This is a genomic window from Anaerobiospirillum thomasii, assembly GCF_900445255.1.
Lineage (GTDB): Bacteria > Pseudomonadota > Gammaproteobacteria > Enterobacterales > Succinivibrionaceae > Anaerobiospirillum_A > Anaerobiospirillum_A thomasii.
The window spans coordinates 1,084,385-1,297,632 of record NZ_UAPU01000007.1 but is presented as its reverse complement, the minus strand read 5'-3'; the positions used below and the strand labels follow the sequence as shown (position 1 = coordinate 1,297,632).

Below are 213,248 nucleotides of genomic sequence, written 5' to 3'. Positions count from 1 at the left end.
AAAATGGTTTTGAAGGTTATTTCTTTTGCCTGTGCTGCAACAATATCAAATGGTGTAGGTTCTATTGGCATACCGACAAGAACAACGGTACCGCTAGGAGCTACATGCTCTGTTACATTTAAAATTACAGGAGCAGCACCTGTACATTCAAATGCAACATTAACACCCATGCCAGATGTTAACTCACAAACCTTAGCTGCTAATTCTTCTTTATTCTTACTATTTATTGGGTGAAGACCAGGATACTGTTTTGCTATAGCGAGTTTTTCATCGAATAAATCACAGATGATCACATCTGAACATCCTCCAGAAAGCGCTGCAAGTGCTGTGAGAATGCCTATAGTGCCGGCACCGTAACTAAACCAATATCACCTGGCTTAATTTCAGCTTTAGTTGCTGCCTGCATACCTATAGCCAATGGCTCAACCCATTGCGCCTTCAGCATAGGACACGTTATCTGGAAGCTTAAATGTAAAAGCTGCAGGGTGCACAACAGTTTCGCACAGACATCCATCAATTGGAGGAGTGGCCCAGAATCTTACTTCAGGATCTAAATTATAAAAACCAGATAGTGTTTGAATGGATGACATATTTGGAATGCCAGGCTCCATACAAACCCTATCTCCAACTTTTAGATTTTTAACGTTATTTCCAATCTCAACAATTGTTCCTGAAGCTTCATGACCTAATACCATTGGCTTCTCTACGACAAAGGATCCTATTTTTCCGTATTGGTAATAGTGACAATCACTACCGCATATACCTACGGTATTGATTTTAATTTTGACATCATTATCACCAACAACTGCAGGAGCTGGAACATCCTTTACTGCAATCTGCTTTGTGTGTTCTAAAACTAAAGCTTTCATAAGGCACTTCCTAAAATAATTTTATTAATGAACTTTTCCTGTTCTATTTTATAACTAAAAACAATTTACTATGAAACCGCCTAAATTTGATATTTCTCACAAAAATTTAGAAAATTTTTAACTATAAACCGCAAAAGTGATCAATATCTTATTTGAATCAAGCAGAATGATAAAATTTATTTCTAATTACTGTATTTTTATGTGATATACATCATATTTATAATAATAAAAATACACTATTAATAAGATTTCATTAGAATCTAAATTGTAATTTTTACAAAGATTGATTTTTTTGCTTAAAACATCATTCCAAAGAGATTTTCTATCAATTAGTAAAATATTTTTACTAATAAGATACTTTAGTAAACAATAAATATACGATTTAAAAAATCTCTTGGTACTGTTAAGATACCTACTAGCTCTTAACCTACAGAATAGTATTGGAGTTGCTGCAACGAAACGGTCATATAAGGATTGATTCATTTCGATGCTGGCGAGTTTAACAGTAAATACGCATAAACAAAATTAACATGTATTTTTCAACAAGGTCAGAGGTCACTGTGAAGCCGACAACATCAAAACAAAATCATAAAAAAGTCAAAGGGACCATTTATAGAGAAAAAACTGTAAGCAAAGAGTTAAGTGTTCCTAGACTTATCTGCACCCTAATTACGAGGCATGGCTTCACATCTAATCCAGAAATTGCCAACAAATATGGAATCTCTTTACCAACGGCTATTTCATATACAAAAGAGCTGACAGATCGAGGAGTGATAATTGCTGATGGCAAATGCTCCTCTACTGGAGGTAAAAAGGCAACTAAGTTAACATTCAACCCAGATCATATTATCTCCTTAGGCATCGACATCAAAAAAGAGTCATATGTTTTTTGTGCAATCGACTTTTGTAACAACATAGTACATATGGAATCCATAAATGAGGTCTTTGAATTTAAGGAAAAATACTTCTCCAAGCTAATAGCTGAATTTAAATGTTTCAAAAATAAAGTTATTGATCTAAAGTCAAATATTTCGATCAATAGAGGTCTCGGTATCAGCATTCCTGCAGGAATTATTAATCCTCCTATGGAGGCTCAATCCCATGCATTAAAGCTCGATTTTGTGGATTTGGGTGAGTTTTTAAAGATAGATGAGCATGATCTTTTTTTAATTAACGACTCAAACGCAGGAGCTATTGCAGAAACTAGTACTTATAGCAATGCTGCCAGCTTTATTTATCTATCTCTAGCCAAAACTGTAGGAAGTGGAATTGTAGTTCTAGGTAGACTGATGGAAGGTCTTAACAATAGAACTGGTGAGGTTGGACATTTAACCTTGGTTCCTAACGGAAGACTATGCTATTGCGGAAAGGAAGGATGTGTTGATCCATATTTAAATGAAAGTGCGTTACTTTCTGGTATAGATAAAAATATCGAAGAATTTTTTATAAATTTAAACACTAATCCTAGTTTAAATAGACTTGAAAGTTATAACCGATATATTAAGTATCTTGCAATTCTGATAAATAATCTAAACAACGCCTTGGATGTCAAAATCATTTTGGGTGGCACTATTGGTCCTCACCTCTATGACAGGCTTGATATTTTACAAAATGAGATTATGAGAATTGCATCATATCCTATAGACAACATCTTTTTAAAGCCAACTATATTTGAGCAACCTGCTGCTTTTGGTGCAGCTTTTGCGGCCAGAAAAAAGCATATAAAAAATCTTTAGTATATGAGTGCTCTAAAAATGGCTGTTTTTATAAATTATTGAAAGATTAGGAGGCTCTTACTTGATATAGATTCAAAGCTTTCAAGAAATATTTTAGTTTTTCTTATTATTGGAGTAAACTAAAGTATATTAAGTAGAGCTTAAGTGCCAAATTAATTTGAGGAGCTTATATGTTTAACAAACTGGCCTTAATATGTGCCATACCGTTTATGACCATGACGGCTAATGTCTATGCTGAAGAAGTTCCAGCTGCAGATCCAAATGCACTTGAAAATGCTATGACAGAGCAGGTTGAGGTTGGTTATTTTGATATAAAACCTGATATTGTTACTAACCTTGCTCAAAGCGATTCTAAAGAAAGGCTCCATTATGTTCGTCTCAAGGCCAATATCATGGTTATGGACAGTAATGATCTGCCACTGTTGCAGGAACGTGAAGCCTTAATTAAAGATACAATTATATCTATTCTCGGCTCCAAGGTTTTTTCTGATGTTAACAAACCAACATCAAGAGAAGAGATTAGATCAGAGTGTCTGCAGAAAATATCCGATATGATGTATGAAAAGGATGGCAGAAATATTGTGCAGGACTTTTTAATTATCAATTTCCTCTATCAGTAATTAATACATCAAGAGGAAATTTTAAAATATCTAAAGCTCAGGCCTAGAACCTGAGCTTTTTCATATCAAAATAGCCAACAGCCAGACCTACAAGCAGTCCGCCTAAATGGCAGATATTAGCTACACCGCCCAATAAAAAGCCAATACCTATAAATATAACCGACACAGTCAGAAGCCCCTGTGGCATATATAACTCATCTGGTAGATCCTTGCGGCGTGAGAGCATAGCCATATAACCAATAACCGCATAAACCACGCCAGAGAGTCCACCAAAAATGGATCCTGTTTCATGGTTTTGCAGTAAAAACTGCAGGGCATTTGATATAAGTCCTGAGGATATAACCAAGGATAATATCTTTACAGTGCCAATTTTATTTTCTATGCCGCGAGCAAAGGCCTCAAACATAACGAGATTAAAGGCAATGTGCAAAATAGAAAAATGTACAAAAATTGGAGTTAAAAGTCTCCATATTTGAGCACTATCCGTTATCTGCCTTATATCGTAAAGACACAGCAGTGCATAGACACTGTTGGCATCAAACAGACCATAGACATAGGCAATGACACAGATAACTTCAATGGCTGTAACCACAGACAGAAAGTTAAAGCGCACCAGAGCTGTCTGCAGATAGGTCATAAGCCCATTGGCTCTTGCCATTTCTCTGGCCTTAGAGGCTGTACTGCTCTGTGTAAAGCTCTTGTTGCAAAATGACAGAAGTTCAATTTTTGCTCTTGAAACATCTTTTTGATTTGCAACATAGATACCAATGCTAGCCCCGCTAAAGCGTGTTGCACAGTCAATACCCAAAGACTGCAGACGGGCGCAGAACTCTACGCCTGTCTGCTTGTTTGGTACCAGACCCACAAAATGCGGGTATGTTATATCATCTACTATCTTGAATTGAGCCACTTCATATACTCAGCTACGCCCTGAGCTACAGTTTTAAACTCTATGTCGCATCCTGATGCTCTAAGCTTGGTTAAATCCGCCTCGGTAAAGCACTGATAATGACCTACGAGGTGCTCTGGGAAGTCAATAAACTCGACCTCTCCTCTGCCGTGATACTTGATTACAGCCTTGGCAATATTTAAAAACGGCTCGGCTCTGCCTGTACCACAGTTGTAAATACCTGATGGACCGTTATGTTCCCAGAACCATAGGTTTACCTTGCACACATCCTCAACGTAAACAAAGTCACGGGTCTGGCCGCCGTCTGGATAGCCCATACAACCTTTAAACAGTTTTGGATTTTCGCCCTTTAACATCTGATTGTTTAAATGGAAGGCAACGGATGCCATAGATCCTTTATGATTTTCACGTGGTCCGTATACATTAAAGTATCTAAAACCTACAACCTGAGAATTGATATGTGGTAGTCTTGAGCGCACATATTCATCAAAGAGGAATTTTGAATAGCCATAGACATTCAAAGGTGCCTCATTGACTCTGTTTTCAACAAATACAGAGCCGCCGCCGTATGTGGCTGCAGATGATGCATATAAAAATGGAATCTTATGACTTACGGCAAACTCAAAGAGAGTTACTGTATACTCATAATTGTTGCGCATTACATACTGACCATCCCACTCGGTAGTTGCAGAGCAGGCGCCCTCATGGAATATGCCCTCAATGTCTCTTATATTAAATCTTGCGGCAAAAGCCTTTTCATCCTTAATCAGGGCTAGAAAATCGTCCCTGTCCATGTAATCTGCAATATCCAGATCAACAAGATTTGTAAATTTGTGTCCGTCTTTTAAATGGTCAACAACTAAAATATCTTTGCGACCTCTGTCATTTAAAAGCTTGACGATATTGCTGCCGATAAAGCCGGCACCGCCAGTCACTATAATCATATTGCCACCTTAAATTTCATCTTTTCCATCTGATTATATAATAGTTATCTTTGCTCTTAATAAAAACTAAAAAAAATACTGCCACAAAGTGGCATGATATTCATAAAAGCCAAGTTAATATAAATTTGCTACAATATCTAAAAACAAGGATTTACAGCATGCAAACAGCTACACGAATACTTATTATCTGCCCGTCATGGCTTGGCGACATCATCATGAGCCAGAGTCTGTATAAAGTTTTAAAACAACTCTATCCTGGATGTATTATCGATGCCTTTGCTCCTGCCTGGACCATACCGGTGCTCAAGCGTATGGAAGAGGTGGACAATACCATTGAAAATCCATTTGGTCATGGCGTGTTTGATCTGCTAAGAAGAAAAGTTGTGGGCAGATCGCTCAAGGGCAATTATGATATGGCCTTTATTCTGCCAAATTCATTTAAGTCAGCCCTGATTCCATATTATGCCGACATTAACTACAGACGTGGTCTTAAAGGCGAATCGCGCTATGTTGTTATCAACGAGATGCGAAAAAACAAAGAAGATTTTCCTTTGATGGTACAGCGCTATGTCTCTCTTGCCTATTCAAATGAAGAGGTTAAGACAGCATCTGATCTGATGGACTTTGAATATCCAAGCCTTAAGGCCTATCCTCCATCTGAAGAGCTAATTGTCAGACTTAATCTTAAAACGGACAGAAAGTTTATTGCCATAGGCTGCGGTGCCAACTATGGCCCTTCAAAGCTTTGGCCTTTTGAATACTATGCTGCAGTATGTGAGCACTTTATTAAAAAAGGTTATGCCATTATGGCTCTTGGCTCACAAAAAGATAAAGACAGTGTTGAGCAGGTTCTATCTCACATAGGCTCTGAATATAAACCTTATTTTTATGATGTAGCAGGTAAGACCGATCTTACCGAGGCTCTTGATATTCTGACTTTATGTGCAGGTGCTGTGGTCAATGACTCAGGGCTTATGCATTCGCTTGCAGCTCTTGATATTCCTCAGGTATGCATCTTTGGCTCCACCTCCACAGGCTATACACCGCCACTGTCTAAAAAGGCTATATGTGTCGAGTCTGACGAGCCATGTCATCCATGCTTCAAGCGCGAGTGTAAATTTAAAACCTATGCCTGTCAGAAAAATATAAAACACTCTACGGTTATAGAAAAGTTAGAAAGTCTGCTTGAACATGAGAATACTTAGCTTTTTCATACTTTTAATCTATAAGCTTTTAACCCTGATAGCTCTTATACCAGGAGTTTTATTCCTATGCTATAAAAAAAGACGCGATCCTCCCTATGGCAGGAGGGTCATGGAGCTCTTTGGCTTTTGCCCGTACAGATTTAAAAGAAGCATATGGTTTCACACAGTAAGTGTGGGTGAGGTAATAGCTGCAAGACCTCTTATCAATAATTTTGTAAAGCGCCATCCTAAATTAAATATTATTGTAACCACCACAACTACCACAGGTGCCCTAGAGGCACAGAAAATAAAGGGCATTACCCATATTTTCGCGCCGCTTGACAGTTCTCTTGCTCTTGGTATTTTTACCTCAAGAGTAAAACCATCCCATCTTTTTATCATGGAGACAGAGCTGTGGCCAAATATGCTTGATATCTGCCACAGACATAAGGTCAATGTCACTGTGTTTAATGCCAGAATGCCTGAGAAAACCTGTCTTAAATATGAAAGATTCAAGTGGCTGGTCAAAGATCTTATTGCAAGAAAAATATCCATGGTTATTGCTCAGACACCTGATGATGCCCAGCGTTTTGAGCGCATAGGTATAAATAAAGATAGAATCTTTGTAGCCAATTCTCTTAAGTATGATTTAGTGCCAAATGATGATCTCTTCAAAGAATCCTATATGTTTAAAAAGGCTCATGACAACTATTTTGTCATAGGAGCCATATCAACACATGATGGAGAGGAAGAGCAGATCCTTGAGGTTTTTCTCTCTTTGTATGATATGTATCCGCATCTGCGTCTAGTGCTGGTGCCGCGCCACAAAAGCGGTGTGGACAGGGCTATTGCCTTTTTAGATGAAGTCAATACCAGATATGTCAGAAGATCACAGGCGCACAAGTTTACCGAGCTCTTTACAGAGTCAGTCATTATAGGCGACACCATGGGTGAGATAGAACTCTACCTTGGTCTGTGCAACATTGTATTTATGGGAGGCAGTCTTGTAGATATAGGAGGCCATAATCCTCTTGAGCCTGCCTACTTCTCTTTGCCTGTAATTACAGGTCCTTACTATTATAATTTTAAGATGCAGTTTGAGGACATGATTGATGCAAGAGCAGCCTATCTTGCCAATGATGAAAAGAGACTGTATGTACTACTTGAAAACTTTATAAATGATACAGAGCTATGCACCAGAACCGGCCTTAAAGCACTTGATGTACAGGAAAAAGGCCGTGGTGCAATAGCAAAAACTCTTGAGCTTTTTGAAGTGGCGCTTAAAAAGTAGCTACTTCATAGCCATATTATTGATAAAGTCTACATAATTTCTGGCGCTTACTGCTATTGCAGAGGCATCAACTGACTCGCCCTCTGAGGTGTTTGCGCCATAGAATGCATATACACCTTTAAAGTCAGCACCGCAGTATTTAAGTGCCTGAATATAAGGGCGCACATAATCCTCAAGAGAGTATTGAGCTCCGGCATTTACATCATATTTTTCAGCAGCACCGCCTGTAGTTACAGCCAAAGCCACATGTTTACCCTCAAGTTTGTTGCCACCCTTGTAGGCCCAGCCTGCTGTAAGTACTGTATCAAACCAGGACTTGAGCATAGGAGGTGAGTTAAACCAGAAAAGAGGAAACTGAAACACAACTGCACCGTTGTTCTCTATAAGAGAGTGTTCCTGTCCGACATTGATAGGTGCATGAGGATATGAGCTTTGCAGGTTATGAATCAGAATATCATCAGGATATTTGCGTAATTCATCAATCCATCTGCGATTTACAACTGAACGATCAAAATAAGGATGATCTACTATAATTAGTGTCTTCATTTTATATCCATTCCTTATCTGTTATATTATCTAGTATTATGTTACCTAAATTTTATCTAAATGACTATGCATTAATTTAACAAAAGTATCTTTATTAAAATAAAAACTTTCTTGGTGCAGATTTTGCTCCTTTTCAAAAGAGCGTAACAGCCTATTTAACATATTTACATAGAGATCTTTGCTCATGTTTTTATCTATATAACATTTATCAAAATCAATTATGTAAATCTGCTTGTTATTATCTATTAATATATTTTTAATATTAAGGTCACTGTGTACTATTTTATTTTTATAAAGCAGTGCACAGGTATTTAATATTTCAATATATGTCCTGTCATTAAGTGACTTTTTCATTAGCAGTTGACACAGATTCTGTGTATTTTCTATTTGCTTTATAATAATGTCCTGTTTTATAAACAGTAAGCCTCTGCTTTCTCTTGCAGCAAGAGCCTCAGGCACAGGCATATTCAATGCGCGCATTGTCTGCAAAAGCTCAAGCTCATCAAAAGCTCTGTGGGCGAATCTAGCGTATTTAAAAAAGCTGTCCCTAAGCAATCTGCCAATCAGACCACCGCGCCTGTAGCTTCTGTATACAAGCTTTTTATGGTCTTGTGTCGTGTATAAAAAAGAACAGCCTCTGCCACCTACAGTTTTAATATCACCTGCAGTGTTCTTTATACTCTTAACATCAAAACGCTCTGCTATTGTTGCAATATCAAGACTCTGCCATGCATTATCTGCAATAAGGTACAGATAGCCTTTATATTCTAAAGTCTCTCTTGCCATCAGCCATTTCCAAGCACTATGGTGCCCTCTTTGTCAGAACTTCTGTCAACTTCAATGACCGGCTGTACAGTCTCCATCAGACTGTCATCCTGTATCAGGCCACCTGCTGGCTCAACCTTAATCTCGCCAGATTGTGACTGTTCCTTACTCTTTTTGCTATCATCAGAGCTGCTGTCATTGTTATCAGAACTCTTATCTTCACTTACTGCCACATTTTTATTTTCATAGCCCTTGTCAATAGAGACGTCGGCATGCTCTGATGAGGCCATAGATGAGAGCATATTACCAAAGAATATAGTATCAAGGCGTCTTGATTCTAATGACTGAGCCTCAATTTCTGTCAAGCCACACTGTGCTACATCATACTTTTCAAGGCACAGATAATTTACCTGATCTGTATAGCTTGCATTGATATTAAACTTATCTGAATTAAATGCTGAGATAAAATTCATAACCAGCATGATAAGTGCCAGGTACAAAATATGAGCCGTACGTATACGGTGTGATCTTTCAATAAGAACCAGCACAGGCAAAAGTGCAAAAGAGAAGATTATAATCAGATGCCAGTAGCTAAAGGTAATGGTGGAGATGGCACCTGCCAGCATTAAAGCGAGCATAGAGGCAATGGTTAGCGATCTGACAAAACGCATACCATCATTCTGAGCATACGGAGATGATGAGATGACTTTGTAGTTGGCATATACAGCTATAATTAAAGTAACAGCTCCTATTATCTGAGTAATGCCTAAATATAGATAGCGGAGGATCTCAAGATACAAAGGAGCATCAGCTGCCACATCTGGTACCAGAGCCTTTTTGGTTATCAATAAAGATCCGAATCTAAACCAGTAGACCAAAGCCTTGAGTACAGGATAAACATGTAAAAGCCCATAGCCAAAGTATCTGTCCTTGGCATCCTGCGAGCTGTTTTCTCTTATAGCCTCATTTACCATAAACTCATTTATGTATGGAATCAAGGTTGCAGCCACCAGTGCAAGACCAACAAAAATACCTACAAAACTTATAGTAATATCACGGCGCAGATATGAAATACCGCAAATGGCAACAAGCACCGGCCAGGAAAAGTGCAATTGCAGACAAAATCCTGCCGAGAGTGAGAGCATAAGAGATGATAAAAATGCTGTGGCATAGGAAACTTTGTGACCCCTGACTCTAAGGCGCACCAGCATATTTAAAAAAATGGCAGCTCCCAAGGCAAGATATGATGGATTATATAAAAGCTCATCGTATAAAAACCATGGAGATAGTGCATATAAAAGCGTGGCTATGACTGTAGTTCTTGGCAGAAAGATCTTAGATACGGCATTGACAAAAATAATAATACTAAGGACACGCAACAAAATTAAAACAGCAACCGGAGATAAAGGGTGCATGAATAAAGACAGTGGATAGCCCACAATATATGAAGACAAAGAGCCTGGCACATTGCCAACAGTACTTGCAGCATTGCCATAAGGCAGGTAATTGCCTGTTATAGCGCCCATATAGCCCTTTTCAAGCATCTGCATCTGATCGCCTGATATGATCTGATTGAGCTGAAAAAATATAGCAAAAGATGTAGATAATATAATTATCAGTAAAATTAAAAAGTAATCTTTTACACTAAAATGTGTGTATACACGAGCCATGAAGATATCTCTTATCTAAACTTTACTTTCACAAAGAAACAGTATGAGCCATATTAATAGCTATATTTTATGGCATTTTTCCTATAAAACAAAGATTAAAGCACTCTTAGGCTGCAGCATGGGCCAAAAAGAAGAGCAATATGCTCAAGTGTGTGTTTAAGGGCTAAAAAGCAAATAAATTGCTAAATAATTTGTATTATGCAGAAAACAGATCAAAAAAAATCAGGTCTTTTGATCAAATCTGTGATTTTTCTTTTATAATAATCGGACCACGATTTTATGCTGTGTGTTTTAAGTCACACAGTTGCAGCGACAAAAGCACATTCTATAAATGTCACTAGTCAGTAAAAATACTGGTGATCTGTGAAATTTTATGATAGAATGCGCCAACTTTGTTATACCTTAAACAAAATTTCTTGGTTGCAGATAAACTGCATCCCTTAAATATTTTTATTTTTGGAGTGTGATTAACATGTCCAGAGTTTGCCAAGTTACGGGCAAGCGCCCAGCTGTGGGTAACCATCGTTCCCACGCGAAGAATGCGGTAAAGCGCCGTTTTCTTCCAAACTTGAAATATCACCGTTTCTGGGTTGAAAGTGAAGGCCGCTTCGTAAGATTGCGTGTTACCACTAAAGCCATTCGCACCATCGACAAGAAAGGCATTGATTCTGTTCTTGCAGATATGCGTGCAAACGGCGTTAATGTCTAATTAGGAGACTGTCATGGCTAAGAAAGGTGGACGTGAGAAGATCCGTTTAAATTCTTCAGCAGGTACAGGTCATTTTTACACAACAACTAAGAACCGTCGTACTACTCCAGGTAAGATGGAGATTATGAAGTTCGATCCAGTTGTACGTAAACATGTAGTGTACAAAGAGGGTAAGATCAAGTAATTGATCGTTTCCTTTCAAGATTTAAAAGGTCGGTTTTTACCGACCTTTTCTTTTATCTGCAGATCTTTTGATAAAAATTTCTTATCTTTCAGAAAATTTTTTGTAAACACGCACTACAATAAGCCTTATTAACAATTTTAGACCGGAAACTTAATTATGCCTGAACTGCCAGAGGTTGAAGTTACCAAAATGGGTATTTCACCTGCCCTTTTACATGCAACAGTCACAGATGTTTTTATAGGTGAAAAATCCCTGAGAGTACCTTTATCCCAGGATCTTGTACTGCTAAAAGGTCATAAGGTTACTGATATTGCAAGACGAGGCAAATATATAGTTATAAGCTTTGATGATACGAGCTCCATTATTGTCCACCTTGGTATGACCGGTCATTTTAAAGTACAGGATGCCAATGCTCCTTTGATACTGCATGATCATTTTAGAATGTATCTTGATAATGGGCAGAGTATTACTCTAAATGATGCCAGACGCTTTGGCCTTGTTATATATATCAGGGCAGGAGATAACCCTTATGAGAATAAATTCTTAAAGGTGCTTGGTGTTGAGCCTTTTTCAGATAACTTTAATGCAACCTACCTTTTAAATAAATTTAAAAATAAAAGTATAGCCATCAAAGTCGCCATCATGGACAGTCATATTGTTGTAGGTGTAGGTAATATCTATGCCAGTGAATCTTTGTTCCTGTCAGGCATCGATCCTACAACCAAGAGCTGTGATGTAAAAAAAGAACAGCTTGAGAAGCTTGTTGATATCATAAAAGATCTGCTAAAAAAATCCATTGCCATGGGCGGCACCACTATACGAGACTTTTCAGGAGCTGACGGCAAGCCTGGCTATTTTGTACAGAATCTTTTTGTCTACGGACATGAAGGTGAACCATGCAAAGTGTGCAATACACCTATTGTAGCCATTGAGCAGGGACAAAGAAGAACCTACTTTTGTCCCCACTGTCAGAAATAACTATTTATATTTTCTGCTAATATGCAAAGCTACAGGCTCTGGTACAAAGTGCGCAATATCGCCCTTGTGTACCAGCACTTCCCTTACCAGGGTGGATGAAATATAACTTACATGACCTGATGTCGGCAGCATAACAATCTCAAGCTCTGGCATCATAGCTCTGTACATACCTGTAAGCTGTATTTCATAGTCATAATCAGCCACAGTTCTTACGCCTCTGACCAGAAAGTCAGCCTTCTGTGCCTTTAAAAAATCAATAAGCAGTCCTGAAAAACCCTCAACAGATACATTGCGTAATCCTGCACAGGCATCAATGGCCATTAGCACTCTGTCCTCAAGGCTAATGAGTGTCTTTTTACTTGGGCTGTTTGCTACAGCCACAATTACTCTGTCAAAGATCCTGCTGGCTCTTTTGACAATATCAAGATGACCTAATGTCATTGGATCAAAAGTTCCAGGAAATACTGCCAGACGCTCCATATATACCACCTACTTATCTACAGCCTTATTTAGCATATCTATTACATCAAAAACCCTGATGGCCTGCATGGCGTTTTTATTTTTTACTCTGTAGCGCCATGACGGCTCTTTATTATTAAGCTCGGCTGAGGCCATAATTTTGTATACAGAAACTGTATAAGGCATAAAATTATATGGGCCTACTCTTTTTTCATTGTGTATGGCAAAAAGACCCACCACTTTTGTACCTACTGCATTGCAAAGATGCATAGTGCCACTGTCTGGACATAAAGCTAGAGAGCTTATAGAGCAGATAGCTGCAAGCTCGCGCAATGAGGTTTTACCAGCAAGATTGATAACGCTGCATGAACTCTCAACAAGTTTTTGATACAGCTCATGACAGTAGTTTTTCTCATACTCAACCCCTCCTGCTGTAAGCACTACAGTGTAACCAAGAGAGCTCATGTGTTTTGCACATGACAGATAGCCATCAAAAGTCCAGTTCTTCTCTTTTTTCGCAGAGCATGGTGAGAGTAAAAACAGCTTGTTATCCGTTGGGCACAGCTCATGTGCTCTGTGCCTTTCCTCATCTGTAATAAAAAGATCAAAGCACGGTTTTACATTTAAATCCACTGCCCTGGCAAATCCTAAAAAACCATCTAGTACATGCTCACCTGCAGCAGGCAGTGCCCTTTTGTTTATAAATAAAAACTGAGCCTCGCGTGAGCGGCTTTTATCATAGCCTATTTTACTTTTAGCTCTGATGGCTGTTGAGAGTATAGAAGCCTTGATAGATGTCTGAATATTAAAGAGCACATCAAAACAGCGCTTATTAAGTCTTACCTTTAACTCTTTTCTAGCCTGCATTAAAGACATGGATTTAAGATCTATGCTTATAATCTCAATACCCGATTTTTCTGCACTGTCACTGAATAATGCACTAAAGCGTCTGTCCATAATGAGGCTTACGCTTATATCTGCATACCCCCTTTTTATACCTAGTGCAAAGGCATAGGCATTGATACAGTCACCAAGTGCGGAAAGACGCAGAATACAGATTGATTGTAAAGATGACACAGCTCTTCCTATATATGTTCTATATATTCTTAATATTATACAGCCTTTTATTTAACTTTGTTTATATACACATATCTCAGTCTATTACACGGTATTAAAAGCTTTGCTAACAATAAATTACACCATATGTCTTATGTTTATTCCCCACAATTTATTTATTGGGCCAGACCTTTTGCCATATTATTAAATTTATAAATAGACCTTTAATTTACACTCATCTGACATTATTTATATATAAGTCGAGATTTATACTCTGACTTAACAAAAATCAATAACTCTTGTTGAATAAACTCAAAATTATGCTAATTTTTAAATAAATCAATTATTTAAAAGGAGTAATGTATGACAATGCAATTAAAAGACAGAAAGATTGTTCTTGGCATTTGCGGCGGAATTGCTGCCTATAAAACCTGTCAGCTGTGCCGACTCCTTATATCTCAGGGAGCCTGTGTACATGTTGTAATGACCAAGGCAGCCTCTAAACTCGTATCTAAGACCACTCTTGAGACACTCTCTGGTCATAAGGTTACAATTAATATTTTTGATGATACTGTAGAGATTGACCATATCAGTCTTGGCTCTGACGCCGATCTGATGGTTATAGCCCCTGCTACAGCCAATACCATAGCCAAACTTGCCAATGGTTTTGCCGATAACTCTCTTACCGCCACAGCACTGGCTGCAGCATGCCCTATAGTTGTTGCTCCTGCCATGAACAGCAGAATGTACAGACATGCAGCTACTCAGCAGAATTTACAAACCTTAGCTTCACGTGGAACATATATCATAACTCCAGCCTCTGGCCCTCTTGCCTGCGGCGAGGTAGGTGAAGGACGCATGAGAGAGCCTGAGGAAATTCTGGCTTATATCATTGCACTGTTAAATAAAACTGCCCTGCCTTATACAGAGCAGCCATATCTGATGCAGCCTGGCCGTCCTCTGGAGCTTACTCAGACTAAACTGCTGCCAAAATCCCATGGTGCTGGCTTTAAAGTGCTTATTACTGCAGGCCCTACTGTAGAACCTATAGATCCTGTACGCTTTATTACCAATAAAAGCTCAGGCAAAATGGGTTATGCCCTGGCCAGAGCCTGTTATGAAAGAGGAGCCTATGTCACTATCGTTTCAGGACCTGTAGATCTCAAGGCAGCAGATGGCATTTCGGTTGTAAAGGTGCAGACAGCAGGTGAAATGCATCAGGCTGTTATGTCACGCGCCAGAGACTATGATATTGTCATTGGCTGTGCCGCTGTAGCTGACTTTAGTGTTGAAAATGCAGCAGCCCTTAAGATAAAAAAGGAAGATGATGTTGAGAGCATCAATCTTAAACTGGTTAAGAACAAGGATATTATAAGTGATGTTGGCCATATAACAGACAAACGTCCATACACAGTAGGCTTTGCAGCTGAAACTGATCACCATGAGACCAATGCCAGAGCCAAGATAGACAGAAAGAATCTTGATCTTATTGTGCTAAATGATGTCTCAGCTTCAGATGTCGGCTTTAACAGTGATGACAATGCTGTCAGCATCTATGATAAAGCTGGTAAAATAGCTGATCTTTCAAAGGCCTCCAAAGAATATATTGCAGGTCAGATTGTAGATTTAATCTTTAAAATCAATCGCGATAACAGGAAATAATATAAATGACAACACTTGGTGTTCAGATTAAGATCCTTGATAAAAGACTGGGCTCTTTGGACTTTCCACTGCCAGATTATGCCACCAGAGGCTCTGCCGGCATGGATTTAAGAGCCATGATAGAACAGGATACAGTGCTGCATGCAGGAGAGTCTTTGCTGGTACCTACCGGCTTTAGTATGTATATAAAAGATGAAAATGTATGTGCCACAGTTCTGCCACGATCAGGTCTTGGTTACAAGCACGGTATTGTACTTGGCAATCTGACAGGTCTTATCGACTCTGATTATCAGGGTCCTTTGATGGTACCTCTGTGGAACAGATCCAAGGAGGATTTTACTATCAAAGTTGGAGACAGAATTGCTCAGATGATCTTTGTACCTATTATCAAAGCCTCATTTGAGGTTGTAGATGATTTTGATATTACTGACAGAGGTCAGGGCGGCTTTGGCTCCACTGGAGTCTGATGCCACAGAACTTTAGCTTATATAAGAGCAGCAAGGGATATTTTGCTGCTCTTTTTGTTTGCTAACATACACTTATAGATTAAGCCTTCATGTCAGGAGAATCTTTTGCTGTCTGTACACAGGTCTTCAGGTAAAAAAATGTCACCTGTGCCTGCATAAATAAGCCTTAAAATCTACATGAATCTGATATAAATCACATTGTTGCAACTCTATATGATAAAGAGTAGCTATGAATAATTTTGCGCATAATTAATATATACAATATTAAATAAAGATGTGAGGAGTAAGTTATGCCACAGGTTATCCTAGAGCTTGATGCAATTTGTACAGATTCAGTTTTATATAAGGTAAATGACAGTAAAAAAGATAGTTTTTATGCGTTTATGCAAAACCCACATGGTAAAAGCTTTTTAAACTCAATGTCAGATCTTGTTAAGCTCTGTGATGAAAATGATCGCGTCGGAAGCCGTGTTGTAGGCCTGTGCCCTTATAACTTTAAAACCAAGATTATTGTTAAAAGCTGTGATGATCTGGGCAATCTTCTTGCCAACTCTGTTGAGTATAAAAGTGCCAGAAATGAAAATTACAGCTCCTATGACGGCCCGTCTTTAAAGGCCAGTGATCTAAGTCATGGGCTTTATGTACACGTACAGAAAATAGGTCGTGTACCGCAGCAGCTTGCAGTACAGCTTGATAAAAAACCAATACGTGCCAAAACCATGGTTAAAGATGTGTATGAAAAGCACAGTCAGCTGACTATTCCTTCGTTTAAAAATGAAAAGACCATAACAGATAAAAACCCTCTTATCTACAGCTTTATCTGGAATGGCAAGGATGAGTTTAAATCAAAAAAGACAGGTGGCATCTTTGGTGACACCAATCTCTTTGCAATTGAAGATGAAAATCTTATGGGGCATGTAATCATTGTCTTTGAGGTGGCCTCACGCAAACTCCATCTGGGTCTGTTTCAAAAGACTATAAACTTTTGCCACGTAGCCTATATCTACAATGACTTTGCGCAGGATAACAAAGAGCTTGTCTTTGATGTGCTCAATAAAGATAAAAACTACTATGTAAATCCTATAACCTCCATTAAAAAGCACTTTAATGATGAGGGTATAAAACTTGTTTAGACTATAGATTTCCTATCTCAAATCAAAGCTAGAAAAGCTTTTGTAAACAAAAAAGGGGAGAGCATCCCCTTTACTTTATAGTAGTTATTTAAAAGTAAAATTAAGATCTGCTATCTAGAATTTCTTTAAATCTTGCTATTTCCACACTGCTCTGAGCCGGAGCTACACCGCCTATTACATCTCTCTTGCTTAAAATACTGTCAAGCTCAAGAATAGCATAGACGTCATCTGCAATCACAGGGCAGATAGCCTTGAACTCATCAAGAGTGAGATCCTCAAGAGCCTTTTGCACCTTGATAGCATAGAGCACAGTCTGACCTACAATTTCATGGGCCTCTCTAAAGGCTATACCTTTGCCCACGAGATAGTCGGCAAGCTCTGTTGCATTTGAATAACCGCCCTTGGCTGCCTTGAGTACATTTTCTTTATTGATAACAATATCTTCAAAGACCATGCTCATCATATCAAGACAGTCGTGCAATGTATCTAAAGCATCAAACAGACCCTCTTTATCCTCCTGCATATCCTTGTCATAGGCTAAAGGCAGAGCCTTCAGAGTTACAAGCATACCGCTTAGAGCTCCTACCACACGACCGCATTTGCCTCTGATAAGCTCAAGGGCATCTGGATTTTTCTTTTGCGGCATTAATGATGAGCCTGATGTTACCTTGTCAGATAATTCAATAAAGTTGGCCTCGCCTGAGTTATAGATAATCATATCCTCAGACAGACGTGACAGATGAATCATGCAGGTACTGGCTGCAGAGAGTAATTCAATGACATGATCTCTGTCAGATACTGCATCTAAAGAGTTTCTTGTAGCCTCTGCAAAGCCAAGAGCTTTAGCAAGTACATCTCTGTCAATGGCATAGGCGGTGCCTGCAAGTGCAGCTGAGCCTAAAGGACAGGTTCTCATAAGCTTTAGAGCATTGTCAAAGCGCTCATAATCTCTGTTGAGCATATTTATATATGCAAGCAGATAGTGGCTGAATGTTACAGGCTGAGCACGCTGCAGATGTGTGTAGCCAGGGAAAATCTGCCCCTGATACTGATCTGCAACCTCTAAAAGACGCTGCTGCAGTGTAGTTATGCCCTTTAGGATTAACTGTGTATTTTTTCTGCAGAAAAGTTTTAGATCAAGGGCTACCTGATCATTTCTTGAGCGACCTGTATGCAGTTTCTTGCCAAGTGTACCTACCTTTTCAATAAGACGGCGCTCAACGTAGGAGTGAATATCCTCATCACTTTCATCTTTAATATGCTCAATACCGCCTTCAAACTCACAAAGCAGTTCATTCAAGGCTGCAAGCAGATTGTCATATTCATCTTTAGTTAGAACACCTGCCTGATGAATAGCAAGAGCCCAGGCTATAGAACCTTCTACATCCTCAACTGCCATTCTGTAATCAAACTTCAAAGAGTCATTGAAGTTTTTAAAACGCTCTGAAGGAGCCTGTGTAAATCTTCCACCCCAAAGTGCCATGATAATAATCCTGTTTTAAAAAAAGCCCAGCACAATTGAGCCAGGCTTTGTCTTATTCTACGTTAATGTCTTATTTCTTTTTCTGATTTAATGCTCTGATCTTAGCTGGCAGAGAGTAAATGCGGATAAAGCCCTCTGCATCTGACTGATCATATACATCATCAGCACCGAAAGTAACAAAGTCGAAATTAAACAGGCTGTTATCACTGTCTTTTCTTATTACATCGATATTGCCCTTATAGAGCTTGATTACAACCTTGCCGTTTACATCCTTGGCAATTTCATTGGCTGAGGCCATCATAACCTCACGCAGACGTGTAAACCAGCGGCCATCGTAGACAAGCTGAGCAAATTCAACGGCGAGGTGCTCTCTAAAGACACGGGTTGACTTATCAAGTACCAGCTGCTCAATAGCGCGCAGAGCCTTGTAAATAATGGTGCCACCTGGGGTCTCATAGCAGCCGCGTGACTTCATGCCTATAAGACGGTTTTCAGTGATATCGATACGGCCTACACCATGACGGGCACCTATATCATTTAACTGTGACAGACACTCAAAAGGAGTTACATCCTTACCATTAATCTGTGTTACCACGCCCTCTTTGATAGTCAGCTCAAACTGCTCTGGGGTATCTGGAGCCTTTTCTGGAGATGTGGTCCAAACCCATACATTCTCAGAGGCTGCATTCCAGGTATTCTCAAGCTCTCCACCCTCAGTTGAGATATGCAGAGCATTGGCATCACGGCTGTAGATCTTCTCAAGTGTGGCCTTGCAAGGGATATTTCTCTCGTGCAGATAGGCTAAAAGCTCCTCACGTGACTGCATATCCCAGATACGCCATGGTGCAATCACATCAAGCTGTGGAGCTAGTGCTGATACAGCACTTTCAAAACGTACCTGATCATTACCCTTGCCGGTAGCACCGTGGGATATAGCATCGGCACCAACCTCTAAAGCTGTCTCTACCATTGCTTTGGCAATAACCGGACGGGCAATAGATGTGCCTAAAAGGTACTCGCCTTCGTAAATGGCACCGGTTTTAAAGGTCTCAAATACGTAGTCGCGTACGAATTCCTCACGCAGATCCTTGATAATGCATGAAGTGGCTCCTGACTGTATAGCCTTTTGCTCTATACCCTCAAGATCCTCGCGCTCCTGACCGACATCGGCAACAAAACATACAACCTCACAGCCATAGTTCTCTTTAAGCCATGGCACAATGGTTGATGTATCAAGACCACCTGAATAGGCTAATAATACTTTTTTATACTGTTTTTTTTCTTTCTTTAACATAGCAAAATTCCTTCAATTATGCTTTTATTAGTTTTGATAACAATGACATATGAATGTGCAAACGGTTTTCAGCCTCGTCAAAGACTACCGACTTGTCTCCATCCATAACATCATCGGTTATTTCAAATCCGCGATGAGCCGGTAAACAGTGCATGACTATCTTAGCAGATGAGGCCTCAACAGTCTGAGCATTAATCTGATATGGCATATAGATTTTTTTAACTGCATCAAGAGGAGTATTGTCACCCATTGATACCCAGGTATCTGTATACAGCACATCATAGTTTTTAAGCTGCGATAAATCATCTGTTACATTTAAAGTGCAGCCATGCTTTCTGGCAATTTCACTGGCCTTATTGAAAATCTGAATATCAGGGCCGTGACCTAATGGACAAAAACATGTCACATTGACACCTAAAATAGCGCCGGCAACCAAAAGTGAATTGGTTACATTGTTGCCATCACCTAAATAGGCAAGCTTTACATTCTCAAAGCTGCCAAGATGCTCTTTGACTGTCATATAATCTGCCATGGCCTGAGCTGGGTGATATAGATCAGACAGGGCATTTATCACAGGTACGGATCCAGTTGCTGCAAGCTCCTCTAATGTGCTCTGGGCAAAGACACGACCTACAAGACAGTCTGTCCAGCGGGAGAGATTGCGGGCATAATCAGGTATTGACTCTCTTTTGCCCAGATCACCGCTTTGCAAATCTAAATAGACGCCGTGGGCGCCCAGTCTAAACAGAGCAATCTCAAATGTGGTTCTTGTTCTTAAAGATGGCTTTTCAAACATTATAGCGGCAGATTTACCATTTAATGTGTCACTATATAATGCCGGATTGGCCTTCATCTTTGAGGCAGTATCTATAATATCCTCATATTCCTCTTTGCTAAATTCAAAGCCCGTAAGAAGATGGCGCATCAATAACTCCTAATGAAAATTTAAATATAATTATGACAAATACATAGCTGTGTGAACGAAAGTCCACCGTATATATTTTTTATCGTCGTCTGAATATATTGATATTCAGAGAAAGAAGAGGTGTGTGTTTAAATATTAAGCTTTTCATGATTAGCTATATTACCAAAAGATAATTATATTTAAATAAATATATACCCCAATATAACCATATTGGTGCATATATTTACATTAATTTTTATATCGCTCTTAATTGGTGCATAGCCATAACCAGCGCAGCAATACTTCTTGCCTCACGCAAAGGAGTTGTGTTGGAGAAAATCAGATCATAAACCTCATCTATACCTACTTTTACAATCTCAATAGGCTCAGGTTCATCACCATCTAGCTTGTGCGGCTCAAGTTCCTCGCACAGATAGACATCCATAAGCAGTGACATCATGCCAGGGGCTACTGTCATATGCTTTTTTAACAATGTAATCTTATTGCTTTTATAGCCAATCTCCTCCTGCAGCTCACGTGATACAGCATGCTCTGAGGTCTCACCTTTATCCACCTTGCCTTTGACAAAGCCAAGCTCATAGCTGTGAGTGCCACAGGAGTACTCTGAAATCAAATAAAAATCTCTGCCGTCAAAAGGTACGGCAAGCACAGCTCCGTTACCTCCGTACAGGCGCTCATAGGTGGCTTTGTGACCATTGGAAAAGGTTAGATCAAGCTGCTCTATATTAAAAAAATTTGAGGCTTTAATACGCTTTATATCGCCTATACTTGGCAGGGTTTTATTCAATGATCTTGTATCCATATTGCACCTTAAGTTTTAAGACAACTTTTTGTATAATTTAAGACAATTTTTATATAAAAGTAAGGCAATTTAATCGTGAGTGATAAAAAAGATCCGCAAGAGGCGGTTCGACTCGATAAATGGCTCTGGGCAGCACGCTTTTATAAGACGCGCTCCCTGTCACGGCAGATGATAGAAGGCGGAAAGGTTGAATACAACGGCTCAAGAGCCAAACCTTCAAAAACTGTTGAAATCGGCGCCAAGGTCAGACTGCTACAGGGCAACTCCCGCAGAGAGGTCATTATCAAAGAGATCTCAGATATAAGAGGACCTGCAAGCGTTGCAGTCAATCTCTATGAAGAGACGGCACAGAGCATAGAGCAAAGACAAAAAGAGGGCGAGCTTAGAAAGATGGCGGCTCTTGTTGCCCCTCACCCTGAAAATAGACCCAACAAGAAAGAAAGACGTGCCCTGCTTTTATTAAAGCAGAGAAATTATGAGTAAAGGATTTAATACATGACAGATTCAAAAAAATCACAGGTTATACGTTTTCTGTTTGACAATCACGGAGTAAGAGGCGAGCTGGCTCAGATTTTTGATGCCAATGACAGACTTCTTGAGAATCATAACTACTCAAAACCTGTCTGTTTGCTGATGCGTGAGCTGGCTGTACTTGGTGTGTGCATTACCTCAACACTCAAGCTTGACGGTCAGATTATGCTGCAGATTCATGGCGGCAAAGGTGACAGAGCTGTTAAAAACGCTATCTTGAATATCAACAGAGATCTTACCTTCTACGGCTCCTGTCAAACTGTTGATAACAATATCTACGATGATGAATCAACTTTTAGAGATTTAATAGGCAGCGGTGGCTATCTGCACCTTGCCATCTTCCCTAAAAATGGTCAGAGTTTTCAGGGTATTGTAGAGCTTGAGGCCCAGAATCTATCCGAGGCCTTCGAAAAGTACTTTTCTACATCAGATCAGCTGCCAACAAGATTCTTTATCTTCAATGATACAGATTCAAATGCCAGTGCAGGCATTATGCTGCAGATCATTCCTGATGTTGAGGGTAATACTGATTCTCTTGAGCATTTATCCATTCTCTCACAGACACTAAGTGTCAAAGAGAGTATTGAGCTTGATGTCAATGAAATTCTAAGCAGACTATTTGCCCATGAGCAGGTCAGAGTATTTGAGCCTACAGAGGTTGATTTTAAGTGCATATGCTCCAAAGAGCGCTGCCTTAACTCACTTGCCACCCTCTCTCATGCAGAACTTGAGGATATTGCAGCAGATGAAAATGGTATTGAAATGACATGCCATCACTGCAACAGAAGCTATCATCTTGATCAGCAGTCACTAAAAGCTCTGCTGCTTACAAACTCACAATAGTCTTAAGTACTCAGCACTATTGTAAAAGTGCTGTATTTTGCAGTTTTATAAAAAAATAAGACTATCTTTATTAAGTGATAGGCACCATTTAAAGATAGTCTTTATTTTTACAATCTAACTTTTAATAAGCTGTAAAAAAGCCTTCAAAAATTAATTTGCCTACAACAGAGCCCTGATCTTCTTTGCCAAGAACCTGCTCGCCATAGTACACAGCGCGGCCAAATTTAGCCTGCATATTCTTAGTAGCTTCAACGCCGTCAGCTGCAGCTGCACAAGCTGTCTCAAGAGCTGCCTTTATATCTTTGCCAGATGCTATTGCAGCGCCAAAAGCCTCACTTGCAGGAGCGATTGAATCAACAATGGTTCTATCGCCTACATCAGCTTTGCCTCTGCTCTTTACACCTTCAACAAAAGACTTAAAGAACAGTGCCAGATCATCAGCCTCAAGCGCTGTCTTACCCTTTAGAGCCTTGCCTGCAGCAATAAAGCCACTTGCTACAAGTGTACCCATAGTTGATGGCACCTTCTTGGAGATAGCCATACCCATCTGAGCTGCAAGCTTGCCCATGTCGGTTTCGCCACTGCCGCTTACAAACTCAAAGGCTGCAGCAAAACCTGCTGTCATGGTAAGACCAAGATCGCCATCACCAAAGGCAGAATCCATATCAATAAGATATTGTTTATTCTGCTCCATAAGTGCAGAGCATTGCTCTATGGCCTTAATGAAATTTTCCTTAGTGAAACTCATATCTGGCCTCTATAACTGATTCTGCATGATAAAAGGAGTCTCATAAGGAGCCTTGAGATAGGTCTTGAGCTCATCATCAAGCTTGAACAGAGAAATTGACATACCAGCCATATCCATTGATGTTGCAAACTCACCAATGTAATTATTGAAAATCTTGATGCCGTTGGCCTCTAAGATCTTGGCTACCTTTCTGTAGACAATGTATAACTCTTCTTTTGGAGTTGCACCCAGACCATTAATTAAAACAGAGACTTCATCACCACTGGTATATGGCAGATCCTGTAACAGAGGCTCCATCATCTGCTCTACAATCTCATCGGCACTCTTTAGATCTTCAAGTTTGATACCTGGCTCGCCATGAATACCCATGCCAATTTCCATCTTGCCATCTGGCAGACTGAAATTGGCCTCACCCTTTTCTGGAATGATGCATGGTGTTAAAGCCATACCTACAGTTCTTACATTCTGTGTTGCCTTGATAGCCAGTCTTTCAACTTCATCTATAGGCAGCATAGCTTCGGCTGCAGCTCCTGCAATCTTATATACATAGAATATACCGGCTACGCCTCTACGCTTATCTTCCTGGCCTTTTGGTGAAGATAAAACGTCCTCGCCTGCTACAACCTCACGAACCTCAATATCTTCCATTTCTGCAAGATCTTTGGCCATGCCAAAATTCATAATATCGCCGCCGTAGTTACCGTAAATGTACAGAACACCAGCGCCGCTATCAATTTCTTTGGTAATTTCTAAAATCTGATCTGGACTTGGTGACTGGAATACGCCGCCGACACCGCATCCATCTAGTAAACCTTTACCAACATATCCTAAAAATAAAGGCAGATGTCCAGAACCACCACCTGTTGCCAGAGCCACCTTACCCTGCTTTTTATACTTTGAAACAAGGCAGCGCATGTCATTATTGACGTAGGTAAGCATATCAGGGGCTGAAAGGTATATACCTTCTAACATTTCATCTACATATTTAGTAGGATCATTGACTAATCTTTGCATATACAACTCCGAATCAAAATTAGTTACTTTACTAGTATAAGTATTTAGCTGTATTTTTATAAATATTTTTTTACTTCTTCCCACAGGGAGTTGGCATCATCTGCTTCCATTTCTAGCAGAGGTCTTCTCATAAATGCATGTTCATTGATGCCACGTCTTCTTAACACCTCTTTAAAGACCCCCATATCACTGCCGCAGCGTAATAAATCAGTTACATCGCAGGCAATCTTCTGAAGTTTCTTAGCTTTTTCAAGATCACCATCAAGATAGGCTTTATATACAGCAACAAAAGGCTCAGGCATTGGACCTGCAATTCCAGAAACGACGCCTTGTGCGCCACTGATTAAACCTGCCAGGAATAATTTATCTGGGCCTACAAGTACTGAGAAGTTTCCATCTCTTATCTTTATGTAATTTAAAATACGTATCATGTCAGGATAGCTGTATTTTATACCAACAATATTACTGCATGAGTTAGCCAGCTCTTCTGCAACCTCAGGCTTTATATCATTGCCAGAACACTGTGGAATTGAATATAGGTAAATTGGGAAATCTTTAGATACTGCGTTTGAAATATCTTTATAGTACTGAATAATAGCTCTGTCTGAACAGCCAAAATAGCTTGGTGTTACAGCGCCTACGCCATCAGCACCAATATCCTCTGCATGTTTGGCAAGCTCACATGCCTCCTTGGTTGTCATTGAGCCTACATGTATATATACAATAGCTCTTTTAGCTGCATGCTCTACAACAGTTTTTGCAACAAGCTTGCGCTCTTCTGTGCTTAAAAGATACATCTCGCCAGTTGTACCAAGTGGATATAAGCAGTTGACTCCTTTTTCGATTAAAAAATCAACCTGCTTTTTAAGACCTTCAACATCAACCTCTCCTGTTGTTGTAAAAGGAGTGGTCATTGCATTGATAACACCAAACATAGTTTTCATAATTAATATCCTTTTTTAATCCTGCATTAAATGTAAAGCAAAACCTGCAAAATCTTCTTTGATATAAGCAGCAGTTACGCGACCCTGATCGTTTAAAAACACGCTGTCTTCTATAAACTCAACGCCTTTGCGTTTTAAATAGTGATAGGCTCTAGTGGCATCTCTTGTGCCTATGGCAATATGACCTTTTTCATGGTAGAAAGGTTTGTGCATAACCTCAATTAGTGAGCCGACAAAGGTGCTGTTTTGCATCTTTACTACATCCTTTGACAAGCACTTACCAAGACATGAGGCAAGATCAAATGCCTTATCTTCAGAGCTCTCATTCATGCCAACATGAGCTACGTGGAAATTGAAATAAAGATCTATTGTTTCAGCAACATCTTTTTCAATTTTTTCATAATTATCAGAGTGAATATCCTCATACTTGAGCATGAAGTCGCCACCTGCAGCTGCTACCTTATTAAATGAAAGATACTCAAAAGCTAGTTTTTTATCTAAATCACCTGTAGGAACAAAGGTGATATCACGATATGGTCCAGCAAGCAGCCCCATTGCAGGAACACCGCCATTTTGAACTGCAGGGAAGAACTTTAATACTTTAACTCCAAGATCTAGTGCTGCCTCTACCTCTGTTGGAGATACACATCCTGGAACAATAGGTACCTGTAACTGCTGTGCGCACTTTACCACTTTTGGATTAAAACCAGGAGCCACTAAAAACTTGGCTCCGCAGTCAACAGCAAGTTTGGCCTGATCTTCGGTTAATATGGTACCTGCGCCTATAAGAAAATCAGGTCTAGATTTTGCTATTTCCTTAATGCAGCTTGCTGCAACATCAGTACGGAACATGACTTCCATTAGAGGCAGACCACCTCTTTGCAGAGCATCAGCCAAAGGCAGAGCACAATGAAGTTTATCTATATTCAAAACAGGAATCATTCCTATTTTAGATATCTCTTGAAGAATATTTTGGCTCATAACTATACCTTCTTTTTCTTAAATTGCTTTTTAATAAGCGGGAAAAATAATGTTAGAACAATTAGAATAAATAAAACTAAAGTTACTGGTCTTTCAAAGAAAATTGACAGCGATCCCTGAGACATCACAAGAGCTCGTCTTAGATTTGACTCAAGCATACCACCCAGTAGCAGACCTAAAATGAAAGGTCCTGGAGCAAAACCGCCACGTTTGAAGATGAAACCAACAATGCCAGCTACAGACATAATAATTACATCAGAAAATGAGTTGTTTAAAGCATATGAACCGACGACGCAAAGAATAGTAACCGCAGTCCAGACTGTCTGAGGCTTTGCATTTAAAATCTTTGCAGAGAGTTTTGCAGATAACAGACCCATAATGACGATAAATACATATGACAGCAACATTAACTGCATAATCTGTATAACGAAACCTGCATCCTCTGTAAACATTTTAGGACCAGGTTGCATTCCATACATCATTAAAGAGCCAATCAAAATGGCTGTCACCGCATCACCAGGAATACCAAGTGTCAGCATTGTAGTAAGAGCTCCACCTAATACACCATTATTTGCTGTACATGACACGGCAAATCCTTCTGCAGATCCTTTGCCATACTCATCAGGTTTGGCTGACATACGTTTAGCCTGACCCCAGCAGATAATTGATGCAATATCACCGCCGGCTGCAGGAATTGCACCAATAACTGTGGACTCAGCTGCTGTAATTGATGTTGGCTTAATAAACTGTCTGAACTCTTTCCATGTAGGAATGATACGCCCTAATTTATTTGAAGCATCCTTAATCAACTGCAGACTTTCACCTGCGCGTGACTTTTTATACTCGTATATTTGATTTAAAACTTCACCTATACCAAACATACCTATCATCACAGGCAGGAAACCAACTCCTGCTGCAAGATCTGTTGAGTCCATGGTAAAGCGCTTGATTGCAAGTATAGGATCAATACCTACAGTAGATAAAGTAAGTCCTGCAAATCCTACAGCCATACCTTTTACAACATTGTTATCTGAAACAGAAATCATCATGATAAGGCCGAAAAATGCCAACATGAAATATTCTGTAGGTCCAAATGACACTGTAAAACTAGCAATAGGGAATGCCAGGAAAATCAAGAAGATAGTACTTACTATACCACCAAAAGCAGAGTAGAGAACATTGATGCCCAAGGCCAGGCCGCCTCTTCCCTGTTTGTACATCTGATAGCCATCAAAAGTTGATGCAATTGAAGCCGGTGTTCCTGGTGTATTGATTAGTACCGCAGAAATTCCTCCTGCAAAAATTGCTGAATTCCATACACCAATTAACATTGCAAAACCACATGAAGGTTCAAACCAGAATGTTATAGGTGTCAAGATTGCAATTGCCATAGTTGCAGAAAGTCCAGGCAGTGCTCCAATTAAAATACCAAAGAACACTCCTGCAATATTGAACATCAGAACTTCTGGCGTAAGAATTGCTAAAAAGCTATCAAGCCATAGCGATAAATCCATATCTGCTCCTATCTACATTTCAAATTGAATGTACAGAACCTGCTCAAAAATTCCAAAGAGCAAGGCCTCAATAATGACAGTAAAGATAAGGTTAAATACCCATGTCCTTCCGAAAATATAATTAAAAGCCAAACTTAATACTGCAATACCGAGGTAAAAATTTATGAAATACCATATAAAAGCAAATACAGTAAAAATTGCTATTAAAGAAAAAATAACTTTAAAATTGCTTCTTTGCTCTGGATCATCTCCAAAATAATTTGCTCCACCGTTTTTTAAGGCATCCACCATAACCCAAAGACCAAAGAAGATAGTAAAAGAACTTGTAATCAGTGGAAAAAATCCAGCGCCAGGACCTGGTAAACCCTTGGGCGACATAAGACCATATCCAATAGATGGAAATAAGAAGGCTAGGCCAAAAATGACAATGACAAAGCCAACTAAAGGATCACCCTTTAATTTATTCACGATAAATACCTCTATGAATAAAGTTTTAATAAGGCACAGTAAAAACTGTGCCTACGATCTAATTTTTATTTGCCAAGTAGCTGTGGAATTAACTCTTTATACTGCTTTAACTGATCCTGAGCGAATTTATCCATCTCCTCACCACTAAGATAGGCATGCTCAAATCCTCTCTCTTTTAACAGTTTCTTAAGTTCTTCACTCTGAGCAACCTTTGCGGAGGCTTTATCTAAAATATCAACGATCTCATCAGGAGTTCCTTTAGGAACAGCAAAACCTCCCCAGCCCATGGCGCTTACATCATAACCAAGCTCTTTAGTAGTCTTTACGTCAGGAACTACAGATGATCTTGCATCACCAATTACAGCTAAAACTTTAAACTGACCAGCATCAACGTTGGTCTTAACCTCTGCAGGGCTTACTGCAACGGCTGTGATATTTTTGCCGAGTAATGCTGCAATGGCAGGAGCTGCACCATCAAAAGGAACATGGTTGAACTCAACATCTGCACTCTTTTCCAAGCTAGCAGCTGCAACGTGCCAGATTGAGCCTGATCCTGAGTTACCTACCATGATTTTTCCTGGATTTTCTTTGGCATACTTTAAGAACTCTTCTAAAGTATTCCATGGGGCATCAGCGGATACTGTAATAGCAGCAGGAATTGTCATAACACGACATGCAAACTTAAAGTCATCTGATGAAACATCAGCAATACCTAATGCTGCAATCATGGTTGACTCTACAGGCATATAGGCCATAGTATAGCCATCTGCTCTTGAATTCTTAACAGACTCAAGACCAACAGCACCTGATGCGCCAGTTCTGTTTACGATAATAACAGGCTTTCCTAACTGACCCTCAAGCTCCTTACCATATATTCTGGCAACTGTATCAGAAGCACCGCCCGGAGCATATGGAACAACAATCTGTATTTGCTTCCTTGGATATTTAGGAGCTGCGCTGGCTATACTTGTTGCAGCAAAACAACCAAGAGCTGCACCTAATGCGGCATACTTAAATGCTTTTAATAATTTTGAATTAAACATACTTCACCTCTATAACAAAAAAGTTGAAAGCCTAATAAAGGCTATCACCAGAAAAACCTAATTTATGAGAAATTTCCAAGGCAACCTCTATCAAATTACTTGATATCATGGCTTTTTTGGTCTCGGTCATTGCATCGTAGAAAGATGCCACTGAAATTGCAGCTATTGGATTGCTTTCTCTGTTTCTAATAACACATCCCATACAGTACATATTTATGCCATCTTCTCTGTCATCAATAGCATATCTACGTTTTCTGCTTTCCTTTGCGTCATTTAGAATTTCAATACTTGTTGTTTTAGATAAAGGGGTATTGGCGCTATAAGGCTCTGGACCTAAAAGAGATAACATTTTGTCATCTGGGTAGGCATATAAAATAGCCTTACCTAAACTGGTAGTATGCAGATTTCTTCTACTGCCAAGCTTTGCCTGAGCTTTAATAACAGAGTGATCTTCTGCCCTATCGATATAAACAATTTTTCCGTGATCTTCCACGCCTAAAAAGACAGTGCCACCAGTTATTCTATTTAAACTTTGTATATATGGTCTTGCTATATCATTAACGCCTATATCTGAAATCGCAGAGCTGCCAATCTCAAAGGCTAGTAAGCCTAAGCCATAGGTTTTTTTATTTGAATCTTTGATCTCTAGAATGCCTTTATGAACGAGTGTTTTGACAAGCTCATAAGTTGAGCTTTTAGGTAAAGATAACATCTCAGATATGTCTTGAAGGGTTAGATATCTTTTTGAGTCAACAAATAATAACAAAAGGTCAATAGTTCGCGATACTGACTTTACCAGCTTAACACTGCTATCAAAGTTATCTTGTTTAAGGTTCATATAGAAATACCTTATAGTAGTTTTTAACAATTAAAATGTAAAAAATACAATAACTCACCCTTCTTTTGCTAGAATATCACCCTGATTTCATATCTTTATATTTTTTTTCTACAAGTTTTTAATACTGTTCAAGCGTTCACATCATTTGTTCACAAATGCATAAAGTTCATATATATGAATTTTAATCACATATGTGAACCTCTAAAATTTATTTGTAAAAATGTTGTTTATAAGACAGGATGTCTTTATTTTATGCGTGTGGATAGGATCTACAACAAATTTGATATGGGTTTTTAACCTATGTTTAAGTGCTACTACATATGTTATATAGCAGTCACATTTATATAAAAATCCTGCTTGTTTTGTTATGCATAAAAGAGTCTATGCATGGTCAAAGTAATAAATTAATGGATTACAGGACGTTTTATAAACATCATAATTAATGTGGCAGCAAAAAGAGCTGGCAGAGTTGTGTAAATAAGAGCACTTTGCAGATCAACATAGTCTGCCACAAATCCTGTTATCAAAGTTGCAACATAGCCAAAGCCAAAAGAAAGACCTAACATCAGTGATGTGGCAAAGGAGGCAGCATTTTTTAGCATAGACTGCAGCCAGACAATAGCAGGAGCTGTTGAACCATACAGACCAAAGCCTGATAAAAACAAAGCTGTAAGTGATAAAAATGTCATGTAAGGATTAAACAGGAAGTAGCCAAAGCACACAAGAGCCACAATCAGGGTAAAAACAATCACAGCCTTTGAGCCAAATTTGTCAGATACAGATCCGCCAATAAGACCGCCTGCCACGCAGCCCAGCAGTGCCACCATCAAAGCGCCGGCACCATTTACAGAATCATAGCCCTGCTTTGACAAAAGCAGAGTTAAAAATACTACTATGGCGCAATAACCCCATGATCTCAGCCCCATAGCCAGATTTAACAGTATAAACTCTTTATTTTTAAACAGGGATTTTACTGAAAATGCCTTTTCATCCTTTTTATCTTTTTTAACACCTATGTGCAGTCCGCGTCTGTAGACGAGAGCTACAGTTATAAGTGCTGGAATTGAGATGACAATTAAATATTTATCTGAAAATACCTCTATATATTTGGCAATGAGGAATGGAGCTATGGCAAAGCCCAGATTACCGCCTACAATAAATATAGATGTTGCAAGACCTGGCTTGTGCTTAGGTGTCACTAAAGATAATACTGAGGCACTGACAGGATGGAACAGTGATGAACACAGTCCCACTAAAAATACTATGAGCACAAGTGTAATGATATTTGGAGCAAGAGAGATAAGACAGGCAAAGATAGTGGCTGTAGCTATTGACAGCGGCATTAAATAATTAAGATTGCGTCTGTCAGAGACAATACCTATAAAAGGCTGTATAAAATTCATGGTTACAGAGAAAACCATAAAAAGTGCGGCACACTGAGCGTAGGATATATCAAAACGCAAGGCCAGTATCGGTAACATTACAGGCAAAATATTAGTGTAGAAATCCGACATAAAATGACATGTACCTAACAGGGTGACATGAGGCCATGATCTCTGAGGGCTTACAATTGAATCTCTTACAAAAAATGAAAGTGCTGACATATTAAAACCTGCTCTGTGTTAATTTTCTCGCATAAGATAAACTTAAGTTAAAAAAAATCAAGAGGCATATACACAGTATTTTATTGTTTAGCCATATTATATTTGCTAGAGTGAGGAAAAATACCTATTTAAACCAACTTTATGGAGTTTTTATGATAAAAAAGCAGATTGCCTCAATCCTAACCCTATCCTTCTTGCTTTGCCTAAACACTGTAAATGCCCAGGAAGAAAATGACAGATTGTCAGACTGCCTAAGCACAGCAGGAAACACTCAGTCAATGCGTGAGTGTATCTTTGAGGAAGTCAGTGTCTATGATAAAAAACTTAATAAGTACTATAAGCTTATTCTGCAGGAAGCTAAAAAAGAGAATCCTGAAATGGCAAATACGTTTAAGCAGTCACAAATAGCCTGGCTTAAATTTACTGAGCACAATAAAAACTTCTATTTATCAAACTCTGGCACCATTTATCTTGTTGAGGCCGATCTTAATTATTTAGGGTATCTTCAAACCAGAGTTAAAGAATTTGAAGCTATCTTGAATATGTATGGCATTAAGGTGGAATAAAGATCACTGTTATGGCCTGTATCCTTGTAATTCCTGACTCTTTTAAAGGATCTTTAAGCTCTAATGAGATCTGCTCTATTATTAAAGAGGTTGTAGTTAAAGGCAATTTCCCACATCAGCTGATATTAAGATCTGTAGCTGACGGCGGTGAAGGATCGCTTGAGGCTATGGCTCAGGCTTTAGATGGGGATTTTATCAATGTAAGCTGCACCAATCATCTGGGTAGCCCAATTACAGCCCCTTTTCTACACAGCAAGGATACAGCTGTGATTGAACTTGCAAGAACAGCAGGTCTTAATCTTGAGAGCAGGCGTGACATATTAAGATCTTCAACTAAAGGTGTAGGTGAACAGATAAAGCACGCACTTGATCTTAATGTAAAGCGTATCATTATCTGCCTGGGCGGCAGTGCCACCAATGATATGGGCCTTGGTATGGCGCATGCCCTTGGCTATCGTTTTTTAGATAAAAATGGAGCTTTGGTCGATCCACTGCCTGTAAATATCCCATCTATATGCTCTATTGATACCAAAGATGTAGATTCAAGACTTTCTAAGGTAAGCTTTACCTGTATGTGCGATGTGGACAATACACTGTTTGGAGACAATGGAGCTGCGCGTATCTTTGCTCCGCAAAAGGGTGCTAACTGTGAGCAGATAGACTTTCTTGACAGAGCTCTTGAGCATATGTCCTTAGTTGTCAGTATATTCCTTGGTAAAAATATTGCACAGATTAAAGGCTCAGGTGCAGCAGGAGGAACGGCGGCCGGAGCCATTGCCTTTTTAAGCGCCTCATTGAAAAAAGGTATAGATATTGTATTGGACAGCATTGATTTTGATAATTTAAGCTCAAACTGTGACTACATTTTTACAGGTGAGGGTTGTCTTGATAAACAGTCACTTTCTGGTAAAGTTGTCATAGGTATTGCACAAAGAAATGCTTTATTAAAAAATCCGTCAAAGGTGGTTGCCATAGTAGGATCGGTAGATGACTCTTTGCAGGATGAATTTATAAAACGTGGTATTTATGCTGTATTTCCGGTTATAAGAGGACCATCTACTCTTGAAGAGGCTATTTTGGAGAGTAGAAATAATCTTAAAGCCACGGTATATAATTTATTAAAATTCATCTGATCTCTTTTACAAATTTTAGCGCCACATCACATATTCATTTGTAAATATAGAATACAATTTCAGACAGTAGATATTTCTTTTGGGGGTATACCATGTCTGATACTAAAATTTTTATTACCGATTGCGACCACGCTAACATCAATGAGGAAAAAGCAGTTTTTGAGGCTGCCGGCATCTCCTATAAATTAGTGCAGTGTCACACCGAAGATGAGCTTATAGCCAACTGCCAGGGCGCTGTAGCTGTGTGCAATCAGTATGCTCCTTTTACAAAGAAAGTATTTGATGGCATTCCTACACTTAAGATGATTGTTCGTTACGGTGTAGGTGTTGATAATGTTGATCTAGAGGCTGCAACAGCTGCTGGTGTTCAGGTATGTAATGTTCCTGACTATGGTACCTTTGAGGTAGCTGATCATGCTCTTGCCTTAATGATGGACATCACTCGTAAAGTTTCACGTGCCACCAATCAGGTTTTTGACGGCAGATGGGATTATGCTGAGATGGCTCCTATCTTAAGACTGTCAACCATGACTGTTGGTATTATAGGTCTTGGCCGTATCGGTCTTGCTTTTGCACAGCGCGTTCGCGCCTTAGGCTGCAAGGTTATCGGTTATGATATTTACACCAAGCATGTTGCTGAGAATCCTGAGTACAGCTTCATTGAATTAGTTTCAGAGGAAGAGGTATTAAAGAACTCAGATCTTATCTCTCTGCACTGTGGTTTAAATGCCAACAATGCCAAGTTTATGAACAAAGAAGCCTTTGCCAAGATGAAGAAAGGTGCAATGCTTGTAAACGTAGCCAGAGGTGGTTTAGTAAATGAGCCAGATCTGGCTGAGGCCTTAAAGTCAGGTCAGTTAGGTGCAGCCGGTATTGACGTAACCACCAAGGAGCCTTTAGAGGCTGACAGCCCATTACGTGGTGCTCCAAACCTTACCATCACCCCACACATGGCCTGGTACTCAGTTCAGGCATCTTCAGACCTGAAGAGAAAGTGTGCTGAAGAGGCTGTACGCGGTGCCAAAGGCGAGGCCCCACGCTGCCCAGTTAACAAGCTGTAATTAAAAAGTTTTAGGTAATACTCTTAGAGGTCAGAGCTTTATGCTCTGACCTTTTTTATTGAGCTAAAGATAGTCATGACTATCAAAATTTAATAGCAGTTATTTGTATTCTTGATAAATATAAGAGTCTGTTATCAATAGGAGGAAAAGAAAAAGACCTGTATAAAGTTTTATTTATACAGATCCTTTTTTAGTAAGATTGTTCTATATATTTACATCCCCGAGTTTGACAGTTTGTAATCGCGACAATTAATACAATTGGCTTTCCATCTAGGATTGCCAATTTTTTTGACTTAAAACTTATTGAATTCTGTTATTGCAAACTATTGCGAATTATTTAGATACAATATATAATGGTGCTATAGTTAAGCTTATAGGGGGTCTTGCTATGTCTACTATTGTCGCCGTTAAAAAAACTAAAGGCGTCCAATATGTCTCCATTGTTGAGGTTACATCTATAAAGGTTAATGGTGTCAAAAAGCAAAAACAGAAGACTATTAAATCTCTTGGACCTTTAGATAAGCTTCTTGAGAAAGATCCTGATGCCTTAACCAAATTACGCAAGGAATATCAAACCCCTACTTTAAAATATAGAGAGCAAAGGGCAGATCTAGTTGAGAAACATATTAAAGGCATTGATATTACCCAGGCAGATTTACAAAGAAAGACCGTATCCATAAGTCTTAACTATGGGCTTTGGGCTTTAAAACCTTTATGGGATAACGTACTGACATTAAAGCGTCATATTTACTATATTCAGAACAGTAAAAGCTCAGTACAGTTTGATGTAAATGCTGTGTTATCTTATCTGACTTTTCTAAAGGTGGTTGATCCAAAATCTCAGTTTAAGGCCTTTAATCATCAAACAAAGTTTTTATGTTCGCCTCTTAAGGATATAGGCTTGCACGACCTATACAGGGCTTTGGACTTTGCCCATAAGTTTAAGGATGAAATTTTTATCCATATACACAATCGTATCTGTGATAATTTCAATCGCTCGATGACCATGGTCTTCTATGACTGCACTAACTGCTATTTTGAGTCACCATATGATGATAAACAGCTTTTAGAGCGTAAGGTAATCAACTATATCAAGGCTCAAAAACTTAATGATGGTATGTCACTTAAGGAGTTTGAGGAGTACATTAATTCTCAGGAATTTAGTGATGCCTTTACAACCAAGTTCAATGAAGCCATAGATGATGGTGAGCAACTTGTACGTATGCATGGTTTATCGAAGGAGCATAGGTTTGACTTACCACTAATTTCTGTAGCTTTAGTCATTGATGATAAAGGCATACCAATTGATTTTGAAATTTTTGCAGGAAATACCTCAGAGTATAAGACTTTACCTGTTCTTATTGAGCAGATGAAGGGTAAATATGACATTAAAACAGCAGTCGTTGTTGCAGATAGAGGGCTAAACTCACTTGGTAACCTTTTAAATCTTTTAGATCACAAACTTGGTTTTATTGTAGCTCAAAAGGTTACTGCGCTTAGCAGTGAACTTGAATCTCAGATGCTAGATCTTAAATCATACACTAAGACCTGTGCACAGGATACCAATATACGAGCTTCTGATGTAAGCTTTATCGATATATTTGATGAAAATCTTGATTATATTGATAAAGAAATAAATACATACGGGGCTAATAATCTGTACTACCGTAAACTTCCATATGTAAAGAGCGGTTATATTACCGACCCATCAACAGGTAAAAAGCGTAAGGAAAAAGTAGAATGTCAGATTGTCTTTACCTTTAGTGAGTCTCGTAAAAAAAGAGATATAGCACAACTTGAGAGTGATATTATCAAAGCGCGCAAAGCTGTTGAGGACCAAAAAGATATGGCCCCCGTATGTAGCTCTGGCTGGCGTTCTATAGTACAGGTAAAAGTTACAGATGCAGACAGTGCACAGGGTAAAAAAGAAAGCCTGTATATAGCAAAGGGATTAAAGGAAGAGCTAATTAAAAAGCGCAGGCGTCTTGCCGGCTTTAGTGCTATGGTTTATAAAAAACCTGAAGATATAAAAGAAGAGCTTAATGATGCTGATATTCTGAGCTCTTACAAAAAGCTTGTGCGTATTGAGGATTGCTTTAGAGTAATGAAAAGCAATTTTTCAATAAGACCTATGTTTGTGAGAAATAAAGAGCATATTTCAGGACATATCTCAATTTGTGTTATGGCTTTGATCTTATTGCGCATATTACAAATCAAGATTGAAGAAAGTGGCAATAAACTTAGTGTAGATGAAATAAGCAGTGCTTTAAGAAACGCCAATATAGTAGCTCATAGCTCTAATGGTATTGATGGATATTTTACTAATGCCCAATGTCACGACAACATTTATTCTATTGAAAACACAAAGATAGATCCTCTTGATCCTATGCTTACTCCTATTGATAGATATATTAATAAATTAAAAAATGGGCAAAGTCATATAGATATTATTCTGAAATCTGTCAATTTGGCTTCATTGATTGGAGCTATGAATGCAAAGGATGTAGCAAGAAGCCTAAAGGTTTTTGGTGGCTATGAACAACTAGTCGGTGCTGACAACTGCAAGATTCAATCTTATATGGCTCAGGCATAATTCGCAATAAAGAGATTCACAAAATAAAAACGCTATGATGGCGATTTATATGCCGTTTATAGCGTTTTTTAATTTTTAAAACTGTTAAACTCGGGTTTTTAGTAAGATTGTTCTATATATTTACATCTGATGGCATCTGCGGCTGTTCAGACAGACTGGTAAGTCGCTTGAGAATAAAGTTTCTATTATTCATCAGATGAAAAATCATGGCATCAGAGGCAGCTATGGCATCCTTGTTTTTAATGGCAGCAACAATGGCACGATGTGACTCAATGGTTTCCTGTGTGTAATCTGCATTGGACAAATCAATAAATACGCTTATTGATTTTATAATCATAGGTTCAAGCTTAGGCAGAATGATGTTACCTGAGAGCTTGCATAATTTATTGTGAAAATCACTGTCAGCTTTATTATGATTTTCATTGGCAAGAATTGTGTCCTCGCAGATCTGAGCCAGGCGCTCAAGCTCCATAATATCCTTGTTTTTAGCACGGCTAGCTGCCAGTGCTGCAACGCGTGGTTCAATCATAAGGCGGAACTCTACAAGATCCTCAACCAGCTTTAATTTATCCTTGACGAAGATAAAGCCAAAAGGATCATCTGAGATACCTGTATTATCTGCAATATAAATACCTGAGCCATGTTTTACTGTAAGAATATTGCGTGAGCAGAGCATTCTTACAGCTTCACGCATAGTACTTCTGCCAACGCCCAGAATATCGCACAGGATTTTTTCATTTGGCAGTTTCTGTCCCTGCTCAAAGCCATTATCTACAATGTAACTAATTAACTTGCTAGCTGTAATCTCTGACAGAGGTGCTTTTTCTTGCATAGAGAACTCTTTTAAAATGATATGATCAATATTTATTATTGTGCCTTATCAAAATTAAGCTTTAGTTAAATAAATACCGTCATGACCTATGTTTTTGTTTTATTTATTAGCAATACCTTATCACACTTTAGAAAAAGATACTTATTATCAGTTCACATAACTGGAATTATTTAAAACTCATCAGATCACATAAACTTTAAAACGTCCTTTTAATGTGCACTTTTGAATATAATTAGACATAGCAAAAATTACGTATAAAATACTTTATATAGGATTTTATTTTGGGAAATAATTATGAACAGGATATTTTTAGGTGTAAATATTGACCATGTTGCCACTCTCCGTAATGCCAGAGGTGGTATTTATCCGGATCCTGTAACCGCAGCTTCAATATGTGAAATTGCCGGCGCTGACAGTATCACCACCCATTTACGAGAAGACAGACGCCATATCACTGACAGAGATGTACGTATCATAAGAGAGACCATTCAGACCAAACTTAATCTTGAAATGGCAGTAACCGATGATATTTTAGGAATTGCCCAGGCACTTGCTCCCCATGCTGCCTGCTTTGTCCCTGAAAGACGTGAGGAGGTAACAACCGAAGGAGGTCTCGATGTAATTGGCAACTATGACAAGATAGCCAAGGCTGTTGAGCGACTTGCCAAGGTTGGAACACAGTGTTCTTTATTTATAGATCCTGTAAAAGAGCAGATAGATGCCGCTAAAAAATCAGGAGCTCCATTTATCGAACTGCATACAGGCACCTACGCCAATGCCTGTGGTGCTGAGCAGAAAAAAGAGCTTGAGACTTTGCGTGAAATGGCTTTTTATGCTGACAGTATAGGCCTCAAGGTTAATGCAGGTCATGGACTTAACTATAACAATGTACATGATATTGCTGCTATTGAGTGCATCTATGAGCTTAACATAGGCCATTCAATCATAGCTCAGGCTGTCTTTGTAGGCCTTGAAAAGGCTGTGGTACAGATGAAACAGTTAATGAACGAGTCTCGCACCAACTGCTATCTATAATCTTTAAATACAGAGCAAAAACAGTATTGCTCTGTATTTACCTCTTTTTATTCAATCAGATCCTCTCTTACAAGATTTTTTATAAAATCCCTCCTGGCTTAACCGTCTTTTTTGAGCTCTATTGCAAATTTAAAGGTGCAAAGTGGGTTTTAATTTACAACTGTACCTATTCATTTTTATATTAAAAACGAAGGAGTTACTGTGCAATTAGTTAGTATTGAAACCGGAAATCCAAAGGGCAAGCCTCTTGTTCTGCTTCATGGCTGGGGAGCAGACTCCACCTTTCTTATGCCTATTGCCAAGATGTTTGCAGACAGAAATATCATGGCCATTGATTTTCCAGGCTATGGCTTTAACTACTCTAAGATTAGCAGTATAAGAACCTTTGAAGATACAGCCTCATGCTTACTTGAGAGTATTCCCAAAGACTCTGATGTGCTTGCCTGGTCACTTAGCTCTTTATATGCCATAAGAGCCGCAAGCATGGATTGTTTTAATAAGATAGACAGCATTATTACCATGTGTGGCACTCCACGTTTTCCAAAAGATCCAAACTGGCCGGGACTGCCATCAAATATTGTGGTCAAATGTAAAAGACTGCTCACCCCGCGTCGTTGCAGCAGGCTTTTAAAATACTTTACTCATCTGCAGGCTGTGGAGATAGACAAGATCTGTCCAGACTCCATATTGTTAAACCACCTGTTAAGCCATATGCCAGAGGTGAGCTATGAGGCTCTGTATGCTGGTATTGAGGCTATGAGTCTTATTGATGAAAGAGAGGATTTTAAATTCCTTAAAATACCAACTTTTCATCTCTTTGGAGCTAAAGACAGGCTGGTGCCCTCTGCCACCTCCGAACTGCTTTTACGTAAAAAAACAGCAACCTCTAAAATCTTTGAACACTCAGCTCATGTGCCCCATATTACAGAGCCAATATTATTTGAACGTTCACTAAGACAATTCTTTTGTAATTTATATAAATAATTCTTTAAATATCATATAATTGTAAAAATTTTTTAAATTTTACTAAAGTTTTTATGCGCTTTTTCCGATATATAGTGACAAGGCATAATTTTACTTATCAAAAGGTAAGGTCATGGAGATAGCATCAAATTTTGTATTGAGTGTTACTCCTCCTTCCTATCAACAGGGAGCTGAGGAGGCACGCAAAGATAATCTTGCGCGAGTTCAGATCCCTTCGCCCAAAGAAAGTCAGGGGTCGCAGGCACAAGGTCGCATGGCCAATGAGTATGGCAATACTCAGGGCAATAACTCTTTATTGTCGGCACAGGCTCAAGGCATACTGCAGGCCCAGTCTCAGGCTAATCAGTCACGTCAGGCTATAAACCCAGACGGGCGCAACAATCAAAAGAAGGGCCAGGAAGACAAAGGACAGAATGATCAGTCTGAGGATAAGAAGCAGGAAAACAAGGGGCAGCTCATAACCCGTGAACAGATGCGCCAGAACTTTGCTGCTATGGTATCACAGGTCTCGGGTGCCAACTCACAGGCAGAAACCAACAAAAGCGCCCAGCTGTCATTAAGCTCTGGCGCTGCTGAGGACAATAAGCCTGAAGAGACTAAACAATATAAAACCAAAGAAAGGATCAGCGGTGCCCGTTTTTCTAGGGAAATTGCTGAAAGAAATGGTACCTTTGGTACCATTGCCAGAACCATACAAAGACGCTATGGCACCTCTTCAATAGAGCCAGGTCTTGGTCTTAATCTTGATATCATTGTCTAAAATCATCTATTTTATAAGTGATTTTAGATATTCCTGCTCTAATTTCTTACTGTCAACTTCAGAAAATTCCTGCTCATCCTTGGCAATATCATCATCACTAGGCTCTAGTGTATGATCTTTAATTTCCTGCTCTTCAAACCAATCAGGGCATTTATAGGCAATTTTATTTACGTACCATAATTTCTGACCCTTTGGGGTAAAGACAGTGGCATCATCACCCTCGCTTTTACCTAAAAGAGCTTTGGCCATTGGTGAGTCAATAGAGATATAGTTGCTTCTGCCAAATATTTCGTCTCCACCGACAATACGAATGGAGAGTATGGATTCATCATCGTCAGATTCAAGCTCAACATAGGCTCCAAAGAAAACCTTGCCTGCCTGCTGAGCATTGTAATCGACCACCTGCAGTTTATTCATACAGCCACGCAGATATCTGATGCGTCTGTCAATCTGAGCCAAAAGACGCTTGTTGTACTGATAGTCGGCATTTTCAGAACGATCGCCAAGACTTGCTGCCCAGGACACCTTCTGTGTTACATCTGGTCTTTTTTCATTCCACAGATACTCAAGCTCTTTGTGCAGAATGTCATAGCCAGCACGTGTAATATATGGTTTTCCCATAAATATCTCTGTTTTATCCCTATACAAATAATAAAGCCTGGGCATAATACCCAGGCTTACTCTTCTATTTAGAAGTCAAAATTATAACTGTGGACCAGACTTGGCCAGATCACCGTTGAGAGCCTCGAACTTCTTGAAGTTCTTGATGAAGCGCTCGGCCAGATCCTTAGCCTTGGTCTCCCACTCAGCTGGATCAGCATAGGTGTTGCGTGGATCCAGAATGTTGGTGTCAACGCCTGGAAGAGCAGTTGGAACCTTGAATGAGAAGATTGGGATATTCTTGGTCTCGGCCTTATCGATTGATCCATCTAAGATAGCGTCGATGATGCCACGGGTATCCTTAATAGAGATACGTTTGCCAGTGCCGTTCCAGCCGGTGTTAACCAGGTAAGCAGAAGCACCTGAGTCATTCATTCTCTTAACGAGAACCTCAGCATACTTGGTTGGTGGCAGAGTTAAGAAGGCTGCACCAAAGCATGATGAGAAGGTTGGGGTTGGCTCGGTAATACCACGCTCAGTACCAGCTAACTTGGCTGTGAAGCCTGAGAGGAAGTAGTACTGTGTCTGATCCTTATCGAGGATAGATACTGGTGGCAGAACACCGAAGGCGTCAGCTGATAAGAAGATTACGCGCTTGGCAGCTGGGGCCTTTGAAACTGGACGAACAATGTTCTTAATGTGGTGAATTGGGTAAGATACACGAGTATTCTCGGTAACTGACTTGTCATTGAAGTCAATCTTGCCGTCTGCATCAACAGTTACGTTCTCAAGCAGAGCATCGCGCTTGATAGCAGCCCAGATGTCTGGCTCATTTTCCTGTGACAGGTTGATAACCTTGGCATAGCAGCCGCCTTCGAAGTTGAATACGCCGTCATCATCCCAGCCGTGCTCGTCGTCACCGATTAACAGACGCTTTGGATCTGTTGATAAGGTGGTCTTACCGGTGCCTGACAGACCGAAGAAGATAGCTGTGTTTTCGCCATTTACGTCAGTATTGGCTGAGCAGTGCATAGCAGCGATGCCCTTTAATGGGAGGTAGTAGTTCATCATTGAGAACATACCTTTCTTCATCTCACCACCGTACCAGGTGTTTAAGATGATCTGCATACGCTCTGTAAGGTTGAATACAACAGCAGTCTCAGAATTTAAACCTAACTCTTTGTAGTTATCTACCTTAGCCTTTGAAGCATTGATAACAACGAAGTTTGGCTCAAAGTTCTCTAACTCTTCAGCTGTTGGACGGATGAACATGTTGGTTACAAAGTGAGCCTGCCATGCTACTTCCATGATGAAACGAACTTTCAGACGGGTTGCCTCGTTGGCACCGCAGAACAGATCAACAACATAGAGTTTCTTGTCTGATAATTCTTTAGTAGCTAAAGCTTTTAACTGAGACCATGCCTCAACAGTTAATGGCTTATTGTCATTCTTGAACTCTTCTGAGTTCCACCAAATTGTGTCTTTGGTTACGTCGTCTTTAACGATGAATTTGTCTTTTGGAGAACGGCCAGTATAGATACCGGTCATAACGTTCACAGCACCCATCTTGGTGTTAACGCCTTTGTCAAAACCCTCGAGGCATGGGCATGTCTCGGCAGCGTATAACTCTTCGTATGAAGGGTTGTGAATAATTTCTTTGGCAGAGGTGATACCGTACTTAGCTAATCCAAGCTTGTCAAATAAGCTCATTGTTTTTCTCCACATTATATAAGCGAGATTGTCATCTCAGGTTTTAAATCACTTATAATGATACAGTAAAAACACTAATTAATTAAGAGATTTACTGCTATTAGTGCATATTTTTTTTCATTTAAATTTCAATGTCTAAGAATAAAAGTTATTATATGAGATCGAAATTTAAGCACTAAATGACTTATAAACTTAATTTTCATCATAAGATGAGGTTTGCATGAGTAAAATTACCGTATCCAAAAAGGCCCAGGACTATTTTAAGAAAATCATTGAAAAGCAGAAGATGGAAGGTCTGGCTATCCGTCTTACAGCCACAAATGTTGGAACACCTGGTGTCGAGTGCGGCATTCTGTACTGTCCAAAAGAATACATTACAGAGCAGGATGAGCACTTTAGAATGGATGGCTTTGAGATTGTTATTGACTCTGCTGTAGCTCCTTATCTTGATGAGTCTCAGATTGATCTTACAGAAGATGACAACAAGCAGGAAATGTTAACCTTCCATGCTCCTAATCTTAAAAAGCAGGATTTACCTGAAGATGCCACACTGCGTGAGAGATTACAGAGATTTTTTGATGTAACCGTAAGCCCTGCTCTTGCAAGTCATGGTGGTGCTATTGAACTTGTTGATGTTTCAGAAGACGGCGTTATCAAGGTTCGCTTCTCAGGTGGCTGCAACGGTTGCTCCATGGTAGGCATCACCTTAAAAGAGGGTATTGAGTCACAGCTCAATCAGGCCTTCCCTGGCGTTGTAAAAGAGATTATTGACGTAACAGATCATCAGGCAACTGAAGAGTCTTTTAGTTAATTTTAAAGATTTACGTATAATTAAGGCGACATATTCAGGTCGCCTTTTTTTATGGTTACAGCTGCAGTCTTAAAGTCTCGCTGTCCTCGCGATGCTCCTTGGCAAGCAGTGATGCTGCAGCATCCTTGCCGCTTTTACCATGTTCTAGTACTTCATACAGCTCAGAGCATATTGGCATCTGCACGCCATACATATTGGCAAGTTCATAGATCTCTTTAGTTGAACTTATGCCCTCAACCACCTGACCTATTTCCTTTAAAGCCTCATCTACGCTGTAGCCTTTACCCAGCAGATAGCCAAAGCGTCTGTTGCGTGACTGATTGTCAGTACAGGTTAAAACCAGATCTCCAAGACCTGACAGACCCATAAAGCCTCTGTCTGTAGCTCCAAGACGCAGTCCCAGGCGTATCATTTCAGTAAGGCCACCCGAGTTTAACAGTATTAAAAATTAAAAAACGCTATAAACGGCATATAAATCGCCATCATAGCGTTTTTATTTTGTGAATCTCTTTATTGCGAATTATGCCTGAGCCATATAAGATTGAATCTTGCAGTTGTCAGCACCGACTAGTTGTTCATAGCCACCAAAAACCTTTAGGCTTCTTGCTACATCCTTTGCATTCATAGCTCCAATCAATGAAGCCAAATTGACAGATTTCAGAATAATATCTATATGACTTTGCCCATTTTTTAATTTATTAATATATCTATCAATAGGAGTAAGCATAGGATCAAGAGGATCTATCTTTGTGTTTTCAATAGAATAAATGTTGTCGTGACATTGGGCATTAGTAAAATATCCATCAATACCATTAGAGCTATGAGCTACTATATTGGCGTTTCTTAAAGCACTGCTTATTTCATCTACACTAAGTTTATTGCCACTTTCTTCAATCTTGATTTGTAATATGCGCAATAAGATCAAAGCCATAACACAAATTGAGATATGTCCTGAAATATGCTCTTTATTTCTCACAAACATAGGTCTTATTGAAAAATTGCTTTTCATTACTCTAAAGCAATCCTCAATACGCACAAGCTTTTTGTAAGAGCTCAGAATATCAGCATCATTAAGCTCTTCTTTTATATCTTCAGGTTTTTTATAAACCATAGCACTAAAGCCGGCAAGACGCCTGCGCTTTTTAATTAGCTCTTCCTTTAATCCCTTTGCTATATACAGGCTTTCTTTTTTACCCTGTGCACTGTCTGCATCTGTAACTTTTACCTGTACTATAGAACGCCAGCCAGAGCTACATACGGGGGCCATATCTTTTTGGTCCTCAACAGCTTTGCGCGCTTTGATAATATCACTCTCAAGTTGTGCTATATCTCTTTTTTTACGAGACTCACTAAAGGTAAAGACAATCTGACATTCTACTTTTTCCTTACGCTTTTTACCTGTTGATGGGTCGGTAATATAACCGCTCTTTACATATGGAAGTTTACGGTAGTACAGATTATTAGCCCCGTATGTATTTATTTCTTTATCAATATAATCAAGATTTTCATCAAATATATCGATAAAGCTTACATCAGAAGCTCGTATATTGGTATCCTGTGCACAGGTCTTAGTGTATGATTTAAGATCTAGCATCTGAGATTCAAGTTCACTGCTAAGCGCAGTAACCTTTTGAGCTACAATAAAACCAAGTTTGTGATCTAAAAGATTTAAAAGGTTACCAAGTGAGTTTAGCCCTCTATCTGCAACAACGACTGCTGTTTTAATGTCATATTTACCCTTCATCTGCTCAATAAGAACAGGTAAAGTCTTATACTCTGAGGTATTTCCTGCAAAAATTTCAAAATCAATTGGTATGCCTTTATCATCAATGACTAAAGCTACAGAAATTAGTGGTAAGTCAAACCTATGCTCCTTCGATAAACCATGCATACGTACAAGTTGCTCACCATCATCTATGGCTTCATTGAACTTGGTTGTAAAGGCATCACTAAATTCCTGAGAATTAATGTACTCCTCAAACTCCTTAAGTGACATACCATCATTAAGTTTTTGAGCCTTGATATAGTTGATTACCTTACGCTCTAAAAGCTGTTTATCATCATATGGTGACTCAAAATAGCAGTTAGTGCAGTCATAGAAGACCATGGTCATCGAGCGATTGAAATTATCACAGATACGATTGTGTATATGGATAAAAATTTCATCCTTAAACTTATGGGCAAAGTCCAAAGCCCTGTATAGGTCGTGCAAGCCTATATCCTTAAGAGGCGAACATAAAAACTTTGTTTGATGATTAAAGGCCTTAAACTGAGATTTTGGATCAACCACCTTTAGAAAAGTCAGATAAGATAACACAGCATTTACATCAAACTGTACTGAGCTTTTACTGTTCTGAATATAGTAAATATGACGCTTTAATGTCAGTACGTTATCCCATAAAGGTTTTAAAGCCCAAAGCCCATAGTTAAGACTTATGGATACGGTCTTTCTTTGTAAATCTGCCTGGGTAATATCAATGCCTTTAATATGTTTCTCAACTAGATCTGCCCTTTGCTCTCTATATTTTAAAGTAGGGGTTTGATATTCCTTGCGTAATTTGGTTAAGGCATCAGGATCTTTCTCAAGAAGCTTATCTAATGGTCCAAGAGATTTAATAGTCTTCTGTTTTTGCTTTTTGACACCATTAACCTTTATAGATGTAACCTCAACAATGGAGACATATTGGACGCCTTTAGTTTTTTTAACGGCGACAATAGTAGACATAGCAAGACCCCCTATAAGCTTAACTATAGCACCATTATATATTGTATCTATAAAATTCGCAATAGTTTGCAATAATAGAATTCAATAAGTTTTTAGTCAAAAAAAATTGGCGATCCTCGATGGAAAGCCAATTGTATTAATTGTCGTGATTACAAACTGTCAAACTCGGGTTTTTATGGTTACAGCTGCAGTCTTAAAGTCTCGCTGTCCTCGCGATGCTCCTTGGCAAGCAGTGATGCTGCAGCATCCTTGCCGCTTTTACCATGTTCTAGTACTTCATACAGCTCAGAGCATATTGGCATCTGCACGCCATACATATTGGCAAGTTCATAGATCTCTTTAGTTGAACTTATGCCCTCAACCACCTGACCTATTTCCTTTAAAGCCTCATCTACGCTGTAGCCTTTACCCAGCAGATAGCCAAAGCGTCTGTTGCGTGACTGATTGTCAGTACAGGTTAAAACCAGATCTCCAAGACCTGACAGACCCATAAAGCCTCTGTCTGTAGCTCCAAGACGCAGTCCCAGGCGTATCATTTCAGTAAGGCCACGGGTAATAAGAGCAGTACGGGCATTGGCACCAAAGCCAAGTCCATCTGACATACCTGTAGCTATGGCAATAACATTTTTTACAGCGCCACCTAACTGCAGTGATTTTAAATCAGAGCTTATATAAACTATAAAATATGAGGTATGCATCAGAGCGCATACTTCTTTGAGAAAGTCTCTGTCATTGCCTGCTATTGCAATAGCTGTTGGCATGCCCTTGGCAAGCTCGCTTGCAAATGTAGGTCCTGAAAGAGCTGCAAATTTGGTGTTTTCACCTAAAATCTCAATAATGGTGTCACTTAAAAAGTGGCCTTTGTATCTGTCAAGACCTTTGGTGGCATAGACTATTTTCTGATTAGGTTTTAGCAAAGGTTTTAACTGATGCAGAATATCTCTGAATATATGGGAAGGAATGACAAGCAGGATGATCTGACTTGAGGTTACTGCCTTTTTAAAGTCATCAGTAATTTCAAGGCTATCTGGTAGTCTTATATCAGGAAGATATTTTGCATTAACCCTGTTCTGTTGCATGGCCCCTGCCTGTGAGCTGTCTCTTGCCCACAATAAAACAGGAAGGCCCTTACCTGCGACAGCCATTGCTAATGCTGTACCGTAAGAGCCTGCACCAAGAACTGATAGGGTATGTGTATATTGCATTAACAATATCCTATACAGTCTTTAAAAATCAATTAGGCATTGGCCTGCTGGTCCTGAGCCTCCTGCTGCTGTTTATGCTGCTCCTGCTTTGCTCTATAGATAGCATCAAAGCTTAATGGAGCTAATGTCAGCTGCGGGAATGTTGCACGAGATACAAGGCTTGAAATGTGCTCTCTTGCATATGGGTATAACATGTTAGGAGCGGTAGCGCCTAAAACATAATCTAAAACCTCAGGCTCGAAGTTTCTTGCAACAAAGATACCTGCCTGATTAACCTCACATACAAAAGCTGTGGCACCGTCGTTCTCACAGGTAACGGTAATACGCAGTACAACTTCGTACTGATCTGAACCTAAGCTTGAAGCTTTGGTGTCAAACTCAACCTTAAGCTCTGGCTTCCACTGCTTCTGGAATATAGCAGGAGTATTTGGAGTCTCTAAAGAGCAATCCTTTGAGTAAACTCTGATAGCCTCAAAATGAGGGTTTGCCTGCTGATTGTTAGTGTCGGTCATAATAATTCCCTATTTTTTATTGGTTACTGGTAAATTGTTGTTATACCACTCTAGCATACCGCCATCAAGAGTAGTTACCTGATTGAACCCAAGCTTCTTTAACAGACGGGCACCGTTAAATGCCTCGGTATCATACTTATCCTTGCCCACAAGAATAACAGGTGAGTCCTTTTTTCTTTCGATACGATTGATCTGGCCTGCCTTGATCTCTGCAAAAGTCATATTTACAGCATTGGCTATATGGCCCTTATTGAAATTTTCCTGTGATCTGATGTCAACAAATACACCTTCTGAGTGATTAACCTTATTGACAGCAACACCTATAGTATCTTTTTTAATCCTGGCAGTCATAAGACGGAACTGCACAATAATCAAAAACAGCAATACAGTAATCCAGCCACCTGCCATCATAGTATGGCGGGAAAAGAACTCCTGCAGCTGTGTTAAAAAATCCGGATTTGTCAATTCTGACACAATACACCTCAAAACTGTTGATAATATTGAAACGGCAATTTTATCATATACCTGCTATCTTGTGGTATAGCAATACAGCCGCCCGTAATATTAAGCTGAATTTTATATGTTTATGAATAAAATGTCATTATTTACACTCAAAACTTAAGACAAGCTCACTCTTTATTGTATTTTTCATGCTCTTTAGTGCCAGCGTGTTGTCTTTTTTAATCTATAAACAGCAGTGTCTGAATTTTATTTACATATCTTTAATCTGATTTTCGTGAATTATCCTAATTTAGACTGCTAATGTGATAAAATTATCATATTGTTGCACATCATTTTAAGAGATATACAAAATGTCAAAGAAACCTTTAGCTTTAATTATTATGGATGGCTGGGGCGACAACAAAGACTCCCAGTTCAATGCCGTAACCAATGCCAAAACACCAGTTCTGGATGCTCTTAATGCCAAATATGCCCACACAGATATTCAGGCATCAGGTATTGATGTAGGTCTTCCGGATGGTCAGATGGGCAACTCTGAGGTTGGCCACACCAATATAGGTGCCGGTCGCATTGTATATCAGGAATTGACTCGCATCACCAAGGCTATTGCCGACGGCGACTTCTTTAAAAACAAGGCTTTATGTGAAGCCGTAGACAAGGCTGTAAAAGCTGACAAGGCCGTACACGTTATGGGTCTTATGTCTCCAGGTGGTGTTCACTCTCATGAAGATCACATCATGGCTATGCTTGAGCTTGCCGTCAAACGCGGTGCCAAAAAGGTTTATTTCCATGCCTTCTGCGACGGACGTGACGTGCCACCACGCTCTGCCATGGAAGATATTGAGCGCTTTGAGCAGCTCTTTGCCAAATTAGGTACAGGCCGCTTTGCCACCATGGTTGGCCGTTACTTTGTAATGGACCGTGACAACCGCTGGGACCGTGTTGAGCAGGCCTATGATCTCATTACTCAGGGCATCAGCAAGTTTGAGCCATTTGCCAGCGCCAAGGATGCACTGCAGGCTGCCTATGACAGAGATGAAAATGATGAATTTGTACAGGCCTCAGTAATTGGAGAGAAAGCTCCTCTTGAGGACGGTGACAGCCTGATTTTCATGAACTTCAGAGCCGACCGTGCAAGACAGATTACCCGTGCCTTCGTCAACAAGGACTTTGACGGCTTTGCCAGAAAGAGCACCCCTGCTCTTGCTGATTTTGTCATGCTGACACAGTATGCAGCCGACATCAAGACCACATGTGCCTATCCGCCAGAGGATCTGACCAATACCTTAGGTGAGTGGCTTTCATCTCACCACAAAACTCAGTTACGTATTTCAGAGACTGAAAAATACGCCCATGTTACCTTCTTCTTCAACGGTGGTGTAGAGACTCAGTTTGACGGTGAGGATCGTATTTTAATTCAGTCACCAAAGGTTGCCACCTATGATCTCCAGCCAGAGATGAGCTCAGAGGAGCTTACTGACAAGCTGTGTGAGGCCATTGAGTCTGGCAAATATGATGTTATTATCTGTAACTATCCAAATGGTGACATGGTAGGTCATACCGGTGTGTATGAGGCTGCTATCAAGGCTGTTGAGGCTGTAGATACCTGCCTTGGCCGTGTAGTTGCATCACTTGAGAAGGTAGGCGGTGAGTGTCTGATTACAGCAGATCACGGCAACTGTGAGAGAATGAAGGATATGACCACAGGTCAGCCATACACTGCCCACACCAATCTGCCAGTACCTTTCATCTATGTAGGCCGCAAGGCTACCATGAGAGAGGACGGCCGTCTTTGTGATATTGCCCCAACCATGCTCTATCTGATGGATATGCCAATCCCTGAGGAGATGACAGGCAAGTCAATCATCACTCTTGAAAAATAAAATTCAGGTGTAAAAAATGCCCTCGTAAATGAGGGCGTTTTTTTATCCTTTTTTCTTGTTAGAGACCTGAGATGGTTACATCTGGCACCAGTATAGATCCTGTCTTTACTGAATAGCGCTCATCTATATCATCATGTGACATCATAGCTATCTTCTTGAACAGATCCTTTAAATTAAAGGCTACAGTTATCTCCTCAACAGCATGCACACGTCTGCCGTCTTTAAAGTAATAGCCTCCGGCTCCGCGTGAAACATCGCCATTTGTTATATTTACACCCTGTCCCATCAGTGATTCAATGACAATACCTTCAGATACATCTTTGAGCATATCATCAAAAGTGCAGATATGTTTGTCATCAAAATCTGCATACAAGGTGAAAAGACCTGAGGCATGACCATTTGGCTTCATATTGAGCTTACGGGCTGAATAGCTGCCAAGCAGATACATGTTTAAAATACCGTCTTTGACAATGTGACTGCTCTGCACACGACAGCCCTCGCCATCATAATTGCATGAGGAGAGCTCGCCTTTGACAAAAGGCTCATCACGCAGACTTACAAAATCCGGAAGGATTTTGGTATCAAGAGCATTGCATAAAAATGATGAATCACGGTAAATAAGTGATCCTCTTATGGCTTTTGACAGGGCTGACCAGATTGAAATGGCGGCACTGCCTTTGAAAATGACATTATATTTACCTGTCTTTACCTGTGAGGCATCAAGCTTGTTCAGAGTTTTAGTTACAGCCTCATCAATAATACGTCTGTTATCGTATAAAAGCTCAGGGTTAGAATTTTGTGTAAAACCATAGCCCTTTTGCATTTTGTCATCGCTCTGACCTAAAAGCGATAAGGATCTGCCATTTGATGAGTAGGAAAAGCTGCGGTTAAAGCCATTACTGCTGGCAATGGTAAAGCTTTTAAGGCTTGATGAGAGACTGGCTCCATCTGATTTTTTAATGCGGTCATAAGAACCTTGCATAAACTCACGCTCAAGACCTACTGCCTTTTCCACAGCTGCATCTGCATCCTGCTCAATCTCATGCAGTGTGTCAAAATCATAATCGCTATCTGACAGATACTCTGCCTCTAAAATACCAGCACATGGATCTGCATCTGTATGCTTGGAAATGGCAAGAGCTGCCTCAATGGTATCCTCAATGGCCTTGGCTGAAAAATCAGAGGTGCTGGCTGTTCCTGATCTTTTACCGCGATAGACAGTTATATCCATAGATCTGTCTTTATTAAATTCTATATTTTCAACATCGCCGTCACGTGTGGAAATACTAAGTCCCTCAAGTGAGCTGATTCTGATTATGCTTTCATCTGCTCCCAGGCGCTTTGCAATAGCAAGAGCATCAGCGGCCATATTTTTAGCAAGAGCATTGTCTGCATTTACTGTCTTTTTAAACTGACTTGTCATTTACACTATCTCATCAATTAATCTATAAATCTATATTACCACATTGTGGCACACTGACCTTAAAGCAAATTTATACAGGCTAAAAACTGCCTGTGTGCCTGTGATATACTAGATAAAAATTTATATTTACGAGGGATTAATGGCTGTTCAAGAACATTTTGAGGGATTTGATGCCCCTCCGGAGCTTATAAGCCGCTCTGCACATAAAAGAGATGCCCAGGCTATAAGAAAGCTTGCTGAAAAAATTGAGGCTTTTGGTGATCTGACCTTTAAAAAACTCAATTTTCCAGATGAGAGCATCAGAGAGGCTCTGATAGTGGCTCGTTCACTGCGTAAAAACTCTGATGAGAAAAGACGTCAGCTGCAGTATGTGGCCAAACTCATGCGTCAGTATGATCTGAGCGAGCTTAAAAATCAGATTAATTCTTTAGGTGCCACACCAAAGGCTGACCCTACTGCCATGCGCATGGAGAATTTAAGAGAGAATCTTATTTTAGGCGGTACCGAAACTTTAAATGAGTTTACCTCACTTATCTATGACACTGACAGAAACAAACTGCGTACCCTGATTAAGAAAGCCAAAGAGGAGCTCAACTCCGATCTGCCAGAGCGCCCTGCTGCCAGAGCTTTATTTAAATATCTAAAGGCAGAGCTCAAGCGTGCCGGCGTTGAAGTTCCTGACACGCTTGCCACCAAACGCTTTTAAACTCTAGACAGAAGTTCCGCCTACAGTTATGGCATCAAGTTTGACTGTAGGCTGTCCTATACCAACAGGCACAGACTGACCGCCCTTGCCGCACATGCCCACGCCTTTATCAAACTCAAGATCATTGCCAACCATTGAAACCTGATTCATAGTTTCAGGACCGTTGCCGATTAAGGTGGCTCCCTTGATAGGTGCACCTATTTTGCCATTTTCAATAAGATAGGCCTCAGAGGTTGAGAACACAAATTTACCAGAGGTGATATCTACCTGACCGCCTGAGAAGTTGACAGCATAAATACCATTTTTGACAGAGGAGATAATCTCTTCTTTGTCATAGGCACCAGGTGCCATATAGGTATTGGTCATTCTGACCTGAGGCAGATAGTTATACGCCTGACGACGACCGTTGCCTGTAGGTTTGCCACCCATGAGCATGGCATTTTGTCTATCCTGCATATAACCCTTTAAAATACCGTTTTCAATAAGTATGTTGCAGCTGCTTTCAATACCCTCATCATCAAAGGTCATAGAGCCGCGTCTGTCTGGCATGGTGCCATCATCAATAATGGTACAAGCTGATGATGCTACCTTGTCACCTATGCGCCCTGAGAACAGTGAGCTGCCTGTACGGTTGAAGTCGCCCTCAAGACCATGACCTACGGCCTCATGCACTAAAACCCCAGGCCAGCCTGCACCAAGCACCACATTCATGCAGCCAGCCGGTGCTGCCACAGCCTCAAGATTTACCAGAGCCGATCTTACAGCCTCTTTGACTACAGAGGCTACAACATCATCTGTAAACTCACTTTGCAGATAGGCACCACCTGTTGATGAAAAGCCCATCTCTATCTTATCGCCAGACTTTACCACTACAGATACAGCAAGCACTGATATAGGTTTTATATCGGCACAAAAGGTACCATCGGTATTGGCCACAAGCATAATACGGTGCGAGGCATTGATGGAAGCATTAACCTGTACCACCTTCTCGTCAAGAGCTCTGGCCATTTTATCAACGCTCTCTAAAATCTGTGCCTTGCGCTCACGGCCAATAGAGATAATTGGATCATCACTTTTGTATAAAGGAGTTTTGTCCTTGGCCTCAAGTGAACAGGCTTTACTCTGTGATGCGCTTCTTGAGATGCTTTTTGCTGCCATACAGGCATCAGATATAGATTTCTGATTTAAAACATCAGAGTAAGCAAAACCGCACTTTTCTCCGTTGACGGCTCTGACACCCACGCCCTTGAAAATATCAAATGATCCTCCTTTGATAATGGATTCATCAATAGACATAGACTCGCTGACCACACGCTCAAAAAACAGATCGCCAAAATCTATGCTGCGGCTTTTAAGATTATCAAGTGACTTTTGTATAAAATCTGTATCAATATCGGAGTTTTCAAACAGTATTTCTGATGCTTTATTAATAATACTCATACCAAATCCTGCCTAGACTTTCACTGTCTTTGGGTATATTCCAAACTTTTCTAAAAGCTCACGGGTCTGACTTGCAGGCATACCCACCACCGAGCTTACCGAGCCTTCAACCTTTTCAATAAGCATGGCACCTATGCCCTGCAGAGCATAAGATCCTGATTTATCGTCACACTCACCAGAGTCAACATAGATCTGAGCCAGCTCTTTACTTATATTGGCAAAGGTCACATAGGTTACAGTCTGTACTATACATTTTCTGTCACTGTCTCTGACACAGACAGCAGTATGTACCTCATGTCTTTTACCTGACAGAGATAAAATCATGTTAAGCGCATCTTCTCTGTCCTTTGGCTTGCCTAAAATACGGCCCTCAAGCGCAATTACTGTATCTGCACCTATAACAACGGCATCTGTGTGCTCTTTGATTACAGTGTCGGCCTTCTTGCTGGCCATACGCACGACATAAGGTCCTACCAGTTCGCCATCATCTACTTTTTCATCAATAGAGGCCTCATATATTTCAAACTCAAGACCCATATTTTTTAAAAAATCACGACGGCGCGGAGACTGTGAAGCTAAAATCAGTTTATACATAATTATTTATTATCTGTACTGCCACCTATAGAAAAGAATCTGGACATAAGCCCAAAGCCTAAAAATACAGGGAACCAGAATAAGGCAGTGGTTAAAGCCGGCACTATGAAGGTAGACTCATAGTTGGACTGACCTATAATATGTTCAAGCCAGAAAATAATCACATCAGCAATCAGGTGCACCAGACCTATAATCAAAGCCTGCTGCCACAATGCATACTGTGCAAAATATTTAAACTGAGAGATGATGATATAGATCTGCAGTGCAAGAACCATAGCATGCACACCAAGTGGCGAGCCTGTTAGCAGATCTAAAATCAGACCACAGATCCAGGCCACCTCAATAGAGTACTTGCGCGGTTCGCTTATAGCAAAAAACAGCAGTGTCAGAGACAGAAGATCAGGTCTGTAATCCTGAACTACCTCCGGCAGTGAGGTAATTTCAAGTAAAAATACTATAAACAGCACTGGCAGAAACAGCACAAGAGATGATCTTCTGCCGCGATAGTTATTCACTTCCATCAGCAATTGCCTCATCACTTGCAGCGCTGTGCAGATTCTGCAGTCTGGTATTGGTCATTGAATCAATGAGCTTTTTTATTTTGTCCTGTCTTAGCATAACTTTGCTGTCAGTACGCTCTTTTGGTGCCACAGCCTTGCTGTTTTCACCATCAAGATCCTTTTTATACCAGACCATAAGTACATAGCGCATAGTATCAATATGCACCAGTGGCTTGGCCTTGACCAGAGCAAAAGGCTGAGACTCTGAAAAGCCAACATCTGTAACAATAGCTACAGGATAACCCTCTGGGAAGATACCGCCTAAGCCCGATGTGGTTAAAATATCACCCTTTTGAATATCAGTAGAGCGCGGTACATTGGTAATAATAAGCTCATCATGTGAACCATTGCCTGTAGCTATGGCACGCACCTGATTACGTGTATCAATTACAGGTATGGAGCTTGACGGATCGATAAGCAGCAGCACGCGAGAGTATGCGTAATTGGCTGATATGACCTGACCTACCAGACCTTCGTCGGTAATAACAGGCATACCCTCATACACACCTGAGCCTGTACCTCTGTTGACCACAACCCTCTTAAGATAAGGATCTGAGTCAACATCGATGATTTCAGCAAAAGTGCGACGTGATGTTTCATGCATAGGTGAGTTGAGCAGCTTGCGCATGGCGGCATTTTCCTGTTCAAGAGAATGCAGACGCATCAAATCAGCTGTTAACTCAAAGTTCTCAGATGCCAGCTTTTCATTTTCATCAATAAGCTCAGCACGGCTTTTAAACTGTGTTGATACTGCTTTTGAAACTTGACGTGGGGCATCGGCAAAAACTAATACTGGATAGAGCGCAGTCTCTAAATAATAACGAAAATCGCTCAACATCTTGAGCCTGACATCAAGTATCAGAATGACAATTGATGCCGCCAAAAGCAGAGCGAGTCGTAAATTTATCAAAAGGCTCGGGGTTTCCGGCTTTTTCAAGTATATATCCTGTTAGGGGAGTAATCTCCCCTTTAATTAATCAAAGATCTCATTGTCCTGAGAGTCGTACATCTCAAGCGCACGACCGCCGCCACGGGCCACACAGGTTAAAGGATCCTCAGCTACAATTACCGGAATACCTGTTTCTTCACGCAGCAGTTTATCAAGATTATGCAGTAAGGCACCGCCGCCTGAGAGCATCATGCCGCGCTGAGCGATATCGGCAGCAAGCTCTGGTGGAGACTTCTCAAGAGCCACACGTACAGCCGAAACAATGCCTTTGATAGGATCAGAGAGAGCCTCAAGAATTTCATTTGAGTTTAAAGTGAAAGAACGTGGTACACCTTCAACCACTGAACGGCCGCGAACTTCCATCTCATGCATTTCCTGCTCGGCATAGGCAGAACCAATCTGTATCTTAATCTGCTCTGCAGTTGTTTCACCAATTTCATAGCGCTTTGTGTTTCTTACATAATTGACAATGGCCTGATCGAATTTATCACCGCCAATACGTACTGATGATGAGTAAACCACACCGTTTAATGAAATAATGGCCACCTCGGTAGTACCGCCGCCAATATCTACAATCATGGAACCTGCAGCCTCAGATACAGGCAGACCTGCACCAATAGCAGCTGCCATTGGTTCGGTGATTAAAAATACTTCACTAGCACCAGCACCCTCTACAGACTCGCGGATAGCGCGTCTTTCAACCTGTGTTGCTCCACATGGAACACACACAAGCACACGTGGAGATGGCTTGAACGGGAAGAAATGTGATCCTGTAAGAACCTTGTCAATGAAGTACTGCAGCATCTTTTCAGTGTACTGAAAGTCTGCAATCACACCGTCTTTCATAGGACGGATAACTTCGATATTGTCAGGATTACGACCGTACATGACCTTGGCGGCCTTACCTACTGCGTAAACCTTGCGCTGACCGCCGGTTCCGTTTCTGTCAAGTCTTACAGCCACAACTGAAGACTCATTTAAAACTATACCTTTATTTTTGACGTAAACTAAAGTGTTTGCTGTTCCCAGATCTATGGACAAATCATTTGAGAACATACCGCGAAGCTTTTTAAACATCTGCACAGCCTAACGTAATTGTAAATTTCTGAAAATTCAAAAATTATAAAAGTTTATAACCCTGGGTTTATACGCCCCGGCAAAAGGCGTATACCCACCTGTTTAATTAAAATGGAATTTCGTCAACATCAAGAGATGGCTGTTTATCAACCTTGTTCTCATTGACACCGCCTGAGATTACAGGAGCCTGGACATTTCTGTTCTCAGCCATCATGCTGTTGTGAGAACCATCCATCATCTCCCTGTCATCAAGATCTGAAGGCATATCATTGTTTCCCATGGAGCCATAGATATTTGACATATTATCCTGACCGTATGATCCCATAGAACCCATACCCTGCATGGAGTTCATTGAATTCATACCGCCCATAGGGCTCATACCCATATTGTTCATGGAGTTAAAATTATTCTGTGGCTGTGACAGTGTTGGCTGCTCATTACCATAGATGCTGTTGCCCATGTTCTGATTGTTAAAACCGCCCATCTGATTCTGACGACGGTTGTTAGGCATGCCATTACCCATGGAATTGGCAGGACCCTGTCTTGAACCTAACATCTGCATTTCATCTGCAACAATTTCAGTTACACTGCGCTTTTGTCCCTGTTTATCAAGGAATGAACGGGTGCGTAGCTTACCCTCAACATAAATCTGTGATCCTTTGTGCAGGTACTGCTTGGCTATATCTGCAAGCTTGCCCCACATTACTACTCTATGCCACTCAGCGTATTCTGTTGTCTCACCTGTATCGATATTTCTTCTGACTTCGTTTGTAACCATGGAAATGTTTGTCACACTGCAACCGCTATGAGTCGATCTACATAAAGGTTCGTCGCCTAAATTACCAATCAATATTACTTTATTAACTCCACGAGCCATAAAATTTACCCTTATTGTGTATTTCTAAACTTTATAAGTATTAAATCTGATTCTAAAAATTATCATGTATCTTGAATAGATCTAAATCTACCGTAAAATATGTATGATTATAATAGCAGAAGCACTCTTAATTGAAGATCTAAAAACTTAAAAATCATGCTATTTTTTCATATATCCAAAAAATTAAGAGACAATCTAATAATTTTTGTTATTTAATGCACAAAACATATGCAGAATATTATTATCCGTGGGGCTAAAACCCATAATCTCAAGAATGTAAATCTCACCATTCCTCGCGATAAACTGTGTGTAATAACCGGCCTTTCAGGATCTGGCAAATCCTCTCTTGCCTTTGATACCCTCTATGCTGAAGGCCAGAGACGTTATGTCGAATCTCTCTCTGCCTATGCCCGTCAGTTTTTACAGCTTATGGACAAACCTGATGTTGAATCCATAGAAGGTCTGTCTCCTGCCATTTCCATTGAGCAGAAGTCAACATCACACAACCCGCGCTCCACTGTAGGCACCATTACAGAAATTCATGACTATCTGCGTCTGCTCTGGGCCAGGGTGGGTACAGCAAGATGTCCTGAGCATGGTGTTGAGCTTAAGGCTCAGACTGTATCGCAGATGGTAGATCAGACCATGCAAAAGCCATCTGGTGAGAAATATATGATTTTAGCTCCCGTGGTAAGAGGCCGAAAGGGTGAATACAAACAGCTTTTAGCAGAGCTGGCCCGCGATGGTTTTATAAGAGCCAGAATTGATAATGAAATCTGCGATCTCTCAGATCCTCCTGATCTGCAGCTGCATATAAAACACAATATTGATGTTGTAATAGACAGATTTAAAATCAAGGATGATATAAAACAGCGTCTGGCCGAATCCTTTGAAACAGCGCTTAAAGTTGCAGACGGTCTTGCCGTGCTTGCCCCTATTGATGGGGAAGATGAGGAGCTTTTGTTTTCATCGCGCTATTCATGCCCTGAGTGCGGCTATGCCATAGCCGAACTTGAGCCGCGCAATTTCTCCTTTAACAATCCGCATGGAGCCTGCCCTGAGTGTGAGGGTCTTGGTGCGCAGATGGTCTTTGATATAAACAAGATTATACCTGATAAAAGCAAATCCATTTTTGAAGGAGCCATTGTCGGCTGGGACAGGCGCTCATTTTTCTACTATCGTATGCTAAAGGCTGTATGCACCCACTATGGCATAGATGAGCACACACCTTTTGACGATCTTAGTGCCCGCGAGCAGAAGCTGTTTTTATACGGCACAGGCAAAGAGGCCATAGAGATAAACTTCACCTCAGCAGATGGCAGCAAATCAAGAAAAAGTGTACAGCCTTTTGAAGGTGTCATACCTAATCTTAAAAGACGTATGGTAGAGACTGACTCTGAGTACATAAGAGAGGAACTTAGCAGGCTCATGTCCTCAAAAGAGTGTCCATCCTGTCATGGCGCAAGACTCAAGCATGAGTACTGCCATGTCTTTGTGGCCAATACTTCCCTGCCATCTGTCAATGCCATGTCCATTGTCAAGGCCAGAGAGTTTTTTGAAAACATACAACTAAGCTCACAGGAGCATAAGATTGCAGATCGTATCCTAAAAGAGATTAAAGACAGATTAACCTTTCTTGAAAATGTAGGTCTTGGCTATCTTAATCTGTCACGCTCTGCTGAAACACTTTCAGGCGGTGAAGCACAGCGCATACGTCTTGCCTCACAGATAGGTGCAGGTCTTGTGGGTGTCATGTACACCCTTGATGAGCCGTCAATAGGTCTGCATCAAAGAGACAATCAGAAGCTTTTAGATGCCCTGGTGCACCTGCGCGATCTTGGCAATACTGTAATTGTGGTTGAGCATGATGAAGATGCCATAAGGCAGGCTGATCATATTATTGATATAGGTCCTGGTGCTGGTGTGCATGGCGGCAGTGTGGTGGCACAGGGTACTGTAGCTGAAATTATAAAATGCAAAGACTCGCTGACAGGAAAATATCTGTCAGGAGAGCTGCGCATTGATATACCTAAAAACAGAGTCAAAATGCAAAAGGGCAAGGTCCTTAAGCTTTCAGGCTGCAGCGGCAACAATCTTAAAAATGTTGATGCCACTATCCCATGCGGTCAGCTTGTAGTTGTAACCGGCGTCTCAGGCTCTGGCAAATCAACTTTAATCAATGACACTCTTGTACGTGTGGCAGAGCGCGAGCTCAACAAGGTTACAGCCAATGATGATCCGGCCCCTTACAAGAAAATTGAGGGCCTTGAGCATTTTGATAAAATCATCTGTATTGATCAAAGTCCTATTGGCCGTACCCCGCGCTCCAATCCTGCAACCTATGTAGGACTGTTTCAGTCAATTCGTGAGCTTTTTGCCAGCACCCATGAGGCAAGAGCCCGCGGCTATGGTCCAGGACGCTTTTCCTTTAATGTCAAAGGTGGACGCTGTGAGGCCTGTCAGGGTGACGGCACCATAAAAATCTCCATGCACTTTCTGCCAGATATCTATGTCAAATGCGAGCAGTGCCACGGTAAAAGATATAACAGAGAAACTCTTGATATAACCTACAAAGGTAAGAGCATATCTGATGTGCTTGAAATGACCATTGAAGAGGCCCATGAGTTTTTTGAGGCTATTCCATCCATTGCCAAAAAACTCAAAACCCTGGTGGATGTGGGACTGTCCTACATTACCCTAGGTCAGGCCGCCACTACATTTTCAGGAGGAGAGGCGCAGCGTATCAAACTGTCAAAGGAGCTGTCAAAACGCTCAACAGGCAATACACTGTATGTGCTAGATGAGCCTACCACAGGTCTGCACTTTCATGATGTAAAACAGCTGGTGTCAGTGCTTATAAGACTGCGTGATGAGGGCAATACCATAGTTGTAATTGAGCACAATCTTGATGTTATCAAGATGGCAGATCATATTATAGATTTAGGACCTGAAGGAGGCTCCGGCGGCGGCGAGATTATTGCCACTGGCACACCAGAGCAGATTGCCAGGTGTGAAAAATCATTTACCGGTGCTTTTTTAAAACCAATTTTACAAAGAGGGTATTAACATGTTTGAAATTACCGACAAAGAGTTTGAGGCTGTATCTGCCCTCAATGCCGAGTACAGAGAGTCTTTTTTCCTGCAAAAGCTCAAAGAGCATGAGATTGTGGTCTTTATCTGCCAGGGAGATGATCTGTTCTTGCTTGGAGATGACAGTGAGGATGAGGATGGAGTTAAAAGCACTGTAATGCCTGTCTTCTGCCACCCACGCTTTGCACAGGCTTTAATTGACTCTTTTGATGACAAAAAAGAGGATCTTAAAGTTGTGTCACTATCAGTAAAGGATTTTAAGGACAATCTTAGCGCACCTTTACAGGCTGAGAGCATTTTACTTGGCATTATGCCTGTAGGGCAGAGCGATTTTACAGTACTTGAGCCTGATTTTAGCAAAGGCGAATAAATGACAAAGGCTCTGTACAGAGCCTTTTTTATATTTCCTGATAAGGCTTAAGGCCTTTTGCAGCGCGTTTTTTATCATAGGTGTCCTTGTAAAAAAGCTGCAGAGCATTAAAGCCGTTTTGAAAAATCATATAGCAGGCAGCTGCAATTACAGCACTCTGACTAAAATATGTAGCTGCAAGCCAGATGGCAAAAACCACATTTTTCTGCCCAAGCCCCTGCCCTGCACTGACACGCTGTGCATAGAAATTACCCACAAACTTGCCAAAGACATACTGCCCTATACAGGCTACAAAACCTATAAATGCAAGATAGGCCATAGTGGCAGGATCAACTGAGGCATTGACAAGAGTTGAGGCTACCTGAGCTGTGACAATAGTTAATGTCAAAGCCCACATATAAAAAGGCAGATCCTTGCCTGTTGTGATTAAAAAGCTGTGTATGCCTTTTAATATATAGCGCGATACAAAAGCCAGCAGCAAAGGCAACAAAATCATTGGAAAAACCTTATTGGCAATAAGTATCATCTGATCTGCAAATGAAGCTGTAACCTTGGTTCCTGCATAGGCAAAAATAAAGGGTATGGTTATGGCAGCAGCTACATTTGACACAAGAGTATAGCTTGTCAGTGATGCCTCAGAGCCACCAAGCTTGCCAGTGATAATGGCAGATGCGGCCGCAGTTGGGCAGATAATAAGCACCATAAGGCCTTCATATACCTCTCTGTCAGATACATAATCTTTAGAGAGCATAAAGCCAATGATAAAAGGAATACCAATCTGTGCAATGATTAAAATCAGATGCCACATGCGCAGACGCATGCTTTTGATGTCTATTTTGCAAAAGGCAACATAGAGCATACCAAAGATTAAAAAAGGCACAATATCAAGCACTAGAGCCTTAATCTGCACCTTGTAGGGATTTAAAAAGCTCAAATGTCTGTAAATTACATAAAGAATTACGCCCATGCCTATAGAGGCAAGGAGCGTATACTTTCTGACAAAGAGTTCAAACTGATTTTTGTGCATCAAACAAATCAGAAACACCTAAGGTTTTAATCAGAGCCAGAGCACTGTCGCTGACATTTTGCAACTTGAGTTTTTTATCATGCTTTGATAAAGCCCACTGCGCAAGAAAGGCAATACCAGCTGAATCAACAGATTGCATCTGACCCATATCAAATACGCTGTCTTTGAAGATCTCATCGCGACGTTCCCACAGAGCAGGAACGTTGCTGACAGTCAGTGAATCAAAATCGTACATCGTATTACTTAAGAGGAACAGTTCCGGCGCTGGCATTATTCTTTTCAAGCATGGCTGTAACCTCTTTTAAACCCTTGTCACGGATTAAAGGAGCAAGCTCTGACTGCTTGGCTGTTAACATGGAGATATTCTCAGCTACCATATCAAAGGCGCGCCACTCTCCTGTCTTGTTGTTTTTACGCATGGAGAAGACAACAACCAGATCCTGTTTGCCTTTTTCACGAATTAAAAACTTTACATTTACAAGCTTTTCATCAGTACCTACGCTCTTGTATTCAGGTACTACAAGTTCCTGATCTGAATACTTGCCAAGGGCGTCGGCAAAGCTTGCTACAATATACTCGGCAAAAGCATCGGCAAAGGCCTCTCTGTCCTCTGGTGCAGTCTGCTTTAACTGATTGCCAATAACCTTATAGGCAGCATACTTATAGTCAATATAAGGCAGAAGCTCCTCACGTATTAAAGTCTTTCTAAACTCAATATCAGAGAGCTTGTCCTTATTCTCTTTGAGCTTGTCAAAGGTAGAAGTTGCAACTTCAGTTACAACCTTGTATGGATCTTTCATATCCACAGCATGGGCAGATGCTGCAAACACAAGAGCCAATGCGGCTCCCAGGGCTAAAATCTTTTTAAACATAATCTATGCTCCTTTATTTTTCACTCTTATCTTCTGATTTATCCTCTGATGAGGAATTGTATAAAAACTTGGCTATAAGCTCTTCAAGAACTACAGCAGATCCTGTATCGCGTATAAAGTCTCCTTCCTTTAAATACTCAGATCCAAGATCTTCATCATAAAAACCAGGAGTTATGGATATGTACTGCTCTCCAATGATACCTGCAGTTACAATTGAAGCCTTTGACTCGTCAGAAAGCTCATTAAAGCGGCTTTCAATTGACATCTCAACTACAGGAACAAGCTCTTTTTTATCAAGAGTAATGGCAGAGACACGGCCAATGACCACACCACCTATTTTAACCGGTGCTCTTAATTTCAATGAGCCAATATTTTCAAATTTGGCCTTTACTGTATAGGTGTCAGAGGAGCTGTCAAGCACCAGTCCTGCAACTTTCAGGGCCATGATTACAGAGGCAACAATGCCAAGTATCATAAACAGGCCTACGCCGAATTCTATTTTTGAAAACTTCATACCAAATCCTAAAACATCAAAGCTGTTAATACAAAATCCAGACCTAAAATCACAAGGGATGACTGCACCACAGTTGAGGTGGTGGCATTGGATATTCCCTGTGAAGATGGAATACAGTTATAACCGTTAAACAGAGCAATCCAGACACAGGCTATTGAAAAGATAAAGGCTTTAATCATCATGCCGCCAATATCATCGACAAATTCAACAGCAGCCTGCATGCCAGACCAGTAAATGCCGTCATCAAGACCAAGCCAGTCCACACCCACAAGTTTGCCTCCGTAAATACCTACAAGACAAAAGAGCATTGAGAGTATCGGCATGGATATGACACCTGCCCAAAAACGTGGTGATATAACTCGGCGCAGAGGATCCACTGCCATCATCTCCATGGATGATAACTGCTCTGAGGCCTTTAACTGACCGATCTCAGCCGTTAGGGCTGAGCCTGCGCGACCGGCAAAGAGCAAAGCTGTAACCACAGGTCCAAGCTCACGTATAATGGCAAGAGCCACCAGAGGTCCTAATGAGCCTGTAGCCATAAAATCCTTTAGAATATTAAAGCCCTGCAGACCTAAAACCATGCCTATAAACAGACCTGATACCAGAATAATAATGACCGATTGCACTCCTACAAAATAAATCTGCTTTACAAGCAGTGGAAAGTGCTTTTTAAAATCAGGCGCTCCTACGAGTGCATGAAACAGCATTATGGTCGATTTGCCAAGTGAGTTTATTTTAGCAATAGCGTAGCTGCCAAGAGCTCCTATAAAACCAAACATTAAAGCTCCTCTATAAGATTACGCTGCGTTTTCATTTTAAAAGCATAAGGACCGTCATAATCACCATTGATAAACTGAATGACTCGACTGTCCTTTGAGTTTTTAATCTCCTGCGTACTGCCATGTCCTATAACCTTGCCGTCAGCCAGAATATAGACATAGTGGGCAATACTCAAAACCTCCTGCACATCATGGGTCACAATCAGTGAAGTAATACCAAGAGAACTGTTTAAATCCTTGATAAGCTTGACCAGAATGCCCATGGTTATAGGATCCTGTCCGACAAAAGGTTCATCGTACATTATAAGATCAGGATCAAGAGCAATGGAGCGGGCTAAAGCTGCACGTCTTGCCATACCGCCAGATAGCTCCTGCGGCATAAAATCACTAGCACCGCGCAAACCTACAGCCTCAAGTTTCATCAGCACCAGATCGCGGATAAGAGTCTCTGGCAGATTGGTATGCTCCCGCAGTGGAAAGGCTACATTTTCAAAAACAGTCATATCTGTAAAAAGTGCACCACTCTGAAAGAGCATGCTCATTCTCTTGCGCACCTTATATAAGGTGGCACGATTTAGAGTATGCATATTTATATTGTCAAAAAGCACGCTGCCAGAACTTGGGGCCAGCTGAGCTCCGATAAGACGCAACAGTGTGGTTTTACCTGTGCCTGAAGGGCCAAGTATGGCTGTAATCTTACCTTTCTTTATCTTAAGTGAAATATGATCATAAATTGTCCTGTTTCCATAATGAAAGGAGAGATCATCTATCACCACAAGATCTTCAGTGTCGACCATTAATCTATTTCCATGAAACTTAGTTATTTAAAAAAGTACAATTATATATGATGCAATACGCCTGCGATGTATTTCTTTAACTTTATCTGTGTCAATTCTAGCGTCTAATTTCACCCTTATAACAGACACCTGCAATAAAGTTGCATGTCAAATGCATATTTTAAAAAAAAATATGGTATTTGCTGTCAGACAAATGGACGTGAAGCGTTATTTTATAAACATGCATTACATAAACCATGTGCTTTTTTATCTAAAAAAGAGTGCAGATAAAAATAAATTGCAGACAAACGACTGTATAAAACAGTATTTTAGTAGGTACAACTCAATAAACATGCAAAAAGCACGCAAATTTTTAAAAAATCTTTTTTATCCTTAATCCAATCTTAAAATCTATGCTATCCTTTTTAACACTTTTATACTCCAAAAGATTTGAGGTAGATTTATGCTTACACAAAAATGTATAGAGGCAGGACGCAGAGTGCTTCAGGAAGAGGCACAGGCTCTTTTAAATTTAAAAGACAGTATTGATGATAATTTTGTCAATGCCTGCAAAATACTTTTAGCCTGCAAGGGTAAAGTGGTGCTCACAGGTGTAGGCAAATCAGGTCATATTGCCTCCAAAATTGCATCTACGCTGGCATCTACCGGGACACAGTCTTTTTTTGTGCAGGCAGGAGAGGCTGCCCATGGTGATCTGGGTATGATTGGTACAGAAGATGTGGTTATTGCCACCTCACACTCAGGCGAAGGCTCTGAGCTTAAAGTCATGATACCTATACTCAAAAGACGTCAGATCCCTCTTATAGCTATAACCGGCAATGTAAAATCAAGCCTGGCTCAGGCCTCAGATGTATGCCTGTCAGCCCATGTTGAAAAAGAAGCCTGCCCTTTGAATCTAGCCCCCACCTCAAGCTCCACAGCCGAACTTGCCATAGGCGATGCTCTTGCTGTAGCTCTTATTGAAGCCAGAGGCTTTACCGAAAGAGATTTTGCCCTGTATCATCCAGGAGGCGCTCTTGGCCGCAAGCTTTTAGTACGCTGTGGCGATATTATGCATAAAGGAAAAGATCTGCCTATTATAAAAACAGGTACATCTATTCAGGATACACTTATTGAAATGACACAAAAGCGTCTTGGCATGGTATGTGTCGTAGATGAGCAGGGTTATGCCGTAGGCGTCTATACCGATGGTGATGTAAGACGTACGCTTGAGAAAAATATTTCTATAAAGGACAGTATTGATACTATCATGACCAATTCCTTTGCATCGGTACATGAACAGACTCTGGCAGCAGATGCTCTTGCACAGATGCAGAACAAGAAAATTTTGGCTATGCTGGTTATAGATGACAGCAAAAAGCCAATAGGCGCATTTAATATGCATGATCTTCTTCAGGCGGGTATAATCTAATGTCTGTTACAACCTGTTATGGCACATATCCATTATCTTTAATGGATTCCCTAAGAACGATAAAATGTGTTGTCTTTGATGTTGACGGATCTATTACTGACGGCGGAATCTACTTTAGCAGTCAGGGTGATGAATTAAAAAAGTTCGGCATAAAAGATGGTATGGGCATTGCCTCTATAACCCATAACACAGATATTAATGTATGTATTGTCACAGGACGTAGCTCTCAGATGGTAAAACGCAGAGCTGATGAGCTTAAGATTACCTATCTTTACGAGGGTGTAAAGGATAAAGCTGTAGTCCTTGGCAACATCTGCAATGAGCTTAAAATTTCTTTAAATGAGGTTTTAGCCTTTGGCGATGATATAAACGATATGCCTATGATGGCTATAGCAGGTCTGTCTGCATGTCCTGCAGATGCCCACCCAGCTGTTTTAAATCATGTAAATATAATAAGCGATTTTGACGGCGGCCATGGCGCTGCAAGGCAGATCTGCGATTTACTGCTTATGTCAAAAGGCGTACTTGATTTTGATGGTTTTACTTTTTTAAATAGGTAAGTTACAAGATGAGCACTACTATAAAGTCTATAATTATGTCTTTTATACTGGTGATAGTATCCATTGTGCTCTATCGCTTTACCACTATAAACGACGGAAATAAAGATGATATAGTAGCCAATCTCCCTGCCTTTGAATCAAGTGGATTTCAGGGGCGTTCCTATAGCGAGCATGGTGATATCAAGTATGAATTTAGTACCTCACATGTTGTCTTTTATAAAAAAGATGAGGTAGCCAATATCAGACAGCCACAGATTACCTATTATGAAAAGCTTGATAATGACAGGTACAGAACCTATGAACTTACAGCAGATGAGGGCACTATAAAACTGCACAACTTTGCAACGCTCAAGGGTAATATCCTGGTTGTGCCAAAATTCAAAGATGCCTTTATAAGCAGTATAAGAGCTGAAAATATGCGCTATGATCTTATGAAAGGCATTATAAGCTCACATGATTTTATAGAAATAGTAGGACCTAATTTTAAAAATACAGGATCAGATTTTAAAATAGATCTTAATAAAAAACAGTTTAGGATTACAGATGGCCCACATGCAACATACTTCAATAATTAAAACTGCTCTTTTAGTTTTTCTTATGGGCGTCGCACCTGCATTTGCATTGCAGAGTGACTACTCTCAGCCCATAAATGTGGTGTCAAAAGAGCAGCTTGCCGATCTTAGCAACGATAAAATCATCTTTCAGGGTGATGTAAAGGCAACTCAGGGTACAATGGAAATTGTAGCTGACAAGATTGAGGTGACACGCTCTAAAAGTGGTAAACTCAAGTCTATCATTGCCTATGGCACACCTGTAACCTTCAAGCAGCTGCTTGATAACGGCAAACCAATTAACACCAGGTCTGCCACTTTGTCATATATGCCGCAGGAGTCTTTAGTAGTACTTTCAGGCAAGGCCTCCATCTGGCAGGGCGAATCACGCATGGAGGGAGAGCGCATAGAATATAATATAAAGACTCAGAAAATGCGCGCCAACAATCAAAAAGCTCAGGGAGGAAGAGTGTCATCCACATTTATTCCTTCAGAACTACAAAAGCAGAAATAGTAAAGGTATTAAATGATAGAGCTCGAGGCTATAAATCTTAAAAAATCATATAAAAAGCGCACTGTGGTACGTGATGTATCTCTTAAGGTGCACTCTGGAAGCGTTGTAGGTCTGCTAGGTCCCAATGGTGCGGGCAAAACCACATCCTTTTATATGATTGTAGGCATTATTACACCAGAGCATGGTTCTGTACTTTTAAACGGTGTGGATATTACGCACAGTCCTATGCATGTGCGTGCCAGACACGGTCTTGGCTATCTGCCTCAGGAAAATTCCATTTTCAGAAAGCTTACAGTTGAACAGAACATCATGGGTGTAGCCGAGCTTGTACCTGATATGACCAATGCTGAAAAACAGCAGCGCGTTGATGAGCTTTTAGAGGAATTTTCTATTACCAAGATTAGAAAATCCTTAGGTATGGCTCTCTCCGGCGGTGAAAGACGACGTGTTGAAATAGCAAGAGCCCTGGCCGCCAATCCTAAATTTATCCTGCTTGATGAGCCTTTTGCTGGTGTTGATCCTATTTCTGTAGCTGAAATCAAAGAGATTATACGTAAACTGTGCAAACGCGGTATCGGTGTACTTATCACAGATCATAATGTAAGAGAGACTTTAGATGTCTGCCAGACTGCCTATATTGTTAATGAAGGTACCATCATTGCCAAAGGCACTGCTCAGGAGGTTTTAGCTGACAAGAATGTACAGGCCTCCTATCTTGGAGACAACTTCTCACTGTAGATATGGAACACACATATGGCTGGTATTAAAAACACACTTCAACTGCGTCAGGCGCAGACACAGACGCTAGCTCTGACCCCGCAGCTGCAGCAGGCCATCAAAATGCTGCAACTCTCAACACTTGAGCTGCGTCAGGAGATTCAGCAGACTCTCGATTTAAACCCTTTTCTTGAGATGGATGAAAGTCTTGATAATCCAAATATGCAATCTCTTGAGGAAATGGTAGAGATAGAGCAGCAGCAAAGTGCCGATTTTGATGTGTTTGACAATGACTCTTCCATAAATGCCGCCGACATTTCACTCTCAAGTGAAATCAATCTCAATGATGATGGTCAGCACACTGAGGATATGGTATCCATCTTCAATGAAGCAGGAGACAGTAGTGTATCTTCACCAAGCTCGGAGCTGACACAAAGTGTCCCTTCATCTGAGGATAAGATCTCTGACAACTATACACAAAGCTCAAGCCATCAGAAAGCCTTTAGCGCCGATGATGATGTCTTTGAAGGACAGACCACAGAGAGCCTTTATGATCACCTAAAGCTGCAGCTTGACTGCTCACCGCTTGGAGATTCTGATAGGGCCATTGCCCTTGCCATATTAGATGGCATTGATGAGTCAGGCTATCTTAAAATTTCAATAGAGGATATTGTGCAGACTGTCTCATCCATCTATACAGATGTAGATGAAGATGAGGTCTTAGCTGTCCTCAAAGTTATACAGCACTATGATCCTGTAGGTGTAGGCTCACGTTCTGTTCAGGAGTTTTTACTCATACAGCTGCGCGAGCTTGATGCCCATACTCCTTTTAGAAATATAGCCATACGTATTATTGATGATTTTCTGCCACAGCTTACCAACCGTGACTTTAGAACACTCTGTCATAAGCTGTCTATAAAGGAAAGCACCCTAAAAGAGGCTATTGGTCTTATCACCAAGTTAAAACCAAGACCAGAGGTCTCAACTGTATATACCAAATCAGACTTTGTCATACCTGATGTCATAGTGGTCAAGAAAGAAGATGGCAGCTTTGGAGTTGAATTAAATCCAAATGCCATACCGCGCGTCAGACTCAATGAGCAATATAAATCTTTAATGGTCCATGCTAAAAGCGCAGATGAGGTGCAGTATTTCAAATCCAACCTGCAGGAGGCCAACTGGTTTTTACAGAGTATATACAAGCGCAATGACACATTGCTCAAAGTAGCTCAGAGTATTATTGACCATCAAGGTGAATTTTTACAAAAAGGCGAGAGTGCCATGAAGCCTATGGTGCTCTCTGATGTGGCACAGCAGATTGAAATGCACGAATCAACAATCTCGCGTATTACCACAGAAAAGTATATTCATACCCCTCGTGGCACCTTTGAGCTTAAGTACTTTTTCTCAAGCCATGTCAGCACAGATGATGGTGAGGCCACATCATCTACAGCCATACGCGCTTTAATTAAAGATCTTGTATCTAAGGAAAACCCCCGTAAACCGCTGTCTGACAACAAGATTGCCGATGAGCTGCAAAGCCGCGGTATCAATGTTGCACGCCGTACTATTGCCAAATACCGTGAATCTTTAGGCATTGCCTCATCAAGTCAGAGAAAGCGTCTTATCTAGACTGTGCAGGTGAGATGACATCACCTGCACCCTCACAGCGCATCAAATTAATGCACAGCTGTCTAAAACAGAGCACCCCTTTATTTTCAGAAGTTTTTTATTTAATATTGATTCATATCATTTAGGAGATTTTTTATGAACAAGGCAACCATCAGCGCAAAGACATATGCAAAGAGTGATCTTAAAGATCAGCTCTCTTTTGCATTCTTTATGATGATGGGCATGTGCATGATGATGTACGTGAGCAGTGCCTTTTTGACTTCATAGAAAATATATAGTTTGTAAATAAAGTTCAAGGAGGCTACAAAGTCTCCTTTTTTTATCTGAAATAAAAGGAGGCAGCCTTCAAAACAATAAAGAGGACATTATTATGAAATTTACCAGAACCTTTGCCGCTACTGTCTGTGCCTGTGTTGCCGCCTTTACCTTAAGTGCCTGCTCAGATGAAGAAAAAGCCACTGTAACTGCTTCAAATCCAGGATCAGATCTTAAAGAAATCAAAGTTGGACTTGTAGGCGAACACAATGAAGAGTGGGAGTCGGTTGCCAAAGAGCTTGAAGGTCAGGGTATAAAACTTACCCTTGTACGCTTTGGCGACTATACACTGCCAAATGCCGCTTTAAATGAAGGTGAAATTGATTTAAATTCCTTCCAGCACAAGGCCTTCCTTGAAAATGAAATTAAAAGCAGAGGCTATAAGATCAAAGCCATTCAGAACACAACCATATCACTTTTACCTCTGTATTCAGTCAAAATCAAAAGTATTGATGAAATAAAAGACGGCGACACCATTGCCATACCAAATGATGTAACCAACGGCGGCCGCGCCCTTAAGGTTTTAGAAAGTGCAGGTCTTATCAAATTAGATCCGGCCAAAGGCTATGTACCTGAGGTAGGCGATATTATCGAAAATCCAAAGAATCTTAAAATTTATGAGCTTGATGCTGGTAATGTACCTGGAATTTTACCTGATGTGGCTGCAGGTATAGTCAATGCCAACTTTGCCTCTGATCATAATCTGACCATAGAAAAAGATGCCATCTTTAGCGAAAATCTTGGCAACATCAGCCCTGACAATCCTTTTATCAATGTAATTGCAGCTCGTGAAGAGGATGCCGATCGCGAGGAATATAAGAAAGTGATTAAAGCCTATGCCACAAAAAAGACAGCTGAGATCATAAATCAGAAATATAAAGGCGCAACCATAGCCGTATTTAAATACTAATCAACTTTACAGCATGGAAAAGGAGATAACATATGAGCTTTTTAAACCTTAAAGAAGAATATATTCAGATACTTTCAGATCTGGTGGCCTTTAACACCATAAGTTCTGTTGATGAAAGATTGCAGCAGAGCAACAGAGCCATTATCGAGTATATTGAAGATTTTTATAAAAAACTTGGCTTTTACACCAGAATCTACACCATTGATGACAAAAGATACAATCTGTTTGTTGCCTCATCACTGACAAAAGGTGGTCTGCTTTTGACAGGACACACAGATACAGTGTCCTACAGAGCTGATAAATGGCACTCAGATCCTTTTAAACTAAAAGTTGAAAATAACAAAGCCTACGGTCTTGGTGTTACTGATATGAAAGGCTCAGTTGCTCTTATCATGCTGCTTAGCAAATACTGCTACAACAGTGATTTTAAAAAACCTCTGACAGCGCTTTTTACATGTGATGAGGAGTCATCAATGTCAGGCGCCCGCCACTACCTTGACAACTATGAACACCAGCCAGATTTTATCGTGGTTACAGAACCATCTGGCAACAGACCATGTATTGGCCATAAAGGGTGTACAGGATACAGACTGACTATAACAGGAAAAGCCTGTCACTCATCTACACCGGATAAAGGTCTTGATGCCATAGATTTTATTGCGCCTTTTATTGAGGAGGTAAACAAACTCAAAGAAAGTATAAAGGCCTTTGCTGATAAAAGATTTCCTGTAGAGCGCCCTACTATAAGCTTTGGTGCAGTACATGGCGGTGAGAGCTTTAATATTATCTGTCCTAAGGTTACCATGCTCTTTGATGTCAGAGCTCTGCCTTCATACTCATGCTCACAGGCCTATGATGATCTGAGTGATATTGTGGATAAATTAAACTCAAGGTATAACAATGTCTACAGCCTTGAAAAGACTTTTGATAATATCGATGCCTTTATTCTTGATGATAAGCATCTTATCTCTATGCTTGAAGAGATTACAGATAAAGAGTCATTTTGCACCAATGGCTGTGCAGAGGCCGGCTTTTTAAGCAAGATAGCCCCTACTGCTATTTTAGGTCCAAGCTCCTCACCATCTGCCCATCAGGATAATGAGGACATTCCTCTTGATGATGTAGAGCATGGCTTTGATATTTTCAAAACTCTCATCTCCCGTATCTGCGCCTAAAGACTGACTTTTTGATAAGATACAATGCAACAGGCAGGGACCATCCCTGCCTTATAAATCAATATAAAACCTGTCACACCTGCATATAAATATCTCATCTGTGCATGGTATAAAGCTTAGAAAATACCCATACATCTGCACTAAAAACTTTGCTTTTTGTGCCATGCTGTACTGATTTTAACTATGTTGAGTGTTATATTTAAAAAATACAGCACAGACTTTGATTTTAATTATCTGTGATAGTCTCTATCTGGCATACAGTCTAATTTATCTAAAGGTATAGCAATGCTTAATTTTAATTTTCACAGACCTACAGATTTTTATTTTGGAAAGGGACAGGAAAACAGTGCAGGCGAGATCTGTAAAAAATACGGCGGCAGCAGAGTTCTTGTCCATTATGGCTCTTCAAGCGCTATAAAATCAGGTCTTATTGACAGAGTAACAGCCTCACTTGAGCACTCTGGCATCAAAGTCATCAAGCTTGGCGGTGTACAGCCAAATCCTATGGATACCCTGGTATATGAAGGTATTGAACTGTGCCGCAGAGAAAATGTGGATATGATTTTAGCAGTGGGCGGAGGCAGTGTGATTGACAGTGCCAAGGCCATTGCGCTTGGTGTACATTATGATGGCGATTTCTGGGATCTTTTTGCCAAGATTGCAGTACCTACACAATCTCTGCCTGTAGGCTCAGTGCTGACTATTGCAGCTGCAGGCTCTGAAGGGTCAACCAGTGCTGTTATTTCACATTATGAAAATGGTGTGCTTAAGAAAAAAGGTCTTAACACCCAGCTTAATGTACCTAAATTTGCCATCATGAATCCAGAGCTGACTATGACCCTGCCTGCCTTTCAGACAGCATGTGGTGCCTGCGATATCATGTGCCATGTCATGGAGCGCTACTTTACCAATACACAGGATGTACTTTTGACAGATGAGCTGTGTGAGGCTGTACTGCGCACCATGAAGGTTATGCTTCCTCGTGTTATAAAAGATCCTCATGATTATGAGGCAAGAGCCAATATTATGTGGGCCGGAACTCTAGCTCACAACAATATGTGCGGTGTTGACCGTGAGCAGGATTGGGCCAGTCACCACCTTGAACATGAGCTTTCAGCTTTGTATGACTGTGCCCATGGTGCAGGTCTTGCTGTAATTACACCTGCCTGGATGGAATATGTCATGTCCCATAATGTCATGCGCTTTGCCCGCTTTGCTGTCAATGTCTTTGGCTGTCAAATGAATTATGAAGATCCTAAAACCACAGCTCTTGAGGGTATACAGGCTCTGCGCAGACTCTGGGGCGAGGCCGGACTGCCGCTCAACTTTGAGCAGCTTGGCGCCAGAAAAGAGGATATCCCTACCCTAGTTGCCAACATAGGTCAGGATAATCATACTGAAGGTCATTTCATGGTGCTTGATAAAAAGCAGATTACCAGAGTCTTTGAAATGGCTGCAGACTATAAAGTCTGATAACAATCAAAACCTTGATAATGGGATCTTAGAGCACAATAAGATCCCTTTTTTTTTGCTGTAAATTACGCTAAAACCCTGTAAATTAAGTAAAAAACCCACAAAAACAATATGATAAATAATAGGTATTGTTAACTTTGTCAAATTTTGACTTAAAAGATTAGTTATATATCTGTTATTTTTCGTTAAAAGTTCTATTATTAATATAAGTATGGATTTTATTTTAAACAACTATCCAACAAGCTTGGATTAAGGACGTAAATATGCAAATAACTATCCAAGGCGTAGGAACTAAAGTCACTGATGCTTTAAATGACTATGTAAACGACAAATTCAAGAAGCTGGAGAGAAAGGGTGATTTTATTACATCAATCTCTGTAACTTTATCTGTAGATAAACTTGAGCACACCGCCAAGGCAGATATTGCAGTTACTGGTGATAAACTTCATGCCGAAGCCTCAAGCGATAGTATGTATCCTGCTATTGATGCCCTTATCGATAAAGTTGACAGACAGATTGTCAAATTCAAAGAAAAACTCAAGCAAGAGTAAACAGATTTAACAGAAAGCAGACTTTAAGTCTGCTTTCTTTTTGCCCTTATATTAAGCTTGCAAAGAGTATTCTGATTAACAGTAAAATCACACCTGCCACATCTGACGATTATGACCTGAGCTACATGGCGCAGCAAACTGCTGTTTAAGGATCCACACTTGTATTCGCAAATACCATACTTTAAGCACCCATATCTAAAACCAAAATAAGGCCCTCTTTCAGGCTCATTGTGTATATACATACAATCTGACAACAGATTTAAAACAGGCTACTGACAGAAAAAATTGTTTTACGTTGATTTACGGTTTTGTACCCAGAATAGGCAAAAAACTATTAAAACGGCGCTTATAGGTGTTTTTTGTTTAATTTCATATAATAAATATTATATACTTAAAATAAAAAGGAGAACAAAGACATTAAATGCCAATGCTCACAAGGTTTTCTAAACTGCCGCCTACTCTGATTTTATCGCCCATTATATGCTTTTCTAAAAAAAGACTTTTTGAGGAGATAGCTGAGTGCGCCAGTTATATTACAGAAATTCCTACAGAGCAGGTTATAACAGCACTCAATGACCGTGAAAAAATGGGATCCACAGTCTGTGCCAAGTCTATAGCCATACCTCATGCCATTATTTTATCAGCACCCAAAGATTTTGAGACATTTGGTATTTTATGCATGCTCTCAGAGCCTATTGCATTTAACACAGTAGATACCGATCCTCTGACTATTGATATGGCCTACGCCTTTTTTATATCTCCTGATGACAGCTATGAAGATGTTCAGAATATGCTCTTTGAGGTATCAAATATTCTAAGTCAGGAGGCTCTATCCAACTCTTTACGCCTGTCGCGCTATGATGATGACAAAATTACAGCCATATTGAACAAGGTTGACAGTCTTTTAAGCAATGCTCTGCTTCATGAAGAAGAGAACGAGAGCCTAAAAGAGAGCTAAAAAGGAATTATTTTATGAACAGAAACAGTGCTGAAGATAAAATAAATTTAGTTATCATCTCTGGCCGTTCAGGATCAGGAAAAAGTGTAGCTTTAAAGGTGCTTGAAGATCTTGGCTACTACTGTATTGATAATCTGCCAGTCATGTTTTTAAAGACCCTGGTAGATATGGCCAAACATAAATATCCAAAGCTTGCTGTCTCCATTGATATAAGAAATATTCCGGACAATCTGCAGTCACTGCATACACTTTATGAGGATATAAAAAACAAAGATGACATCATAAGTACTGTTATCTATGTTGATGCAGAAAATCAGGTGCTGCTTAAAAGATATTCAGAAACCAGGCGTCTGCACCCACTGTCCAAACAGCATCTGTCTTTAGATGAGGCTATTGTCAAAGAGTCTGTAATTTTAAAGGAGCTGGCCTCATGGGCCGATCTGCGTATTGATACTACCAATATGTCAATACACGATCTCTCAACAAGAATTACCACGCTGATTCTAGGCTGTCCTGAAAAACAGCTGATTATTGTCTTTGAATCCTTTGGCTTTAAAAACGGTATTGCCAAAGATGCTGATTTTGTCTTTGACGCAAGATTTCTGCCAAATCCTTTCTGGGATAAAAATCTAAGGCAGTTTACAGGTCTTGATGAGCCTGTTATTGAATTTTTCAAACGCTATGACAAAGTTGCCTCCTATATAGATCAGATTGATAATCTTTTAATGAGCAATCTTGAGGATATTGAAAAAAACAACAGAAGCTACCTTACTGTGGCCATAGGTTGTACCGGTGGCAAACATCGCAGTGTCTATGTAGCCAACGAGCTGGCCTCTCGTTTTATTGAGCGTAAACTCTTTGTACAGATTCGTCACTGCTCACTTGAGGTAGGTCATCTCTAATCGTCCTGTACATATCTGCATACCATTTTGTAAAATCACATTTGCATATAAAGCCTTTTCTGATGTGGCAATAACGCAGTAGGCTTTTTTAGCCTCCTCATAGAAGGCAAAGCGCTCGATATTCCCAACAATATCTTCTCTGCTGTCATATTTGGCAATAATCTTTTTATACTCATCCCAGATAGGAGTCTGCACATTATCCCCTGGCATAACCGGCATTAAGGACACTGGCTGCTTTACATATGTATCAAGAGGGAAAACCTGTAAAACAGCATCTAATATTTCAGGTACATTGTGACCATACAGGCGAATCAGATTGGTATTTTTTACAATACTTGCAGAAGGGAAATTACCACTCTACGGATCTCATAACACAAGATCGTCAGATCTTCTTCGCAATATTCAACAATTACCAGTGTATCGCTATGGGGCCCATTTCACAGAGTATTTTAAGCAGCTCAGGGCTTAAAATTGGCGGGATATTTTTTAACATACAGCCTCCTAAAGCTATTCCCTTATAGTTGAGATTGTCTAATATCTAAAAATTGGAGACTGTCGGTTAGTGTCAATACTGTTGCAACAATAAAATCAAACATTATTTTAATTTTATTATTTAATATCAGTATATTACCCTTACAGAGCAAAAATCAGCTAAAACCACAAATTGTGAATGTTACCGATATTCTTTAATTTACATTGAAAAATTATTTTTCTAAACTTTAAAAAAATTATTCAGCAATCTTCTCTATAACACGCAAGCGTTACGCTTTTGACACAAAACCGGCATAGTTTTTCGACACCACTTGTAACATTTGCAAATTAACCTGTTTTATATTAAAACTTAACCTTAAGATTTCAGCACAATATAGCTCTACAATAAGATCAAACAAACATAAGGTGAAGCTATGTTAAGTAAGATGCACTTGAATGAGAACAGGGTGCATGGAAGCGCACAGTTTCCATTTACATACTTCATGGTAGATAAAGATCATGACATGTATGTAATGCCCGCTCACTGGCATAGTGAGGCTGAAATCATAAAAGTTAACAGCGGATTACTCGAATTAACTGCCGACAATAAAACTATAATTCTCAAGGCTGGAGAGTATGCTTTTATCAATCTAGGAGTCATACATTCTGCTATTCCACAGAACAACTGTGAATATGAATGTATGGTATTTGACTTAAGCCTTTTTTTACATGAAAGATCCGCTGCCAACTGTTTTTTACATTCCCTTATAAGTCTCAACCGAACCATCAAACTAGATCTGCAGTCTAAATCAGCTACAATCAACAGAGCTATAAAAACCACACTGTCTAAAACCTTTTATACTCTTTCACACCCTGTTCGCGGATTCGAAAGACGCACTATAGGTCTTATCTATCTGTTTTTAAGTCTGATTGAAGAGGTCGATTTGTTTGATGATGACGGCCTGTCTCACAGTTTCAGTCAAAATAAAATCAAACAGTTCAAGGTTGTTATCAGCTATATTCAAAAGAAATATATGTATCAGATAACTTTAAATGATCTCTCAAGCATACTTGAGCTAGCACCGTCTTCTGAAATCAAGTTTTTAAGGAAATGACGCCAAAAACACCAATGGATTATATAAAAGCCTACAGGGTGGAATGAGCCAAGGAAAAACTTAGAAATAAGAATAAAAATATTACTGTTGTAGCAATGGAGCGCGGCTTTGAGGATATATCCTACTTTACCAAGGTCTTTAAAAAGTACACTGACAATCAGACACCGTCTCAATACCTAAAATCACTGCAGTTATTGCAGTAGAATTTATTAACCAAGCGTGTTCTGAGCCTTTGGCTTGCGCCCTCTTTTCTTTTTGACATCAATTACAGGCTGTGGATCTTTTACATCATCTTTGCCTTCAATAAAAGCTCTGATTTTACTTAAAGCAGCACTTTCAATCTGTCTGACACGCTCAATTGAAACCTTTAAATCATCAGACAATTCCTGAAGTGTAGCCTTGTCCTCATCAAGCCAGCGTCTTTTCAGGACATAGCGTGATCTTTCATCTAGATCCTCTAAAGCCTTCTTTAACATATCAAGTTCATAACTTGCATAATCAGCCTTTTCATAGACGCGGGCAAAATCAGAGTTTTCATCCTCAAGATAGGCACTAGGTGAGAGCAAAGTCGGCAGTGACTTGTCTTTTGACTCATCACTGTCCATGTCAAAACCATAATCCTGACCAGACATTCTTGACTCCATTTCAATAACATCTGAAGGATTGACTCCAAGATCATGGGCAACATCATGTATTTCCTTGTCAGAAAACCATCCAAGATGTTTCTTGCTCTGTCTTAGCTTGAAAAAGAGTTTGCGCTGAGCTTTAGTAGTGGCTACTTTGACAATACGCCAGTTCTTAATAACGTAATCGTGAATCTCTGCTTTAATCCAGTGAACTGCAAAAGCTGCAAGCCTGCCTCCCATATCTGGATCGAAGTGCTTTACAGCCTTCATCAGGCCAATATTGCCCTCCTGTATCAGATCGGATAAGGGCAGACCATAGCCTGAATAGCCTCTGGCTATACTTACAACAAGACGCAGATGAGATAAAATAAGCTTTCTTGCAGCTTCAAGATCATTATAGTCTCGCAACCTCTTGGCCAGTGATATCTCATCATCTGGCTGCAGCATAGGCACTTTATTGATAACCTTTACATAACTATCAATATTGCCTACGGGCGCTAACATATATTCACTTTGTAATGAACTGTCTTTCATACCAAATGCTATTATTAGAATTATAATTCTATAATCTTATCACACAGATCAAGTCCTGCCTGTTTATGCGTGATTATAATAACACCTTTTCTTGAAGTTAAGATATTGTCAATGATCCTTTTCTCCTGCTTGACATCAAGGCCTTCGGCCACCTCGTCAAGAATGAGAAAGTCACTGTCTATCAAAAGTGCTCGGGCTAAAGACAGACGTTTGGCCTGACCTCCAGAGACAGCCATACCTGTATTGCCAAGCCATTCATTAAAGCCGTTTGGAAGAGTTTTTACAAAGTCGTCAAGTTCTACCTTCTTTAGAACTTCCATAATCTCCTGTTCAGTCACATCTATTTTGACCATTTTAAAGATATCAAACAGACTTGATGAGAACAGTGCATTATCCTGCAGTGCTACAGAAAATCTCTCTCTGTAGCTTCTTATATCTATTTCACTCAAATCTCTGCCATCAACCCTGATAGAGCCTGAGCTTGGTTTTATTAAAGAGAGCATAAGCATGATAAGTGTGGTCTTACCATGACCTGATCTGCCTCTTATTACATAGTTTTTGTCCTTTTCAAACTCAAGGCAGACATTCTGCAGCACCTGACGGCTGCCATCATAGCTAAAGCCTACATTATCAAAGCTAAGCTTTGCTATGCCATCTATCTTCTGACCATTATCGTTAAGATCATCGCTCCTGCCCTTTAAAACCTCAAAGACCAGGGTAGCAGAACGTCTTACATTGACATAGTTGATGCAGGCTGCAGCCAGTGGAATGATAACCTCAAAGGCAGCAATGGATAAAATAGCCAGCATTATAAAATTGCTTGAATCTATCTTCTTTTCTGTAAATAAAGGAATACCTACAAGCACAGAGCACAGACAGGCAAAATTGATAGTTACAGCCAAAACTGCAGTATTGATACCTTCAATTAAAACCAGTCTTTTGCGTACCAGAGCAAGCTCTACAGATTTTAAATGAATCTGCTTTTCAAACTTTTTCTCAACGCCTAAAGCCATCAGATCAAAAAGACCCAGGATAAAATCAGAGCCAAGAGATGTTAGATCACGTGAGAGCTCATTTATCTTAAGTGAATCAGAGCTTGTCAGATATGACAGAAAAACAGGAATTACAACTCCGCTTACAGCCATGCAGGAGAGTGTGACCAGAGCCATTTCAACTGAATACTGACACATGAAAAAGCCTACACACAGTGAAACTATAAAGGCGCAGGCAAAAGGCATAAACTCTTTAAGATAGGCAAGCTCAAGCTTGTCTATATCAGCACGCATACGACGCTCAATATCTGAGTTTTTAAAGGCCAGAGACTGCATATGCGGCAGACTTACAGCTTTTTCAAACATCCTGACTTTAAAAACCTCAATGATTTTAAAAGTGGCATCGTGGGAGAAAAGACGATCAAAATAACGCAGAGCTGTACGCAAAAGCGCAAACATGCGTATCATGGCTGACGGTGTAAAGATATCAAGAGCATAACCTGCAAAGCCTGCCAGTGCCATTGCTGTTAAAAACCAGCCGGCTGTAGCCATTAGAGCCATTGATGATAATGAGGCTAAAACCGAAACAAAGATACCAAGCAATGCAGCCTTGTACTGCCCTTTCATCAGACCAATAAATTCTAACATTGAGCAACCTTAAAAGCTTTGTTGATTGTACTTATATCTATTACGCTGTCTGCAAAATCAATTAAAGACTGATGGTGAGCGGAAATGATAACCGTTCTGCCGGCCTTGATACGATTGATGGCATCTACAATAAGTTTCTGTGTACCCTCATCAAGACTTGCTGTAGGCTCATCTAAAAGCACCAGAGGACTGTCTTTGATCAGTGCTCGCGCTAGGGCAATAAGTCTGGCCTCACCGCCTGATATACCCTGATTTTCATCAGATATCCTGTGATCAAGTCCATCAGGGAAACGCTCGAGCAGGAATCTGGCATTAAGTCTGTCTAAAGCCTGTACAATGGCATCATCGCTTACATCAGCGCACCCTATCTTTATATTGTCACGCAATGTACCGTAAAAAAGATGGGGATTCTGCGGCACAAAGGTAATGGCATCAGTTAATGCTTTGCGTGAGTACTCACCTACATCGTGCGCACCTATAGATAATGAACCTGACTCAACAGGTACAAAACCAATAAGCAGCTGTAAAAGTGTACTTTTGCCACAACCTGAAGGTCCAACTAATGCTGTAACCTCACCTTCTTTTATATAAAGGTTAACATTAAGAAGACCTACACGGCCACCTTCATAGACAGCTTTAAGATCATTTGCTTTAATATCAAATCTTACAAGCTCATCAACATGGCCTGTGCTCTTATCTGATGGCCTGCTGCTCATTAAATCGGCTATGTTTGATATGGCGCCTAAAGACTTCATTCTTATATGATAGTTCTGACCTAAGGTTCTTAGCGGCAGGAAAAACTCAGGAGCACATAAAAGAACAAATAGTGCATAGGTATAATCAAAACCCTGCTCATATACAGCAAAGCCCAGCAACACAGCACAAAAAGCCACGCCTGCTGTTGAGAAGAACTCAAGCACCAGGGATGATAAAAAGGCAATCTTTAATATCTGCATAGTCTGCACACGCCAGTTTTTAGTCAGGCGCTTGATGAGATTTATCTCCTGTTGCTGCAAATTAAAGAGTTTAATGAAAGTAAGACGCTGCAAAGCCTCGGTAAAATGTCCTGAGAGTCTTAATATTCTGACCCACTGTCTTTGATTCAAGCGCTCTGCACCCTTACCCACCATAATCATAAAGATTGGGATTAAAGGGCAGATGATTAAAATCACTACACCTGAGAGAGTATGTGACATAAAGATAAATGCCAGAAGTACTGATGGTACCACCATGGCATAGCGCTTAGATGTCAGATAGTGAGTAAAGAAAGGAATAATGTCGTCAAAGGCATCTGTTACAGATGCTATGAGCGAGGCCTTTCTTTTGTCACTTAAAGGTCCAAGACTTATAAGATGTGCAATTATCTGATCTCTTAGTGACACCTCAACTTCATAAGAAATATTACTTATAAAAAAGGCGCTTATAAGTTTAACTACAAAGCGTAATGCTATAAAAGCAAAGCCATAGTACAGATAATGAATGTTCTGCGCGTCACCCTGTATAACTAAGGATCCAACACCCTTGGCTATACATGCATAAAACAGACAAAGAAAAATAGCATCTGCTAGCGAAAGTGCTGTTAGCAGATGCAATTTTACTTTAATAAGCCGCCCGAGCTTATTAAGCAGGGCGGCTGACTTTATTAAATTTTCTTTATTTAAGTTTGACAAGATTTAATAATCTTCCCACTGTTCAATTAAATATGCTACTGCAACGGTGATAGCTATAGCACCAGCTAAACCTACTGCCCAGCCTAAATAAACCATAATCTATCTCCTTTAGTGGTAGCTTGTAACATCATCAGCAGATGCCTTGTTCCACATCTTGGTGTAAGCCCAGACAGTATAGGCCAGCACGATAGGAACAAAGATTATTACAGCATATGTCATCACATTTAAAGTAAAGTGTGATGAAGTTGCATCCCAGATGGTTAATGAAGATGCCGGATCAATTGATGATGGCATTACAAAAGGGAACAGAGCAACAGCTGCTGTCATAATGGTAAATGCGATGCCAAGGCTTGAGAATAAAATTCCCTTGCCGGCTCTGCCCTGCTTACCATAGATAGCTGACAGAAGCATACCAACAAATGCAAGAATTGGAACAATGATTACTACAGGAACTGCAGCATAGTTCTCAAACAGACCATTCTCAATTACTGATACAGTCTTACCAGTAATAGTATGGAAGCTACCCTCAGGTGCCAGAGCATCTAACTGCCAGCCAGGCAGGAAGAATGACCACAGACCTGCAAGGATGAACAGAGCTGCTGTTGCCATACCGAATCTGAAGGTCCATACACGGGCTCTTACAGCAATCTCATCAACTGTACGCAGCTGAATCCACAGGCAGCCCTGTGTCAGAAGCATTAATACGCTGATAATACCGCACAGCAGTGCAAATGGATTTAACAGAGGCAGCAGAGCTGTAAGGAAGTAGCCATCATAGTGCCAGCGAACATTCTCGTCAGCATAGAAAGGCAGGCCCTGCAGCAGGTTACCAAAGGCTACGCCGAAGATCAGCATAGGAATAGCACTGCCAACAGTTAAGGCAATATCCCATCTCTTAAGCCATGTCTCATCATCCTTGTGATTTCTGTAATCAAAGGCTAATGGACGCAGCCATATACCAAAGAGAACAAGGATCATAGCCCAGTATAAACCTGAGAAGGATGCGGCATAAACCTCAGGCCATGCAGCAAACACAGCACCACCGGCTGTGATTAACCATACCTGGTTACCGTCCCAGTGTGGAGCTACAGTACCAATAATAGCTGAACGCTCTTTTGAGTTCTTGGTTACAAGGAAAGTCAGTGAGGATACAGCCATATCCATACCATTAGTAAGAGCAAAGCCTATAAGCAGTACACCTACTAAAATCCACCATATAACCTGAAGGGTATCATAATCAAACAGCATTTAAGATACCTCCATCTTTCTTCTGAGCATCCTGCTCGTCTTCACCTTCGATAGTTGGACCCTTCTTAACAGCCTTGACCATTAATGTCATTTCGATGATTAAGAATACGGTGTAAACCAGGATAAAGAATACTAAAGACAGACCTACGTCAATGGCATCTAAAGTCGAAGTAGCCAAGAAGGTAGGCAGTACACCCTGAATAGCCCAAGGCTGACGACCAACCTCTGCCAGAATCCAGCCAGCCTCGCAGGCTAAGAATGGCAATGGAATTGACAGGACCAGAAGCTTGAGAACCAGCGGGTTCTGTAATAGATTCTTCTTGTACCACAGCATGAAGCCAGCTAAAGCGGCAATAGCACCCATAGCAGTAACAATACCCATCATGATTCTGAAGGAGAAGTAGCTGATCCATACAGATGGAACTGAGTTTCTGGCAGCTGTCTTGATTTCATCTTCAGTTGGATTTAATGGATCAACAGCATGCTCAACTAATAACATACCATAGCCAAGATCCTTGGCGTTTTCCTCAAATGCAGCGTGAAGTTCATCATTGCCTTCGCCGGCACGAATCTTAGTAAGTGCACTAAAAGCAATAAGACCGCTTCTTACTCTTTCTTCATTCTCTGCAACGATATCGCGCAGACCCTGAACTGGAGTATCAAATGAGTGGGTTGCAATCAGACCAAGCAGCCATGGAATCTTGATAGAAATATCGTTATCCATTTCCTCTTCATTTGGAATTGCAAACAGTGACCATGAAGCAGGAGCCTCCTGAGTGTGGTACTCAGCTTCCATAGCAGCAAGCTTGGCAGGCTGATGCTCAGTTACCTGCAGAGCTGACAGGTCGCCGGTTAAAGCAGAACCGCCCATTGCCAGTAATGAGAATACAATACCGATGGTCATAGATCTCTTGGCAAAACGGATGTTTTTGCCCTTGAGCATGAAGTATGCAGAGACACCGATAACAAACATACCTGCAGTTACATAGCCAGCACTTACGGTGTGAGCAAACTTAACCTGAGCAACAGGTGAGAAGATTACGCCCCAGAAATCAACCATTTCCATACGCATCTTCTCTGGTGAGAACTGTGCGAACTCTGGGTACTGCATCCAGCCGTTAGCGATAAGAATCCACATAGCTGAAAGGTTAGAACCTAAAGCGGTCAGGAAAGTAATTAAGAGGTGAGTGCCCTTGCTAAAGCGATTCCAACCTGTAAACATCAGACCGATGAAGGTTGACTCAAGGAAAAATGCCATCAGGCCTTCAAGTGCCAGAGGGGCACCAAAAATATCACCTACATAGTGAGAGTAGTTAGACCAGTTGGTTCCAAACTCAAACTCAAGAGTAATACCAGTGGCAACACCAATAGCAAAGTTAATACCAAAAAGCTTACCCCAGAACTTAGCCATATCCTTATATAAGGTATCGCCTGTCTTTACATAGATAATCTCCATGATGAAGATGATCCATGAAATACCCAGAGTAAGTGGTACAAAGAGAAAGTGATAAAGTGAAGTCACAGCAAACTGCCATCTAGACAACTCCACCATAAAACTGTCTATCATTGTCCTATCTCCAAAAAAATTATAAAAGTATACAGCATGTATGCTACCCTATACGTATTATTTTGTTAAGATTGAAATTCAAAGATAAGTTACAAATTTAAAAAAAATTTATGATTAATTTTTATCATCAAGTAGGCTACTCAGGTGTAGTCATTTTTATTTTAGGCCTTGCTGCAATCTTTACTGCAATAAGAGGTGTGGTCCTGATAATACTGGTTAAAAGACAGGAGACTCTGCCTGGCAGTATCATTGCAGATATAGTTGCTACAGCCTCAAAAGAGGAAGAGAGTCTGCGCCAGGGGCTTATCTCTGCACTTATGCAGAGCAAGATTAGAGGTGTCTATACCTCTATGTACTTTTTAAAACTCTGCGCAGCTGTAGGTCCGCTGTTAGGTCTTTTAGGAACAGTAATCGGCATGGTCGATGTTTTTTCAAATCTTGCAGAAAAGGCAATGCCTGATCCTTCTATGTTAGCCGGAGGCATATGGCAGGCTCTTTTAACAACTGTTATGGGTCTTACTCTTGCTATTCCTTCCATAATTGTCCATTATTATCTTCTGATGTCTTTGCGTCATCTTAGAACTAAGATCTATTTTATGGCCCGTAATAATGAATGATTTTGAAGATGATTTACACGTCGATCTGACCCCTCTGATTGACGTTATTTTTATGCTTGTTATTTTCTTTATTATGACAATGTCATTTACATTGCCTGTTATAGATATTGTTCTTCCTAGCTCATCTACAGCAGAACAGACGCAAAAGAGCAACAATATAGTTATTACAGTTAATAAAGATGGTGAGTATCTATATAAAGAGCGGGTAATTTCCGCAAAAGAGCTAAAAGACATTCTTTTAGTTCAGGATGATGCCACTATAGAGCTTAATATTGACGGTAACAGCAAGACTCAGATACTTATTGATATTGCAGATATTGCAAGGAGTCATACCGACGGACGTCTTATTATAAATACAATAAAGGCAGACAACTAATAATGTATCCGGATCTGATCTCCCGCTCACTGGGCTTTATCGGTGTTTTTATTACGCTAATGACTTTTGGTCTTTTGTGTGAGCATAATTTTCAGGCTCAGGTACAGGATACATATTCAACTTTAGTTGTTAACATAAATCACGTAGAGCAGATAAAATCTCAAGCAAAAAAAAATATTGAACCACAGGCAGAAACTGAAAAAAATACTCATATTGATACCAAAAATGATCAAATTGAGCAAAAAAATGATAATGAATATCAAAGTGACAGAGAAACAGCAAAGAACTCGGTAATAAAACATAAAACAAATGTCAGCGAAAATACACCTGTAAAACAGGTTAAACCTAAAAAGGTTGAAACATCAAAGAGTAAGGCTGTAAAAGAACAAAGCAAAAAGACAGTTACAACAAAAAAGACTGATACTGTAAAAAAAGCCAATCTGGCTGCAGGCAATAAAAAAATCAAGAGTGAGAATAAAGTCATCACCAAGAACGAGACAGCTTTGTCAGATGAGAGCATAGTTGCCGCCAATATATCACGTCAGACTATAAGCAATCTTATCTTTGACAGAATTCAAGATAAGATACAGTATCCGCAAAGGGCTATAAAAAGAAAAATACAGGGTGTGGTCTTAGTTGAGTTTAATGTGGTTAATGGCAAAATTGCATCTTTTACCATTATCAAGAGCTCAGGACATACTATATTAGATAAGTCAGCTGCCAGATTATGCAAAGATATTATTGGCTTTGATACAAGACACCCAAACTCAAATATAAAAATTCATATGCCTATAAAGTACGCTCTGATATAAAGAGCTGCATGAGTTGCGGGCAGTAATCTCTCTTTAATATCTTTAGATATAACGAAGGTAGGCTATGTGCCTACCTTTTGTATTCATGGCATTAGTCAGATCTCAATGCTTATGCCCTGTATAAGCTAGGTTTTGATACTATTTGTCTTCCTTTAAAAGAGCATCGACAAAAGGCTCAACACTAAACTCTCTCAAATCCTTAGCCTTCTCGCCAATACCTACATAGCGTATAGGAATTTTAAACTTGTCAGCTAACGCAAAGATTACGCCACCTTTGGCAGTACCATCAAGTTTGGTCAGAGTAATACCTGTAACATTTACAGCCTCTGAGAAGATTTTGGCCTGTGATACAGCATTCTGACCTGTTGCGGCATCAAGAACCAGCATTACCTCCTGCGGTACATTCTCATCAATTTTCTTCATAACACGAACAATCTTTTTAAGCTCATCCATAAGATTGTCCTTATTCTGCAGTCTTCCTGCTGTATCGCAGATTAGTACATCAACACCTTTTGAACGGGCAGAGCTTAAAGCATCATAGAGTACAGAGGCACTGTCAGATCCTGTCTGCTGAGCTACCACAGGCACTTCTATTCTCTTGCCCCACTCTTTTAACTGCTCAACAGCTGCTGCTCTGAAGGTATCACCTGCTGCAAGCATAACCTTTTTACCTGATTCTTTATATTTCTGGGCAAGTTTACCTATAGTTGTGGTTTTTCCTGCACCATTGACTCCAACCATGAGGATGACAAATGGAGTATTTTCTGTTGACTCTACATCTAAAGGTGCAGCACATGGCTCCAGAATTTTACATAGAGTCCTGTGAAGATTCTTCTTTAGAAGCTCTGCATCATGCAGCTCTTTGATGCGTGACTCTTCTTTTAATCTATCAATAATCTCAAATGTGGTATCCACACCAAGATCGGCAGTTAAAAGTGCAGTCTCAAGCTCCTCATACAGATCATCATCAATTTTTCTGCCTTTAATTAAAGAGCTGATACCAAAAGCAAGAGAATCACGTGTCTTTTTAAGACGTGAGAAAAATGACTCTTTGACCTCGTCCTCTGACTCTTTAGCAATACTGCTCTTATCGCCTGCACCGCTGAACATGGCAAGAGGAGCAACACTCTCCTCCTCACCCTTCTCATCCTGTTTGTCATCAGAACTGATTTTTATCTCATCGCTGTCGCTGCTTGTATCTTCAGGGGCTGTATCTGTATCAAAAGGCTCTTTGACATCGGATACACTCTCATCATTGTCAGCAACAATTTCTTTAATATCTGCACTGTCTTTTGTATCTGTATTATCTTCAGTTTGAGTCTCTTTGATCTCTTGAGTCTGCTCCTCATCCTCAAGAATCTCAATTATAGCAGCTTCACTTACAGCACTGTCAGCCTCGGCAAGTTTAGAGCTCTCATCTTCTTTGATTTCTACCTTATCATCGTAATTATCAGTATGAGAATGCTGCACACTATGCTCATGCTCTCTTAGCTCATCATTAAAACTTACTTTTAGATCATGATCCTTCTCTTCTATACTCTGTGCAACAAGCTCAACATTTTCAAAGGCAGCATGCTCTTGAGTAAATTTGCTTATCTCTTTATCGTCACTATCATCAGCTTGCAGGTTCTTACCATCTTCAACTGTTTTTTGCTCAGAAGATTGAGCTACACCTGTGTTATCAGCGCTAGTATCTGTGTCATAGGATACAGCTTTATCATCCTGTGCTGTGCCCTCATCTGCACTTAGATTTTCCTGATTTAAGTTTTCATCAACTGTCTGTGTCTTTTTATCTTTCTTTTTAAAAAATGAAAATAAGCCCATTTAAAGCCCCAATATTTGCATGAAATCTATAAAAAAATTATAACACAGTTCATTTTTAACAAAATGCCCATCTGCAAGTGCTTTATTACACTGCAAAGGAGCATTATAAAACTGTGAATAATGTCTAAAACTAGTATTTCTAAATTATGAGAGTGTGTCAGATTATATTTAATTTCAGCCGATTATTAAAAATATGAGTCTACCTCATGTGTAGTTCTTTAAAAATTTATCAAACCACTATTATCTGTCCAATAGATGTCCAAAAGCTAACTTTATGGGTGATTCGGATATATTTAGGGATATAGCTTTATCACTGAGCAGCAGTGGTTGATGTTGTGTATGGACTTATTCAGAGTGTCCAAAGAACTCAATCAGACGATGCAGAGTATAATCAAGAGGTCTGCTTCTGAATTTTTCAGCAATACTCTTAAAGGTAGGAGGGCGTCCTGAGTTATCGGTATTAGCGCTATTCCTTATAAAGGAGTGGATGTTGTGCACTATTTTATTTATGCCCACATGGTTGGCAATTAAATTATAGTTGCATGACTGTAGGTCGTCCTGAGCTAAAGAGCCACAGTCAAGGTGTCCATGATGGTAAGTCTCAATTGCCCAGTACTCATCAATACTCCGCGCAATCTGATGTAGTGTTGATTCTTCACCATACTGCATAGAGCTTATATAGTATCGGGTGTTAGATGTGCTGCTAACCTCTTTACCATTAATGATTTTTGATGTCGCCTTGGTATACATCACGATAGTGGAATTTATTAAGAGTCTGATTAATACGCCTATTTCTGTATTTTTCTTCAAAGGACAATGATGCCTCAGGTATAGCATATCTGGAACGAGATCTCGCTACAACATCTTGTAATCCCTGTGAAACCTGAAATACAGTCATAAAAACCAATAGTGGTTAGATAGATTTTTAAAGAGCTACATAATCAGGGTAGACCTGATTAAATTTTAACTATGGCTTTATTATAAGATGTGATGTGACACGTTCCCGTAATTTCTCCATAAAAACTAGAGTTTTTTAAATATAAGAGAGGTATTTACACCTCCAAATGCAAAATTATTGGACATTATATACTGACAGTCTATATCTCTAGGCGAGCCTACTATATAGTCAAGATCACCACAGTTTTCATCAACAGTATTGAGATTTAGGTTGGGCATGAATTGCTTATTGTGCATCATCTGTATGCTAAGAGCAGCCTCTATGGCACCACAGGCGCCCAGGGTATGCCCAAAATAACTCTTAAATCCAGATACAGGGCAGTCTCTGCCAAAGATACTATAGGTAGCCAGACTCTCTGCCACATCACCGCGACCTGTGCCTGTTGCATGCAGATTTACATAGCCTATATCCTTAGCTTTTAAGTTAGCATTTTTGAGGGCATTGGCTATACAGATCTCAATAGTCTCCCTGTTCGGCTGAGTGATATGTGTGGCATCACAGTTGGTGTTAAAACCAACAATTTCACAATAGATCTTTGCCCCTCTAGCCACAGCACTGTCATAACTTTCAAGCAGCAGAGCTCCGGCACCCTCACCTATGACTAGGCCATCTCTGTCTTTGTCAAAAGGTGATGGAGTAAGTTTTGGAGTATCATTTTTATGGGTAGTGGCAAATAAAGTGTCAAAACAGGCTGTCTGTGCAGGACTTAACTCCTCAGCGCCTCCTGCCACCATAAAATCCTGATGACCTCCGGCAATTGCTTCATAGGCATAACCTATAGCCTGAGAGGCTGAGGTACAGGCAGATGATGTAGGAATAAGTCTGCCGCGCATACCAAAGAACAAAGCTGTATTTACAGCTGTTGTATGTGGCATCATGCGCACATAGGTTGTGGCATCATACTGCATTATAGATTTGTCATAATAAATACTCGCTATGTCCTTTGTAGCATCAGGAGATCCTGAGCAGGAGCCAAAGGCAATACCCATGCGTCCATCTGTTACAGCGTCAGAGTTCTCTAAATTTGCATCCTTTAACGCAAGCTCTGTGGCCCGTGTTGAGAATAAAGACACTCTGCTCATGGCTCTTATCTTTTTTCTATTATAGACTTCCTTTGGCAGGAAAAAAGAGTCTATAGGTGCTGCCACATAACTGCCAAGACCATCTATATCCTTCCACTGATCCATGACCACAACAGCATTTTCACCATAGGACATTCTGTCTATTACTGTATTTACATCATCACCAAAAGCTGTGACAAGTCCCATGCCTGATACTACAACACGTCTACTCATTAGAACATACCACCATTTATTGTCAGCACCTGTCTTGTAATATATTCTGCCTCATCCTTGAACAGGAAGGACACAAGAGATGAAACTTCCTCCACCTTGCCCATACGACCAAGAGGTATCTGCTCTAAAACCTTGTTGAGCACAAAATCATCCATCTGTGCCATCTGTGTATCTATAAGTCCAGGAGCCACACAGTTAACAGTGATTCTGCGCTTGCCAAGCTCAACGGCTAAAGCCTTTACAGCACCTATAAGTCCTGCCTTGGCAGCAGAGTAGTTAACCTGCCCTCTGTTGCCAATAATACCCGAGACTGAGCCTATACAGACAATACGGCCGCCAGCTCTTAGATGAATCATTGGCATGATGGCTGGCTTTACAACATTGTAAAAGCCGTTTAAATCTGTATTTATAACATCAAACCAGTCATCATCGCTAAGAGCAGGAAAGGCTCCATCCCTTACCATTCCAGCATTAGAGACAATACCGTAAAAGGCGCCATGATCCTCAATTTCCTGACCTAAAACCTCAGAGCACATCTTAGTATCAGATACATCGAAGCTGATGGCCTTTGCTGTACCTCCTGCACTTACAATTGTATTTACTGTATCTAAAGCACCGTCTTTATCCTTATTGAAATGCACGCAGATCTCAAAACCATTTTTGGCCAGATCTATGGCAATGCCTTTACCTATACCTTTAGATGCACCTGTAACCAATACTCTTTTTGCCATGTTTAAGCCTCTTTAACCAAATTCTTTATCTCATCAAGTTCTGCTTTAAAGGTATTTACTCTACCCTCACACACAACCTCATTATCTATAATCACAACACCGCTGAAACTTGCAAAGCGGCTGTCATCCATCAGTTTTTCAACTCTTATGACAAGCTCACTGCCACAGGCAAAAACAGGGCGCTTAAATTCTATAGATCTGCCGCCAAGAATCATACCAAGACCTACTGGCTTGTTGTTTTGCAACAGATGATAGCCTGAAAATACACCTATAGTCTGAGCAATAAGCTCTATAGCTATGTAACATGGCAGATCATTGTTCTCATCTAAAAATAATGACAGCACGCCACCCTGTGCAACTTTTACACAACAGGTGCAGGATACTTCATCAACGTCCACCATTCTGTCAAGAAGCATCATTGGCTCTCTGTGTGGTAAATAATTAACTATATCCAGAAAGTCATGCATTACATATCACCTTCAAAAATCAATGAGGCATTATTACCGCCAAAGGCAAAAGCATTGGATAAAATCCTCTTTTTCTCCAATTTTACTCTACTTTGTACAATATCTATGGGCGCAAGGGACGGATCGCGACAGAAATCACTTTGCATATGGGATGGCAGACACAGATCCTTGTCTAAAAGAAGAAGGCTTACACAAGCTCCTATGACTCCTGCAGCTCCTAAAGTATGCCCTGTCATGTGTTTTATTGAACTGACCCTGACCTCATCTTTGAAAAGATCATAATAAACCTTGCTTTCAATCTCATCATTTACCTTGGTGGCTGTTCCATGAGCGCAGATATATCCAATATCCTGTGCCTGTACTTTAGCCTCAGACAGTGCCATCTCTATAGCTTTTTTAGCACCAACGCCATCTATGTGAGGAGATGAAAGGTGATAGGCATCAGAGCTTTGACCTGTACCTGTAAGCTTTAAATGACTTTCATGGCGCGAGAGTATGATAAGACCTGCCCCCTCACCTATATTGATGCCATCTCTTTTCTCATCAAAAGGACAGCATGGCTTATAGCTCAAAAGCCCCATTGAATTAAAACCATTGATAGGCATCTTACATAAAGTGTCAGCTCCGCCTACAATAGCCACATCACACATATTGTTTAAAATTAATTTAGCACCGGAGATAATGGATCTGGCCGATGATGAGCAGGCTGTGGATATGGTATAGGCTATACCACTAAGACCTAAATAAAGCTGTAAAAAGCGTGATGGGTCACCAAGCTCCTGCATAAAATAGTGATAATTGTTATCCTCAACACTCTCTTTTTTGTTTTTCACATAGCTGTAGGCCTCATCAAGACCTGATGTTGATGTTCCCATAATTACAGCTATACGATCCGTACCATACTGTGTTTTGTAGTGCTCAATAAGCTCCATATTTCTTGAGGCAAGATAAGCTAGCAGTCTGTTGTTGCGGCTGTTATGCCTGGCATAAATACCTTCAAGCTTATCTAGATTGCAGTTTATTTTGCCAAAATAGGAGCTTAGATTATTGGTAAGATAGCTATTATCCTCGGTCAGAAAACACTGTTGTGTATTATGTAATGAGGCTGCAATGCTCTCTTTGTCATTGCCAAGAGAGCAAATAAAATCATAGGCATTAACGTAAACCATTTTTAAATGCCCTCCAGATACTGTATGTCTATTGTATATTTAAAAACAAGATGCTCTATTTTACTTGCAAGTCTCTTATTGCCATCATTTATGTAGTGTATTCTCTCAATCACACTGCCATCTTTATCCTTTATCTCACGCATAGTGTCAGTATCTTCTATATAAACACCCATACCAAGCTTTCTATCAAGAAGCTCTTTTGGATAAAAGGCAAAAAAGATATCAGATAGTACCTGTGTTGCAGGTGGTATTTTGTCTATAGGAATATGTTTTGTAATCTCAATAGTATTTTTATCATAGGAGGCAGAAAAAAGTTTAATGCCCATAGTGCTAAGACCAACAAGTTTAAGCTCTTTTTCATCTGAGAGTACCACAGCTATAAGCGACTGCTGCTCAGAGCCGTAACTTATGGTTAAAAGCTGAGTAAAATCCAGTTTTATATCAGGCTCAAAGTCTACAAGCTCAAGCTGTATCTTATCAGTAAGATTAAAATAGCTCTGTTTTACTTGCATATTGTGTGTGCTAGAACAGGAACATAAAACCAGCAGACCTAACACAGATAAATATTTAAACATTTTTATTAACTCTAGCAAATGGAGCAAAAATATAATTGGCAATAACACCTGTTGTCAACACAAGACCAAAACCTGCAATGGCGCTCGTATGCGAAAAAACCAGAATACCAAGAGTGAATATGGTTGTCAGCATAGCAAGTGTGGAACTGACAAAAGCCACTTTGGCTGTAGTTTTAAAATTGGTGAAAAAGGCAATGTAGTTGATGCCTATTCCAATGACCAGCACCAGAGCCAGTGTTGAAAACAGATTTAACTGATAACCTAAAATACCTGTTGATGCTAAAGCGCAGAGCAATGATATTAAGGTTACTGCAAAAGATCTCAGAGCATCTTTAAAGCCAAGTTTAAATATACTTACTGCAAACATGCAGATAAGTGCCAGAACTATAAGATATGAAATTACGGTTCTGTAAAAACCAAAAAGCTTTTCAAGACTGTCTTTTCTGTCTATATAGGATAAAAAGTCATAGCTCTTTTGCAGATCTGATACTGCCTTACTGTCGGTTACATCATATACAGGAATGACAAGAGCTTTTACATCATCAAGTCCCATATACATCATGTCAAAGCCATACGAAGCAGATGATTTTAAAAAGTCTTCTATATACAAAGGCTTTAGCTCAGTACTGTAATTGATATCACTCATACCAATTTCATTAAGAGCCTTTAAAACTTCATCTTTTACTGATTTTACAAGCTCTATATTGTGCCTTTGAGCTGCAAGAGAGCGTACTGGGAAGGAGATAAAACCTGAGATAATACCTTTGTCAGTAAAATCCTGCAGCTTATTGTGCACTTTTTCATAGTTTATAAGCAGTTGCTCATCATCTGCAGCACTTATCATGATTAATTTCTGATCAGTTCTCTGGCCTGTTAAAGCTGTAATCTTCTTTTCCATGGCCACAAGATTATCTGGCAGTTTCTGCAGAGCAGACACATCATCATTGATCTGCACTCTTGAAAGACCAATGGTACATAACATAAGAGTTATAACAAAAAGAGTTATAACAAAGGGTCTTTTTTCAAAAAGCTTTAAATAATTCAATACTAAGGTGAAGGTAATGTCTTTATGTCTTACTCTTGCGCATATATATGGTCCAAGATACACAGCCACAAGACATGATCCTATAAGACCTGAGGCTGCAAATAATGATAACTGCCTGATACTTGAAAAAGGGGCAATCATTAAAATCAGATATGACACAACAATGGTTGAAAGAGCAAAAAACAGAGTTTTTCTTATTCTTATAGCACTCATTTGAGGGGTGTCACTGTTTTCATTGATAAATCTCTGTGTTGCATAATAGATTGAATAATCAGCAGAAATACCAATTATACTTATGGACATAACTATGGTTAAAAGGTGAATCTGTCCAAAGATTGAATAGGTTATTGTAAAACCTACAAGTGCTCCAAAAGCAATAGAGCTTAAAGTCAAAAGTAGAGGATAAATAGATCTGTAGACAGCAAATATAAGCACAAAGATAAGTGCTACAGTTAAAAGTCCTAATTTAAAAACATCATCCTGCGCAAGTCTTGCTGCATCATAGCTGTAGAAAATAGCACCTCTGTATAAAACAGTGCAGCCTTTATTATCAAACTTACTGAAAATATCATTAAGTGTAAGCACAAAACGCTCTGACTGCTTTGTATCAAAAGAGCCAAGATTATGGGTTGCATGAATAAAGTAGTAAGTATCACCAGCAGCATCATTTACAGTAAGATAATCTTGTCTTATCTGAATTTTTGAGTTCATGCCACTTAGGTTTTTAACTCTTGACCGGATTAAAAGCAGAGGATCATTTTTAAGCTCCTGACCTCCCAACATGGAAAAACCAGAATAGAGCTCTGAGAGAATAAACTCAGCATAACTTTGACCACCATGTTCAAGCTTCTGTTGAGAGACATGATCTATTAGAGCGTTTTTGTAGGTATAGAAAAATTTTGCATACTCCTGCTGCTCGCTCTTGCTTACCTTATATTTTACAGTGTCGATAAATCCCGTATCTACAATCTTTGCTACAAAGGCATCAACATCGTTAGTACCCATGTCTTTGGTCTTTAAAAGAAAGATAAGCTGTTTGTCTATTCTCTGTAAAAAAGCGTCATTTACACTCTCTGACTGAGTTGACAGACTTGAGCTTGGCAGCATGGCAAGAACAGAGCTGTTTATTTTCAATGGTGATGAGCCTGCAAGATAGAGCAGGCATAGAAAAACAGCTGCAATAAATACTACAAAAACCTTGTACTTTCTAATAGTTAAAGAGCTCATCGTAACCTTTTAAACTATCAAGACTCTTTTGATTTACAAACTTAACTTCTGTGCTGTCTCCCTGAGTATCTTCAAGTCTTATAGAGTCAATAAAGTCAGATCCGTGTATCACTATTTTGGAGAAAACTTTATCTAAAGGAGATATAAGAGGTTTTAAATCTATTGAAAAGCTCTTCCCCTCGCTTTTAAAGTCAACGGCAAAATTCTTTTCAATTACTGCCTTATCGGCAACAAACAAAGACTGCAGAAGAGAGTTGAAATGAAACATCTGTGGTGAGCTTTTAGCTGTTATCACTACAGGTTTGTTGTTATTTACTATCTGCACCATTTTGTCATTTTGCATAATAAAACGCATGGCAAAAGGTACAGACTGTGCCCACACTATGCCATGCTGCAGACTTGCAAGCATGGTTCCTTTGCTGACAAGAGGCTTGGATATGGATGCAATATGCTTTGTCATAATAAATTCAGAATGTACAATTTTCTGAGATCTGAATTTTGTAGATATCTCATCCATAGTCAGTGCAAATGAAGGCAGTGCAAACAAAATAAGATACAGTACAGTCAGTAATCTTAATATATAACTCATATACACCTCAGACTAGAGCATTAAATCTTCTGTAAAGTGGCTTTTTACACTATCTGGCAGTACAAATAAAACCTCATTGTCAGACAGAGTGCAACAGACCTGATGTGTATATCCTGTAGCCTTTAACTTTACTTTTTTATCATCATAAACCTCATAGCCTATTTTTAGCAGACACTCGGTTTCATAAATAAAGGCTATGACACAAAGACAGTCTCCATACTGCGTATAGTCTCTGTATTTGACATTAGCCTCAACTATAGGAAAGGCATAACCCTCCTTTAACATATCCACATAGGTATAGCCTATCTTCTCTAAAAGTTTCTCTCTTGCTGTCTCAAAGAGTTTGAGATAATTACCATGCCACAAGACACGCATAGGGTCAAAATCATAAAATGAGGGTTTTATGATTACTTCACTTTTATATCTGTAATTATCAGATTTAATTTTTCTCATCTTGTTTCCAGAAATCATAAAAGTTAAAAAAGTTCAAAGGGGCCTTTAAAGTGTGCTCTTCTAGAATTTGCACATACTGTTCAATATAGCCCTCTATGGCACTGCTGCCATCTTTTTGCTTTCTATTGATTCTCTTAGCAAAGCGTCTGGCATAGATATTTATTCTCTGCCCCTCGCGCAAAGCAAAAAGGGTAATAACCTTGCATCTGAGCAGCGATGCAAGTATAAAAGGGCCTTGTGGGAAAACAGCCTTTTTGCCTAAAAAAGAGCACTCATGCACTCGTGAAACCCTGGCTTTGTCATCATGTACGCCTACTCTGTCTGCAAGTATGGCCACATACTCACCTTTTTTAATCAGACTGTCTATAAGCATGGCTGTCTGTGGACCAAAGTCATCCACAGCAATAATATTAAGACAGCTGTCTGGTGCCAGATCCTTTAGAACTTTCTGATACTGCTGCGAGCCTTTGGTATAAATTAAGGCATTTATTACCTTGGTTTTCGTCTTTTGCACTATGGCACGCAACACTTCAATCTCGCCAAGATGCGAGCCTAGAATAATCTTACCCTCGTTGTCATCTACCTCAAAGGCCTCAAATGAACCTTTGGTAAAAAAGACATCCCGATCAAGCCTGAGCTCATTTCTAAAAGCTGCAATTTTATCGACAAGATAAAGAGCAAAGTAAATAAAATGGTTAAATGCCGTTATGCTCTCTTTATTCTCAAGCTTTATACCTTTAGTATCTGCATAGCTCTTTAGAGTATTTATATACTCTAAAGAGTATTTTCTTTTTTCGCTAGCAAACATATAGTAAAAGCTTATAACCAAAGGCACGAGCATATTAAAAAACTTTCTGCCGAATACAGAATAGAGCTTTAAAGACAGACGCAGCATAAATGCGCCCTTAACCTCAGACTTTTTACTCCAGTCTGAACCAGAACGTCTTTTAATCACAGATGGTAGATGAGTTAGCATATATAGCACGAGCCTGGTGTGCATCATAGAGATGGCAAGATTGTCCTTGAACACTCTAAAGTTTGATATGCCATTTTCAGGATAGGTAACCTTGGTGTCTATAAACAGACTGTCAACTCCTTCAAAATACATGCGCACCATGATCTCTGTATCAAAGGACATTCTATAGTTATATATCTTTTCATAGGCTTTAAGAGCTGCCTTTAATGGATATATCCTAAGACCGCACATGCTGTCCTTTAAACACCTTGACAGAGTTTCTATGCATACCCAGAAATCTGTTATATACCTTCCATACAGCCTTGATTTAGGTATGCTTGCATCATAGACAGGGGTGCCAGATATAAGACAGTCAGGATGTGAGGCTGAGAGTTTTATAAAACTGTCTATAATCTCAAGCTCATGTTGACCGTCGGCATCAACCTGCAGAGCGTGGGTAAAGCCATCCTGCATGGCTCTTTTAAAGCCTATAAGCAAAGCCATACCTTTGCCTTGATTTTCACTCTCATCTATAAGGATGAGACTTTCATTATCAAAGGGAATATCCTTAAGATAAGCTTTAGACTGCAAAGAGCTGCCATCATCAACTACATAGGTTGTAAGATTATATCTTTTAATACGCAACAGAGTATCAGACAGCAGTGATCCCTGATTGTAGCAGGGAATAACAATACACAGTCTATAGTTTGTATTATCTAGCATATAGAAAGTCTGCCCTCGGTTACGCACAGACTCTTTTGTAAAGACTCTTTATAAATTGCAAAGTTTACTGTCTTGCCTTTTACTTTAATAACATACTTTATAGTGTCATTTGGAATAACAGGTTTTAAATTTTTAAGTACAGCAATCTTGCCTATACCGCCATAGTTTTCAAATGATTTTTGTAATATGGAGTTTAAAAAATGCAGCTGTACCACACCTGGCAGCAGAGCAATTTCATTAAAGTGCCCCTTGAAATAATCTAAAGAGCTGTCTACATGGATGATGCACTCTAAAATAGTTTCGCCATCTGCAGCATTAAACTCTTTTTTTACATCAAAACAGTCAATTCTATTCATTAAACAACTCCAGAAGATCTGCATTTAAGATCTTACCCATAGTATTGTGCTTAAAACCATCAATAATGCGTATCATTCTTGGTATAGCAATATTATCAACTCTTGATCTTAAATAATCCTTGATCTGTGATAAAAGCTCTTTACGCTCTATATTTTTATCTGCAGCTACAACTACAACCCCAAGAATATCTCTGCCTTTTCTGTTTAGAACTACAACCTTATTTTCACACACAGCCTCAAGCTCTGATATATATCGCTCAATCAAAGATATAGATATTCTTTTCTCTTCTATTTTTACAATTCTATCTTTGCGGCCGAGTATGGCAAAATCAGTCTTGCTGACAAAATCAAGAACATCATCAAGCACTATATTGCTACCTGCCATCTTGGAGCTTAAAATAAAGCTCTCATCAGACTTTACTATCTCAACACCATCAAAAAGCCTGAACATAGATAAGTCAGGATGACTTTTATAAGCAATGACACCAGTCTCGCTGCTGCCGTATATTTCTGTTATATGACTGCCGCTTTTACTCTGATAGGCTTTAGCCACCTCTTTATCAATAGCCCCTCCTGCTGAAAAGGTATGGACTATACTTCTGTAGTCAAAGGCAGGATCTAGACGTTTTAAAAAAGCTGGTGATGAGATAAAAACAATATTCTTGTTTTTATATTTTAAAAGCTCTTCGCTGTAGTGAATTAAAGATGCATCAAAGAACAAACCAAGATTCATGCACAAAAAGACCCTGAAGGTCAGGCCGTACATATGATTTGGAAAGACAGAGCCCAACATAATGGACGTATCTGAAGATTTAAACCCCTTTTGTGCTGTACTGTAGCAGCTCTTAAGCATAGTGATAAGAGTGGCACTCTCTGCATCCATCTGCTCTATACTTTTTAAAATAAGCTTTGGATTTTGTGTACTGCCTGAGGTCTGAAGATAAAAGCATCTGTCATTTAAATGTAAATCTGTAAAATCAACATCCAATAGGTCCATGTCTTCGCACTTTATGTCTCTTACATTGACCGCCCTTTTATAACCAAGGTCATTATCAGTCAGGATCAGATCATAACCGTTAAGATTTTCCTCTAAAAACTTATCCTTTACATAACTTAAGAGCAAAGGTTTAAGATCAAGAAGCACAAGAGCATAAAAAGCTGCTATAAAGTTATAGGTATTGTCAAAATATATGGCAACTTTGACAGCATCTTTATTTTTTACATAGGTTAAGATCTGCTGTATATAAGTTTTAAGATCAGATGTAGTCTGTATCTTTTTATGGTCTATACACAACTGTCTTGGAACTGTAAGCCACCTATCAAAACCTATTATATTCACAGTTTCTGTACCACCTTTCTGATACCGTACTCAACGGCTCCCAACACACCCATGGCTATATATGACAAAAAACCGCACCACAGTGTCCACATCTTTATATCGTACAGAGCAAAATACAAAGCGGTAAGTCCATTTAGCACAAAGAAGACAATCCATACTACAGTTACATAGTAGACGTATCTTTTTGCTTTTGCATCAAGCTCCTTATGCACCATAAGGGCAAAACGCTCAATAATCGGAGTAGAAAATAAAGATGTAAAAAATATGGTAAAAAATATGATATTTACAGCCACTGGATAATAAAGCAGCAGATCATATCTTTTAAAGAAGGATGACAATATGGCTATAGCCACTACAGTAAGCATTGTAAATACAACGCTATATCTGAGCGGCGATGCTGAGCCTTTGTATAGTACTACTCTGATTAGTGAGACTGCTACTAAAAAAACAAGCACTAAGCCAACATATCCACTTTCAATACCATAATAGACTAAAAATGGATATGCTATAAAAGCTAGGATACTTATAACAATAAAAACAGTTTTAATCTGTCTACTTAGACTCATTTGATGTCAGCTTGTATACAGCGTCAACCACATCAGCTACTGTGCGTACATTTTTAAAATCTTCAGGCTGTACCTTTATTTTAGTTTCTTTTTGAATCTGTACTACAAGATCAATGGCATCAATACTGTCTAAATCCAGATCCTCATAGAGCTTGGCATCTAAAGTAACCTTTTCCTTTTCTATGTCAAAAAGCTCTTCCATCATTTCCTGCATGCGCTTTAAGATCTCATCTTTTTGCATTTTTATTTTCCTTTTAAATTACTTTTTGTTGCTGTCAATAAACTCGGCCAAGGTCTTTACTGAGAAGAAATACTTTTTCATCTCCTCATTATCAGATGACAATATAATGTTGTATTTGTTTTTTATAGCCAGACCTATTTCAAGAGCATCTATACTGTCAAGACCTAAACCATCATTGAATAAAGGTGCCTGAGTATCAATATCATCAGCAGTCATATCCTCAAGATTGAGACACTCAATAATCAGCTCTTTAACTTCTTTATATAAATTTTCCATTTTATCTCCATTGTGCATATGCCTTGACCATCTCTACAGCCAAGACATTAGTTAGTATCCTTGCCAGAATTGAAGGCTCAGAGTGTTGTGAATTTGATTGTATAAAATCATCCATATTGATCAGATTGCCAAGACGCAGTCTATATTCAGGACATTGTGATGGAATATGATGCCAGCTGTGGGTTTTATCTAAAAATGGCTCTGAGCAGGTAAGATATACCACCTGCACATCACAGCCTGCCCTGACAGCTATATTGGCAGCTCCTCTTTTTAGCTTCAGATTCTCCCTTGATCTGCTTCTTGTTCCCTCAGGAAAGATAATCAGAGACTGTCCTTCATGTATTATTTTAATAGCCTTATCCATAAGAGATCTGTGCTCTGAATTGGCTATATAGCCAGAAGCCTTGGCCACACCTTTTAAAAAGACATTGGACAGAACTTCCTCTTTGACCACAAAATTACTGCGGTAAAAAACCGAGGCTAAAATTACATAATCTAAAAGAGTTGGGTGATTGGCCACTATTACACATGATTTAGGCAGATTTGAGACATCAAAGTCTGACAAATCGAGTTTTATGATATGTAAAAAACTGCTTAAGGACAGAAAAAATCTAAATGACAGGGCTGTTATATAACGTGATAGATAGATTCTTCTGTCATTATCTCTTATTACAAGAGATATAAGATTAAAGACAATAAGAGCAAGAAACAGACCGCCCAATCCAAAGACTATAAATAATAGAGCGGTTACTATAACCCTATAGATGCGATACAGCTGTTTATACATTACATTGTACCTGCCACATATAGCTGTTACCCTCCAGCATAAAAGGGTTATGATTTTTTATATTCTTTAAAAACTCAAAAGACTGAGGCAGGGCTTTTGTATTGTCTGTTACTGTAGGGTTGATCATGTCTGTTGAGCTTATGGTTATACTCTCACCAGGCTCAATAATAAAGCCTGCAGCATAGGAGAAACTTGATACATTACCAATTTCATCGTTATAAAACTCAGGTACTGCACCATCAAAATCTACAAAGATGGCTTTTTGACCTTTTTGTATAGTTGATAGTGTTTCTATAAGTCCCTGCACAAAAGAATCGTAGCCTGCACTTACAGATGATGAAACGATCTGCTTTTGTGTAAGTATTGTAAAGTGACCTACAGCGCTGTTATGCACTGATGTAGCAAACTCTGTAGGAGAAACATCATTATTGGAGGCTATTGCACTTAATATTGAATAATTGCGCACAAGTTCACCATGTCTTGAGGCAAAAACCACGCTATTAACATCACTGTGCAAATTTAAAAGCCTGATGGCAACCTCGCAGGCAAGACGTGTACCTATAGTAAGGCGCCTTGCTGTCATCATGGCAATTAATTTACTTTTAGCAACAACCTGTGTCTCATCAAAGTGCTCTATGTCTTCATAAAAAGAATTAATATCATCAATGCCAGGAGCGATGATATCCATATCCTTTATATCAAATGCAAACTTCATAGACAAATCCGCGCACACCATCTGCCCTTTGTGCAGCAGATAAATAAGCGCAGCCCTCCTGTATAAGCTCAGTTAATAGTTCTTCTTTTTTTATTTTTTCTAAAGTAAAGGCATACGTCAGCTTAATATGCAGGCTCTTTAAGCCTGCGCTCTGGCAATAGACCGATTTTCTTATTTCTTTTTACAGATAAGCAGAGTATGGCCAAGCCCCAGATTTTCAACACTCTGATGCACAGCAAGTCCTGCTCTGTCTAAAATCTTTAAGAACTGTTTTAGAGAGAAGAACTTACTTTTACCATTGGCCATGGTTGTAAAATATAAAGAAGATGCATTTATAGAATAGGCTGCAGCCTCAAATTTCTGATTGTCATTAAAAGGCTCAAGAATACATACCCTGCAGTCATTATCTATAACAGAGGCTACAGAGCGTAGAATATGTACAACCTTGTCCTCGTCAAAGCAGTCTAAAAACTGACTCATCCACCAGACGTCTGCACCAGTTGGGAAATCTAGAGTTTCATTTAAAACATTAACCTCTTTAAATGAAACCCTGTTCTCTAAAGAGTGCTCTTTGATATTATCTTTTGCTAAAGCTATCTGCTCTTTAAGATCAAGAATGGTTACATGTACATCTTTATCATAGGCAGTACATGCAATTGAAAACTTTCCTGTATTGCCACCAAGATCATACAGATGACCAACCTTTTGAGAAAATACATACTCAATGGCTTTTTTAACAGCAACATCTGAATACAGATGATCAAAGGCAAACCATGCTTTTTTGGCCTTGTCATTAAGAGAAGACAATCCAGGATAAATTGTCTCCCATGGACCTAGGACCTTAAGCCCCTCTGGTTTGTTGTTCTTTAAGGATTCGTATAGATAATCAAGCCCCTGATAGCATACATATTTGATAAAGTTTAAATTGGCTATTGTCATTTCATCATTCTGTAGATACTGACCTGCCTTGGTTATATAGTATCTTTCAGACTCATCCTGATAGGCTATACCTCCAGACAGAGCCATATCCATAAGTACATTTACAGAATATCTTTGAAGTTTGCTGACTTCCATCAGATCTTCTAGTGTGGCGCCACGTTTGCCGTTTTTATCAAGCAGTCCTAAAATACCAAACTCTCGTATACAAAAAGCCACCTGAAATAAAACCGGACTGAATGTTATTTTCTGTGCATAAGATATAGCATCAAAAGCACTTAAATCATCACTTGTGTAATAACTCATGTATATGGACTCTATAGAATGATTTTATTTAATGTTTGAAATTACTGAGCTTTATTTAACAGCTTCTGTGTATCTTTTCTTACGTTATTGATCCATCTGTTATAGTTTCTATGGATCTTGCCGTTTTCAGCTTTAAGGTTGGTTGATGTGACATAGACTATATCAAAGTTATTGGCTGTATAGAGTACATTAACAGTTACACTGTGATCGCCTCTGGCATAGGTAGCCTCAATCACACCATCTGATACAATTTTAGTAGTAAAGTCACGCTCATGCAGAGCCTCGAGCAGAGCTTTTTTCACCTGATTGGCATTTGTTGCTGAAACCTGTGTGGAAACAGTCTCTGTTGAACCTGAGGCACAGCCGCTTACAGATACGGTAGCAAAGGATACGGCACAGGCAATAACCAAGGCTGAGAGTAACTTATTATTTTTCATACCCATGAACTTAAGCCTTGATTGTAACATCAATTTTGTGCGGTATTAAAAAGTCTTTCGTCATATGGTGTGTATTGTAAATTTTATCGACCAGGAGGCTTACGTCCTTTTTAAGATCTATATCCCTTTGTGATGGTTTAGTTCGCATCATAGAATCTAAAAGACCTTCAAACTTGCTGATCTCATTGTATATTGTAGACTTAGCGCCTTTGACCATGGCTTTTAACAATGGTCCTATATCTCTGATAGAGGAAGCCATCTTTAACAGAGATATTTCCCGTTTTTTACGTTGGTCATCTCTTTTCTTTTTCTGAAGCTGTTTTGCTATAAGCTTTTTGATGAGGTATGAGCCAATACTTGCATAAATAAAGAGCAGGATAATTTCTTTGATGGACGAATTGATAGAGCAGAGGCTGTTGCTACTTTTAAGTGCTTTAAACATGATCTCGCAGGACCAGCGCGTCCTGTAAGTATCAGCTATAACTGATGCTGCTACACGGCTTGCATCTATGTTGGTGATGAAATAATTAAATTTATCATCAACAGGATTATAGATACGAATCATCCTTAAAACGGTATCATCGTTAACCTGCACAGCCATATCAACCAGAGGATATTTGCTGCCATTTAAGTGCTGACATGGTTTGCATCCTTCAAATTCATGTAACGTGGCTCCGTTGCCATCCATTGCATGAATAATCTTATAGGCGCAATTCTCCTTGCCTCTGAATATAAAATAATGCCCCTTGGATATAAGTAGCAAATATAAAGCTTCAGATACATATCCCCTGTCGCACAGATATAACACCTGCTCATAGATATCTGGTGACAGGTGCTCTCTTTCATTGGCTACAGCCTCCGTAATATCAATATGTGTAGGCATATTGTTTACAATAGAAAACCCCGTATGCAGTTTAATAGCGGCAGATTTTTTATCAGGGTTGGTCTTGTCAGGATTACGTGTTTTAGCCTTGCAGCTAAAGTTGTCATAGGCTGAGTATCTAAGGGAGATTTCAGAGCCGTCCACCATGATAATATCATTAACACCGACACTCTGCCTGTAAGCCTCAAGCAGTTTCAGACCAGTTTCATTAGTATCGTCTTTAACAAGCATAGAGAGGTTTTCTATAGTATTCTTCATAACTTCAAGCAGTCCCTCTGAACGCAGACGGTTGTGAAGAGCCTTTGAAGATATATCAATGCCAAACATGTCAGAATAGCACTTATGAAATCCATTTAAAGTAAAGGTTATATTGTTAGAGTTTTGGTTAGTAGAGGCATATGTTAAAAGAGCTGAGAGAAGTTCAGCTATTGTAACTTTTCTTTGCCTTTTGAGTGTGCCATTTTTTCTGGCAAAATTATTAATAAGCTCTTTGCTGAAGACGGTTAAAATATTTAAGAGTTCAGCTCTTTGAATATAGAGATTAATTTGAGATAATAAAGACATAGCAAGTTTTCCTTTGTTTGGTTTGGTTTGGTATATTATACCATGGAAACTTGCTATACCCCATAAAAATCCTTTATAAAACAATCTGTTAGATCGTTTTTAATACTTCTAACAACCTCTTTTTGTATCAGAATTGTATGTTTCCAAAAAAATCAAACAAAAAACCCGCATCGAGGTCTTTTGCACTAATTTTTAGCACGATAGAATGCGGGTTTGCGGAATGATTTTAAGCCAAAAACTTCTGGATTTTAATAAATGCTTAAAAATCAAGACTTTACTAAGATCCTAGGTATGATTATTTTTCATAAATGCTCCTTATAAAAGCTAATAAAAATTTTATTATGAATGTATTTTTGTCTCAAAATATCATACAACAATTAAAAAATAAATGTAAAACTAATAATATTGATGATTTTTCTAACTATATGATTTATTTAATATATAAAATAAAACATAACATAAACATAATTTCTTTATGTTATGATTAATTTAAAATTTATACACCAAGGGGTTAACATGAAAATTCGTTATTCTACTTTTGATGATATAGATACAATCATGGCTATCTTTGATAGTGCCAAACAGTTTATGAAGGAAATTGGCAACCCTGATCAGTGGTCATTCAACTACCCTTCTTATGAAATAGTAAGAGAAGATATTCATAAAAATCAAAGTTATATTGTTGAAGATGATAATGGCGAAATAGTAGCTACCTTTGTCTTTTTTATAGATAATGATCCAACCTATGCCTTTATTGAAGGTGAGTGGCTTAATAATGAGCCATATGGAGTTATACACCGTATAGCATCAACAGGCAAAGTTAAGAGAATCAGTGATTACTGTATCAACTGGTGTTTTGAAAAATGCCATAATTTAAGAGTTGATACACATGCACAGAACTCTGTCATGAAAGAGGCCTTCCTGCGCAACAACTTTAAAGAGTGTGGTATTATTTTTGTAAGAGACAAACAGCCACGCGTTGCTTTTCAGAAAATTCAGTAAACTAACATGAAATACAGTACAGTAAGAATAATAGGTGGAAAGTTCAGAGGACGACAGTTAGATATACTGCAAAAGGAAGGCTTGCGTCCTACAACAGACAGAATACGCGAGAGTATATTCAACATACTTGGCAGCAATGTACAAGGAGCAAAGGTTTTAGATCTGTTTGCAGGTACTGGTGTACTTGGTATTGAAGCTATATCACGCGGAGCATCAGAACTTACCAGTGTAGAATTTGATAAGGAAAACTATCAGAACCTTAAAAGACAGTTTGCAGGCTTTGATGGCAGGATAAATCTTATTCATGCTGATGCTATAGAATTTTTAAAAAACTGCTCTGAGAGATTCGATATTGTTTTTTTAGATCCTCCTTTTGCCTCAAACCTTCTGCAAAGCAGTATTGATTTACTCAACTCCAAGAATATTATTGATTCAGATAGCCTTATATATATTGAAAACTCAGCTACAGCATCTAAAAACTATAAATCACTGATGTGTGTAAGAGAGCAGAATGCAGGCAATGTATATTTTGGTATTTACAAAAAATCAGACTGCTTCTTTTAATTAATATAATTTAAAAGCTTATTACTTATAGATTTGTTTATAACAAATCTATAAGTATCAAGATGCTAGCAGCTATAGGCTGTATTAAACCTATCTTATGCTTTTTGCAACCTCTGCAATCTGTGGATATCGGCAGCTAATAAGTTTTTTAAATGACTTGCATAAAAACGATCTGTTATTCTCGCCCCTGTTGCGTCTACATCCACCTCGGCATATTTTATAGACATTGCAGGTATCACACTCATCATGCTTAACCTTGGAGTCTATAAAGTTATCTATAATGCTCTTATTGAGGTTCACAATACCGTTTTGTACAGTTCCTATCTTATATTCATCAAGCACATAGAAATCACATGGATAAATACTGCCATCTGACTCTATAACATTCTGATTACTGCACTGCCCCTGCAGATCACAGCTTCTGCATGATGAGTAGAGAATATTGCTGAACATATCCTCTATATGTCTTATGCTGATAATACAACCCTGCTTATAGTATTTATACCAGGCATCAAATATATCAAGGAAAAAGATGGAAAACTCATCATCATTTATATATATTCTGTTCTTTTTAAATGGAGCAATAGCAGGAATAAACTGTATATTGTAAATTTTATTTTCTACAAAAAAATCGAGCAGCTCCGATGCCTTGTCATAGGTATCCTTGGTTACCACGCAAAGAGCATTGAAGATAACCTTACTCTCCTGCATCATCCTTACTCTTTCAAAGACCCTGTCAAAAGTACCCTTGCCAGAATGCAGTCTATATTTATCATGAAACTGCGCCGGACCGTCTATAGACACACCTACAAGAAAATCTCCTTTCTTGAATATATCTATAAACTTGTCGTCTATTAAATAACCTGATGTCTGTATAGAGGAGTTTATAGTAAAGTTACTGCCCTCATTTTGTTTCAAATCAAGTACTCTTGCGCACTCATCTAAATAGTGTAGATAAAATTTATGACCTACAAGCAAAGGCTCTCCACCCTGAAATAAGAATGTGGTGGACTCTATGGCATTAGAGCAATACTGATTAACTATAGATGAAAGCACATCTGTGTTCATAAATTTATGTGCATATACATCTCTGTTTTCTGCAACATCCTTATAAAAACAGTATTTACAGTTTAAATTACACAAAGATGATGCTGGTTTAATAAGAGCAAAGTTATTGTGTTGCATAGATGTTCCTGACAGACCTTATATTACTCAGTATCTAACTACTATAGTAACATTTAAAAAATATAAATTGCCCTATTATCATATATGTGTGTACTATAAGATCTGAGGTTTAAGAGCTGTATTTGGCTTTAAGTGCAGATCTGAATGATATTAAAGAAAGAATACCAGAGCACACAATAATCATGGTATAGGCTACAAATACTCTATCAAGATCAAGATCTGGGAAGAATGTGCCAATAATATAATTTGGCGCAGCTGCACCTAAATAACCGCATAAATATACAGTTGATAATATGCCGGCTCTCTGCTCTATCTTTGATCCTTCCATTGTAAGTGTCATACATGCTGTACCTGCTGCCGATGTGCAAAAACCTAATACCATACAGCACAATGAGAACAGTACCACAGAGCCAAAGGAGGCTACACTAAAGAACACTGCTATAAAAAACATGTAGAGCACTACCATGATTACAAAACACTTACGTGGTTGAAAGTTTTTAATAATAAGACCACCTAGAGTTTGAGTAACAATATACAGAATAAAGAATATACCGGATGAGGCTGATGACAGATGCAAGGCTTCTTCTGTAACCACAATGATAAATGACTGGAAAAAGCCACCTACAGACCATGTAGTTATAAATAAAAACGAGCAAGTAATTACAAATTTTACAGACTCTTTTGGTACCTCTATCTTTGGAATCAAAGTGCTGTATATTTTCTTATAGTCGGTATTTATAGTCTCAGTGCATCTAGTAAATACCAGAATCAGTATAACTATATGTACACATGAGAACACGGAATATATAAATAATATATCTATATTAAAAACCATTACCGACAGTGTAGATAATGCACATCCTATACAAAATCCTATGGCAGGTCCGCAGATGTTAAAAAACGATGCCAGCTGCTCCTTACCCTTTGGAACTGTATCAATGATGTAACTCATGATAGATGAGCTTGCAATGCCACAGCCTAAACCCTGTATAAATCTTGCAGAAAGAAGACTAGAAAATGATGGAGTAAAAATAAGAATAATACAGGCAAGAAGACCTAAAGATAAAGCAATTAAAGATGAATTTCTACGCCCTATTGAGTTGGATATTCTTGAGAAAAACAAAAGGGCTACAATACATCCTACAAAATAACTTACCGCGGTATATGCCAGATCTGAAGATAATATCGATAATCTGTCTCTGAAAATACCTAAAAGAGGAATTGGGGATGATGATGCTGTAAATATACCAACTAAAGAAAAAACAGCCAGGTAGAAAGTTATATTTTTACTGTGACTATTCATATAAAAAATATAAACGGCACCATCATTGATGCCGCCTCTTATTGTAAATAAAAATTAAAGTGAATTTACCAAAGCAGCTATCTTCTTAGCATGCTCCTGTGATCTATCCTGAATTAACTGAGCTTTATCACTGTCAGTTCTTAGCGAGTAGCTTACATCACCAAGCACAACCTCACCACAGTATCTCATCTTACAAAAGCCCGATAGCAGTTTTACCTTGTTTAACATCAGATCATCAAGAGTAAAACCTATAGCATCCTTACTGTAGGCCTCTGCTGGGGCACCTAAAGTTATAGACATAACTACCTTTTTACCCTCAAGGGCATTACCTGTAGTGCCATGAGAAAAGCCGTGTAAGAAGATCTTTTCAATATAATTCTGAATTAAAGATGTCCAGTCAAACCAGAAAAATGGTGTGGCTATAACAATAATATCTGCAGACTTTAATCTTTCCTGCTCTTTTGCTACATCAAAATCTCTGTTTGGATACTCTTTATCGAGAATAAGGTACTCTGCCTCTGGCAGCTCTTTTTCGCGCAGTGTATTTATAATTATTTTATTGGCAAGAGAATCATTCTCTAAATCAGTATGGGAACTTATAACTAAAACTTTGCTCATTTTAAATCTCCAGTTAACCTTTTGTTTAGATATTACATCAAATGCCTTTCAATCGATTTTTTGTGATAATTATATTTAAAATTAAAAAAGCAAAAGGTGCTAAAGCAAAGCTCTAACACCCTTTTTATTATCAGACTATAAAGCCTGACAACTATTATCTTCTGCTTCTTGCAAGCTCAACAACCTTAAGCTGTGCCATAGCTTCAGCAAGTTTGGCAAATGCTGCAACATAATCCTTATCACCTGTTGAGGTGTGGGATATGGCATCTCTGGCAGCCTTAATAGCTTCCTGAGCTTTTGCCTCATCAATATCGTCAGCTCTTAAAGCAGTGTCTGCAAGCACTGTAACAAGATCAGGCTGCACCTCTAAAATACCACCAGCCAGATAAATCTGATCCTCTTTACCTTCAGCGGTAACAAGAGAGACCATACCTGCCTTAATGGTGGTAATCAAAGGGGCGTGACCGTGTCTGATACCCAGCTCACCTTCAGAACCAGTAATCTGCATGGCTCTTACAAGGCCTGAGTATAAAGTGTCTACACCACTTACGACGTCAAGATGGAATGCAATATCTTCCATGCTTCACCTCTTAAAGTTATAAGTTTTTAGCTTTCTCTACAACTTCTTCAATTGAGCCAACCATATAGAAAGCCTGCTCTGGTAAGTTATCATAATCACCGGCAATGATACCCTTGAAGCCACGGATTGTGTCCTTCAGTGGAACATACTTACCTGGTGATCCTGTAAATACCTCAGCTACGCTAAATGGCTGTGACAAGAATCTTTCAATCTTACGTGCACGTGCTACAGTAAGCTTATCTTCTTCAGATAACTCATCCATACCAAGAATAGCAATAATATCCTTGAGCTCCTTATAACGCTGCAGTACAGTCTGAACACCACGAGCTACCTCATAGTGCTCCTTACCTACAACGTATGGATCAAGCTGACGTGAAGTTGAATCAAGAGGATCTACAGCAGGGTAAATACCTAAAGATGCAATCTGACGAGACAGCACGATAGTAGCGTCAAGGTGAGCGAATGTTGTTGCTGGGCTTGGATCGGTCAAATCGTCAGCAGGCACATAAACAGCCTGTACTGAAGTAATAGAACCTTTCTTGGTAGAAGCAATACGCTCCTGTAATACACCCATTTCCTCAGCTAGAGTTGGCTGATAACCTACGGCTGAAGGCATACGACCAAGCAGAGCTGACACTTCGGTACCGGCGAGAGTATAACGATAGATGTTGTCGATGAACAACAGCACGTCAAGACCCTCGTCACGGAACTTCTCAGCAACAGTCAAACCTGTCAGAGCAACACGTAAACGGTTCCCTGGAGGCTCATTCATCTGACCATAGATCATTGATACTTTATCAATAACCTTTGACTCCTGCATTTCGTGGTAGAAGTCGTTACCCTCACGGGTACGCTCGCCTACACCTGTAAATACAGATAAACCGGAGTGGGCCTTAGCGATGTTATTGATAAGCTCCATCATGTTAACGGTCTTACCTACACCAGCACCACCGAACAGACCTACTTTACCACCCTTAGCAAAAGGACAGATAAGATCGATAACCTTAATACCTGTCTCTAATACTTCAGTAGTTGAAGACTGATCAGCATAAGTAGGGGCGGCTCTGTGAATTACCCAGCGCTCCTGCTCACCAATCGGGCCGGCCTCGTCTACAGGCTGACCTAAAACGTTCATAATACGTCCTAAGGTCTCTTTACCAACAGGAACCTTAATGCCTGCACCGGTATTTACAACCTCAAGACCTCTACTAACACCATCGGATGAACCCATGGCAATACAACGTACAACTCCACCGCCAATCTGTTGCTGAACCTCTAAAACAAGATCCTCGCGGTTTTTACCGTCACCTTTTACCTCAAGAGCATCATAAATCTCTGGAATGTGACTTTCTGGAAATTCTACGTCTACAACAGCGCCGATGATCTGTACAATAGTACCCTTATCACCAGCACGATTTGAAGCTTCAGCCATTTCCTTTATTTCCTCTTAAAACTATCAAACAGCAGCGGCGCCTGATACGATGTCATTCAACTCCATCGTAATGCCAGCCTGACGTGCCTTGTTATACTCAAGCTCAAGATCACTTACCAGTGACTCTGCATTATCTGTTGCAGCCTTCATGGCAACCATACGGGCTGCCTGCTCGGATGCTAGATTCTCTAATACAGCCTGATATACAGCCTGCTGAATATAACGATCTAAAACAACATTTAGGATTACAGCTGGATCTGGTTCATAAATGTAATCCCAGTGGTGCTTAGAAATCTTCTCGTCATCTGACTTCTGCAATGGAAGAATCTGTACAACGCTTGGCTCCTGCACCATGGTGTTTTTAAAGGTATTGAATGCCAGATAAACTGCATCTACCTCACCATTTAAAAATGCCTGAGTCATGACCTTAATAGCGCCAACTAGCTTTTCTGGCTGCGGATTATCACCAAATCCGCCATGCTGGGCTATAACCTCTACGCCTGAACCACTAAAAAATGCACTTGCTTTAGTACCTAAAAGAGCAGTCTTAACACCAATGTTCTTGTTTAGGTTCTGACGAATGTCGTTTAAAACCTTTCTGAACAGGTTAATATTAAGACCACCACACAAACCACGGTCTGTAGAAATAATAATGTAACCTACATTTTTTACTTCTCTTTCAACCATATATGGGTGACGGTACTCGGTATGGCCTGATGCAATGTGGCTAATAATGCGTGATAAAGACTGTGAATAAGGTCTTGAAGAACTCATTTTGTCCTGAGCTCTACGCATTTTTGATGCTGCAACCATCTGCATGGCACTAGTAATCTTCTGTGTGTTTTTCACAGAAGCTATCTTAGTGCGTATTTCCTTTGCTCCAGCCATTTAAACAGCTCCTAGTAAGTCTGAGTTGACTTGAACTCGGTGATTAATTTGTTTAAACCATCAACGATTTCATCGTTGTAATCTGGTTTAGCGTTGATGCCATTCATTAAATCGGCACCCTTATCACGAGCATAATTTAAAAGAGCCTGCTCAAATGCTGAAATCTTTGACAGTTCAACATCTTCAAGATAACCACGCTCGGCGGCAAAAATAACAAGAGCCTGCTCTGCTACAGACAGCGGTGAATACTGCTGCTGCTTCATGAGCTCTGTTACCTTCTGACCATGGTCAAGCTGCTTACGTGTTGCCTCATCAAGATCTGATGAGAACTGAGCAAATGCAGCAAGCTCACGGTACTGAGCTAACGCGGTTCTAATACCACCTGACAGTTTCTTGATGATCTTAGTCTGAGCTGCACCACCTACACGGGATACAGAAATACCAGGATCAACAGCAGGACGAATACCTGAGTTGAACAGACTTGATGTTAAGAAGATCTGACCATCGGTAATAGAAATTACGTTGGTTGGAATAAATGCAGATACGTCACCTGCCTGAGTCTCAATGATAGGAAGAGCTGTAAGAGAGCCGGTTCTACCAACAACCTTACCGCCTGACTTGGCTTCAAGATACTCAGCATTTACACGAGATGCTCTCTCAAGCAGTCTTGAGTGTAAGTAGAATACGTCACCTGGGAAAGCCTCACGCCCTGGAGGACGACGAAGCAGCAGGGAAATCTGACGATATGCAACAGCGTGCTTTGACAGATCATCATAGATAATTAAGGCGTCCTCGCCCTGATCCATGAAGTACTCACCCATAGCACAGCCGGCGTATGGAGCAATATACTGTAAAGCGGCAGTATCAGATGCAGAAGCGGCAACAACGATTGTATGAGCTAGAGCATTTTCCTCTTCTAACTTACGTACAACAGCTGCAATGGTTGAAGCTTTCTGACCGATAGCAACATAGATACACTTAACACCAGAATCCTTCTGATTGATAATAGTGTCGATAGCTAAAGCTGTCTTACCTACCTGACGGTCACCGATGATAAGCTCACGCTGGCCACGACCGATAGGAATCATTGAGTCAACAGCCTTATAACCTGTCTGAATTGGCTGTGCTACGCCCTGACGTGCAATAACGCCTGGAGCGATTTTCTCTACTGGATAGGTTGCCTCTGAAGCAATTGGACCTTTTCCGTCAATTGGCTCACCTAATGTATTTACTACACGGCCAAGAAGAGAATTGCCAACAGGTACTTCTAAAATACGGCCTGTGCTACGGACCTTCATACCCTCAGATAAGTGAGAGTAAGGACCCATAACAATAGCACCTACTGAATCACGCTCTAAGTTTAAGGCTAGACCATAAAGACCATTACCAAACTCAAGCATTTCGCCCTGCATAACGTTTGCAAGGCCATGGATGCGAACAATACCATCGTTTACAGATACAATTGTACCTTCATCTCTGGCTTCTGTTACAACCTTAAACTGCTCAATCCTCTGCTTGATCAGATCAGCAATCTCAGTTGAATTAAGTTGCATTCTTTTTCACCTTTATATGAGAGTTGAAGACAGATTTTTAATACTTGTCTTAACACTTGCATCAATTACTTTATCGCCAATCTGTAAAATGGCACCACCTACGATGCTAGGATCAATTTGAAAACTCAGTGAAACAGAGCAGCCATATTTGGCTGAGAGTTTATCTTTTAATGCACTAACTTCAGACTCACCAATAGGACGAGCTGAAGTTAAGACTACAGATAAAACCTTATCATGCTCCTTTCTGAGCTTTAAAAACTCATCATAAATCTCAGGTAAAACTTCAAATCTGGCATTTTCACCTAAGACCCTAACAAAGTTCTGGCCATACTCATCTAAAATGCCATCAAGTAGCTTTAAAAGACTATCTGAGGCAGCAGATGGTGATGAAGCATTCTTTAAAAAAAGCAAAATACCGTCGTCTTTACATGCTAATGCCAAAGCCTGTAGCATGTTCTGCCATTGATCCAGTGCATTATGTTCAACTGCACTGTCAAAAGCAGCTTTAGCGTAAGGTCTTGCTATAGTTAGGTTCTCTGCCAATGCATTTACCTCTCTTTACAGTGATTCTATGATCTTCTTGACCATTTCCTGGTCAGACTTAGAATCAACCTTCTGATTGAGGATCTTCTCAGCACCGGCAACAGCAAGATTAATAGCTTCGGCACGTAATGCCTCTCTTGCTTTGTTATACTCAGACTCAATCTGTGTCTGAGCATTTTCCAGAATGCGCTGCTTAGCTTCGTTTGCCTCCTGCTCAGCCTTATCAAGGATCAGAGAACGCTGCTTGTTAGCCTCATCAATGATCTTCTGGGCTTCAATTTTGGCATTACGCAAAGCTTCAGCTGAACTTGTTTTAGCAAGCTCAAGATTCTTTTTAGCTTTATCAGCTGCGGCAAGACCGTCTGCAATTTCTTTCTGTCTCTTTTCGAGCACGTTCATAAGAGGTGGCCAAACCCACTTCATACAACATACTACGAAAATGAGGAATGCAACGGCTTGTCCTAAAAATGTAGCATTGATTTCCAAGGTGGAAGACTCCCTGCTAGATGCTTATTGCAAACTAAGCAACAGCAAACATTACATACATACCTAAACCGACTGCAATCATTGGAATAGCGTCAACAAGACCCATAACGATAAAGAACTGAGTACGAAGTAATGGGAGTAAATCTGGCTGACGAGCTGCGCCTTCAATAAACTTGCCACCTAAAATACCGATACCGATAGCAGCACCAATTGCAGCAAGGCCCATCATTAAGCCGGCAGCGAGGTACAACATTACGTTAGCATCCATTGGAATATCTCCTTAAAAAAAATTAAAATTTAAATTAAAATAAAACTATTCAGATTCAGAAGCCATCGATAGATATACGATGGTAAGAACCATAAATATAAAAGCCTGTAGGGTGATAATCAGAATATGGAATAATGCCCAAGGCACATTCAATACCCATTGAATCCACCATAATGGTAATAGAGCTATCAGGATGAAAATCATCTCTCCTGCATACATGTTACCAAAAAGTCGCAAGCCTAAAGATACTGGTTTTGAAAGTAAAGAAACACCTTCTAAAATCAAGTTCACAGGGATAAATACCCAGTGGTGGAACGGATGAAGGGTTAGACTCTTTACAAATCCACCTACACCAACATTTGCAAAGGCAAAGTAGAATATCAGTAAAAATACGCCACAGGCCATTGATAATGTGATGTTAGCGTCAGCTGATGGAACAATTCTCATATAAGGAATGCCCATTGCCTGAGCTAAGCCAGGAACGAGATCAATTGGCAGAAGGTCCATTAAGTTCATTAAGAACACCCATACAAACACTGTAAGTGAAAGAGGTGCAATTAATTTGCTCTTACCTTTAAAAATAGAGGTTACTGTTTCATGAGTAAACTCTAAGATCATTTCAATAAAGCATTGGAACTTAGTTGGAACACCTGACTCTGTTCTCTTAACTGCAAGGCGGAATAATAAAAGGAACACAATACCAAGAACTACTGTAAATCCAAGTGAATCAAGATTCAGTGTATATGGATTAATAATTGATGGTGCTGGTGCATTCGGATCTTTATAGGTAATACAATCACCTGATCCTAAGTCACCAAATGTGCACTTATCAAAACCAACCTGAGCAAGACACTGCTCCTGAGAGGAGCCGCCGTCAAGACAGGATTGAAATTGACTGCTATCTTTTGGTTTAACGCTGTCTACAATCGATCCATCACGCATATCCACCTGCAAAAAGTGAAGGTGATGTCCGATATACTCTTGTGAGCTGTGCTCTGCCGACATAGTTATATAGCACCTTTTAAAATTAAACACACCAACTGCAAAATGCAGCAAGACATTTTAGTATGCTAATATTAAGACGATTTATTTTTTATGTCAAAGTATGAAAAGTAGTATTAGTGAACTATTTGGCAGAATAAAACCTAATAATCATATTAAAAAACACACTGGTCACAAAACAAGCTGTCATCAATATATAGTTGAGTTCGAGAAATTTAAAAGCACAAAAGAAAAGGAATACAAGCATAAAATACTTAAACAGAGTGCCGTAGACTACTCTAAAAAGTACGTATCCTGAAGATAAACCATTGTTTTTATTTTTAAAAGACACTAAAAACGACAGCAGATCTGCTATAAAAAATATAGAACATCCACAGACAGCTGACTTTATATAGACAGCAAAAGGCTCTTTAAAAACAAAGGCATAAATACAAATCAAAGTGCAGATACAAGAAATAAACAACACATCATAGAATATTGTTTTTATAATAATTTTTTTCAAATAAAGCTTATCTTCAGATATAGGCTCAAACATATTATAAATTAATTTTCTTGCACTAAAAGTGTGACATGGTTAAAAAACAGCATAAATGAATACCTCAGATATGCTGTTTAATTTCTATATACTAAAAATTTCCTTAATCCGATTAAACTCATCTTCATTCTTATAAGTAAGTGTAATTTTTCCCTTATTTTTACCTAAGTATGAAAATTTTACATTTTTAGCATCCAGCTTATTCTTCAGAATGCTCTCAAACCCCAAAATTGTATCAGAAACATCAGGTTTTTGATTTTTATTATCATCTGAAGGGGCATCTCCTTCCTTAGAGCCAACCGACTTCACAAAAATTTCAGTTTGTCTAACTGACATTGATTTTTGTATAACAATTTCACAGGCACGCTCCTGCACTTCACCTTCAAGTGATAAAAGAGCTTTGGCATGGCCCATGTCAATCACACCTTCTCTTAAAGCATCTTTGGTTTTAGGAGCTAAAGAGTTAAGACGCAGAATATTGGAAATAGTTGATCTTGATTTGCCAAGAGTTTTGGCAAGAGACTCCTGAGTCAGTTCACACTCCGTCAGCATTATAGATAATGCCTCTGCCTGCTCTAAAGGATTCAAATCCTCTCTTTGCATATTTTCAATAAGGGCAATGGCATAAGCATTATTCTTAAGATCATCCTTTACAAGGCATGGTACAGTTTTGAGACTGGCAATCTTTGAGGCTCTAAAACGTCTTTCACCACATATGATTTCAAACATGCCATCATCGGCTTTCTTTACTAAAAGAGGCTCAAGCAGTCCATGCTCTTTTATAGATTCAGCCAGCTCTTCAAGAGCGTTTGTGTCAAAGTTTTTACGTGGCTGATATTTTGAGGCTTTTAATTTGTCGATATCAATATCAAGAACAGAGTTTGTGCTTATTGCTGTATTTTCTGATAAGGTAGAGCTATTTGTTGCAACTTCTTCTTGTTCTGCAGCACCTAAAGATATCAGATCTGAGATACTGTTAACGTCCCTGTTTTCTATTTTTTTGGAAAGAAGAGAGTCAAGGCCTCTGCCAAGTCTTTTAGTTGTCATTTATTCTACCTATATCATCTATACATATTAACCGACATAAATATATCAGCAGATGTAGTTAAAAAGACCAATATATAGCTTCGTTGTAAGTCTTAATTTTATACAAAAGCCTGATTTTTGCAAATGTGCAGTGCAATAAAAATCAGGCTTATAACGTGTGTTTAATTAGTTATTTATCAGCCGATCTTTCAATAATTTCGCCGGCAAGTGCAAGATATGCTTTTGAACCTACAGATGACTTGTCATAATACATAGCTGGCTGTCCAAAGGAAGGTGCTTCAGCAAGTCTTACATTTCTTGGAATGATAGTCTTATACACAAGATCGCCAAAATTACGTTTTAACTCATCAGAAACCTCAGTTGAAAGACGGTTTCTGTTATCAAACATGGTACGTAAGATACCTTCAATCTTAAGATTTGGATTTACAGCCTGAGACAACTGATCAACAGTATCTATAAGCAATGTCAGACCTTCAAGTGCAAAGTACTCACACTGCAGAGGAACTAAAATACTGTCTGCAGCGCACATTGCATTTACAGTAAGCAGATTTAATGAAGGTGGACAGTCAATAAAGATATAGTCATAGTTATCTTTTATCTCTGCAAGTGAGTTTTTAAGTCTGAACTCACGGGCCAGGTAATCTAAAAGCTTAACCTCAGCTGCTGTCAGATCCTCGTTTGAAGGAATTAAATGAAAAGCACCATTGGTCTTTTCAATAACTGTATCTCTTATCTCAACACCGTCAATAAGAACATGGCATATAGTTCTTTTTAATTCAAACTTATTTATGCCAGATGCCATTGTGGCGTTACCCTGAGGATCTGAATCTACAACTAAAACTTTCTTTTGCATAGCAGCAAGTGAAGCTGCTAGGTTCACACATGTGGTTGTTTTGCCAACACCGCCTTTCTGATTGGCTATTGCTATTATTTTTGCCATGATTAAATCCTATAAAGCCTATGCTTTTGTAATAAATACAGCCTGTCGCATGGCATCTAAATTTGGAACATGTAATCTTTCGATTTTTTCTATTTTTACGCTATCTGGAACAGCCTTTATCTCTTCATCAGTGAGATTGGCTTTCATTGCTATAAAGGAACCGTTATCTGATAGAAGCGGCAGACACCAGTTAACCATTCTGTTCAAAGGAGCAAAGGCTCTACTTACAATACAGTCAAAAGGTGTATCTACTACTATATTCTCACATCTGTTATTTATTATATCAACATTACTAATGCCAAGCTCAACGCATGCTGTTCTTACAAAAGAAAGCTTTTTGGCAACTGAGTCAATTAAAGTAAAATGTCTGTCTTCATTAAGGATTGCCACCACCAGACCAGGAAAACCAGCTCCTGTTCCAACGTCGGCTATGTTTTTGCCCAGAAGCAATGGAGATAAAACTGCACTGTCCAGAATGTGCAGGGTTATTATATCCTTTTCATCTCTGATTGCTGTTAAATTTAAAGCATTAGACCATTTTTTTAGTAAAACGACCAAAGCGGCTAATTTAGATACATGTTGAGTATCAAACTTTACTTCAGTCTGCTTTAATAAATTGTATATGCAGATCTCTATCTCGCTTTGAGACATTAAAGCGTTATGTTTATGCACTGTAATTTAACCTAATTTTTTCCAAATAGTCCAAGTTTTTTAAGATGTACCAGCAAAATAGAAATTGCAGCAGGAGTTACTCCAGAGATACGTGAGGCCATGCCAAGGGTTTCAGGTTTAAACTCATTGAGTTTTTGAGCAACCTCATTAGACAGAGAGGTTATATTTCTATAATCAAAGTTTAAAGGCAACAGAGTTTTTTCATTAATCTCTCGCTTTTTAATCTCCTCAAGCTCATGAGAGAGATATCCCTGATACTTAACCTGAATCTCAACCTGCTCATAACTTTGTCTGTCACAGGCAATACCTTCCATAGAGCAGGCTTCCAATAAAGCATTTAATCTGCTCTCTGGTCTTCTTAAAATTTCCTCTAAAGACTGTTCTTTTGAAAGAGGAGTGTTAATGATAGCAGAGATTGCGCGACCTTCTTTTGAAGAAGGTTTAATTAATGTTGCTGCAAGTCTGTGCTTTTCCTTTTCTATAAGCTCTTTTTTCTGATTGAAAATATCATAACGTTCAGAAGAGATAAGGCCTAATTTATAAGCTGTATCTGTAAGTCTTAAATCAGCATTATCCTCACGCAGCATCAGTCTGTATTCAGCTCTTGAGGTAAACATTCTATAAGGCTCTTTAGTACCAAGAGTACACAGATCGTCCATCATGACACCTATATATGATGTATTTCTAGATGGGAACCAGGCCTCCTGACCTTTTATATATAAAGCCGCATTGATACCTGCAAGAAGTCCCTGAGCTGCAGCCTCTTCATAGCCTGTGGTACCGTTGATCTGTCCTGCTAAAAACAATCCTTTTATCTTTTTGGACTGCATGGATACAGACAGTTCACGAGGATCGTAGAAATCATATTCAATTGCATAGCCAGGACGGGCAATTATGGCACTTTCAAAACCTTCAATAGAGTGAATAAACTTTTCCTGAATATCATAAGGAAGAGAGGTTGAAATACCATTTGGGTATATAAGATTTGTAGTAAGCCCCTCAGGCTCAACAAAGATCTGATGGCTGTCGCGGTTTGGATATCTTACTACCTTATCTTCAATCGAAGGGCAGTATCTTGGACCAATACTTGAGATTACACCTGAATATAAAGGACTTCTGTCTAATCCTGAACGAATAATATCATGTGTTTTTTCATTAGTTCTTGTAATGTGACAGCACACCTGCTGAGGATGAATATCCTCTTCATTTAAGAATGAAAATACAGGAAGAGGGCTCTCAGGCTCCTGTCTTTGCATTTTGGAATAGTCTATAGATGAAGATACAAGACGTGCAGGAGTACCTGTTTTTAATCTGCCAACCTTAAGACCTATTTCCTTTAGGTTTTCAGCAAGGTCTATAGATGCAGGATCTCCGGCTCTGCCTCCAGTGTAGTGGTCAAGACCTATATGTATAAGTCCGTTTAAAAAAGTACCACAGCAGATAATTACAGCATGTGCATAGAACTTAATATCAGCTGCAGTGTTGACACCGCACAGCACATCTTTTTCAAATAAAAGTCTGGTGCACGGCTGCTGAAATATAGTTAAATTTTTATAGTCCGAAAGTGTGGTTCTGATAACTTCTTTATATAGATGTCTATCTGTCTGGGCTCTTGTTGATCTGACAGCTGGTCCTTTTGATGAGTTAAGAGTTCTAAACTGAATGCCGGCTCTATCAATAGCATCAGGACAGACACCGCCCATAGCATCGATCTCTTTTAAAAGATGGCCTTTACCAATACCGCCAAAGGCTGGATTACAGGACATTTCGCCTATAGTCTCTATATTATGAGTTAAAAGCAGTGTTTTACATCCCATTCTTGCAGAGGCACATGCTGCCTCTATACCAGCATGTCCTGCACCTACAACTATAACGTCAAAATTTCTGTAATTATCCATGAATGCGACCAAAAGAATATTTAGATAGTAAAAAACTTTGCTATTTTATGACAAACGGGGGCTAATTAAAACTGCATTTTTCAAGCGAAATTTTTCATTTTTTTTAATAATCAGAAAATTAAAAAAATATATATTTTTTATTTATTGTTCTTATTATATAGGAGCTAAAATCTGTGGTTTTAAGTTTTTTTCTATTAAAATTCAATTATTTAATGTGTTGGATTTTTTTTGCTTACTTTAAAAATTCCTTTTTTTAAAATGTGGCAATTTTTGGTTTATTCCAAAGGCAGATTTTCAGGTGTTGGTAAACACTACATAATCCATAAATTTTTCAACATTCATGTATTTTATAATATATTGATAAATAGTAAGTTTTTTTTATTTACCAAAAGCCTATATAGTTGTTAGAGCAAAAGCGGCTTTTTTGATGATTTTGCACTGCTTAAGAGGGGTCTTGAAAATCTATGTTCAAAGTTTGGACACCAGGTTATAGATAGACTACAGGCTCAGCTCTTTTCATTTTAGGGGATCTTATTGCTCTGAACGCAAGCAAAGTGTTTTGTAGTGCTTTTAATTTATGTATCTGATGATGTTTTAAAGCTCAATAAATAATGTGCCCTATATGAATAATAACATGATGTAAAGTCAGGTCTCTTGTCTGTCATATCTCAAATATCTGTAGCTCTTTTAGCTACTATTAGCTCTGCCTCATATGCAAACGCATCAGCTTTAAGACTTCTTTATTTTCATTGCAATTTTTGGCGTTTTTTCCCTAAAGCCACAATTTTAAAAATAGAATAAAAAAATATATTTATATATTATTGATATTGTTATTAAGAGCTCCAAAAGTGTTGTTTTTTATAAAAAAATATGTAAAAACAATATGTTCGACTGTTGATTTTTTTTAAAATATCATGTTATTTTGCTTTAAAAAGATGTTGGTAAGATTCTTTTTATCAACAAATTTTTATCTTGAAAAAAAATAAGCCAAAAAATATAAAAAAATATAAACAGCTTTTTGTAAAAAATCCCACAGCTTATCAACATACTGCCACATTTCTTTTGGGGCTATAGGATTGATATTTTACATAATACTGTTGGGCACTGTTTTTTTATTGAAATTGTCTGTGGCATATAAAGCTAAGAATGTTAGCTTTTTACTATTTGCCATCTTGGCCTTAGTATGATCTGTATGATAGAAAATGACTGTAAGGCACAGTCTGTACCTGTCTTTGGTTATAAGCTGTCTTTTATCCTGATGGAATATAAAAAGACTCTGCTTATAACCTTGAGAGTTGGCAGTAGAGTCTTTTTCGATATATTTACAACTTTTAATGGTCTTTATAGAGCTTAGCTTTTATACACAATAGCTTTTACTGATGCTCTTTTAAAAAGTCCATAACCTCATTTATATGTGGAATTGATGGGCTGGCTCCTTTTTTAGTAACAGCTATGGCAGATGCAGCAGAGGCTATAGTCAGTGCCTCCTTGGGTTCATGATTTTGAGTAAGCATGGTAATAAGATAGCCAAGATAAGTGTCACCTGCTGCTGTAGTATCTACAGCATTGACCTTAAATGCATTTACAAAAATACTCTGTGAGTTTTTATCCTTATATAAGGATCCGTGAACACCTAGGGTCAGAACTATAGATGAGTCTTTAAACTTAGCTGATAGCAGATCCATAAGCTGCTGAGGATCTGTATCTTCAGCCTTGTCTACTAAAGCTGCTCCTTCAATTTCATTTACAATAATGTATTTACATTTCTCCAAAGGCAGAGATAGAAGCTTCTTTTCAAAAGGTGAAACATTAAAACAGATATTAAGCCCCTTTTCATAACCTTTATTTATAAGGTACTCCATATTGTTTATTTCATTTTGTAAGATCAGATAGTCGCCTGCATCAAAGCTGCTTAAAACTGAATCAATATGCTCACATGTTATCTGTTGATTGCTGCCTCCAAAAAGAATAATACAGTTTTGGCCATCTTTGTTTACCTGTATAACTGTATGACCTGATGGAGAGTCTATCTGCTTTACAAAATCAATATTGACCTTATCTTCTTTTAAAGTATTTAAAAGAATAGAATTGTCTGCTAATCCAACGCATCCTGCATGATATACGTCCCCGCCTGCTCTCTTTGCAGCTATGGATTGATTTAGTCCTTTACCTCCGGCAAACACTTCTCTGTTTAAAGAGTGTGTTGTCTCGCCAGGCTGTACAAAATGGTCCATGGTGTAGACATAGTCTATATTTAAGGATCCGAAGTTTAAAATTCTGGCCATACTAAAATCCTCTAAAAAAACTTTCTTTCTATGTTCAGCTTTAAATAAAAATAAACAAAATTTGTGGTTTTATACACTTGAGTATATAGATCTATGAACATTGAAAGTTTTTGTTCAAATCTATGATTTTAGTTTATGATTTTATAATGTGCCAAAATATAAAAAAAATGAATAAAATATAATAAAAATGATGTTAATATTTACCTTTAGTGGCATTTTTATCACAAAAATGAAAAGTACATATAAATTAAGCCAGATAGATAAAGGTTTGTATTATGTCAAATATTAATAATGATGCCTATATTTATGACCTGGTAGGTATTTTTAATGTACCTGTCAGCATGTATAAATCAGACCTTTCTCTAATTCAGCATTTTTATGACTTTGGTGAGGAATTTGATCCTCTTGTCTGCGACAAGAGATTGCTTGAGTCTGTTGTATCTACGGTAAGCACTACTGGATTGAGATTAGCCATAAGTTATGATGGCAGTCTTGTTTACTATGTAGTCATGCTCTTTGATGATAAGTCTTATGCTATAGCTGGACCTTTGATTGATGCCAAAGAGGATGTTACAGAGCATGTAAGATTCAATGCTCTAAAGCACAATGCCAAGGTAAGAAATATTACACGCTGCTCAAAGCTGTCTATTCTCTCGGCCTTTTCTCTTATATATAAAGCAGTCTATGGGGTGAGCATCAATATTCATAATCTTATTGAAACAGATAAAAAAGATTTTATAGATATGCAGGCTAAGGAGCATGTGGCCAATGTTTTAATCAGATCTGTTGAAAATACCACACCGCATAATGACAGTACCTATGAGCTTAAAATACGTAAAGCTATATCTGATGGCAATCTTGAGTCTTTAAAGCTGGCTTTGTATACGCCTTTTGTGGGTGAGAGAGGTATTATCGGATATACACCTATCAGATCTCATAAGAATCTTGCTATTGTAGATATAACCATTGCCTCAAGAGCTGCTATTGATGCAGGCATTGATGCTGAGCTTGCCTATGTTATTTCTGATGGTTACATTCTGCAGGTTGAAAAAGCTAAAACCTCGCAGGAGGCTGAAGATATTTATTTCAGATGTGCTTTTGAATTCTGCAATCTGGTTAAAAATACTAAAACATCTATAAATACAGATAATAAGATAGTCAAACAGGTAGTCAGCTACATCAATAGAAATTTTTATAAAAAGTTCTATCTAAAGGATATAGCCTCACATCTTAATTTGTCATCTGAGTATTTAGAAAGGGTATTTAAAGAGCAGACTAAAATGACAATAGGACAGTATCTTTTAGATGTGCGCTTGAATCAGGCTGTGCTGCTGCTTGAGGGATCGGATAAGGCTATTTATGAAATAGCCTCACTAACCGGGTTTAACTCTCAAAGTTACTTTATTTTACAGTTTAAGCGCAAGTTTAATATGACCCCTAAAAGCTATAGAACAAAGAGTTTTTAGTTGTTTTTAAAAATATATTATTTTTCAACAAGTTTGTTTTTATCAGTATATTTTTTGTAAAAAATCTACCATACAAGTATGGTATGTTTTTGTTTTAATATTTTTGTTTTTGTGATAACAACAGCATTCTTTTGTTTTTTTTATATCATAAAAATTATATTTTATTCTTAATTTTTATATTTTAACTCCTTATAAAAATCTAAACTAAAAAAAACAGTACAGATAAAAATTCTGCATATGAGGATATAAATATGGAAAAGAGAAAAATAATATTAGACTGCGACCCAGGTCATGATGATGCTATTGCTATGTTACTTGCCTGGGGAAATCCTAATATAGATCTTGTCGCTGTTACCACAGTTGCTGGTAATCAGACTATAGATAAAGTTACTCATAATGCCTTATCAGTAGCCCGTGTGGGCAATATGCAGGGGCTTACCATTGCCAAAGGATCAAGAAGACCAATTGTAAGAGCAGAGACTGAAAACGCTCCATCCATTCATGGAGATAGTGGTTTAGATGGTCCAAAGCTTCCAGATCCTGTTCATACTCTTGATTCAAGAAGTGCTGTTGAAGTTATTATCGATACAGTAATGAACAATCCTCCTAAGACTATAACTATTGTTCCTACAGGAGCGCTTACCAATATTGCTCTTGCTGCTAGAGTTGAGCCAAGAATTGTAGAAAGAGTAAAAGAAGTTGTGCTTATGGGTGGTGGTGCTCATGTTGGCAACTGGTCTGCTGTCGCTGAGTTTAATATAAAGATAGATCCAGAGGCAGCATATGTTGTGTTCAATGAAAAATGGCCTGTAACAATGATAGGTCTTGATCTTACCCATCAGGCTCTGGCAACTCCTGAGGTTATGGCTAAGATTGCTGCTTTAAATACCAAGCCTGCCAAATTTGTCTGCGATCTTATCGACTTCTTTGGCAAGATGTATAAAAAGGAGCAGGGTTTTGATGCACCTCCAGTACATGATCCATGTGCTGTAGCTTATGTAATTGATCCTACACTTATAAAAACAAGACGCGTACCAATTACTGTTGAACTTACAGGTACACATACATTAGGTATGACTGTATGTGACTTTAGAAAGGTTGAGTATACAGACTGTCATACACAGGTAGCTCTTGAGCTTGATCACAAGCGTTTCTGGGATCTGATTACAGATGCTCTCAAGAGAATTGGTGACACTGATTTTTAAAGGAAAGAGCTATGAGTGAAAAAGTTGTTAATGTAACAGTGCTGATGACAGCACTGCTTGCAGCCTGCGTTGCCTTTCAGTTAAATGCAAGTATGCTAGGTCCTGTTCTGATTACCATAGGTCAGGAGCTGCAGGCTAACGAAGCTGACGTTGGCTTGTCTCAGACAGCCTTCTTTACAGCTGCTGCTCTGTTTTCACTGTTTCTGCCACGTCTTTCTGATATTAAAGGCAGAAAGCTGATTTTAAGTATTATGCTTTTAGTCATGACTTTAGGAACAGTATTGGCTGCGCTTGCTCCAAATATTGAAACATTATTCGTGGCCAGAGTTATTCAGGGTATTTCAGGCCCTGTAGTACCTATATGTCTTTTAATGCTGCGCAGTGAAATATCTGACGTTAAAACCTATGCAACATTAATGGGTGTGGTTACAGCTGTAAATGGCGGTATTGCTGGTGTTGACGCAATAGCCGGCGGTCTTATTGCCTCATACTCAGGATTTAGAGCTGTATTCTGGACTATTGCTGTTATAGCTGCAATTGCCACATTGCTTGTCTTTAAGTTTGCACCAGAGTCAAAACCTTCTGCAAATGTAAAGATGGACTGGGTTGGAGTGCTGTTTATTGTTCTGTCATTAGCTTTTATGTTAAATGCATTGAACAAGGCAGCAAATGTGGGCAATGTAGATTTCTTCCAGGTTACATTATATGCAGTACTTGGCATCATAAGCTTCGTTCTTTTTGTTAAGACAGAGAAGAAGAGTGCAGAGCCATTAGTATCTATTGAGCACCTGAAAAGACGTGAAACATGGTCAATTCTGTTGACTACAACCTTAACCATGACCGGTATTTTCGCTATAGTTAATGGTCTTGCCATGTCTTTGGCTCAGAATACACAGGTAGGTTTCTCTTTAGGACCTGATACTGCTGCTTTATACCTGTTAACTCCATATGCCCTTATTGGCTGGCTCGTAGGTCCTTTTGCTGGACGTATGGCACCAAGCTTTGGCTATACCAATATTCTGCGCATAGGCTTATTCGGATCTATTATAGGCATATTAATCATAATATTTGCCGGTATTGACTCTCTGACAGCTCTGATATTTGGTGTGGTACTACTTGGTATTACATATGCAGGATGTGCCAATATTATGTTAAACGGCCTTGGTATTGTACTCTCACCTGAGAGCAATCCTGGATTTTTACCTGGTATGAATGCTGGTGCTTTTAACCTTGGTGCAGGTCTGAGCTTTGCGATTCTTCCTGCTGTACTGGTTTTAAACAGTGTTGATGGACAGCCTACATCTGGAGCCTATTCAAGCGGTATTATGGTTGGTCTTGTTATCACTATATTAGCTTTTGTCGCTTCATTTAGTATTCCAAGACCAAAGAACGCAGAGCTATAAGATAAATATAATTATTATAAGTGTGTGCTATAGTGCTGATCTTTAACAAGATCTGAATATTCAGGGTAGACTTCAAGTCTACCTTTTTTTATATGAGCAAAGATAAAGAGGAGTTTATTGGGGTTATATAAAAAATTAGCGTCTATATAAAATAGACGCTATAGGTTTCTAATGCTGTTATTGCACGTGTGTTTTAAATTTTTATATTAAACGCGCTTTTTGAACTCGTTGGTACGGGTATCAATTTCAATCTTGTCGCCGATATTTACGAAATCAGGAACCTGAATCTCATAACCGGTGCCGGCAAGGCGGGCAGGTTTTGTAACCTTGCCTGAGGTGTCGCCGCGAACTGCAGGCTCAGTGTACTCTACCTCACGAACGATAGAAATTGGAAGCTCAACAGATATAGCCTTGCCCTCGTAGAAGGTTACTTCGCATACATCTTCCATACCGTCAACGATGTAGTTAAGAATATCGCCAAGGTTATCCTTCTCAACGTCATACTGATTGAACTCCTCGTCCATGAATACATAGAGAGGATCATTGAAGTATGAGTATGTGCACTCTTTTCTCTCAAGGATAACATCGTCTAAACGATCATCTGCACGGAATACGGTCTCAGTACCGCCTTCAGCTAGCAGGCTCTTGAGCTTCATTTTAACTACTGCAGCGTTTCTGCCAGACTTATTGTACTCAGTCTTCTGAACAACCATTGGCTTGCCGTCTAACATGATTACATTTCCAGCACGAATTTCTTGAGCTAACTTCATATGGATATACCTTTAAAATATTTGATTACATAGTATTGAATACTACAAACTGCTAACCGTTTATTTTAGCAGATATATACAATATTTGTAAGATATAGGTAAATTGCATCTAGATCTTTTTAGCACAGAACTCTATAAGTGAATCTGTAAGAGATGGCTGATTTAAAAGATATTCTGACCATTTTTGTGTTTGAATTTTAAAGTTATTTTCAAAAATGTCATAGTTAAAATTTTCTGGATCTATAGTCCCATTGCTGTTATACATATTGTTGAGTGTCCTGAACATATCAAAAAGTTTAGGATCTGCATCAGTTGCCTCACCCATTCTGTCTATAAAATCATTGAGTTTTATAATATGGGCGTTTTCTTCCTGATAGTAGATCTGCCATAAAAAGATATTGCCTGTAAGCATAGCTCTGACAATGGAGTCTTCGCCTCTAACCAGATTTAAATCGCTGTTTATAAGAATGTCATCATATTGGGGCTGAGGAACCATGGAGTGCGCATTAAATGTAAAGTTTTCAAAGCTATAGCTCTGCCCTGCTTTGAGATTTATATTTAAAAGAGCATTGAGATTATCAAGAGCAAGACCTTCAAACACTGTAACTATATTGTGTTTTTTGGATTTGGACAGTATTTTAAGTACTGTTTTTAAATTGTCATTTTTATAGCTAAAAAGACTTATATATCTTGTATTGTCTGTATCTGTAAGTTTTTTATTGCTTACTTTGGCAATAAAATCATCTTCTATAATAAGACCGCCTGTCTTTCTGGTAAAACCAGGAAAGAAATAATAGCAGTTAAGATTGTCAGCAAAGGATCTTAAGCCATGACAATCCTCAACCCAGCTTTCGGCACTTAAATACTCAAGATTTACAGTAAGCACATTGCTCTTGGCAATATTGTTGATAACCTCATCTGAAGGTCTGCATGAAAATGCCAGGACAACTACATCTGTATCATTAAATGTAAGGTTGTCTGACCAGTTTTGCATATCTATAAGATTTTTGTCGCTGTCATTGGCTATTTTATTGAGAGTCTGTGTATTGTCACAGATAAGTTTTACTGTATGACCTTTTTGTATAAGACCTCGAGATAGTCTTAAACAGACACCTGCATCACCATAGTTGTCTATAACTTTACAGAAGATATCAAACTTCATTTTGCCCTTTAAACCATAATAATTTTTTTTATTTGCTCAAATACCATGCGTATGGTCTTTTAAAAAAGTAAAGACCATAACAACAATTATTCAACTTTAATTTACAAATTTTACAATTATAATAAGATGATAATTTTTTTTAATTTACTGTTTTTTATATACGTACAAAAATAAATAAATATCTGAAATATTGATGTTTTTTTAATCTTAAATTGAGAGTGTTATGATCAGGTTTATTGTAAAACGAGATGGCAGAAAGGTATCTTTCAATCAATTGAAGATTGCTAATGCAATAAGAAAGGCTCTGATCTCTGTCCATCCTGATGATGGAATAACTGAGCATGAAGAACTTTTAATTAAAGATCTGACAGCTGAAGTTGTATCTCTTATTGAAGCTGATGTTTCAAGAACACCTTCAGTTGAAAACACACAAAACATCATTGAAAAGGTTTTAATCAAACACGATCTGGCAGCTGAGGCCAAGAATTTTATTCTGTACAGACAGCAGAGAACCAATGTCAGAACCTATAATGAGGATTTGACCAGAATTTATAGAGATCTGACATCAAAATCAACAGCCGATATGGATCTTAAAAGAGAAAATGCCAATATTGATGCAAATGCTCCTATGGGTCTGATGCTGCGTTTTGGTTCTGAAGGTGCCAAAGATTTCGTAAAAAGATATGTATTAAAGCCAGAGCATGCTTTAGCTCACAGCAATGGTACTATTCATATTCATGATCTGGATTTTTATCTTTTAACTATCAACTGCTGTCAGATAAGTTTAAAAGATCTTTTTAAACGCGGTTTTTCTACAGGACATGGTTTCCTGCGTGAGCCTAAATCTATATTGTCAGCTGCTGCATTATGCTGTATCGCTATTCAGTCAAATCAGAATGATATGCACGGCGGTCAGTCAATTCCTATGTTTGAGTATGATCTGGCACCTTATGTTGTGGTTTCATACTTAAAGCATCTGTCTAAAGTTACATGCATATCAATGCGCTGCAATGATATTGATACAAGTGGACTTACAGACTATGGTATGGAGGTTTATCACAAGCTTGGTACCATAATGTCTGATGAGGCTCAGCTTTTAATTAAAGACTTCCTTGTAACATTATTAAAGGAAAATAGCTATGACTGTGATGATGAGGCTGTAGCATATATTTTAAATGAGTCACTGATGCTTACTGACAGAGAAACCTATCAGGCTATGGAAGCTGTGATTCATAATTTAAACTCTATGCAGTCACGAGCAGGTGCACAGGTTCCTTTTTCATCAATTAACTATGGAACAGGTGTAACAAAAGAGCAACGCATGATTATGCGCAATGTGCTTTTAGTTACAGAGGCAGGTCTTGGCGGTGGTGAAACACCTATTTTCCCTGTACAGATTTTTAAGATAAAAGATGGTATCAATACCAAAGAGGGCGATCCAAACTACGATCTGTTCAAGCTTGCTTGCAGGGTTTCAGCCAAGAGACTCTTCCCTAACTTCTCATTCCTCGATGTACCTTATAATAAACAGTATTATGTTGAGGGCAGACCTGAGACTGAAGTGGCTCTGATGGGATGCAGAACCAGAGTCTTTGGCAATGATTATGATAAAACAAAACAGGTAATTCCAGGTCGTGGCAATCTGTCATTTACCACAGTTAATCTACCACGACTTGCTATTGAGGCTCACGGATCTATAAGTAAATTCTATGAGTCACTTGATCATGTAGTTAATATGATCTTTGATCAGCTGCTTGATCGCTTTGAAATCATTGCTCAGAAACATGTTTATAACTATCCGTTTTTAATGGGTCAGGGTGTATGGATTGATTCTGACAGACTGTCTATGGATGACACCATACGTGACGTTATAAAAAATGGATCTTTATCTGTAGGATTTATTGGTCTTGCCGAGGCTTTAGTGGCTCTTACAGGCTATCATCATGGTGAGTCTGAAAAATCATGTAAATTAGGCTACGAGATTTTATCTCATATGCGTGATCTTACAGACAAACAGACACAGAAAACAGGGTTAAACTTCTCACTGTTTTCAACACCAGCTGAAGGTCTGTCCGGACGCTTTGTTAAGATGGACAAAAACAGATATGGTGAGATAAAGGGTGTTACAGACAGGGATTACTATACCAATAGTTTCCATGTACCGGTGTACTATGATATATCTGCTGCTAAAAAAATTAAAATTGAAGGCCCATTCCATGAGCTGTGCAATGCCGGCTCTATAACCTATGTCGAGATGGATGGAGACTTGACTAAAAATACTGAGGCCTTTGAGCAGATTATCTTATATATGAAAGACTGCGGCGTGGGATACGGTTCTATTAATCACCCTGTAGATCGCTGTCCTGTATGCGGATTTGTTGGTGTCATCAATGATGTGTGCCCAAAATGTGGACGACATGATGGTGAAGGTGTAACTATCGAGCGTTTGAGCAAGATAGGCGTTGAGTGTATATGTAAAGGTTAGTTTTTTTTGGAGAAATAAAAAAATGGTAACTAGATTACATCCACGTAATGGAGTTGTAGGCGAGGGAGTAAAGTTTGAGAGAATCAGAAGAGTTACAGGCTACCTCGTAGGAACATTAGACAGATTTAATAATGCCAAGCGTGCTGAAGTGCACGACAGAGTAAAGCATCAGCATGTATAAAGGGAAGATATGGATTTAGGTATATTAGACAGTACCTCGCTGCGTATAGCAGGTGCTGTATCTGAATCCATAGTGGACGGCCCTGGAATAAGATACACCATTTTTACCCAGGGCTGTCTTTTACATTGTAAAGAATGCCATAACCCACAGTCACAGCCACTTGATGGCGGAATAGAAGTTTCTCTTCGTGTCCTATACAATGAAATTAAAGAAAACCCTCTTATAAAGGGTGTCACTTATTCAGGTGGTGAGCCTTTTTTACAGGTTAAACCTTTAATTATCCTCTCAAAAATTTTAAAAGAACAAAATTATTCATTATGGTCATATTCTGGCTATACTTTTGATAAGCTTGCTAAAAATCCACAAACGCTAGAACTTTTGAAGTTGCTTGATGTCATCGTGGACGGTCCTTTTGTAGATACACTCAAGTCCTATGAAATTGATTTTAGAGGGTCTACAAATCAGCGTATTATAGATGTTCAAAGATCTTTACAAAGCAACACAGTTGTTAAACTTGCAGGTTATAGATAATTAATGTCTGATAAAAATAAAACTAGCTCTGATAGTTTTTTAACCTTATGTAAAACGTGTGACTATATAGTAAATATACCAAATCAAGGTGTGAAGCATACATGTCCTGTCTGCTCATCAAATTTAAAGTCGCGCAGTTTACTTGATTTTAAGCAATTAGGTTTTTTTGCATTAAGTGCCCTGATCATTCTTATTATATCAATTTTTCAGCCATTTATTTCAGTATCATCCTTAGGAATCACTCATACCATAGAACTTATATCTATGGTTTTTATCTTAAAAACAGACTGGTCTTTGCTTCTTTATTTTCTGTTTCTCTTTACCTTTATGCTGCCGGTTATTATGCTTCTTATACAGGTAGCTATAGGTTTATTTAATGTAAAACCAAATATATTTATAGCCAATATCTATACTATATCTCATGCCTTTTGCATGGTTGATGTATTTATTCTTGCTGTTCTTGTAAGTCTTATAAAACTTACCTCCTTAAGTACAGTAGATTTTCATTCTGGCTTTATTCTGGCGCTTATTTTTTCCATTATGCTTGTTTTATGTTGGGCAAAATGCCATCCCTACAAAGTATGGGATCTTATAAGTCAAAGCTCTATACAATCAGAGCATAAAGGATTGCGCGGTATAGATGTATCTTTGATTTTATGCAGACATTGTCATAATTGTTTTTATAATTCAGATACAGATAATGCACAGTGCCCTCGCTGTGGAACTGATGCTGCAATAAGAGAAAAACACTATTTTCAAAGGGTTATGGCTCTGCTGTTGGCTTCAATAATTCTGTATCTGCCATCAAATCTGTATCCAATCATGTTTACAGATTATCTTGGCAACAATACAGGATCAAATATTATTGAGGGTGTTATATCTTTGTGGAATATGAACAGTCAGTTTGTCGCAATTATCATTCTTGTGGCATCTATTTTTATTCCTATTTTTAAAATACTGTCTATGGCCTTTTTACTCTATGTAATAAGGTTCAGAACTGTTAAAAGACCTATACACGCAACAAGACTTTATAAAATAGTATGTTTTATAGGAAAATGGTCAATGATAGATGTTTTTGTAGTTATAATCATGACATCTGTTGTGCGTTTTACCGGTGTTATGGTGATTAATCCTGGATTTGCCGTCATATCTTTTTGTCTTGTTGTGATAATTACAATGTTTGCTGCTGAGAGCTTTGATCAGCGTTTGATTTGGGATAACAATATAAATGGAAGCAAAAAATCTTAAATTAAAACAAGGCCTGTCTAAGATAAACCCAGTATGGTTACTCCCTGTTCTAGCTTTAATCTTTACCTTTATCATGATCTGGGATAACACCATAAACAGAGGTCCAAAGGTAGAACTTAAGATCAACTCAGCTGATGGTATTGTAAAAGGTACAACACTGCTAAAGCTTCGTTCTGTACCTGTAGGCAGAGTGATAGATGTAACATTAGATGATGAATATACCAATGCCATTCTTACAGTGCAGATGGAGCCTAATACTGATGATTTGCTGGCTCAGGACTCCTTGTTCTGGGTTGTGAAACCACGTGTTGAGAATACTGGTATATCTGGTCTTGATACATTGCTCTCAGGTCCTTACATTGAAATGATGAAAGGCAAGTCTGAGCAAAAAGCTAATGTTTTTGATATTTTAGATGAGCCTCCTTCAACCAGAAACAATGAAAATGGCTTGTATCTGACACTGCACTCCAAGGCCGGCACAAGGCTTAACAATAATGATTTGATTACCTACAAAGGTATTCCTGTAGGTAGTGTAGTAAGTTCTGAGTTTGACTTTAAAGAGCAGATGTTAAGATATAGAGTATTTATTAAAGAGCCATACTCGGCTCTTGTACGTCAAAGCTCAAGATTCTGGATTTCAAGCGGTATAGATATAAGCTTTGGAGCTGAGGGTTTTAAAGTAAATACCGAGTCTCTTGATAACATTATCCGTGGTGGTATAGCTTTTGATGATTTAAATGACAATATCACATCAGTAATAACTCTTAAAGATGGAGATACACTGCCTTTATATAAGAACAGAGATGCTGCAGAACTCTCAACCCTTGATGATGCCATAAAATACGTGGTAATGGTAAAAGATACAGTAGGCGGAATAAATATCTCCTCTCCTGTACTGTTTAAAGGCTTATATATTGGTAAAGTACTGCAGCCTAATTTTTATGAAAATAATATTATCGATCTGATTTCAGACAATAAATATATACCAGTTCTTATTGCTCTTGATATAAGTGATGTCAACTCATATAGAGTAAAGCAGGTTTTTGATGCCCATTTAAGAACAAAGACTCTGTGTGCCAATATTGAGCCTGCCAACCTTTTAACTGGTGAGAAGCTTATATCTCTTACCTACAATGATAAAAAATGTAAGGCATATACTAAAGAGTACAGAGGTTATAAGGTTATTCCTTCTACAACTGAAGGTGACATCAAGCAAAGAGTTGATGAAATTTTAGTTGAGGTTAAGAAGTTTGATGTCAAGGGTGTATCAGATGAGCTTATAGCAGCCTTAAAGTCTGTTAATAAGGCTATGGAAAACTTCTCTGTCAACTCCACAGATCTTAAGAAGGACAATGTTATTCAGAATATCAACAGAGCCTTTAATAATTTAAGTAAAACTGTAAATAACTATGGACCAGACTCAGATATTGCCAGAAATTTAGAAAACTTAAGTCAGCAGATAAAGAGTCTGTTAAATGATTTAAATCCTACTTTAGATAAGCTGTCAAACAATCCTAACAGCATTATATTTGGCGACAGCACTAAGGATATTGAACCCAAGAGGAATAAATAATGTACAGAATTATATTTGTATCAGTATTTGCCTTGTTTATATCTGCCTGCAGCTCAACAGCCAGCTTTAACAGATATCTTATAACATCAGATGTGCAAAACTATGATCTTGATAATAATTATGATGTCTCTTTGTCTATGGCAACTCATCTTGACTGTAATGGCATTGTTATGCAGACTTCAGATGTGTCATTTGTCGAGGCTATAAATAATAAATGGGCTGAGCCAATATCAAGACAGATTTCAGCCATAATTGAAGACAGACTTATACAGGAGCAGTTGAGTGACAAGCTCAAATATAAGTTTTACATATCTAAATTCAATGGCAGAACTGATGGTACAGTGCACACTTCAATACAGATAAGTATTGATAAGCAAAAGAAGCACATTTTTGATTATAAGAGAGTTATATCAAGAGAAATGAGTGGAGATGGATATGAGTCTTTAGTCAATGATTTAAGAATGGATTTAGAAGTGTTGCTGGATGACTTTATATCTAAATTTAAAAAAGAGGTTAAATAAAAGGTGCTGAGCACCTTTTATTTTCCAATACAGAATGTAGAGAAAATCTTACCTAAAAGGTCATCTGAAGTAACTTTTCCGGTAATCATTCCTAAATGATTCTGAGAAATTGACAGCTCTCTTGCACATAAAACCAAATCACCAAACTTAAGCATATCAATGGCTCTGTCTATTGCTTCTATTGTTTCGTTGAGCTCATTGGTATGGCGCCTTCTGGCAGAGAATACACCTTCTGCTGGTATAATTCCAAGCGCCTCAACAAGAGCTGTATATAGATCTGAAGTACCATCCTTGATCTTTGTTGAGCAGTTTACCTGCTTATAACAGATAAAATCCTCACTGTTTAAAAGCTGCTCTGTTGAGCTGTTTGGCAACAGATCGGTTTTGGATTTAACAATAAGAATATTACGGTTGTCACCAGAGAGACTTATTATTTTATCCAGAGTATTTTTAGCCTCAGGAGCCTCCATTGAGCTGTCTATCATCAGTAATACCAAATCAGATCTCTTAAGCTCATCTATGGCCTTATTAATGCCTATAGCTTCAATTTCATCACCAGGTACATCTCTGATTCCTGCTGTATCAGTTATAGTAACAGGTATACCCTCAACTTCTATATTGATAGTCAGAGTATCTCGGGTTGTACCTGGTATATTGGTTACAATAGCTTTATCAGAGCCGGCAAGAGCATTTAGTAGGCTTGATTTACCAGCATTTGGTGAGCCTGCAAGTACAATTCTTGCTCCTTCATTTAGCTTTACGCCCTGACCTGCAAGAGACAGTGCCTCATTAGCTATATTTTTAATTTCGATTAAATTATTTTCAGCCTTGCCTGAATCGAAGAAATCTTCGTGCTCTTCAGGAAAATCAAGGCAGGCCTCAATTCTTACTCTGAAGTTGGTAAGAAGCTCTGTAAGATTATGCAGGTATTTGGCAAACTCGCCATCTAATGAGGCAAGAGCTGCTTTTGCTGCGCTGTTGGAACCTGCTGATATGAGATCCTCTACAGCCTCTGCTTTAGTCAGGTCTATTTTGCCGTTTAAAAAAGCTCTGCGGGTAAATTCACCAGGCTCTGCCTGACGCACACCATCAATAGCTAAAACAGCACTTAAAACCTGCTGAGGAACAATATTGCCACCATGCCCCTGAAACTCTATGGTGTCCTCTCCTGTGTATGAGTTAGGTCCTTTCAGATAAAGAACAAGACCCTCATCAACTGGATTTTCTCCATCATAGAATTTACGAAAGTAGGCAAGTCTTGGTTTGATATTTTCAAGGTGGGCAATCTTGGCTGCAACTTCAAGGGCCTTATTTCCTGAGACCCTAATAATGGCAATGCCACCGCGCCCAGGCGCAGTGGCAATTGCTGCAATAGTATCATCAAAAGACATAGTTAGCTTTTAACGTGTAAACCACGCTTTTCAAGTGATTTGTAAATCAGAACCTGTTGCAGGATTGTAAATAGGTTAGATACAAGCCAGTACAGTGTCAGACCTGCAGGGAAGGTACAGAACATAAAGGTAAATACTAATGGCATGGCCATAATAACCTTTCTCTGTACAGGATCATTTACAGGTGTAGGTGACATCTTCTGTATAAAGAACATTGAAATACCATATAAAATAGGTGTTACAAAGTATGGATCATATACAGAAAGGTCAGTAATCCAGCCGATAAATGGGGCGTGACGTAATTCTGTTGACTCCATCAGTGTCCAGTACAGGGCAATGAAGATAGGCATCTGAATTAACAGAGGCAGACAGCCGCCAAGAGGATTTACTTTCTCTGTCTTATACAGACGCATAGTTTCCTGACCTAACTTCTGTCTGTCATCTTTATATCTTTCACGCAGCTCCTGCATCTTTGGTGTTAAAAGACGCATTTTGGCCATAGATGTATACTGAGCTTTAGTCAGTGGGAACAGACAGGTACGTACCACTAATGTTAACAAGATAATTGAGAAACCCCAGTTGCCAACGAAGCTCTGAATAAATTCAAGAATCTTGAATAAAGGAATAGAGATGAACCATAGCCAGCCATAATCAACAGTCAGATCGAGGTTTGGTGCAACACCTGCCATGATGTCCTGTGATTTAGGACCTAACCACATCTGAGCCTTAAAGTTGTGCTCTGATCCTGCTTCAATTGATGTTGCTTTGGTTCTGATACCAATAATGGCATCTCTGTCATCCTTAGATGCGCTGGTATAGATTACATTGTCAGTATTCTCACCACCGATCCACGAGGCAACAAAGTAGTGCTGAATCATGGCAACCCAGCCGGCCTTGGTATTTACATTGATATTCTGTTTGTCATTTGACAGATCGATAATATCATCTAAGGTCTCTTTTTCGTATCTGCTCTCCTGAGTTGAGTAGGCAGTACCTCTATATGCACCGGCAACCATGCCAAAAGCACCTGCATTTGACTGCTGCTCAATATCAGCAGTCTGCTTTAACTGACCGAAGAAGGCCATTGAAAGAGCTTTATCAGTATTGTTCTTTACCTTGTACTCTACGTCAATTACGTATGAGTCTTTCTTCAAAGTAATAATTTTCTGATAGTCAACACCGTTTTTGTTGTAGTTAAGAACTGCACTTACGCTGTCTTCACCATCTTTCATGGTGTATGATTTGGCAGTTGATGTGTAAAGAGGTCTCTCTTTGCTGTCTGGACCATCTTTACCGGCTAAACCGCTTTGTGCCTGATAGACAAAAGAAGGCTCAGTCATTAACAGATGAAATGGATCATCCTTACCCTGCTCCTGTGCGACTTTTAAAAGCTTGGCATCTTCAATGTCGCCGCCGGCAAGGTTGATCTGTAGCGATAATACATCGTTCTTTAACTCAACTAATTTGGAGATAGAACTGTTAGCAAGAACTTCTTCTTTCATAAGTTCTGCAGCTGCATGCTGCTCAGCCATTTTTATAGCATTGAGTTTATCGCTCTCCCATGCCCAGTATAAGAACATAGACAAGGTTAGAAAAAGGATAAGTAGTAAATTTCTTTGTTGTTCCATCTGTACAGCCCCAAAGGCACTTAGTTGTGTTCTTCTGATTTTCTCGGTACAGGATCTATCCCGCCTTCATGTAAAGGATGGCATTTGCTCAGTCTTTTAGCACCAAGATAAACCCCTTTGATAAGACCCCATTCTTCTATAGCTTCAAGTGTATATTGCGAACAGCTAGGATAAAAGCGGCAACGTTGCCCAAGCAACGGACTTAATACCGCCTGATAGGTTTTAATCATCAGAATTGCTGATTGTCCAATTGGCGAGAGATTTTGTGCCATAGTCTCTTTAATGTACAACTCAGTTCGATGTTGCTTAATTCACCTATCTTTGGTTTAGCAATAAATACTAAATCTATATTAGGTAGGCATCCCCTAGAAACTCTAAAGGTCTCTCTGACAACGCGTTTAACATTATTTCGCCAAACAGCGCGCTTTAAGACCTTTTTTGGTACAACAAGTCCGAGCCGCGAACATTCCACATCGTTCCTTATTGCTAGAAGAACGATTCCAGGTGCGCTGGCACGGACAGTGTTGTTTTTAAATACCTTATCAAATTGCTCGGAGGTTAGAATTCTAGCCTCACGAGGAAAGGTGTTATTAGCCATTAACTGTGGTTAAACGTTTACGGCCTTTAGCACGACGACGGGCTAAAACCTTACGACCATCAGCAGTACGCATGCGAACACGGAAACCATGGGTGCGCTTGCGCTTCTGTGTATTTGGCTGGAAAGTACGCTTCATTTGTGTAACTCCAATTAGACGGTGTACTCTACCGTCTTAGTTTTTCTTGCAAGTTTAGTACTTTGTAAGTACATAATGAACGGATTATTCTACAATGTATTTTCAGTTATGGCAATACTGTACACTATTGCTGACGCTAATTTTTTCATTTTTTCATCATGTTAATAAAGACACTATAAAAAGCTATTAAACAGTTTACAAAAAGACCACTATACGTGTTTTTAAATTTTTAAAATATTTATTATAAAACAATATCTTATATCATTTTTTTAAATTAATACTGCAATATAATATCTTTAGGATAGATGCGTAATATGGTATGATCTTAATATTTTACGGAACAATAATTTAATCTAGGTTTTAGCATGGATCCTATTCTTATTTGGAATAAAGCTGTAGAGAACATTCTTTCAACGAAGCAAGACCCAAAAGACATAGCTATTATTCAACTTTTTTTATATCAGGTAAATCTTTCCTTTGAAGATGGGAAGATCAAGTTCCTTTGTACATCCAAGTTTATATATACTCAGTTTTTACCATTTAGTGAAGCATTTATAGATGAAGTATGCCGTCTTATAGGCAGAACAGATGTAGGTTTTTCAATTGAAGCTGTTGACCCTAACAGACAAAACTCACTTGATTTTGGTCAGCAGAGTGCCGCTAACACCATGGGGCAGCAGCCTATGTCTCAGCCTCTAGCTCAGCAGCCACCATCATTACTTGCAAATACAAATATGCCTCAGGCGCCAATGGCAGATATGAGTATGCAGCAACCTTCAAATCTTGGTATAAATCAGTTTGGAGGCTATTACAACCCATATTCTTCAGTATCTCAGTATTCTGCACCTGGAATGAATTTTTCCATGCAGCATACTGATCCTATGCATAACAACTTTCAGGTAAACAATTTTACACAGGTTCCTCAACAGAACTTCAATAACTCTCATGTAAACCAGAATGTTGCCAGACCAAAAGTCAGGACTCAGCAAAGTGTAGCTAACGGTTTAGATATAAAGTTCCATATCAATCCAAATAAGACCTTTGAAAATTATGTTACAGATCCAGACAATAAGATGCTCTATGCCACAGCTTTAAAAGTAGCTACAACACCTGGCAATCAAAGTATCAATCCTTTGTATATTCATGGAGCATCTGGTCTTGGCAAGACTCACCTCCTGCTTGCTATAGCAAACAGAATCAAACAGACCAAACCTGAAGTAAAGGTACTTTATGTAAGAGCTGAAGAATTTTTAAGACATTATGTGGCATCTATGCAGATTGGACATAATGTTGACTTCCAGGGTCTTTATACTGCTTATGATGTGTTTATTGTGGATGACGTGCAACTGTTTGCATCAAGTCCAAAAACCAGAGACACATTTTTTGATATTATTTCAGACTTTATTGACAGACCAGGTCGTCATCTGGTACTTGCATCTGATGTGGCTCCTGCCAACCTTACAAATTTCTCACCAAGACTGACTACAAGATTTGGTTCAGGAGTCTGTATAGAGGTAATATCACCTTGCACAGAGACAAGAAGCGCTATCATCAAGAGTAAATGTCAGGAAATGAATATCAATCTTCCTGATGATGTCTGTGATTATATTGCCAAGAACATTCAGTCTAATGTTCGCGACATAGAAGGCGCAATAAAAACTTTAAATACCCATATTGAGGCCTGCGGCAGTTTAAAGATAGATGATATAGCCAGAATTATCAGTGACCAGATCTGTATCTCAAATCAGTCCTTATCTATGGATGCCATTAAAAAGCGTGTATCTGAGGAAATGGATGTAAGTATAGAAGATATGATGTCCAGCAAGAAAGTGCGCAATATATCTCTTGCAAGATCTATTGCCATGACACTTATAAGAGAGCTCATTCCAAATAGCTCACTGTCATCTATAGGTGCCGAGTTCCATAAGGATCACTCTTCTGTGCATGAGGCTATCAAAAAGATAAGAACAAAAATTTCTAAAGATGCAGATTTTGCAGCAAGATATCATAGTCTTGAGCTTTCACTAAAAAAGAAATAATAGTATTAATATTAATCGTAGAGAACAGTTATGAAATTTCAGTTACCAGTACAGGTTATATATAAAACAGTAACTCAATTATCTAGTGTTGCCGGCAGTACAAATAAGGACGATATTGTTCAGAATATTTATCTTAAAGTTCAAAATGGAGAACTTGTTTTAAGAGCAACCAACTATGGTCTTGAGATGACTACAACTTTAGCCCTGGTTGATGACGGCATGTCTGTTATTGAGGGTGAGACAACTGTTAATGCATCTAAGCTTACACAGGTTTTGTCTAAAATGCCTAATACTGCCAATGTTCATTTTTCAGTAATTGAAGATGAGATGACTATTACCTCAGGTACTTCTGAGTTTGTGCTTAGAGTAAGAAGTGCCAAAGACTTCCCAGTGTTTGAAGAGGAAGATGTTACACAAAAAATCGTTTTATCTCAGAAAAAACTTAAATCAATTATAGACAGATCTGCATTCTGCGTCTCTGCCGATGATTTTAGAGATTATCTAAAAGGCATCAGACTAGAGGCTGATAGCAGTACCTTATCTGTATTCACATCTGATGGTCATAGAATGGCTATTTTAGAAACCACTCTTGATGTGCCTGTAGAATCATTTCTTGGTGTATGCCTGATTAAAAAATGTGCTACTGAAATATCCAAACTGCTTAGCTTTACAGATGATCTAGTAGAGCTTTCATTTTCAAAGAACATTTTAGTAACACAGATCAATAATACTCGTCTGTCATCAAAACTGCTCATATGCGGTTATCCAAATGTAAGAGCAGTTATACCAAAGATTTTCACTACATATATTGTGCCACGTGCTCAGACCAATGATTTGATTTCATCTGTTGCCATTCTATCTTCAAAGAGACTAAATGGCGTTACTATGAACTTTGATCATAATTCACTGCAGTTAAGATCAGAAAACTCAGAGCATGAGGTAGCTACTGCTCAATTAGAAATCAGTAATGACAATGAGCCAGTTGAGATTTCACTAAATGCATCTTATGTGAATGAGACCCTGAATGTCATACGCAGTCAGAATGTCAAGTTCAGTTTCTCTCAGCCAATAGCACATGCTATGATTGAAGCAGAGAGCTATGATGACAATGATTGTGGAGTAACAGCAAAGTATGTTATTTCACGAGTTGTAGTTTAATTTAACTACACCTTTTATATGTTAATTAAAAGGCTTTTAGTCTCTAACTTTCGAAATCTATCCTACGTAGACTTCTCACCCGCTGCCACTTTTAACATAATCTATGGTAAGAATGGCAGTGGAAAAACCTCTATTCTTGAATCTATTTCATACCTGTCCTTATCCCGATCCTTTAAAAAGGTACCGTATCAGTATCTGATTCAAAGTGGCTCTAAATCCTTTAATATTTACGCAGAGATAGTACCAGATAACAGTGATTTTCCTTTAAAGCTTGGTGTCTCAAAGGACAGGGGGGCAGATACTAAAATTTTAATAGATTCTAAACCTGTAACCAGACTTACTGATCTTGTTGATAATATCTCTGTACAAATCATTCATCCGCAGAGTTATGAATTGGTTACAGAGGGTCCTGAGTTAAGACGTAATTATATTGACTGGGGTGTGTATTATCATGATCAGAAATTTAAAAGTCAGTGGTTAGATTACAGACGTATCTTGAAACAAAGAAATGCTCTTTTAAAGTCAAATGCTTCTTATAATGAAATTCAGGTATGGGATAACCTGTTAGTTAATCTGTCAGATTCCATAAATCAAAAACGCTCAGATTATCTCAAACTTTTAGAGCCATTACTAATACAAATACTAAGTGAATTTCTGCCTAAATATTCCTTCAAATTTTACATGACCAAGGGCTATGATGATGGTACCGATTTGTACTCTTTATTGGCTCAAAACATTGAAAAAGATAGGGTTTTAGGGTATACTTTTTACGGTTGTCACCGTGCAGATCTTAAGATTAAATCTAACTCGGTTGCTGCAGGTGTTACTTTATCTCGTGGGCAATTAAAGTTATTGGTTTGCGCGATGAGGCTGGCTCAAGGAATATTATTAAAACAGCTCTCTGGTATCAATTGCATATATCTTATAGATGATCTTAATTCTGAGTTAGATTCAAACTCTCAGAATATCCTTCTAAGCCATTTATTAAAATGTCGCAATCAGGTATTTGTTACAAATATTACCAATGATATTGTATTGCCTAAGAGTAATGATTTTAACTATTTTGAATTAACAGACGGTAATATAAAGAATTATTAGACTAAAGAGGTAAAAATGTCATCATCAGATTCAAATTACGGCGCCTCAGGTATTAAAGTTCTTCACGGCCTTGAGGCTGTAAGAAAGCGTCCTGGTATGTACATAGGCGACACAGATGATGGTTCTGGTTTACATCACATGGTTTTTGAGGCCGTTGATAATTCAATCGATGAGGCTTTAGCTGGATTCTGTACTGAAATATTTGTAACTATCTGCGATGATGGTTCTGTATCCGTAAAAGATAATGGTCGTGGTATTCCTGTTGATATCCACCCTGAGGAGGGAAGATCTGCAGCCGAAGTTGTAATGACAGTGTTACACGCTGGTGGCAAGTTTGACTCAAACTCTTATAAGGTTTCAGGTGGTCTGCACGGAGTAGGTATCTCTGTTGTTAATGCTCTTTCAGATAAGCTTGTCTTAACTATCAGAAGACAAGGCAAAATCTGGCAGCAAACCTATTTAAATGGCGGTAATCCAGAGGCCCCTTTAAAAGCTATAGGTGATACTGAGGAGACAGGAACTGAGGTACGTTTCTATCCATCTGACAGTATATTTACCAATACAAACTTTGAATATCAGATTTTAGCCAAGAGATTAAGAGAGCTTTCATTCTTAAACTCAGGTATAAAGATTATTCTTACTGATGAGCGTGAAACTCCTGCTAAGAGCCATACCTTCCACCATTTAGGAGGTATTCAGGAATTTGTTGCATACCTCAATAAAGGTAAGACTCCTTTAAATAATAAGATTTTCCATACAACTAAGCTGTGTGAAGGTAACATTCAGATTGAAGTAGCTATGCAGTGGACAGATGGCTATTCTGAATCAATTTTCTGCTTTACCAATAATGTGCCCCAGAAAGATGGTGGTACACACCTAGCTGGTTTCAAGCGTGTTGTTACTACAACCTTCAGCTCATTCCTTGAAGAACAGGGATATACCAAAAAGCATAAGGTTAGCACACAGGGTGACGATGCACGTGAAGGTCTAACAGCAGTTATCTCTGTTAAGATGCCTGATCCTAAATTCTCTTCACAGACCAAGGACAAGCTTGTAAGCTCTGAGGCCTCCTCTGCTGTTGTTAATGCTATGTCTGATAAGCTAAAGGAATTCTTAGAAGAGAACCCTGCAGAGGCTGAGTCTATTTGCATGAAGATCATCGAGTCAGCCCGCGTAAGGGATGCTATGCGCAAGGCTCGTGATTTATCACGTAAGAGTGGCAAACTTGATGTAAACTCATTACCTGATAAGCTTGCCTCCTGTAGAGAGAAAAATCCTGCTTTATGTGAACTTTTTATTGTTGAGGGTGACTCTGCTGGCGGTTCTGCCAAAGGTGGTCGCGATTCTAAGTTCCAGGCAATTCTACCTTTAAGAGGAAAGATTTTAAATGTGGAGAAAGCACGTTTTGACCGTATGATTCAGTCACAACAAGTAGGAACATTAATTACAGCACTAGGCTGTGGTGTAGGCAAGGATGAGTACAATCCAGATAAGTTCAGATATCACAATGTTATCATCATGACAGATGCTGACGTTGACGGCGCTCATATTAGAATTCTGTTGCTTACATTCTTCTATAGACAGATGCCAGAAATCATTGAGCGTGGATATGTATATATTGCTCAGCCACCTCTCTATAAATATCAGAAAGGCAAGCAGGCAGTGTATGTACAGTCTGATAAAGAGGCTTTACAGTATAGAACAACTCTAGCAATTGAAAACTCTGCCCTCTATGTAAATGCTGAGGCAGCACCAATTTCTGGTTTACCACTGGAGAAGCTGTTTACAGAATACAATAAGTTATTCTCAGTTATGCCAAGACTGTCCTCTAAGCTACATAAAGATATCATCATTAATCTCATTTACTCTCAGTTACTAGATGAGTCTAAACTTGCAGATGCAGAATATGTAGATCAGTGGACTGCAAACTTTGTAAAAACACTACCATCTCAGTCAAATGAGGGTGTGTATTATAAGTACAGAATTGAAAAAGATGAGTTAAATGGCGGTATTAATCAGCCAGTTATTATTCATCATATTCATGGCATTGACTATGAATACAAGTTGACTCAGTCATTCATGCACTCAACTGATTATCACCTGCTTGAAAAACTAAATACTTTGGTTGGTACCTTAGTAGAAGAGGGTGGCTATGTTATGTCTGGCTCCAAAAAGTTTGAGGTTAAAAACTTCCATGATGCATACAACACCTTAATGAATGAGGGTTTTGCCGGCGTAAAGATTCAGCGTTATAAAGGTCTGGGTGAGATGTCAGCAGAGCAGCTGTCAGATACAACAATGAACCCAGATACTCGTACTTTATTACGCGTTTCTATTGAGGATGCAATGGAAGCAGATCGTATTCTTTCAGAACTTATGGGTGATGAGGTTGAGGCCAGAAGAACCTTTATTTCTGAGAACTCAGATCAGGCTACACTTGATATCTAATAAAATTAAAAAATACTACTCTACATTTTAAATCTATTAACGAGTATTCCAAAACCGAACTCCTATATTTTAGCAGTTCGGTTTTTTATTAATAATCATAATTAATGCAGCTGTTAATTAATAAATCCGCTGACTCTTGAGATCACACTACTACCCCTTAAATAGGGATGTGTTCCACGTGGAACATATAGTCACTTAATTGCAGATATAGCAACAAAACAAATATTAAACTCACAATTTATCTTTATAATACAAATTTTTATTAATATATGCAGATCTCCTGCGTTTAGCACTTAAGTAATATATAAAATGTCTCCTAGCCTGAATGGGACCTTTTTGCGCCAAATTAAATTTTTATCTACAACACACACCATATGCGCGGTCCATCAAAAGAGGCTCGTTTCAGTCAACCTCTTGTCTCAGTTTCACTGATAATAGATGAGCGGGGTGTTCCTATTAATTTTGCTGTATTCCGTGGCAATGTCTCTGAATTTAAACAGGTTGCTCCTACTATTGAGATACTCAAAGAGCGGTATAACGTACAGAGGTGTTATTTTGTTGCAGACAGAGACATTAACTCTACCTCCAATCTTGAGGGGATATTAAAGAAATCATTAGTATTTATTCATACTCAGAAGATTACTGGACAGTCAAAAAGAGATACAGTGCATATGTTGGATCCTAACGGCTGAAACATGACAACCAATCAGATCTCATTAAATCTTAACAAGGCCATGGTTATGCCTTTGTGCCTTAGCAAAGAGGAGACGCTTTACATAAATTACTTTGAAAATGCTGATATCTATACTCCTAAGTCTACAAGGCTATCAGCTCAGGATAATGACGTACTTGATGTAAAATCAGCCATTGACAATTACAACAACCAAAGGAAAAAAGAAGCCGATACTATAGATACCATTATAAAAGCTATGGGTCTTGAGCCTCTTAAATTAGTTAATTCTGAGTTTTATATAAAAAAGGCTCTAAAACTCCATCCTTCCGAAAATCTCATTTCTCAAGACAGACTTGCCTCGCTTTTGCTGGCACTAGCATAGATAATAATTGTGGTGTGTTGTTTGAATGAAGTAAAAATATAAGTCACTTAAACACTAATCCGTATGGACTTTCTCTAAAAATATAGCATTAACGCGGGTAAGTAGGGTGGTGTTCCACGTGGAACATCAAGTCACTCAATTGCAGATATAGGAACAAAACAAATATTAAACTCAATTTTTTTTAAAAATTGATCTTTCCAATATTAATTATAATAAAAATATTCTGGTCGGATATACATATATACTTAATTAAAATTTAGTTTCAGTAATTTTACATATAAGAATATTTGTATTAGCTCTAAGGAATTAGCAGATAATCATTCAATATAATATTAATCTTTATCAGAATTATATAATGATAAGTACATCGATTAATTTTGTAGTTTCACTTAAGTATTAATAAATCCAGTTAAACAGCGCACTTATAATGAATCAAATTTCTGAGGTTATATATTTAAAAATAGTGATTAGATTCACTCAGATAGAGATAAGTTAATAGTTGATTATTTTAACTATTTTTCATTTTAAACTTTATAGATACAAGGTAGGTAATTTATGTTCCACGTGGAACAGTATAGGTAGTAAAACTAAAGATCTAAATATAGAGTGATTAAAAATCCAACTCGAAATTATGCGTAGCTCCATTCTAATAGAGTTATTATTCGTATATTTACGTGGACTATAAATTTCAATACCATAAGTATCTACCATATTGGAAAGAAATCAATATTAAAAATGTTTAAACTATGAATATTGAAACAAAGTGTTAAATGTACTTTGTGATTGCTAAATAGAACATATAAGATATTTGATCCCAATAATTACTGTAGATTTATTTTTTTCACAATAAGCGCTTTATCTATTAAATTAAGATATTGAAAATTAGACGATGCAGTTATAGTTCTTAAATGACATCTTAAATGATAGATAATATAAATGTATATAGAGAAGTTTTTTATATGCATTATGTTCCACGTGGAGCAGAGGATCTGAGTAACTTAAAGTAGCATGAATTCCTGATCCTGGTATAGTATAAGAATGTGTATATGAAAGTTTGTGAACAGTTTTCCTCTTTCAAAAGTTGAATATTAGACTTTAATCTTAATATGAACTATTCACAAGTAGTTCTTCTATTCTAATTATTATTAATATGTAATTGAAATTTTCACACCAGTATTTACAATTATTTATTGGTATATCAATAATGTAAAGCGTAAGCTAACATTATAACCATACAGCATGGAGATTATGCAGAATTACTTTTACAAGGATAGAAATCTGTATACATATATGGTTATATTTAGAAAACTTGTTCCACGTGGAAGTTCGCTATCGAATTTTATTAAATCATGATTACAATTTTCTTAATCTCAACTACAAATCAATTATTCACTTGGGACAATAGTGTATCGAACAACCATTGCAAATGTTTGCAAAAATACCACCAAATAATATGCTCCACGTGGAACGATATCTAGTATTTATGTTTATTATTGTATTAAATAATGTATCCACTGCAGTCTTTCCCAGGTTATTTGATTGATAATGGAAAAGGAAACTGCAGAGATTTGGAATATTGTATGTATTGCATTATATTTATATATTAACTACCGGCTAGTTTAGTTGAGTATGATAGTTTTCCTCGTGGAACAATTGATGAAAACTGATTGTCGATTTTCAATAGTCTTAATGCAGATAGCCAGTGTATGACTCTTATTTAGTGAACTTAAGAAGAAAATAAGAATTCAAAACATTATGCATCCGTCTGTAATGGCAGGAATAAATCTTAAGATAGTTGAAACTCTCTTGCGGTGATCTATCTGAACATATTGATTTTAATTTTGTGAAGGGGAGTATATCATTGCATCTCCATCTTCGCATGATGAAGCTAAAACAATTATATCTCTTAGTGTGCAATTTCCTACGACCTGATGTTTAACATTAAGTAAAAATTTGTAGTACTTTTCTATTTATGGTGGATAATATGCCGACTGATACTGTCATTAAAAACTTAAGCACGTAGTAATTTAGTGGTGTTGAGTTATAGAGAAAAGTCTTACAGCAAAATTTCTTAACAAAGTTGATAATAATTTGTAAATTAGATAGGTGGGATATATGAGTTAAATTAACATTGTTTACAAAAGAAGAGAGTGGCTGAAGCCACTCTCCATATAAAGCTTAATATAAAACCGAAATATCTGCGGTCTTTGCAAGAACCATCTTGAGATTTAATAGTATTGAAAGTCTATTATTTTTGATATTAATATCTTCAACATTTACCATTACATTCTCAAAGAAGTTATCTACATCTTCACGCAGCTCTGAGAGAGTTGAAAGAGCCTGAAGATAATCTTTCTTCTCATAGTATGAGCTTACAACAGGTAGTATTGCAGCTAAGCGTTCTACAAGTTGTTTCTCATTGCTATCTTCTAACAGTGACTCGTTGATAGAATCACTTACGTTCTCAGCTTTAGAAAGAATATTAGCAACGCGCTTGTAGGCAGCTGCAAGATCAGATGCTGCATCTAATGCCTTAAATTCTTTAACGGCATATACACGCTTGTCAAAATCTAAGATTGAGTCTGGTGTATTTGCATATACTGCATTGAATATTTCAGCACCGATATCAAGGTCTTTATAGTAGGCCTTTAATCTATTAAATACATAATCTGAAACATCTGCTACAGTTGTCTTGGACTGCATCTTCTTAGTTAGCAGGTCATAGGTGAAAGACAGCAACTTGTTAAGATTCATATCTAGCTTGTTCTCTAGCATAATACGAATAACGCCAATTGCAGCTCTTCTTAAACCGTAAGGATCTTTATCTCCCTTAGGAGCAAGATTAATTCCGAAAATTGCTACTAAGGTAGTGATCTTCTCAGCAAGACTTAGAGCGATCTGAACCTTGCCAGTTGGTACCTTGTCGCCTGCAAATCTTGGCAGGTACTGTTCAAATATAGCATCTGCAACATCAGCATTTTCACCGTCGAGTCTTGCATAGTGCATACCCATAATACCCTGGGTATCTGTAAACTCGTTAACAAGTGTTGTTGCCAGATCGCATTTGGCCAGATGAGAAGCTCTTTTACACAGAGCCTGATCTGCGCCTATTTGTTCGCCAATATAAGCTGCAACCTGTTCTACAATTTCAGATCTGTAGGCAATAGTACCAATATCTTTTTGATAAATAACATTGGTTAATTTATCAAAGTATGATTCTAGTGAGTGTTTTCTATCTGTCTTGAAGAAGAACTCTGCATCTGACAGTCTTGGTCTTACTACTCTCTCGTTACCAGATATGAGTGAGGTTGTATCTGATGGGTTGATATTAGAAATAAATATGAATTTAGGCAATAGCTTGTTTTGTGCATCATAAATTGGGAAATACTTCTGATCGCCCTTCATGGTGTATACAAGAGCTTCTGAAGGAACCTGTAGGAATCTCTCTTCAAATGATGCTAAAAATGCGTGAGGGTACTCAACTAATGATGTTACCTCTTCAAGTAGATCCTCATCAAGATCTGCCTGACCACCAATAGAGTTTGCTAGAGCAATTACCTGCTCTTTAATCATAGTTTTACGTCTTTCATAATCTGCAATGACGTAACCTTCATTTTCTAATAATGAAAGGTAGTTATCGGCTGATGTAAGCTCGACCTGCTGCTTACCCATAAACCTATGACCAAGTAGTTTGGTACCGCTCTGCAGACCTAATATGGTGCCAGAAATTAAATCAGATCCAAATAACATGCACAGTGTATGTACCGGACGAACAAACTCTTCTTTCTTATCGCCCCAGTGCATGAGCTTAGGGATAGGTAAAGACTCTAATGATTCTTTGAACATCTGAGGAATTAAAGATGTTGTATCATCTCCTTTCTTTAAGGACTTGATATAAAGCCACTCGCCTTTCTCAGTCTTTAATGTAGATACATCTTTAATATCAACACCATTGGAGTTGGCCCAGCCTAGTGCTGCTTTGGTTGGTTCGCCATTAGCATCATAAGCAACTTTGACAGATGGACCTTTGATTTCAATTTCTCTATCTTCCTGCTTTTCATCAAGGGAGGCTATAAATAAAGACAGACGGCGAGGTGTGGCATACCATTTTGCCTCATCATACTTTAAGCCTGCACCATCAAGTCTTTTGGTAAACTCGTCTAGAAGTGCAGTAGACAGTTTTCTTAAAGACTTTGGCGGTAACTCCTCAGTTCCCAGCTCTAGTAAAAGATTTTTGTTAGACATTGTTGAATCCTTTTAGTCTGTTATTTGGAGCACATTGGGAAACCAAGAGCTTCACGAGATTTGTAATAAGCCTCTGCAACTGACTTTGATAATGTTCTGATACGAAGAATATATCTTTGTCTTTCTGTTACAGAAATTGCGTGGCGTGCATCTAAAAGGTTAAAGCAGTGAGCTGCTTTTAGAATTCTCTCATATGCAGGTAATGGCAGTGGCTTTTCAAGAGCTAGTAGATTACTGCTCTCCTGCTCCATCTGATCAAACATCTTAAAGAGGAATTCAGTATCAGCATGCTCAAAGTTATAAGCTGACTGCTCAACTTCGTTCTGGTGAAATATATCTCCGTAGGTAACAACACCGGTTTTGGTATTGGCCCATACAAGATCGTAAATTGAGTTCTTGCCTTGAATGTACATGGCCAGTCTCTCAAGACCATAGGTGAGCTCGCCTGTTACTGGATAGCAGCTAAGTCCTCCGACCTGCTGGAAGTATGTAAACTGAGATACCTCCATGCCATTGAGCCAGACTTCCCAGCCTAAGCCCCAAGCACCTAAGGTTGGGTTCTCCCAGTTATCCTCAACAAAACGTATATCATTGACTGTAGGATCAAAGCCAAGCTCTTTTAAAGAACCAAGATACAGATCCTGAATATCATCAGGGGAAGGTTTTAAAATAACCTGAAACTGATAGTAGTGCTGTAATCTGTTAGGGTTTTCACCATATCTTCCATCAGTAGGTCTTCTTGAAGGCTGTACATATGCACAGCATATAGGTTCAGGACCGATTGATCTGAGGAAAGTCATTGGGTGAGAGGTTCCAGCTCCAACCTCAAGGTCGAAAGGCTGAGCTACCATACAGCCCTTTGACATCCAGTAATCCTGTAAAGTAAAAATCAGACCCTGAAAGGTCTGTAAGTCGTATTTATTTGACATAGTCTATAGTCCGTAACTACAGTGTAAAAAATAAATAGCATTTTAGCAGAAAAGGCAATTCTTAGCTTTATTTATCTGATATAAAGTAATTATTTGCACTTGGTAATGTTATATTTATACTGATTATTATCACAGCCTTGAGTAAGCTCATGACCCATAAATTTACAGTAGGCAGGAATGTCTCTTTGAGATACAGGGTCATCAGAAAGTACCTCTAGTGTGTCTCCTATATTTAGAGTGCGCATCTTGCTTCTTATCATAGTCAAAGGGTCTGGACACCTAAGTCCAAGACAGTCTAAAAAAAAATTATTCATTTTTTAAAAAAATTCTTGCAATTATAAAACTTATTGATATAATGAGCTCACTTTCCTTTGCTGGCTTAGCTCAGTTGGTAGAGCACCTGTTTTGTAAACAGGGGGTCGTGGGTTCGAAGCCTACAGCCAGCACCATCCAAAATACCCCAAGAAATTAAGACTATACAGTAATCTTTGCATTATTGCAATACGCATTTCTTTCGCTCTATTTCTAAAAGCTACATAATAAAATTTATTGAATGAAATAAAATAGGCACCTTAAAAAATTGACGAATGTATAATAAAGAAAACGCAAAATTTATTTAGGAGAAATTTTAAATGACTCAAGTTACTTTTCAGCAGGCAGCGGTAAATGTTAAGGGCTCACTTGTTAAGGTTGGCGACGTTGCACCTAACTTTGTAATGTGCAAGGGCGACCTGAGCGACTACGAATTAGCCGCCAACAAAGGAAAAGTATTAGTTTTATCAGTTGTTCCAAGCCTTGACACCCCAGTATGCCAGGCATCTGCAAGAGCCTTCAATCAGAAAGCAGCTGGTTTAGGTGCTGAGGTTCTGTGCATATCTAAGGATCTTCCATTTGCTTCATCAAGATTCTGCCAGGCTGAGGGTATTGAGAATGTTGTTACCCTGTCAGACTTCAGAAATGACTCAAACTTTGGTGAGGCTTATGGTCTTGAGATCGCTGACACTGTATTACGCGGTTTACTGACCCGTGCCGTTATCGTTGTTGATAAGGAAGGCAAGGTTGCGTACGTTGAGCTCGTAGGCGAGATCACCAATGAGCCTAACTATGATGCAGCTTTAGAGGCAGCCAAGGCCTGCTTATAATCAATATTTATAAGAAAGGCAAAAGTTTTATTGTAATAAAATTTACAATCAGCAAAATAAAGTGTAGAAGGGGGCATAATTATATGCGCCCTTTTATTATTTTGAGGGGTTATATACTTCATATTTAAAATGTCATATTAAGGTTCAAGAGTATGACATAATAGATTGTGCGTGTTTATGGGCTTTATCTTGATTTAAATATATAATTTGCTAAACTGACATATGGCATAAAAATGTAAAGTATTATAGAATTATTACATTAAATTTAGCCTAAATAGGCAAAGGATAATTATTATGAAAAAGAATTTATTAGCACTTTCAGTAGCATTAGCTGTTGGTTCAATGTCATGTGCCTATGCTGCAGTTCCACAAACAGCTTCAGTAGGTGTTCTTGGTGGTTTCTCATTCTTAGAGGCCGGTTCAAATGAGTATGCCAAAATAAGCGATAAGAGCGGTTATGCCGTAGGCGCCTATTTTGGTTATGACTTTACATCATGGATTGGTGTTGAGACTGCCTATCAGTACTTAGGTGGTTTTGAGGCTACCGATAAGGCTGCAAAGAAGGATCATAACCTGTCAGTTCGCGGCCCACAGTTTGCCTTAAGACTGGCTTACCCACTTTCAGAGACTGGTTCTGATGTCTTCTTTAAAGCTGGTGGTATGTACGCTCAGGCCAACTATAACGGCGATCACAGCAACAACTGGAGACCAGTTGTCGGTGCTGGCGTTCAGTACGTATTTGACAATGGTTTAGGTCTGCGTGCAGGTTACGATCACGTATTTGGTGCTGTTCAGTTTGAGGCTGATTCAAAGGGTGCTGAAATTGAGTCTGATTTAGGTTATGCCTATGTTGGTCTGCAGTACACCTTCGGTCGTCCAGCTCCAGCTCCTGCTCCTGCTCCTGCTCCAGTTGCAAAACCAGCTCCAGCTCCACAGCAGTATAACTACTCATTAGATGCAGGCGCCTTATTCCCATTTGACGGTTCTAAGCTGTCAGATGACGGTGTCAACCAGATCGCCGGTGTAGTTGCCGATGTTAAGGCTCAGAACCTCAATGACGTAAGCTATGATGTTAAGGGCTACACTGACAGAATCGGTAACGAGCAGTATAACCTCAAGCTTTCTGAGAAGAGAGCTCAGGCTGTAACTGATGCCCTGATTGCAAACGGTGTTGAGGCTTCAAAGGTAACCAGCGCTGGCTACGGCGAGGCTGATCCAGTTACTGGTGATAAGTGCGATGGCTTATCAAGAGCAAAATTAATTGAGTGCTTAGGTCCAGATCGTCGTGTAGAGATCGTAGTACAGGGTGAAGGCACCAAGTAATTATTAATATGGTTTAAACCATATTCATATAAAAACAATAAACCCCGGCAGTTCAAAATCATGCTGGGGTTTTTTATATACTTCCAAGTGGCTGATACTTATTCTATACCAGCCTCCTGCAGCATTTGCCTGTAATAGCCTATAGTTGACTCATCTGGGTTATTTAAAGCCTGTTCAAATATATGCTTTATCTGCTCTAAAACAGTCTGTCTTACGATAAAGACCAGCTTTGAGGTGTGGTCATCATCAGGCCAGTTATCAAGCTCTGTCAGAGGGTAGAGATTACCCTGAACTCCATGTATAACCACAGGCTTTTGCTGATTGGTAATATTGATAATACCCTTGATGCGCAAAATAGAGTCGCCATACTGCTGCTGAACAATGCTTATAGCTGATAGCAGGGCAAGCGCATCTATTGGATCCTTATGAACAATACAGAAACTGTCTATATTTGTATGAGCAATAATCTTAGGTTTGGCCAGACCGATAGACTCTTCAACCTTAACCGGTCTAAAAGATGTAGCTACACCGTCGATTTTTTTGATATTAAGCCATGAAGAGACTTTTTCTGTAGTTACACTAGGATTGTTCCTGTAAGGGCCTATATCGTCAATAATATGGGGGTCTATGTTGCCTTTTACTATAGGATAGATTTTGCATGAGTCATTTATCTTCTGTGTGACTTCATAAATTGCATCTATTTCATCCTGGTCGATAAGATCGGTTTTAGATATGAGGATAAGATCTGCAAGAGCAATTTGTTTTACAGCCTCATACTGTGTCTTTAACTGCTCTCTTACAAATTGACCGTCAAGAACAGTAACTGTACCGTCATAACAGAAATTATCCATGATAAACTCATCGGCATTGAGAGTTGAAATAACACCAGAAGGATCAGCAAGACCTGTTGTTTCAATTAGCACACGGTCAAATTTAGGTATGGTGCCGTTGCGTGATTTAGTCAGGTTCTGAACCAGACTGTCTACAAGCTCGCCCTGCAACTGACAACAGATACAGCCAGATCCTAATAGAACTACAGTATCATCTACAGCCTGAACAAGCTCATGATCAAGACCGACATCACCAAACTCATTGATTAAAACCAATGTATCTTTAAATGTATCTGAATTTACCCAGTTATTTAAAAGAGTGGTTTTTCCACTGCCTAAAAAGCCTGTAATAATATTAACTGGAATTCTCTTATCAGAATTATCATTTATAACCTGTGTCACTTTATAAATTCTCCGATTAAAAACTCAAGGGCTGCGCCCAGTGAAAGTGTCTGAAATTTGCTCTCTTCATTTAAAAGATCATGGTAGGCACCATGAGCAAGAAAAATCTGTGGGTTTTGATCAGATATGCTGTGTCTTTTAAAAAACTCTAAGGCATGGGTAGGGTTTACAACCTTATCTTCCATGGATATAACTGACAGAACAGGAATATCAGAACTAAAATCTTTCTCAAGCAGGTATTTTTGTTCAAGCATGGATTTATAGACAAAATTGTAGGTAGGCCCACCAGATGGCAGCTGTGGGTGCTGTGCATAGTATTTATGGTATTTCTCGTAGCGATACTGACAGTGTGTATGATGGTTTTGATTAAAAGGTATAAAAGAGTAATCTTTGCCGTGCGGAGTATAAGACCTCTTAAAGCCACACAGGGACATAAGCTTTGTAAAATTAAATAAGATAGAATCTGGCAGCTTAAAGTAAGGATATATAAAAGGAGCCAGCAGGGCCATCTTTTGTGGTTTGTTGTTATACCTGATGTAGTAACTAAGTGAGATAAGACAGCCAAGAGAAAATGCCATCAAAACGTAGTTATTAATATTAAGTCTGGATAAAATCAGATCAATATCATCTGTATATTCACTAAAACTTTCAATATGACATTTAGGAGAATCTTTAAAATAACGTGATGATTTGCCATTGCCTCTGACAAAGAGTATATAAATATTGATATTTATATCTTTAAGACAGTAAAGCAGATAGGCATATTTATATTCACACTCGCCACGACCCGGAATGATTACAAGATTCTGCGCAGCATCTACCTTGGTGACAGATAAAACAGAAAGGTTTAATTTACCATATGATATAAAGGTATTATCAACTCTATCAAAGAAGTACTCCTCAATAGCAGATTCATTTTGAATTTCATATTCAAGATCTTTAATCAAAGAGTGATTTAGTTTAACGTCTTCTAAAGATTTTAAGAACATTAGGTACAGCTTTTATTCTGCGCATTACACCAGCAAGATGTATTCTGTCGCGCACGGTAACGGTAAGATTTATGATATAAATTGAGTCTTCTTTGATATCTGAATTGATAGATTCAATACGTGAGCCTGCAACATCAACAGCATTGGAAATTTCTGAGAGTATTCCCTGTCTGTTTTCAAGCTCTATTCTAAGACCTGTCTGGAAGTCTAAATTTGATGCAACTGCAAGATCCCATTCAACATTTGTAAATTTATTAGGATCCTTGGACATATCTCTTATATTTGAGCAGTTGTAGTTATGGATGACAAGACCTTTGCCTGGGGTAATATGGGCAATGATATGATCTCCTGGAATTGGCATACAGCATTGGGCAAAGGTATAAGGAATACCGCTTGTACCAGTAATAGGCAGACCTTCTTCCTGAGAGTTAGGAATATCCTGCTGCAGTCTTTTAGCTACAATGGCAGTAAGAATATTACCCAAAGCTATATCTACAAAAAGCGAGTTGAGATCAGGCTTTTTAAATTCAGCAAGAATTGTGTCTATGGCGCTTTGTGGCAGAGACTCAATACGTATGCCTCCCTTAAGGGTATTTTGTAGCAGTCTGCGGCCAATAAGAACACATTCTTGTGTTCTAAGACCTTTTAGATACTGTCTTATCTTGGATCTTGCCCTTGATGTTACTGCAGATGACAGCCATAAGGCAGAAGGTTCGGCATTTGGTGAGGTTATAATCTCTACAGACTGACCAGACTCAAGCGCTCTTGAGAGTGGGAACATTCTGTGGTTGACTCTTGCGCCGACGCAGTGCTGGCCGATATCAGTATGTACTGCATAGGCAAAGTCAACAGGTGTGGCACCGGCTGGCAGATTATAAATCTTGCCATCAGGTGTAAACACATAAATTGCATCAGGGAACAGATCGGTCTTAACGCCTTCAATAAAGTCCATAGCAGATGAGGCGCTTTTTTGCAGATCTATAAGGTTTTTAATCCATCGCTGCGCATTTTTCTGCGCAGTGGTTGATGTTGGTTCTGAACCTTTTTCTTTATATGACCAGTGGGCAGCCACACCACGGGCTGACATCTGATCCATAAACTCAGTTCTTATCTGAATTTCAATTGGCACGCCATGAGGTCCTACCAAAGATGTATGCAATGACTGATAGCCATTGATTTTTGGTACTGCAATATAGTCCTTAAAACTGCCAGGGCGTGGCTTGAAGAGATTGTGCATATGTCCAAGTACTCTATAACAGGTATCTGTATCTGAGAGTATGATACGGAAGGCATATACATCCATAATTTCTTTAAACTGCAGTTCCTTGTTTATCATCTTCTGATAAATGGAGTAGATTTTCTTTTCGCGGCCAAGAACTCTGCAAGGGATTTTAACCTCATCAAGTCTATGCTTTATGGCGTCTTGTATATTGTTTACAATTTCTTTTCTATTGTTTCTGGCTTTGATTACAGCAGCTTTTAAAACTCTATAGCGCATAGGATAGAGAGCAGCCATGCCCAGCTCTTCAAGCTCTGATTTAATCTCTGATATACCTAGTCTGTTGGCAATAGGGGCAAAGACCTCAAGTGTTTCTTTGGCAATACGTTTTCTTTTATCTGGACGCAGATTGCCAATAGTGCGCATATTATGGGTTCTGTCGGCTAATTTAATCAGGATTACTCTAATATCCTTGGTCATAGCCAGAATCATTTTGCGGAAGTTTTCTGCCTGTGCTTCTCTGTAATCATGAAAGCGTAGTTTATCAAGTTTGGTAACACCATAGACAATCTGTCTTACTGTTGAACCAAACTCTTTTTCTACGTCAGCCTCAGTAATAAAGGTATCCTCAACAACATCATGCAGCAGAGCTGCAATTACAGACTCAACATCAAGATGCATACGGGCAATGATACTTGCCACTGCAATAGGATGGATAATATAAGGCTCACCAGATGCTCTTTTCTGACCATCATGAGCACGATCTGCAATTAAAAAGCCTTTGTCTATTTCACAGATGCGTGATAGGGGAAGGTATGAGCAGACAATATCGCGTAGAGGATTGTAGTAATTGTAATTAGGAGATGCTACAACATCTTTAGATGGTGCCGGATAATCATTATAATCAGATATACCTGCAGACGCTGTCAGTGTAGTATCTGTCTTTTCTGGCACCATAATCTATCCTTATATCTAGTTGAACATTTCAACACCATCTATTGGAGCAAACTCATTGTCAGCTGGCAGAGTTGATGTCTCACATAGATGTTCTTTTCTGTCTTGTTTATCTAAAAACTCTTCAGTAATCAGACCTTCTTCAATTTCGCGCAGGGCAATTACTGTAGGCTTATCATTTTCTTCATCAACAAGTGGCTTGGAGCCCTGTGTAGAAATTTGACGTGCTCGACGTGCTGCAATTAAAACTAAATCAAAACGATTTCCAATCTGGGCTACAGCATCTTCTACTGTTACACGAGCCATGTTTAATATACCTCTTAATAGAGAAAGTGGTTTAAATAATGTAATATTTAATTTTAAAGTAAATACAACCTTAAAATCAATAAAATTGACTTTATGTATTTGATATTAAATGGTTTAAAATGTTTACTTTGTCTCATTTGCGCTAAATGATGACAGTAAGTTACCATACTCTGCCTGTGCTTTTACAAGAGTAGATCTGCTTGATAGAACAATTGAGCGCAACTGACTTAAAGATGTATCAAAATCATCATTTACAATAACGTAGTCATATTCATTATAGTGAGATATCTCTCGCAAAGCTTTATCCATACGGCCTGCAATGACATCATCACTGTCCTGACCTCTGCTGACAAGGCGGTTTTTAAGCTCTTCAATTGAAGGTGGCAGAATAAAAATACCTATGGCATCTGGACTTTGCTCTTTGATAATACGTGCACCCTGCCAGTCTATATCCAGAAAGACATCATAGCCCTGATTTATCTGTTCCTGCACTATTTCCTTTGAGGTTCCATAGTAATTGTCAAAGACCTTGGCGTACTCATAAAAGGCATTACGCTCAATAAGAGACTCAAATTCTTCGATACTTACAAAGTGGTAGCTTACATGGTTTTCCTCAGCAGGACGTGGCTGACGCGTTGTATGAGAAATACTAAGTCGCATAGTATCATCATAATTAAAACGCTCAAGCAGTGCTTTAATTAATGATGTCTTGCCAGCGCCACTTGGAGCAGAAACAATAAATAGTGTTCCTTTGCGTGCCATATTATCCTCGTCTTTAAAAATGTTTGGTTAAATTATTTAATCTTCCTGAAAACCATCTTCAGCACCAAAATCTTCGGTGACAGGATTATACAGCTCAAACCACTGTCTTAAAACATTGCGTGTCTCATCAATACCGATTTTACGTAGAGCTGAAAAGGCAATTATGGTGAAATTACCGCCAAATTCCATAAGATCATATTTAAGATCCTTTATTGCCTTGGCTCGGGCCGAGCTTGAGAATTTATCAGCTTTGGTCAGAAGAATAAGGGCAGGCAGGTTTGCTGCAATTGACCAGTCAATAATAAGTCGGTCGTGATCCTTTAAAGGATGTCTTATATCCATGGTAACTACAATGCCGCGCAGAGCATTTCTTTTTTGCAGATATTCACTCATGGATTTTTGCCACTCTCGCTTCATGCTTTCAGGAACGGCTGCATAGCCATAGCCTGGCAAATCCACTAGGGAACAGCCCTGTGTTACCTCAAAGAGATTGATAAGGCGGGTACGGCCTGGAGTTCTAGAGGTTTTAGCAAGACGGCTCTGGTCGCAGATGGCATTTAAGGCAGATGACTTGCCCGAGTTTGAGCGACCTGCAAAAGCAATCTCAGCGCCAATATCAGGAGGCAGAGCCTTAAGATTTGGGGCACTTGTAATGAATTTTGTACGCCTAAAGTCAATTGGCTTTGTCGTAATTGTGTCGCTCATAGTAAGTCTCTTGTAATAAGGAATAAATTATTTGGATAATAAAGCCTGCTCAAGAATTTCATCAGGGCTTAGCTGTGAATGCTCCTCAAATTCTCTGACCTTGGTAAAGTCAGTATCGTCCATGGCAAGCTCAAGATAGAATACAGCTCCGCTGGCTGTCTTGAAAGTTATACGTCTTACAATTGGATTGTCTAAAGACATATTGATGTTAAGCTCGACGTGTTGCGGCAGAGTCAGCATTTTTGGCTGATTCTGTGTAATATGTGAGTGTAGCTCTGAGGAAACTTTACCTGTAAAGTTTCCTATAATCTGATTCATAAGCTCACCTAAAGTTGCCGCAACATCATCAGAAGTATAGTTTTGAGATATTTCATTGGCAGTAAAACCCATATACCTCATGTATGAAGAGTAGATCTCCATAGCAGCTTCTTTAGAGAAGTTGAGTACTACCATGCCTGAGAATGAGCCTGTGAATAAAACAAAGGTACCGATATCTGGACGCAGTGTGGTATGTCTAATTCTTTGTACCATTGGTGTGAAGGTAACTTTAACTTCAGCTGCAGTTGACATAACATAGGTAAGACTATCGCAAAGATGTAACATGATATCGCTTGATGTTATAACAACTTCCTTGAATGTATCGTCTGACATTTTCGGCTCCAATATAAAAATATGTAATTAAGTTTTCAGTTGTATAAAATTTAACAGCTTCGATTATGTGAACATTCTAACATCAAATATATATTTTTAGGCTTAATAAAAGAGTTTTAGATACAAATTACTATCTAGATGGTATGGTTAAAAAAACATAATAAAGACCATGCTCTGTCACCTGTAAACTTGACGGTGATCTTGATTTAAGATGGTGTCTATGTGCTCATACGTATTGATAAGATAAAAAACTCTATTAACATATACGCTGTTAATAGAGTTTTTTTATACAGGAGTTACTGCAGCTTACTGCTGCATTGTGTTATTTGAGGTTAAGCTCTTTAATTTTGCGGGTTAAGGTATTTCTTCCCCAGCCTAAAAGCTTTGCTGATTCTTGTTTGTGATTACCTGTAAATGCCAGAGCTGCCTCAAGCATAACTCTTTCAAATTCAGGAACAGCCTCAGCAAGAATATCTGTCTCGCCTGCTTTGAGTCTGCCGTCAACCCAGTTTCTAAGTTGCTCTTGCCATGATACGGGCTCTTTTGATGTGCCTGTAATTGAAGTGGCAACTTTGACTTGTGCTGTCTTGGCATGTAAAAACTCAGATGGCAGATCTGATAGTTGAATATCACGCCCTGTAACCATAATGGTAAGGTATTTACACAGATTTTTAAGCTGACGCACATTGCCAGGCCATGGCTGACGGCACAGAAATACTAAAACCTCTGATGTAAGTTTCTTTGGTTCAGTATTATTCTCAATGGCGCACTGAGTTAAAAAGTGCTTAGCCAGCATAGGAATATCGTTGTTTCTGTCTCTAAGTGGAGGCATATTGATGTGAATTACATTAAGTCTGTAATACAGATCGGAAATAAAGCCTTCATTTTCAACAAGCTCTTCAATACTCTTTGAGGTGGCAGCCACAATACGCACATTGCACTTGTGAGGCTTGGTAGCATCAATAGGCATATATTCGCCACTTTGCAGAACCTGTATAAGTCTTGTCTGTGAGCTTATAGGCATTTCACTGATTTCATTGATAAACAGTGTACCGTTGTTGGCCTTGAAAATAGCACAGTCCTGCTGTGACTCCTCAGAGCCGAAGATTTCAAAGTCAATTGAATCTGCAGGCATGGATGACATATTGACAGAAATAAAAGGACCTGACTGTCTGTCTGAGTGATTGTGCATGGCAAGAGCTACTAGCTCGCGGCCTGTGCCTGACTCACCGTGGATAAGTACAGGTACCTCGGTCTTTGAGACACGGCCAATGAACTTGAATACCTCCTGCATGGCAGGTGATTTGCCGATAATCTCTGCATCACCTAGAAGCTGCTGATCATTCTGATCTTTTTTATTTTGCATATTGACTCTATGCACGGCTGCACGTCTTATAAAGCTTATGGCCTGTTCAATATCAAAAGGTTTTGGCAGATATTCAAAGGTGCCTTTTTCATATGAATCAATAGCGGCGGTTAAATCAGAGTGAGCTGTGATAATGATAAAAGGTATGTTCTTATCAACATCATGTACCTTCTGAATAAGAGAGATACCATCAACACCTGGCATATTTATATCAGAGACAATAACATCAGGTATTTCTTTCTTTAAAGCCTCAAGGGCCTCCTCGCCATTCTGAAACAGACGATGTGATATAGAGTTGACATCAAGTGCCTTATCAAAAACGAAACGAATACTTGCATCGTCGTCAATGACCCAGATCATTGGATCCATAAATTACGCTCCTTGTTTATTTTTTTCTTTGCGAAGAGGTAACAGTATTCTGAATGTTGTCTTACCTTTTTCACTTTCGCAGTCAATTGTGCCATTGTGTCTTTCTATGATACTTTGCGCAATTGAAAGACCCAAACCATTACCGTCCTGCTTGGACGTTACCATAGGATAGAAAATTGTCTCCCTTATATTCTCAGGGATGCCAGGTCCATTATCAGTAATATCGATAGCAATGGACATGGAGTACTTAATCCCATTGATGATCATGCCTGCCATAGCGCGAGTTTTGATTTTTACAATAGGATGCACTGTTTCTGAGTCATTTAAAGCCTGTACAGCATTGGAGATAATATTGAGCAGTGTCTGCTCAATAGCATCCATATCCATCTTGATTTCAGGCAGAGAAGGATCATAGTCCTTTTCAAAACGTATCTTGCCTTTAGTCTCCATGGATTCAAGAGATAGTACTTTTTCAATAATGTAGTGAATATTGCAGTCCACCAGCGGATTTGGTCTTTGCGGACCCAGCAGTTTATCAACTAGATTCTTAAGTCTGTCAGTCTGATCGATTATGACCTTGGTGTATTCTTTTAATGTGTCATCTGAGTTATAGGTCATCTCTAGCAGCTGAGCTGCACCTCTTATACCGCCAAGAGGATTCTTGATTTCATGGGCAAGGGATCTTATAAGATCGCAGGCTGCAAGATGCTGTGTTCGTCTTTGGAAGTTGTCATTGACCTTTTGCATATAGTCAATGGATTTGATTTCAACCACCAGACCTTTTCCTTTACCACCATATGAGGTGATATTCATATCTACACGCATCTGAGTGTGAGGCTCGGGGCTGATTACTATATCAGAGGCAGTAAAGCCCTGAAAGTTTGGTTTTATAGAATTTGACAGACTGTCGAGCAGATTCTTTTGTTTCTTGTCTATAAGATCTGTAAGCTTTAAAGTCAGCAGTTTGCTCTGAGACATGCCCAACAGCTGCTCAGAGGCTGTATTTGCAAATACAATACGTAAAGCTGTATCTGTTACAAGTATTGCTGTAGCGATGCTCTCAATTATAGCTTTAGGATCGTATTGCATATAACACCCACCGATTAATTATATTAGCGGATCCATTTTAGTGCATTATCACAATTATTGATATAAAAAAATACTTATTAGCTAAAAACCGCACCAATAAAAACACAAATGCACCAAAATAGAAATAGACATTTATAGACTTTAGGCAAAAAAAAGCCGATATTGAGGCTTATGTCAATATCGGCTGTATCTTTATATCAATAAGTTTTTTATTCTTCAGCTTTCTTACCGCCGGCAGCTCTGAAGGCTTTGACACGATCCATCTCTGAGAGGAATTTCTTTCTGATACGAATGGACTTTGGTGTTACCTCAACTAGCTCATCATCATTGATAAACTCAAGAGCCTGCTCAAGTGACATATGCACAGCAGGGGTAAGGATGATGTTGTCATCAGAGCCTGCAGCGCGTACGTTTGTCAGCTTCTTGGTCTTAAGGCAGTTTACAGTAAGATCGTTGCCTCTGTTGTGCAGACCTATAATCTGACCTTCATAGATTTCCTCGCCGGCATCTACAAATAGACGGCCACGCTCCTGCAGGAACCACAGGGCGTATGGTACTGATTTACCTGTATCGTTGGAGATAAGAACGCCGTTGACACGCTCACCAATGGAACCGCCAACAAAGTCGTCATACTCTTCAAAGGTGTGATACATAAGACCTGTACCTGAGGTTAAAGTCATATATAAAGTCTGGAAACCTATAAGACCTCTTGATGGAATTCTGTAATCAAGACGTACACGGCCCTTGCCATCAGGTGACATATTCTTAAGTTCACCCTTGCGACGGCCTAGCTCTTCCATTACAGAGCCCTGGCAGTTTTCATCAAGATCTAGAGTCAGTACCTCATATGGCTCAAGAACTTTGCCGTTTTCATCTTTATGTAAAATAACCTCAGGGCGTGAAACACCAAGCTCATAGCCTTCACGTCTCATCTGCTCAATGAGCACAGACAGGTGCAGCTCCCCACGACCGGATACCTTGAATCTGTCTGCATCAGTAGTGTTTTCAACACGTAAAGCTACGTTGTGCACGAGCTCCTGACGTAATCTTTCCTCAATATTTCTTGAGGTGATGAACTTACCTTCTTTACCTGCAAAAGGAGAAGTGTTGACACAGAAGTTCATAGAAACTGTAGGCTCATCTACAGACAGAGCAGGTAGTGCCTCTACATTTTGTGGATTGCAGATAGTATCTGAAATCTTAAGCTCACCTAAACCTGTTACTGCAATAATATCACCGGCTGAGGCCTCTCCAACCTCGCTACGGCGCAGACCAAGATAACCTAGCACCTGACCTATACGACCCTGTCTAGTCTGACCGTCAGCACTTACAATGGTTACAGGCTGATTGGCTTTGGCTTTACCACGGGTAACACGGCCTACACCGATAACACCAACATAAGAGGTAAAGTCAAGTGATGAGATCTGCATCTGGAATGGACCTTCACTGTCAGCCTTAGGTGGTGATACTTTCTCTATAATGGTTTCAAAAAGAGGATCCATGGTGTTGCCATGCTCATTAGGATCAAGTGAAGCCCAGCCTGATAAAGCAGATGCATAGATGATAGGGAAATCAAGCTGTTCATCTGTAGCACCAAGATTATCAAAGAGATCAAAAACCTGATCTATAACCCAGTCAGGGCGGGCGCCTGGTCTGTCGCACTTGTTGATAACAACAATAGGGTTCAGACCCTTGGCAAATGCCTTCTGAGTTACAAAGCGTGTCTGTGGCATTGGACCGTCAACTGCATCAACAAGCAGCAGCACACAGTCTACCATTGACATAACACGCTCAACTTCACCGCCAAAATCAGCATGTCCTGGGGTGTCTACGATATTGATTCTGTAGTCATTGTAATTAATGGCTGTATTTTTTGACAGAATAGTAATGCCGCGCTCTTTTTCAATGGCATTTGAGTCCATCACGCGTTCCTGACCAAGCTCAGTTCTGTCAAGAGTGCCCGACTGGCGTAAAAGCTTATCAACTAAAGTTGTTTTACCATGATCAACGTGGGCTATGATCGCAATATTGCGGATCTTTTGTACATCCATGTTTATAAACCTGTATTGACTTTGAGGAGATTGCCCTCTGATGAGTATAAAAATGTGTGAGTATTTTAACGTATTTATCTATTTTTGCTTGCATATTTATAAAAAAAAATTGCAAAGCATAGATTTATAAGGACTAAAAGCGTGCAAATTTGATAAATTGAGGCAAAAAAGCCGTATTTAAAGTGGAAAGTAATTGTATATAGTAAATATAGATTGTGAGATATCTTGGCTATCTGTTAAAATTATACAAAGTTAAATATGATCTAAAAAGATATTTTTAGATTCCCCGCAATTTACAGGTTTCAGTTTAGTAATACCAGTTCAAAACCTTAGATTTAAGGTTCAGGAGATAATTTATGTCAGTAACTGAGGTGCTCGAGCTCATTAAAGATAACGAAGTAAAGTTTGCAGATCTGCGTTTTACCGATACCAAGGGCAAAGAGCAACATGTCTCTATCCCTGCAAGCCTTATCAATGAGGACTTCTTTGCTGAGGGCAAGCTTTTTGACGGTTCATCCATGGCAGGATGGAAGGGAATTGACAAATCAGACATGATTTTAATGCCTGATCCAGACAGTGTACATATTGATCCTTTCTTCCTTGATCCTACCATTATTGTTCGCTGCGATGTTCTTGAGGCAGATACAATGACAGGTTATGACAGAGATCCAAGATCTGTAGCCAAAAGAGCAGAAGAGTATCTGCGTTCAACCGGTTTAGGTGATGAGGTGCTGGTAGGTCCAGAGCCTGAGTTCTTCCTTTTTGATGATGTCAAGTACTCAACCAAGATGGGTGGCTGTATGTATCAGGTGGACGATTATGAGGCTGCCTGGAATACAGATGCTGAATATGAGCAGGGTAACCTTGGTCACCACACTTCTGTAAAAGGCGGTTACTTCCCTGTACCTCCTGTAGATCCATCTCAGGATATCAGATCAGAGATGTGTCTGGTTATGGAGGATATGGGTCTTGTAGTTGAGGCTCACCACCACGAGGTTGCAACCTGTGGCCAGAATGAGATTGCCACCAAATACAATACTCTGACCAAGAAAGCCGACGAGGTTATGATTTACAAGTATGTTGTGCACAATGTAGCCAATAAGCACAACAAGACAGCTACTTTCATGCCAAAGCCAATTTTTGGTGACAACGGCTCAGGTATGCACTGCCATATGTCTATTGCCCGCAATGGTGTAAACACATTTGCCGGTAATATGTACGGCGGTTTATCTCAGGAAGCTTTATGGTTTATAGGCGGTATCATCAAGCACGCCAAGGCCCTGAATGCTTTCACCAACCCATCAACCAACTCATACAAGAGACTAGTACCACACTTTGAGGCTCCTGTAATGCTGGCTTACTCAGCATCCAACAGATCTGCTTCTATCCGTATTCCTGTAGCTCAGAATCCAAAGACTGCCCACATTGAGATTCGTTTCCCAGACTGCATGGCCAATCCTTACTTATCATTTGCCGCTATGCTGATGGCTGGTGTTGACGGTATCTTAAACAGAATCAATCCAGGTGATCCTATGGATAAGAATCTGTATGACTTACCACCTGAGGAGGCAGCAAGCATTCCACAGGTAAGTGGTTCTCTTGAAGAGGCTTTAAATGCTCTCGAGCAGGATCATGACTTCCTCATGGAAGGCGGGGTATTTACCGAGGATATGATTCAGGCATATATTGCTATCAAACGTGAAGAGGATACAAGAGTAAGACAGATTCCTCACCCAGCAGAGTTTGAGCTTTATTACAGTCTGTAACTAACTGATGTTTGGGCCTCCTCTAGTAGGGGGCCTTTCACTTTAAGGAGCAGGTACTTTGTGAAAGAGTTAATTCTTTTTTTTATTTCACGCATCAAGCGTGATGATATAGCCCTTCATGCCTCTTCTTTAACCTTTACCTCAATTCTGGCTCTGATCCCTGCTATGACTATAGTCGTGTCGGTCTTTGCCATGGTTCCATCTTTTAGCCACATCAAGGCACAGCTTGAGGTTTTTGTTAAAGACAACTTTATGCCTGTCTTTTCAGAATCAGTATCTGAAAATGTAGCACGCTTTGTAGCTCATGCCGGATCTCTTACTGTAACCTCAACTGTAGCACTGATAGTGGTATCTCTGCTTTTAATCAGAGCTATAGACAATTCATTAAACAGGATCTGGAGAGGTGGAAAAAGACGTATAGGACTTACCTTTTCAATCTACTGGACACTGCTGACTGTAGGTCCTCTGGCCTTGGGTCTGTTGCTTTATCTGTTTACCAAGATTCTTGATCACTCTTTAACCGTAACAGAGATAGCAGGAGCCGTAAAACTCTTTTACTTTATATTTCCTATTCTGATTGAGATAGGTATTCTTGCAACTATCTATATGACAGTTCCTGTAGCTACAGTTAAACTTAAAGATGCTATTTCAGGTGCTGTTATTACCACCATTATCTTTGAGTTCTGCAAAAAGCTCTTTGCCAGCTTTATCTTGAATTTCTCTGATTATGAGGCTATTTACGGTGCTCTTGCTGCTCTGCCTGTGCTTATGATCTGGATTTATATCAACTGGTGGATTGTGCTTTTAGGTGCAGAATTTACTGCCTGTTTGGGTCTGGTGCGTGAAGGTCAGGATGATAATATTCCAAAGCTTATTCAGCACTATGTAGCTATGACAGGGCCAATGCATGGCTCATATAAGGTAGTAAATAAAAAGCGTAACATTAATATCAAGGTAAGCTCTAATAAAAATCAGCAGCCTTAAGAGAGCTAATTAGCTTTGTTATCCTTATTCTGGGCACTGTCTTTTACAGCAGTGCCTTTTTCTTTGCCTTCTTTAGCGCTTTGAGTATTCACCTTATTTTTGGAGCTGTTATCAGCTTTAGCATCTGTACTCTTTGTAGTGCTGTCAGGCTTTGTCTTAGCGCTTGTATCTTTGGATGCCTTGCTATCAGTACCTGTCTTTACAGGACTCTTATCAGCTTTAACAGCATCTGCTTTTGACTCTTTGCTGTCAGCTTTAGCCTCAGCTGTAGAGTCTTTAGATGCCTTATTATCTATCTTTGCTTTTACAGGACTCTTGTCGGCTTTATTTTCAGCCTTAGTCTCAGTATTTTGTGCTAAAGGTGTGTCCTTTATCAGGCGATCTTGTGGCTCTTTGGCATTAAGATCCTTTTTGATAAAAAGACCTGGTCTTTGCTCACCTCGTTTTTCAGGCTTAATCTTAAAGATTAAATCGTTATCTTTAAGACTGGCTTTAACTGTGGTTTTACTGTCTCCGCCGAGGCTTTTGAAGTAGCCTTCAAGTGAGACGGTTTTATCTTTAAAGTCATATTTGCCAAAGGCTGTAAGATCACAGCTTGAAAGAGAAGAGTAGGCTGAGACATTAAACTTGGAGTTTTTAATATTTCCCTCAAGTTTAAGCTTGTTAAGACCTACGTCGGCATCTGCAAGAGCGGTTAAAAGCGAGGTATCAGAGAGGGTATATTCTGACATATCGCCACCGTTTATCAGATCAAGACCAAAGTCAGATACAAGCAGGCTGTCTGAGTTGACAAGCAGATGCCCCTGCAACTTGCTAATATCCTTAATGTCAGAGCTTTTAAGCTCCAGGTCCAGATTTATACGTCCTGCAAAGAGATTTTTTAACAGAGATGAATTAAGCTCTGACATATCAAAGTTATGAGCATGTACTAAAAGATAGCTGCGCCCTCTGTTTGTAGATATATCGCCAGACAGAGCCACAGATGACTTTTTAAATGTTAACTCAGGTATTGCCAGAGTAAAGAAATCATCAGTAAGTGTAGCAATTGAATATATTCTCTTTATATATAAATCAGAATATAAAAGAGATGAGCTTTCTATATTGATAAGACCTGCTGGATCTCCTTTGATGTCATCTGCTTTTAAGGTAACGCCGGTTATAGTGGCATTTAACTGTCTTATAGACAGTGGCATAGATGTTATAAAGGATAAAAAGCTTATATTGTTTAATCTTGTATTATTGATTTTAAGCTCTGAGAAATACTGCTGTGAGGTCTGCATCTCAGATAGTATTTCAGGTGTCAACTCAACTTTGCATCCATTGAGCTCAAGAGCATCAATAGTAATGACAGGATGAGTATCTAAACTGCTGATCTTTGACTCAAGTCTGACTTTACCCTCAATCACATGTCCCTGTAAATCAAGAGCCATTGATTTTGAGTTGAATTTTAAATTGATATTACTGTCAGTAAGAGCTGGTAGATTCTTATACATAATAGAAGCAGCCTTGCCCTTAAAGGTACCCTTCCAGGCCTTATCTGCGTAGCTTATATTGCTAAATTCACCTGAAATATTATTGATGATGGTTTTACCGCTGTGCAAGAATGTATCAAAGACTCTGCCGCTTTTTAAAGTAAGTGAATAGTCACCTGATGATGGCAGGTTTTTTAAAATCAGCTTGGAGGCAATAACGTTTTCTGCATCTATCTTCTTGCCTTTAATACTGACCTGAGCCTGTATGGTGCCGCCTAATGTCTGCATAGACAGATTATCAAGATAGACAACATCACCATGTTCTCTTAGATTAAAGCTTAGGGTTTTAAACTTAAGATTATGTGCAGAGCCGTTTTGCAGATTGTACTGCATTGAGCTAAAGGACAGATCCTTGCCATAGCTTAACTGTCTTATATCTAGATCGGCCTTTTGTGAGTGCAGATTAGCAAAGTTTACTGGTGTATCCTCAATATGCACTCTGTGTGCAAAAATAGTATCAAATGAGATCTTAATGGTATCTGTAATGCTACCTGCCTTTTTAAACTCAGGCTTTTTAATATACAGATAATCAATAATAAGGTTGTTGTTTCTTAAAGCCTCAAGCACGTCATACTCAAGATAAAGCTCATTGATATTAAAGTCTTTGGATTTAACATTAAAGAGCTTTAGTGTGTTTGGATATATGGCTGAAAACTCGACTTTTTCAATTTCGACGCTGCTTCCGGTTCTGCTTGAAAGAAACTGCTCAAGAGGCTCTTTTATCTTATTGCCATTAAAATACAAAATAGCGGCAAGACAGAGAATAAAAAGACCTGCAAAGGTATAGGCCAGGGTTTTTAAAATTATACCGCTTTTACCTTTTTGTTTTGTTATACGTCGTAAAGCCATACCACACCTTAAGCTCAGACCTGAGGGAACCAGCGCTGTTTTAGTTTGTTAGATAATGTCTCGTCTTTAATGATTTTCATGGCTGCATCGCGTGAGCCGTTAATCAGCTCATTGTCACGGGAGACATCTGCAACCTTAAAGGTATTAAAACCAGACTGCGCATTGCCTATAACCTCACCAGGACCTCTTAATTTAAGATCCTCCGTGGCTATCTCAAAACCATTGTTAGTGCTCTTCATTACACTAAGACGTGATGATCCTATCTCGGTCATAGCCTCACTGCTGTAGACTAAAATACAGTAAGACTGCTTGCTGCCACGTCCAACACGTCCTCTTAACTGATGCAGCTGAGCAAGACCCATGCGCTGCGATGATTCTATAATCATTACTGAGGCATTAGGTACATCCACACCTACCTCAATTATAGTTGTTGCTACTAAAATAGAAATATTTCCATTGATGAATTCATTCATAATTGTGCGTTTTTGCAAATTATTCATCTTGCCGTGCAGCAGGCCGACGCGATAATCTGGAATCTGTTTTTGCAGATAGTTGTAGATTTCATTAACGGAAACACAGTCGCTGTTTTCATTCTCATCAATGGCAGGACAGACCCAGTAAACCTGTACACCCTTATCAAGGAGCAGACGTACACGCTCTACAAGCTCAGAGCGCCTTGTGTCCTGCAGTGTAGTGGTTATTACAGGGGTACGGTTTGGTGGCAGTTCATCTATGGTTGAGACATCAAGATCAGAGTATAAAGCCAGCTGCAGAGTACGTGGTATAGGTGTTGCTGTCATAATCAGCAGATGGGCTGCCAAACCCTCAGGAGCCTTGTTCATTAAAGACAGTCTTTGATCTATGCCAAAACGATGCTGCTCATCAATGATAACACAGGCAAGATTGTTATAAATTACATCGCTCTGATATAAAGAATGTGTGCCTATAATAATTCTGGCCTCACCAGATCTAATCAGGTTTAAAGCATGGCTGCGCTCCCTGGCACTTTGTGATGAATGCAAAATGGCTATAGGTATATTAAATGCCTGCAGAATCTCATTGAATTTAAAAAAGTGCTGCATAGCCAGAAGCTCGGTAGGAGCAAGCAGGGCTACCTGCGCACCATTTATGGCTATCTGCAGTGCCACCATTATGGCAACTAAAGTTTTACCAGATCCTACATCGCCATGCACAAGTCTATGCATAGGTCTGCTCTGTGAGATATCCTGCATGATTTCATCAAAAACCCGTATCTGAGCGTGTGTAGGTTTAAATGGTAAAGAGTCAAGCAGGCTGTCATTGAGCTTATGATTGAGATTAAATTGAGGAGCCTCTTTGGCATCTAGCTTTTCTCTAAAAGAGAGCAGCATGAGCTGATAGGCTATAAGCTCCTCATAGCACAGTCTTTTAAAGAAAGGTTCAAGCTCAAGAATAAAAGGTTCATGATTATCATTAGGATATGGATTATGGCACAGCTGCAGAGCCTGATTGATGTCTAAATCAAAAGGATTTAAAGGTTTGGGCAGAAGCTCTTCAAAAGGCTGTAGTTTAAGCAGGTTCAAAGCCTCACTCTGACATTTGCGCATAATCTTCTGAGGCAGCTTATCTGTCAGATGATATACAGGAGTCAGTGTCTTTGACAGATTGATATCTTCATTATGCTGTAAAAATTCAATCTCAGGGTGCATGATATTAAGTTTGCCATACATATCATATTTGGCCTGACCTAATATAAGCAGTTTTTTGCCGCGGGTGAAGTTCTGCATAAAGGACATATAGGTATTGAAAAAAATAAGATCTATACGTCCACTGTCGTCTTTGACATTGACCTTTAGAATCTTGGCGCGTGAGGCTGCCATGTTATTTATGCCCTCTACAGTACATAAAAGCTGTACAGAGTGTCTTTCCTCTTTGATATCTGCAATCTGTGTAATAACGGTTCTATCTTCATAGCGATAGGGCATATTGAAAATAAGGTCATAGATTGTGTATAGGTTCAAGTTGTTAAATTTAAGAGCAAACTTGGGACCCACACCTTTTAAATTGGTAAGTGGTGTTGTCTGATACTGAATATCTGAACCTGCCATTATATCCGCCTATTTATATAAGTCTGTCTGTGTCTTATCAGAGCATAAAAGCCAATGGCTATAAGAGTTAAACCTGAAATAAAAAACATAGTGTTGAGATCTTTTAAATAACTGGTGACATAGGCAAGCAAGGGACCTAGCATACAGCCATATTGTCCTGCCATGGTTAGAATACCAAAGCCTCGTCCTCTAAAGTCAGGTTTAGTTACGATACTTAAAGATGCGTTTACAGATGGAATAATGCCACAAATAAAAATACCCATGCAACAGGCAAGAATCATCATCGAGCTTATTTCATCAATCATGCCCTGTAAAAATAAAAACACTCCGGCTCCGACACTGCTTAAACACAGCGTCATAAAAAATCCTTTGCGCTGTCCCATCTGTCCCCATACAGGCGAGGTAAAGGCGCCCACACACGATGGAAGTGAGCAGATAATGCCAGAGTAGAGCACAACCTTGCCCTCATGACCCTGAAGCGAGGTTATGAATAAAGGCAGTATGGACTGTATGGCCAGCATTACCACAGAGAAGATAAAGGTAATGATTAAAAGCTCTGAGATCTCCTTGGTCTTAAAGGCATAGCCAATATCCTCAAAGATAGAGCTATTGTGGATGCTGTCTTTTATCTCCTGCTTGTCATCTGGCATGATAATAGTGATTATTGAGACTAAAAGTAAAAAGCATCCGGCGATGACAAAGGTCATACGCAGACTTGTGATGGAGGCTAATATTCCCCCTATAAGAGGTCCACCTACTGTACCTATAAGATTGGCTGACTGTATATAGCTTAGTGATTTGCCAAGCTTGTCAGGCGGGGACATTGAGGAGACAATAGATAGTACTGTTGGCAGATAGCCGTTGGCAAAACCCTGCAGCACACGCATAAAGAACAGCTGCAGAGGGGATGTTACAATACTGCCTGCACTGTAGGCTAGAGTCAGCATCACAGATGATCTGATAGCCATAGACTTTTTGCCATGTATATCAGAGAGCTTACCCCACACCGGAGCCATGGTGCCGCCTATAAAAAAGCTTATGGCAAAAATTATAGAGCTCCACAGTGTAACATTGTCAGAGTTTGCACCTAATTCCAGCAGATACAGCGGCAAAAAAGGTACAATCATTGTATAACTTGATGCAGTAAACAGTATGCAGAAAGTATAAATATATAGCCTTGTAGTCCAGCTCATACGAACTATAAAAGTTGTTTTATGATGAGAGACGCTCTAAAGCGTTTAACCTTATTTAAAACTTTTTTAACCTGCTCTGGGTATTGCTCTTCAGACTCAAAATCACTTGCTTTGCTGATAGTATGTGTATGCTTTAATATAAACTGCTTTTCGTGACTGAATTTTTCCTGCATCAGATGATGAGGATCGTAGAGAATCAAACCGTTTTCCAGATCAAGAGCCCAGGCGCGAGGATTTAAATTGTTTCCTGTAATAATAGCGTAGTTTCTATCAATGTAAATACCTTTGAGGTGATAGGTATTGATGCCGTCTTTCCAGATATGCACCTTAAGCTGACCTGAGGCAATTTTATCTTCATACCTTCCGACAAATTCTCTTATATTCTGTTCATAGATATAAGGAACAGCTCCTACAACAGAAAATGGCTCATTTTCATGTATGAAAAAGTCATTGGCAGTTTTATCACCAACTACAAGGGTAATGTTTATACCACGATCAAGTGCATCCTCAATAGCTTTTAGTACAATCTTTGGAGGATTAAAATAGGGAGTACAGATAAAGGCCTCATGTCTTGCAGCTGATATCAGCCACAAGATAGAGCGGTTCAGGGCATTGTTGCGTTTGCCAAGACCGGCCAAAGGAGTAATGCCTATTTCATCCTTTTTAATTTTCTGATCTTTGATAACATACTGTGTTTTAGTCAGATGACGGCGCAGCTGACGTATTTCATCTCTTATATCCTTGGCATTTTTAACTTTGCCCTGTGAAAAATCCTGTACGGCAAAATTGATATGAAAAGCCGCTGTTGCATAGGTGCACATGGCATCAGCAAGACTCTGTGATCTTATCTCATGATAACGATCAAGGCGGTAGCGGCCTTTAGCCCCAAGGTAAACATCATTAATCGAGGCTCCTGTATAAATTACGGTATCATCAAAGACCATGCCCTTGGCATGCATGACGCCAAAGATTTCACGTCTTTTAACAGGAATGCCGTAAATTGCAGGAGGATGATTTATATTTTCAGCCATTCTATAGTAAAGCTCACAGTTGCCAGACTGTGGACCTTTACCTATAAGTCCACGCTGAGCTCTGTGAAAGTCCACATAGATTCTGATATGCAGTTTAGGATTTCTCTTTTGTGCCTCATACAGGGCATTTATGATTTCCTGACCTGTAGCATCGTCTTGCAGATACAGTATGGTCATTAAAATGCGATTCTGTGCATTTTTAATAAGCTCTAAAAGTCGCTCATGAAAATGACTAGGCTTTTCTAAAACATCATAATCTCTGGCCTTTACAGCAAGTCTTGGAAGCTGCATAAGTCTTGTTTGACTGTATAACGAATTTGGAAGAGCCTTTTTAAAAAACATATTTAATGCCTGATTTAATGTATATTTATTAAAGTATGTAGCCTATATGGCCTTACATGCCTCAGAGAGCCAGGTTATCTCTATGTCTGACATAGTGGTACCTGCTGTTTTTATCATGGTATATACTCGCTGATGATAGTTGTTAAGCCACTCTCTTTCTTTGGCCATGAGCATTTCACGCACAATTAGCCTTGAGTCAAAAGGTACCAGCGTCAGCGGGGCAAAACACAGCATATCAGTAAAGCCTGGAATATTGCACTGCTCAACAGCTACAAGATTCTCAAGACGAATACCGTATTCGCCTTCCTTGTAAAAGCCAGGCTCAATAGAGACCACCATACCTGCCTCAAGAGGTACTGTAGACTGCTTGGATGATATAACCTGCGGTCCTTCATGTACACATAATAAATGGCCTACACCATGTCCTGTGCCATGATCATAATCAAGACCAAGATCCCACAGCGGGCGTCTTGCTATGGCATCAAGCTGCAATCCTGATGTGCCCTTGGGGAAGATGGTGGTGCTAAGAGCAATATGGCACTTTAGCACAGTTGTGTACATCTGTTTGAATTCATCACTGACCTCAGGGCCTACCTGTACTGTTCTTGTAATATCGGTTGTACCCTCAAGATAGTGGGCGCCTGAATCTATAAGATAGGTTGCATCATCTCCAAGATATTTGATCTCAGATGCCTCGGCATGATTGTAGTGACACATGGCACCATTGGCACCTATGGCTGATATAGTATCAAATGATGGCTCAAGGTAGTCACCTTCTACCTTTCTAAAACCCTCGGCTCTGTCAGATAGCTCCTCTTCATTGATATCACCTACACGGCGTTTATAGCTTTCAATATCTATGTGGTTGTCAAGAGCGGTAATTTCATCAAGCCAGGCTAAAAAGCGGCACATGGCTATGCCGTCTTTGATATGGGCTTTGTGCTCTCCTGCAATTTCAATAGGGTTTTTACAGGCCTTTGGCAGTTCACACAGTCCAAGACCTTCAACCACATTGGCACCGCCTTCTAAAAGCTTTAACATCATATGGGCAGTGGTTGAGGCTGGATCTATATATACAGTACAGCTTGAGGAGCATAATCTTTCAAGCACATCATCAAATCTGCTCTCTGGGAATATATCCACATGTCCAAAGTGGTTTTCAAGCTCACCTTGTATATTGTCATCAAGATGATCCTCATCTATATACCACTCAAGAGCCTCATTGGAATAGGCTACAAGACGGCAGTTGATAACAGGCAGATTTTTTCTGTCGCGGCCTCTAATGTTAAGCAGCCAGCATATACTCTCAGGTGAGGTGATAATGGTGGCATCAAGACCAAGACGTCTTATTTCACGGGCCAGATTCTGTCTTTTGTGAAGACTTGGCATGCCATTGTACTCATCAGGGTAGATTTGTACTTTGGAAATAACTCTCTGCGGTCTGTCCTCCCAGATCAGATCGACAAGATTGCCGTTTATCTTGGCTAAAGTCAGATCATGCTCGTTAAGGCTTTTTTGGATCTTTAAAAAGCTTTTGTAGTTAATGCAGTTGGTATCTATACCAACAATGGCATTTTTAGGCAGTATCGCACCTAAATATGTAGCAATATCAAGTTCTTTGATATTAATGGTGTCATATATTTGAGTATCGACCTGCTTGGTGACCTGAACCTGATAGCGGCCGTCAACAAATACTGCAGCCTTACCCTGTATGGTAATGTCATTATCCTGCAGGTTTTTAAGAGTGATAGGCTCTTTTACTATATTGCTGTCTTTTTGTGTATTGACAATGCAGACAATACCGGCTGAGCCTGTAAATCCTGTCAGATATGCTATGCGCTGACAGTCATCAGTCAGATCGTGAGAGAGATATTCATCATCATGATTTAAAATCAGTGCATCAAGTTTTTTCTGATGCATGGAGTCGATTAAAAGAGACAGTCTCTCTGCATAGTTATCAGTTTCTATTTGTTCAGTCATATATAAAAAAATAAATGTTGTTTTGAGGCATTATATACGCAAGTTTTAATCTTTAAAAGTATTTAGAATTTATCTTAAGTATATAATTTTATTTAAGATCATATAGTTATAAATAATGCGTATATTTGCGTGAATAAAGGTCAGATTGTAACATGACTGACTGTGAAGATCGCATGTGCTATGAAAAATCAAAGTTTTTTTTGTTATTATAAATGCAGTATATATTAAACAGAATAAAGAGTGTCTTATGCAAAATCCTTTAAATAAAATAACAGGTCTGCCATCTTTTTCACAGGTTAAGCCTGAGCATATAAAAGAGGCCGTCAGCGCTGCCATTGAAAACTGCAAGAATACAGTTATTAGCACAGTGGATAAGAATCAGGATAATCCTACATGGGATAATGTCATAGCACCTATAGAGGAGGCTGATGATCGCTTTTCTAAAATATGGTCTGTAGTTTCCCATTTAAACAGTGTCATGAATACAGATGAGTTACGAGCAGCCTATGAAGAATGTCTGCCTATGATCTCTGACTATTCAACCTTTGTAGGTCAGTACAGGCCTCTTTATGATGTAATGGTCAAAATTAAAAATTCAGATGCCTTTGGACTTATGACCAAGGCACAGAGAAAGTCAGTAGAAAACAGCATACGTGACTTTGTGCTCACCGGTGTGGGGCTTGAGGAAAAGGCCCAAAAGAGATTTGGTGAAATCTCTCAAAAGCTGTCACTGCTGCAGTCTAAGTTTGCCAACAATGTGCTCGATGCCACCTATGATTATATAAAGCATGTCAGCGATAAAAATGAACTTGAGGGCTTACCTCAGGGGGTGCTGAATCTTGCATCTAGTGAAGCTAAAAAGCGCGATCTTGAAGGTTATGTATTTACCCTTGAGATGCCATCCTATCTGCCTCTTTTAACCTATGCCGATAACAGAGCATTAAGACAGGAGATGTATGAGGCCTATAATACCAGAGCCTCAGAGTTAGGCCCTAGTGCTAACAAGTTTGACAATACCTCAATTATTGATGAGATCTTAAAGCTGCGTCAGGAAGAGGCACAGATTTTAGGTTTTAAGAGCTATGCCCATCTGTCTTTAGCTACCAAGATGGCAAAGGAGCCTGAAGAGGTTATAGACTTTTTAACCGATCTTGCCGATAAGTCTTTAGCTCAGGGTAGGAAAGAAATTGAGGCTCTTGAGTGCTTTGCCAAAGAAAATGGCGTGGATAAGCTTGAGCCTTGGGATGTTGCCTATTACTCAGAGAAGTTAAGACAAAAAGAGTATGCCTACAATGCCGAAGAGCTGCGTCCTTATTTCCCTGTGGACAAAGTTATTCACGGCCTGTTTGAGTGTGCTCAGAGAGTATATTCGATAAGCTTTAGAAACCGCTTTGGTGTAGATACATGGCATGAGGATGTAGAGTGCTATGATGTCTATGATGAATTTGGCTCCAAGATTGGTACTTTCTATCTTGATTTATATGCAAGATCAGGTAAAAGAGGTGGCGCCTGGATGGATGAGTGTCAGAGCCGCCGCTATCGTATGGATGGTGCTCTGCAGCTGCCTGTTGCCTATCTGGTGTGCAATTTCACTCCTCCTATCAATGGCCGTCAGTCACAGCTGACACATGATGAGGTGGTTACACTATTCCATGAGTTTGGTCATGGCTTAAATCAGCTTTTAACCCGCATTGATATTGCAGATGTTTCAGGTATCAACGGTGTGCCTTGGGATGCTGTGGAGCTGCCAAGTCAGTTCAATGAAAACTTTGCCTGGGAAGAGGAGGTTTTATCATTCCTTTCATCCCATAGTACAACTCATGAGCCACTGCCAAAGGATAAACTTGAGTCACTTATCAAGGCTAAGAACTTCCATTCTGCCTTATCTATGTTGCGTCAGCTGACTTTTGCGCTGTTTGACTTTAGAATTCATTTTGAATACAAAGATGATGGAAAGTCCCATGTCTATGAAATTCTAAATGATGTTGTCTCAAAATATCAGGTAACTCCTCGTTATGACAACTCAAGATTCCCAAACAGCTTCAATCATATCTTTGCAGGTGGATATGCTGCAGGCTATTACAGCTATAAGTGGGCTGAGGTATTAGCTGCCGATGCTTTTGGCCGTTTTGAAGAGGACGGAATCTTCAACAAGGAGACAGGACTTGCCTTTAGAGATCATATTATGGCCTCGGGCGGTGCTGAAGATCCTATGGTTTCATTTACAGCCTTCAGAGGCAGAAAACCTAAGGTTGATGCTCTGCTTATAAAGAGCGGTATCAATTACAAATAATCAATAAGGATTAAAAAAGGGCAGCAATCATGCTGCTCTTTTTGTCTGTATTGTCTTTTGTATCTTAGGCAAAAAAAACGGTGATATGTAAATCACCGTATTTTTATCAGAGATATCTATGAGGCTTTAGTCTGCCTCTGATTTACAACAGGCACTAAAAGTGAAGTCAGGGCTGCTATAACCAGAATAAAGGCTACAGTAAGCATTGCATACCATATGCCATAGTTATCACCAATTGAGCCTATAACCGGGGCTATAAGGCCACCAAAGGAAATACCAAGACCTATAGTCAGACCTGTGGCCATGCCCACATGATTGCACAGAAGCTTTTGTCCTATAACCACAATAGGGGACATACCTGCATAATAGAATACTGACAGAGGTATAAGCATAAGCAGGGCTGCATAGATATTGTGTGTGTAGATAAAGATAAAAGCAAAAGGTATAGCTAAAAAAGAGCTCACTCTTACAATCTGTGTAAAGCCAAAACGATCTGCAAGAGGACCGCCAAAGAAGGTAGCAATAGCGCCGGCCATAGCAAAGATGGTTACAGATATGGTTGAGATTTTATCAGATACATCAAGTATGCTGATAAAGTACAGCGGTAAAAATGTTGTAAGAGAGAACATGGCAGCAGATCTAGCAAAGACGAGCAGAAGCAAAATAAAGGTGCCTGCATAATTCTCCTTGGCATCTCCGCTTTTAATTTTATTGATGCGTCTTATCTCTGCCTTTCTTGAGTAGACATTATACCTGCGTGATCTCATGGAGAAGATGATGGCCATAATGGCAGCAGGCAGCATAATCATGACCGAGGCAGACAGACCCATAAATGAATAGAACAGAGTAAAGTAGACAGGACCAATGGCATAACCTATATTGCCACCTACAGAGAAGATACTCATGCCCTTGCCTACATTTTTACCGGCAAAGACATTGGCCAGCTTGCCGGCACTTGGGTGGAATATAGCCACACCAAGACCGTTTACAGCTACGGCAATAATCATAAAGAGCATGCTGTCCATAAAGCCAAGGAACATAATACCTAAGGCAGCAATAAGCATACCTACAGTCATAATATATGGGCGTGGCTTTTTATCAGACAGATAGCCAGTTATAGGCTGAGCTATAGCATTTATGATAGTGGTGGCTGTAATAAGATAGGCTATATCTGCATATGAATTTAATTTGCCCTCCTGATACATAAAGGTCAATATGGCAGGCAGGGCGCCCTGGCACATGTCATCGGCCATGTGCCCAAACATAATCAGATAATTCTCTTTATAGCTTATTTTTTTATCGGCCATTTTGTGTAGGATCCGGAAGAACAACACCCTGCAGACCTACTAAAGGTGCACCTACTATAGAGCGTGTAGCCTTGTTGATATCAATGATTTTAATATCAATAGTATCGCCTAGTTTTAAAGCTACATTGCCATGAGCTGTAATGACGCCTATGGCACTCTTGAACTCTACATCATCCTTGGCTGTGGCAAAGGTTGAGGCAGGAATAAAGATAAAGGCACCATTGTCTATAAGTGTAGCTCTGACACCTGATCTCATAATATCAATAACTTCAGCTTTAAAGGCAGTACCGTTTTTAAAGTCATTGTACAGATAGTCAACATACAGCCAGTCTTTAACATCACGCTCAGCTGAACGGTTGAGGCGACGGGCCATATTCATTGAAGATAAAGTATCCTCATCAGGCATTTTTGGATGCTCTGATTTTAATAAAATAGATTTGATGAGACGATGGTTAATCATGTCTCCATATTTTCTGATAGGAGAGGTCCAGGTGGCATAGAACTGTGTGCCAAGGGCAAAGTGCGGACCTGGTTTGTTGGATATCTGAGAGTACTCCTGCAGACGTCTGATTCTGCCGTCTAGGTAGTTGTTGTTGTGCTCCATGGCAAAACGGCGTAGAGCTGAGAAGCCCTCAATGGTCTCAAGATCCTGCAGTGTCAGATCAGGTACATGCTCCTGCTCAAGTAACTCTGCAATCTCCTTCTTATATGAAAAATCAAAACCCTTGTGGATATTAAAGATACCAGAGCCTAGGGTTTGTGCCAGTATGGTTCCTGCTGCAATATTGGCAGTAATCATACTCTCCTCAACAATCTGATTGGCAATACGACGGGTATTAACCTCGATATGATCAAGAGCTCCATCCTCTGTCAGCACAAAGTCATAATCAGGTCTGTTTTTAAAGGTAGCACAGTGGGTACTTCTGTAGCTGTCTCTGGCTTTGGTAAATTCAATAAGATTATCAAGAACAGCCTTGATGGTAGGATCTGGATTGAATCTGCTGCTGTCACCATTTTCTATATAGTCAGAAACGTAGTTATAAATAAGCTTGCCCTGGGACTTGATATTGGCAAGAGAGAATACAGTTTTTTCACACTCTATGGTGCCATCTGCTGTAACTGGAATCTTGGCCACAATAGCGGCGCGTACCTCATTGTATTTAAGTGAGCACAGATCCTCACTCAAAGCACGCGGCAGCATAGGAATATCTCTGCCTGGCAGGTAAATGGAGAAGGCGCGTCTGGCTGATTCCTTATCAAGCTCACTATCCTCTGCAATATAGGCAGTAGGGTCGGCAATGGCAACATAAAGAATAAAGTTATCGCCATCCTTTTGAATATACAGAGCATCATCCATATCCAGAGTTTTTTCACTGTCTATGGTGACAAAAGGTAATGCGGTTAAATCTTCTCTTTCAAGCTCATTGGCATTGAATGTAAATTCCTTGTCGGACTCTGGGGCATATAAAGGCAGATCAAGACGGCGCAGTGATACAGTCCATGGGGCTTTTGGATCATCAGCTGTGGTTATAAATTCTTTGACTATAGCCTTAAAGCCTTTTTTCTCCATGGCATGAGAGGTTAAAGAACATATAAGCCAGTCGCCATGTTCAATCTTCTGATTCTTATTCTTTCTTTTATCTTCACATACAATAAAATTCTTGATGGTAGGGCTATCTACAGTTACATACATTTTGCCCTGATTGAATGAGGCTCTGCCCACAAAGCGCTTTAGTACAGGCTCAACAAGTTTTTCAGGTACAGCCTGACTTTTTCCTTTGTCATCAGTCTCAATCACAGCAGAGATCTTATCGCCATGCATTAAGGATCGCATGTTATTAGGGGTTATAAAAAATGATTCTCTGTCAGAGGTTTCTAAAAAGCCAAAGCCCCTGTCAGTGCTTTTAACAATACCTTCTTTTTTAACTTTTTCACTATCAAATTTCTGTTTTAAAGCACGTAAGGCTGGATCATCTAATAACATAAATACCCCCATTTGAAATTACGCGTCAATTATACATGTTTTAAGGCTAAAAATTGATGTGTAAATTGTCTCTACCCTATAAACAAATTTTTATCTTGCTTTGATCCTGTGCACCACTCAGGATCTTTTCCCTTCCTATAACTTCTATTTAATACCCAAGCTGATTGGTGCAGACTATAAGCACATAATTAAGCGAGGGTTACTTATGACAATTAAAACCAGATGTTCTACCAGCAAAAGACCAGACTGTCTATATTTTATTCTTCATCGCTTTATAGAGTACTGCGTCTCATGCATGAGAAATAAGCAACGTATAGTCAGAGTCCGTTTCTATAACTATCTAAGAGATCAAAAGCTCTTCACTGTAGGTAAGGCTCCAACCTGGATGGATAAACTCTATTACAGGCATGAGGAGTTCATTATTAAAACAACTGATGCTGTGTATGCAGGTCTGCTAGGACCTGTAGAGTTTGAGCAGGCTATAAAAGAGTACATTAGTATTTATCTTGGAGTAGATATGGATGAGATTAATAAGGCGCAGGCTGTAACTGTTATAGATAACTCAGACTTTAACAGCTACATGATAAAGAAACCAAAAAACAGGCTGCCAGTTATTACTACAGCTACATCTGAGAGTTCAGGATCGGATGGCTATATTGCATGCTGCGATTCTAAATCTGCCCCTCTAGGCACTAATAAGAGTACAGCAGATGCATCTCTTGAGATAAGCATAGGATCTTTTGATTTTAGGATTAAAAATAAAGATGGAGCCTCACTTTTTTGTGACGTGGTAACTATGATGCGCACCGGAGGGTTACTGAAATGAGATTTTTTGAAACTGGGGAAATATATTATTGCTCTGCGCCTGTAGACTGGCGTATGAGGATGAGATCTTTAAGCTCATATTCATCAGCTCTGCTTGGCATCAATATAAGGGATAAAGACTGCTATGTCATATTTCGCAACAGACATGGCAATGCCCTTAGAGCTCTGCACTACAGACAGGGGCAGATGATGATGCTTGAGGCAGCACTCGATGAGGACAGGGCCAAATATCCTATGGTCAGAATAGAAAATGGCAAAGCAGTATTCACTCTAAGCCGAGAGGAGCTGGCCTGTCTCTTTAATCGAGGTGTTGGTGCTGTTACTACCTCGAGGTAGCAACAGCTGCCTATGCTCTATTCTGTCTTAAGCTCAAATGTGCGCGCTGCACATTCAGGGCTCAGCCACGGTATCAGATGCGCTGGCAACTCAATATCAGCATAGAGCTCAGGTTTGTTGTAGTCATCTCTATTGCTTTTCGGGTTCGATTTAAGCTCTCTGGCATTAAATGCAGCTACACGAGCTTTAGTAACTCCCTGAATCATGACATAAGATGCCACATTCTGCAGAAATTTTATTGGATCAGATATACCACAGCGGTTTATAGTATGCACACAACTGAGTATTCTGCTGATAGCAACACCACTGTCATGGGAATGAATAAAGAGTTTGGCATTACGGGCTGCTGCTACAGATTTAGCACAATGCTCAGCCTCCATGCTTGTAGTATCAAGCATGCCATGCTCGATAAAAGCATTAAACTCCTGGGCATTGTTCATAAAATACACCACAGGTGTAGAAACATTGCTGATACGCTGAGCCTTTTCATAGCGTTTCTTTTTCTTTACTGCATAGACTGTGGCAAGACTGGTAAAGAGTGTATTCACATCCTGCATCAGCTCTTTACTGTATGTATTACGGTAGCGCTGTCTTATAGAGGAATAATCAGAGCCCTGATCTTTAGTCTGTATATATTCATTGTAGGCACATTTTTCTACATCAAACACCTGTTTGAGTTTGCCATAAATAATGTGCAGTACCAGCATAGCCTGGTTTTCATCCTGCAGGTCATAGCCATTCTTTTCTATATTTTCAAAGACACTGTCAATATCAATAGCTTTACATGTAGCAGTGTTGTAATAAAGCTCAATACTGCGTCTTATCTTGGTCATAAGATGACCAAGACAGGACTGATGTCTGATATTGTTATCCTGAGCAAATGTACCATATGTGGCAAATGCATCTGTAGTAATGCCGGATAATGCAGAGTCACAACCTATGAACTGCTGTATAAAATCCTTTGTTTTAGAGCGTGAACCTGACGGACCAAAAAGAATAAGTGGAGCATCAGGTAGAGAGCTGCAGGCTATAGGCACATATTCAGTGGTAGCGCCTTTACCTTTTATAACATGGGTAAACTTGGTCTCATCAAATTGCAGAGTATTACACTTGCACAGCTCCTGTGTAATAGCCTTTTCAAGCGGAATGAGCAGATATGAGAATGTAATAAGGCTGGAGTATAAAGTACTGTTTCCAAGCTGCATACCTTTGACAAAGGCCTTTTTAAAGCTGTTGACAGCAAAACCCATAGACATCATAAGGGCCATGAGAGTTATTACATTCATGCTAATAGAGCGACCTGGTAGCAAAGGCAGTGCTCCTGTGTATATGGTATCAATAAAGCCACAGGTCTTGCATTCAGCTTTCACCACAGGGGTTACTATCTTATACACACCATTATTCTTATCTACAAAACCAGTGGCGGCCAGACTGTCTAAAATCTCTGAGGCGTCTTTATTGATAACCTCAATATTGGTCGAGCCACAGTTAGGACAGATACGATCTTTTAAAATCTCCTCAACAGATTTTGCGCTCTTGTCTTCAACTGTATTTAGGTTGCTGGCTTTGCTCTTTTGTTTGCCATTGCTCTTACCACTCCTTGCAGGTGGGCAAGGTGTCTTATGCTCCCTGGACATGGCAGAGGCAAGCTCATTATTGCTATTAACAAGCTTATTAAATCTATTAATACCATTAACGATAGAGTTTTTGGTATCCATAATCTTTTTAGATATAGCAAGACCTTTAGCCTTTTCAGACTCAACCTGCTCATGTATCTGCTCTTTTGCAGGTAATGAATCAGAATACTCATCTCCATCGGCAGCATTGGCATGCATATCTCCTGTAGAGGCCACATTTGCTTTTACATCATCTCCTGATGCAGAGCTGGAGGCAGTTGGTTTGATTTTAGGAACAGCAAAGAACTTATGTGCAAATAAAAATTCTTTTAATTCTGCATTGCTTGTCACCAGCTCACATAAGATTTGGAAAAGCTCAATTAAAAGCTCAGAGTTATCGCTGACACCACAGATTCTGTCGTACACATGTGCAGGAGCAACAACAGCAAGTTGCTTGACAAGAGCGTGGACAGAGGCTCTGTTAATCATTAGGTATCTAGGAATGTCATTTTTCAGTATGTGGTATTCCTGATTCATCTGCTGGATCTGCAACTCCTGCTCTTTATTTTTCTGCTTGGTTTTTTCAAGCTCTTTTTGAAGAAGTTGTATCTGAAGTTTGAGCTCTTGCTCTACTGCTTTTGACATGACATAATCCCTTTAAAACTATGCTCTAATTATACCATACAACAGGTGTAAAAACCCTTTATTTTTTCTATATATTTCCTTATATATCAAGCAGTTACATGCAAAATCTAGCATCAAAAACATGCAAAATCAGCCTCAAAAAATGATAATAATATGACTACTTAAGTAAAATAAAGGATAACAGAAATGCCATACTGAAATGCCACATAAGTCCAATGATGAGTGGGGGTGATTTAACCCCCATCAATCTGGCGTTTCATGAGGCTATGAGGTAACAATGGCAGATTTGATGGATTTTATCCTTTGAAGGGGCGGAAGATTAGGTACGTCTGACAGATGGGGGTGGATTCACCCCCCCCCTATACTCATTTGGCATAGACAGCGGCGCAATCAAAAATATTTTTTCTGGGGCTTCGCCCCAGACCCCAGACACCTAAAGGTGTAAGACCATGGTTTTAAGTGATGTCGGCTTATTGTCTTTTATATTTTTGAGTTTGTTTATAGGGTAGAGACTGTAAATTTATTAAAGGTAAATCTATGCCTTAGATATTATGGCAGGAGGTATGGGTATTATGCCAGGTATTTTATCTAATACCTGACAGTCTACTACTCTATATTTTTTCTTTGTACAGATAATAAGGTTATGTCGCTTTCAATAGCCTTAGAGCCTTTGAATTTCATCAGATCCACAATAATATCGTACAGAAGCTGTGAAGGGTCTGCAGTGTAGCTGGCAATAGCTTTGCTGTACAGGCGCTCACTGCCGTACTGTGTATTATTGTCATCAGTCTGTGTAATAAGACTCTCTGACAGAAAGATCATGCACTGACCGTAAATCAGTTTGCCTTTTTGCTCTTTGTACTCTACATCATAAAGAGAGCCAAGAGCAGGATCTATATCTGCTGTTGCCAGGGTGGCAGGTTCATTAGAGATGATGACTGGATTTATATGACCTGCATTGGCGCAGATATAATTACCTGTCTTTTCGTTGAGTATGCTTATATACAGATTTACCTGCAGGTTCTCCTGACTGTTGGCTGTAAGCTCATTGTTTATAAAACCAAGCACCCTGTTTGGCAGCATACCGTTTAATAAAAGAGCTTTGGCCATGGTATTTACCATAGTCATGACATAACTCTTTACATAGGCATCTTCGGTCTTGACGCTACCTATGATAAAGGAGAGATTATTTTCATCAATACGCAGTGTGTTATAAAAATTACTTGTAGAGCTACAGCCGTTTAAAAGATAGGAGCTTATGTCCATATACTTTGATGACGGAATGGTCTTTTCATTTGGCAGATTGTTCTTTTGAATAAGCTTTATAAACTCATCTTTATTATCAAGAACAATTTTTTCACTGTGCTCAAGCTCTTTTTTAGATTTGTACTGATCAAAGGCTGAGAGCAGCATGCCTATGGTTATGGCTGTCTGTTTGAATTCAGGTGCCACATCATTGTTCAATGAGCCGTCATGATAGGCATTGTAATTTTTTTTAAGAGAAGCAATATGATCGTTGAATTTCTCTATATGCCTGTTTATATCAAGACTTACAGCGGTATTGACGATAGGAACTAGCAGGAATGTTATAAAGGCCACCAGCGGCGGGATAATAAAGTATATATAGTCAAAACTCAATGATGATATATATGACTCATCACACAGGCTGACAAGATAATAGTCTCTGCCATCAAGTTTGCTTGAGGTTGCAAGATAGTTTTCAGCTGCAATATTGATGGAGCTATTGTTGATAGAGCCATCCTTGAGAGCTGTAAAGTACTTTTCATCAAGCTCAACCTCACTTAGGTTCTTGCTTGAGGTTAAGGTTTTGCCGTCTTTTGCATTTATAACAAGAAATTCAAAGCCTGATGACTCTTTGAGCTCATTGAACAGATTTCTTAAAAAGGTAATATGCTTTCTGTCGGTAATAAGCTCTTTTTCCAGATTGGTTATATCTTTGATAAATACAAAGTTGTACTGACTTGAGTTGGTAAAGACAACAGACAGAAACTGCTTGTCATCGGTATTGAGTATATAGTAGTCCTTGACGTCGCTCTCATCGCTAAATTTTGAGGTTTTGGCATTAGTCAGACTTTTGTTTAATGGATCAAAAATAATCTTTGAGCCATTGGCAATTAAAAAATCATAGCCTATGGCATTGAGATTCTTCTGGAAGATCTTAAGCTTATATATGAGTCTTGAATCATTTTCAATAAAGCGCTTGTCATTATCTGCAGCTGTTTTTTCCTCAGCTCCATTCTGAGTCTGATCGCTGTTCTCCTGATTTGCCTCTTCTCTTTTGTTCTGTTCCTGCTGCAAGGTTATGATGTTGTTGAGATTGGCATTTAAGGCAAAGGCCTGCTCCTTTAGCAGATCTTTATAGGTGCTACGGGTTAGATTGAAGTTCTTTTCACAGCTTTGCACATGATCTCTGAAGGCAAAGTTGATGACATTTAACAGCTCGGCTTGATAGGTCTCAACGTAATCGGTATTTTTATGCCTGTTATATAGAAACAATGAGCATACAGACAAAAAGGAAAGTGCAAAAACTAAAGAAACACAAAAAAATCTGATATGCTTTCTGTACTTCATACAAGCCTTAAAAATCTAAGAAAATTAATGAATTATTCTAACATAGAGGCATATAGATACTAATTATTTACAGTTATTTTTATATAGTAATATATGCAAAGTCACATTTTAAGTCTGTACAAATGTAAACATTTTACAGACGAAAATGTCAGTGACTGATTATAACGGCGAAAAATACTCCTGACAGCACGATATATAGATAAAAAAGCTCAAGATTTTACATTTTTGCTACAAATATTTAAAATATGGCATCTGAAAATATTGAGGTGCACATGTTAAAGCATTGGATTTCTGAGGCACGTCCGCGCACACTGCTGCTGGCTCTTACCAACTGTGCTGTAGGCTGCGGTCTTGGCTTCTATTATGGTGCCGTAAATTTATATAATCTTATTGTCGCACTGCTGATTATCATAACAGGAGTGCTACTGCAGATTATAGCCAATCTGGCCAACGATTACGGTGATGCCTATAAAAATGCAGACAGAGCTACAAGACAGGGACCTATTCGTGGCGTTATGACAGGCGCCATATCTTTAATGGACCTGAAAAAGGCCATGACCTATACCATTATACTAGCAAGTATAACCGGAACGGCCTGTGCCATGATGTCACTGTACAATAATGTAACTATGCTTTCAGTCTTTTTATTTATAGGCATGATAGCTATAGTTGCTGCTATCGGCTACACTGTGGGCATGGCCTATGGATATAAGTCATTGGGTGATGTATCTGTTTTTATCTTCTTTGGTCTGGCCGCAGTTATAGCCCCTCAGGTTATGATTGCCAATATCAGCGGTGGGGGTATAGAAATATATCCTGACAGCTGGTTTTTAGCCGTAAGTGTGGGCATGGGCTCTGTTATGGTGTTGCATGTTGCCAATATGCGCGATATTCAGGAAGACAAGATCACAGGTAAAAGAACGATAGCCTCAAGACTTGGTCCTAAGTTTTCAGCCTATTGTCATATAGTCTTTTTTATAGTCGCCGCTCTGACTTCATTTGCAGGCTGCTATATCTCTCACAAAGGCTGGCAGATTTCCATTCTGACCATTTCACTGTTTCCTCTTCTTGCCTCTGTTACACGCGTTTTAAAGTATGCAACAGATTCAAAGAAGATTGCCAAGGAATTAAAATACACTCTGCTTGGTGTATCAATTCATAATGTGGCCTGGCTTGTGGTTCTGATTGTAGATTTCTGGTTCTACTTCTAATTTATTAAAAACAGCAGAGTCTATCTGCTGTTTTTAAACTCCTATCTGATATTCCCACTTTAAAAGCCCATATCAAAACCTATAATCATCTTTTTAAGTACTATCCTGTCTTGTAACAAAGTGTCTTTTGCTATATGTAAAAAGGTAGTGACAGGAATTCAGAGCTGATGCTTTAAATGGCAGACAGAATAATCATATCAGGGATTAAAGTACTATGTATATTGAACATGTGGCTATGCATGTAAAAGATCCTGAGGCAGCAAGAGCATTTTTTGTCACATATCGCTTTTGCTCTTGGCTCACAAGATGCTGTAGATAGGATGACCAAGAGGCTTAAAGATGATGGTTTTGAGGTTATTTCAGGACCTAGGGTGACAGGTGATGGCTACTATGAAAGTGCCATCACCATAATTGAGGGTAATACCATTGAGCTTACTGTCTAATCTATTTTCTCCAGAAGATTGAAGTCATACATAAAATTACAGGAATAATCTCAAGACGGCCTAAAATCATATCAAAGGCAAAGATAAGATACAGAGGATCACTAAGACCTGCAAAATTACCTGCAGGGGTAAGAGTTGGGCCCATAGCTGGTCCTACATTTGACAGACAGGTCATTGAGGCAGAAAAGCTATCTGAGAGAGTTAAGCCAAGGCTTGTAGCTGCAAAGCTTGATATGAGCAACGCCAGAATATAGGCCACAAAGTAGGTGATTATAGAGCGCAGAGTATCTGAACCTACAATGTTTGAGTTAAAGCGCGGCATGCTGACACTGTGAGGGTGCAGACTTTTAAAGAGCTGAGCTTTGAACATGGACATGGCCACCACCAGTCTGAAGACTTTGATACCGCCAGAGGTGGAGCTTGAACAGCCTCCTATTGCCAGAATAATGAAAAAGACAAAGGAGGCTGTTTCATTCCATGAGGCAAAATCCTCAAGAGCAAATCCTGAAGTTGAGATTACAGATACAATATTAAACAGAGCCACTCTGAAGGCTTTTTCAAAATCATAATCGTTTTGAAAGAATAAAGTGGCTGTGACTACGGCAGTACAGACAGCTATTATTTTAATAAAGGCACGTACCTGCTGATCTTTATAAAGTAAGGATAAATTGCCAGAGATGGCTGCCAGTATCAAAAGAAAAGGCAGAGATCCTATAATCATAAAGACAATGGCAGTATAGTGCACTGCAGGTGGCATAAAAGTCATAGATTCATCAAGAATCATCATGCCGCCTGTAGATACTGTAGATAAGGCAGAGGTTATAGCAAGAAAGAAGTCAAGGCCGCCTAGCATATAGCATATAGTGCATGCTATAAGTAAAAACAGATACAGGGCCAGAAAATAAAAGGCCATGGTTTTAATGTGCGGTGTCAGCTTGGCACTGATATCAAAAGATGTTGATTCTGTTTTAAATATGTTCATACCGCCAGAGGCTACATTTGGCAGTACAGCAACAGCAATAACCACGAAGCCCAGACCTCCTAGATATTGCAGCATTGATCGCCACAATAATATGGAAGGAGGTCTGATATTAAGATGATTGATGGCAGTGGCGCCTGTGGTTGACAGGCCAGAGGCTGCCTCAAAGAGAGATTCACAGTAGCTTATATCATCTAGCATGATCCAGAATGGAATAGCCGAGAGCATGGTTATTGAAAACCATAAAGATGCTGTAAATAAAAACATTTCGCGCAGGGTTATAGTAAGCTTGTGACCTCGTGAGTAGATACGTAGCAGATAAAATATAGCTACAGAAAGACCTGTAACGGAAAAAAAGCCAAAAGCTCCTGGTGTACTGTTCACTACAGCAACAGTTGCAGGAATCATGGCAATAATTCCGGTAAATAAAATAGCAGGACCTAACAGTCTTGCTACTGTTTTTAAGCTTACTACCATTTTGGAATCCAGAAAGATCTTGGTCGAATCAGTTTAACGAGCTGTCGCATATGCTTATGATCATGCAGATAAGCCACAACTCTGTCGCCATCTTCAAATCTGTAGTTGTCATCTACAACATGGACAACCTTGTTTCTAAGCACCAGGCCCAGGGTAACGCCAGGAGGCAGATTGATATCATTGACACCTTTGCCTACAACTTTTGAGGTAACCTTGCTACCCTGAATTAAAAGCTCAATACCCTCAGATTTGCCCTGTCTGAACAGACTCATGCGCTCCACGCCCTCTTGTCTTATATGGGAGAGAATTGCAGAAATAATAGCCTCGCGTGGTGAGATAATAATATCAATTTCACGGCCAGGACCTTTAGCCAGCTCATGGAAGTTTTCATTTCTGATAACAGCAATGGTCTTGACCTTGTTGCGTCTTGAGAGCATAAGAGCCGAGATGATATTGGTTTCATCTGAAAGATCTGCTGCAATAAATCTGTCTGACTTATCTATATGCTCCTCTGCTATAAAATCAAGATTAGTAGGGTCGGCACAATAGACCTCAACTGAGGTGTCATGTAGTTTGTCAGCAGTCTTTGATGAGCGCTGCATGTCAGGTTCAATAAGCTTTACCTTATATTTGCTAGAGAGCAGGCGGGCCAGTTCATCAGCTGTATGCGAGCCACCTGCAATGGTAATGTACTTGCCTGTAGGCTCAAGAGGAATAAGAGCAGAGAGCAGTGACATGGCTCTGACACGCTCACAGCAGAAAAAGACTATATCTGAAGGAGCCAGCACCTCATTGTCATAATCTTTGATAAGCTCATTGTTTCTATAGACTGCCATAATCTTGGCTTTACTCTCAAGCTCATAGATTTTATTGATGCTATGACCTATAAGCTTGCCACCTTTGGCACATCTTGCTGATGCAATAATAATTCTGTCATCGCAGAATGAACCTACAGCTGTGGTGCCAGGCAGCTCCAGCAGATCCAGTATAAGCTCTGAGGTAATATGCTCTGGGGATATAACATGATCAATAGGTATGGCATGTGAGCCGAAAATCTCATCCGCTTCAATCAGATAGTCTGGAGATCTGATTCTTGCAATTTTACGAGGCACTCTGAATAAAGATGCGGCAATGGAGCAGGCTGCAATATTCATCTCATCTTCAGGAGTGGTGGCCACTAAAAGCTCGGCATTTTCAGCGCCGGCCTTGCGCAGCACAGAAGGCCATGAAGGCACTCCCTGCACCACACGCAGATCAAGACGGTTACCTATCTGTGCCATGGTTTCAGATGGATTGTCCACCAGTGTTACAGCATGTCCGCCAGATACAAGATATTCTGCAAGTTCAATACCTGCAGAGGTTGCACCTATAATGATGATATTCATAGATAATCATGCGCACAAACCTCTGCCCAAAGGCAGATGAGGAAGCGCCGTCCTCCATTTAAAATCAGTTTAAAAAGATCCTGTTTAGAGGCTCTGCTTTAGTACAGAGCCTGTCTTTAGATCTTGGTTACCCTGGCATAGAAAAAGCCATCTCCGCCATGAGCTGATGGCAGAACCTGCTTATAGTCGCACTCTGTATCATCAAAAGACACAGGTACAAACCTGGCATTATCATGGCCTTTGACAAAGTCTTTAATCTGCTCTTCATTTTCACACTTTAATATAGAGCAGGTGGTATAGAGCAATATGCCGCCGGTTTTGAGCTTCTTAAAGGCCTCGTTTAGGATATCCTTTTGAATCTGACATAAAGATTCAATATCCTTGTCGCGGCGCAGCCACTTGATATCAGGATGACGGCGTATAACGCCAGTGCCTGAACATGGGGCATCAACTAAGATACGATCAAAGCTTTCATCCTCAAAGGAGCTTAAATCCTTGGCATCCATAACCTTAAGTTCAGCCTTGAGCTTTAATCTGTCTAAAGTCTGCTGTGTACTCTTAAGGCGACTCTCATCAATATCAATGGCTGTAAGGTTAATATTTTTACCAAGGGAGAGAATATGGGCACTTTTGCCGCCAGGAGCTGCACAGGTATCTAAAACCTTAAGGTTGTCGCTTATATTTAAAAGCGGAGCGGCAAGCTGTGCTGAGAGATCCTGAATAGTTACCATGCCTTCTTTAAACAGAGGTATGGCATCGTGCGGCAATGGCTGTAAAATCTCCACGCATGAGCTGCTATAGCGATTTAGTGCATAATCAATATCATGCCTGTCAAGTTCCTTTAGATAGTCCTCAAGACTGATTCTATCTGTAAGAACACGTAAAAATAAAGGCGCATGCTCATTTGAATTTATAAGTATGTCCTTGGTTTTATCTCCATAGTCTGCGCTTATGCGTTTGTATAGCCAGTCAGGAAATGAAAACTCAACAGCATCATCCAAAGAGTGAGTCAGTGCACCGCCTTCACGTAAAAATCTGCGCAGTATGGCATTGACCATGGATACAAAGGAGCGTACCTGACATAAAGCGCAGGCACTTACTGTGGCAGAGACCACAGCATGTGGCGGAGTGCGCATGAAAATAAGCTGATACATGGCACATAAAAGCAGACTCTTTACCACGCTGTGGCGCTTTTGAATCTTATGCTCAAGCAGTGGCTCTAAACTTTTATTTAAAAGTCTTCTGTGGCGCAGTGTGCCATAGACAATTTCAGAGACAAAGGCTTTATCTCTGTCATCAAGCTCAAGCTTCATACAGAAATGGGCAAAAGCCGTATTAAAAGACTGGCCGTTTTCTATGGCATTAACAATAAAAGCGGCACAGGCACGACTCTGCGCGCCTGTTTTGGCAGTTACTTTATTTTTACTCTCAGATCTTTTAAAAAACTTACTCAAAACGTGCTCCAACCTTTATAAGATCACTCTTGCCTCTGGCATAGTCAGCAGCATTGGTGCGGCCTTTTCCCGGCGCCTGCAGTGTAATAATTCTTATACAAAAGTCCTGTGTATTGACTAAAATTCCACTCTTGTCTACAGCATGTATGGTGCCTGGGGCGCCTTGTGATCTTATATCACTTATCTGTACTTCAAAGAGTTTAAATACAATATCTGCAAGTTTGGTATAGGCTACAGGCCATGGAATAAAGCCTCTTACCTTAAGATCTATCTGTGATGCTGTATCATTAAAATCTATATGTGCCTCAGCCTTGGTCAGTTTGGCAGCATAGGTTACAAGACTCTCATCCTGACTTAGTGGCTCAATAAGACCGTCACACAGCTTATCAAGATTTTCAATAAGAGTGGCGGCGCCAAGGTGAGCAAGCTTTTCAAACAATGATAGTGAAGTATCATCACTTTGTATTTTAAGCTGCTTTTTAACAAAGACAGGACCAGCATCTAAAGCCTTGACAATACGCATGAGACTAACGCCTGCATATTCATCGCCATTTAACAGGGAGCGCTGAATAGGGGCGGCACCTCGCAGTGATGGCAGCAGTGAGCCGTGTACATTGACACAGCCATGCACAGGAGCATCAAGCACACTCTGCGGCAGCAAAAGACCATAGGCCACAACAATGGCTAGATCGGCTTTGTGAGCCTGAAAAGCTGCAACATCGGCTTCATCTTTAAAGTTTTCAGGGGTATATACCTCAAGGCCATGCTCAAGAGCAAGCTGCTTGACTGGAGTTGGGGTCAGTTTGTTGCCACGTCCTGATGGTCTGTCTGGCTGTGTGTAAACAGCCACAGGTCTTATATTGTTATCAAGCAGAGCCTGTAGATGGACTGCAGCAAACTCAGGAGTACCTGCAAAAATAATTCTTTTATTCTCAAGCATATTACTGTGATTTAAACTTCTTTAATTTCTTGTATTTTCTAAGCACAATATTGCGCTTTAAAGGAGAGAGGTAATCTATAAAGAGTTTGCCATCAAGATGGTCAAGCTCATGCTGTATACATACAGCATGCAGACCTTCTGCCTCTATGGTATGCTCCACTCCGTCAAGATCAAAGTATTTGGCTTTAACTCTGTTAAAACGGGTAATGGAGGCATTGTATTCTGGTACTGACAGACAGCCTTCTGATGATTCCATCTCCTCTTCTTTTTCTATGATTTGAGGATTGACCATAACTATCTGATTATGGCCCTGTTCGCCATCTTCATCCTTTGGTACATCCATTACCACAATACGCCTGCTGTCTCCCACCTGCGGAGCAGCAAGACCAAGACCATTGTCATCATACATGGTATCGAACATGTCCTGAGCAAGAGTTTTTAGCTCATCATTAAATTCAGTAACTTGCTTACACTTAACTCTTAGTCTCTCATCGGGAAAGACCACGACATCTAATATTGCCATTTAGTACCTCTAATTTTATATTTCTTAAATTTTATCATGCAAAAGCTTAAAATGTCATATTTATGATTGTCCAAACAGTTTCAGGCACAGATGACAAATGAGTGATAATTCAGAAGAGACAGAGCTGTCTTTAAACGATGGAGATAACTGCCCTTTATGTTCAGGAACGCTTATGCTGCGTCATTCAAGCCGCGGCGATTTTTTAGGCTGCTCCAATTTCCCTTTATGCGATTTTAAAGCCTATGGTGTTGCAAGACATGCAGTAAAGACACTTTTGAGCGTTGAGAAAAAATGTCCTGTCTGCGGCAGTGCACTTGAGGTTAAAAAGGGTCGTTTTGGTATTTTTATAGGTTGCTCTGACTATCCTGCCTGTCATTACATTGTGGCCGATGACAAGGAAGAGGAGATTGACTGTCCTGTGTGTAAAAAGGGCAGTATTGTAAAAAGACGCAACAGCAGAGGCAGAGCCTTTTATGCCTGTGATAACTTCCCCGAGTGCAAGTTTTCTTTAGGTGGCAGGCCTGTAATTAAAAGCTGCAAGATTTGCTCCTTTCCTTTGATGTTTGAAAAATCAGGCAAAAACGGGGTTAAGGAAGTCTGTGGCAATGAGCTGTGCTCATCGCGCAGAAAAAGACGGGTGCGCAGGGTTGACGATGAAGTGTTTTAGCACAATATAGTGAATACTTTTTGCATATGTTAAAATTTTATTTATTTTTTTCTTAGGTGATATTTATGTCAGAGCGTTTTGTTGCAATTATTATGGGTTCAGATTCAGATCTGCCTTTAGTTAAAAATACAATTGATATCTTAAAGGGTTTTAATATCAAAACCGAGGTAAGAGTAGCCTCTGCCCACCGTACCCCTGATGTTGTAGCCTCATATGTAACCGAGGCTCAGGAACGCGGCTGTCAGGTCTTTATCTGTGCTGCAGGTCTTGCCGCTCACCTAGCCGGAGCAGTAGCTGCAAGAACTATAAGACCTGTTATTGGTATTCCTGTAGACGGCGGTCCTTTAAACGGTGTTGATGCTCTGTACTCAACAGTCATGATGCCAGGTGGCATACCTGTAGCCACTGTTGCTGTAGGTAAGGCCGGTGCCAAGAATGCAGCCTACCTTGCAGCTCAGATTATGGCTGTATCTGACAAGGAGCTTGAAGCTTTAGTTCTTGCCGACAGACAGAAGGCAGCAGCTGAGGTTATGCAAAAGGATAAGGATCTGCAGGCTGCACTGTAATGTCAGATAATGCAATTGATCTGAAGATAAGACGCTGCGCAGACATACTGCGCAGTGGCGGTGTCGTGGTATGTCCAACCGAGGGCATATATGGTTTAAGCGCCGCTGCAGATCATGATGATGCCATCTTACGTATCATCGATATTAAAAGACGCGATCCCAACAAGGGGCTGATTATGGTTGGCTCAAGTTTTGAGATGGTACGTAAATATATAGATGTAAGTGCCATTGCACCAGATACCTTCAGGCAGATGCTCTGTACATGGCCAGGCCACCATACCTGGGTAGTACCATGCACCTCACTAGTTTCACTGCATCTTACCGGCAACAGAAAAACCATAGCAGTAAGGGTCAGTCCTTTTAATATACTGCAAAGACTGTGTGAGTATACACAATCCCCTTTAGTATCCACCTCGGCCAATATATCAGGCAGCAGTCCTATTGATAATATAGGCGCATTGCATGATACCTTTGGCGATCTTGTTGATTATATTCTTGATGAGCCATGCGCAGGAGCCAAAAAACCTAGCACCATACATGACTCACTAAGCGGAAGAATTTTAAGACCATAGGCAGGTAATAGTATGTCTTTTCAATATGCAGTGTTTGGCAACCCTGTAGAGCACTCGCTATCTCCTTTAATTCATGAGTTCTTTGCCAAAGATACACAGCAGCAGATGCATTATGGCACAGTGCTGGTAGAGGGCAGTTTTGAAGATAGTGCCAATATTTTCTTTGAGGAGGGGCTTGGATGCAATATTACTGTGCCTTTTAAGCAGGAGGCCTACAGATATGCCACACAGCTCTCGCACAGAGCTGAGATTTCAGGTGCGGTAAATACCTTAAAAAAACTTGATTACAACTGCTTTTATGGTGACAACACAGACGGTGACGGCCTGGTTCTGGATTTAAAACGCAAAGGTATTGAGTTTAAAGGCAAAAAGGTGCTGATTATAGGAGCAGGAGGTGCCACAAGAGGCATTATAGCCCCTATAGCAGATATGGAAGTTGACAGTGTGACTGTAGTATCAAGAACCTTTGCAAAGACATTGGATCTTGTTGAGTCCATGAATATTAAAAACCTCAAAGCTATAAGCTTTGAGAGAATTAATGAGCAGGATAAGGAGTATGATCTTATCCTCAACGCCAGCTCATCATCTTTACAGGGAGTACTGCCAGATCTTAAGGATGATATTTTAAAAAAAGCTTTTTGTGTCTATGATCTTATGTACAGTAAAAGCGGTGAGACGGTCTTTACAAAAAAGGCTCACGAGCTTGGTGTAAAGGCCACCTATGACGGTCTTGGCATGCTTATCTGTCAGGCAGCTTTAAGCTTTGAGATCTGGCGTGGAGTCAGACCTGATATAGACAAAGCCTACAGTTATATCCTTGGTGTTCTTGGCAGAGATAATCATGCTTGATATTAGTGTGGATACAGACAGTAAAACCTATACACTGTATTTAAAATTAAAAGATACGCTTGAGCGGTATCAGACAACTATGGCCACAGGTGAGGATTTGACTCTGCACTTTGGTGACATGGTATCTTTATCTTATACAAACAACAATAAAATAAAGCCTTTGTATATAGATTTTACCAAGGATAAGATGTTTTATCGTCTGCAGCATACCTCAAAAAACAAAGAACCTTTAGTCAGAGCTGTCATGACAGGTCTTGATGATAAGGCTTTAGTCATTGATGCTACAGCAGGTCTTGGCCGTGACAGTATGGTGTTGCAGAGGTTTGGCTCACGAGTGCTTATGTTTGAGCGCAATGTTGTCATTTATGCTCTGCTGCACGATGCCCTTGACAGAGCCAGGGCTGATGAGAGCTTTATGATAAGCATGGGCACACTGCCAAGGCTATATAATCTTGGCTCCATTGATGGCTATGCAGGAGACAGACCTGAGGTTATCTATTATGACCCAATGTTTCCTGAGCGCAAAAAAAGCGCTATGGTTAAAAAGGATATGCAGATTCTAAAGGCTCTGATTGGCGCTGATGAGGATGTTGAGGTATTTTTGAAAAAGTCTTTGACCCTTGCCACAAGGCGTGTGGTCTTAAAAAGGCCAAAGACTGCATCATTAGTCAGTGTCGATGGCATAGAGCCCTATAGCTCAACTGACGGAGGTAACTGTCGTTTTGACTGCTATAGAGCTATATCATCTATTATTTAAAGCCTTTAAGCTCGCTCTGACCTTTGTTTTCAGCTGAGTTGAGGTTCTCAAAGCCAAAGAGCTCATAAGACTCTAAAGCGCTCTTATCATCCTTAAGGAACTTATATAAGTCTACAATCTTATCTGTATTCTCTGCTTTATCTACAATAGTGATGTAGTAGAGAATATCAGCATGATAGTCCTTAGGTACTACCCAGTATGAACCATTGGCCATTCTGTTTCTTGAGGTTACAAGAGGTTTGCTTACAAAGCCTGCCTGTACGTTTTCACTGTCAACCATGGAATATACTTCATACTCATGCTCGGCTCTAAAGAGCTTATCCTTTATGTAATTGGTAGGAAAAGCACTCTTTGAGACAATCTGATGTGTAGCAAAGCCAACAGGAGTAAGCTCTGTCTTGGCAATGGCCAGAGACTCAAGCTGTCTGTCGCTTATAGCCTTGGTGCTGCCATTGTTGAACAGGCGTGGGTTTTTAGACCACAGCACTAAAGGAGCTCTGACTAAAGGCAACATGGAGGCGGCCTCGGCTCTGTTTGATCTGATTAACTGTATTGGCAGTTTTTCATCAGAGCTTATAAGAATATTGCACTTTCTGTCGTTATTTGAAATCTGTGCATAAAGGTCAGTGCCAGATGCAAAGTATGTATTCATATCATCTCTTGCAGCGGCAATGGCACTTAGGGCATTGTACATCTGAGATGTAGCACAAACATTGATTTTATCGTCAGCCATAGCTTGATAAGAACAAAGACATAAGGTTAAGGTATAAAGAACTTTTTTAAACATAGTTAAAGATCTCTCTTTTGAATTTTAACACTTTCACGAACTAAATTTTCTATAACATCATCATTGCTGACAGAGCAGCGAAGTTTTTCCACAAAGATTGTATCATTTAATAAAAGTGAAAGGCGACCTAAAAGATTTAAATGGCTTACTCCATCTTTAGGAGTGGCAATTAAAAAGATAAGATCGCTTTTCTTGCCATCAAGCGCATTACACTCTATACCTCTTGCAGTACGTGCAAAGGCAATCACCGGACGGGTAATACATGGTGAGGATAAATGCGGTATGGCAATGCCCTCTATAATACCGCATGGATGTTGTATAAGCTTTTTATGTATCTGCTCTAAAAAGAGCTCTTCATTACGTATATAGCCAATATCGGTAAGTTTGGAACTTAAGGCTTTAATACAGCCAGTCAAATCATCAACATCAAGATTTAAGATAACAGCGCTTTTGTTTAAAGCATAGCGCAGCAGAAGCTTGTTGCTTGTCTGTATCTGACTTCTCTGACGCAGCTCCTCTAGCGCATCGAGTATAGAGCTGAAAAATGGGCCGTTTAATTTATAGAACTTAAGATAAATATACAGGGTAAACAGAGTAAGAACAGGAATGGTTGCTATGGTGATAAAGCTTATGGGATCATCATGGGAGAACATGGTGTACTTTTGCATATAGCACATGGCAGGTATGTTAAAGCCTGTAACTATAAGCGTAAAAAATGCTCCAAGCTTTGAGGCTATAGTCTGACTTGCAAAGACTACGGCCTCTGATCTAAGTCCCACCTTGAACTCACCATAATCAACACAGTCAGCTGTCATAACTGTAGTGCAGATGGTAGCAATAGATAAAGAGATGGCACACAGTACATACAAGGATACGGCTAGGACAAGTGAGTTTAGATTCAGATAGCTGTAGGCAAGCATAGCACTTGAGGCTGTTACCAAAATAACAGCAGAGGAGACAAAAAGCTGATGTCTTGTAAATTTAGTTAGAAGATGGGTATATGAGCTAAAGACTATAAGCTGAGCAACTGTGGCTGTAATTATAAAGACAGAGATATGGGTAATGGCATTGTCCATAAGATAAAGAATGGATACTGACAGAACAATACCAGAGCAGATCTGAATCAGAACACCTATGATAATAAGAAACTTTATTTGATCATTGTCGGTTATGATGTGCTTTAGCGATATAAAGGATATTGGGCGACGTCTTATATAGTTAAAGCGCGGTCTGAAGTTAAGACATAAAAACAGCTGTGTGACAATAAAGAGAGCGGCTCCTACATAGGCTATATAAATAAATGAGTTTTTTATATTTAAAGTAAAGGCATCAGATATATAAGAGACAAATTTAAAGCCAAAAAGTACCACAAGCTGAGAGCCTACAAGAGCACCCAAACGTGCAATAGCTGACATCTGCTCTCTGTCTTTACGCTTTGAACCAAAGGCAGGAATCAAAGACCAGTAGGGTATATCCATAATAGTATAGGATATAAACCAGAACATATAGACGGCAGCTATATACATATAGAGCATGGTGCCGCTAAGATTTGGCCAGGTAAAGAGCAGTATGGTGGCTATGGAATTGGCTATGGTGCCAAGCATAATCCAGGGTCTGAACCTGCCATACTTGGATTTGGTCTGATCGACAATAAAACCCATCATAGGGTCGGTAACGGTCGATAGCAGACTTGAGGTTAAAAATAAAAAAATAATAAAGAGCGGATCTATACGGTTAAGATTGAGATAGACCACATATATAAGGATAAAGATCCAGTACATTACATCTTTGCCTACAGCAGCTAAGGCAAAGGATAGTTTCTGTAAAAGTGTAATGTTTGAATTTGGCATGCAAATTTAAATTATGGCAATGATCACGCTTGAATAATAATTGGCTAATTATAAAGAGAATTGATTTTTAGATTTTTGATTAAGATCATAGATTTTTATTAATAAATTTATCATGCGCAGGTTTAATGCGCATGATATTTGGATATTATTTATTTTTTCTAGGTCTTACATAGCCTGTCAGAACCCTGCCTTTGACTCTTGATATATAAAGAGAGTTCTCCAGGGTAACATCGCTAGTAACTGTGGAGCCTGCTCCAATAGTTACGCCTTTAGCTACACTGACAGGAGCTACAAGCTGAGTGTCTGAGCCTACGAAGACATCATCACCAAGCACAGTCTTGTGTTTAAAGGCACCATCATAATTACAGGTAATAGTACCGGCGCCAATGTTTACATCGCGGCCTATCTGACTGTCGCCAAGATAGCTAAGATGTCCTGATTTGGTGCCATAGCCTAAAGTTGAGTTTTTAACTTCAACAAAGTTGCCTACATGTACTTCATCCTCAAGTACGTTGCCAGGGCGTAGACGTGAGAAAGGACCTATGGTGTTGTGCTTTTTCATAATTGATTTTTCAAGCACGCTGTAAGGAGATATGACTGAATTGTCGCCTATGGTGCAGTCTTTGATTACACAGCCTGTACCTATAGTTACGTTATCACCTAAAATTACATCGCCTTCAATTATTACGTTGGTATCTATAAAGCAGTCAGTACCGCACTTTAGTGTACCTCTAAGATCAAAGCGCTCAGGATCTGCAAAAGTCACGCCCTCAAGCATTAGCTCACAGGCTTTTTGCTTTTGATACAGACGTTCAATGACTGACAGCTGCAGTTTGTTGTTAACACCCTGCAAAAGCTCATAGTTATCATAGACTACAGCTTCAACTTTTTTGGCATCAGAGCGTAACACTCCTACAAGGTCGGTAAGGTAATATTCATTTTGTGCATTGTTGTTATCAATTTTATCTATAGCACTGTCCAATGCTTCCTTTTTAATACAGATCATGCCTGTATTAACCTCGTTTATAAGAGCCTGCTCAGCTGAAGCATCCTTTTGTTCGACAATTTTGATAATATCTCCGCTTTCATTGCGGATAATACGGCCATAACCAAAAGGATTGGATAAAGTGGTGCTCAAAAGAGACATGTCGGCTCTGTCTAATTTGTCTATAAGCTGTTTTAAGGCATCAGCAGGGGTCAGTGGAGTGTCACCATAGAGTACAAGAATGTCAGCTTTATCCTCAAGATTATCCATAGCACATTTGACAGCATGGGCTGTCCCTTTTTGCTCATGCTGCAGAACCACACAAAGTTTATCTGCAATGTAGCCATCTAGTTCAGATAGTCTTTGCTGCACGAGCTGTGATTCATGACCTAAAACCACAATGATTTTTGAAGGATCAAGGCTCATAGCCGTATTGATGACATGAAAGAGCATAGGTGTACCTGCCACCTCATGTAAAACCTTAGGCATCTTTGAATACATGCGCGTGCCTTTACCGGCAGCTAGGATAACAACATTTAAAGCCATGATTAAACTCTCTTTTTCTTTTTAAATACGCAAAATAAAAGCAGGAAGCCTGCTGCAATAAAAGGCAGAGATAAAAGCTGCCCTACATTTAAAAACAGATTGGTAGAATACATTGCCTGTTCTTCTTTAAAACCCTCAATTACGAGTCTTGAGGTGAATATGAAAATCAGCATGAGTGCAAAGATAGTACCTTGCGGACGGTTTTTAAAATTAAAGAAGACTAAGGACAGCACAATAAAAGTTATAAGATACGCAAAGGCCTCAAAGAGCTGAGCCGGATAGCGTGGGGCCATATCGCCAATACGCGCAAAAATCACACCAAAGTCAGAGTTGGTATGTTTGCCAAGAATCTCTGAGTTCATGAAATTGCCTATACGTATAAAACAGGCTACCAGAGCCACAGGAATTGCAAGCAGATCGGTAAGCTGTAAAAAGGTAAAGGTACTTTTGCGTAAGAACAGCCACAGCGCAATAAGTACACCTACAGTTCCACCGTGGGAGGCAAGACCTCCTTCCCAGATTTTTATAATATCAAGAGGTCTTTGCAGATAATACTCTGGCTCATAGATAAGGCAGTGACCCAGGCGGGCGCCTATGATGGTGCCTGCAAAGATAAAGACTAAAAGCTTATCAAGCTCATCTGTTTTAAGATGTTGCAGTTTGCACAGATACTGCATAATAAAATAGCCAAGAATAAAGCCTGTAGAGAAGAGCAGTCCGTAGTAATAAACTGTAACAGGACCAAGACTAAAGGCTACAGGATTGATATCCCAGTAGAACATATATAAATCCATGAATTAGAAATAAAACGTGCAGATATATTAAATTGAGATATCTAAAAATAAAAGCTGATTTACTAAAAAGTCCTTAAAATGATGCAAGACATAAGTAAAAACTGTAAAATACTACATTCAATCAGGCGATATTGTAAATTTGTATCTTCTTTTTAAAGTATATTGTTTTAATTGGGACAAGGACGAATGATTCAGTCAGCAGAGTATTTGTGCTTATATGCAGGTATGGTTCTTTTTGCCCTTGGAATTGTTACATTATTTATTAAACAGTCCTGGCGTCTTGGTATAGTTTTTATTCTTATGGCAGATATTCCTCTAGCCATAGCTGTAGCCTTTCCCAAGATTCTTGCCAATACCTTTGATTCAATGGGTATAAGCTTTGACAATTCCTTTGCCAAAATAACAGGCAGCTCAATTGCCATTGCTTCATTTGTCATTCTCTTCTATCTGTATCATAAATTTTTTAAATATCTTTTTTATAAAAAGGCTGTGGCTAAGGAAGACAAGGCAGATGAGAATAACGACAAGGACATTAAGGCACAGACATCTGATACCAGATCCGAGCCTTTGAGCGCCAAGACTGCCGATCCTGCCATTTTTGCCAATGTAAGATATAAACAAGACTAGCATGTATCTTATTCTTGCAAGTGCTGATACAGCCTATAACCATGGGCTGTCAAACACCTATTTTGATACGCAATCCATAGACAGTAGCCTGCCTGATCACAGACGCAGAAGTCTAATTGCCTCACGCTTTTTACTCTGTCATGCCTCCATGCATTTTTATAATAAAAAAGTACAGATAGACTTTGATAAAGGGCAGCATGGCAAACCATTTTTTAAAGGGCAGGGACTGTTTTTCAATCTCAGTCACTCTGGCAGTTATATAGCTTTGTGCTTATCTTTGCAGACACAGTGCGGGGTGGATATTGAAAATCTAAAAGAGCGTAAAAGCCTGTCAGATCTGGCTAAAAGAGTACTCTCGGTAAAAGAGCTTGAGTACTTTAACTCACTTGCAGGGCCTGATGCTATAGTGTTTTTCTATAGAATGTGGACAGTGCGTGAGTGCCTTATAAAGCAGAGCGGTCTTGGTCTTGTAGGTCTTGATGGCATAAAGTGCCATATAGATAATAACTCTATTGTCTCAAAGGCAAATCCTAAGGGCAGAGTAATAAGCATGCTTGTCTCAAATGCCAAAGATAAGTACAGTCGTTACTCTTTATCCTGTTTTTATAAAGATAATGAGCCAGAGCTCTATAGCTTTGATGGCTCATTTACCAGTTTGTGCGTAGATCATAGGCAGTACTATACAGTTAACAGCTAATAGGTCAGTCTTACTGATTTACTGCCAAAGAGATCTCTTATACCGTCAATAAGATCGTCTGTAGGATCAAGTCTGTAGTTGACACCTGACAGATGGATAAGTGTATCATCAAGCATAATCTTTAAAGTACAGCCTTCCACAATTTCATGCAGACTCTCTCCGTTTTTTAAAGCCTGCTGTTTTTGCAGTTCAATCTGTGAGCGATCCAGTCTGTAGCGGGAGATAAAGGCTGTAAAATCAGCAATATTATTATCAAAATCCTTTTGTGTGGTAGTAATAAGTAAGCTTCTTGCCATCTGACGTCTTATAGTCTCAAGCTGAGTCATCTTGCTTACTCTGACACGAATCTGACCGTCATCGCCAAGAGAGGCATTGCCTTCAACAATAAGCACCAGAGGCGACTGTACATAGGTACTGCCATTTTTAAGCTCTGATACAACCTTGTTATACAGTACACGTCTTTTTTCTAAAATCTCGCCAAAGTCCTGGGCATTTTTGCTATAGAGTGTAATCTCAAGCTGAGAGGTGCTGTCATCTAGCATCATAAAGTAGAATTTAGAGCCATCCTTTTTAGAGATACGCTCTGAATAGTCAATAACAACACCAGAGAAGATAACAGGAACGGTTTTGTGACTGATACTGTGCATAACACTGGCAATAGAGCTTCTGCAGTGTTTTTGCAGCTCAGCCTTGTAGGAGTTGATAGGATGTCCTGACAGATACAGACCTAAAACCTGCTTTTCAAGATTGAGTCTGTATTTGTCCGACCAGTCACGGCTTGTAACCATCAAAGGTCTGGTCTGAGGATCGTCAATGGCGGCAAAAAGATCAACCTGTCCTGACTGAGCATCATTATCCTGTTTGGCTGCATATTTTAGCGCCACAGGAATTGAGGCATTCAAGGTAGCTCTTTGCACCCCAAAACAGTCAAGGGCACCGCTTACAATCAGAGCCTCAAGTGTTCTTTTATTAAGACGCTGTGTGCCTACACGCTGTACAAAATCAAAATAGTCAGTAAATGGCTTTATATTTCTTTCATGTACTATACGCTCAACAAGATCAAAGCCAATGCCTTTTACAGCACCTAGACCATAGACCACGGCACCTTCTTCATTTACAGTAAAATCAAAATTGCCTATGGTCACATCAGGAGGATTGACCTTGATTTTAAGGCGGTAGCAGTCTGAGATGTAATTTACAAGCTTATCAGTCTTCTGACGGTCAGCTGTCATCATAGCTGCCAGAAATTCAGCTGGGTGATGGGTCTTTAAATATAAAGTCCACCAGGCTACAAGAGCATAGGCTGCAGAGTGTGATTTGTTAAAGCCGTATTCGGCAAACATCTCAACCTGATCAAAGATCTTCATGGCAATCTCAGGATCTTTGCCTTTGCTTATGGCACCTTCTCTGAATACAGAGCGCTGTCCTGCCATTTCAGCAGGATTCTTCTTACCCATGGCACGGCGCAGAATATCAGCACCACCCAAAGAGTAGCCTGCCAGCACCTGCGCAATCTGCATTACCTGCTCCTGATACACAATAACGCCGTATGTTGAATCAAGAATAGGTTTTAAATCCAGATCCTCAAAGTCAGGGTGCGGATAGGATACCTCCTCTCTGCCATGTTTACGATTTACAAAGTGCTCCACCATGCCGCTCTTGATAGGGCCTGGTCTATACAGAGCCACAAGAGCAATAAGATCATCAAAGCGGTCAGGTTGCATCTGACCTATAAGCTTTCTCATGCCGCTAGATTCAAGCTGGAAGACAGCTGTGGTCTGACAGTCCTGAATTACTTTAAATGAGGCATCATCCTCAAAAGGTACAGCATGAATATCAAGAGGGGGCTGACCAAGTCTTTTCTTTTTGGCATTGATCATCTCAAGAGCATCGGCAATGATGGTCAATGTGGTAAGACCTAAAAAGTCAAACTTTACAAGACCTGCATGCTCCACATCCTTTTTATCAAACTGTGTGATGGAGTTGCCGTCAGAGTCTAACATCAAAGGTGTAAACTCTGCTGTTCTGGTAGGTGATATAACCACACCTGCTGCATGTTTGCCTATATTTCTGATAACACCTTCAAGACGCATGGCAATTCTGATTAAATCCACACGCTGCTTGTCATCACTCTGCAAAGCCTGATTGTAAAGTTTTACAAAATCAGGGGCTGCAGGATCACATGGGTTGCCTTTTTTATCTATACCCATGGCTGCTTTAAATGACAGACCAGGAACTGCAGGTAACAGCTTGGCTACCCTATCTACAGCACCATATGGCATACCAAGAGCACGGCCTGTATCTTTAATGGCAGCCTTTGGCGCCATGGTACCGAAGGTTGCAATCTGCGATACGGCATCAATACCATAGCGGCTTTTAACATGCTCAAGAGTCTTTTCTCTGTTTCTTTGGCAAAAGTCAATGTCAAAGTCTGGCATGGAGACACGCTCTGGATTTAAAAATCTTTCAAAGAGCAGGTCAAAGCGCAGCGGGTCAAAGTCTGTAATCTTAAGGGCATAGGCTACAAGAGAGCCGCCACCTGAGCCTCGTCCTGGTCCTACAGGTACATTATGATCTTTTGACCACTGTATAAATTCCATCACGATAAGGAAGTAGCCAGG

Annotated in this window: 197 protein-coding genes, 1 tRNA gene and 3 pseudogenes (1 of these 201 cut by a window edge); 76 read left to right on the top strand and 125 right to left on the bottom strand. The window is 39.3% G+C overall.

What is annotated here, in order from left to right:
- Both DRZ93_RS13720 and DRZ93_RS13715 read right to left on the bottom strand, forming a co-directional pair.
- The coding region (locus DRZ93_RS13720; protein ID WP_245933806.1) for a zinc-binding dehydrogenase at positions 1-293 on the bottom strand (293 nt) is incomplete at its 3' end.
- Positions 294-422: 129 nt separating this feature from the next.
- On the bottom strand, positions 423-869 hold the full coding sequence (locus DRZ93_RS13715) for an alcohol dehydrogenase catalytic domain-containing protein (protein ID WP_218564290.1): 447 nt from the start codon (positions 867-869) through the stop codon (positions 423-425).
- A gap of 560 nt (positions 870-1,429) precedes the next feature.
- Here DRZ93_RS13715 and DRZ93_RS13000 point away from each other — a divergent pair.
- Both DRZ93_RS13000 and DRZ93_RS12995 read left to right on the top strand, forming a co-directional pair.
- Positions 1,430-2,605, top strand: coding sequence for an ROK family transcriptional regulator (locus DRZ93_RS13000; RefSeq protein WP_113745427.1), 1,176 nt, complete (start codon positions 1,430-1,432; stop codon positions 2,603-2,605).
- 170 nt (positions 2,606-2,775) lie between these two features.
- Entirely contained in the window at positions 2,776-3,225 is a 450-nt protein-coding gene (locus DRZ93_RS12995) for a flagellar basal body-associated FliL family protein (RefSeq protein WP_113745428.1), read from the top strand.
- A gap of 43 nt (positions 3,226-3,268) precedes the next feature.
- On the opposite strand, the gene DRZ93_RS12990 is transcribed toward DRZ93_RS12995, so the two are convergent.
- Both DRZ93_RS12990 and rfaD read right to left on the bottom strand, forming a co-directional pair.
- The gene (locus DRZ93_RS12990) at positions 3,269-4,135 is read right to left on the bottom strand and encodes a rhomboid family intramembrane serine protease (RefSeq protein WP_113745429.1); all 867 of its coding nucleotides are present in this window, start codon (positions 4,133-4,135) and stop codon (positions 3,269-3,271) included.
- Positions 4,117-5,079, bottom strand: a complete 963-nt coding sequence (rfaD, locus tag DRZ93_RS12985) for an ADP-glyceromanno-heptose 6-epimerase (protein ID WP_113745430.1) — start codon at positions 5,077-5,079, stop codon at positions 4,117-4,119. Before rfaD ends, DRZ93_RS12990 begins: the two co-directional genes overlap by 19 nt.
- Positions 5,080-5,237: 158 nt before the next feature.
- Between rfaD and waaF the strand changes: the two genes are divergently transcribed.
- Both waaF and DRZ93_RS12975 read left to right on the top strand, forming a co-directional pair.
- Positions 5,238-6,284, top strand: a complete 1,047-nt coding sequence (gene waaF, locus DRZ93_RS12980) for a lipopolysaccharide heptosyltransferase II (protein WP_113745431.1) — start codon at positions 5,238-5,240, stop codon at positions 6,282-6,284.
- Complete coding sequence (locus DRZ93_RS12975; protein WP_113743240.1) at positions 6,271-7,554, top strand: 3-deoxy-D-manno-octulosonic acid transferase; 1,284 nt, start codon at positions 6,271-6,273, stop codon at positions 7,552-7,554. The genes waaF and DRZ93_RS12975 overlap by 14 nt, the downstream gene beginning before the upstream one ends.
- On the opposite strand, the gene DRZ93_RS12970 is transcribed toward DRZ93_RS12975, so the two are convergent.
- The 3 genes from DRZ93_RS12970 to DRZ93_RS12960 are packed head-to-tail and all read right to left on the bottom strand — an operon-like array spanning position 7,555 to position 10,535.
- Positions 7,555-8,100, bottom strand: a complete 546-nt coding sequence (locus DRZ93_RS12970; protein WP_113743241.1) for an NAD(P)H-dependent oxidoreductase — start codon at positions 8,098-8,100, stop codon at positions 7,555-7,557.
- A gap of 45 nt (positions 8,101-8,145) precedes the next feature.
- Positions 8,146-8,886 (bottom strand): 3-deoxy-D-manno-octulosonic acid kinase, encoded by a 741-nt coding sequence (locus tag DRZ93_RS12965; protein WP_113743242.1) that lies wholly within the window; start codon positions 8,884-8,886, stop codon positions 8,146-8,148.
- A complete protein-coding gene (locus DRZ93_RS12960; RefSeq protein ID WP_113746733.1) occupies positions 8,886-10,535 on the bottom strand; it encodes a hypothetical protein in 1,650 nt (549 codons plus the stop codon). Before DRZ93_RS12960 ends, DRZ93_RS12965 begins: the two co-directional genes overlap by 1 nt.
- A 472-nt stretch (positions 10,536-11,007) precedes the next feature.
- Here DRZ93_RS12960 and rpmB point away from each other — a divergent pair, with 472 nt between their 5' ends.
- The 3 genes from rpmB (at position 11,008) to mutM (ending at position 12,406) form a co-directional block, all read left to right on the top strand.
- Positions 11,008-11,244 (top strand): 50S ribosomal protein L28, encoded by a 237-nt coding sequence (rpmB, locus tag DRZ93_RS12955; RefSeq protein WP_113743244.1) that lies wholly within the window; start codon positions 11,008-11,010, stop codon positions 11,242-11,244.
- Between the two features lie 13 nt (positions 11,245-11,257).
- Positions 11,258-11,428, top strand: coding sequence for a 50S ribosomal protein L33 (rpmG, locus tag DRZ93_RS12950; RefSeq protein ID WP_113743245.1), 171 nt, complete (start codon positions 11,258-11,260; stop codon positions 11,426-11,428).
- Between the two features lie 156 nt (positions 11,429-11,584).
- Positions 11,585-12,406 (top strand): bifunctional DNA-formamidopyrimidine glycosylase/DNA-(apurinic or apyrimidinic site) lyase, encoded by an 822-nt coding sequence (gene mutM, locus DRZ93_RS12945; RefSeq protein WP_113743246.1) that lies wholly within the window; start codon positions 11,585-11,587, stop codon positions 12,404-12,406.
- Here mutM and coaD read toward each other — a convergent pair whose 3' ends face one another.
- A complete protein-coding gene (gene coaD / locus DRZ93_RS12940; RefSeq protein ID WP_113743247.1) occupies positions 12,407-12,886 on the bottom strand; it encodes a pantetheine-phosphate adenylyltransferase in 480 nt (159 codons plus the stop codon).
- A gap of 9 nt (positions 12,887-12,895) precedes the next feature.
- On the bottom strand, positions 12,896-13,942 hold the full coding sequence (locus DRZ93_RS12935; protein ID WP_113746732.1) for a glycosyltransferase family 9 protein: 1,047 nt from the start codon (positions 13,940-13,942) through the stop codon (positions 12,896-12,898).
- Between the two features lie 342 nt (positions 13,943-14,284).
- Between DRZ93_RS12935 and coaBC the strand changes: the two genes are divergently transcribed.
- From coaBC to DRZ93_RS12920, 3 genes are all read left to right on the top strand, one after another.
- Positions 14,285-15,583, top strand: a complete 1,299-nt coding sequence (gene coaBC, locus DRZ93_RS12930; protein WP_113746731.1) for a bifunctional phosphopantothenoylcysteine decarboxylase/phosphopantothenate--cysteine ligase CoaBC — start codon at positions 14,285-14,287, stop codon at positions 15,581-15,583.
- 5 nt (positions 15,584-15,588) lie between these two features.
- Complete coding sequence (gene dut, locus DRZ93_RS12925) at positions 15,589-16,050, top strand: dUTP diphosphatase (RefSeq protein ID WP_113746730.1); 462 nt, start codon at positions 15,589-15,591, stop codon at positions 16,048-16,050.
- Between the two features lie 290 nt (positions 16,051-16,340).
- A complete protein-coding gene (locus DRZ93_RS12920) occupies positions 16,341-17,183 on the top strand; it encodes a hypothetical protein (protein WP_113746729.1) in 843 nt (280 codons plus the stop codon).
- 100 nt (positions 17,184-17,283) lie between these two features.
- Here the strand turns inward: DRZ93_RS12920 and argH are convergent, their stop codons facing one another.
- The 4 genes from argH to nudE form a co-directional block, all read right to left on the bottom strand.
- The gene (gene argH / locus DRZ93_RS12915; protein WP_113746728.1) at positions 17,284-18,666 is read right to left on the bottom strand and encodes an argininosuccinate lyase; all 1,383 of its coding nucleotides are present in this window, start codon (positions 18,664-18,666) and stop codon (positions 17,284-17,286) included.
- A gap of 70 nt (positions 18,667-18,736) precedes the next feature.
- Positions 18,737-19,960 carry an argininosuccinate synthase gene (locus DRZ93_RS12910; RefSeq protein ID WP_113746727.1) on the bottom strand — a complete coding sequence of 408 codons (1,224 nt, stop codon included), beginning with the start codon at positions 19,958-19,960 and terminating at the stop codon, positions 18,737-18,739.
- A 16-nt stretch (positions 19,961-19,976) separates the two neighbouring features.
- Positions 19,977-20,885: an ornithine carbamoyltransferase gene (locus DRZ93_RS12905; protein WP_113746726.1), complete on the bottom strand. Its 909-nt coding sequence runs from the start codon at positions 20,883-20,885 to the stop codon at positions 19,977-19,979.
- Between the two features lie 235 nt (positions 20,886-21,120).
- A complete protein-coding gene (nudE, locus tag DRZ93_RS12900; protein ID WP_113743255.1) occupies positions 21,121-21,687 on the bottom strand; it encodes an ADP compounds hydrolase NudE in 567 nt (188 codons plus the stop codon).
- Between the two features lie 75 nt (positions 21,688-21,762).
- Between nudE and hslR the strand changes: the two genes are divergently transcribed.
- Positions 21,763-22,170 carry a ribosome-associated heat shock protein Hsp15 gene (hslR, locus tag DRZ93_RS12895; protein WP_113743256.1) on the top strand — a complete coding sequence of 136 codons (408 nt, stop codon included), beginning with the start codon at positions 21,763-21,765 and terminating at the stop codon, positions 22,168-22,170.
- A gap of 12 nt (positions 22,171-22,182) precedes the next feature.
- Positions 22,183-23,061: an Hsp33 family molecular chaperone HslO gene (gene hslO / locus DRZ93_RS12890; protein WP_113746725.1), complete on the top strand. Its 879-nt coding sequence runs from the start codon at positions 22,183-22,185 to the stop codon at positions 23,059-23,061.
- A 121-nt stretch (positions 23,062-23,182) separates the two neighbouring features.
- On the opposite strand, the gene dhaL is transcribed toward hslO, so the two are convergent.
- From dhaL to DRZ93_RS12845, 9 genes are all read right to left on the bottom strand, one after another.
- Positions 23,183-23,809, bottom strand: a complete 627-nt coding sequence (dhaL, locus tag DRZ93_RS12885; protein ID WP_113743258.1) for a dihydroxyacetone kinase subunit DhaL — start codon at positions 23,807-23,809, stop codon at positions 23,183-23,185.
- 9 nt (positions 23,810-23,818) lie between these two features.
- Entirely contained in the window at positions 23,819-24,823 is a 1,005-nt protein-coding gene (locus DRZ93_RS12880; protein ID WP_113746724.1) for a dihydroxyacetone kinase subunit DhaK, read from the bottom strand.
- Positions 24,824-24,879: 56 nt separating this feature from the next.
- Entirely contained in the window at positions 24,880-25,767 is an 888-nt protein-coding gene (locus DRZ93_RS12875) for a dihydrodipicolinate synthase family protein (RefSeq protein ID WP_113746723.1), read from the bottom strand.
- Between the two features lie 15 nt (positions 25,768-25,782).
- Positions 25,783-26,748, bottom strand: a complete 966-nt coding sequence (eda, locus tag DRZ93_RS12870; protein ID WP_113746722.1) for a bifunctional 4-hydroxy-2-oxoglutarate aldolase/2-dehydro-3-deoxy-phosphogluconate aldolase — start codon at positions 26,746-26,748, stop codon at positions 25,783-25,785.
- A gap of 2 nt (positions 26,749-26,750) precedes the next feature.
- Positions 26,751-28,262, bottom strand: a complete 1,512-nt coding sequence (locus DRZ93_RS12865; protein ID WP_113746721.1) for a tripartite tricarboxylate transporter permease — start codon at positions 28,260-28,262, stop codon at positions 26,751-26,753.
- Positions 28,263-28,274: 12 nt separating this feature from the next.
- The gene (locus DRZ93_RS12860; protein ID WP_172458259.1) at positions 28,275-28,730 is read right to left on the bottom strand and encodes a tripartite tricarboxylate transporter TctB family protein; all 456 of its coding nucleotides are present in this window, start codon (positions 28,728-28,730) and stop codon (positions 28,275-28,277) included.
- A gap of 65 nt (positions 28,731-28,795) precedes the next feature.
- Positions 28,796-29,773, bottom strand: a complete 978-nt coding sequence (locus tag DRZ93_RS12855; protein WP_113746719.1) for a tripartite tricarboxylate transporter substrate binding protein — start codon at positions 29,771-29,773, stop codon at positions 28,796-28,798.
- Positions 29,774-29,804: 31 nt separating this feature from the next.
- Positions 29,805-30,611 (bottom strand): IclR family transcriptional regulator, encoded by an 807-nt coding sequence (locus tag DRZ93_RS12850; RefSeq protein ID WP_113746718.1) that lies wholly within the window; start codon positions 30,609-30,611, stop codon positions 29,805-29,807.
- A gap of 404 nt (positions 30,612-31,015) precedes the next feature.
- A complete protein-coding gene (locus DRZ93_RS12845) occupies positions 31,016-32,215 on the bottom strand; it encodes an MFS transporter (protein ID WP_113746717.1) in 1,200 nt (399 codons plus the stop codon).
- Positions 32,216-32,367: 152 nt separating this feature from the next.
- Here DRZ93_RS12845 and DRZ93_RS12840 point away from each other — a divergent pair, with 152 nt between their 5' ends.
- The 4 genes from DRZ93_RS12840 (at position 32,368) to DRZ93_RS12825 (ending at position 37,568) form a co-directional block, all read left to right on the top strand.
- Positions 32,368-32,781 (top strand): lysozyme inhibitor LprI family protein, encoded by a 414-nt coding sequence (locus tag DRZ93_RS12840; RefSeq protein ID WP_113743261.1) that lies wholly within the window; start codon positions 32,368-32,370, stop codon positions 32,779-32,781.
- A gap of 11 nt (positions 32,782-32,792) precedes the next feature.
- A complete protein-coding gene (locus DRZ93_RS12835) occupies positions 32,793-33,914 on the top strand; it encodes a glycerate kinase family protein (protein WP_113743262.1) in 1,122 nt (373 codons plus the stop codon).
- A gap of 92 nt (positions 33,915-34,006) precedes the next feature.
- On the top strand, positions 34,007-34,975 hold the full coding sequence (locus tag DRZ93_RS12830) for a C-terminal binding protein (protein WP_113743263.1): 969 nt from the start codon (positions 34,007-34,009) through the stop codon (positions 34,973-34,975).
- Positions 34,976-35,363: 388 nt separating this feature from the next.
- Positions 35,364-37,568, top strand: coding sequence for an IS1634 family transposase (locus DRZ93_RS12825; RefSeq protein WP_113746714.1), 2,205 nt, complete (start codon positions 35,364-35,366; stop codon positions 37,566-37,568).
- 112 nt (positions 37,569-37,680) lie between these two features.
- Here DRZ93_RS12825 and DRZ93_RS12820 read toward each other — a convergent pair whose 3' ends face one another.
- A complete protein-coding gene (locus DRZ93_RS12820; RefSeq protein ID WP_113743264.1) occupies positions 37,681-38,400 on the bottom strand; it encodes a FadR/GntR family transcriptional regulator in 720 nt (239 codons plus the stop codon).
- Positions 38,401-38,694: 294 nt separating this feature from the next.
- Here DRZ93_RS12820 and pdxJ point away from each other — a divergent pair, with 294 nt between their 5' ends.
- From pdxJ to DRZ93_RS12805, 3 genes are all read left to right on the top strand, one after another.
- Positions 38,695-39,435 carry a pyridoxine 5'-phosphate synthase gene (gene pdxJ, locus DRZ93_RS12815; protein WP_113743265.1) on the top strand — a complete coding sequence of 247 codons (741 nt, stop codon included), beginning with the start codon at positions 38,695-38,697 and terminating at the stop codon, positions 39,433-39,435.
- Between the two features lie 201 nt (positions 39,436-39,636).
- Positions 39,637-40,419: an alpha/beta fold hydrolase gene (locus tag DRZ93_RS12810; RefSeq protein ID WP_113743266.1), complete on the top strand. Its 783-nt coding sequence runs from the start codon at positions 39,637-39,639 to the stop codon at positions 40,417-40,419.
- A 112-nt stretch (positions 40,420-40,531) separates the two neighbouring features.
- On the top strand, positions 40,532-41,179 hold the full coding sequence (locus tag DRZ93_RS12805; RefSeq protein WP_113743267.1) for a hypothetical protein: 648 nt from the start codon (positions 40,532-40,534) through the stop codon (positions 41,177-41,179).
- Between the two features lie 153 nt (positions 41,180-41,332).
- Here the strand turns inward: DRZ93_RS12805 and greB are convergent.
- A pseudogene (gene greB, locus DRZ93_RS12800) lies at positions 41,333-41,800 on the bottom strand (transcription elongation factor GreB); the annotation flags it as partial.
- A gap of 81 nt (positions 41,801-41,881) precedes the next feature.
- Positions 41,882-43,489: a phosphoenolpyruvate carboxykinase (ATP) gene (gene pckA, locus DRZ93_RS12795; protein ID WP_113746716.1), complete on the bottom strand. Its 1,608-nt coding sequence runs from the start codon at positions 43,487-43,489 to the stop codon at positions 41,882-41,884.
- 220 nt (positions 43,490-43,709) lie between these two features.
- On the opposite strand from pckA, the gene DRZ93_RS12790 reads away from it, so the two are divergent.
- Complete coding sequence (locus DRZ93_RS12790) at positions 43,710-44,300, top strand: NifU family protein (protein ID WP_113743270.1); 591 nt, start codon at positions 43,710-43,712, stop codon at positions 44,298-44,300.
- 55 nt (positions 44,301-44,355) lie between these two features.
- Here the strand turns inward: DRZ93_RS12790 and DRZ93_RS12785 are convergent, their stop codons facing one another.
- The 5 genes from DRZ93_RS12785 to DRZ93_RS12765 form a co-directional block, all read right to left on the bottom strand.
- The gene (locus DRZ93_RS12785) at positions 44,356-44,739 is read right to left on the bottom strand and encodes an NAD(P)H-dependent glycerol-3-phosphate dehydrogenase (RefSeq protein ID WP_281268133.1); all 384 of its coding nucleotides are present in this window, start codon (positions 44,737-44,739) and stop codon (positions 44,356-44,358) included.
- An 81-nt stretch (positions 44,740-44,820) separates the two neighbouring features.
- Positions 44,821-47,025, bottom strand: coding sequence for an IS1634 family transposase (locus tag DRZ93_RS12780; RefSeq protein WP_113746714.1), 2,205 nt, complete (start codon positions 47,023-47,025; stop codon positions 44,821-44,823).
- A 179-nt stretch (positions 47,026-47,204) separates the two neighbouring features.
- Positions 47,205-48,230 (bottom strand): NAD(P)H-dependent glycerol-3-phosphate dehydrogenase, encoded by a 1,026-nt coding sequence (locus tag DRZ93_RS12775; RefSeq protein WP_113743271.1) that lies wholly within the window; start codon positions 48,228-48,230, stop codon positions 47,205-47,207.
- Between the two features lie 32 nt (positions 48,231-48,262).
- Entirely contained in the window at positions 48,263-48,742 is a 480-nt protein-coding gene (gene secB, locus DRZ93_RS12770; RefSeq protein ID WP_113743272.1) for a protein-export chaperone SecB, read from the bottom strand.
- Positions 48,743-48,751: 9 nt separating this feature from the next.
- Positions 48,752-49,216, bottom strand: a complete 465-nt coding sequence (locus DRZ93_RS12765) for a rhodanese-like domain-containing protein (RefSeq protein ID WP_146740819.1) — start codon at positions 49,214-49,216, stop codon at positions 48,752-48,754.
- Between the two features lie 338 nt (positions 49,217-49,554).
- Here DRZ93_RS12765 and gpmM point away from each other — a divergent pair, with 338 nt between their 5' ends.
- Positions 49,555-51,087 carry a 2,3-bisphosphoglycerate-independent phosphoglycerate mutase gene (gpmM, locus tag DRZ93_RS12760; RefSeq protein WP_113743274.1) on the top strand — a complete coding sequence of 511 codons (1,533 nt, stop codon included), beginning with the start codon at positions 49,555-49,557 and terminating at the stop codon, positions 51,085-51,087.
- 58 nt (positions 51,088-51,145) lie between these two features.
- On the opposite strand, the gene DRZ93_RS12755 is transcribed toward gpmM, so the two are convergent.
- A complete protein-coding gene (locus tag DRZ93_RS12755) occupies positions 51,146-52,510 on the bottom strand; it encodes a metallopeptidase TldD-related protein (protein WP_113746713.1) in 1,365 nt (454 codons plus the stop codon).
- A 139-nt stretch (positions 52,511-52,649) separates the two neighbouring features.
- Here DRZ93_RS12755 and yjgA point away from each other — a divergent pair, with 139 nt between their 5' ends.
- The gene (gene yjgA / locus DRZ93_RS12750) at positions 52,650-53,216 is read left to right on the top strand and encodes a ribosome biogenesis factor YjgA (protein WP_113743276.1); all 567 of its coding nucleotides are present in this window, start codon (positions 52,650-52,652) and stop codon (positions 53,214-53,216) included.
- Between the two features lie 3 nt (positions 53,217-53,219).
- Here yjgA and tldD read toward each other — a convergent pair whose 3' ends face one another.
- From tldD to DRZ93_RS12720, 6 genes are all read right to left on the bottom strand, one after another.
- Positions 53,220-54,656, bottom strand: coding sequence for a metalloprotease TldD (gene tldD / locus DRZ93_RS12745; protein WP_113743277.1), 1,437 nt, complete (start codon positions 54,654-54,656; stop codon positions 53,220-53,222).
- Between the two features lie 12 nt (positions 54,657-54,668).
- Positions 54,669-55,250, bottom strand: a complete 582-nt coding sequence (locus DRZ93_RS12740) for a Maf family protein (protein ID WP_113746712.1) — start codon at positions 55,248-55,250, stop codon at positions 54,669-54,671.
- A gap of 2 nt (positions 55,251-55,252) precedes the next feature.
- On the bottom strand, positions 55,253-55,771 hold the full coding sequence (gene mreD, locus DRZ93_RS12735; protein WP_172458257.1) for a rod shape-determining protein MreD: 519 nt from the start codon (positions 55,769-55,771) through the stop codon (positions 55,253-55,255).
- Positions 55,758-56,747: a rod shape-determining protein MreC gene (gene mreC, locus DRZ93_RS12730; RefSeq protein WP_172458255.1), complete on the bottom strand. Its 990-nt coding sequence runs from the start codon at positions 56,745-56,747 to the stop codon at positions 55,758-55,760. Before mreC ends, mreD begins: the two co-directional genes overlap by 14 nt.
- A gap of 36 nt (positions 56,748-56,783) precedes the next feature.
- Positions 56,784-57,836: a rod shape-determining protein gene (locus DRZ93_RS12725; protein WP_113743281.1), complete on the bottom strand. Its 1,053-nt coding sequence runs from the start codon at positions 57,834-57,836 to the stop codon at positions 56,784-56,786.
- Between the two features lie 106 nt (positions 57,837-57,942).
- Positions 57,943-58,713: a single-stranded DNA-binding protein gene (locus DRZ93_RS12720; protein WP_113743282.1), complete on the bottom strand. Its 771-nt coding sequence runs from the start codon at positions 58,711-58,713 to the stop codon at positions 57,943-57,945.
- A gap of 228 nt (positions 58,714-58,941) precedes the next feature.
- On the opposite strand from DRZ93_RS12720, the gene uvrA reads away from it, so the two are divergent.
- Together uvrA and DRZ93_RS12710 are read left to right on the top strand one after the other, a co-directional pair.
- On the top strand, positions 58,942-61,779 hold the full coding sequence (gene uvrA, locus DRZ93_RS12715; RefSeq protein ID WP_113746709.1) for an excinuclease ABC subunit UvrA: 2,838 nt from the start codon (positions 58,942-58,944) through the stop codon (positions 61,777-61,779).
- A 1-nt stretch (position 61,780) separates the two neighbouring features.
- Positions 61,781-62,173: a DUF2750 domain-containing protein gene (locus DRZ93_RS12710; protein WP_113743284.1), complete on the top strand. Its 393-nt coding sequence runs from the start codon at positions 61,781-61,783 to the stop codon at positions 62,171-62,173.
- 28 nt (positions 62,174-62,201) lie between these two features.
- Here DRZ93_RS12710 and DRZ93_RS12705 read toward each other — a convergent pair whose 3' ends face one another.
- The 6 genes from DRZ93_RS12705 to DRZ93_RS12680 are packed head-to-tail and all read right to left on the bottom strand — an operon-like array spanning position 62,202 to position 66,165.
- Positions 62,202-63,200, bottom strand: coding sequence for a bile acid:sodium symporter family protein (locus DRZ93_RS12705; RefSeq protein ID WP_113746708.1), 999 nt, complete (start codon positions 63,198-63,200; stop codon positions 62,202-62,204).
- Positions 63,181-63,435 (bottom strand): STAS domain-containing protein, encoded by a 255-nt coding sequence (locus DRZ93_RS12700; RefSeq protein ID WP_172458253.1) that lies wholly within the window; start codon positions 63,433-63,435, stop codon positions 63,181-63,183. Before DRZ93_RS12700 ends, DRZ93_RS12705 begins: the two co-directional genes overlap by 20 nt.
- 4 nt (positions 63,436-63,439) lie before the next feature.
- Positions 63,440-64,072: an MlaC/ttg2D family ABC transporter substrate-binding protein gene (locus tag DRZ93_RS12695; RefSeq protein WP_113743287.1), complete on the bottom strand. Its 633-nt coding sequence runs from the start codon at positions 64,070-64,072 to the stop codon at positions 63,440-63,442.
- A 13-nt stretch (positions 64,073-64,085) separates the two neighbouring features.
- Complete coding sequence (gene mlaD / locus DRZ93_RS12690; protein WP_113743288.1) at positions 64,086-64,586, bottom strand: outer membrane lipid asymmetry maintenance protein MlaD; 501 nt, start codon at positions 64,584-64,586, stop codon at positions 64,086-64,088.
- Positions 64,587-64,594: 8 nt separating this feature from the next.
- Positions 64,595-65,368 (bottom strand): lipid asymmetry maintenance ABC transporter permease subunit MlaE, encoded by a 774-nt coding sequence (gene mlaE, locus DRZ93_RS12685; RefSeq protein ID WP_113743289.1) that lies wholly within the window; start codon positions 65,366-65,368, stop codon positions 64,595-64,597.
- The gene (locus DRZ93_RS12680; protein ID WP_113743290.1) at positions 65,368-66,165 is read right to left on the bottom strand and encodes an ATP-binding cassette domain-containing protein; all 798 of its coding nucleotides are present in this window, start codon (positions 66,163-66,165) and stop codon (positions 65,368-65,370) included. The genes mlaE and DRZ93_RS12680 overlap by 1 nt, the downstream gene beginning before the upstream one ends.
- A gap of 442 nt (positions 66,166-66,607) precedes the next feature.
- Here DRZ93_RS12680 and DRZ93_RS12670 point away from each other — a divergent pair, with 442 nt between their 5' ends.
- From DRZ93_RS12670 to rapZ, 13 genes are all read left to right on the top strand, one after another.
- Entirely contained in the window at positions 66,608-67,576 is a 969-nt protein-coding gene (locus tag DRZ93_RS12670; protein WP_113743292.1) for a KpsF/GutQ family sugar-phosphate isomerase, read from the top strand.
- A complete protein-coding gene (locus DRZ93_RS12665; protein ID WP_113743293.1) occupies positions 67,576-68,136 on the top strand; it encodes a KdsC family phosphatase in 561 nt (186 codons plus the stop codon). The genes DRZ93_RS12670 and DRZ93_RS12665 overlap by 1 nt, the downstream gene beginning before the upstream one ends.
- Positions 68,137-68,171: 35 nt before the next feature.
- Entirely contained in the window at positions 68,172-68,711 is a 540-nt protein-coding gene (gene lptC, locus DRZ93_RS12660) for an LPS export ABC transporter periplasmic protein LptC (RefSeq protein WP_172458251.1), read from the top strand.
- Positions 68,680-69,201 carry a lipopolysaccharide transport periplasmic protein LptA gene (gene lptA / locus DRZ93_RS12655; protein WP_113743295.1) on the top strand — a complete coding sequence of 174 codons (522 nt, stop codon included), beginning with the start codon at positions 68,680-68,682 and terminating at the stop codon, positions 69,199-69,201. Before lptC ends, lptA begins: the two co-directional genes overlap by 32 nt.
- Positions 69,202-69,213: 12 nt before the next feature.
- Positions 69,214-69,939: an LPS export ABC transporter ATP-binding protein gene (gene lptB, locus DRZ93_RS12650; protein WP_113743296.1), complete on the top strand. Its 726-nt coding sequence runs from the start codon at positions 69,214-69,216 to the stop codon at positions 69,937-69,939.
- A gap of 24 nt (positions 69,940-69,963) precedes the next feature.
- Positions 69,964-71,550: an RNA polymerase factor sigma-54 gene (locus tag DRZ93_RS12645; protein ID WP_113745058.1), complete on the top strand. Its 1,587-nt coding sequence runs from the start codon at positions 69,964-69,966 to the stop codon at positions 71,548-71,550.
- 135 nt (positions 71,551-71,685) lie between these two features.
- Entirely contained in the window at positions 71,686-71,817 is a 132-nt protein-coding gene (locus DRZ93_RS13915; protein WP_258400057.1) for a hypothetical protein, read from the top strand.
- Between the two features lie 103 nt (positions 71,818-71,920).
- Positions 71,921-72,775, top strand: a complete 855-nt coding sequence (locus DRZ93_RS12640; protein ID WP_113743297.1) for a MetQ/NlpA family ABC transporter substrate-binding protein — start codon at positions 71,921-71,923, stop codon at positions 72,773-72,775.
- Positions 72,776-72,807: 32 nt separating this feature from the next.
- Positions 72,808-73,950 (top strand): M20/M25/M40 family metallo-hydrolase, encoded by a 1,143-nt coding sequence (locus tag DRZ93_RS12635; RefSeq protein ID WP_113743298.1) that lies wholly within the window; start codon positions 72,808-72,810, stop codon positions 73,948-73,950.
- 285 nt (positions 73,951-74,235) lie between these two features.
- Positions 74,236-75,423 carry an iron-containing alcohol dehydrogenase gene (locus tag DRZ93_RS12630; RefSeq protein WP_113743299.1) on the top strand — a complete coding sequence of 396 codons (1,188 nt, stop codon included), beginning with the start codon at positions 74,236-74,238 and terminating at the stop codon, positions 75,421-75,423.
- Positions 75,424-75,686: 263 nt separating this feature from the next.
- Positions 75,687-75,974 carry a ribosome hibernation-promoting factor, HPF/YfiA family gene (gene hpf, locus DRZ93_RS12625; RefSeq protein ID WP_113743300.1) on the top strand — a complete coding sequence of 96 codons (288 nt, stop codon included), beginning with the start codon at positions 75,687-75,689 and terminating at the stop codon, positions 75,972-75,974.
- Positions 75,975-76,395: 421 nt separating this feature from the next.
- Entirely contained in the window at positions 76,396-76,932 is a 537-nt protein-coding gene (locus DRZ93_RS12620) for a PTS sugar transporter subunit IIA (protein WP_113743301.1), read from the top strand.
- A 41-nt stretch (positions 76,933-76,973) separates the two neighbouring features.
- On the top strand, positions 76,974-77,834 hold the full coding sequence (gene rapZ, locus DRZ93_RS12615; RefSeq protein ID WP_113745059.1) for an RNase adapter RapZ: 861 nt from the start codon (positions 76,974-76,976) through the stop codon (positions 77,832-77,834).
- On the opposite strand, the pseudogene DRZ93_RS13805 reads toward rapZ, so the two are convergent.
- Positions 77,811-78,173 (bottom strand): annotated as a pseudogene (locus DRZ93_RS13805) (RbsD/FucU family protein); the annotation flags it as partial. The gene rapZ and the pseudogene DRZ93_RS13805 sit on opposite strands and share 24 nt — an antisense overlap.
- Before the next feature lie 566 nt (positions 78,174-78,739).
- Between DRZ93_RS13805 and DRZ93_RS12605 the strand changes: the two are divergent.
- Both DRZ93_RS12605 and DRZ93_RS14060 read left to right on the top strand, forming a co-directional pair.
- On the top strand, positions 78,740-79,420 hold the full coding sequence (locus DRZ93_RS12605) for a cupin domain-containing protein (RefSeq protein WP_113743302.1): 681 nt from the start codon (positions 78,740-78,742) through the stop codon (positions 79,418-79,420).
- Between the two features lie 71 nt (positions 79,421-79,491).
- Positions 79,492-79,623, top strand: a pseudogene (locus DRZ93_RS14060) (helix-turn-helix domain-containing protein); the annotation flags it as partial.
- 6 nt (positions 79,624-79,629) lie between these two features.
- Here DRZ93_RS14060 and rpoH read toward each other — a convergent pair.
- The 5 genes from rpoH to DRZ93_RS12575 form a co-directional block, all read right to left on the bottom strand.
- A complete protein-coding gene (gene rpoH, locus DRZ93_RS12595) occupies positions 79,630-80,580 on the bottom strand; it encodes an RNA polymerase sigma factor RpoH (protein ID WP_113743304.1) in 951 nt (316 codons plus the stop codon).
- Between the two features lie 20 nt (positions 80,581-80,600).
- Entirely contained in the window at positions 80,601-82,220 is a 1,620-nt protein-coding gene (locus tag DRZ93_RS12590; protein WP_113746707.1) for an amino acid ABC transporter ATP-binding/permease protein, read from the bottom strand.
- Positions 82,214-83,812: a thiol reductant ABC exporter subunit CydD gene (gene cydD / locus DRZ93_RS12585; protein ID WP_172458249.1), complete on the bottom strand. Its 1,599-nt coding sequence runs from the start codon at positions 83,810-83,812 to the stop codon at positions 82,214-82,216. The genes DRZ93_RS12590 and cydD overlap by 7 nt, the downstream gene beginning before the upstream one ends.
- A gap of 186 nt (positions 83,813-83,998) precedes the next feature.
- Positions 83,999-85,138, bottom strand: a complete 1,140-nt coding sequence (cydB, locus tag DRZ93_RS12580) for a cytochrome d ubiquinol oxidase subunit II (protein WP_113743307.1) — start codon at positions 85,136-85,138, stop codon at positions 83,999-84,001.
- Positions 85,128-86,705, bottom strand: a complete 1,578-nt coding sequence (locus tag DRZ93_RS12575; protein ID WP_113743308.1) for a cytochrome ubiquinol oxidase subunit I — start codon at positions 86,703-86,705, stop codon at positions 85,128-85,130. The genes cydB and DRZ93_RS12575 overlap by 11 nt, the downstream gene beginning before the upstream one ends.
- Before the next feature lie 110 nt (positions 86,706-86,815).
- On the opposite strand from DRZ93_RS12575, the gene DRZ93_RS12570 reads away from it, so the two are divergent.
- The 3 genes from DRZ93_RS12570 to DRZ93_RS12560 are packed head-to-tail and all read left to right on the top strand — an operon-like array spanning position 86,816 to position 88,510.
- Positions 86,816-87,322 carry a MotA/TolQ/ExbB proton channel family protein gene (locus DRZ93_RS12570; RefSeq protein ID WP_113743309.1) on the top strand — a complete coding sequence of 169 codons (507 nt, stop codon included), beginning with the start codon at positions 86,816-86,818 and terminating at the stop codon, positions 87,320-87,322.
- Positions 87,315-87,698 carry an ExbD/TolR family protein gene (locus DRZ93_RS12565; RefSeq protein ID WP_113743310.1) on the top strand — a complete coding sequence of 128 codons (384 nt, stop codon included), beginning with the start codon at positions 87,315-87,317 and terminating at the stop codon, positions 87,696-87,698. The genes DRZ93_RS12570 and DRZ93_RS12565 overlap by 8 nt, the downstream gene beginning before the upstream one ends.
- A gap of 2 nt (positions 87,699-87,700) precedes the next feature.
- A complete protein-coding gene (locus tag DRZ93_RS12560) occupies positions 87,701-88,510 on the top strand; it encodes an energy transducer TonB (protein ID WP_113743311.1) in 810 nt (269 codons plus the stop codon).
- A 138-nt stretch (positions 88,511-88,648) separates the two neighbouring features.
- On the opposite strand, the gene ftsY is transcribed toward DRZ93_RS12560, so the two are convergent.
- From ftsY to DRZ93_RS12455, 21 genes are all read right to left on the bottom strand, one after another.
- Positions 88,649-90,334, bottom strand: a complete 1,686-nt coding sequence (ftsY, locus tag DRZ93_RS12555; RefSeq protein WP_113743312.1) for a signal recognition particle-docking protein FtsY — start codon at positions 90,332-90,334, stop codon at positions 88,649-88,651.
- A gap of 345 nt (positions 90,335-90,679) precedes the next feature.
- Positions 90,680-91,144, bottom strand: a complete 465-nt coding sequence (locus DRZ93_RS12550; protein WP_146741122.1) for a hypothetical protein — start codon at positions 91,142-91,144, stop codon at positions 90,680-90,682.
- Positions 91,145-91,357: 213 nt separating this feature from the next.
- Positions 91,358-92,587, bottom strand: a complete 1,230-nt coding sequence (locus tag DRZ93_RS12545) for a beta-ketoacyl-ACP synthase (protein ID WP_113743313.1) — start codon at positions 92,585-92,587, stop codon at positions 91,358-91,360.
- Positions 92,587-93,318, bottom strand: coding sequence for a 3-ketoacyl-ACP reductase FabG2 (locus DRZ93_RS12540; protein WP_113746704.1), 732 nt, complete (start codon positions 93,316-93,318; stop codon positions 92,587-92,589). Before DRZ93_RS12540 ends, DRZ93_RS12545 begins: the two co-directional genes overlap by 1 nt.
- A gap of 2 nt (positions 93,319-93,320) precedes the next feature.
- Positions 93,321-93,785 (bottom strand): hotdog family protein, encoded by a 465-nt coding sequence (locus tag DRZ93_RS12535; protein ID WP_113743315.1) that lies wholly within the window; start codon positions 93,783-93,785, stop codon positions 93,321-93,323.
- Positions 93,785-94,954 carry a beta-ketoacyl-ACP synthase gene (locus DRZ93_RS12530; protein WP_113743316.1) on the bottom strand — a complete coding sequence of 390 codons (1,170 nt, stop codon included), beginning with the start codon at positions 94,952-94,954 and terminating at the stop codon, positions 93,785-93,787. Before DRZ93_RS12530 ends, DRZ93_RS12535 begins: the two co-directional genes overlap by 1 nt.
- A gap of 2 nt (positions 94,955-94,956) precedes the next feature.
- Positions 94,957-95,466 carry a DUF3261 domain-containing protein gene (locus DRZ93_RS12525; protein WP_172458247.1) on the bottom strand — a complete coding sequence of 170 codons (510 nt, stop codon included), beginning with the start codon at positions 95,464-95,466 and terminating at the stop codon, positions 94,957-94,959.
- Between the two features lie 55 nt (positions 95,467-95,521).
- Positions 95,522-97,801 (bottom strand): MMPL family transporter, encoded by a 2,280-nt coding sequence (locus tag DRZ93_RS12520; RefSeq protein ID WP_113746703.1) that lies wholly within the window; start codon positions 97,799-97,801, stop codon positions 95,522-95,524.
- Positions 97,782-98,390, bottom strand: a complete 609-nt coding sequence (locus DRZ93_RS12515; protein WP_113743319.1) for an outer membrane lipoprotein carrier protein LolA — start codon at positions 98,388-98,390, stop codon at positions 97,782-97,784. The genes DRZ93_RS12520 and DRZ93_RS12515 overlap by 20 nt, the downstream gene beginning before the upstream one ends.
- A gap of 12 nt (positions 98,391-98,402) precedes the next feature.
- The gene (locus tag DRZ93_RS12510) at positions 98,403-98,843 is read right to left on the bottom strand and encodes an acyl-CoA thioesterase (RefSeq protein ID WP_172458245.1); all 441 of its coding nucleotides are present in this window, start codon (positions 98,841-98,843) and stop codon (positions 98,403-98,405) included.
- Positions 98,830-100,521, bottom strand: coding sequence for a glycosyltransferase family 2 protein (locus tag DRZ93_RS12505; protein ID WP_113743321.1), 1,692 nt, complete (start codon positions 100,519-100,521; stop codon positions 98,830-98,832). The genes DRZ93_RS12510 and DRZ93_RS12505 overlap by 14 nt, the downstream gene beginning before the upstream one ends.
- Positions 100,515-100,877: an ApeI family dehydratase gene (locus DRZ93_RS12500; protein WP_113746702.1), complete on the bottom strand. Its 363-nt coding sequence runs from the start codon at positions 100,875-100,877 to the stop codon at positions 100,515-100,517. Before DRZ93_RS12500 ends, DRZ93_RS12505 begins: the two co-directional genes overlap by 7 nt.
- Entirely contained in the window at positions 100,870-102,216 is a 1,347-nt protein-coding gene (locus DRZ93_RS12495) for an AMP-binding protein (RefSeq protein ID WP_113743323.1), read from the bottom strand. The genes DRZ93_RS12500 and DRZ93_RS12495 overlap by 8 nt, the downstream gene beginning before the upstream one ends.
- Positions 102,213-102,782, bottom strand: a complete 570-nt coding sequence (locus DRZ93_RS12490; RefSeq protein WP_113746701.1) for a COG4648 family protein — start codon at positions 102,780-102,782, stop codon at positions 102,213-102,215. Before DRZ93_RS12490 ends, DRZ93_RS12495 begins: the two co-directional genes overlap by 4 nt.
- Complete coding sequence (locus tag DRZ93_RS12485) at positions 102,769-103,023, bottom strand: acyl carrier protein (protein WP_172458243.1); 255 nt, start codon at positions 103,021-103,023, stop codon at positions 102,769-102,771. The genes DRZ93_RS12490 and DRZ93_RS12485 overlap by 14 nt, the downstream gene beginning before the upstream one ends.
- 18 nt (positions 103,024-103,041) lie before the next feature.
- The gene (locus DRZ93_RS12480) at positions 103,042-103,299 is read right to left on the bottom strand and encodes a phosphopantetheine-binding protein (protein WP_113743326.1); all 258 of its coding nucleotides are present in this window, start codon (positions 103,297-103,299) and stop codon (positions 103,042-103,044) included.
- A gap of 1 nt (position 103,300) precedes the next feature.
- Entirely contained in the window at positions 103,301-104,086 is a 786-nt protein-coding gene (locus tag DRZ93_RS12475) for a lysophospholipid acyltransferase family protein (protein ID WP_113743327.1), read from the bottom strand.
- The gene (locus tag DRZ93_RS12470; protein ID WP_172458241.1) at positions 104,079-104,801 is read right to left on the bottom strand and encodes a beta-ketoacyl synthase chain length factor; all 723 of its coding nucleotides are present in this window, start codon (positions 104,799-104,801) and stop codon (positions 104,079-104,081) included. Before DRZ93_RS12470 ends, DRZ93_RS12475 begins: the two co-directional genes overlap by 8 nt.
- Positions 104,802-104,972: 171 nt before the next feature.
- Positions 104,973-106,043, bottom strand: coding sequence for a methyltransferase (locus DRZ93_RS12465; protein ID WP_113743329.1), 1,071 nt, complete (start codon positions 106,041-106,043; stop codon positions 104,973-104,975).
- Positions 106,044-106,084: 41 nt separating this feature from the next.
- Positions 106,085-106,480 (bottom strand): hypothetical protein, encoded by a 396-nt coding sequence (locus DRZ93_RS12460; RefSeq protein ID WP_113743330.1) that lies wholly within the window; start codon positions 106,478-106,480, stop codon positions 106,085-106,087.
- Between the two features lie 10 nt (positions 106,481-106,490).
- Positions 106,491-107,927: an IS4 family transposase gene (locus DRZ93_RS12455; protein WP_113745805.1), complete on the bottom strand. Its 1,437-nt coding sequence runs from the start codon at positions 107,925-107,927 to the stop codon at positions 106,491-106,493.
- 516 nt (positions 107,928-108,443) lie between these two features.
- On the opposite strand from DRZ93_RS12455, the gene DRZ93_RS12450 reads away from it, so the two are divergent.
- Both DRZ93_RS12450 and rsmD read left to right on the top strand, forming a co-directional pair.
- Entirely contained in the window at positions 108,444-108,929 is a 486-nt protein-coding gene (locus DRZ93_RS12450; RefSeq protein WP_113743332.1) for a GNAT family N-acetyltransferase, read from the top strand.
- Between the two features lie 6 nt (positions 108,930-108,935).
- On the top strand, positions 108,936-109,493 hold the full coding sequence (gene rsmD, locus DRZ93_RS12445; RefSeq protein ID WP_113743333.1) for a 16S rRNA (guanine(966)-N(2))-methyltransferase RsmD: 558 nt from the start codon (positions 108,936-108,938) through the stop codon (positions 109,491-109,493).
- 90 nt (positions 109,494-109,583) lie between these two features.
- On the opposite strand, the gene DRZ93_RS12440 is transcribed toward rsmD, so the two are convergent.
- The 16 genes from DRZ93_RS12440 to DRZ93_RS12360 form a co-directional block, all read right to left on the bottom strand.
- Entirely contained in the window at positions 109,584-110,678 is a 1,095-nt protein-coding gene (locus DRZ93_RS12440) for a radical SAM/SPASM domain-containing protein (RefSeq protein WP_113743334.1), read from the bottom strand.
- Between the two features lie 109 nt (positions 110,679-110,787).
- The gene (locus DRZ93_RS12435) at positions 110,788-111,981 is read right to left on the bottom strand and encodes an MFS transporter (RefSeq protein ID WP_113743335.1); all 1,194 of its coding nucleotides are present in this window, start codon (positions 111,979-111,981) and stop codon (positions 110,788-110,790) included.
- Positions 111,982-112,035: 54 nt separating this feature from the next.
- Complete coding sequence (locus DRZ93_RS12430; RefSeq protein ID WP_113743336.1) at positions 112,036-112,599, bottom strand: NAD(P)H-dependent oxidoreductase; 564 nt, start codon at positions 112,597-112,599, stop codon at positions 112,036-112,038.
- A 154-nt stretch (positions 112,600-112,753) separates the two neighbouring features.
- Positions 112,754-113,179, bottom strand: coding sequence for a F0F1 ATP synthase subunit epsilon (locus tag DRZ93_RS12425; RefSeq protein ID WP_113743337.1), 426 nt, complete (start codon positions 113,177-113,179; stop codon positions 112,754-112,756).
- A 16-nt stretch (positions 113,180-113,195) separates the two neighbouring features.
- Positions 113,196-114,611 carry a F0F1 ATP synthase subunit beta gene (gene atpD / locus DRZ93_RS12420; protein WP_113743338.1) on the bottom strand — a complete coding sequence of 472 codons (1,416 nt, stop codon included), beginning with the start codon at positions 114,609-114,611 and terminating at the stop codon, positions 113,196-113,198.
- A gap of 24 nt (positions 114,612-114,635) precedes the next feature.
- The gene (gene atpG, locus DRZ93_RS12415) at positions 114,636-115,499 is read right to left on the bottom strand and encodes a F0F1 ATP synthase subunit gamma (RefSeq protein ID WP_113743339.1); all 864 of its coding nucleotides are present in this window, start codon (positions 115,497-115,499) and stop codon (positions 114,636-114,638) included.
- 11 nt (positions 115,500-115,510) lie between these two features.
- On the bottom strand, positions 115,511-117,052 hold the full coding sequence (atpA, locus tag DRZ93_RS12410) for a F0F1 ATP synthase subunit alpha (RefSeq protein WP_113743340.1): 1,542 nt from the start codon (positions 117,050-117,052) through the stop codon (positions 115,511-115,513).
- 12 nt (positions 117,053-117,064) lie between these two features.
- Positions 117,065-117,595: a F0F1 ATP synthase subunit delta gene (locus DRZ93_RS12405; protein ID WP_113743341.1), complete on the bottom strand. Its 531-nt coding sequence runs from the start codon at positions 117,593-117,595 to the stop codon at positions 117,065-117,067.
- Between the two features lie 15 nt (positions 117,596-117,610).
- Entirely contained in the window at positions 117,611-118,081 is a 471-nt protein-coding gene (locus DRZ93_RS12400; protein WP_113743342.1) for a F0F1 ATP synthase subunit B, read from the bottom strand.
- A gap of 34 nt (positions 118,082-118,115) precedes the next feature.
- Positions 118,116-118,349: a F0F1 ATP synthase subunit C gene (gene atpE / locus DRZ93_RS12395; RefSeq protein WP_113743343.1), complete on the bottom strand. Its 234-nt coding sequence runs from the start codon at positions 118,347-118,349 to the stop codon at positions 118,116-118,118.
- 45 nt (positions 118,350-118,394) lie between these two features.
- Positions 118,395-119,354, bottom strand: a complete 960-nt coding sequence (gene atpB, locus DRZ93_RS12390; RefSeq protein WP_309250979.1) for a F0F1 ATP synthase subunit A — start codon at positions 119,352-119,354, stop codon at positions 118,395-118,397.
- Positions 119,355-119,970: 616 nt separating this feature from the next.
- Positions 119,971-120,933 (bottom strand): ParB/RepB/Spo0J family partition protein, encoded by a 963-nt coding sequence (locus DRZ93_RS12380; RefSeq protein ID WP_113743345.1) that lies wholly within the window; start codon positions 120,931-120,933, stop codon positions 119,971-119,973.
- A 169-nt stretch (positions 120,934-121,102) separates the two neighbouring features.
- Positions 121,103-121,873, bottom strand: a complete 771-nt coding sequence (locus DRZ93_RS12375; protein WP_113743346.1) for a ParA family protein — start codon at positions 121,871-121,873, stop codon at positions 121,103-121,105.
- An 18-nt stretch (positions 121,874-121,891) separates the two neighbouring features.
- Positions 121,892-122,545, bottom strand: coding sequence for a 16S rRNA (guanine(527)-N(7))-methyltransferase RsmG (rsmG, locus tag DRZ93_RS12370; RefSeq protein ID WP_146740823.1), 654 nt, complete (start codon positions 122,543-122,545; stop codon positions 121,892-121,894).
- A gap of 11 nt (positions 122,546-122,556) precedes the next feature.
- Positions 122,557-124,443: a tRNA uridine-5-carboxymethylaminomethyl(34) synthesis enzyme MnmG gene (mnmG, locus tag DRZ93_RS12365; RefSeq protein ID WP_113746699.1), complete on the bottom strand. Its 1,887-nt coding sequence runs from the start codon at positions 124,441-124,443 to the stop codon at positions 122,557-122,559.
- A gap of 1,373 nt (positions 124,444-125,816) precedes the next feature.
- Positions 125,817-126,728 (bottom strand): ribokinase, encoded by a 912-nt coding sequence (locus DRZ93_RS12360; protein ID WP_113743349.1) that lies wholly within the window; start codon positions 126,726-126,728, stop codon positions 125,817-125,819.
- Between the two features lie 275 nt (positions 126,729-127,003).
- Between DRZ93_RS12360 and DRZ93_RS12355 the strand changes: the two genes are divergently transcribed.
- From DRZ93_RS12355 to uriT, 3 genes are all read left to right on the top strand, one after another.
- The gene (locus DRZ93_RS12355; RefSeq protein WP_113743350.1) at positions 127,004-128,194 is read left to right on the top strand and encodes a helix-turn-helix transcriptional regulator; all 1,191 of its coding nucleotides are present in this window, start codon (positions 127,004-127,006) and stop codon (positions 128,192-128,194) included.
- 251 nt (positions 128,195-128,445) lie between these two features.
- The gene (uriH, locus tag DRZ93_RS12350; RefSeq protein WP_113743351.1) at positions 128,446-129,399 is read left to right on the top strand and encodes a uridine-preferring nucleoside hydrolase UriH; all 954 of its coding nucleotides are present in this window, start codon (positions 128,446-128,448) and stop codon (positions 129,397-129,399) included.
- An 11-nt stretch (positions 129,400-129,410) separates the two neighbouring features.
- Positions 129,411-130,802 (top strand): uridine transporter UriT, encoded by a 1,392-nt coding sequence (gene uriT, locus DRZ93_RS12345; protein ID WP_113743352.1) that lies wholly within the window; start codon positions 129,411-129,413, stop codon positions 130,800-130,802.
- A gap of 206 nt (positions 130,803-131,008) precedes the next feature.
- Here the strand turns inward: uriT and efp are convergent, their stop codons facing one another.
- Both efp and earP read right to left on the bottom strand, forming a co-directional pair.
- Positions 131,009-131,572, bottom strand: a complete 564-nt coding sequence (efp, locus tag DRZ93_RS12340) for an elongation factor P (RefSeq protein WP_113743353.1) — start codon at positions 131,570-131,572, stop codon at positions 131,009-131,011.
- A gap of 109 nt (positions 131,573-131,681) precedes the next feature.
- The gene (gene earP, locus DRZ93_RS12335; protein ID WP_113743354.1) at positions 131,682-132,734 is read right to left on the bottom strand and encodes an elongation factor P maturation arginine rhamnosyltransferase EarP; all 1,053 of its coding nucleotides are present in this window, start codon (positions 132,732-132,734) and stop codon (positions 131,682-131,684) included.
- Between the two features lie 223 nt (positions 132,735-132,957).
- Between earP and DRZ93_RS12330 the strand changes: the two genes are divergently transcribed.
- Genes DRZ93_RS12330 through DRZ93_RS12305 form a run of 6 tightly spaced genes read left to right on the top strand, consistent with a single transcriptional unit; the run spans position 132,958 to position 139,273 of the window.
- The gene (locus DRZ93_RS12330; protein WP_113746698.1) at positions 132,958-135,219 is read left to right on the top strand and encodes an anaerobic ribonucleoside triphosphate reductase; all 2,262 of its coding nucleotides are present in this window, start codon (positions 132,958-132,960) and stop codon (positions 135,217-135,219) included.
- 22 nt (positions 135,220-135,241) lie between these two features.
- Entirely contained in the window at positions 135,242-135,400 is a 159-nt protein-coding gene (gene nrdD / locus DRZ93_RS12325) for an anaerobic ribonucleoside-triphosphate reductase (protein ID WP_113743356.1), read from the top strand.
- 9 nt (positions 135,401-135,409) lie between these two features.
- Positions 135,410-135,931 (top strand): anaerobic ribonucleoside-triphosphate reductase activating protein, encoded by a 522-nt coding sequence (nrdG, locus tag DRZ93_RS12320; protein ID WP_113746697.1) that lies wholly within the window; start codon positions 135,410-135,412, stop codon positions 135,929-135,931.
- A gap of 3 nt (positions 135,932-135,934) precedes the next feature.
- Positions 135,935-137,179: a paraquat-inducible protein A gene (locus DRZ93_RS12315; RefSeq protein WP_113743358.1), complete on the top strand. Its 1,245-nt coding sequence runs from the start codon at positions 135,935-135,937 to the stop codon at positions 137,177-137,179.
- Entirely contained in the window at positions 137,160-138,752 is a 1,593-nt protein-coding gene (locus DRZ93_RS12310; RefSeq protein ID WP_113743359.1) for a PqiB family protein, read from the top strand. The genes DRZ93_RS12315 and DRZ93_RS12310 overlap by 20 nt, the downstream gene beginning before the upstream one ends.
- The gene (locus tag DRZ93_RS12305; protein ID WP_113743360.1) at positions 138,752-139,273 is read left to right on the top strand and encodes a PqiC family protein; all 522 of its coding nucleotides are present in this window, start codon (positions 138,752-138,754) and stop codon (positions 139,271-139,273) included. The genes DRZ93_RS12310 and DRZ93_RS12305 overlap by 1 nt, the downstream gene beginning before the upstream one ends.
- A gap of 17 nt (positions 139,274-139,290) precedes the next feature.
- Here DRZ93_RS12305 and mnmE read toward each other — a convergent pair whose 3' ends face one another.
- From mnmE to rpmH, 5 genes are read right to left on the bottom strand one after another with little or no spacing between them, the layout of a single operon-like run.
- Complete coding sequence (gene mnmE, locus DRZ93_RS12300; protein WP_113743361.1) at positions 139,291-140,664, bottom strand: tRNA uridine-5-carboxymethylaminomethyl(34) synthesis GTPase MnmE; 1,374 nt, start codon at positions 140,662-140,664, stop codon at positions 139,291-139,293.
- Between the two features lie 2 nt (positions 140,665-140,666).
- A complete protein-coding gene (gene yidC, locus DRZ93_RS12295) occupies positions 140,667-142,292 on the bottom strand; it encodes a membrane protein insertase YidC (RefSeq protein WP_113743362.1) in 1,626 nt (541 codons plus the stop codon).
- A gap of 20 nt (positions 142,293-142,312) precedes the next feature.
- Entirely contained in the window at positions 142,313-142,564 is a 252-nt protein-coding gene (gene yidD, locus DRZ93_RS12290; protein WP_113743363.1) for a membrane protein insertion efficiency factor YidD, read from the bottom strand.
- Positions 142,522-142,890 (bottom strand): ribonuclease P protein component, encoded by a 369-nt coding sequence (gene rnpA, locus DRZ93_RS12285; protein ID WP_113743364.1) that lies wholly within the window; start codon positions 142,888-142,890, stop codon positions 142,522-142,524. Before rnpA ends, yidD begins: the two co-directional genes overlap by 43 nt.
- On the bottom strand, positions 142,883-143,026 hold the full coding sequence (gene rpmH / locus DRZ93_RS12280) for a 50S ribosomal protein L34 (protein ID WP_113743365.1): 144 nt from the start codon (positions 143,024-143,026) through the stop codon (positions 142,883-142,885). Before rpmH ends, rnpA begins: the two co-directional genes overlap by 8 nt.
- A 365-nt stretch (positions 143,027-143,391) precedes the next feature.
- Between rpmH and DRZ93_RS12275 the strand changes: the two genes are divergently transcribed.
- The 6 genes from DRZ93_RS12275 to DRZ93_RS12250 all read left to right on the top strand — a co-directional run bounded on the left by DRZ93_RS12275 (position 143,392) and on the right by DRZ93_RS12250 (position 150,824).
- Complete coding sequence (locus DRZ93_RS12275) at positions 143,392-145,065, top strand: chromosomal replication initiator protein DnaA (RefSeq protein ID WP_113743366.1); 1,674 nt, start codon at positions 143,392-143,394, stop codon at positions 145,063-145,065.
- Between the two features lie 30 nt (positions 145,066-145,095).
- Entirely contained in the window at positions 145,096-146,223 is a 1,128-nt protein-coding gene (gene dnaN / locus DRZ93_RS12270; protein WP_113743367.1) for a DNA polymerase III subunit beta, read from the top strand.
- An 18-nt stretch (positions 146,224-146,241) separates the two neighbouring features.
- On the top strand, positions 146,242-147,321 hold the full coding sequence (gene recF, locus DRZ93_RS12265; protein WP_113743368.1) for a DNA replication/repair protein RecF: 1,080 nt from the start codon (positions 146,242-146,244) through the stop codon (positions 147,319-147,321).
- Positions 147,322-147,336: 15 nt separating this feature from the next.
- Positions 147,337-149,769, top strand: coding sequence for a DNA topoisomerase (ATP-hydrolyzing) subunit B (gyrB, locus tag DRZ93_RS12260; protein WP_113743369.1), 2,433 nt, complete (start codon positions 147,337-147,339; stop codon positions 149,767-149,769).
- Between the two features lie 374 nt (positions 149,770-150,143).
- Positions 150,144-150,461, top strand: coding sequence for a transposase (locus DRZ93_RS12255; protein ID WP_113743370.1), 318 nt, complete (start codon positions 150,144-150,146; stop codon positions 150,459-150,461).
- 3 nt (positions 150,462-150,464) lie between these two features.
- Entirely contained in the window at positions 150,465-150,824 is a 360-nt protein-coding gene (locus DRZ93_RS12250; protein ID WP_113743371.1) for a hypothetical protein, read from the top strand.
- A gap of 2,178 nt (positions 150,825-153,002) precedes the next feature.
- On the opposite strand, the gene glyS is transcribed toward DRZ93_RS12250, so the two are convergent.
- The 3 genes from glyS to tusA form a co-directional block, all read right to left on the bottom strand.
- Positions 153,003-155,069 (bottom strand): glycine--tRNA ligase subunit beta, encoded by a 2,067-nt coding sequence (gene glyS, locus DRZ93_RS12245; protein ID WP_113746696.1) that lies wholly within the window; start codon positions 155,067-155,069, stop codon positions 153,003-153,005.
- A gap of 20 nt (positions 155,070-155,089) precedes the next feature.
- Positions 155,090-155,998 (bottom strand): glycine--tRNA ligase subunit alpha, encoded by a 909-nt coding sequence (glyQ, locus tag DRZ93_RS12240; protein WP_113743373.1) that lies wholly within the window; start codon positions 155,996-155,998, stop codon positions 155,090-155,092.
- Between the two features lie 89 nt (positions 155,999-156,087).
- The gene (gene tusA / locus DRZ93_RS12235; protein ID WP_113743374.1) at positions 156,088-156,312 is read right to left on the bottom strand and encodes a sulfurtransferase TusA; all 225 of its coding nucleotides are present in this window, start codon (positions 156,310-156,312) and stop codon (positions 156,088-156,090) included.
- Positions 156,313-156,371: 59 nt separating this feature from the next.
- On the opposite strand from tusA, the gene DRZ93_RS12230 reads away from it, so the two are divergent.
- The 3 genes from DRZ93_RS12230 (at position 156,372) to DRZ93_RS12220 (ending at position 158,463) form a co-directional block, all read left to right on the top strand.
- Positions 156,372-156,447: transfer RNA gene (locus DRZ93_RS12230), tRNA-Thr, on the top strand.
- A 183-nt stretch (positions 156,448-156,630) separates the two neighbouring features.
- Positions 156,631-157,140 (top strand): thiol peroxidase, encoded by a 510-nt coding sequence (tpx, locus tag DRZ93_RS12225; RefSeq protein ID WP_113743375.1) that lies wholly within the window; start codon positions 156,631-156,633, stop codon positions 157,138-157,140.
- A gap of 294 nt (positions 157,141-157,434) precedes the next feature.
- Positions 157,435-158,463, top strand: coding sequence for an OmpA family protein (locus tag DRZ93_RS12220; RefSeq protein WP_113746695.1), 1,029 nt, complete (start codon positions 157,435-157,437; stop codon positions 158,461-158,463).
- A 98-nt stretch (positions 158,464-158,561) separates the two neighbouring features.
- On the opposite strand, the gene DRZ93_RS12215 is transcribed toward DRZ93_RS12220, so the two are convergent.
- From DRZ93_RS12215 to typA, 10 genes are all read right to left on the bottom strand, one after another.
- Positions 158,562-159,695, bottom strand: coding sequence for a CobW family GTP-binding protein (locus tag DRZ93_RS12215; protein WP_113743377.1), 1,134 nt, complete (start codon positions 159,693-159,695; stop codon positions 158,562-158,564).
- On the bottom strand, positions 159,692-160,684 hold the full coding sequence (locus tag DRZ93_RS12210) for an alpha/beta fold hydrolase (RefSeq protein WP_113746694.1): 993 nt from the start codon (positions 160,682-160,684) through the stop codon (positions 159,692-159,694). The genes DRZ93_RS12215 and DRZ93_RS12210 overlap by 4 nt, the downstream gene beginning before the upstream one ends.
- Positions 160,656-162,860 (bottom strand): bifunctional GTP diphosphokinase/guanosine-3',5'-bis pyrophosphate 3'-pyrophosphohydrolase, encoded by a 2,205-nt coding sequence (gene spoT / locus DRZ93_RS12205; protein ID WP_113746693.1) that lies wholly within the window; start codon positions 162,858-162,860, stop codon positions 160,656-160,658. Before spoT ends, DRZ93_RS12210 begins: the two co-directional genes overlap by 29 nt.
- A gap of 15 nt (positions 162,861-162,875) precedes the next feature.
- Positions 162,876-163,163 carry a DNA-directed RNA polymerase subunit omega gene (gene rpoZ / locus DRZ93_RS12200; RefSeq protein WP_113743380.1) on the bottom strand — a complete coding sequence of 96 codons (288 nt, stop codon included), beginning with the start codon at positions 163,161-163,163 and terminating at the stop codon, positions 162,876-162,878.
- Between the two features lie 123 nt (positions 163,164-163,286).
- Complete coding sequence (gene gmk / locus DRZ93_RS12195) at positions 163,287-163,925, bottom strand: guanylate kinase (RefSeq protein ID WP_113746692.1); 639 nt, start codon at positions 163,923-163,925, stop codon at positions 163,287-163,289.
- Between the two features lie 36 nt (positions 163,926-163,961).
- The gene (gene yihA / locus DRZ93_RS12190) at positions 163,962-164,630 is read right to left on the bottom strand and encodes a ribosome biogenesis GTP-binding protein YihA/YsxC (RefSeq protein WP_113743382.1); all 669 of its coding nucleotides are present in this window, start codon (positions 164,628-164,630) and stop codon (positions 163,962-163,964) included.
- Between the two features lie 27 nt (positions 164,631-164,657).
- Positions 164,658-165,281, bottom strand: coding sequence for a DUF3334 family protein (locus tag DRZ93_RS12185; protein WP_113743383.1), 624 nt, complete (start codon positions 165,279-165,281; stop codon positions 164,658-164,660).
- A gap of 322 nt (positions 165,282-165,603) precedes the next feature.
- Positions 165,604-167,016 (bottom strand): sigma 54-interacting transcriptional regulator, encoded by a 1,413-nt coding sequence (locus tag DRZ93_RS12180; protein WP_113743384.1) that lies wholly within the window; start codon positions 167,014-167,016, stop codon positions 165,604-165,606.
- Between the two features lie 3 nt (positions 167,017-167,019).
- On the bottom strand, positions 167,020-168,105 hold the full coding sequence (gene glnL / locus DRZ93_RS12175; RefSeq protein ID WP_113743385.1) for a nitrogen regulation protein NR(II): 1,086 nt from the start codon (positions 168,103-168,105) through the stop codon (positions 167,020-167,022).
- Between the two features lie 209 nt (positions 168,106-168,314).
- Positions 168,315-170,156 carry a translational GTPase TypA gene (gene typA / locus DRZ93_RS12170; RefSeq protein ID WP_113743386.1) on the bottom strand — a complete coding sequence of 614 codons (1,842 nt, stop codon included), beginning with the start codon at positions 170,154-170,156 and terminating at the stop codon, positions 168,315-168,317.
- 356 nt (positions 170,157-170,512) lie between these two features.
- Between typA and glnA the strand changes: the two genes are divergently transcribed.
- Together glnA and DRZ93_RS12160 are read left to right on the top strand one after the other, a co-directional pair.
- On the top strand, positions 170,513-171,922 hold the full coding sequence (glnA, locus tag DRZ93_RS12165) for a glutamate--ammonia ligase (protein WP_113743387.1): 1,410 nt from the start codon (positions 170,513-170,515) through the stop codon (positions 171,920-171,922).
- Between the two features lie 60 nt (positions 171,923-171,982).
- Positions 171,983-172,906: a YihY family inner membrane protein gene (locus tag DRZ93_RS12160; protein WP_113743388.1), complete on the top strand. Its 924-nt coding sequence runs from the start codon at positions 171,983-171,985 to the stop codon at positions 172,904-172,906.
- 5 nt (positions 172,907-172,911) lie between these two features.
- Here the strand turns inward: DRZ93_RS12160 and DRZ93_RS12155 are convergent, their stop codons facing one another.
- From DRZ93_RS12155 to DRZ93_RS12135, 5 genes are read right to left on the bottom strand one after another with little or no spacing between them, the layout of a single operon-like run.
- Positions 172,912-175,287, bottom strand: a complete 2,376-nt coding sequence (locus DRZ93_RS12155; protein WP_113743389.1) for an AsmA family protein — start codon at positions 175,285-175,287, stop codon at positions 172,912-172,914.
- Between the two features lie 14 nt (positions 175,288-175,301).
- On the bottom strand, positions 175,302-177,374 hold the full coding sequence (recG, locus tag DRZ93_RS12150) for an ATP-dependent DNA helicase RecG (RefSeq protein WP_113746691.1): 2,073 nt from the start codon (positions 177,372-177,374) through the stop codon (positions 175,302-175,304).
- On the bottom strand, positions 177,374-178,567 hold the full coding sequence (locus DRZ93_RS12145; protein WP_113746690.1) for an MFS transporter: 1,194 nt from the start codon (positions 178,565-178,567) through the stop codon (positions 177,374-177,376). The genes recG and DRZ93_RS12145 overlap by 1 nt, the downstream gene beginning before the upstream one ends.
- A gap of 5 nt (positions 178,568-178,572) precedes the next feature.
- On the bottom strand, positions 178,573-179,940 hold the full coding sequence (gene pssA / locus DRZ93_RS12140) for a CDP-diacylglycerol--serine O-phosphatidyltransferase (protein ID WP_113743392.1): 1,368 nt from the start codon (positions 179,938-179,940) through the stop codon (positions 178,573-178,575).
- 42 nt (positions 179,941-179,982) lie between these two features.
- A complete protein-coding gene (locus tag DRZ93_RS12135; protein WP_113743393.1) occupies positions 179,983-181,920 on the bottom strand; it encodes an aminopeptidase P family protein in 1,938 nt (645 codons plus the stop codon).
- A gap of 247 nt (positions 181,921-182,167) precedes the next feature.
- Here DRZ93_RS12135 and prlC point away from each other — a divergent pair, with 247 nt between their 5' ends.
- Positions 182,168-184,213 (top strand): oligopeptidase A, encoded by a 2,046-nt coding sequence (prlC, locus tag DRZ93_RS12130; protein ID WP_113743394.1) that lies wholly within the window; start codon positions 182,168-182,170, stop codon positions 184,211-184,213.
- A 116-nt stretch (positions 184,214-184,329) separates the two neighbouring features.
- Here prlC and DRZ93_RS12125 read toward each other — a convergent pair whose 3' ends face one another.
- Both DRZ93_RS12125 and DRZ93_RS12120 read right to left on the bottom strand, forming a co-directional pair.
- The gene (locus DRZ93_RS12125) at positions 184,330-185,520 is read right to left on the bottom strand and encodes an MFS transporter (protein ID WP_113743395.1); all 1,191 of its coding nucleotides are present in this window, start codon (positions 185,518-185,520) and stop codon (positions 184,330-184,332) included.
- The gene (locus DRZ93_RS12120) at positions 185,510-187,504 is read right to left on the bottom strand and encodes an exoribonuclease II (RefSeq protein ID WP_113743396.1); all 1,995 of its coding nucleotides are present in this window, start codon (positions 187,502-187,504) and stop codon (positions 185,510-185,512) included. The genes DRZ93_RS12125 and DRZ93_RS12120 overlap by 11 nt, the downstream gene beginning before the upstream one ends.
- Positions 187,505-187,709: 205 nt before the next feature.
- On the opposite strand from DRZ93_RS12120, the gene DRZ93_RS12115 reads away from it, so the two are divergent.
- Positions 187,710-188,330 carry a hypothetical protein gene (locus DRZ93_RS12115; RefSeq protein ID WP_113744016.1) on the top strand — a complete coding sequence of 207 codons (621 nt, stop codon included), beginning with the start codon at positions 187,710-187,712 and terminating at the stop codon, positions 188,328-188,330.
- The gene (gene tnpB, locus DRZ93_RS12110; protein ID WP_113744302.1) at positions 188,327-188,665 is read left to right on the top strand and encodes an IS66 family insertion sequence element accessory protein TnpB; all 339 of its coding nucleotides are present in this window, start codon (positions 188,327-188,329) and stop codon (positions 188,663-188,665) included. The genes DRZ93_RS12115 and tnpB overlap by 4 nt, the downstream gene beginning before the upstream one ends.
- Positions 188,666-188,682: 17 nt before the next feature.
- Here the strand turns inward: tnpB and DRZ93_RS12105 are convergent, their stop codons facing one another.
- Positions 188,683-190,926 (bottom strand): IS66 family transposase, encoded by a 2,244-nt coding sequence (locus DRZ93_RS12105; protein ID WP_113746569.1) that lies wholly within the window; start codon positions 190,924-190,926, stop codon positions 188,683-188,685.
- A gap of 606 nt (positions 190,927-191,532) precedes the next feature.
- Positions 191,533-193,518, bottom strand: coding sequence for a PP2C family protein-serine/threonine phosphatase (locus DRZ93_RS12100; protein ID WP_113746689.1), 1,986 nt, complete (start codon positions 193,516-193,518; stop codon positions 191,533-191,535).
- A 272-nt stretch (positions 193,519-193,790) separates the two neighbouring features.
- Between DRZ93_RS12100 and menA the strand changes: the two genes are divergently transcribed.
- Both menA and DRZ93_RS12090 read left to right on the top strand, forming a co-directional pair.
- Complete coding sequence (gene menA / locus DRZ93_RS12095) at positions 193,791-194,729, top strand: 1,4-dihydroxy-2-naphthoate octaprenyltransferase (RefSeq protein ID WP_172458237.1); 939 nt, start codon at positions 193,791-193,793, stop codon at positions 194,727-194,729.
- 272 nt (positions 194,730-195,001) lie between these two features.
- Positions 195,002-195,172, top strand: a complete 171-nt coding sequence (locus DRZ93_RS12090) for a VOC family protein (protein ID WP_218564289.1) — start codon at positions 195,002-195,004, stop codon at positions 195,170-195,172.
- Between the two features lies 1 nt (position 195,173).
- Here the strand turns inward: DRZ93_RS12090 and DRZ93_RS12085 are convergent, their stop codons facing one another.
- The 5 genes from DRZ93_RS12085 to def form a co-directional block, all read right to left on the bottom strand.
- Positions 195,174-196,628 (bottom strand): TrkH family potassium uptake protein, encoded by a 1,455-nt coding sequence (locus DRZ93_RS12085; protein ID WP_113743399.1) that lies wholly within the window; start codon positions 196,626-196,628, stop codon positions 195,174-195,176.
- Positions 196,622-198,013, bottom strand: coding sequence for a Trk system potassium transporter TrkA (trkA, locus tag DRZ93_RS12080; protein WP_113743400.1), 1,392 nt, complete (start codon positions 198,011-198,013; stop codon positions 196,622-196,624). The genes DRZ93_RS12085 and trkA overlap by 7 nt, the downstream gene beginning before the upstream one ends.
- A gap of 116 nt (positions 198,014-198,129) precedes the next feature.
- Positions 198,130-199,467: a 16S rRNA (cytosine(967)-C(5))-methyltransferase RsmB gene (gene rsmB / locus DRZ93_RS12075; protein ID WP_172458234.1), complete on the bottom strand. Its 1,338-nt coding sequence runs from the start codon at positions 199,465-199,467 to the stop codon at positions 198,130-198,132.
- Positions 199,460-200,407: a methionyl-tRNA formyltransferase gene (fmt, locus tag DRZ93_RS12070; RefSeq protein WP_113746687.1), complete on the bottom strand. Its 948-nt coding sequence runs from the start codon at positions 200,405-200,407 to the stop codon at positions 199,460-199,462. Before fmt ends, rsmB begins: the two co-directional genes overlap by 8 nt.
- 1 nt (position 200,408) lies before the next feature.
- Entirely contained in the window at positions 200,409-200,930 is a 522-nt protein-coding gene (gene def / locus DRZ93_RS12065) for a peptide deformylase (protein WP_113743403.1), read from the bottom strand.
- A 97-nt stretch (positions 200,931-201,027) separates the two neighbouring features.
- Between def and DRZ93_RS12060 the strand changes: the two genes are divergently transcribed.
- From DRZ93_RS12060 to DRZ93_RS12040, 5 genes are all read left to right on the top strand, one after another.
- Entirely contained in the window at positions 201,028-201,597 is a 570-nt protein-coding gene (locus tag DRZ93_RS12060) for a DNA topoisomerase family protein (RefSeq protein WP_113746686.1), read from the top strand.
- Between the two features lie 65 nt (positions 201,598-201,662).
- On the top strand, positions 201,663-202,163 hold the full coding sequence (gene purE, locus DRZ93_RS12055) for a 5-(carboxyamino)imidazole ribonucleotide mutase (protein ID WP_113743405.1): 501 nt from the start codon (positions 201,663-201,665) through the stop codon (positions 202,161-202,163).
- On the top strand, positions 202,163-202,735 hold the full coding sequence (locus tag DRZ93_RS12050) for an L-threonylcarbamoyladenylate synthase (RefSeq protein ID WP_113746685.1): 573 nt from the start codon (positions 202,163-202,165) through the stop codon (positions 202,733-202,735). Before purE ends, DRZ93_RS12050 begins: the two co-directional genes overlap by 1 nt.
- 12 nt (positions 202,736-202,747) lie before the next feature.
- Entirely contained in the window at positions 202,748-203,584 is an 837-nt protein-coding gene (aroE, locus tag DRZ93_RS12045) for a shikimate dehydrogenase (protein WP_113746684.1), read from the top strand.
- Positions 203,577-204,341 (top strand): class I SAM-dependent methyltransferase, encoded by a 765-nt coding sequence (locus DRZ93_RS12040; protein WP_113746683.1) that lies wholly within the window; start codon positions 203,577-203,579, stop codon positions 204,339-204,341. The genes aroE and DRZ93_RS12040 overlap by 8 nt, the downstream gene beginning before the upstream one ends.
- Here the strand turns inward: DRZ93_RS12040 and modA are convergent.
- From modA to lgt, 4 genes are all read right to left on the bottom strand, one after another.
- On the bottom strand, positions 204,334-205,074 hold the full coding sequence (modA, locus tag DRZ93_RS12035; RefSeq protein WP_172458232.1) for a molybdate ABC transporter substrate-binding protein: 741 nt from the start codon (positions 205,072-205,074) through the stop codon (positions 204,334-204,336). The genes DRZ93_RS12040 and modA overlap by 8 nt on opposite strands.
- Positions 205,075-205,130: 56 nt before the next feature.
- Entirely contained in the window at positions 205,131-206,978 is a 1,848-nt protein-coding gene (locus tag DRZ93_RS12030; protein WP_113746681.1) for an MFS transporter, read from the bottom strand.
- Positions 206,979-207,123: 145 nt separating this feature from the next.
- Positions 207,124-208,509, bottom strand: a complete 1,386-nt coding sequence (glmU, locus tag DRZ93_RS12025) for a bifunctional UDP-N-acetylglucosamine diphosphorylase/glucosamine-1-phosphate N-acetyltransferase GlmU (protein ID WP_113746680.1) — start codon at positions 208,507-208,509, stop codon at positions 207,124-207,126.
- A 2-nt stretch (positions 208,510-208,511) separates the two neighbouring features.
- Entirely contained in the window at positions 208,512-209,291 is a 780-nt protein-coding gene (lgt, locus tag DRZ93_RS12020) for a prolipoprotein diacylglyceryl transferase (protein ID WP_113743412.1), read from the bottom strand.
- Positions 209,292-209,489: 198 nt separating this feature from the next.
- On the opposite strand from lgt, the gene DRZ93_RS12015 reads away from it, so the two are divergent.
- Together DRZ93_RS12015 and DRZ93_RS12010 are read left to right on the top strand one after the other, a co-directional pair.
- Positions 209,490-209,930: a hypothetical protein gene (locus tag DRZ93_RS12015; RefSeq protein WP_113746679.1), complete on the top strand. Its 441-nt coding sequence runs from the start codon at positions 209,490-209,492 to the stop codon at positions 209,928-209,930.
- A gap of 1 nt (position 209,931) precedes the next feature.
- The gene (locus DRZ93_RS12010; RefSeq protein ID WP_113746678.1) at positions 209,932-210,627 is read left to right on the top strand and encodes a 4'-phosphopantetheinyl transferase family protein; all 696 of its coding nucleotides are present in this window, start codon (positions 209,932-209,934) and stop codon (positions 210,625-210,627) included.
- Here the strand turns inward: DRZ93_RS12010 and dnaE are convergent.
- Positions 210,624-213,248, bottom strand: the 3' portion of a protein-coding gene (gene dnaE, locus DRZ93_RS12005; RefSeq protein ID WP_113746677.1) for a DNA polymerase III subunit alpha. Its footprint extends 1,047 nt past the window's final position; only the last 2,625 of its 3,672 coding nucleotides appear in the window; its start codon lies beyond the right edge, outside the window — the gene reads right to left on this strand; its stop codon occupies positions 210,624-210,626. The genes DRZ93_RS12010 and dnaE overlap by 4 nt on opposite strands.

What these genes read in the sequence shown, in the direction of transcription:
- DRZ93_RS13715 (WP_218564290.1), bottom strand. Translation starts at nt 869, where the DNA reads ATGAAAGCTTTAGTTTTAGAACACACAAAGCAGATTGCAGTAAAGGAT.
- DRZ93_RS12995 (WP_113745428.1), top strand. Translation starts at nt 2,776, where the DNA reads ATGTTTAACAAACTGGCCTTAATATGTGCCATACCGTTTATGACCATG.
- rfaD (WP_113745430.1), bottom strand. Translation starts at nt 5,079, where the DNA reads ATGATTATAGTGACTGGCGGTGCCGGCTTTATCGGCAGCAATATCGTC.
- waaF (WP_113745431.1), top strand. Translation starts at nt 5,238, where the DNA reads ATGCAAACAGCTACACGAATACTTATTATCTGCCCGTCATGGCTTGGC.
- DRZ93_RS12975 (WP_113743240.1), top strand. Translation starts at nt 6,271, where the DNA reads ATGAGAATACTTAGCTTTTTCATACTTTTAATCTATAAGCTTTTAACC.
- DRZ93_RS12970 (WP_113743241.1), bottom strand. Translation starts at nt 8,100, where the DNA reads ATGAAGACACTAATTATAGTAGATCATCCTTATTTTGATCGTTCAGTT.
- DRZ93_RS12965 (WP_113743242.1), bottom strand. Translation starts at nt 8,886, where the DNA reads ATGGCAAGAGAGACTTTAGAATATAAAGGCTATCTGTACCTTATTGCA.
- DRZ93_RS12960 (WP_113746733.1), bottom strand. Translation starts at nt 10,535, where the DNA reads ATGGCTCGTGTATACACACATTTTAGTGTAAAAGATTACTTTTTAATT.
- rpmB (WP_113743244.1), top strand. Translation starts at nt 11,008, where the DNA reads ATGTCCAGAGTTTGCCAAGTTACGGGCAAGCGCCCAGCTGTGGGTAAC.
- rpmG (WP_113743245.1), top strand. Translation starts at nt 11,258, where the DNA reads ATGGCTAAGAAAGGTGGACGTGAGAAGATCCGTTTAAATTCTTCAGCA.
- mutM (WP_113743246.1), top strand. Translation starts at nt 11,585, where the DNA reads ATGCCTGAACTGCCAGAGGTTGAAGTTACCAAAATGGGTATTTCACCT.
- coaD (WP_113743247.1), bottom strand. Translation starts at nt 12,886, where the DNA reads ATGGAGCGTCTGGCAGTATTTCCTGGAACTTTTGATCCAATGACATTA.
- coaBC (WP_113746731.1), top strand. Translation starts at nt 14,285, where the DNA reads ATGACAATGCAATTAAAAGACAGAAAGATTGTTCTTGGCATTTGCGGC.
- dut (WP_113746730.1), top strand. Translation starts at nt 15,589, where the DNA reads ATGACAACACTTGGTGTTCAGATTAAGATCCTTGATAAAAGACTGGGC.
- DRZ93_RS12920 (WP_113746729.1), top strand. Translation starts at nt 16,341, where the DNA reads ATGCCACAGGTTATCCTAGAGCTTGATGCAATTTGTACAGATTCAGTT.
- argH (WP_113746728.1), bottom strand. Translation starts at nt 18,666, where the DNA reads ATGGCACTTTGGGGTGGAAGATTTACACAGGCTCCTTCAGAGCGTTTT.
- DRZ93_RS12910 (WP_113746727.1), bottom strand. Translation starts at nt 19,960, where the DNA reads ATGTTAAAGAAAGAAAAAAAACAGTATAAAAAAGTATTATTAGCCTAT.
- DRZ93_RS12905 (WP_113746726.1), bottom strand. Translation starts at nt 20,885, where the DNA reads ATGCGCCATCTTCTTACGGGCTTTGAATTTAGCAAAGAGGAATATGAG.
- nudE (WP_113743255.1), bottom strand. Translation starts at nt 21,687, where the DNA reads ATGGATACAAGATCATTGAATAAAACCCTGCCAAGTATAGGCGATATA.
- hslO (WP_113746725.1), top strand. Translation starts at nt 22,183, where the DNA reads ATGACAGATTCAAAAAAATCACAGGTTATACGTTTTCTGTTTGACAAT.
- dhaL (WP_113743258.1), bottom strand. Translation starts at nt 23,809, where the DNA reads ATGAGTTTCACTAAGGAAAATTTCATTAAGGCCATAGAGCAATGCTCT.
- DRZ93_RS12880 (WP_113746724.1), bottom strand. Translation starts at nt 24,823, where the DNA reads ATGCAAAGATTAGTCAATGATCCTACTAAATATGTAGATGAAATGTTA.
- DRZ93_RS12875 (WP_113746723.1), bottom strand. Translation starts at nt 25,767, where the DNA reads ATGAAAACTATGTTTGGTGTTATCAATGCAATGACCACTCCTTTTACA.
- eda (WP_113746722.1), bottom strand. Translation starts at nt 26,748, where the DNA reads ATGAGCCAAAATATTCTTCAAGAGATATCTAAAATAGGAATGATTCCT.
- DRZ93_RS12865 (WP_113746721.1), bottom strand. Translation starts at nt 28,262, where the DNA reads ATGGATTTATCGCTATGGCTTGATAGCTTTTTAGCAATTCTTACGCCA.
- DRZ93_RS12855 (WP_113746719.1), bottom strand. Translation starts at nt 29,773, where the DNA reads ATGTTTAATTCAAAATTATTAAAAGCATTTAAGTATGCCGCATTAGGT.
- DRZ93_RS12850 (WP_113746718.1), bottom strand. Translation starts at nt 30,611, where the DNA reads ATGAACCTTAAACAAGATAACTTTGATAGCAGTGTTAAGCTGGTAAAG.
- DRZ93_RS12845 (WP_113746717.1), bottom strand. Translation starts at nt 32,215, where the DNA reads ATGTCAGCACTTTCATTTTTTGTAAGAGATTCAATTGTAAGCCCTCAG.
- DRZ93_RS12840 (WP_113743261.1), top strand. Translation starts at nt 32,368, where the DNA reads ATGATAAAAAAGCAGATTGCCTCAATCCTAACCCTATCCTTCTTGCTT.
- DRZ93_RS12835 (WP_113743262.1), top strand. Translation starts at nt 32,793, where the DNA reads ATGGCCTGTATCCTTGTAATTCCTGACTCTTTTAAAGGATCTTTAAGC.
- DRZ93_RS12830 (WP_113743263.1), top strand. Translation starts at nt 34,007, where the DNA reads ATGTCTGATACTAAAATTTTTATTACCGATTGCGACCACGCTAACATC.
- DRZ93_RS12825 (WP_113746714.1), top strand. Translation starts at nt 35,364, where the DNA reads ATGTCTACTATTGTCGCCGTTAAAAAAACTAAAGGCGTCCAATATGTC.
- DRZ93_RS12820 (WP_113743264.1), bottom strand. Translation starts at nt 38,400, where the DNA reads ATGCAAGAAAAAGCACCTCTGTCAGAGATTACAGCTAGCAAGTTAATT.
- pdxJ (WP_113743265.1), top strand. Translation starts at nt 38,695, where the DNA reads ATGAACAGGATATTTTTAGGTGTAAATATTGACCATGTTGCCACTCTC.
- DRZ93_RS12805 (WP_113743267.1), top strand. Translation starts at nt 40,532, where the DNA reads ATGGAGATAGCATCAAATTTTGTATTGAGTGTTACTCCTCCTTCCTAT.
- pckA (WP_113746716.1), bottom strand. Translation starts at nt 43,489, where the DNA reads ATGAGCTTATTTGACAAGCTTGGATTAGCTAAGTACGGTATCACCTCT.
- DRZ93_RS12790 (WP_113743270.1), top strand. Translation starts at nt 43,710, where the DNA reads ATGAGTAAAATTACCGTATCCAAAAAGGCCCAGGACTATTTTAAGAAA.
- DRZ93_RS12780 (WP_113746714.1), bottom strand. Translation starts at nt 47,025, where the DNA reads ATGTCTACTATTGTCGCCGTTAAAAAAACTAAAGGCGTCCAATATGTC.
- DRZ93_RS12775 (WP_113743271.1), bottom strand. Translation starts at nt 48,230, where the DNA reads ATGCAATATACACATACCCTATCAGTTCTTGGTGCAGGCTCTTACGGT.
- secB (WP_113743272.1), bottom strand. Translation starts at nt 48,742, where the DNA reads ATGACCGACACTAACAATCAGCAGGCAAACCCTCATTTTGAGGCTATC.
- gpmM (WP_113743274.1), top strand. Translation starts at nt 49,555, where the DNA reads ATGTCAAAGAAACCTTTAGCTTTAATTATTATGGATGGCTGGGGCGAC.
- DRZ93_RS12755 (WP_113746713.1), bottom strand. Translation starts at nt 52,510, where the DNA reads ATGACAAGTCAGTTTAAAAAGACAGTAAATGCAGACAATGCTCTTGCT.
- yjgA (WP_113743276.1), top strand. Translation starts at nt 52,650, where the DNA reads ATGGCTGTTCAAGAACATTTTGAGGGATTTGATGCCCCTCCGGAGCTT.
- tldD (WP_113743277.1), bottom strand. Translation starts at nt 54,656, where the DNA reads ATGAGTATTATTAATAAAGCATCAGAAATACTGTTTGAAAACTCCGAT.
- DRZ93_RS12740 (WP_113746712.1), bottom strand. Translation starts at nt 55,250, where the DNA reads ATGTATAAACTGATTTTAGCTTCACAGTCTCCGCGCCGTCGTGATTTT.
- mreD (WP_172458257.1), bottom strand. Translation starts at nt 55,771, where the DNA reads ATGGAAGTGAATAACTATCGCGGCAGAAGATCATCTCTTGTGCTGTTT.
- DRZ93_RS12725 (WP_113743281.1), bottom strand. Translation starts at nt 57,836, where the DNA reads ATGTTTAAAAAGCTTCGCGGTATGTTCTCAAATGATTTGTCCATAGAT.
- DRZ93_RS12720 (WP_113743282.1), bottom strand. Translation starts at nt 58,713, where the DNA reads ATGGCTCGTGGAGTTAATAAAGTAATATTGATTGGTAATTTAGGCGAC.
- uvrA (WP_113746709.1), top strand. Translation starts at nt 58,942, where the DNA reads ATGCAGAATATTATTATCCGTGGGGCTAAAACCCATAATCTCAAGAAT.
- DRZ93_RS12710 (WP_113743284.1), top strand. Translation starts at nt 61,781, where the DNA reads ATGTTTGAAATTACCGACAAAGAGTTTGAGGCTGTATCTGCCCTCAAT.
- DRZ93_RS12705 (WP_113746708.1), bottom strand. Translation starts at nt 63,200, where the DNA reads ATGCACAAAAATCAGTTTGAACTCTTTGTCAGAAAGTATACGCTCCTT.
- DRZ93_RS12700 (WP_172458253.1), bottom strand. Translation starts at nt 63,435, where the DNA reads ATGTACGATTTTGATTCACTGACTGTCAGCAACGTTCCTGCTCTGTGG.
- DRZ93_RS12695 (WP_113743287.1), bottom strand. Translation starts at nt 64,072, where the DNA reads ATGTTTAAAAAGATTTTAGCCCTGGGAGCCGCATTGGCTCTTGTGTTT.
- mlaD (WP_113743288.1), bottom strand. Translation starts at nt 64,586, where the DNA reads ATGAAGTTTTCAAAAATAGAATTCGGCGTAGGCCTGTTTATGATACTT.
- mlaE (WP_113743289.1), bottom strand. Translation starts at nt 65,368, where the DNA reads ATGTTTGGTTTTATAGGAGCTCTTGGCAGCTACGCTATTGCTAAAATA.
- DRZ93_RS12680 (WP_113743290.1), bottom strand. Translation starts at nt 66,165, where the DNA reads ATGGTCGACACTGAAGATCTTGTGGTGATAGATGATCTCTCCTTTCAT.
- DRZ93_RS12670 (WP_113743292.1), top strand. Translation starts at nt 66,608, where the DNA reads ATGCTTACACAAAAATGTATAGAGGCAGGACGCAGAGTGCTTCAGGAA.
- DRZ93_RS12665 (WP_113743293.1), top strand. Translation starts at nt 67,576, where the DNA reads ATGTCTGTTACAACCTGTTATGGCACATATCCATTATCTTTAATGGAT.
- lptC (WP_172458251.1), top strand. Translation starts at nt 68,172, where the DNA reads ATGTCTTTTATACTGGTGATAGTATCCATTGTGCTCTATCGCTTTACC.
- lptA (WP_113743295.1), top strand. Translation starts at nt 68,680, where the DNA reads ATGGCCCACATGCAACATACTTCAATAATTAAAACTGCTCTTTTAGTT.
- lptB (WP_113743296.1), top strand. Translation starts at nt 69,214, where the DNA reads ATGATAGAGCTCGAGGCTATAAATCTTAAAAAATCATATAAAAAGCGC.
- DRZ93_RS13915 (WP_258400057.1), top strand. Translation starts at nt 71,686, where the DNA reads ATGAACAAGGCAACCATCAGCGCAAAGACATATGCAAAGAGTGATCTT.
- DRZ93_RS12640 (WP_113743297.1), top strand. Translation starts at nt 71,921, where the DNA reads ATGAAATTTACCAGAACCTTTGCCGCTACTGTCTGTGCCTGTGTTGCC.
- DRZ93_RS12635 (WP_113743298.1), top strand. Translation starts at nt 72,808, where the DNA reads ATGAGCTTTTTAAACCTTAAAGAAGAATATATTCAGATACTTTCAGAT.
- DRZ93_RS12630 (WP_113743299.1), top strand. Translation starts at nt 74,236, where the DNA reads ATGCTTAATTTTAATTTTCACAGACCTACAGATTTTTATTTTGGAAAG.
- hpf (WP_113743300.1), top strand. Translation starts at nt 75,687, where the DNA reads ATGCAAATAACTATCCAAGGCGTAGGAACTAAAGTCACTGATGCTTTA.
- DRZ93_RS12620 (WP_113743301.1), top strand. Translation starts at nt 76,396, where the DNA reads ATGCCAATGCTCACAAGGTTTTCTAAACTGCCGCCTACTCTGATTTTA.
- DRZ93_RS12605 (WP_113743302.1), top strand. Translation starts at nt 78,740, where the DNA reads ATGTTAAGTAAGATGCACTTGAATGAGAACAGGGTGCATGGAAGCGCA.
- rpoH (WP_113743304.1), bottom strand. Translation starts at nt 80,580, where the DNA reads ATGAAAGACAGTTCATTACAAAGTGAATATATGTTAGCGCCCGTAGGC.
- DRZ93_RS12590 (WP_113746707.1), bottom strand. Translation starts at nt 82,220, where the DNA reads ATGTTAGAATTTATTGGTCTGATGAAAGGGCAGTACAAGGCTGCATTG.
- cydB (WP_113743307.1), bottom strand. Translation starts at nt 85,138, where the DNA reads ATGCTGTTTGATTATGATACCCTTCAGGTTATATGGTGGATTTTAGTA.
- DRZ93_RS12575 (WP_113743308.1), bottom strand. Translation starts at nt 86,705, where the DNA reads ATGATAGACAGTTTTATGGTGGAGTTGTCTAGATGGCAGTTTGCTGTG.
- DRZ93_RS12570 (WP_113743309.1), top strand. Translation starts at nt 86,816, where the DNA reads ATGATTAATTTTTATCATCAAGTAGGCTACTCAGGTGTAGTCATTTTT.
- DRZ93_RS12565 (WP_113743310.1), top strand. Translation starts at nt 87,315, where the DNA reads ATGAATGATTTTGAAGATGATTTACACGTCGATCTGACCCCTCTGATT.
- DRZ93_RS12560 (WP_113743311.1), top strand. Translation starts at nt 87,701, where the DNA reads ATGTATCCGGATCTGATCTCCCGCTCACTGGGCTTTATCGGTGTTTTT.
- ftsY (WP_113743312.1), bottom strand. Translation starts at nt 90,334, where the DNA reads ATGGGCTTATTTTCATTTTTTAAAAAGAAAGATAAAAAGACACAGACA.
- DRZ93_RS12545 (WP_113743313.1), bottom strand. Translation starts at nt 92,587, where the DNA reads ATGAGTAGACGTGTTGTAGTATCAGGCATGGGACTTGTCACAGCTTTT.
- DRZ93_RS12540 (WP_113746704.1), bottom strand. Translation starts at nt 93,318, where the DNA reads ATGGCAAAAAGAGTATTGGTTACAGGTGCATCTAAAGGTATAGGTAAA.
- DRZ93_RS12535 (WP_113743315.1), bottom strand. Translation starts at nt 93,785, where the DNA reads ATGCATGACTTTCTGGATATAGTTAATTATTTACCACACAGAGAGCCA.
- DRZ93_RS12530 (WP_113743316.1), bottom strand. Translation starts at nt 94,954, where the DNA reads ATGGTTTACGTTAATGCCTATGATTTTATTTGCTCTCTTGGCAATGAC.
- DRZ93_RS12525 (WP_172458247.1), bottom strand. Translation starts at nt 95,466, where the DNA reads ATGCAAGTAAAACAGAGCTATTTTAATCTTACTGATAAGATACAGCTT.
- DRZ93_RS12520 (WP_113746703.1), bottom strand. Translation starts at nt 97,801, where the DNA reads ATGAGCTCTTTAACTATTAGAAAGTACAAGGTTTTTGTAGTATTTATT.
- DRZ93_RS12515 (WP_113743319.1), bottom strand. Translation starts at nt 98,390, where the DNA reads ATGAGTTATATATTAAGATTACTGACTGTACTGTATCTTATTTTGTTT.
- DRZ93_RS12510 (WP_172458245.1), bottom strand. Translation starts at nt 98,843, where the DNA reads ATGAGAAAAATTAAATCTGATAATTACAGATATAAAAGTGAAGTAATC.
- DRZ93_RS12505 (WP_113743321.1), bottom strand. Translation starts at nt 100,521, where the DNA reads ATGCTAGATAATACAAACTATAGACTGTGTATTGTTATTCCCTGCTAC.
- DRZ93_RS12500 (WP_113746702.1), bottom strand. Translation starts at nt 100,877, where the DNA reads ATGAATAGAATTGACTGTTTTGATGTAAAAAAAGAGTTTAATGCTGCA.
- DRZ93_RS12490 (WP_113746701.1), bottom strand. Translation starts at nt 102,782, where the DNA reads ATGAGTCTAAGTAGACAGATTAAAACTGTTTTTATTGTTATAAGTATC.
- DRZ93_RS12485 (WP_172458243.1), bottom strand. Translation starts at nt 103,023, where the DNA reads ATGCAAAAAGATGAGATCTTAAAGCGCATGCAGGAAATGATGGAAGAG.
- DRZ93_RS12480 (WP_113743326.1), bottom strand. Translation starts at nt 103,299, where the DNA reads ATGGAAAATTTATATAAAGAAGTTAAAGAGCTGATTATTGAGTGTCTC.
- DRZ93_RS12475 (WP_113743327.1), bottom strand. Translation starts at nt 104,086, where the DNA reads ATGTATAAACAGCTGTATCGCATCTATAGGGTTATAGTAACCGCTCTA.
- DRZ93_RS12470 (WP_172458241.1), bottom strand. Translation starts at nt 104,801, where the DNA reads ATGAAGTTTGCATTTGATATAAAGGATATGGATATCATCGCTCCTGGC.
- DRZ93_RS12465 (WP_113743329.1), bottom strand. Translation starts at nt 106,043, where the DNA reads ATGAGTTATTACACAAGTGATGATTTAAGTGCTTTTGATGCTATATCT.
- DRZ93_RS12460 (WP_113743330.1), bottom strand. Translation starts at nt 106,480, where the DNA reads ATGAAAAATAATAAGTTACTCTCAGCCTTGGTTATTGCCTGTGCCGTA.
- DRZ93_RS12455 (WP_113745805.1), bottom strand. Translation starts at nt 107,927, where the DNA reads ATGTCTTTATTATCTCAAATTAATCTCTATATTCAAAGAGCTGAACTC.
- DRZ93_RS12450 (WP_113743332.1), top strand. Translation starts at nt 108,444, where the DNA reads ATGAAAATTCGTTATTCTACTTTTGATGATATAGATACAATCATGGCT.
- rsmD (WP_113743333.1), top strand. Translation starts at nt 108,936, where the DNA reads ATGAAATACAGTACAGTAAGAATAATAGGTGGAAAGTTCAGAGGACGA.
- DRZ93_RS12440 (WP_113743334.1), bottom strand. Translation starts at nt 110,678, where the DNA reads ATGCAACACAATAACTTTGCTCTTATTAAACCAGCATCATCTTTGTGT.
- DRZ93_RS12435 (WP_113743335.1), bottom strand. Translation starts at nt 111,981, where the DNA reads ATGAATAGTCACAGTAAAAATATAACTTTCTACCTGGCTGTTTTTTCT.
- DRZ93_RS12430 (WP_113743336.1), bottom strand. Translation starts at nt 112,599, where the DNA reads ATGAGCAAAGTTTTAGTTATAAGTTCCCATACTGATTTAGAGAATGAT.
- DRZ93_RS12425 (WP_113743337.1), bottom strand. Translation starts at nt 113,179, where the DNA reads ATGGAAGATATTGCATTCCATCTTGACGTCGTAAGTGGTGTAGACACT.
- atpD (WP_113743338.1), bottom strand. Translation starts at nt 114,611, where the DNA reads ATGGCTGAAGCTTCAAATCGTGCTGGTGATAAGGGTACTATTGTACAG.
- atpG (WP_113743339.1), bottom strand. Translation starts at nt 115,499, where the DNA reads ATGGCTGGAGCAAAGGAAATACGCACTAAGATAGCTTCTGTGAAAAAC.
- atpA (WP_113743340.1), bottom strand. Translation starts at nt 117,052, where the DNA reads ATGCAACTTAATTCAACTGAGATTGCTGATCTGATCAAGCAGAGGATT.
- atpE (WP_113743343.1), bottom strand. Translation starts at nt 118,349, where the DNA reads ATGGATGCTAACGTAATGTTGTACCTCGCTGCCGGCTTAATGATGGGC.
- atpB (WP_309250979.1), bottom strand. Translation starts at nt 119,354, where the DNA reads ATGTCGGCAGAGCACAGCTCACAAGAGTATATCGGACATCACCTTCAC.
- DRZ93_RS12380 (WP_113743345.1), bottom strand. Translation starts at nt 120,933, where the DNA reads ATGACAACTAAAAGACTTGGCAGAGGCCTTGACTCTCTTCTTTCCAAA.
- DRZ93_RS12375 (WP_113743346.1), bottom strand. Translation starts at nt 121,873, where the DNA reads ATGGCAAAAATAATAGCAATAGCCAATCAGAAAGGCGGTGTTGGCAAA.
- mnmG (WP_113746699.1), bottom strand. Translation starts at nt 124,443, where the DNA reads ATGGATAATTACAGAAATTTTGACGTTATAGTTGTAGGTGCAGGACAT.
- DRZ93_RS12360 (WP_113743349.1), bottom strand. Translation starts at nt 126,728, where the DNA reads ATGGCCAGAATTTTAAACTTCGGATCCTTAAATATAGACTATGTCTAC.
- DRZ93_RS12355 (WP_113743350.1), top strand. Translation starts at nt 127,004, where the DNA reads ATGTCAAATATTAATAATGATGCCTATATTTATGACCTGGTAGGTATT.
- uriH (WP_113743351.1), top strand. Translation starts at nt 128,446, where the DNA reads ATGGAAAAGAGAAAAATAATATTAGACTGCGACCCAGGTCATGATGAT.
- uriT (WP_113743352.1), top strand. Translation starts at nt 129,411, where the DNA reads ATGAGTGAAAAAGTTGTTAATGTAACAGTGCTGATGACAGCACTGCTT.
- efp (WP_113743353.1), bottom strand. Translation starts at nt 131,572, where the DNA reads ATGAAGTTAGCTCAAGAAATTCGTGCTGGAAATGTAATCATGTTAGAC.
- earP (WP_113743354.1), bottom strand. Translation starts at nt 132,734, where the DNA reads ATGAAGTTTGATATCTTCTGTAAAGTTATAGACAACTATGGTGATGCA.
- DRZ93_RS12330 (WP_113746698.1), top strand. Translation starts at nt 132,958, where the DNA reads ATGATCAGGTTTATTGTAAAACGAGATGGCAGAAAGGTATCTTTCAAT.
- nrdD (WP_113743356.1), top strand. Translation starts at nt 135,242, where the DNA reads ATGGTAACTAGATTACATCCACGTAATGGAGTTGTAGGCGAGGGAGTA.
- nrdG (WP_113746697.1), top strand. Translation starts at nt 135,410, where the DNA reads ATGGATTTAGGTATATTAGACAGTACCTCGCTGCGTATAGCAGGTGCT.
- DRZ93_RS12315 (WP_113743358.1), top strand. Translation starts at nt 135,935, where the DNA reads ATGTCTGATAAAAATAAAACTAGCTCTGATAGTTTTTTAACCTTATGT.
- DRZ93_RS12310 (WP_113743359.1), top strand. Translation starts at nt 137,160, where the DNA reads ATGGAAGCAAAAAATCTTAAATTAAAACAAGGCCTGTCTAAGATAAAC.
- DRZ93_RS12305 (WP_113743360.1), top strand. Translation starts at nt 138,752, where the DNA reads ATGTACAGAATTATATTTGTATCAGTATTTGCCTTGTTTATATCTGCC.
- mnmE (WP_113743361.1), bottom strand. Translation starts at nt 140,664, where the DNA reads ATGTCTTTTGATGATACTATTGCAGCAATTGCCACTGCGCCTGGGCGC.
- yidC (WP_113743362.1), bottom strand. Translation starts at nt 142,292, where the DNA reads ATGGAACAACAAAGAAATTTACTACTTATCCTTTTTCTAACCTTGTCT.
- yidD (WP_113743363.1), bottom strand. Translation starts at nt 142,564, where the DNA reads ATGGCACAAAATCTCTCGCCAATTGGACAATCAGCAATTCTGATGATT.
- rnpA (WP_113743364.1), bottom strand. Translation starts at nt 142,890, where the DNA reads ATGGCTAATAACACCTTTCCTCGTGAGGCTAGAATTCTAACCTCCGAG.
- rpmH (WP_113743365.1), bottom strand. Translation starts at nt 143,026, where the DNA reads ATGAAGCGTACTTTCCAGCCAAATACACAGAAGCGCAAGCGCACCCAT.
- DRZ93_RS12275 (WP_113743366.1), top strand. Translation starts at nt 143,392, where the DNA reads ATGGATCCTATTCTTATTTGGAATAAAGCTGTAGAGAACATTCTTTCA.
- dnaN (WP_113743367.1), top strand. Translation starts at nt 145,096, where the DNA reads ATGAAATTTCAGTTACCAGTACAGGTTATATATAAAACAGTAACTCAA.
- recF (WP_113743368.1), top strand. Translation starts at nt 146,242, where the DNA reads ATGTTAATTAAAAGGCTTTTAGTCTCTAACTTTCGAAATCTATCCTAC.
- gyrB (WP_113743369.1), top strand. Translation starts at nt 147,337, where the DNA reads ATGTCATCATCAGATTCAAATTACGGCGCCTCAGGTATTAAAGTTCTT.
- DRZ93_RS12255 (WP_113743370.1), top strand. Translation starts at nt 150,144, where the DNA reads ATGCGCGGTCCATCAAAAGAGGCTCGTTTCAGTCAACCTCTTGTCTCA.
- DRZ93_RS12250 (WP_113743371.1), top strand. Translation starts at nt 150,465, where the DNA reads ATGACAACCAATCAGATCTCATTAAATCTTAACAAGGCCATGGTTATG.
- glyS (WP_113746696.1), bottom strand. Translation starts at nt 155,069, where the DNA reads ATGTCTAACAAAAATCTTTTACTAGAGCTGGGAACTGAGGAGTTACCG.
- glyQ (WP_113743373.1), bottom strand. Translation starts at nt 155,998, where the DNA reads ATGTCAAATAAATACGACTTACAGACCTTTCAGGGTCTGATTTTTACT.
- tusA (WP_113743374.1), bottom strand. Translation starts at nt 156,312, where the DNA reads ATGAATAATTTTTTTTTAGACTGTCTTGGACTTAGGTGTCCAGACCCT.
- tpx (WP_113743375.1), top strand. Translation starts at nt 156,631, where the DNA reads ATGACTCAAGTTACTTTTCAGCAGGCAGCGGTAAATGTTAAGGGCTCA.
- DRZ93_RS12220 (WP_113746695.1), top strand. Translation starts at nt 157,435, where the DNA reads ATGAAAAAGAATTTATTAGCACTTTCAGTAGCATTAGCTGTTGGTTCA.
- DRZ93_RS12210 (WP_113746694.1), bottom strand. Translation starts at nt 160,684, where the DNA reads ATGTTCTTAAAATCTTTAGAAGACGTTAAACTAAATCACTCTTTGATT.
- spoT (WP_113746693.1), bottom strand. Translation starts at nt 162,860, where the DNA reads ATGGTGCCAGAAAAGACAGATACTACACTGACAGCGTCTGCAGGTATA.
- rpoZ (WP_113743380.1), bottom strand. Translation starts at nt 163,163, where the DNA reads ATGGCTCGTGTAACAGTAGAAGATGCTGTAGCCCAGATTGGAAATCGT.
- gmk (WP_113746692.1), bottom strand. Translation starts at nt 163,925, where the DNA reads ATGGCACGCAAAGGAACACTATTTATTGTTTCTGCTCCAAGTGGCGCT.
- yihA (WP_113743382.1), bottom strand. Translation starts at nt 164,630, where the DNA reads ATGAGCGACACAATTACGACAAAGCCAATTGACTTTAGGCGTACAAAA.
- DRZ93_RS12185 (WP_113743383.1), bottom strand. Translation starts at nt 165,281, where the DNA reads ATGTCAGACGATACATTCAAGGAAGTTGTTATAACATCAAGCGATATC.
- DRZ93_RS12180 (WP_113743384.1), bottom strand. Translation starts at nt 167,016, where the DNA reads ATGGATCCAATGATCTGGGTCATTGACGACGATGCAAGTATTCGTTTC.
- glnL (WP_113743385.1), bottom strand. Translation starts at nt 168,105, where the DNA reads ATGCAATACGATCCTAAAGCTATAATTGAGAGCATCGCTACAGCAATA.
- typA (WP_113743386.1), bottom strand. Translation starts at nt 170,156, where the DNA reads ATGGATGTACAAAAGATCCGCAATATTGCGATCATAGCCCACGTTGAT.
- glnA (WP_113743387.1), top strand. Translation starts at nt 170,513, where the DNA reads ATGTCAGTAACTGAGGTGCTCGAGCTCATTAAAGATAACGAAGTAAAG.
- DRZ93_RS12155 (WP_113743389.1), bottom strand. Translation starts at nt 175,287, where the DNA reads ATGGCTTTACGACGTATAACAAAACAAAAAGGTAAAAGCGGTATAATT.
- recG (WP_113746691.1), bottom strand. Translation starts at nt 177,374, where the DNA reads ATGGCAGGTTCAGATATTCAGTATCAGACAACACCACTTACCAATTTA.
- DRZ93_RS12145 (WP_113746690.1), bottom strand. Translation starts at nt 178,567, where the DNA reads ATGAGCTGGACTACAAGGCTATATATTTATACTTTCTGCATACTGTTT.
- pssA (WP_113743392.1), bottom strand. Translation starts at nt 179,940, where the DNA reads ATGTTTTTTAAAAAGGCTCTTCCAAATTCGTTATACAGTCAAACAAGA.
- DRZ93_RS12135 (WP_113743393.1), bottom strand. Translation starts at nt 181,920, where the DNA reads ATGACTGAACAAATAGAAACTGATAACTATGCAGAGAGACTGTCTCTT.
- prlC (WP_113743394.1), top strand. Translation starts at nt 182,168, where the DNA reads ATGCAAAATCCTTTAAATAAAATAACAGGTCTGCCATCTTTTTCACAG.
- DRZ93_RS12125 (WP_113743395.1), bottom strand. Translation starts at nt 185,520, where the DNA reads ATGGCCGATAAAAAAATAAGCTATAAAGAGAATTATCTGATTATGTTT.
- DRZ93_RS12120 (WP_113743396.1), bottom strand. Translation starts at nt 187,504, where the DNA reads ATGTTATTAGATGATCCAGCCTTACGTGCTTTAAAACAGAAATTTGAT.
- DRZ93_RS12115 (WP_113744016.1), top strand. Translation starts at nt 187,710, where the DNA reads ATGACAATTAAAACCAGATGTTCTACCAGCAAAAGACCAGACTGTCTA.
- tnpB (WP_113744302.1), top strand. Translation starts at nt 188,327, where the DNA reads ATGAGATTTTTTGAAACTGGGGAAATATATTATTGCTCTGCGCCTGTA.
- DRZ93_RS12105 (WP_113746569.1), bottom strand. Translation starts at nt 190,926, where the DNA reads ATGTCAAAAGCAGTAGAGCAAGAGCTCAAACTTCAGATACAACTTCTT.
- DRZ93_RS12100 (WP_113746689.1), bottom strand. Translation starts at nt 193,518, where the DNA reads ATGAAGTACAGAAAGCATATCAGATTTTTTTGTGTTTCTTTAGTTTTT.
- menA (WP_172458237.1), top strand. Translation starts at nt 193,791, where the DNA reads ATGTTAAAGCATTGGATTTCTGAGGCACGTCCGCGCACACTGCTGCTG.
- DRZ93_RS12085 (WP_113743399.1), bottom strand. Translation starts at nt 196,628, where the DNA reads ATGGTAGTAAGCTTAAAAACAGTAGCAAGACTGTTAGGTCCTGCTATT.
- trkA (WP_113743400.1), bottom strand. Translation starts at nt 198,013, where the DNA reads ATGAATATCATCATTATAGGTGCAACCTCTGCAGGTATTGAACTTGCA.
- fmt (WP_113746687.1), bottom strand. Translation starts at nt 200,407, where the DNA reads ATGCTTGAGAATAAAAGAATTATTTTTGCAGGTACTCCTGAGTTTGCT.
- def (WP_113743403.1), bottom strand. Translation starts at nt 200,930, where the DNA reads ATGGCAATATTAGATGTCGTGGTCTTTCCCGATGAGAGACTAAGAGTT.
- DRZ93_RS12060 (WP_113746686.1), top strand. Translation starts at nt 201,028, where the DNA reads ATGAGTGATAATTCAGAAGAGACAGAGCTGTCTTTAAACGATGGAGAT.
- purE (WP_113743405.1), top strand. Translation starts at nt 201,663, where the DNA reads ATGTCAGAGCGTTTTGTTGCAATTATTATGGGTTCAGATTCAGATCTG.
- DRZ93_RS12050 (WP_113746685.1), top strand. Translation starts at nt 202,163, where the DNA reads ATGTCAGATAATGCAATTGATCTGAAGATAAGACGCTGCGCAGACATA.
- aroE (WP_113746684.1), top strand. Translation starts at nt 202,748, where the DNA reads ATGTCTTTTCAATATGCAGTGTTTGGCAACCCTGTAGAGCACTCGCTA.
- DRZ93_RS12040 (WP_113746683.1), top strand. Translation starts at nt 203,577, where the DNA reads ATGCTTGATATTAGTGTGGATACAGACAGTAAAACCTATACACTGTAT.
- modA (WP_172458232.1), bottom strand. Translation starts at nt 205,074, where the DNA reads ATGGCTGACGATAAAATCAATGTTTGTGCTACATCTCAGATGTACAAT.
- DRZ93_RS12030 (WP_113746681.1), bottom strand. Translation starts at nt 206,978, where the DNA reads ATGCCAAATTCAAACATTACACTTTTACAGAAACTATCCTTTGCCTTA.
- glmU (WP_113746680.1), bottom strand. Translation starts at nt 208,509, where the DNA reads ATGGCTTTAAATGTTGTTATCCTAGCTGCCGGTAAAGGCACGCGCATG.
- lgt (WP_113743412.1), bottom strand. Translation starts at nt 209,291, where the DNA reads ATGTTCTACTGGGATATCAATCCTGTAGCCTTTAGTCTTGGTCCTGTT.
- DRZ93_RS12015 (WP_113746679.1), top strand. Translation starts at nt 209,490, where the DNA reads ATGATTCAGTCAGCAGAGTATTTGTGCTTATATGCAGGTATGGTTCTT.
- DRZ93_RS12010 (WP_113746678.1), top strand. Translation starts at nt 209,932, where the DNA reads ATGTATCTTATTCTTGCAAGTGCTGATACAGCCTATAACCATGGGCTG.